Raw genomic sequence first — 229349 nt, forward strand, 5'->3', positions numbered from 1 at the left:
GAGCGCGCGCTCTACGTCGCGGCGCTGACGGAGCTCGGGCTGGACGTCGGGCTCGCCGACGCCGCCGACGACACCGAGCTCGACACCGTGCTCAAGGCCAACCACGAGGAGGGCATCGCCCCGCTCGGCGAGGACCTCGGCACGCCGACCCTGCACGTCCCCGGCCCCGACGGGCGTCCGGTCGCGTTCTTCGGGCCGGTCGTCGCGCCGGTGCCGCAGGGTGAGGCGGCCGGCCGGCTCTGGGACGGGCTTGCGCTCGTCGCCGCGACCGACGGGTTCTTCGAGATCCGGCGCGGGCGCGACCGGCTCCCGCGGATCGACCGCAGCGGCGCGCTGGTGGACCAGTCGTGACGAGGCGCGGATGGTTGCTCTTCCTCGGGCTGAGCGTGATCTGGGGTGTGCCGTACCTGATGATCAGGGTGGCCGTCGAGGACCTCGACCCGCTGATCGTCGCGTTCGCCCGCACCGCGCTCGGGGCGCTGCTCCTGCTGCCTATCGCGCTCTACCAGCGCACGTTGTGGCCTGTGTTCCGGCGGTGGAAGCCGCTGCTGGTCTACACGCTGATCGAGATCAGCGGGCCGTGGTTGCTGCTCGGCCACGCCGAGACGCGCCTGACCAGCTCGACGACCGGCCTGCTCATCGCGCTCGTCCCGCCGATCGCCGCGGTGATCGTCACCCGCCTCGGGCACGACCGGCTCGACGCGCGCCGGCTGATCGGGCTCGGCATCGGGTTGGGCGGCGTCGCCGCGCTCGTCGGGCTCGACATCCACTTCTCCGACCTGCCGGCGATCGGCGCGGTGGTGCTCACCGCGATCGGCTACGCCATCGGTCCGATCATCATCAACCGCAAGCTCAACGACCTGCCGCCGATGGGTGTCGTCACGGCGTCGTTGATCGTCGCCGCGGTGATCTACGCGCCGTTCGCGCCGTTCGTCTGGCCGTCGGCGGTCACGCTGGACGCCGGGCTGTCGGTGCTCGGGCTCGCCGTGATCTGCACGGCGCTGGCGTTCCTCGTGCTCTTCGCGCTGATCGCGGAGGCCGGCCCGGCGCGCGCCACGGTGATCACCTACATCAGCCCGGCCGTGTCGCTGCTGCTCGGCGTCGTGGTGCTGAGCGAGCCGCTGACGACCGGCATGCTGATCGGCTTCCCGCTCGTCATCCTCGGCTCGATCATGGGAACGGCCCGGCAGCGCAAGCCGTCCATCCCACCCCCGGTGCCGGTGGCCGTCCCCGAGAAGTAACCGCAAACTTCCCCACCGTTTTGCCAACCTGCACACCGTTCTGCGTGTGCAAGTAGGCAAAACGGTGGGGAAGTTCCTATGCGGGGAGGGCGGCGCGGAGGCGCTCGATCACCGCGGCGGTGTCGGCGGGCGAGCTCTCCGTGTGCACGACGGCGTCGATCGGCACGCTGCTGGCCAGCACGCCGTCGCCGAACAGATCGATCCGGCTGACGGTGGGGGTGCCCAGCCCGCGCAGACCGCCGGCGGGGCCGAGGCCGTCGAGGGTCGTGGCGAGCGGGCCGCCGACCCAGACCGGCACGCCGCCCAGCACCCCCGAGCTGACGACGTGCGTGTGCCCGGCGATCACGATCCGCACGTCCGACCCGGCGATCACCTCGGCCAGCTCGGCGGGGTTGAGCAGCGGGATCACCTGCGAGAGCGGCACAGGTGTGGGCAGCGGGGGGTGGTGCAGCGCGAGCACCGTCCCGGCGGGCGCCGGCACGGCGAGCTCGGCGCGCAGCCATTCGAGCTGCTTCGGCTCGACCAGGCCGTAGCCGCGCTCCGGGACCGACGTGTCCAGAGCGATGATCCGCAGCCCGCCCGCGGTGACGGTGTGGTCGAACGGATCGTCGCTCGCCGGTGCGCCCAGCAGGTGGGTGCGCAGGTTCGCCCTGTTGTCGTGATTGCCGGCGACGAAGACCGCGGGGGCGCCGATGCGTGCCACCGCGGGGTCGACGACCGCGCGCAGCCGCTCGTACTCCTCGGGCAGGCCGCCCTCGGTGAGGTCGCCGGTGAACACGACCGCGCTGGGGGTGAGCCGGGATTCCTCGACGGCGTGCAAGGCTGCGGCCACGACGTCGGCGGTGTCGAATCCGTACCTCGCGCCGGCGCCGTGCGGCTCGACGTGCAGGTCGGTCAGCTGGATGACGGTATGCGTGGGATCCACACCCACGGATCCTGGTCGAAGGAGCGGCTCGGCACGAGCGGGTTCATCACCAGTTCGTCGGCGCGTAATCCTTGATGAAGCAACCGTGGATGTCCTCGCCCGCCTCGCCGCGCACGATCGGGTCGTAGACGCGCGCGGCACCGTCGACGAGGTCGAGCGGCGCGTGGAAGCCCTCGTCGGCGAGGCGCAGCTTGGTCGGGTGCGGGCGCTCGTCGGTGATCCAGCCGGTGTCGACGGCGGTCATCAGGATCCCGTCGGACTCCAGCATCTCGGCCGAGCTGGTGCGTGTGAGCATGTTCAGCGCGGCCTTCGCCATGTTCGTATGGGGGTGGCCCGGCCCCTTGTACGCGCGGCTGAACTGGCCCTCCATCGCCGAGACGTTCACGACGTACTTGCGCCGCGCCGGCGCCGCCGCCATCGCCGGGCGCAGGCGGCTGATCAGGATGAACGGCGCCGTCTGGTTGCACAGCTGCACCTCGAGCAGCTCCAGCGGGTCGACCTCCTCGACGCGCTGGGTCCAGCTGTTCACCGCGGCGGTGTCGGGCAGCAGCCCGCCGGCGTCGATCGCGGTGCCGGCCGCGATCCGTTCCGGCGACGCACTGCGTGCGGTGAGGGCCAGCTCGGTGAGCGCGTGCGGCGCGGTGTGCTCGGCGAGGCTGCCGGCCAGCGCGGCCGGGTGGGCGTCGCTGATGTGGTCGAACGTGACGACGTCGGGCAGCTCACCCGGCGGCAGCGGCGCCCGCTCGGCCTCGACCAGCGGCGCGTAGGCGCCGGGGGAGCGGCGCACCGTCTGTGCGGCGTTGTTGATCAGGATGTCGAGCGGGCCCTGCTTCGCGACGTCGTCGGCGAGCGCGGCGACCTGGGCGGGGTCACGCAGGTCGATGCCGATTACCCGCAGCCGGTGCAGCCACTCGGCGGAATCCTCCATCGCGGCGAACCGGCGCACGGCGTCGTTCGGGAAGCGGGTGGTGATCGTCGTGTGTGCGCCGTCGCGCAACAGCCGCAGCGCGATGTACATCCCGATCTTCGCCCGGCCGCCGGTCAGCAGCGCGCGCCGGCCGGTGAGGTCGGTGCGGGCGTCGCGCTTCGAGCGGTTGAACGCCGCGCACGGCGGGCAGAGCTGGTGGTACCAGGCGTCGACGACGGTGTAGCGGTTCTTGCACGTGTAGCAGGCGCGGGAGCGCAGCAGGGTGCCCGCCGTCGCACCGGCCGCCGTCGAGACCAGCGGGAGACCCTGCGTCTCGTCGTCGATCCGGCCCGGCGCTCCGGTCGCGGTGGCTGCCGTGACGGCCTCGTCGGCGGCCGAGACGGCAGCCCGCTTCTCTGAGCGGCGGCGCAGCTTGACCGACTTGTAGATCCCGGCTGTCGCGCGGCGCACCGCCACGGCATCGGGATGCTCGACGGGCAGCGCGTCGACCGCAGCCAGGACCTTCAGGCAGGTACGGAGGTCATCGGGGTCGATCGCGGTCACCCGCAAAGGGTACGTATGCGCTATCCGTCGATCTCGGCGAGTGCCTTGCGCGCCTGCTCCAGCTCGGCCTCGAGCGCGGCGACCTTCGCCGCGCGGTGCTCGCGGGCTGCGCCGATGACGGCGTCGATCGGCTCGGCGATCTCCACCGAGAGCTCCTGCGCCGCACGGGAGACCGCGGTGGCCGAGACGGGAAGCCCGCGGGTCAGCCACGAGCTGCCCTGCTTCAGCTCCGCCTGCCAGTCGCCGTCGGCGGTGCCGCTGACCGTGAGCGTCAGCTCGACGGTGCGGGTGGTCTTGGCGGTCGAGCCCTTCGGGCGGCCGCGGCGCTTGGGAGCGTCTGCCGATGCGTCGGCGGGTGCCTCGGCGGGTGCCTCGTCGGCCTCGGCGGGGGCTGCGGCGGTGGGGGAGCTTTCGGTGTCCACGCGCGGAAGGATAGAACACGCGTTCGACTGGGGTGCGGCGGGGTGAGGTCAGGAAAGCCACTTTCATGCAACGTGGTTGCAGGAAGTGGCTTTCCTGACCCTCCCCGAGCGGTGCGGACGGCGTGCGGTCGTCCCGTCAGCGCCCGGGCCGGCGGGTGGGGGTCGCCGTGAGCGGGTCCTCCGGCCACGAGTGCTTCGGGTAGCGCCCGCGCAGCTCGGCGCGCACCTGCGGGTAGCCGCCGGTCCAGAACGACGCGAGGTCGCCCGTCACCGCGGCCGGCCGGCCCGCGGGGGAGAGCAGGTGCAGCACCACCGGCACCCGCCCGCCGGCGACGGTCGGCGTTGCGGTCCACCCGAGCACCTCCTGCAGGCGGACGGCGAGCACGGGCTGGTCGCCGCCGTAGTCCAGCGCGATCCGCGAGCCGGAGGGGACCTGGACGCGCTCGGGCGCCAGCTCGTCGAGCGAGCCGGCGAGCTGCCACGGCAGCACCGCGCGCAGGACGTCCCCGGCCTCGACGCGGGCCAGGTCGGCGCGCCGCCGGGCCGCGGCGAGCTGCGGGGTCCACCAGCGGTCGGGGTCGGCGAGCAGGGCGTCGTCGGAGACGTCCGGCCACGGCTCGCCGAGCACGCGGTGCAGCAGCGCCATCCGGGTGCGGACCGAGCGCGCGCGATCGGTCCAGCGGAGCAGCCCGAGGCCCTCGGTGCGCAGCCCGGTGAGCAGCGCCGCCCGCACGGCGGCCGGGTCGGGGCGGGCGAGCGGGCGCTCGTCGAGCACGATCGCGCCGAGCCGCCTGACGTGCCGCGCGACGACGTCGCCGCGTTCCCAGCCCACCTCGTCGGCCTCCGCGAGCATCGCGGGTGCCGCTTCGATCGCCAGGTCGGCGTCGGCGGCCGCGGCGAGTCGCACCGTCCCGTTCTGCGCGCCGGGCCGGCGGTCGGCGACGGCCACCGCCAGCCACTCCTGCGCCCCGAGCGGCCCACCGGCGACCAGCTCGACGCCGGTGCCGCCGGCCATCAGGAACACCGGCGCGTCCCCGGCGCGGCGGCGGGCCAGCCGTTCCGGATGGGCGAGCGCGACGACCAGCGCGCTCGCCGACCCGTCGCGTTGCCTGCGGTCGGGCGCCGCGACGAGCCGCGTCAACCGGCTCACCTCCGCCTTCCAGCGGCCCGCGCCCGGCGCCGACCCCGCGCGCAGCGCGCGCAAGGCGGCGTCGACCTCGACGTCGGAGGTGAGCGTGTCGTCGTCGAGCAGCGCGACGACCTCGGCGGCGGTCCGCGCGCCGACCCGCTCCGAGCCGTCCAGCAGCGCCCTCGCCAGCCTCGGGTGCAGGCCGAGGCCGGCCATCCGACGCCCGCGCGGCGTGATCGTCCCCCCGTCCGTGCGGTCGAGCGCGCCGAGCGCGGCCAGCACCTGCTGCCCCGCCCGCAGCGGCCCGTCCGGTGGCGGATCCCACCAGGTCAAGCCGCTGCCGTCGGGGGTGCCCCAGTCGGCGAGGTCGAGCGCGAGCCGGGTCAGGTCGGCCGTGCGGATCTCCGGCTCGGGGTAGCGCGGCAGCAGCTCGCCCGCCGGCCAGCAACGGAAGGCGGCGCCCGGTGCCTCGCGGCCCGCGCGTCCCGCGCGCTGGTCGGCGACGGCGGCCGAGACCCGCACGGTCGCCAGCCCGGCCAGCCCGCGGCGGTGGTCGACCCGCGGCACCCTGGCCAGTCCGGCGTCGACGACCGCGCGCACACCCGGCACGGTCAGGCTCGACTCCGCGACCGCCGTCGCGAGCACCACCCGCGGCCGCCCGCCGGCCTGGAACACGCGGTCCTGCTGGGCCGCCGGCATGCGGCCGTGCAGGGTCAGGACGTCCGCGTCGATCCCGTCGAGCGCGGTTGCGGTGCGCCGGATCTCGGCGGCGCCGGGGAGGAACGCCAGCACGTCACCGGAGCTCAGGGCGGTGCGCACCGCTCGCGCGACGCACGCCTCGATCCGCTCGCCCCGCGCCGGCGGGACGTGCCGGACGTCGACGGGGAACGTGCGCGCGGCCAGCTCGATCACGGGCGCACCGCCGAGCAGCTCGCCGAGCCGTCCGACGTCGACGGTCGCGGACGTCGCGAGCAGCCGCAGGTCGGGCCGGATGCCGTCGCGCGCGTCGAGCAGGAGCGCGAGCAGCAGGTCGGCGTCGAGGTGCCGCTCGTGGCACTCGTCGAGCATGACGGTGGCGGTGCCGGCGAGCTCGGGATCGGCCATCAGCCGCCGCACGAGCAGGCCAGACGTCACCACCTCGATGCGGGTGCGGGCCGAGACCGCGCGGTCGCCGCGCACGGAGAAGCCCACCGTCCGCCCGACGTCCTCGCCGAGCAGCGCGGCCATCCGCCGGGCCGCGGCCCGCGCCGCGAGCCGGCGCGGCTCCGCGACCAGCACCTTCCCCTCGGCCGCCCCCTCGGTCGCGGCGGCGAGCGCCAGCGGGACCAGCGTCGTCTTCCCGGTGCCGGGCGGTGCGGCGAGCACGAGCGTGCCGTGCTCGGCGAGCGCGCCGACGATGTCGTCCAGCGCGGCCCGCACCGGCAGGTCGGGAAGATCGGGAAGGCGCATCGCCGCCCAGTCTCGCAGCCGACCCTGCAACGTGTGCGCCCCGCACACGTTGCCAGGAAAGCCACTTTCCTGTCCTGTGGCGCCAGGAAAGCCACTTTCCTGGCACCCCCCGGCGCCCCGCCCGGCTGGGGCCTAGCCCGCCCCGACCATGCGCAACGCGAAGGCGCAGTAGTGCTCCGCGATCTCGTCCGGTTGCCACGCGCCGTCGTCGCGGTACCAGCGGGCGATGTCGATGCCGAGCGAGAGGAGCGCGGTGGCGGTGAGGTTGATGTTGTCGGTGCGGAACGCGCCGCTCGCCACGCCGGCCCTGATCACCGCGCGCACCTCGTCGTCGATCGCCCGGCGGATCGCCTGGATATCGGTGAGGTGCTCGGGGGCCAGCGCGGCGAGGTCGTAGTTGACGATCCGGGCGCTCGTGTGGCCCTGCGCGTGCGACACGATGAACCCGCGGACCATGCCGGTGAGCTGCTGCACCGGGTCGTCCGACGCCGCCGCGGCCGCCTTGAGCTGGGCGAGCGTTCGTTCGTGCCCGTCGCGGGAGATCTGGTAGAGCAGCTCCTCCTTGGAGCGGTAGTGCACGTAGAGCGCGGCGGGGGACATGCCGGCCGCGACGGAGATGTCGCGGGTCGTCGTGCCGTGGAAGCCCTTCGCGGCGAACGCGGTGACCGCGGCAGCCAGCAGGCGTTCGCGGGCGGCGGCGGGTCGCGCGGTGGCCTCGGTGTTCTGCATCACAAGCGGTCCTCACGACGACGGGCGGTCTTGACGAGCGGATCGTCCGCGGCAACTCTAAGCGAGCGCTTAGTCATTGGCGACTGTTTCATCGGCAAGGAGGCTGCAGGGTGGGTTCCAGGTTCGACGGAAAGGTCGCGGTGGTGACCGGGGCCAGCCGCGGTATCGGGCTCGGCATCGCCGAACGGCTCGTCGCCGACGGCGCCAAGGTCGTGATCACCGCGCGGAAGCCGGAGCCGCTCGCCGAGGCCGTCGCGGCGCTCGGCGGCCCGGAGCACGCGCTCGGCATCGCCGGCAAGGGCGACGACGTCGAGCACCAGAGCGACGCCGTCAAGCAGGCCGTCGAGACGTTCGGCAGCCTCGACATGCTGGTCAACAACACCGGGATCAACCCCGTCTACGGGCCGATGATCGAGATGGATCTCGGGGCCGCGCGCAAGATCGTGGAGGTGAACGCGATCTCGGCGCTGTCCTGGGCGCAGCAGGCCCATCGCGCCTGGATGGGCGAGCACGGCGGCGCGATCGTCAACGTCTCCTCGGTCGCCGCGCTCAAGCCGTCGCCCGGGATCGGGATGTACGGCGCGAGCAAGGCGATGATGGCCCACATCACCACGGAGCTCGCGGTCGAGCTGGGTCCGTCGATCCGCGTGAACGCCGTCGCCCCCGCCGTCGTCAAGACCCGCTTCGCGACCGCCCTCTACGAGGGCAAGGAGGACGCGGTGGCCGCCGCGTACCCGCTGAAGCGGCTCGGTGTGCCCGAGGACGTCGCCGGGGTCGTCGCGTTCCTGCTCTCGCCGGACGCCGCGTGGCTGACCGGCCAGATGATCGTCGTCGACGGCGGCCGCACGCTCGTCACCAACCCGGATTCGTGAAGGAGTAGCCGCGATGGACTTCGCCCCCGACGCCACGACCGAGGAGTACCGCAGCAAGGTCCTCGCCCTGATGGACGAGGTGATCTACCCGGCCGAGCCGGTGTTCGCCGAGCAGCAGGCCGCCGGGGACGACCCCTGGGCGTGGTCGACGCGGCCCGTCGTCGGCGAGATCCGCGCCGAGGCGCGCCGCCGCGGCCTGTGGAACCTGTTCCTGCCCGGCGAGAACGGCGCGGGCCTCACCAACCTCCAGTACGCCCCGCTCGCCGAGATCAGCGGGCGCAGCATCCACCTCGCGCCGGCCGCGATGAACTGCGCGGCCCCCGACACCGGCAACATGGAGGTGCTCGACCAGTTCGGCAGCGAGCAGCAGCGCAAGGACTGGCTGGAGCCGCTGCTCGCCGGCGACATCCGCTCGGCGTTCGCGATGACCGAGCCCGACGTCGCGTCGTCCGACGCCACCAACATCAGCACCCGGATCGTGCGCGACGGCGACGAGTACGTGATCAACGGCCGCAAGTGGTGGATCACCGGCGCGCTCAACCCGAACGCCGCGGTCTTCATCGTGATGGGCAAGACAGATCCCGAGGCGCCCCGCCACCAGCAGCAGAGCATGATCCTCGTCCCGCGGGACACCCCGGGGCTGGAGATCAAGCGCGGGATGCACGTCTTCGGCTACGACGACAGCGACCACGGCGGGCACGCCGAGCTGGCGTTCCACGACGTCCGGGTGCCGGTGGAGAACCTGATCGGCAACGAGGGCGACGGGTTCGCCATCGCGCAGGCCCGGCTCGGTCCCGGCCGCATCCACCACTGCATGCGCTCCATCGGGATCGCCGAGCGTGCCATCGAGCTGATGTGCCGGCGGGCGAGCGAGCGGGTCGCGTTCGGCAAGCCGCTCGCCGAGCAGGGGGTGATCCGCGACTGGATCGCCGAGTCGCGGGTGCGGGTGGAGCAGCTGCGGCTGCTCGTGCTCAAGACCGCGTGGCTGATGGACACCGTCGGCAACAAGGGCGCCCACGGCGAGATCCAGGCGATCAAGATCGCGACGCCGGCCACCGTCGAGTGGATCGTCGACAAGGCCATCCAGGTGCACGGCGCCGGCGGGCTCAGCCAGGACTTCCCGCTCGCCAACTGGTTCGCCGGGATCCGGACGCTGCGCTTCGCCGACGGCCCGGACGAGGTGCACAAGAACGCCCTCGCCCGCGCGGAGCTGCGCCGCCAGACCCAGTAGCCCAAATCTCCCCACCGTTTTGTGCACCTGCGCGCCCCACAGGCGCGCAAGTGCACAAAACGGTGGGGAAGTTCGGGTGCTGGCGCGTGCCGGTCAGTCGTCGGCGAGCTCGTCGTAGCGCGCGCGGGCCCGGGCCGCCCTGGTCGACGCCGCGCCCGCCGCCCTGGCCGACTCCTTGGCCGCGCTCGCGGCGGCCCGGGCGGCCGCGGCGGCCTCGCGCTCGCGTTCGCGCGCCCTCTCCAGCTCGGCGGTGAGGTCGGCGACCTGCGCCTTCGCGGCGGTGTGCGCCGAGTCGGTGTCCTCGCGCTTCGCCTCGTCCCGCTCCTGCTGCTCGGTGGCGGCGGACTCCTCGCGCTCCGCCTCGTCGAGCGCCTTCTTGCGGGCGGCGCGCTCGCGGGCACGTTCCTCGCGCCGGCGCTCGTCGTCGGACTCGTCGGCGGTCTCCGCCGGGGCCGGGTCCGCGGCGGGGCCCGACCGCGTCGGAGTCGTGGCGCGCGGCGCCGGCATCGGGACGGCGTCGGGGTCGCTCGCCGGGCCGAACCCGCTGTACGCGACGGTCCTGGTCATCCGGCCCGATTGCACCTCGGCGGCCACGTTCGGGTCGGCGAGCGCGGCCTCCAGGATCCCCTGCAGCTCACGCAGCACCGACTCCGCGGCCGAGTCACCTGCCTCGTGCGCGAGCCGGCCGCCCTCCCGGGCCATGGCCGCGACCAGCCGGTTGCGCTGCGACGACAGCGCCCGCAGCGCCCCGCCGTCCAGCGTGCGCTGCGCGTCGGCGAGGTCGCCGGCCAGTGAGATCAACGCGGCGAGCTGCTCGCTGCGCTTGCGGGCGAGCAGGTTCGCGAGCCACGCGGCCTTCGTCGGCCTGCGCAACCGCGCGATCGCCTTCGCGAGGTCCTTGTCGCCCTGCTCCTTGGCCTGCGCGACGGCGTCGTCGCGAGCGGGCACGAACTCGTCGGGACGCACCTCGTAGAGGTGATCGGCGACGTCGTCGAGCCCGCTGGTGCTCCCGGTTTCCGCCACAGCCCGGACCTTAGTGTTTGACATGAGCTTGACAACTGTCCGACACAAGCCGGCAAACGGGGTTACGCTTGAGTAGCACGGGCAGGCGGTAACCCCCTCACCGCAGCGCTCGTGCACCGGCGGCCGTTCTTCCACCCCCCTCGAAGAACGGCCGCCGCTCCAATCGCGGCGCACAGCCAACTCATAGCCCGCACACAGCTTCGGCCGGCACTGTGACTGGCATGAACCCGCAGGATGAGCACCCCGACCACGACGGCGGCTTGCGCGTCGACCTGCCCCGCCTGCTCGGGCGCCGCCGGATGCTGGCGCTGCTCACGGGCGCCGGGCTGGCGGCCGTCGCCGGCTGCGCCTCGGCAGGCACGCCGGCGCAATCCACAGCTGCGGGGTCGGCCGGCGAGATCCCGCAAGAGACGGCAGGTCCGTTCCCCGGCGACGGCTCGAACGGGCCGAACGTGCTCACCGAGAGCGGTGTGGTCCGCAGCGACATCCGGTCGAGCTTCGGCGCCCTGTCCGGTACGGCGGCCGGTGTGCCGTTGACCATCGAGCTGCTGCTCGTCGATGCCGCGAACGGCGGCGCCCCGCTGCCGGGTGCCGCGCTGTACCTGTGGCACTGCGATCGCGACGGCCGCTACTCCCTCTACGAGGCCGAGGACCAGAACTACCTGCGTGGCGTGCAGCAGGCCGACGCGACAGGGCTGGTCAGGTTCACGAGCGTCTTCCCCGGCGCGTACGCGGGCCGCTGGCCGCACGCGCACTTCGAGGTCTACCCGGACCTCGCCACCGCGACGTCGGGGTCGACGGCGATCACCACCTCGCAGCTCGCGCTGCCGAAGGACGTCTGCGACCAGGTCTACGCCACCGACGGGTACTCCGCGAGCGTCTCGAACCTCGCCAGGTCGTCGCTCGACTCGGACAACGTCTTCAGCGACGGGTACACGAGCCAGCTCGCCGCCGTGACGGGCAGCGTCGCCGACGGGCTCACCGCACGCCTGACCGTGCCCGTGGCGAGTTGACTGCACCAAGATCGGCACCTGACGACGGTCATGCCACGTCCGCGGGTCAACGCCAGGGCATGTGCTGGAGGCACCAGGTATTGCCGTCGGGGTCGGCGAAGTACGCGTAGAACACTCCCCCCAGGTCCTCGACCTCGCTGATCTCGACGCCGCGCTCGACGAGTTCGGCGCGGGACGCCTCGATGTCGGCGACCACCAGGTGTAGACCGCGCAGTGTTCCCGGAGGCATGTCGAGGGTGGGGAGACCTTCGGCGAGGGTGATCGAGCATGCCGAACCGGGTGGGGTGAGTTGGACGATGCGGATACCGGGCTTCGGGTTGATGTCGACATCGGGGCGGAACCCGAGCTGGTCCTGGTAGAAGGCTTTGGCCCGTTCGATGTCGGTGACCGGCACCGGCACCAGCTCGAGCAACAGCGTGCCGGGCGGCACGGGTGGGTTGCCGGAATCCTTGGGGATCTCGTTGGCGGGGCTGGCTGTGTCGGTCATGGATGGCGCCTTTCGTGGATGAGGGTGGCGAGCAGGGCGGCAAGACGGTCGTATCCCTCGCCGGCGCCGCGTTCCATCGGGCTGCGCACGACGGCGTCGCGGATCTCGGACGAGGAATATCGCGCCGTGACGGTCATGGCGGTGTGTCCGTCGGTCTCGTCCAGAACGGTGGTGACCAGTGCCTCACCGTCGGCCCAGTCACGGTGGATCTCGGTCTGTACGAGGCGCACCGGCGGTACGACCTCGCGGAACAGCCCATGGAGTTCCATCTCGGCGCCGGCCGGGCCGGTGGAGACGAACCGCCAGGCACCGCCGGGGCGCGGGTCGACCTCGCAGACGGTGAGCCGCCAGCCGCGTGCGCCGTGCCAGCGGCGGAGCAGTTCCGGTTGAGTGAGCGCGGCGAAGACCAGCGGCGCGGGAGCGGCGAATGTGCGGGTGAGGACGAGGTCGGTGGTCCCGGACGCGACGACCCGCAGCCCGAGGCCGGGGTGTGGAGATGTCACGCTTCGCCGTCCTGCAGGTCGCCCAGCAGGGCATCCAATCGCTGGTAGCTCGCTTCCCAGTACTCGCGGTAGTCGGCCAGCCAGTCCGTGGCCGTCCTCAGTGGTTCGGCCACCAGCCGGCACGGCCGGCGTTGCGCGTCGCGGCTGCGACTGACCAGGCCGGCTCGCTCAAGCACTCGCAGGTGTTTGGAGACGGCCGGCTGGCTCATCGCGAACGGCGTGGCCAGCTCGGTGACCGTGGCATCACCGGCCGCGAGCCGGGCCAGGATGGCCCGCCGGGTGGGGTCGGCCAGTGCCGCGAAGGTCGTGTCCAGCGTGTCGCTTGCAACCATGTCGATAACCTTCCGGTTCGATAACCAGATGGTTTTATATGTGTTAGAGTCCCGGTTGTCAAGATCGCGAACGCGCTGGGGGCACCATGGGAAAGGTCTTCACGCAGGCGTCCGTCTCGCTGGACGGGTATATCTCCGGGCCCGGTCAGACGGGGTTCGACCGGCTGTTCGCATGGTGCACGGCCGGCACCGTCGCCACCCCCACGGCTGATCCGGACCGGCTGACCTACCGCACCTCCGAGGCGACCGCCCGGTACCTGCGTGAGCTGCAAGAGCGAATCGGGGCCTGTGTCGTCGGCCGCAACCTGTTCGACCTCACTGCGGGTTGGAACGGGCGGCACCCGAGCGGCGTGCCGGTGTTCGTCGTCACCCACCGTCCACCGCCGGCCGGCTGGGAGGCAACTACGACGTCGTTCACGTTCGTCAATGACGGCGTTGAGAATGCGATCGCGCAGGCCCGTGAGGTGGCAGGCGATCGTGACATCGGTGTCGGCCCCGGCGGGACCGTGGCCGAGGCGCTGAGTGCTGGCCTGCTCGACGAGCTGCGGATGGACGTCGTGCCTGTGGTTCTCGGTGCCGGTACGCCCATGCTGACCGGGCTTGGCGACACCGCGCCGATCGGCTTCGAGCCGGCGGAGATCATCGAGGGGATCGGCGTGACTCACCTGATCTACCGCCGCGCGACGCAGAACCTCGGGTGACCCGGACACCGCCCAAGGACACGCTCCCATGCTGCTGTCAGCGCGTCCTCGACGCTCGGCCGCAAGCTGTCGACCTGCGCTGAGGCACAGCGGTCGGTGTGTCGAGTTGGCTGGTGCAGACAAGGCGGCCTGAAACACCGGTGACATCGGCGTGAAACGGGCCTCGGGCAGCGTTGCACCCGTTCGACCGGCACGACCCGACCGAGGAACGGTGGCGTGGGGCTCACACCGCCTCCTCGGGCGCTGGGCCGCCGGACGGGCCGGGGCCCGACTCCCCGCCCGTCCGGCGGGTCGAACCGCCGTGCCCGCCCGCCGAGATGCACCTTTCGTCCGAGTCGGCATCCCCGGGTTGGCATGATGGCGGCGTGGGCGTCGTCGATGACCGGTCGGCCGATCTCGCCGCGGTCGAGGCCGCGCGAGCCGGCGACGCTGCGGCGTTCGCGGGTCTCGTCGAGCCGCACCGGGGTGAGCTGCGGGTCCACTGCTACCGGATGCTCGGCTCCTTCGACGAGGCGGAGGACCTCGTCCAGGAGACGTTCCTGCTGGCCTGGCGCGGTTTCGCCGGGTTCACCGCGACCGGGCGCTGGTCGGTGCGCGCCTGGCTCTACCGGATCGCCACGAACGCCTGTCTGAACGTGTTGACCCGCACGCCGCGGCGGGTGCTGCCGGCGCAGCTCGGCCCGGCCGGCGACCCGCACCTCCCGTTGCGCCCGCCCGTCGACCACCCGTGGCTGCAGCCGTTCCCCGACCAGATGCTTCCCGAGATCCCTTCGGCCGATGCCGGCCCCGAGGCGACCGCCGTCAGCAGGGAGACGATCGAGCTGGCGTTCCTCGCGTCGATCCAGCTGCTGCCGCCGCGGCAGCGGGCCGCGCTGATCCTGCGCGACGTGCTGGGCTGGCCGGCCCGCGATGTCGCCGCGGCGATCGAGCAGAGCGTCGCCTCGGTGAACAGCGCGCTGCAGCGGGCCCGCGCCACCCTCCAGGAGCACCTGCCGCAGCGGCGGATCGAGTGGGGCCCGGTCAGCGAGCCGACCGACGAGGAACGCCAGGTGCTGAGCCGCTACATGGCCGCGCACGAGAACTCCGACGCCGCGGAGCTCGCGCGCGTGCTCAGCGCGGACGTCCGCGGTTCGATGCCACCGCACGTCACCTGGTTCGAGGGGCGCGCGGCCGTGCTCGTCGCCTCGAGGAAGGGCTTCGATCCGGCGTCGCCGCAGTACACGGGCCGGCTGCGGACGGTCGCAACGCGCGCCAACGGCCAGCCCGCCGCGGCCTGCTATGCGTGGGACGAGGCCGCGGGCGAGTTCCGCGCGTTCTCCCTCGATGTGCTGCGGGTGATCGACGGCGAGATCACCGAGATCGTCAGCTTCGGCCCCGACCGCTTCCCGTCGTTCGACCTGCCGGTGGTCGCGCCCGACCGATGAGTTCCGCGGGCCATCCGTGTTCCAGGAGTACGTACCCGGAAGACGGTGGAGGAGATCGACGTGACCTCGCAGAAGACCCCGCAAGAGACCCGGGCCGCCGGCCGGCGGGAGTGGATCGGGCTGGCGGTGCTCGCGCTGCCGACGTTCCTCGTCTCGATCGACGTGTTCGTGCTGCTGCTGGCGTTGCCGCAGATCAGCGCCGACCTCGGCGCGTCGGCCACGCAGCAGCTCTGGATCACCGACGCCTACGGCTTCCTGCTGGCCGGCTGCATGATCACGATGGGCACGCTCGGCGACCGCATCGGACGGCGCAAGCTGTTGCTGATCGGCGCGGCCGCTTTCGGCGCGGTCTCCGTGCTGGCCGCGTTCTCGGTGAGCGCGGAGATGCTGATCGTCGCGCGGGCGCTGCTGGGGATTGCCGGGGCGACGCTCATGCCCTCGACGCTGGCGCTGATCAGCACGATGTTCCCCGATCCCCGGCAGCGCGGGACGGCGATCAGCATCTGGATGGTCTGCTTCATGGGCGGTGCCGCGGTCGGGCCGATGATCGGCGGGCTCGTGCTCGACGCGCTGTGGTGGGGTGCGGTGTTCCTGCTCGGCGTGCCGGCCATGGCGGTGTTGCTGGTGGCGGGGCCGCTGGTGCTGCCGGAGTTCCGCGACGCCGGCCGGCCGGGGCGGCTCGACCTGCCCAGCGCGGCGCTCTCGATCGTCGCGATCCTGCTGGTCGTGCACGGCCTCAAGGAGACGGCCGCGCACGGCTGGGCACCGCTGCCCGCCCTGACGCTCGTCGCCGGGATCGCCGTGGCCGTCCTGTTCGTCCGCCGGCAGCGCAGGGTGCCCGACCCGCTGCTCGACCTGGCGCTCTTCCGCGACCGCACGTTCAGCGTGGCGCTGGGCACGATGCTGGTGGGCACGCTGGCGACGGGCGCGATGATGCTCTTCGTCACCCAGCACCTCCAGCTCGTGCTCGGGTTGTCCGCGCTGGTCGCGGCGCTGTGGATGGTGCCGGCGATGCTGGCGTCGATCATCGGCAGCCTGGTGTCGCCCGGGCTCGCCGCCCGGTTCCGTCCGGCGTGGGTGATCGGCGGCGGCCTCGTCGTGTGCGTCGCGGGCCTGTTGACGCTCGCGGCGACCGGCGCGCAGCTCGCACCGCTCGTGATCGGGTTCTCGCTCATCACGCTCGGCGCCGGCCCGCTCGCAGCACTGGGCACCGACCTGATCATCGGCGCCGCGCCGCAGGAGAAGGCGGGCTCGGCCGCGTCGCTCTCGGAGGTCAGCGGCGAGTTCGGCTACGCCATGGGCATCGCGACGATCGGCAGCATCGGCGCGCTGGTCTACAGCAGCCGGATCCCCGCCGGGGTGCCGGCAGGGGCGGCCGAGAGCCTGGCCGGCGCGACCGGTGTTGCGGCGGGTCTGCCCGCCGGGGCCGGCCGGACGCTGCTCGCCGCCGCCCGCGATGCGTACCTCGCGGGGATGCACACCGCGGCGCTCGTCGCGGCAGCAGCCCTCGCGGTGGTCGCCGTGGCCACGACGGCGCTGCTGCGGGGAGCTGCTCCAGCTGTCACAGAAGCCGATGACGTGCGATGATGAACCGGCCGACGGAGAGACGTACCGGCTGTACGTTCTTCCTCACGTGCATCGGACCGTGCTGATCATCCGGCCCGTTTTCGGGGATCGTGCAAAGGCACGTTCCCCTGCACGGTTCACCGTTGCTGCTGCGCCAGCAGCGACTGGATCCGTTGCTGCAGCTGCGTCAGCCCACCCGTGTTCAGCGACCCGACCTGCGACTCGAGCTGCCGCAGGAGGTGCGGGTCGGTCACGGAGTTCTCGCTCGACTGCAGCAGCACGGTGCCGGCGCCGGTGAAGTCGAACTGGCGCTCCTCGCCGGAGTTGGAGCCGAAGAACCCCATCGCCGCACCCAGGAAGTTCTCCATCCAGTTGGCGTCGAAGTGGTGCGAGGGCGACGGGCAGTCGGCCCACCCGACGAGCGCCTCCGGATCGACCCGGATCGGCGGCTCGGCGAAGATCACCGGGCCGGAGCTGGACGCCAGGAACTTCCCGGTGCCGATGAGCGTGAGGAACCCGGGGACGATCGACTGCTTTAGCTCCAGCGTCGAGTCGAACGCCAGCAGGTTCGCAGCCCGCAGCGTCAGGTTGCCCTCGTCCAGGTCGTAGCTGTTGATGTCGTAGCCGCGGTCGCCGAGGATCAGGTGCCCGGCGCCGCTCGCGACCACCCAGTCGCGCGTGTAGAGCGGTGCGGAGAACCGGCTGGCGACGAACCCGCCGAGGCTCCCGATGGTGAGCGGCTCGAACTTGATGCCCTGCCCGTGCGGCGCCGGGTAGTAGGCGATCATCCGCCCGGTCTGCATGAACAGCTGGCCTTCCAGCCGCACGCAGTAGGCGTAGTGGTTGCCCGGGATGTTGTCGTTGTCCGGGAGCGTCTGCGGGTTCAGTGGCTGCGTCATATCTTCTGCTCCGAGGCCTGGACGTACACGGTGCCGCTGCCGGTGAGCTTGAGCTGGATGGCTTCGCCGGACCCGCGCCCGACGGCGTCGCGCCAGCCGACGTTCGCGGAGATGTCGACGTTCACCTGCCCGACGTGCGCGACGTAGGCCTGCGGGTCGACTGCCACCGGCTGCGGCCCACCGACCGGCAGCGCGATGGTGCCGCCGTGGGAGATCACGGCCGCGCTCCCGTAGCCGTGCAGCTGCGTGGTGAACAGGCCCTGCCCGGTCACGGCGCCCCGCACGGCGCCGCGCAGGCCGCCCTGCGAGCCGAGGAAGACGATGGCCGACTGCAGCCCGGCGTCGTGCGCGACCAGCCGGTCGGCCTCCACCGAGAGCGGCCCCGACCCGTCGACGTCGATGATCGTTACGTAGAGGCCGCGGTAGCCGTAGTAGACCTTGCCGGTGCCGTGCGCGGCCATCATCTGCACCTGCTCGCCGGCCATCATCCGCCCGGCCATACCGCCGATGCCGCCCTGGCCGGTGTGCACGGGGGAGAAGTTGACGGCGCCGGTGTAGGCGAGCATCGCGCCGCGGCGCGCGAGGATCTCGCGGCCCTGACCGACCGGCGCGGCCACAACCTTCGCGTTGACCTGCTCGAACGTGCCCACTCAGCGCTCCTCGGGCTGGATGTAGACCACACCGTTGCCGTCGAAGCGCAACGAGAACGCCTCACCGGAGCTCTCGCCGATGAGGTTGCGCCACGACACGTCGGTGACGAACGTCTGGTTGAGCTGCCCCTGGCTGGCGATGAACGCGTCGGGGTCGACGACCAGCGGGAACTGCGGTGAGACCTGCAGCGCGATGGGCGGGCCGCCCGCGGAGAGCAGCGCGACGTCGCCCTGACCGGTGACGGTCGTGGTGAACAGGCCCTGCCCGGAGGTCGCGCCGCGCAGCCCGGCGAAGGCGACGTCGGTGCGCAGCTTGTCCGAGAGCGCGAGCAGCTGCTCCGACTCGACCTTCAAGGTCTCGCCGTTGAGCTGGATGAGGAGGATCTCCATCGCGTCCTTGGCGAACCACACCGTGCCGTTGCCGGTGCACTGCATGAGCGAGACCGACTCACCCGTCGCTCGCCGCTTCAGCGCCGCCTTGAGCCCGTCACCGCCACCCATCCCGGCGTTCTTGAACTTGACGTCGCCCGCGTAGGCGATCATGGACCCGGTGGCGGCCCGAACCGCGTTGTTCTGGAGGTCGATCTCCAGCACGCGCGAGCCGTTGAGTCGGAACCCCTGCATGCCGGGATCATGGCACAGGCCTTTCGGGTGGGATCCCCGCGTCGAACCGGTTGCTCCGTTCGGCTCCCGTCGCAGGTCGGGCTCGCCTACTGTCGGGAGTCGGGCGCGGGGGAGAGGGTGGGGATGACGCAGCTGGCGGACGACCGGTCGGTGATCCAGCAGGTTCTCGACCACATCGACGGCGGGACGACCGACCTCGCCGCGGGATCGTGGCGCGAACCCGTCGAGCACTACCGCTCGCCGGAACGGCTCGAGCTGGAACTGGAGCGGGTGCTGCGGCGCACGCCGACCCCCTTCTGCCCGTCCGCCGCGCTCGCCGAGCCCGGCGCGTACATCGCGCGGGAGGCGGCGGGGGTGCCGCTGCTCGTGGTCCGTGCTCGCGACGGTGTGGTGCGCGCGTTCCGCAACGCCTGCCGGCACCGCGGTGTACAGCTCGCCGAAGGTTCGGGCTGCGCGACGGCGTTCGTCTGCCCGTACCACGGCTGGGTCTACGGGCAGGACGGCGCGCTGCGCCACATCCCCGACGCCGCCGGCTTCCCGGACGTGGACCCGGCGACCCGCGGTCTCGTGCCGGTGCGCGCCGAAGAACGCCACGGCCTGGTGTTCGTCACGCAGGACGGGCCGGCCGAGGCGAGCCCCGAGCTCGACGTCCTGGCCGGCGTGCTCACCCCTGACCTGCGGCTGCACAGCGCCACGATCACCGACGTCGCGGCCAACTGGAAGATCTTCATGGACGGCTTCCTGGAGGGCTACCACCTGCGGGCCACCCACAAGCAGACGTTCTACCCGCTGCAGTTCGACAACCTGAACGTCGTCGAGCACTTCGGCCGCAACACCCGCATCGTCTTCCCGTACCGCCGGATCGAGAAGCAGCGCGCGCTGCCGCCGGCGGACCGCTCGCCCGCGGGCTCGCTCACCTACGTCTACCACCTGTTCCCGAACGCCGTGGTCGCGACGTTCCCGGTGAGCGTCTCGCTGATCATCAACGAGCCGGTCGGGGTCGACCGCACGCGGGTGCACAACTACATCCTCACGACGCTCGACGTGGACGACCCCGAGGCGACCGCCGCCCTCAAGCGCGGGGTCGACCTGCAGGTCGACGGGCTATCGGAGGACCTGGCCATGGCCCACTCCATCCAACGCGGCCTGGCGTCCGGCGCCAACGAGCACTTCGAGTTCGGCCGGTACGAGGGTGCGCTCACGCACTTCCACCGCGGGCTGGCGCAAGTCATCGACGGCTGACGAGTCCCGGGGCGAGGGCAGCAAAGCCACTTTCCGGCCCTCACAGGGCAGGAAAGTGGCTTTCCTGCCCTTCCCAGGGGCCCGCGGGGAGCGCACTCCGCTACGAACTGATGGCCTGCCCCCACCGGTCCAGGTACGCGATCTCCTCGACGGGCGTCCGCGGCGCCGGCTTGAAGTCCGGCACCGTCGTGTACGCGACGGGCAGCAGCCCGACCTGCGTCACGCCGTCGGGGATCCCGAGGATCTCGGCGACCTCCGTCTCGTGGCCGAGGTGGTAGCTGGTGAGTGTCGACCCGAGCCCGCGGGAGCGCAGCGCCAGCTGGAAGCTCCACACGGCCGGGAAGATGCCGCCGTAGAAGACGGACGTCTCCGCGTTCCCGCCCTCGGGCCGGCCCTGCGCGCACGGGATGACGAGCACCGGCACCTTCTCGATCACGTCGATGAGGTGCTGCCCGGAACGCACCATCCGCGCCACCGGCCCTGACTTCGCCGCCTCACCCGCCGCCTCGATGCCGGCCTGGATGTAGGCGTTGCCGACGGCGCGGAAGTACGCGCCGATCTTGTTCTTGGTCTCCTGGTCGCGGACGACCAGCCACCGCCACGACTGCGCCCCGCCGGGTGTCGGCGCCTGGATCGCGAGCCGGAGGCATTCGAGCAGGACCTCGTCCTCGACCGGGCGTTCCAGGTCGAGCTTCAGGCGGACGGAGCGGGTGGTGCTCAGCAGGTGGTCGGTCGAGGTCGTGTCCATGACGACAGTCTGCATATATCCGATTGCGCCGCGTGCGAGGGTGTGACGGACCGGTCGTGCAATGACAGGAGACCCAGCGATGCGTCAGGCATGCGGAGTGACCCAGCTCCCTGTCGGTTCCCATCGCGAAGGTCCCTACCTGCATGCCCACACTCACCATCGGCGTGCTCGCCCACGTCGACGCCGGTAAGACCAGCCTCACCGAGCGGCTGCTGTTCGACTTCGGCGCCATCACGACGCTCGGCAGTGTCGACGCCGGCAGCACCCGCACCGACACCGGCGCCATCGAACGCCGTCGCGGCATCACCATCCGATCCGCCGTCGCGTCCCTCACCGTCGGCGACCTCGACGTCACGCTGATCGACACGCCGGGCCACTCCGACTTCGCCGCCGAGGTGGAGCGCGCGCTCGGCGTGCTCGACGCGGCCGTGCTCGTCGTCTCGGCCGTCGAGGGCGTCCAGGCGCGGACCCGCGTGCTGATGCGGGCGCTGCGTCGCGCCGACGTCCCGTGCGTGATCTTCCTCAACAAGATCGACAGATCGGGCGCGCGGCCCGACCGGGTGCTCGCCGACATCCGCCGCCTGATCGCCCCGCACGCCATCGCGCTCAACGCGGCCGTCGACGCGGGCACCCCCGCGGCGCGCACGCGCGGCCTGCCGGTGCCGGACGCCGTCGAGGTGCTCGCCGAGCACGACGACACCGTGCTGCGGCGGCTCGTCGACGGCCCGCCGATGCGACCCGACGAGATCCGCGACGCCGTCGAGCGCCAGTTCGGCGCGGCCAGGATCCAGCCGGTGGTGGCCGGCTCGGCGCTGACCGGGCAGGGCGTCGAGGACCTCGGCGCCGCGCTGCGGCTGCTCCGCGGGATCGCGGTGCGGGCGGGGGAGCGGGTCGACGAGCCCGCGGCCGGCACCGTGTTCGCGCTGGACCGGGCGGCGGGCGGGGCGCGCACGGCCCACGTGCGGCTGTTCGCCGGCAGGCTGCGCGCCCGCGAGCGCGTCACGCTGCACCGCGTCGAGCTCGACGGCCCGCGCAGCGTCAGCGGCCGGATCACCGGGATCGCCGTCGCCGGCTCCGGCGCGAGCGTGCTCACCGCCGGGAACATCGCGGCCGTCACCGGGCTGCCGGCCCGGGTCGGCGACCGGATCGGGCAGCCACCCGCCCGCGTGCTCACGCCGGTCACCACGCCGAGCATGGAGACGGTCGTGCGGCCCGCGCGCCCGGAGGACACCAGCCGTCTGCACACGGCGCTGATGGCGCTCTCCGAGCAGGACCCGCTGATCCACACCGCGCCCGCTCCAGGCGGGGGCACCAGCGTGCGGCTGCACGGCGAGGTGCAGCGGGAGGTCATCGCGGAGATGCTCCGCTCGGAGCACGGCGTCGACGCGGTGTTCGAGCCGCTCGGTGTCGTCTACCTGGAGCGGCTCGCCGGAACAGGCGCCGCGGCGCAGGAGCTCGACACGGAGGCGCGGCCGGTGCTGTGGGCCGAGCTCGGGTTCCGGGTCGAGCCCGCGCCTGCGGGCTCCGGGGTCGGCTACCGGCTGGAGGTCGAGCTCGGTGGGCTGCCGCTGGCGTTCCACCGGGCGATCGAGGAGTCGGTGCGCAAGACGCTGGCCGAGGGCGGTGTGCACGGCTGGCCGGTCGTCGACTGCGTCGTGACCGTGACTGCGACCCGCTTCTTCCCACCGGTCACGGCCGCGGGCGACTTCCGCGCGCTGGCCCACCAGGTGCTGCTGCGCGCGCTCGCGGACGCAGGCACCCGCGTGCACGAGCCGTGCCACGACGTCGAGGTCGAGGTGCCGCCCGACACCGTCGGGCCGGTCACCGCGCTCCTGCTCGGTGCGGAGGGAGCGGTTCGGGAGACACGACAGGGGCGGGAGTACTGGACGATCTCCGCCGAGCTGCCCGTCCGCCGCGCACATGAGGTGCAGCAGCAGATCGCGGGGTTGACCAGGGGTGAAGGGGCGTGGTCGGCCCGGCCCGGCGGCGACCGCCTGGTGAGCGGCCGGCCACCCCGCCGCGACCGGCACGCGGGCACTGGAAGGATCACGACATGACCGAGTTGCGCATCGCGCACACGGCCGACCTCGACGCCGCGACGCTGGCCGCGGCGCGCGCTCTGCTCGACGTCGCGTTCGGGGGCGGCTTCGGCGATGACGACTGGGACCACTCGCTCGGCGGCGTGCACGTACTGGTCCGGGAGGCCGACGAGCTGGTCGGGCACGCCTGCGTGGTGCAGCGGCAGCTCCTGCACCGCGACGGGGACGGCGGGTGGCGCCCGGTGCGGGCGGGGTACGTCGAGGGCGTCGGGGTGCATCCAGCACACCGCGGGCGCGGACACGCCGGGGCGATGATGGCGGAGCTGGAGCGGGTCATCCGCGCGGCGTACGACGTGGGCGCGCTCAGCGCGAGCGAGCAGGCCGCGCCGCTCTACGCCGGGCGCGGATGGGTGCTGTGGCAGGGGCCGTCCGCGGTGCTGGCGCCGGACGGCATGCGGCGCACCCCCGAGGACGACGGCGCCATCTACGTGCTGCCGTGCGCGGTTCCACTTGCGGTCGAGGGCGAGCTGGCCTGCGACTTCCGCGGCGGCGATGTCTGGTAGCGCGGCAGGCACCGCGCTCGCCGAGGGCAGCCGGCCGGTTCGGCCGCGCGGCCCGGTGCGGGTCGTGGCGGCCGCGGTCGGCACCGTCCTGCTGGTCGCCATGATCTTCTGGGCGCGGATGCTCGCAGGCGGGGACGGCGTCCTGTGGCCGTTGCTGGTGGGCGTCGTGACGGCCGGCTGGATCGTCGCTGCTGCGGTGGGTCGCTCGTCCGCCGGACGTACGGTGCTGGCCGCGCTGGTGGCCGCGCTCCTCGCGCCGATCCTGGTGCTGGCCGGCGGGTTCGGCTGGCTGGCGGTGGAGGGCAGCGGAGGGCCCGGTGCTGCGACCCGCGGCGGCGACGCGTTGTGGATGGGGCACGCCTGGGTCGACGGCAGGCGCGGCCCGGCCGACGTCGACGCGCTCGCCGCGTTGGTCCGCGAGACCGGCATCCGCGACCTCTACGTCCACGCCGGGCCCTTCGCCGACGACGGCACGCTCGACCCCACACTGCGCCCATCGGCGCGGTGGCTCGTCGAGGCCGTGCACGCGGCGGCCCCCGGGGTGCGGGTGCAGGCGTGGCTCGGCAACGTCGTCGCCGACGACCGCCTGCGCCTGGACGACCCCGCCACCCGCGCGCGGGTGCTGCAGGGCGTTCGCGCGGTGCTGGCCGACGGATTCGACGGCGTGCACTACGACTTCGAGCCGGTCGCGAGCGGGAACGCGGCGTACCTGGAGCTGCTGACCGCCACCCGTGCCGTGACCAGGGCGAGCGGTGCGATCCTCTCGGCGGCGGTCAACCAGGTCGAGATGGTGGCCGGGATGCACCTGCCGGGGCAGCTCGCGTTCGGCCGCCCGCACTGGTGGTCGTTCGACTACTTCGCGGCCGTCGCACGTGAGGTCGACCAGGTCGCGATGATGTCCTACGACACCGGCGTCCCCTTCGAGATCGCCTACAGCGGGTACGTCGCCGTCCAGACCCGGCTCGCGACGCAGGCCGTGCCGGACGGCGTCGAGCTGCTCATGGGCGTGCCGGCCTTCCGCGACGGCGTCATGCACACCGGGGCCGAGACGGTCGCCGCCGCCGTGCGCGGGATCAGGGTGGGGCTGGGCGCCGCCCCGGACCGTCCGGTCGGGGCCGCGGTCTACGTCGACTTCGACGCGACGGAGGCCGACTGGGCGCAGTACCGGAGCGGCTGGGCCGAGGCGGGCTGACGCCGCGGGGGCGCCACCACAGGTCGGCGACGCGGCAGACCGGGTGGCCCCGGGGGAGGGCAGGAAAGCCACTTTCCGGCCCTCACAGGGCAGGAAAGTGGCTTTCCTGCCCTTGCGTGCGAAACGCACGCGACCTGCGCGAGCGTGGGTCGCCGACCTCCCACCCGCGGCGCCGCGACCAGCGGCGACCGTTCGTCGACGGCGAACGAACGTCTCCGCGCGGTGGGCGGGGTTTGGGTCGGGGGCCTCGCGTGGAACGTCAAAAGCATGGATGCGATCGGCCACGTCGAGTTCGTCCACCGCAGCTGGCCGGCCGATGCGGAGCAGCTGTCGGTGATCCGCCATCAACTGGCCAGATGGCTCGAACCGCTGCAGCTGACCGAGGAGGAGACGGCCGACGTCGTGCTCGCCGTCGACGAGGCGGCCGCCAACGCGGTGAGCCACGCCTACCGCGGCAACCGCCCGGACGGGCCCGCGACGGTGGAGCTCACCTTGTGGACGGAGCCGGGGACGCTCTCGATCGAGGTCGTCGACCACGGCCACTGGCGCCCGCCGGCGCCGGATCCGGAGACCGGCGGTCGGGGAATCCCGCTCATGAGCACGATCTCCGAGTCGGTGCTCATCCGCTTCGACGAGCGCGGCAGCAGGGTGCTGCTCCGCCATCGGATCCCGGATCCCGCACCTGGTCAAATGGCGTAACCATCGGTACGTCCCGCTCGTTGCGTCGCCATGGGCTGGCGGCGTGGGTGGCTTATGTCGGTGATCGGTGCCTGCGTGCTGGGCGTGAGCGGGCTCGGCTCGGTGGCCTACGCCGCGCCGGAGACCGATGGTGACCTGCCCGTCCCGTACGGGTTCGTGCGCGGCCTCACCGGGCTGGCGACACCCGACGCCGACCCGCCGGGCGCGAACGACTGGAGCTGCCGGCCGAGCGCGGCCCACCCCGACCCGGTGGTGCTCGTGCACGGGCTCACCGGCTCGAAGACCACGAACTGGCAGACGATGGCGCCGCTGCTCGCCAACGCCGGCTACTGCGTCTACGCGCTGACCTACGGCGTGCCGCCCGGCGCGGTCTACCCGCAGGACCAGGTCGGCGGGTTCCTGCCGATGGAGGAGAGCGCGGAGCAGCTCGACGCGTTCGTCGACGAGGTGCTGGCGTCGACGGGCGCCGAGCGGGTCGACCTGGTCGGGCACTCCGAGGGCACGCTGATGCCGCAGTACTGGCTGCAGTTCCTGGGCGGCGCGGACGTCACCGACGACTACGTCGCCGTCACCCCGCTCTACGACGGGACGCTCGCCAAGCCGCTGCCCGTCGCCGAGCTGGCCGACGGGCTCGGCGTGCGCGAACCGGCATCGGCGGTCGTCGGGGTGCCGTGCGGCTCGTGCCCGCAGTTCATCTCCGGCTCGCCGTACCTGGAGCGGATGCACGCCCAGCCGGGCGGCGCCGCGGTGCCCGGCATCACCTACACGACCGTCATGACCAGGTACGACCAGCTCGTGGTGCCCTATACGAGCGGTGTCCTCGACGCGCCGAACGCGACCAACATCGTCGTGCAGGACGGCTGCGAGATCGACCTCTCCGACCACCTGTCGATCATCTCGACGGCGCGCACCGGCCAGATCGTCCTCAACGCGCTCGACCCGGCCTCCGCGGTCGAACCGCCCTGCCGCCCGTCACTGCCGGCGCTCGGCAACGAGGTCCTCTGAGGGACACCGCAACTTCCCCACCGTTTTGGGTGGATGCGCGCCGAAAACGCGCGCATGTGCCCAAAACGGTGGGGAACTTCGGGGCTCTCAGCGCTGCCCGCACCCCGGCGTCGCGACAGCGGACGCGCCGATGCCGAGCGGGTCGATCGTGCGCGGGTCCGGTGTCGGCGCCCAGCGCCCGTCGACGGGGGCGTAGGTCCAGCGCGCCCCGGTGGTGACGAGCGCGCGGAGCGCCTCGACCAGCCGGTCGACGTGCTCGGCCGTCGTGCCGACGCCGATGCTGGCCCGCAGCGCCTCACCCGAACCCGGGTTGAGCCGGCTGAGCAGCGGGTGGGCGCAGAACCGGCCGTCGCGCACGCCGATGCCGTGCTCCGCGGAGAGGTACGCGGCGACGTAACCGGCCGGGCGGTCGGCGACGGTGAAGCTCAGCACCGCGACCCGCTCGGTGCTGTCGGGCCAGATGCGCAGCGTGCTGACGCCCGGGATGCCGTCGAGGCCGGCCCGCAGCCGGTCCAGCAGCGTGCGCTCGTGCTCCGGCCCGGCCTCGGCCAGCACCGGCGCGAGCGTCCGGCAGGCCTGCGCGAGCGCGGCGGCACCCAGGACGTTCGGGGTGCCCGCCTCGTGCCGGTGCGGCGCGGTGGCCCAGGTCGGGACACCGCCGGCGGCCACCTCACGCACGGCGCCGCCACCGGCGAGGTACGGCTGCGCGGCGTCGAGCCAGTCGCGGCGACCGATCAGCGCGCCGGCGCCGTAGGGCGCGTAGAGCTTGTGCCCGGAGAGCGCGACGTAATCGACGCCCAGCGCGGCGATGTCGATGCAGCGGTGCGGCGCGAGCTGCGCGGCGTCGAGCACGACCCGCGCGCCGGCGGCGTGCGCGATCTCGACGATGCGTGCGATGGGCAGCACCTCACCCGTCACGTTGGACGCTCCCGTGATCGCCAGCAGCGTCGTGGGGGTCGCGCGCAGCGCGGAGTCGAGCTCGGCGATCGTCTCCTCGACGGTCGCGGCCGCGCTGAGCACGCGGTGCCGGCCGCGCCGCCAGGGCAGCAGGTTGGCGTGGTGCTCGATGTCGAGGCAGAGCACCTGGCCGAACGCCGGCACGCAGGCGGCCAGCAGGTTCAGCGCGTCGGTGGTGTTGCGGGTGAAGACGACGACGTCGTCCTCGCGGGCCCCGACGAAGCTGCCGACCGTCGCGCGGGCCGATTCCAGCGCCGACGTGCACACCTGCGAGGCGTACCCGGCGCCGCGGTGGACGCTCGAGTAGTACGGCAGCAGCGCGGTGACGTGCGCGGCGACGTCCTCCAGCGCGGGCGCGCTGGCGGCGAGGTCGAGGTTGGCGTACTCGGCGGTGCCGCCCGTGACGAGCGGGACCGGCAGCTCGGCCCCCACGACGCGGGGGAGAGCGGTGGTGGTGGTGAGAGGGGCGAAGCTGGTCGTCATGGCGCATTGCCTCCAGGCCGGGGACCCGGCATGGGGCGGGTCCGCGCTTGCCACCACGCACCTCACGTGACGGCCTGGTCGTCACCCGGAGCACCCCACCGCGGAGGAGGGTTGCCGGCCAGCAAGCCGGGGCTTGACGCTGGCACTCATGACCTGCCCGAGAAGTTAGCACGGGTCGCGCCGCCGCCGCGAAGCCGATATGGCCCGCGTCACACCCGTGGTCAGGCGAGGAGCAGGACCACCGCGAACAGCACCGGGACGCTGAGCGCGGTGGTGGCCAGCGCCGCGTCCCGGCCCAGCACGACACCCTGGTCGAACCGCACGGCGTACCCGAAGACGTTCTGCGCGGTCGGCAGCGCCGCGCAGACCACGACCACGAGCAGCTCGTGACCCGAGAGCCCGAGCAGCATCCCGATCAGCAGCGCGAGCAGCGGGTGCACGATGTTCTTCAGCAGGACGACGGCCGTGAGCAGCGGCGCGTTCTCACCCGCGCCCGGCCGGGCAGCGCCGCGCAGCGAGATCCCGAACGCGAGGAGCATGCCGGGGACGGCGAGGTCGGCGATCACCAGCACGGGCGCCATCAGCGGCTCCGGCGGCACGATGTGCAGCGCGGCGACGAGCAGGCCGGCGCCGGTCGCGATGGCGATCGGGTTGCGCAGCGGCGCGGTCAGCGTGCGCAGCAGCGGCGGGCGCGCGCCGTTGGACCGCTCAGCCATCACGTCGAGGATCGTGGTGAAGACCGGCGTGAGCACGGCCAGCTGGAACAGCAGCGCGGGCGCCATCGCCGTCGCGCTGCCCAGCGCGTAGCTGGCGATGGGCAGGCCGAGGTTGCCGGCGTTGACGTAGCCGCTGGACATCGCGCCGACCACCGTCTCGCCGGCCGGGCGGCGCAGCAGCACCCCGACCGGGACGTACAGCAGGCACACCAGGATGCTCGTGATCGCTGTGACCAGCAGGTTCGTCGAGAAGACCGCCGCGACGTCGGCTCGTGCGAGTGTGGTGAACAGCAACGCCGGCGTGGCGATGAAGAACGCCGCACGGGAGAGCACGTGGGTGGCCGTCGGGCCCAGCACACCGGTGCAGCCGACGAGGTACCCGACGCCGATGACGGTGCCGATGACGATGAACCCGGCGGTGATCCCGTTCACGCTGGTGCTCGTGCGGCTGTCACGTCACGCCAGCGTACGGCTGTGACCTGCGCCAAATGACACCAGGCCGCAACTCATCAGATGACACGCGCGGCCACTCGTCACCTGTGGGCTCGGGGAGGGCAGGAAAGCCACTTTCCTGCCCTGTGAGGGCCGGAAAGTGGCTTTCCTGCCCACGCGTGCGGAACGCACGCATCCTGCCCGCGCTGCAGCGTCAGGCGGCGGCCGCCTCCTTCCGTAGCAGCTCCCAGAGCCGGGCGACGTGCTCGGGCCGAGTGCCGACCGAGCCGATCGCGACCCGGATGGCGAACCGGCCGTCGATCACGGTGTGGGTGAGCATCGCCGCGCCCGAGGCGTTGATGCGGTCCATGACGGCGCGCGTCGCGGCGTCGTCCTGCTCCGGCGATCCGGCGCGCACTCGCAGGCACAGCAGCGCGAGCGAGCGCGGCGCCGCGAGCTCGAAGCCGGGGTCGGCGGCGATCCACGACTCCAGGTCGGCCGCCATGCGGATGTGGCCGCGCAGGTGCTCGCGCAGCCCGGAGAGCCCGGCGCCGTGCACGACCGCCCACAGCTTGAGCGCCCGGAACCGGCGTCCGAGCGGCACCTGCCAGTCGCGGTAGTCGACGACGGCGCCCGACTCGGTCGCGGCGTTGCGCAGGTACTCCGGGGTGATCGAGAGCGCCGCGGGCAGCGCGGCGGCGTCGCGTACCCACAGCAGCGACGCGTCGAACGCCGTGAGCAGCCACTTGTGCGCGTCGGTGCAGAAGGAGTCGACGAGCTCGACGCCGTCGAAGAGGTCGCGGTGCTCCGGGCAGAGCGCCACGACGCCCGCCCACGCGGCATCGACGTGCACCCAGGCGCCGTGCTCCGCCGCGGCCACCGCGATCTGCCGGACCGGGTCGACCGCACCCGTCCCGGTCGTGCCGATCGTCGGGCAGACCAGCACCGGGCGCAGCCCGGCCGCGACGTCGGCGCGCATCGCCGCGGCGAGCGCCGCAGGTGACATCGCGAGCGTGCCGGGCGACGGCTCGACGATCCGCAGCGCACGCGAGCCGAGCCCTGCCACCCGCACGGCCTTGGCCAGCGACGAGTGCGTCTCGGCCGTCACGTACACCCGCTCGTCGCCGCGCACCCCCGTCTCCTGCCACTCGGGGTTCGCGCGGTGCAGCGCAGCGAGCAGCGCGACCAGCGCCGCCGACGAGGCCGAATCCTGGATCGAGCCGCCGCCACCGCCCGCGAACGTGAAGGCGGGGTCGAGCCCCAACGCGTCGGCCAGCCCGTCGAGCAGCACCTGCTCCAGCTCGGTGCACGCCGGCGACGTCGACCAGAGCATGCCCTGCGCGCCGAGGCCGCCGGAGAGGAGATCACCGAGCAGCGAGTGCAGCGACGCGTTCGCGGGGAAGTAGCCGAAGTAGTTCGGGCTCTGCCAGTGGGTGCTCGCCGGCACGACGACGCGGTCGACGTCGCCGAGCATCGCGTCGAGCGGCTGCGGCTCCTCCGGCAGGCCGGTCGGCAGCTCGCCGCGCACCCAGCCCGGCTCGACGTGGGGCAGCACCGGAAGGTCCCCGATCCCTTCCCGGTAGCCGGCGACCCAGTCGACGACGGCGTGGCCGAGCCTGCGGAACTCGTCGGGGTCGAGGTCTGTCACGTCGCGCGCTCCTTGCTCCAGGTGGTGACGAGGTCGAGCACTTCGGGGGCGATGGTCGTCTCGATCGTCTGGTACTCGGTCACCCCGCCGGTCTGCGCCGGTTGCATGAGGTGGTTGAGCCCGGCGAACGTGCGGATCGTGGCCTGCGGGTTGGGGGCGAGCAGCGTCCGCAGCACCGGCTCGCTCTGCGTGGCCGGCACCTGGACGTCCTTGTCGCCATAGAAAGCAAGCACGGGGACGCTGAGCGCGGCAAGGGCTTGTGCCGGGTCGTACAGCAGGAAGGAGGCGAAGTACGGCGAGGTCAGCTGGCGTGCCTGCGCGTCGATCGCCGCGTCGTCGGGGCGCTGGTCGGCCGGCAGCGCGGCAACCGCCTCGGTGATGTGCGCGCGGGCGCGTTCGTGGGCCGTCTCGACCTCGCCCGCCCGCATCAGCCGGGTGTGCTCCCGGATGAACCCGACCTGCTGCTCGACCTGGTCGGGGGTGGCCCCGAGCTGCTCGTAGATCAGCTTGTTCTGCAGCTCGAGCACCTCGCTGCCGCTGACGGCCGGCCCGGCCATCATCGCGACGAACGCGACGTCACGTGGGGCGCGCTGCGCGACCAGCGGCGCGAGGTAGCCGCCCTCGCTGTGCCCGAACAGTCCGATGCGGGCGTCGTCGACCTCGGGGCGGCCCTTCAGGAACGTGACGCCGGCGAGCGCGTCCGCCGCGAGGTCGTCGTAGGTCGACTCGTCGAGGTTGCCGCCGGAGCCGCCGACGCCGCGGTCGTCCACCCTGAGCACGGCCAGGCCGGCGCGGGTGATCGTGTCGGCGAGCAGGAGGAACGGCTTGTGGTCGAAGAGCGTCTCGTCGCGGTCCTGCGGGCCGCTGCCGGTGATCAGCAGCACCGCGGCGAACGGGCCGGGCCCCTCCGGCACGGTGAGCGTCCCGGCGAGGGTGATCCCACCGCTGGGGAACGTGACGTCCTCCGCCCGGTAAGGGAACGGCGGCTGCGGGGTCTGTGGCCGCGCCGGCGCCGCGGGGGACTCAGGGGAGGGGGCACCGCAGGCCACCAGCGCTACCAGCGCAAACAGGGCAATGATCGCTCGCCGCATGCCTTCACGGTGGCAGAAGGGCGCCCATCCTGCCCGTCAGCTCCCGCCCGTCACCCGGTGGCGCCGACAGCGGCCGCGACGTCCGGCGGCAGGGGATACGGCCGCTCGACGGGGAGCAGGCCACGTGCCGCGTCGAGGTCACCGGCCTGGACCGCGGTGTGCACCTGCCGGGCCAGCGCGGTGACGTCGGTGAGCCCGGTGATCCACTCCGACGTGTAGGCCCGGACCGCCGCGCCCGAGATCCCGACCTGCAGCGACCGGTGCGGGAGCTGGCCGAGGCGGATCGACCGCTCCGGGTCCCACTGCACCCGCACGGTGGTCGTGCGCAGCCGGCGGGCCCACTCGTCGTGGTCGGTGTGGACCTTGCGGTCGAAGTGGCTCAAGCACGCGCCGGCGAGCGCGCGCTCGAACCCCGACCTGCGCAGCCGCACTGCGAGCACCCGCTCCTGGCCGGGCTTCAACGCCCACCCGCAGCGGTACATCATCCAGAGGAACGACGGCTTGATCCACGTCATCCTTTCCACCTTGAACGGCGCGACGAACGTCCCCGCCGCCAATGCCGGCTCCGCGATGTGCGGCGAGTAGGCCTGGTAGACCACCACCGTGTTGTCGTCGAAGTCCGCACGCACCTGCCGCAGGGGGACCGCATCATCCACGCACCGATGATCGTGGCCGAAGCGATTCGTGTCACCCCGAAGCGACAGACCGACCCATCAGAGGGGATCGTCGACGGGTGACATCGAAGTCCGTGACCACGGTGGGGGAGCGCGGGCAGCTGCGGCTGCTGCAGCTCTCGGGTCTGACGAGCAGCTGCGACCGGTTCGCGATCGCCCCGCTGCTCGTCGTGATCGGGCTGGACTTCGGTGCGTCGCTCGCCGCGGTCGCCGGCGTGGCGAGCGCCTACTTCCTCGCGTACGGGCTCATGCAGCCGGTGTGGGGCATGATCAGCGACCGCATCGGGCGGGTGAAGGTCATGCGGCTCTCGCTGCTCGGCGCGGCGCTGGCCGGCGCGGGCTCGATGCTCTCCCCAGACCTGCTCACGCTCGGCATCACCCGCACCATCGCGGGCGGCTGCTTCGCGGCGCTCATCCCGACCACGCTCGTCTACGTCGGTGACGTCTGGGCGCCCGAGGTGCGGCAACGCCCGCTCTCGGACGTGCTCTCGGCGTCGTCGTTCGGGATCGCGCTGGCCACCGCGGGGGCGGGCGTGCTGGCCGACGTCGTCGGCTGGCGGATCGTCCCCGCGCTGACGGGTGCCGCGGCGGCTGCCCTGTGGGTGGCGTTGAGGTGGCTGCCGGAGCCGGTGCGCGAGCCGGTCACGGGCAACCCGGTCCGGTCCATCGGGCGCGTGCTGCGCTCCCGGTGGGCGCTCATCGTCTACGTGCTGGTGTTGGTGGAGGGCGCGCTGGTGCTCGGCGTGCTGACCTACCTCGCGCCGGCCGTCCAGTCGCTGGGCTCCTCCGCGGCCGTTGCCGGGCTCACGGCCGCGGCGTTCGGCATCGGGGCTTTCGTGTTGTCGCGGCTGGTCAGAAGGCTGGTCGGGCGGCTGTCGCCGGCTTTGCTCGCGGCGATCGGCGGGATGATGCTCGTCGCCGGATGGGGAGTGGTCGCGGTCGCCGTGACGCTGCCGACCATCGCCGTCTGCGGGCTCCTGCTCGGCGGCTCGTGGGCGTTCCTGCACACCACGTTGCAGAGCTGGGCGACCGAGGTGGTGCCCGAGGAACGTGCGACGGCGGTGGCGCTGTTCGCCGCGCTGCTGTTCCTCGGCAGCGCCGTCGGGACGGCCGCGGCGGGCCCGCTCGCCGACGCCGGCGCGTTCGGCACGCTCTTCGTCATCGCGGTCGCCGGGTCGGTGCCGCTCGCGGTGGCCGCGGCGGTCGCCAGGGCGCGCTACGGCCGCACCCCCGTCGACCCCAGCGCCGCCGCCGACTGACCCGACGCAAACTTCCCCACCGTTTTGCCAACCTGCACGCCCTTTCGGGTGTGCAAGTAGGCAAAAGGGTGGGGAAGTTCGGGTCAGGCCGCGTCGACTACGGGTGCGCTGCCGCGCAGCGGGATCTCCCGCACCAGGTAGGCGGCGATCACCGCGACCAGCGCCACCGCGGCGGCCCAGATGAACGCGGTGGTGACGCCACTGGTGACGGCCGACTGGTAGGCGTCGCGGACGAACGCCGGCAGCCCGTCGAGCATGGCCGGGGTGAGCTGGCCGCCCGCGAGCGCGGCGCCCTCGTCGGCCCCGAGCCGCTGGCCGAGGGTGTCGGCGACCCGGCTCGTGTAGAAGACGCCGAGCAGCGAGACGCCGAGCGAGCCGCCGATCGTGCGGAACAGCGTGGACGCTCCGCTCGCCGCGCCGATGTCGCGCTGCGCGACGCTGTTCTGCATCACCAGCATCGTCGTCTGCATGAGCAGCCCCATGCCGATGCCGAGCACCACCATGAACAGCGAGCTGGTCAGCTGCGTCGTCGCCAGGCCCATCGTCGAAAGCAGGCCGAGCCCGGCGGCCATCAGCAGCGAGCCGCCGATCAGCAGGATCCGGTAGCGCCCGGTCCGGGAGACGAACTGCCCGCCGAGCAGCGACGTGATGAGCATGCCGCCCATCAGTGGCAGCAGCAGCAACCCGCTGCTCGTCGCCGACGCGCCCTGCACGATCTGCTGGAACTGCGGCAGGTAGGTCACCGCGCCGAACATCGCGAACCCGGTCAGGAAGCTCAGCACCGTCGCCGCGGAGAAGCTGCGGTTGCGGAACAGGTCGAGCGAGAGGATCGGCTCGGCCACCCGCCGCTCGACCCTGACGAACAGGATCGTGGCGACGACGGCCAGCAGGCCGAGGCCGATGATCTGCCAGGAGCCCCAGGCGTACTGGTTGCCGCCCCAGCTTGTCAGCAGCGTCAACGACGAGATCGCGACGGCGAGCAGGCCGGCGCCCTTCCAGTCGATGGACGCCTCCCTGCGCACGGTGGGCAGGTTCATCGTGAACCAGATGACGACGAGCGCGAGCACACCGAGCGGGATGTTCACGTAGAACGCCCACCGCCAGCTCAGGTTGTCGGTGAGGAACCCGCCCAGCAGCGGCCCGCCGATGAACGCCAGCGGCATCACCGCGGCCATCAGGCCCTGGTAGCGGCCGCGGTCGCGGGGCGGCACGAGGTCGCCGATGATCGCCATCGCGCCGACCATCAGCCCGCCGGCGCCGATGCCTTGCACGGCGCGGAAGCCGATGAGCTGGCCCATGTCCTGTGCCATCCCGGTCAGGGCCGAGCCGATCAGGAACACGACGATCGCGCCCATGAAGATGCCCTTGCGCCCGTACAGGTCGCCGATCTTCGCCCAGACCGGGGTGGTGACGGCCGTGGCGAGCGCGTAGGCGGTGACCACCCACGAGAGGTGTTCGAGCCCGCCGAGCTCGCCGACGATCGTCGGCATCGCGGTGCCGACGATCGTGTTGTCCAGCATCGCGAGCAACATCGCGATCATGAGACCGCTCATGGCCGTGTAGATCTCGCGCCTGGTCCGCGCTGGCGGCGGCGCTTCGATGGTGGCTGTCATCGGGTCCCCCTCACATCTGCCGGAGCTACTTGCCGGCCGGCTAGTTTCTGACTTGCCGCAAGGCTAGCAACAACCAGCCGGTCGTCAAGTAAGATGTGATGCATGACCACGTCGGGCACCGATGAGCGCCGCACCAACACGCGGGCTCAGATCCGTACGGTCGCGCTCGAGATGTTCGCCGAGCGCGGCTACGACAAGACCTCGCTGCGTGAGATCGCCGAGCGGCTCGGCGTCACGAAGGCGGCGGTCTACTACCACTACCGGACGAAGGAAGAGATCCTCGCCAGCCTCTTCGACGAGCACATCGCGGCGATGGACGCGATCATCGAGTGGGGCAAGGCGCAGCCGGAAGGCCTCGAACGCAGCCGTGGTGTGCTCGAGCGCTACAGCGGCCTGCTCACGGGCTCCGGCGACGAGGTGCCGCAGCTGGTGCGGTTCCTCCAGGAGAGCCAGACCTCGATCAAGGAGCTGTCCGCGGGCGAGGACATGCGGCGCCGGTTCGCGGAGATGTCGACGTTGATCGTGGACTCCGGCGCGCCGCTGGCGGCGCAGCTGCGCGGGCGCCTTTCGCTGATCGCGTTGCACTTCGGCGCGTTCGCCCTCGACGCCCTGCCCGGCACGCCCAGCGACCGTCGCGACGCCGCACTGGAGGTCGCGCTCGACCTGGCCGGCGCCGACGCAGCTGAACCCTCCTAGAGCGCGCCGGGCAACCCCGGGAGGTCGTCCGGGAGGGCAGGAAAGCCACTTTCCGGCCCTCACAGGGCAGGAAAGTGGCTTTCCTGCCCTCGCGTGCGGAACGCAAACATCCCGCGCCTCCGACCCGCGGCCAGGTCACGTGGTATGACAGTCACCTCTGACGGTTTCACTGCGGGAGGTTCAGCGTGGACATCACCGACGGCGTCGCACTCGTGACCGGGGGAGCCTCCGGGCTCGGCCTCGCCACCACCCAGGCGTTGCTGGCAGCGGGTGCGAAGGTCGTGATGCTCGACCTGCCTACCTCCGCGGGGGAGCAGCATGCGAAGGAGCTGGGCGACACCGCCCGGTTCGCCGCGGCCGACGTCCGCAGCGAGGAGCAGGTGAGCGCGGCGCTCGACGTCGCGGCCGAGCTGGGTCCGCTGCGCGTCTGCGTGAACTGCGCCGGCACCGGCAACGCGATCAAGACCATCGGCAAGAAGGGCGTGTTCCCGCTCGCCGACTTCACCCGGATCATCGAGATCAACCTGATCGGTACGTTCAACGTGCTGCGCCTTGCCGCGGAGCGCATGGTCGCGAACGACCCGGTGGGCGAGGAGCGCGGCGTCATCATCAACACGGCATCGGTGGCCGCGTTCGAGGGGCAGATCGGGCAGGCGGCGTACTCGGCGTCGAAGGGCGGCGTCGTGGGCATGACGCTGCCGATCGCCCGCGATCTCGCCAGCGCGCTGATCAGGGTGGTCACGATCGCGCCAGGGCTGTTCGACACCCCGCTGCTCGCCGGCGCCCCGGACGACGTCAAGGCCGCGCTCGGCAAGCAGGTGCCGCACCCCGCCCGGCTGGGTGCCCCCGCCGAGTTCGGAGCGCTCGCCGCGCACATCGTCGCCAACCCGATGCTGAACGGTGAGGTGATCCGGCTCGACGGGGCCATCCGGATGAGCCCCCGGTAGAGGGCTCAGCCGGGAACCTTGTCGAGGAAGCCGTGGACGGTGCTGATGCGGCCGTCCGCGGCGATCGCGGCCACGTCGAAGCCGATCACGATCGGTTCCTGGCCGGCGGGCCCGAGGCCCCACTGGAAACGGCAGACGTCGTGGTGCGCGTCGATCTCGCCGACGAGCGCCAGCTGCATGCCGGGGAACTGCTGCTGGACGCCGCCGATGAGCTGGTCGAGCGCGTCGGTGCCGGTCACGTCGGCCAGTGGGTCGACATAGCGGACGTCGGCGGTCGTGGCGGTCTCGATCGCGGCACGGCGGGCTGCGCCGGTGGCGTTCCAGGCTTCGATGTAGGCGTGCACGGCGGTCGGGGTGGGGACGGTCATCGTTCTCTCCTCGTTCTCGGGTACGGAGAGATCGTGTCCGGCAGCGTCACCCGTGGTCGATCACCTCGGAGGTAATGCGGGAGCGGCCGGGCGCGTTCGCGATACGCGCCCGGCGCAACCCCACACGGCCACCGATCAGCGGCTCTTGTGGTACGCCTCGAGCACGTTGGACGGGATGCGGCCGCGCTCGGAGATCTTCATCCCCTGCTGCTGCGCCCACTCGCGGATGGCCTGGTTCTGCTCGCGGTCGGTGCTCGACCGGCCGGCTGCCGCGGAGGAGGCGGCGGCGCGGCGCCCGCCGGTGCGGCGCGCTGCCGAAATGAACGGCGCAAGCGCGTCGCGCAAACGGGAGCCATTCGTGCTGGAGAGGTCGATCTCGTACGAGCGGCCGTCGACCGCGAACTCGATCTGCTCGTCCGCCTCGCTGCCGTCCAGGTCGTCGACCAGTGTGACGGTTGTCTGCTTTGCCACGTGCGTTGCCTTTCACGGGGTGCGGGTATGTCGGAACCGCCTCGGACCGGTGTGCCAGTTCCCGCGGTAGCGGCAAACCGTACGTTAGCCGAGGTATCCGACCGGTGAAGGGGGTGGGGCCAATTGTGGGGTCGATAATAATGGAGTCGGTGGGTCATTGTCGATCGGGGGCAGGATCCCACGGGAGGTCGAGCTGCGCCACCCGGCGCGGCGATCACGAGAATCGGTCGAAAGTTCGATGAAGGTACGCCCGGTGCGCTCCAGGAATGCGCAACTAGAGTCGGGCTATGACGGTCACGACGCGGCGACACGGGCGGATCCTGCTGGTACAGATGGATCGCCCGGCCAAGCGCAATGCGATCGACTCCGCGATGACGGCGGGGCTCGATGCGGCTTTGAACGAGCTGGACGACGATCCGGAACTGTGGGCCGGAGTCCTCTGCGGCACCGCCGATGCGTTCTCCGCCGGAACCGATCTCGCTACGGGTGCCGGACCGGCAACACCCCGTGGCGGTAACTACGGCGTGGTGCGGCGAGATCGGGCCACCCCGTTGATCGCCGCCGTTGAGGGAGTGGCATACGGCGGCGGGTTCGAACTGGTTTTGGCCTGCGACCTGGTGGTCGCGGCGCGGACCGCCCGCTTCGCACTTCCCGAAACGGCCAGGGGTTTGGTCGCCAACTGCGGGGGCCTGTTCCGCGGGCCATACGCACTACCTCCGAACATCGCGCGTGAGATGTTGCTCACCGGGGCTCCGCTGCCGGCCGAACGCGCGTGGTCGCTCGGATTGGTGAACCGCATCGCCGAGCCCGGTGAGGCACAACGGGTCGCGCTCGAACTGGCCGAGCTCGTCTGCGCGAACGCGCCGGTGGCGCAGCGCGAGACGCTGCGGGCGGTCGCCGCGGCGCAGGCCGACATCGAGGAGCGCGGCTGGGCCGCCACCGAACGTGCGTCGCAAGCAGCAGCGGCCTCGGCCGACGCGGCGGAAGGTGTGCTGGCGTTCAGGGAGAAGCGCCGACCCCGTTGGTCGAACCGTTGACCTGATGGGGCGCCCTGGACGACTGGGGCCTACTGCGCGGCGCCCAGGCGGCGCCCTCGCGGCGTTGCGCGAGCACGTCGGTACAACAGCGGTATCGCCGTATCCGCGCGCCTTGCGGGGACACCACCTGGACGCCGCTCGCTACGGCCCCAGTCGTTCAGGACCCTCCTCGGGTGGGAGCACGACCTCGATCTCGCCGCCGAGGTGGAAGCCATCGGCGAGGTCGAGCTCGTCGCCGCTCCAGAAGCGGCCGGGGTCGTACCAGTTGGGGCGGCGCTCGGTGAACCGCATCTGCGGCAGCAGACCCATGTCCTCGTAGGTGACGGCGACGACCTCGGCGCAGTAGGCGCTCTCGAAGGTCGCCTCGTCGTCGGGCTGCACGCCCTGGTCGGTGCTCTTCCGCCACGGCAGCCGGACGCGCGGTACGCGGACGTGCGGCACGCGGCCGCGCAGCCAGCGCCCGGCCAGCCGGGCGGTCGACGGGAACGGGGTCCCGTCGAGCCGCGCGACGGTGCGCAGCGCGGCGTCCTCCATCTCGGCTGTGAGCGGGCCGTCGAGCTGGCGCAGCCAGCCGCGCTGTCCGTAGCGGCGGCCCCACTGCAGCACGGCCGCGCGCAGGTCGTGCAGCTGGACGCCGCGCTGGTGGGTGCCCGTCCACATGTCCTGCAGCGAGCGGCCCAGCTCGGCGTGCCACATCAGCGGCGGGAGGTCGTCGACCACCAGCGCCATCCCGACGTGGTTGACCGGCGCGTTGGTGAGGCTGCGGATCGCCCGGTCGGCGCCGCTGCTGCCCCGGAAGAGCCACAGGTCACCGGTGCGGGTGAGGTCGCACGCTTCGTCGAGGGTGATCGCGGAACCGGTGGGCGCGGGTCGTGGCACGGCGGTACGGTAGCGCCGTGCGCTGGTGGAAGCTGGTCGGACTTGCCGGGCTCGCCGGTGTTGCCGCTACCGGGGTGGTCGCCGCGCGGGCAGAGCGCCGCCGCCGTGCGTACACCCCCGAGGAGATCCGTTCGCGCCTCCACGAGCGCGTCGAACAGTCCCGCGTCGAACAGTCCGGGGAGCGCACTCCGTAGGCTTCTCCTCCGTGGAGATGCGCAAGGCGGGGCGGCTCGGCCGCGAGATCGGTGTTGTCGGGCTCGGGTGTTGGCAGCTCGGTGGCGACTGGGGCAGGGTCGACGACCGCGACGCGTTGGCGGTGCTGCACGCGGCTGTCGACTCGGGCGTGACGTTCCTGGACACGGCCGATGTCTACGGCGACGGGCGCAGCGAGACCCTGGTCGGGAAGTTCCTGGAGGAACGCGGCGCCGGTGCCGGGCTCACGGTCGCGACGAAGATGGGCCGGCGCGTCGAGCAGGTGCCGGAGAACTACAACCGCGAGAACTTCCGGGCGTGGAACGACCGGTCGCGGGCCAACCTGGGCGTCGACACGCTCGACCTGGTGCAGCTGCACTGCCCACCGACGCCCGTCTACTCCCGCGACGAGGTGTTCGACGCCCTCGACGAGATGGTGGCCGAGCAGCGGATCGCGGCGTACGGCGTGAGCGTCGAGACGGTCGAGGAGGCGCTGACCGCGATCGCCCGGCCGGGTGTCGCGAGCGTGCAGATCATCCTCAACGCGTTCCGGCAGAAGCCGCTCGAGCGGGTGCTCCCGGCTGCCGGCGAGGCCGGCGTCGCGATCATCGCCAGGGTGCCGCTCGCGTCGGGCCTGCTCTCGGGGCGCTACACCGCGTCGACGACGTTCGGCGCCGACGACCACCGCACCTACAACCGCAACGGCGAGGCCTTCGACGTCGGCGAGACGTTCTCGGGTGTGCCGTTCGACGTAGGGCTCGCCGCCGTCGAGCGGCTGGGCCCGCTCGTGCCCGACGGTGCGACGACGGCGCAGTTCGCGCTGCGCTGGATCCTCGACCAGCCGCAGGTCACCGTCGTGATCCCGGGCGCGCGCAACGCCGAGCAGGCGAACGCGAACGCCGCGGCCGCCGCGCTCGCCCCGCTCGACGCCGCAACCCACGACGCCGTCACCGCGGTCTACGACGACCTCGTCCGGGAGCACGTCCACGCCCGCTGGTGACCCCAACTTCCCCACCGTTTTGCCAACCTGCACGGCCTCCAGGGTCTGTAAGTAGGCAAAACGGTGGGGAAGTTTGTCAGAGGTTGGCGGTGGCGCTCTCCAGGTACTGAGCGAACTTGGTGCGCGCCGCCTCGGTGCGGGTGGGGATGTGCTCCGTGGGTACGTCGGTCGGCCGGTAGCCGCGCAGGATCCGGCGCGCGACGGTGGCCTTGTGCACCTCGTCCGGCCCGTCGTAGATGCGTGCGGCGCGTGCGGCCCGGTACATCCCTTCCAGCGGCAGGTCGCCGGAGAAGCCGAGCGAACCGTGCACCTGGATGGCGCGGTCGATCACGTCGTGCAGCACCTTCGCGCCCCAGTACTTGATCATCGCGATCTCGACGCGCGCGTTGGACGCCCCGACCTGGTCCATCGTCCACGCCGCGTGCAGCGTCATCAGCCGCGCGGCCTGCATCTCGGCGGCCGAGGTGGCAACCCAGTCCTGCACCATCTGCTTGTCGGCGAGCACGGAGCCGTGCGTGTAGCGGCTGACGGCGCGCTCGCACAGCATGTCGAACGCCCGCTTCGACTGCCCGAGCCAGCGCATGGCGTGGTGGATGCGGCCAGGGCCGAGGCGTTGCTGCGCGAGCCGGAACCCGTCGCCGGGGTTCCCGACGAGGTTCTCCTTCGGCACCCGCACGTCCTCGTAGAGGATCTCGGCGTGGCCGCCGTACAGCTGCCCGCCGGTGGTCGGGTGATCCATCACAGGGATGTCGCGCACGATCGTCACGCCCGGGGTCTCGACCGGCACGATGATCATCGACGAGCCCTGGTACGCCGAGACGTCGGGGTCGGTCACGCACATCACGATGAGGAAGTCGGCGTGCGAGGCGTTCGACGAGAACCACTTGTGCCCGTTGATCACGTACTCGTCGCCGTCGAGCACCGCGCGGGTGGAGAGCAACGTCGGGTCGGCGCCGGCGCCGGGCTCGGTCATCGAGAAGCAGCTGCGCAGCTCGCCGCGCAGCAGCGGGTGCATCCAGCGCTCCTGCTGCTCCGGCGAGCCGCCGATGGCGAGCAGCTCGGCGTTGCCGGAATCGGGTGCCTGGTTGCCGAAGATGCCGGGCGCGTAGCGGCACTGGCCGAGGATCTCGTGCATCAGTCCGAGCCGGACCTGACCGAACCCGCCGCCGCCCAGCTCGGGCGGCAGGTGCGCGGCCCACAGCCCGTGTTCCTTGACCTGCTCCTTCAGCGGTGCCGTGATCCGCGCGTAGGTCTCCCGGTCGAGGTCGAGCGTCTCCAGCGGGATGATCTCGTCGCGGACGAAGCCGCGCATCCACTCGAGCTGGGCCTCGAACTCCGGCTCGGTGGAGAAGTCCCACGCCATGATCAGGTGCTCCCGTCGTCGTTCTTGAGGTCCGCCCACCGTGTCACGCCACGAGGGCGGACGTACAGCGCACCGACCGGTGGGTGAGGATCTGCGGGTGCCGGCCCGCCTGTACGTCACCGCGCTCGACCTCGGCTCGACCGTGGCGGAGGTCGTACGGCGGCTCGCCCACCGCGAGCGGGTGACGGCGTGGTCGGGCGCGTGGTCGCGCGGCGCGGTGGTGACGTGCGACCCCGTCCCGACGCCGCTCGCCTTCCCTGCCGTGCCCGATGTCGCCGTGGCCGACGTGGAAGGGGTCGGTCCCGAGGCGATCGGCGGGGGCTGGTTCGGCTACCTCTCGTTCCCCGCGCGGGCCGGGTCGCCGTTCCCACGCGTGTCGATGGCCTTCTACCGGGACGTCTTGCGCTTCGACGGCACCCGCTGGTGGTACGAGGCGTTGCTCGACGTCGGGTTCGGCCGGGCGGACGCCGATGCGCGCGTGCTTGCGCTCCTGGCCGATCTTGCGGTGCCAGCGGTTCGCGACCCGGCCCGGCTCGAGGTGACGGGCGTGCCCGATGCGACCGCGCACGTCGTCGCGGTGGAGCGCTGCGTGCAGGCGATCCGGCGGGGTGAGGTCTATCAGGCCAACATCGCCTGCCACATCGACGCCCGCCTGCACGGCACGGTGCACGACGCGTGGGCGCAGGTGGTGGAGGCGAGCGCGCCGGCGCGCGCCGCGCTCGTCGCCGACCCGGCGGGCGCGGCGGTCTGCGCGAGCCCCGAGCTGTTCCTGCAGCGCGACGGCCGGACGGTGCACACCGCGCCGATCAAGGGCACGCGCCCGCGCACGGGTGTCGCCGACGAGGCCGAACGCAGCCGGCTCGCGGCGTCGGCGAAGGACAGCGCGGAGAACGTGATGATCGTCGACCTGATGCGCAACGACCTCTCCCGCGTCTGCGCCACCGGCAGCGTCACCGTGCCGGCGCTGCTGGAGGTCGAGCCGCACCCGGGGGTGTGGCACCTCGTCTCGACGGTGCGCGGCGAGCTGCCCGCAGGCGTCGACGACGCCGCGCTGCTGGCCGCGACCTTCCCGCCCGGCTCGGTCACCGGTGCACCGAAGATCCGGGCCGTCGAGCTGATCGAGCAGCTCGAACCGGGGCCGCGCGGGCTGTTCACCGGCGCACTCGGCTACGTCAGCCCGGTCGCCGGCATGGAGCTGGCCGTCGCGATCCGGACGATCGAGGTCGACGGCGACGGGCGGACCCGCCTCGGCGTCGGCGGCGGGGTGACCGTCGACTCCACGCCGGTGGAGGAGTGGGCCGAGTGCCTGACGAAGGCCGCTCCCGTGCTGGGCGCTCTCGGCGCGCCGGCGCTGCACCCGGGCGTCGCGTGGACCGGCTCCGGGTTGGCCCGCCCGGAGTGCGGCCTGTTCGAGACGATCCACGCCGTCGACGGGCGGCCGCGCCGCCTCGCCGATCATGCGCGCAGGCTGCTCGCCTCCTACACCGAGTGCTACGGCATGCCGTTGACGGTGGACGTCGCCGCCGAGGTCGCCGCGGCCGCCGCCGGCCGGGTGGGGCACTGGCGGCTGCGGGTGGACGTGCGGCCGGAGAGCCCCGACCGGCTGGCGGTGTCGGCGGCGCCCTTCACCGCTCCGGTGCCGCCGGACGCCCAGCCGGGCGTCGTGCTCGTGCCGCACAGGCTGGGTCCGGCGGGCGCCGAACGGCACAAGTTCGCCGACCGGTCCTGGATCGTCGAGATCGAGGACCGCCTCGACGCGACGCAGGCCGCGCTGCTCGTCGACGACCGGGACGCCGTGCTGGAGTCGACGCGGTCGAGCGTGTTCGTCGTGCGCGACGGCGTGCCGCGCACACCCCCGCTGGACGGTCGGATCCTCCCGGGAACGGGCCGCCGCGCCGTGCTCGACGAGCTCGACACTGCCGGCCTCCCGTACGAGCTGGTCGCCCCGACGCTCGCCGAGCTGGCCGCCGCCGACGGGATCTTCCTGGTGAACGCGCTGCGCGGGGTGCAGTGGGTGCGCGCGGTGGCGGGAACGACGTGGGACCGCCCCGACCCCGTCACGCTCCGCATCGCCGCACTGCTCGACAGCTGAAGTTGGTCAGGCCACTGGGTAGGTGTTGTCCGGGTCCCAGTTCCCGCGGCCGGAGGGCAGGATGTCCAGTGCGTTCCACACCGGGCTGAGCAGGTCCATGCCGCGCCACGACCCGTCGGGGAAGTCGGCGGGGTGGGTGAGCACGTGCCGGACGCCGTCGGCGTCGCGCGCGTAGACGCTGAACGCCGGGAAGAGCGCGCCGCGCGAGCCGGCGACACCGACGTCGGTGGTGAAGGTGGTGCCCGCGGCGGAGACGAGCCGGAGGTCGCCCCAACCGCGGGCCCGGCCCCAGCCCCGCACCGCGTCGAGCGGGGCGGGCGCGACCACGGCGAACCCGGCGTGCTGCCGGATGTGCCGCACGACGCCGCGCATGCCGTCGACGAACATCGAGCAGGCTGCGCACGCCGCGGTGTCCTCCGGGTGCATCATCAGGTTGTAGATCAGCAGCTGGTCGTGGCCCTCGAAGAGGTCGTCGAGGGTGACCGGCTGCGCCGGACCGTCGTCGGCGAGGTCGGCGGGACCCTCCGTGAAGGCGTACGGGCCGAGCTGCGCGCCGCGGGGCAACGCCCGGCGCTGCGCGGCGACGGCCTCGACCTGGTCGCGCAGCGCCTTCTCGGCCTCGGCGAGCGCCAGCCGCGCCGCCTGGTACTCGGGGCTCGCGTCCGGCGGCCACAGCCGCGCGGTCTCGCCCTCCACGTGCAGCGTGATGCTCTTGAGGTCGGCCCACCACTCGGTGGAAGTCATGACGGTTCCTCCTCGACCACCCGCTTGAGGGCGGCAAGTTTCTGATCCCAGAAGTCCTCGATGAACGCCACGAGCGGCACGAACGCCTCGGGACGTGAGCGGTAGAAGCGGCGGGTGCCCTCGCGTCGCTCGGACACGAGCCCGGCATCACGCAGCACGCGGAGGTGCTGCGAGACGGTCGGCCGCGCCACGTCGGGGAAGTGCGCGGCGATCGCGCCCGCGGTCAGCTCGGCGGAGCGCACGAGCCGCAGGATCTCGCGCCTGCGTGGCTCCACCATCGCGTCGAGGACCGCTTGCATGCTCCTGAGTGTAGGTGAAGGCTTACGTAGGTGACAACTTACGAATGAAATTCGACACCCGGTAGAAAGTTGTGGTGGGGCATCGGGCAGAGTGGGTGGTGTGAGCGCAGCGTCCGATTCCCAGCCCGCCGTCGCCCTGCTCTTCCGGATCATCTCCATCGCTGAGGCCTGCTCGTGGGCCGGTCTGCTCGCCGGGATGTTCGTGAAGTACGTCCTGCGGGTGAGCGAGATCGGCGTGACGGTGTTCGGCCCGATCCACGGCGGGCTGTTCATCGCCTACGTGGTGATCACGATCGTCGCGGCCGTCACCTTCCGCTGGCGGATCGGCACGACGCTGCTCGCGCTGGCCGTCAGCATCCCGCCGCTGCTGACGTTGTGGTTGGAGCGCCGGGCCCGGCGGAACGGCCTGCTAGAGGCACCGGTCGTCCTCACGAAGGCGTAACCGCGCTCTGGGGAGGGCAGGAAAGCCACTTTCCTGCCCTGTGAGGGCCGGAAAGTGGCTTTCCTGCCCTTGCGGCGCTTACTCGCCCAGCGCTTGGTAGGCGGGGCGGAGGAGTTCGGCGACACGTTCGCCGCGGACGGTGATCGCGAACGTCGGGAGCTGGTCGAGCAGCGCGTCGGACGGCGTCTGCGGCCGGCTGAGCAGATCGGCCTCGGCGGCCTGCGGGCCCATGGTGAAGAAGCTGTCGAGGACGTCGGCGAGAGCGGGCGTCTCGGTCGAGTGCACCGTGTCGGCGGCGGCCCGGCGGGCGCGCAGGTCGTCGAGCAGCGTCTCGCGGTCGCGCCCGCGCAGGGCGAGGATCTCGAACGGGTCGGCGTCGAACCGCTCCGCGAGCACGTAGAACACCGCGGCGAGGTGCTTGCACGGCACCTGGACGTCGGGGCACGTGCAGTCCATCGACAGGTCGCGGTCGGACGCCGGGAAGAGCGCGAAACCCGCCGCCTCGAACACCGCCTCGATGTCGCGCGGCATCTCGCCGTTCAGCAGCGCCGCGGTGTAGCTGGCGTCCTCGGCCAGCGCCTGCGCGACCGCTGCCCACTCGGCCTTGCCGAGCGTCGGGATCCCGATCCGCACCTTGTACGGGCGCGGCCGGGTGCCCTGCACCTGCGCGACGGCACTGCCGGCGGAGACGTCGAGCGAGATGATCTGCCCGGCGCGCGCGTAGTTGCGCCCGCGCGCCATCCGGCCGCCGACGCCGATCGACTCCAGCACCGCGATGAACCGGCCCGACCACCAGGTGCGCGCCACCTTGCCGCGGGTGCTGTTGATCTGGATGCCGCCCTCGACCTTGCGCGGCCGGGCCGGCACGGCATCCATCCACCACGGATCAGGCATCGCCGCCCTCCTCGCCGACCGCTTCTTCGCCCAGTGCTTCTTCGCCCAGTGCTTCTTCGCCCAGGGCCTCGTCGCCCAACGCGAAGACCTCGCGCAGCGACTCCGTGTCGAGCTCGGTGAGCCAGCCCTCGCCCTCGCCGACGACCATCGCCGAGAGCGCCTTCTTCTTCGTGATCATCGTGTCGATGCGTTCCTCGACCGTGCCGGGGCAGACGAACTTGCGCACCTGGACGTTGCGGCGCTGCCCGATGCGGAACGCCCGGTCGGTCGCCTGGTTCTCGACGGCCGGGTTCCACCACCGGTCGAGGTGGACGACGTGGTTCGCGGCGGTGAGCGTCAACCCGGTGCCGCCGGCCTTCAGCGACAGCAGCATGATCGACGGCCCGGTGCCCGACTGAAAGCGTTCGACCATCGCGTCGCGCTTCGGCTTGGACGTCCCGCCGTGCAGGTAGGCGACCTCGGTGTCGAACCGCGCGGACAGGTGCGGCACGAGCATGTGCCCGAACTCGGTGAACTGGGTGAAGCACAGCACGCGGTCGCCCTCGTCGAGGATCTCGCCGAGGATCTCCTCCAGCCGGATGACCTTGCCGGAGCGCCGCCCGATCGCCGAGCCGTCGTGCAGCAGCTGGGCGGGGTGGTTGCACACCTGCTTCAGCTTCGCCATCGCGGAGAGCACGTTGCCGCGCCGCGCGATGCCCTGCGAATCCTCGATCTTCTCCATCATGTCGTCGACGACCGTGCGGTACAGCGACGCCTGCTCGCGGGTCAGCCGGTAGTGCTGGTTGATCTCGATCTTCTCGGGCAGGTCGCTGATGATCGACGGATCGGTCTTGACCCGGCGCAGGACGTATGGGCGCGTGATCCGGCGCAGCAGTCCCGCGGCCTCGGTGTCGCCGTGCCGCTCGACCGGGATCGCGAACCGCGTGCGGAACCGCTCGGTGGTGCCGAGCAGGCCGGGGTTGAGCACGTCCATCACCGACCAGAGCTCGGCGAGCCGGTTCTCCACCGGCGTGCCGGTGAGCGCGACGCGATGGCGGGCCTCGAACCGGCGGACGGCCCGCGCCGGCGCCGAGTAGGAGTTCTTGACCGCCTGCGCCTCGTCGAGCACGAGCCGCTGCCACTGGTTCCCGACGAGCTCCTCGACGTCGCGGGTGGCGGTGCCGTACGTGGTCACCACGATGTCGGACGCGGCGATCCGCTCGACCAGCTCGTCACCGTGCAGCCGGCCGGCGCCGTGGTGGGCGTAGACCCGCAGGTCGGGGGCGAATTTCGCGGCCTCCCGCTGCCAGGTGCCGACCAGTGACATCGGGCAGAGCAGCAGCGTCGCGCCGTGCTCCGCGCCGGCCGTGCTCCGCTCGTACGCCTCCAGTGCGAGCATTTGGACGGTCTTGCCGAGCCCCATGTCGTCGGCGAGGCACGCGCCGAGCCCGAGCGACGACAGGAACGCGAGCCAGGCCACCCCACGCTCCTGGTACGGCCGTAGCTGCGCGCGGAAACCCGGCGGCACCACCACCGGCACGAGCTCCTGCGCCGCGCGCCCGTCGAGCATGTCGCCGATCCAGCCGGTGGTGCGGATCGACGTGACCGGCAGCGGGGTTGCGCCGTCGGCCGTCCAGTCGTCGGGGTGGCGTTGCGCCAGCGCGAGCAGCTCGGCCGCCGTCGGTGCCGCGCCGCCGCGACGCGTGCGGGCCTTGCGCAGGAACTCCAGCCCGGCGCGCAACCGGTCGGCGTCGACGCTCACCCACTTGCCGCGCAGCCGCACGAGCGGTGCCTTCGCCGCGACCAGCTCGGTGATCTCGTCCTCGCCGAGCTCCTCGTCGCCCACGGCGATGGACCAGCGGAAATCGGCCAGCTCCTCGCGGCCCAGCCCGCCCCTGGTGATCACGCGCTCGGTCGGGGTGCTGCGCGCGGAGAGCGTGAGCCCGACCCGGCGCGCGCCGTCCCAGCCCCTGGGCAGCTGCACCCCGAACCCGGCCTCGACGAGCAGCGCCGCGCCGCTGGTCAGGAACTCGTGGGCGCCGCCCATTTCGAGGTCGATCACCGACGGCCGGGCCTGCCGCAACGCGGGCGCCAGCATCGGCAGCACGAGCGCGGCCCGACCCAGCTCGGCGAGCAGCAGCTCCGGCGGGTCGGCCATCAGCCGCTGCGCCTGCCCGGCCCACACCTGCTCGGCCGCGACGAGCAGGCTCGGGTCGGTCGTCGACTGGAGGAAGAACTCCAGCACCCACTTCGTGCCGTCGCCGGTCTGGTCGGCGGGGTCGTCGAGCGGGCCGGCCGCGTCGTGCAGCGTGCTGACCTCGGAGAGCCGGAAGCTCGCGCGCCCGGCACCGGCCTCGCCGCTGCCGACGGCGTCCCAATCGGCGACGGCCGCGGCCAGCGCGTCGAGCTCCGGCGCCGGGGCGTCGACCCTGGCGTCGGCGGTGAGCAGCGCGCCGAGCCAGATCTCCGTCGCGGTGACCGCGGAGCGGCGGCCGGCGACGAGCGTGATCGGACGGTCGGAGCGGGCGAGCTTGTCGCGCACGGCGGCGTCGACCAAGGCGTAGAGCGCGCCCGTGACCAGCGCCGCGGGGTCGGAACCGGCGAGCGGGCGGCCCGGAAGACCGGTGTGCTCGGCGCGGGCGACCGGCGGCATCGACGCCACCAGCGCGTCGACGGCGACGGTGTCGAGCCCTTGCAGGACGGGACGCCACCGCGCGAACGTCGCCGTGCCTTCGCGGACGAGGGTCGGGAGCACCCGCCCGCGACCGGCGAGATCGGCGGCGAGCGCCGCGACGGCCCGCAGGTGCGTGACGCTCGAACCGTAGCGGGCCAGCTCGGCGGGGTCGTCCAGCTCGGCGGGGTCGACGACCAGCGCGGGCACCGACCACGGCCGCAGCGTGGGCTCGGCCCGGGAGGCGCCGCCGCGACCCTCCGGCCGGACCAGCTCCGGCGACGCGAGCGGCCCACCCGGCCGCGACGGCAGCAGCAGCGTGATCATCGTCGGCTTGCCGGGGTGCAACGCCGCCAGCTCCGTCGACGTCGCGGCGAACGGGTGCGGGCGGGCCGTGCGCAGCGCGCGGCTCGCCGCGGTGGCCGGCCGGTCGCCGTCCTCGGCCCACAGCACCACACCCCGGTCGGGGGACCACAGCGCATGGACGGCGAGCACGACGCCAGGCTACGAGCCCCCGCCGACAGGAGCGGGGACGGCCCGCCGGGACTCGGTCCGTGATCGGGTCCCGGGGGAGGGCAGGAAAGCCACTTTCCGGCCCTCACAGGGCAGGAAAGTGGCTTTCCTGCCCTCGGCGCGCAGCGCCGGGAGCTGAATCCGGGGGAGCCGGGCCGCCTCAGCCGGCGAGGAGGCCGAAGCGGGAGCGGGACGTCTCGGGCACGAGGTCGAGGAAGTCGGGGTGCTTCTCGATCCACGACCGCACGAACGGGCAGAACGGCAGCACCCGCAGGTCGCGCTCGCGGGCGCTCTCCAGCGCCGCCTTGATCAGCCGGCTGGCCAGCCCGCGCCCGCTGTACGCCTGGTCCATCTCGGTGTGGGTGAAGGCGATGGTGTGGCCGCGCAGCTCGTACTCCGCGAAACCGGCCACCACGCCCTCGACGAGCACCTCGAAGCGACTGCGTTCGGTCGCGTCGCGGACCTCGGACACCGTCACGCGTCACCCCCTGCTGATCCGTGCGGGACGTAGGTCGCGGGGATCACGCCCAGCTTGCCCTTCTGGTAGTCCTCGAAGGCCTGCATGACCTCCGCGCGGGTGTTCATGACGAACGGTCCCGCCCATGCGATCGGTTCGCGGATCGGCGCCCCGCCCAGCATGACGACCTCCAGTCCGGCCAGCCGCGACTCCTGCGTCCGCGACGCGGCGACGCTGATCGTGTCGCCCTGCCCGAACAGTACGGCCTGCCCGGTGCGGACGGGGTGCTGCTTCGGCCCGACCGTGCCTTCCCCGGCGAGCACGTAGAGCAGCGCGTTGAAGTCGCGTCGCCACGGCAGCCGGATGCTCGCGCCCGGCGAGACGGTGGTGTGCATCATCGTCATCGGCGTGTACGTCGAACCGGGGCCGGAGTGCCCCGCCAGCTCGCCGGCGATGAGGCGGATGAGCGCGCCGCCGTCGTGCGTGGTGAGCAGCGCCGATTCGCCGGCGCGCAGGTCCTGGTACTTCGGCTCGAGCCACTTGTCGGCCTTCGGCAGGTTGACCCAGAGCTGCAGCCCGTGGAACAGCCCGCCGCTGGTGACGAGCGACTCCGGCGGCCGCTCGATGTGCAGCAGTCCGCCGCCCGCGGTCATCCACTGGGTATCGCCGTTGGTGATCACGCCACCGCCGCCGTGCGAGTCGGCGTGCTCGAACGTGCCGTCCATGATGTAGGTGACGGTCTCGAAGCCGCGGTGCGGGTGCCAGGCCGTGCCCTTGGGCTCACCGGGGGCGTACTCGACCTCGCCCATCTGGTCCATCATCAGGAACGGGTCGAGGTCGCGCAGGTCGATGCCGGCGAACGCGCGGCGGACGGGGAAGCCCTCACCCTCGAACCCGGAGGGGGCGGTCGTGACCGAGCGCACCGGCCGGTCGACGGCTCCGGCGCCCGGCTCCGGCACGCGCGGCAGAACGGTGATGTCCGGGACCGTGACGGCGGGCATCGGAACCTCCCAAAGTTGATTCAGCAACTACCCGGGAGAACGGTACCGCGACCCGTTCTCTTCCCGGGGTGGTCGGATGGGTGCGGGACGCACACGTTTCCAGGCACAGCGTGCGTCGCGCACTCGTGCCGCGCGCTCCGGTGCCAGAGTGGGGGCCATGTCCGACAACTGGCCCGCGGAGTTGCTCGCCGATGGACGCTCGCTGCGCGACGTCGGGGGTGGCGTCCGCAGCGCGCTCCCGTCGAGCGACGCGGGCGCGCCCTACGACCGCACGGCCGCCGCGTACGACCGGCTCGTGCGCAGCCGGCTGTACAACCGCGCGGTGTGGAGCACGAGCCCGGAGGCCTACGTCGCGTTCGCCGCCGATGCGATCGGCAGTTCCGACGGGCCGCTGCTCGACGTCGGTTGCGGAACGGCGCTGTTCACGGCCGCGTTGTACCGGGCGTCCCGGCGCCGCATCGCGCTTGTCGACCGGTCGCAGGGGATGCTCGCTCGGGCCGCGCAACGCATCGGGGGCAGGTTCGGGGCGGCCGGGCCGGCGCTGCTGCAGGCCGACCTGTTCGGGCTCCCGTTCCGCCCGGGCTCGTTCGACACCGTCACCTGTCACGGGGTGCTGCACCTGATGGACGACGTGCCCGCGGTGCTGCGTGCGTTGCGCGAGCAGGCGGCGCCGGGCGCGGGCCTCTTCGCGTCGTCGCTGGTGGGGGAGTCGAGCCGGGGGCGGGCGTGGCTGCGGATGCTGCACAAGGCGGGCGAGGTCGTGGCGCCGCGGTCGGCCGCCGAGGTGGTCGCGCTCGCGCGTGCGGAGTGGGGCGAGCGGGTCGAGGTGCGCCGCGACGGGTGCATGCTGTTCCTCACCGCGCGGGCGTGATCGATCCGCCAGACTGATCGCCATGACCTCTACGCCCACCGCCGTGCTGGAGAGCTACTCGTTCCTGGAAGGCCCGCGCTGGCGCGACGGTCGCCTCTGGATCTCGGACTTCTACACCCACCAGGTGATCTCGTGCCGCGGCGACGGCTCGGACGTGCGGGTCGAGGCGGAGGTGCCCGAGCAACCGTCCGGCTTGGGCTGGCTGCCCGACGGCAGGCTGCTCATCGTCTCGATGCGCGATCACGCCGTGCTGCGCAGGGAGCCCGACGGAACGCTCGCAGTGCACGCCGACCTCTCGGCGCACGCGAGCGGCGTGCTCAACGACATGTTCGTGGACGCGGCCGGACGCGCCTACGTCGGCAACTTCGGGTTCGACCTCATGACGGGCGCCCCCGTCCGGTCCGCAGCGGTGGTGCGGATCGACCCGGACGGCAGCGTCGCGACCGCGACCGAGGAGCTGCACTTCCCGAACGGCACGGTGGTCATCGGCGACACGATGGTCATCGCGGAGACGCTGGGCAACCGCATCAGTGCCTTCGACGTCGCCGCCGACGGCACGCTCGGGCCGCGGCGCGACTGGGCGCGTTTCGGCGAGCTGTCGTCGAGCACCGTCGTCGGGGAGGTGCTCGGGGCGGCATCGGTCGCACCCGACGGGATCTGCGCCGACGCCGAAGGTGCGGTCTGGGTGGCCGACGCTCTGGGCAACCGGGCGCTGCGGGTGCGCGAGGGCGGCGAGATCCTCGCCGAGGTCGACGCGGGCACCGGGGTCTACGCCTGCGTGCTCGGCGGCGACGACGGCCGGACGCTCTACCTCTGCGCCGCACCCGGCTTCGCCGAGCACGAGCGGCGCGACACCCGCGAGGCGCGGCTGCTCGCGGTGACCGTCGACGTGCCCGCCGCCGGCTGACGTGCCGGCGCCCGATCCCGCCGAGCTGCGGGCGCGGTTCGCCTCGGCGCGGGTCGCGCGGCTGGCGACGCTGCGACCCGACGGCTCACCGCGGCTCGTCCCGGTGACGTTCGCGCTGGTCGACGAGCTGATCTGCATCGCTGTGGACGAGGTGAAGCCGAAGCGCACGACCCGCCTCGCCCGGCTCGCCGACGTGCGGCGCGACCCGCGGGTCGGGCTCCTCGCCGACCACTACGCCGACGACTGGGCGCAGCTGTGGTGGGTCCGCGTCGACGGGACGTGCGCGGTGCACGACGACGGCCCGGTGCGCGCGGCCGCGCTCGGCGCGCTGGTGGCGAAGTACGAGCCGTACGCCGGCCGCCCGCCCGACGGTGTGGTCATGGTCATCACGCCGGGCCGGTGGAGCGGCTGGGCGGCGACGGGGTAGCCGGCCCCGAACGGGATGCGTGCGTCGCGCCCTCATCCGCCGAACAGCCCGCCATCGGCTCGGCCCGGCTCCGCGGCCCGGGCAGCTGACGTCGAGACGCGGTCGAACTTCCCCACCGTTTTGTGCACTTGCGCGCCGTGGGAGCGCGCATCCATCCAAAACGATGGGGAAGTCCTACGGCCGGTAGAGCGCGGCCAGCCGACACCGCGTAGAAGGTCCCCACCGTTTTGCCTACCTACACGGCGTTTCGGGTGTGCAGGTTGGCAAAACGGTGGGGAAGTTCCCCATCGTTTTGGGTACTTGCGCGCCGTGCGGGCGCGCATCCACCCAAAACGGTGGGGAAGTTGGCTACGGCGCGTTCAGGTGCAGCCGGTCACTCACCCCCCGCCCAACCCCAGCGTCTCCGAGATGATCGCCATCTGGTCGGCGTAGTGCCGGATGAAGTCGGGGGAGCGGGGGTCCACCCCGAACACCCCCTCGATGACGTGCGGCAGGGACGTGGTCGCCATCGCGGCGGCCATCAGCATGACGGCGAGGCAGGCCGGGTCGATCGCGGCCGGCACGCGGCCGGCCTCCTGCAACGCGCGGATGGTTTCGACGGTTTCCTGCAGCCGTTCCGCGCGCGGCTTGTGGTCGAGGTCGTCGGCGGGCCCGCTGTACTGCAGCCCGCCCCAGGCCAGCAGGCGGACGCCATCGGGGTTGTGCAGGGCTTCGAGCGCGTACCGGCGGACCTGCTCCGGCAACGGCGTGCCGGGTGCCGCAAGCTCGCTCTGCCGCTCCAGCCAGCGCTCCGACATGGCCTGGTAGAGGCCTTCCTTGCCGTCGAAGTAGTACGAGATCAGCTGCTGGTTGACCCCGGCGCGCCCGGCGATCGAGCTGATCCGCGCGCCGGCGTAGCCGTGGGCGCCGAACTCCGCCTCGGCGGCCTCGAGGATGAGCATGCGGGTGCGCTCGGGGTCGCGCTGGCGCTCCTGCGGCTTCGGCGAGCGCCGGGGCTTCGTGGACACGGCCGCCATCATACGCACACATGACAGTGCTAGTGCACTGCTGCACTTAATCAAACAAACGATTGACACAGTCTGTGAAGCGGTTGACTATTGCCCTCTCCGAGGAGAGGGGTTCGTCGTGGAGAGGCATCCACTCAGGTGGTGGGCACTGGCGGTAGCCGTGCTCGCCGTGCTCGTCGACATGATCGACAACCAGATCGTCGCCGTCGCGCTGCCGACGATCCGGCACCAGCTGGCGACCGACGAGGCCGCGTTGCAATGGATCTCGGCCGGGTACGCGCTGGGTTTCGCGCTCACCTTGATCACCGGCGGCCGGCTCGGTGACGGCTACGGGACGAAGCGGATGTTCCTGCTGGGAATGTCCGTATTCACCGCGGCGTCGCTGGCTGCGGGCTTGGCGCCGAACGCCGGTGTGCTGATCGCGGCGCGGATCGCGCAGGGGATCGGAGCGGGCCTGATGGTCCCGCAGGTGCTCGCGTTCATCTTCGCCGAGTTCGACGACGAGGAGCGGCCGAAGGCGATGGCCGTGTTCGCGGCCGCGTTCCCGCTCGGCGGGATGGCCGGCCCGCTGCTGGGCGGCGTGCTCACCGAGGCCGACGTCTTCGGCAGCGGCTGGCGGGCGATCTTCCTGGTCAACCTGCCGATCGGCGTGCTCGCGGTGCTCGGCGCGCTGCTGACCATGCCGAACCGCGCCGGGTTCATGCGCCACCGCATCGACGCCGGCGGTCTCGCGCTGCTGACGGCCGGGCTGTTCGCGATCTTCTACCCGCTGGTGCAGGGCCGTGAGCTGGGCTGGCCGTGGTGGTCCATCGCACTGCTGGTGGCGTCCCTTCCGCTGCTCGCCGGCTTCGCGCACCACCAGCGGGTCACCGCCCGCCGCGGTGGGGAGCCCTTGATCCCGCCCGACCTGCTGCGCCACCGCAGCCTCTCGGTGGGCCAGCTGGTGCTGCTGTGCGTCAACACCGCGGTCGGGGTGTTCTTCGTCCTCACGCTGCACCTGCAACTCGGGCTCGGGTTCTCCCCGCTGCAGGCTGCGCTGACGTTCCTGCCGGCAACGGTCGGGGTCGTCGTGGGGAACGTCGTCGCGATGCGGCTCGCGCCGCGTTACGGGCGGCCGTTCGTCGCCGCGGCCATCGCGGTGCTGCTGCTCGGGCTGGCGTCGATCGCCGCGCTGGTCGTCACGCAGGGGGACGCATTGGGCGGCTGGATGCTGCTCGGGCCGGCCGTGGTGCTGGGCCTCGGCATGGGTGCGGTGCTGAACGCGCTGTTCGGCACGGCGATGTCGCAGGTGCGCCCGGACCGGGCCGGCGCGGCGTCGGGGATGTTGAACACCACCGTCCAGCTCGGCTCGGCGACCGGTATCGCGCTGTTCGGGACGGTCTTCTTCGGCCGCCTCGACGCCGGCTACGTCCCCGCGACGGCCACCGCGATCGGCATCAGCTGCGCGGTGCTCGTCGTGGCGCTCGCGCTCACCGCGGCGCTGCCGCGCGTCGACAACGACGTCATGGCTGTTCCGGAGCCCGCGGGGCAGCCATAACGTCGTTCTCGACGGCACTGTCGACGGTCACGAGGGTGCCGGGTGCGCGGACGTCCGGCCCGGTCCCGTCGTCGGCGACGAGGTGGCAGGCGACCCGGCCCCGGGGGATCGGGCGCAGCGCCGGCACCTCAGTGCGGCAGCGGTCCTCGGCGACGGGGCAGCGGGTGTGGAAGCGGCAGCCGGGTGGTGGGTCGGTCGGCGACGGGATGTCGCCGGTGAGCAGCACCCGCTGCCGCGACCGCTGCTCACGCGGGTCGGCCAGCGGCGCCGCGGAGAGCAGGGCCTGGGTGTACGGGTGCGCGGGTGCCGAGAACACGGTCTCCCGCGAGCCCTGCTCGACGAGCGTGCCCAGGTACATGACGGCGACGTCGTCGGCGAGGTACTCGACCGCGGCGAGGTCGTGAGTGATGAACAGGCACGCGAAGCCGAGGTCGCGTTGCAGGTCGGCGAGCAGGTTGAGCACGGAGGCCTGTACGGAGACGTCGAGCGCGCTCGTCGGCTCGTCGGCCACCAGCAGTCGCGGCGACGACACCAGCGCCCGCGCGATGCTCACCCGCTGGCGCTGGCCGCCGGACATCTCGTGCGGGTAGCGCTGCGCGACCTGCCGGCGCAGCCCGACCTGCTCCAGCGCGTCCCCGACCCGCTGCTCGCGCTCCTTGCGCGAGGGGACGAGGTCGAGCAGGCGCAGCGGCTCACCGACGATGTCGCCGACGGTCAGCCGCGGGTCGAGCGAGCTCGCCGGATCCTGGAACACGATCGAGACGTCCTTGCGGTGCGGTCGCAGCCTGCGTCGGCTCAGGTGCGTCACGTCGGTGCCGGCGAGCCGGACGGTGCCGGCGGTGGGGGAGAGCAGCCGCACGACGCACCGGCCGACCGTCGACTTGCCCGAGCCGCTCTCGCCGACGAGCGCGAGCACGCGGCCGCGCTCGATCCGCAGGCTCACGCCGTCGACGGCCCGGACCGCACCGAAGTGCATGACGAGGTCGACCAGCTCCAACGCCGGGGCGTCCGTCATCGCGCCTCCTCGTCGGCCGGGTGCCAGCACGCAGCTCGATGTGTTCCTGCCGACCCTGGACGGGCTGCAGGCAGCAGCGGCGGTTCCGCGGTCCGGCACTTGTCGTCGGCCGCTGGGCACCGGTCGGCGAACGTGCAGGCGGCGGGCTGCTCGGCGAGGACGGGCACCAGGCCGGGGATCTCCCGCAGCCGGCCCTCCTCGCTGCGCCGCGCCGCCGTCGGCACGGCCCCCATCAGCCCGATCGCGTAGTGGTGGCGCGGCGCGTCGAACAGCTCCTGCGTCCCGGCGGTCTCGACGACCCGCCCCGCGTACATGACGAGCACCCGGTCGGCGATGTCGGCCACCACCCCGAGGTCGTGGGTGATCAGCACGATCGCGGTGCCGAGCCGCTTGCCGAGGTCACGCAGCAGGTCGAGCACCGCGGCCTGCACCGTGACGTCCAGCGCGGTGGTGGGCTCGTCGGCGACGAGCACGGCGGGGTCGCACGCCAGCGCCATCGCGATCATCACGCGTTGCCGCATGCCGCCCGAGAACTGGTGCGGATACTCGCGCAGCCGCCGCGCAGGCTCCGGGATGCCGACGAGCCCCAACAGCTCCACCGCGCGTGCCTGCGCCTGCCGCTTGCCCATCCCGCGGTGCACCCGCAGCACCTCGGCGATCTGGCGGCCGACCGTGAACACCGGGTTCAGCGACGTCATCGGCTCCTGGAACACGTAGGCCACCTCGGAGCCGCGCACCTTCCGCAGCGCCTGCTCCGAGGCGCCGACCAGCTCGCGCTCGCCGAGCCGGACCGATCCCGTTACGGTCGCGCTGCCCGGGAGCAGCCCCGCCAGCGCCATCGCCGTGACGCTCTTGCCGCACCCCGATTCGCCGACGACGGCGAGCACCTCACCGGCGTCGACCTCGAACGAGACACGGTCGACCGCCGAGACGGGGCCGTCGGTCGTCCGGAAGGTGACGCTGAGATCGCGCACGCTCAGTGCCATCTTCGGGGCCGTCTTCGAGATCGGTACAGTCATCGGCTCGACCTCGGATCCAGCGCATCGCGCAGCGCGTCGCCGAACAGGTTGAACGCCAGCGCCACCAGCATGATCGCGAGCCCGGGCGCGACCGCGGCCCACGGCGCACGCGTGGCGTACTGCTGGGCGTCGGAGAGCATCGTGCCGAGGCTCGGGTCGGGCGGTTGGATGCCGAGCCCGAGGAACGACAGGATGGCCTCCCCGATGATCGCCACGGGGATCGCGACCGTCGCCTGCACGATCACCGCGGAGATCGCGTTCGGCAGGATGTGCCGGCCGAGCACCCAGACGTCGCTCGCGCCGTCGACGACCGAGGCCGCGACGAAGTCGAGGTTCTTCAGCCGCAGCGTCTCCGAGCGGACCACCCGGATCATGCCGGGGATCTGCGAGATCCCGATCGCGAGCGCGGCGTTGCCCAGGCTCGCCCCACGCACCGCGGCCAGCCCCACGGCGAGCACCAGGAACGGGAACGCGAGCATCAGGTCGGTGAAGCGCGAGATCAGGGCGTCGAGCGCGCGGAAGTAGCCGGCGGCGAGGCCCAGCGGCACCCCGACCGCCAGCGCGACGGCCACCGCGAGCACCCCGACCTGCAGCGACGCCTGCAGCCCGAACAGGATGCGGGACAGGATGTCGCGCCCGAGGTCGTCGGTGCCCAGCACGTAACCGACGGTGCCGGGGATCTGGAACTGCGCGTCGAAGTGCACCTGCGCCGCGGGGTAGGGCGCGAGCAGCGGGGCCAGCAGCGCGGCGAGCACGGCCAGGGCGAGCACGACGAACCCGGCGACGCCGATCGGGTTGCGCGCGAGGCGCCGCAGCGCGAGCCGTCGGCGCAGCGGCGGGACAGCGACCTCGGGATCGGATTTGGACGGCGGTTCGCTCACGAGGGGTTCGCTCACGACGCGGCTCCCGTCACGCGGATCCGCGGGTCGATCAGCGAGTACGCGAGGTCGACCAGGAAGTTGATCAGGACGTAGGCCGAGGCGGTCACCAGCACCACCCCCTGGATCACCGGGTAGTCGCGCTGGAACACCGCGTCCACCGTCATCTTCCCGAAGCCGGGCAACGCGAAGATCCGCTCGGTGACGACGGCCCCGGAGATGAGCGCGCCGAGCTGCAGCCCGACGATCGTTACGACCACCACGAGGCTGTTGCGCAGCGCGTGGCTGCCGACGACCGCACGTGGTGAGAGGCCTTTCGCGCGGGCCGTGCGGATGTAGTCGGCGCCGAGCGACTCCAGCATCGCCGAGCGGGTCTGGCGCATCACGACGGCGGCCAGGCCGCTGCCCAGCACCAGCGCGGGCAGCACGAGGTGGTGCAGGTTCGCGACCGGGTCCACGGTGAACGGGACGAACCCGGACGCCGGGAACCAGCCGAACCCGACCGCGAGGTAGATGATCGCGATCAGGCCCAGCCAGAAGTTCGGCACCGAGAGCCCGATCAGCGCGACGGCGTTGGCGAACCACTCCGCCGGACGCCCGCGGCGGACGGCGGCGAGCACCCCCGTCGCCCCGCCGACGAGCACCGCGACCAGCAGCGCGAACACCGAGAGCTGGATCGTCACCGGCAGCGCCGAGCCGATCATCGACGTCACCGGGATGCCGGTGCGCGTCGAGTCGCCGAGGTCGCCCGAGAGCGCTGCCGTCAGGAACTTCCAGAACTGAACGAGCAGCGGCTGGTCGAACCCGAACCGGGCCCGGATGGCCGCCAGTGACTCCGGGTCGCGTTCCTCGCCAGCGAACGCGAGCGCGGGGTCGCCCGGCAGCGCGCGGACGCCGAGGAACACCACGATGCTCGCGAGCAGCAGCGTCAGCGCCGACTGCCACAACCGGTTGAGCAGGTAGGTGCGCACGGCGTCGTCAGCTGGTGCGCCCCGCGAACGCGACCCGGATGACGCCGTCCGGGAAGACCTGCACGCCGGAGACGGAGGCGGCGACGCCCGTCAGGTTGCGCTGGCGGTACAGGTAGACGATCGGGTCGGCCTCCTGGAGCTTCGTCACGGCCTCGCCGTAGAGGCGCACGCGCTCGGCCTGGTCGGTGCTGGTGCGCGCCGAGGTCAGCAACGCGTCGAGCGCGGGGTCGCTGAAGCCGGCGACGTTCTGGCCGCCGCCGGTCCCGACGAAGTTGGTGATGTTCGCGTCCGGGTCGATGCGGCCCGACCAGCCCAGCTGCAGCATCTCGAACTCGCCGCGGTCCTGCTGGTCGAGCAGCGACGAGTACTCCACCGGCTGCAGCGTCAGCTGGAAGCCGCCCTCGGCGACCGTTGCCTGCAGCGCCTGCATGAGGCGCAGGGCGTCGGGTGCGTTGGTGACGGTGACCGTCAGCGGGTAAGGGACCGGCGCGCCGGCCTCGGCGAGCAGTGCCTTCGCCGCTGCCGGGTCGTGCGGGGTGCAGGCCTGCGCGGCGGGGCTGGTGAACTCGCTGTCGGGGCTGATCGGCGAGCACGCAGGGGAGTGAATGCCGCCGAAGACGGTCCGCACGAGCCCTTCGCGGTCGAGCGCCAGCTCGAACGCCTTGCGCACCCGCGGGTCCTTCGCGATCGGAGTGCCCTTGTCGCCGAGCGGCTGGCCGAGACCTGCCACGTTGCCGATGTTGATCGTCAGCGCCTGGTAGCCGAGCGAGTTCGACTCCAGCACCTGGATGCCTTGCTCACCGCGCAGCGCGGGCGCGTCCTGCGTGGAGAGGGTGTCGGCGACCTGAGCGTCGCCCGAGCGCAGGTTCGCGGCCCGGATCCCGGCGTCGGTGATGATCCGGTAGGTGATCGAGTCGAGCAGCACCTTGTCGGCGGCGTAGTAGTTGGGGTCCTTCACGACCTCGATCGAGTTCGCCGGCACCCGCTTGGCGAACTTGAACGGCCCGACGCACACGGGCGCGGTGCCGAACTTCTCGCCGAGCGCCTGCAGCGCCGTCGGGCTCATGATCATTCCGGCGCGGTCGGCGAGCGCGGCCGTGAGCGGGGCGAACGGCTTCGACAGCGTGACGACCACCGTCGTCGGGTTGGTGGCCTCGACCTTGGTGATCGGGCCGAGCTCGCTGCGCCGGGGTGAGGTCGCGGTGGTCAGGTTGCGGTCGAAGGTCGTCTTGACCGCGGCGGCGTCGAACGGCGTGCCGTCGGCGAAACGGACGTTCTCGCGCACCGGGATCGTGACGGTCAGGCCGTCGGCGGAGACCTGCGGGAGCGCGGTCGCCAGCTGCGGCACGATCTTGGTGTCCTGGTCGACGTCGTAGAGCTTCTCGCACATCGTGTGCATGACGTAGCGCGTGTAGAGGGAGCGCGACAGCGACGGGTCGAGCTGGTCGGGCTCGGCCGAGAGCGCGATCGTCAGCGTGCCGCCCGGCTTCGCCTTCGCCGTGTCGACCGGCGTGCCGAAGGAGTCGGTGCTGGGGGCGCCGGCGTTCGGGGCTGTCGACTGGACGGGCGAGCACGCGACGAGCAGCGCCGCGGCCAGAGCGGCGGCGACAGCGCCGAGCGAGGTGCGGGACGGACCAACAGCCCTTAACGGCATCGCGACTCCTCAGATGGGTGCCCACCAGCGGCGACGACCGTATCCGGTATACAACGTGTCCGCCAAGCGGGGGTCGCCAGGGAGTCGTGGGGGTTGCGCACGCGAGGGCAGCAAAGCCACTTTCCGGCCCCCACAGGGCAGGAAAGTGGCTTTCCTGCCCTCTCTGAGCCCGGGGTCGGGGTGCGGGCGGGTGCCAGGAAAGGGGCGCCTACAGGTTCCCGCGGCGCTCCTGCTCGCGCTCGATCGCCTCGAAGAGCGCCTTGAAATTGCCCTTGCCGAACCCGAGCGACCCGTGGCGTTCGATGAGCTCGAAGAACACCGTCGGGCGGTCCTGCACCGGCTTGGTGAAGATCTGCAGCAGGTAGCCGTCCTCGTCGCGGTCGGCGAGGATCTTCAGCTCGCGCAGGGTCTCGATCGGGACGCGGGTGTCGCCGACCCAGTCGGCGAGCGTGTCGTAGTAGCTGTCGGGGGTGTCGAGGAACTCGACGCCGGCCTCGCGCATGGCGCGGACCGACGCGACGATGTCGCCGGTGGCCAGCGCGATGTGCTGCACGCCGGGCCCGACGTTGAACTCCAGGTACTCGTCGATCTGCGAGCGCTTCTTGCCGACGGCCGGCTCGTTCAGCGGGAACTTGACCTTGTGGTTGCCGCTGGCCACGACCTTGCTCATCAGCGCGGAGTACTCCGTCGCGATGTCGTCGCCGACGAACTCGGCCATGTTCGTGAAGCCCATGACCCGGTTGTAGAAGGCCACCCACTCGTCCATGGCGCCCAGCTCGACGTTGCCGACGGCGTGGTCGACGGCCTGGAAGAACCGCTTGGCCGGGACGGCGGCGATGGGGCCGCGCTCGACGAAGCCGGGGGCGAACGGGCCGGTGTAGCGGGAGCGGTCGATGAGGGTGTGCCGCACATCGCCGTACGCCGCGATCGCCGCGACGCGCAGCTCGCCGTGCTCGTCGGAGACCGTGTGCGGCTCCTCGATCACCCTCGCCCCCGCGGAGCGGGCGTGCGCCACGGCGGCGTCGACGTCCGGGACGGTGATCGCGAGGTCGGCCACTCCGTCGCCGTGCGCGGCGACGTGCCGGCCCACCCACGTGCCGGCCTTGACCTCGCCGGTCAGGACGAACCGGGCCGAGCCGGCCTTGAGGACGTACTCCGCGAGCTCGGGATGGCCGGTTTCCGGGCCGCGGTAGGCGACGACCGTCATCCCGTACGCCGTGGAGTACCAGTGCGCGGCCTGGCGCGCGTTGCCCACGGCGAACCGGATGTGGTCGAGCCCTTGCACGGGAAAGACGTCTGCGGAGTCGTCGTGCGCGACTTCGCCGATCAACGGGTCGATGAGCGCCTCGGTCATGCCTTCAGTAGAAGGGCGACTAGGCAGTGTGACAACCTCCTGTTCAGGAGCTATGCGTTCGGTATAGCTGGGCTTCGATGGGAGGAGCTGCGGATGGTGGATCTGCCCAGCCCGCTCGACGCGTTGGACGTCGAGCTCATCGGGCTGCTGCGCGAGCATCCGCGGGCCGGGGCGCTGGAGCTGTCCCGGCTCGCCCGGGTCGCGCGCGCGACGGTGACCGCACGGCTGGAACGGCTCGACCGGATCGGGGTGATCACCGGGCACGGCCCCGACATCGGGCTGCGCGCCGCCGGGTTCGGCGTGCAGGCGTTCGTGTCGCTGGAGATCGCGCAAGGGGCGATCGACGACGTCCGCGCCGCGCTCGACGCGATCCCCGGCGTGCTCTCGGCCTACGCGACCACCGGCTCGGCCGACGTGCTCTGCCACATCGCCGCCGCGTCGCACGAGGATCTGCACGCGACACTGCTGGAGGTGGACCGCTCGCCCGCGGTGATGCGCTCGACCAGCGTCGTCGTGCTCTCGGAGGTGGTGGCGCCGCGCACGCTGCCGCTCCTGCGCGCCGCGGGGCTGCCGGCACCGAGCCGCGCGCCGGCTTACCGCAACACCGGGGGCGTCACCCGAGGGAACTGACGAAGCCGGCAACTGCGCGTTCGACGGTGCCGGGCAGCTCGAGGTGCGGCGCGTGCCCGCAGTCGAGCACCAGCAGCTCGACCGCTCCCTTCGCGGCGTCGCGCACCGCCTCGACGTGCACGACCGAACCGTACGGGTCGACGGTGCCCTGCACCCCGAGCGTGCGACAGGTGATCCCGCTCAGCTCGCCGCGGATGTCCCACGAGCGGAACTCGGCGCTCAACCAGACGTCGTTCCAGTTCCAGAACGTGACGTCGGGGTCGCGGTGGTGGCGGGCCATCCGGTTGCGCAGGTCGCCGTCGGTGAAGGCGGTGCGGGCGGCCTCGATGCCGCGCAGGCCGAGCTCCTCGACGATCACGTGCGGCGCCAGCACCACGAGGCCGCCGACGTCGGCGGCGGCCGCGTGCAGCAGCGCGATCGAGCCGCCGTCGCTGTGCCCGACGAGCACCGGCCGTTCGAGGCCCAGCCGGTCGCACACGACCGGGACGACGTCCTCGGCCTCCTCGTGCATGAACCGCGCCGTGCGCGGCCGCGGGGGAGGGTCGGAGAAGCCGTGCCCCAGCCGCGAGTACGCGACGGTGCGACGCCCCGTGGCGGCGGCGATCCTGCGGTGGAAGCCGCGCCAGAGCCCGATCGAACCGAGGCCTTCGTGCAGGAAGAGCAGCGGTGCAAGTGCGCCATCGGGCGCGCTGCCCGGCACGTCGTCGAACTCGACCCGACCGCCCGGCACGTCGATCAGCGGGAGGTTCGGCGTCGGACGCACGGCTCGACACTATGGCCGCGCCGTTGCGCGGGACACTCTCCCAACGGAGTGGCGCCGAACCACTTGCGATGGCGCCATTGTGGTGCCATAGTGATGCCATGGATCTGGGGCCGTACATCGCGACACTGCGCAACGAGCTCGCCGGCGTAGCGGAAGCGGGCGGCGCCGAGAGGCGGGAGCTGGCCGAACGGCTCGTCTCCCAGCTCGAGTCGGCCACCCGGCTGACCATGCTGGACGTGCTCTCCGCTGCTGCTGAGGAGATCACGCGCGACATGGTGCCGGGCTCCGTGCAGGTGCGTCTGCAGGGTCGCAACGCCAGGTTCGTCGTCACGACGTTCCCGCAGTCGCCCCGACCGGGCGACCCCATGATGCCAGCTGCGCCATCGATGGCGCCATCGGTGCCGGCAGTCGGGCCAGTGCCTGATGGCGGCGATGGCGGAACATCCCGGATCAACCTCCGCCTCCCCGAGCACCTCAAGGCCAGGGTCGACGTCGCGGCAACCGCGGCCGGCCTCTCGGTCAACGCGTGGCTGGTCCGCGCGGTCGCCGCGACGCTCGACGGAGACGGCCACGAGCAGCGCCGCGCGGCGCGGGGAACGCGCGGCGCGAACCACCTCACCCGCTGGGCCATCTAGCCCGATCACCGCATTTCACGTCATCAGAGGGGACACCCATGTCTGTTTTCGCCACCCCAGAACCCGTTTCCGTGCGGCTGGAGCTGCCCTTCGGCGACGCCACGATCGTCGCGGGCGACCGCCCCGACACCGTTGTCGAGGTCCGCCCCCGCAACAGCTCGAGGAAGGACGACGTCCGTGCCGCCGACCAGGCCACGGTCGAGCTCACCGACCGCACGCTGCAGGTGATCGTGCCGGAGCCGCCCGGGCGCGGCTTCGGGTTCGGCTCCGGCGGCGCCGTCGAGGTCGAGATCGGCCTCCCGGCCGGCTCCGACCTGCGCGTGCGTTCCGGCTGGGGCACCCTGCGCGCCGACGGCCGACTCGGCGAGTGCCGCATCACCACCGGCGGCGACGTCCGGATCGCCGAGGCCGGCGACGTCGAGATCGAGGACTCCAGCGGCGACATCGTCGTCGAGCAGGCCCAGGCCGTCCGGATCACCACTGGCTCCGGCGAGGTGCGCCTGCGCCGCGTCGACGGGCCCGCCGTGGTCAAGAACAGCGCCGGCGACATCTGGGTCGGCGAGGTCACCGGCGACACCCGGCTCTCCACCGGCAGCGGTGGGATCGTGGTCGAGGTCGCGCACTCCGACGTCTCCGCGCGCACCAGCGCGGGCACGATCCGCGTGACCGAGGTCGCGCGCGGGACGGTCGACCTGCAGACCGCGTACGGCGACATCGACGTGGGTGTCCGCAGCGGCACGGCGGCCTGGCTCGACGTCGACTCGCCCAACGGCGGCGTGCACAACGTGCTCGACCTGACCGGGCCGCCGGAGAAGGGCGAGGAGACCGTCGAGGTTCGCGCGCGCAGCGGCTACGGCGACATCCGCATCCGGCGCGCGTGATGAACGCGGTCCGCGACGTGCCCGACGCCCTCCGGCCGCTCGCTGCGCAGGAACCGGCCATCGAGGTGGCCGACCTGCGCAAGGTGTTCGGTGCCCACGTCGTGCTCGACGGTCTGACGCTGCGCGTCGAGCCCGGGACGGTCTACGCACTGCTCGGGCCCAACGGCGCCGGCAAGTCCACGGCAGTCGAGGTGCTGACGACGCTCGCGCCGCGCGACGGCGGCACCGTGCGCGTCGCGGGCCACGACCCGGCGGTGCACCCCGAGGGCGTGCGCCGCGCCATCGGCGTCGCCGGCCAGTTCTCCACCGTCGACGGCCTGCTCACCGGCAGGGAGAACCTTCGGTTGGTCGCCGACCTGCACCACATGAGGGCCGGCGGGGCCGCGCGGGTCGGTGAGCTGCTGGAGCAGTTCGACCTGGTCGAGCAGGCCGACCGGTTGGCGCTGACCTGGTCGTCCGGTGAGCGCAGGCGGCTCGACCTCGCGATGACGCTGCTCGGCCGCCCGCGGATCGTCTTCCTCGACGAACCGACGACGGGGCTCGACCCGCACAGCCGCCGCGCCGTGTGGGGCGTCGTCCGCGAGCTCCCGGTGGGCGGGGTCACGGTCTTCCTCACGACCCAGCACCTGGCCGAGGCCGACCGGCTGGCCGACCGGATCGGCGTGCTCGACCACGGCACGCTGGTCGCGGAGGGCCCGCCGGACGAGCTGAAGCGGCTGGTCCCCGGCGGCCGCGTGCGGCTGCGGCTCCACGACCGCGGCGCGCTCGACGCGGCTGCCGCCGTCGTCGCCGCGGAGCTGATCGCCGAGCGGATCGTCGAGGCCGTCGTGCGCGACGACGATGCGCTCACGCTGCAGGTGCCGACCGACGGCAGCGTGCGGTCGCTGCGCTCGCTGCTGCACCGGCTCGATGCGGCCCGGGTCGCCGTCGCCGGCGTCACCGTGCGCGAGCCCGATCTCGACGACGTGTTCTTCGCCCTCACCGGCCACCGCACCGCAAGCAACCTCATCCTGAAGGGCGAATTCTCGTGACCACGACCGTCGCCGACCCGAAACCGCTGGCCACAGCCGTTCGGACCGGGAAAGGTATGCAGGCCGTACGGCGCCAGGCGCGTCGGGCGAACCGATCGAGCGAAGGGAACGAACTCCGGGCGGGGGACGTATCAGCGGGTGCCGACGAACGCTCCGTGTCAGGTGCGGGCGTGTCAGGTGCGGGGTGGAGAGGAGGTGAGGGGATGGAGCGGAGCAGCGACATCGCCGACGAGCTCGTGACGGCCGCCGTCGCGGGCGACCGCACGGCGATCGAGCACCTGCTGGCGGTGATCCGGCCGGTGGTCGTCCGGTACTGCCGGGCGCGGCTCGGGCGGACCGACCGTTCGTGGGTCGCCGCCGACGACGTCGCGCAAGAGGTGCTCGCCGCGGTCTTCTCCGCCCTGCCCGGCTACCGCCAGCAGGGCAAGCCGTTCCTCGCCTACGTCTACGGCATCGCGGCCCGCAAGCTCGTCGACGCGCACCGGGCCGCCGCGCGCCGGCCGGCCGTGCCCGTCGCCGACATCCCCGAGTCCGTCGACGGCGCCGACGGCCCGCCGGAGCTGGTGCTGCGCGGCGAGCTGGCCGACCGGCTCGGGCGGCTGCTCGACCTGCTCCCGGAGCCGCAGCGCGAGGTCGTGATCATGCGGGTGGCGCTCGGGTTCTCCGCGCAGGAGACGGCCGCGGCCCTCGGCTCCACCCCCGGCTCCGTCCGCGTGACGCAGCACCGCGCGCTCGCCCGCCTCCGCAAGGCCGTGGCGGCGGACCTGCCCGCCTGACGCGCGGCACCGCAGGTGGCCTGGGGAGGGCAGGAAAGCCACTTTCAGGCCCTGTGAGGGCAGGAAAGTGGCTTTCCTGCCCTTCCGGCCAGGTCGTCGCGGCGCCCCCGCTACGCGTCGAGCTGTGCAGTCAGGCGTTTCGGTGCGATCTCGCGGTAGGCGTCGGTGACGATCTCGGCGATCTCGACCCAGTCGACGTCCGGCACGTCGAGGTAGACGCCGAGCCACCCGCGGCCGCCGACGTACGGCGGGCGGAAGAACCGCGTGGGGTCGGCCGAGACCATCGCCTCCTGGGAGCCGGGCGGCGCGGCGCACCAGAACGCGAGGCGGTCGTCGTGGTGGTGGTTCGCGTACATCACGAAGACCTTCCGCACGAACCACGTCGGCTCGCCGTGGCTCACCCGCTCCTCGGCCTCCGGCATCGCCATGCACAGCTCACGCAGGCGGAGGAGCGGATCTTCGGGGCTCACGGGGCGGGCACCGCGCGCATGACGACGTACCCGGTCGGTTCGGCCTTGGTCACGTCGAGCAACCGCAGGCCGGCCGCCGCCAGCAGGTCGGTGAACTCCTCCAGCGTGCGTTCCTTGCCGCCGGTGTTGACCATCATGTTGAGGTCGCTCATGAGCAGCACCGGCATCGCGGCGAGCGCGGCGTCGTCGGCGGGCAGCAGCGGTTCGACGAGGAACAGCGTGCCGTGCTCCGGCATCGCCGCCCGGATCGTGCGCATGATGGCGAGGCTGCGCTCGTCGTCCCAGTCGTGGATGACGCTCTTCAGCACGTGCGCGTCGGCCGTCGGGACGGAGACGAAGAAGTCGCCCGTCACGACCTCGGCGCGGCCGCCCAGCACGGTCGCGGCGTCGCCGACGCCCGAAGGGGAGTCGAACAGCGTGGCCTGCAGCGCGGGGTGCTCGTCGAGGAAGCGGGCGAGCAGCGTGCCGTTGCCGCCGCCGACGTCGACGACGCTGGTGACCCCGGTGAGATCGCACGCCGCGACGACGGGGCCGGCCGCGCTGCGCGACCCCTCTGCCATGGCCTCGGTGAAGATCGGGCCCAGCACCGGGTCCTGCGCCATGTGCTCGAACGCGCCGCGGCCCGTGATCCGTTCGAACGACGGCGTGCCGGTGCGGACGCTGTACTCCAGCTCGCCCCACGCCCGCCAGACCTCGCCGCCGCAGAACAGCTGCGCGAGGTTGCCGACCGAGCCGGGCAGGCCGCTGCGCAGGAGGTCGCCGTCGGCGGTGAGCCGCCACCGGTCCTCGTCGTTGCAGGTGGCGTCGTCGCGGGTGGTGAGGCCGATCGCGCACGCCGCGCGGAGCAGCCGGTACAGCGCGTCCGGCTGGAGCGAGAGCTCCACGGCGAGCTCGTCGACGGCACGTGCCCGCGTCCCGAGCGCGTCGGGCACGCCGAGGCGGGCGAGGGTCTGGACCACCTGCGCCGGGAAGAACCCCCACACGAGGTTCAGCACGCGGTCGCGGTCGCCGACCTGCGTCGTGGCGGTCATGCCTTCGCCTCCGGCCGGTAGGTGCCGACCGACCACACGTTGCCTTCCGGGTCGGTCACGGCGTACTCGCGCGACCCGTACGGCTGGTCGACGAGCCCGGTCAGGACGGTCGCGCCGGCCGCGACCGCCCTGTCGTGATGGGCGTCGACCTCGTCGACGGCGAGGTAGATCACCGCCCTCCCGGTGTCGAACGGGCCGATCGGGTCGGCGCGCGTACCGATCATGACGATGTCGGACTCGTGGCCCAGCTCGGCGTGGGTGATCCGGCCCGCGTCGTCGCGGGAGACGTGCGTCTCGGTCAGCCCGAGCGCGGAGGTGAGGAACCGGATCGCCGCGTCGGCGTCGTCGTAGCGGATTGTCGGGTGGATCGTCATGCGGCGACGGTATGGCGTGCACCCACCCCCTGCCTTGGACGAATGGGAACCCGAACTTCCCCACCGTTTTGCCAACCTGCACGCCGTTTTGCGTGTGCAGGTTGGCAAAACGGTGGGGAACTTTCAGCTCCACTCGGCCAGGTACTCGCTCGGCGTGCAGCCCGCGAGCGCACGGAACTCGCGCACCAGGTGTGCGTGGTCGGCGTAGCCGCACGTGGCGGCGACGTCGGCGAGCGAGCCGACCCTTCCGGCCGGGCCGCTCGACAGGGTCGGGACGAGCAGCTCGGCGGCCCGCTGGAACCGCAGCACGCGCGCGCTCGCCTTGGGCCCGAGCCCCACCTGCGCGCGGAAGCGGTTGAGCAGGTGGCGTCGGCTCCAACCGGTGGCCTCGGCGAGGTCCTGCACACCCACGCCGCCGTGCGAGCGCACGAGCCGCTGCCACGCCCAGCTGACCTCCGGGTCGGGTCGTGCGTGTCCGGCGTCGAGCAGGGCGAGCAGCGCCGTGTCGACCCGCTCGAAGCGCCGCGGCCAGCCGGCATCGTGCGCCAGCCGTTCCGGCAGCCCGGCCAGCGTCGGGACGTCGAGCTCGTCGAGCCGCGGCGTCGTGTTGGCCAGCTCGTGCATCGGCCGGCCCAGCAGCGTGTAGACCCCGAGCGGCGTGAGGTCGACCTGCACGCCGTGCTGCATGCCGGTGAACGCGGTGATCACCGAGGCGTCGTGCATCCCGGCCAGGAACGACGTCGGGACGGTCGGGCCGGCCGGTCCGTCGAGCCGCAGCGGCGGGCCCATGCCGAGGATCAGCGTGCAGCTGCCCGTCGGGGCCTGCCTGCGGCGCACGACCGACCTGCTGAACTCGCGGTACCCGCCGTAGCGCAGCACGTATCCCGCCAGCCCCGGATGCGGCGTGGCCTGCACGTACTCGGTGGCGTCCGGCTGCGCCATGCGTCCAGTATGAGGCTCAGCCGGCGAGCAGCGCGCCCACCCGGGACGGTGCGAACACCACGTCCGCCAGCAGCAGCGCGCTGCCGACCAGCCCCGCCCTGGTGCCCAGCGCGCTAGGCACGATCTGCAGCCGCGCCGTCGCCAGCGGCAGTGAGCGGCGGTAGACGAGCTCGCGGATCCCGGCCACCAGCTGGTCGCCCGCGCTCGCGGCGACCTGCCCGCCCAGCACGACGACCCGGGGGTTGAGCAGGCTCACCGCCTCCGCGACTGCCCCGCCGAGCAGCCGGCCGGCCCGCCGCAGGAAGCGCGCCGCCTCCGGGTCGCCGGTCGCGGCCAGCGCCAGCGCTGCGTCGACGCCCTGCACGTCACGTCCGGCCGCGCGCAGGTCGCGCACCAGCGCCCACCCGCTCGCATACGCCTCGAGGCAGCCGACGTTCCCGCACCGGCACAGCGGCGGATCGCTCCCGTCACCTGTGTCGAGCTGTACGTGCCCTATGTCGCCGGCCGCGCCGTCGGCACCCCGGTACACCCGCCCACCTGCGATGATGCCCGACCCGACGCCGGTGCCGATCTTGAGCATGAGCAGCGCGTCGACGTCGGGGTGGGCGGCGCGGTGCTCGGCGAACGCCATCGCGTTGACGTCCTTGTCGACCATCACCGGGCACGGGTAGCGCTCGGCGAACCAGCCGCGGATGTCGAACCGGTCCCAGCCGGTCATGATCGGCGGGCTCACCACGGTGCCGGCGGCGAAGTCGACCGGCCCCGGCACGTCCAGGCCGATCCCGTGCACCGCGGCGGCCGGCCGCCCGGACGCGTCGAGCAGCTCGCGGAAAAGGCCGTCGACGACGTCGAGCACGGCTCGCGGTCCGCTCGCCACGTCGATCACGGCGGAGCGCTCCAGCCCGACGGTGCCCAGCAGGTCGCACAGCGCGACCCGCAGGCTGCTGGCCCCGACGTCGGCGACGAGCAGCACGCCGCGGTCGCGGTGGAAGGCGAACTGGCCGGCCGGTCGGCCGCGGCTGGGTACGTCGTCGCGCTGCTCACCGGCCGGCACGACGAGGCCGTGCGCGAGCAGCGCGTCGAGCCGCTGGGTGACGGTGGAGCGGGACAGGCCCGTGCGTTCCATCACCTCGGCCCGGGTCTGCGGCCCGAGCGACCGGAAGACGGCAAGGACGTCCCCTGCGGAGGCGGGGCCGTTGCCGGCGTTCGGGTCGTCCTGCACCAGCCCACCCTAATGGCCTGTCGCCACGCAGAAAAGCGCTGAGTTCTGCTTGACATCAGACATAAATGGGCGTCTGATCCGGGCATGCGGATCGTGAGACGAAAGGCGCTGGTCGGTGCGGTGCTGGCGGCGGGACTCGCTGCGGTGCTCACGGCCTGTGGCGGCGGAAGCGGGACCACCGGCGCTCCGGCGCAGGCTTCGGTCGCGGCGGTGATCAAGGGCCTGGACAACCCGTTCTTCCAGGCCATGCAGAAGGGCATCGACGAGCAGGGCGCGGCGACCGGCACCCGCACCACGGTGCAGGCCGCGACGTCGATCACCGACACCACCGGGCAGGCCGACAAGCTCGTCGGGCTGGCCGGGCAGGACTTCGGCTGCTACATCGTCAACCCGATCTCGGGGACGAACCTCGTGCAGGGCCTCGCGCAGCTCGCGGCGGCCGGCAAGACGATCGTCAACATCGACAGCCCGGTGCAGGCCGACGCCGCGACCGCGGCGGGCGCGAAGATCGCGACGTACATCGGCACCGACAACGTCGCCGCGGGCAAGCTCGCGGCCACCGAGATGTCGCGCCTGCTGACCGGCGGCGGATCGGTCGCGGTGGTCGGCGGCATCGCCGGCGACGTCACCAGCGGCGCGCGGGTGGAGGGGTTCCGCGCGGGGCTGACCGGCGGCGTGACGGTGGTGCAGGAGGTCGCCGCCAACTGGGAACGCCAGGAGGCGCTCACCCAGGCCACGACGATCATGGCGGCACAGCCCGACCTCAAGGGCTTCTTCGCGGCCAACGACGACATGGGGCTCGGCATCGCGCAGGCCGTCGCCAACGCCGGGCGCACCGGGCAGATCCAGGTGATCAGCGTCGACGGCAACCCCGACGCGCTCACCGCGGTGTCGAACGGCGAGCTCGCCGCGACCGTCGCGCAGTACCCGTACGTCATCGGGCAGCTCGGCGTCGACGCCTGCCGGGCAGCGGCCGCGGGGACGGCGTTGCCTTCGAAGGTCGACGCACCCGTGCAGCTGGTGACCAAGGACAACGCGCAGCAGGCGATCCAGTCGGCGCCGCGCCCGCCCGCGCCGTACGAGAACCCGTTCGCCACGCGATGACAGCTCACGCAACCGCCGCACCACCGGCGCCGGCGTTCTGGCGCGACCCCGGCCAGTGGGCCGACCGCGCCGCCGCCGTCGGGCTGGTGGTGCTGGTGGTGATCTTCCAGATCGCCAACCCGACGTTCCTCTCGGCCGGCAACATCCGCTCGATGCTCGTCGCCTCCGCCATACTCGTCGTGCTCTCGATCGGGCAGGCGTTCGTCGTCGCGACCGGCGGCATCGACCTCTCCGTCGCCTCGACGATGACGTTCGCGGCGGTGCTCTTCGGCTTCGGGTTCTCCCGCGGGTGGGGCGTGCTCGCGTGCTGCCTGCTCGCGCTCGTCGGCGGCGGGCTGGTGGGGCTGGCCTGCGGGGTGCTCGTCGGGCGCGGGCGGATCACCGACTTCGTGGTGACGCTGGGCGCGCTGTCCGCGGCGTCGGGCGCAGCGCTGGTGATCGCCGACGGCAAGCCCGTCACCGTGATCGATGCCGGCCTGCTGGCGCTCTCCGCGGGCGGGATCGGGCCGATCGGGTGGTCGGTCGTGATCGCGGCGGTGCTGGCCGTCGGCGCGCACGTGCTGCTCTTCCGCACGCGGCTCGGCACGCACGTGCTCGCCGTCGGCGGCAACCCGGAGGCGGCCACCGCCACCGGCATCAGCGTCGCGCGGATCAAGACGGTGGTCTACACGCTCAGCGGCGTGCTCGCGGGCATCGCAGCGATCCTGCTGGTCTCCAGGGTCGGTGCGGCCGAGCCGGCATCGAACACGTCGTTCCTGCTCAACTCGGTGGCCGCGGTCGTGCTGGGCGGGGTCAGCCTCGCCGGCGGCCGCGGCACGATCACCGGGCCGGTGCTCGGCGCGCTGCTGCTCACCGCGCTCGCGAACGGGCTCACGCTGCTCGGGGTCTCGCCGTTCTACCAGCCGCTCGCCGTCGGCATCGTCGTCGTCGCTGCGGCCTTCCTGACGAGGTGGCGGCGATGAGTTTGATGAAGGTGGAGGGCGTCTCGCTGGCGTTCGGCAGCGTCCAGGCGCTGCGCGACGTCACCCTCGACATCGCGGCAGGGGAGATCACCGCGCTGGTCGGCGACAACGGCGCCGGCAAGTCGACGCTCGTGCGCTGCATGGCGGGCGTGCACCGGCCCGACAGCGGACGCATCCTGTTCGACGGCTCGCCGGTCGAATTCCGCTCGGCGGAGGGCGCCCGCGCGGCAGGCATCGAGACGGTGCACCAGAACCTCGCGCTGGTCGAGGACCTGACCGTATGGCAGAACCTGTTCCTCAACCGGGAGCTCGTGCGCGGACCGTTCCTCGACCGCAAGGCCATGCGCGCGCGGGCCGGGGAGATGGTCGCCGAGCTGGCCGTCAACGTCCCGGCCGTGACGGCGAGGGTGCGGCGGCTGTCCGGCGGCCAGCGGCAGGCCGTCGCGATCTGCCGCGCTGCCGGGTTCGACTCCCGGCTGGTGATCATGGACGAGCCGACGGCCGCGCTCGGCGTGCAGGAGACCGCGCGGGTCGAGACGCTCATCCGCACGCTGCGCGACGACGGCCGGGCCGTCCTGCTGATCAGCCACGACTTCGCGCAGGTGCTACGCCTGTCGGACCAGGTCTGGGTGATGCGCGGGGGACGATGTGTCGGCGGCATGCGCACGAAGGACACGACGGGCGATGAGATCGTGTCGCTCGTGACCGGAACGAAGGGGAGCACGTGAGCAATCGGATCGGCGTCCACGCACTGGTCTGGGTGGGCGGAACGGACCCCGCCGCGGTGCGGGAAGCGGTCGCGCGCAGCGCGGCGGCCGGCTACGACCTGCTGGAGCTCTCGCTGCACGACGCCGTCAACCTCGACACCGCCGCCGCGCGTGCCGAGCTGGAAGCGGCCGGGCTCGGCGTGGCGTGCTCGCGCGGGCTCGCGTTCGACGCCGACATCTCCAGCGCCGACCCCGCCGTCGTCGAGCGCGGCGCGCAGCTGCTGGCCGACTCGCTCGTGACGACCCGCGAGCTGGGCGGCACGCACCTCACCGGCGCGCTCTACAGCGCGCTCGGGAAGTACGGGGCGCCGCTGACCAGCGCGGGGCGGGCGAACGTCGTGCGGGTGCTGCGCGAGGTCGCCGCCGAGGCCGCGGGCCACGGCATGACGCTCGGGCTGGAGATCTGCAACCGGTACGAGACCAACGTGATCAACACGGCGCACGACGCGCTCGTGCTGGCCGACGACATCGGCGCCGACAACGTCACGATCCACCTCGACACCTACCACATGAACATCGAGGAGGACGACCTCGTGCGGCCGGTGTACGAGGTCGGCGCGCGGCTCGGGTACGTCCACATCGGCGAGAACCACCGCGGCTACCTCGGCTCGGGGCATCTCGACTTCGGCGCGTTCTTCCACGCGCTCGCCGACATCGGGTACGGCGGGCCGATCACGTTCGAGTCGTTCTCCTCGGCCGTCGTCTCGCCAGGGCTCTCGAGCGACCTTGCCGTGTGGCGCAACCTGTGGTCGGACGGCGCGCACCTCGCCGAGCACGCCCGTGCGTTCATCGCGGGGCAGCTGGCGGCGAGCGCGCCCCGGTGACGGGCGCCCCGGTAACAGGGCTCGCAACGCTCGTCGAGCGGGCCGCCGCGCTCGCCGCCGGGCCTGGGCGGGCGGTGCTCGGGATCACCGGGAGCCCCGGCGCCGGCAAGTCGACGCTCGCCGCGGCGCTGCTGGCCCGGCTGCCGTGCGAGCTGGTGGCGCACGTGCCGATGGACGGCTTCCACCTCGCCGACGTCGCGCTGCGCGCGATCGGGCGGCTCGACGCGAAAGGAGCGCCCGACACGTTCGACGTCGGCGGGTACGTCGCGCTGCTGCGCCGCGTCCGAGCCGACGCCGAGGACGTGATCTACGCGCCGGCGTTCGAACGCGACCTGGAGCAGCCGATCGCCGGCTCGATCGCCGTGCCGCGCTCGGCCCGGCTGGTGATCACCGAAGGCAACTACCTGCTGCTGGGGACCGGCCCGTGGGCGCAGGTGCGCCCGGAGCTGTCGGAGGTGTGGTTCTGCGCGCCGCGGCCGGATGTGCGGCTCGCGCAGCTCAGCGCGCGGCACGTCGCGTTCGGGAAGTCGCCCGACTTCGCCCGCGAGTGGGTGGCGGCCGTCGACGAGCCCAACGCCGAGCTGGTGGAGCCGACCCGCGCCCGCGCCGACCTCGTCGTCCCCGCGTCGGTGCTGGAAGGGCTCCCGACGTAGAAGTTGCCCACCGTTTTGCCAACCTGCACACCCTTCGGCGTCTGCAAGTAGGCAAAACGGTGGGGAACTTCCCCATCGTTTTGGGCACATGCGCGCTGTTGGGGCGCGCATCCACCCAAAACGGTGGGGAAGTTCGCGGCCTCGGCTCAGGTGGGTGTTCGGGTATGCGGTCAGTGGTGGGCGGTGCGGTGGGCCGTGAGGACGTCCAGGCCGAAGTCGGCGACCGGGTCGCGCCACACGGCGTGCGCGTGGTTCGCGTCGTTCTGCGTGTTGTCGTACTCGACGAGCAGCCGCGGCGCCTGCAGCCGGTAGTAGTGCGGCTCGCCCGGGACGGTCGAGCCGGCCCACGCGAAGTGCACGCCGTCGAGCTCGTCCGCCTCCGTGTAGCGGTGCAGCGGCGACGCACCTGCCGGCACCCGCCCGAGGTACGTCGACAACAACGCCTGCAGCAGCTCGCGCTGCCCGGCATCGAGGTCGGCGGCCGGCACGCCCTTCGGCGTCGCCGTCAGCGCGATCACCTCGTGGTCGTCGCGGGTGTAGCGGCTGGCCGCCGCGAGCGCGTCGCTGGAGGCCTGCAGCCGGTCGCGCTCGCCCGGGTCGGCGAACGTGCCGCGCCAGATGCCGGTCAGCGGGATCAGCTCGTCGCCGTCGCCGATCCGGCTGCGGTTGCCCCCGACGATGTCCGACGGCGCACGCGGCAGCAGCACCGCCCGCGCCGCGAGCGCGTCGTCGAGCGAGCGCACCAGCTCGCGCGCGATGTCCTCGGTGGCGCCGAGCAGGCGCAGCTGCCCGCCGAGCAGCGGTGCCGTCGCGGGGTTGGTGCCGATGAAGCAGGGGGTCGTCGCGGCCAGCTCGCCGTCGACGACGAGGTTGTTCAGCGAGACGTGGTGCCCGCCGAACCGCCACCCCCAAGGCGCGGCCCCACCCGGCTCACCGAAGACCCGCAGGTAGTAGAGGCCGGGGTCGCGGCCGCGCTCGCGGCCCATCCGCGAGCCGAAGCCCTCGACCCGGTCGAGCACGTTCTCCAGCCCGATCACCGACGCCACCGTCGTGAAGCCCGCCTCCGACAGCCCGCTCGCGACGAGCTTCATCGCGAGCTGCTGCTGCGCCGGCCGCTGCTGGTGCGATGTCAGCCCGCCGTGGTCGGTGGGGGTGTAGAACCAGCGCCGCCGCTCCTCGTCCGTCGCGTCGTCGGAGGGCCCGGCGCCGACCGCGATCGTCCGCTGGTCCGCCGAGAGCGAGTCGATCCAGTTCCGCGCGGCGTCCGCCATCTCCGCCGCCACCTGCCGAGCACCGTCACGTCCCATGCCCCGACCTTAGGCTGCGATCGACGCGAGGCCGGGCATCCGTCCCGCGCACCCGAGTCCGCAAATTCGCTGGCCTCGCCGTGACGGCGTCGAGACCATCGAAAGATGCGGCTCGAGGACGCGGCACAGGCATGGCGTGATGATGGATTCGCAGTCTTGCCCGGCTACCTGTCCGCGGAGGATCTTGCACCGGCTGTGGATGAGCTGGAGCTGTGCTTCCCCTCCGCCGACGGGTTCCACAGCGGGTCGGACCCGCGGCGGGACCGGTTCGTGAGCGATGAGTTCGACGGCATCGACACCTTCCCGTTCGCCAGCCTCCAGCTGAGCCTGCTCGCGGTGCACCCGAAGATCCTCGATCTCGCTGCGTCGCTCCTGGGCGAGGACCAGCGCCTCTACTCGGCGGAGGCGTGGGCGAAGTACACCGGCGCCACCGAGTACGACCAGTGGTTGCACCGCGACTACCTCATCCACACGATGCTCGTCCCGAGCGACGCGACGGCGTTCCGGCAGCTGGAGCTGTTCGTCTACCTCGTCGACGTCCCTGACGACCTCGGCCCGCCACATCTCGTGTCGACACGGCACACCGCAGATCTGCCGGTCCTGCCGAACTGGTATCCCCGGTCGGACGTCGAGGCGACCGGCGACCGATTCGTGGCCAGCACCGGTCGGCCGGACCTCTACGAGGCCGAGGTATCAGCGGCCGGACCTGCCGGCACCGTGGTCGCCTTCACCCCTGACACGGTGCACCGCGGCACGGCGCTGACCCGGCCGGGCGGAGCTCGCTACTCCATGCATCTGAGTTACCGGACCGCTGTCGCCGAGTGGGCGCAGCGGAAGGGCTGGCCCGACCGCAGCCACGACGCGGCCTGGTACCGCTTCGTGGACGAGGCGACCCCGCGCCAGCTCGCCGTGCTCGGATTCCCGCCACCCGGCCATCCGTTCTGGACACCCGCCACCTTGTCCGCGGTCGCGCTCCGATATCCCGGTCTCGATCTCGGGCCGTGGCGGGAACCCCTCGAACCACATCGGTGAGCTGCGATCGGCTCGTCAGGCCTCCGGCCACCGCTCGTGCCCCAGCACCCCCGGGGCGCGGCCGAGGCGGATGTCGCAGCGGATGCGGCCGGGTTCGATGCCGGTGAGCTCGGCGATGAGCGAGCGGGCGGCGTCGTCGGCCTCCGGCATCGCCAGCACGCTGGTCGCGGCCTCGATCTCCGGTACGTAGAGCACGAGCCGGCGTTCCGCGAGCCACGCGAGGACCTCGAAGGTCCGCGCCTGGTCGGTGGCCGCCACGACGTCAACGGTAGCGGCGCGGGCAGCTCAACCGCAGGGGTTCGCGACCGTGCATTCCTGGCCTTCCGACGAGGATCGCTCCGGCTGCCGGGTCTCCTCGTCGCTGTCGCCGGCCTCACCGGTGGGTGTGGGCTCGGAGGACCTGGTCGTGGGCGTCGCCGAGCCGGACCGCTGCGGGGACGGACGATCGGTGGGTGGGACGCCCGACGGCGCCGGTTCGCCGCTCGGGTCCGGCGTCGGTCCCGCGGACGGCCCAGCGGACGGCCCCGCGCTCCCGGGCTCCGGCTCGTCCCGCACCGGCGCCTCGCCGATCGGCCGGAACGGCGCGAACTGCTCGACCGGCTGGGCGTCGTGCACCTCGACCATGAACTCCTTCCACGCCTCACCCGGGAGGCTCTTGCCCGTGATGGGCCGGCCGCTCGCCGTGCGGATCGGGGTGTTCATGTCGGTGCCCATCCACACCGACGTCGAGACGAGCGGCGTGTAGCCGGCCATCCAGGCGTCGTTGTTCTCGCCCTCGAACCGCGACTCGACCGTCCCGGTCTTCGCCGCGACGGGCCGCCCACCCGGTAGCGCGAGCCCGTCGCGCGCGGCGACGTCGAGCATCGTCTCGGTGACGTTGCGGGCGACGCGTTCCTCGAACCGGCGCTCGCCGTGCGTGTTCGCCTCGTACAGGACCACCCCGTCGGCGGTGACGATCGAGGAGACGATGTGCGGCTCGCGCCACACCCCGCCGGCGGCGAGCGTGGCGTAGGCCGACGCCATCTCGAACGTCGTGACCTCCTTGTTGCCCAGCGCGATGCCCTCGGTGGGGTCGTCGAGCGGCGACTTGATCCCGGCGAGGCGCGCGGCCTCGGCCACCGATTCCGGTCCGACCTGCTTGGCGAGGGTGTTGAACACGACGTTGTTGGAGATCGTCATGGCCTGCTTGAGGTCGCAGCGGCCGCAGTCGGCGCCGTCGGCGTTGCGCAGCCCCGGCATCTCGGTGCCGTTGAACGTCTTGCCGAGCCCGACCGGCGGGTCCCGCTGCAGCCCGGCAAGCACGACGAACGGTTTGAACGTCGAGCCGGCCAGCCGGGGAGCCCGCGCGTAGTCGAGGCCGTGGCCGTTGTCGCCGCCGTAATAGGCGAGCACGCCGCCGGTCGCGGGATCGATCGCGACGAGCGAGCTGCGCAGGTTGACCGGCTGGCCGGTGAGCGCGTCGTGCGCGGCGTCGACGGCCTGCCGCTGGCGCAGCGGGTCGATCGTCGTAGTGATCTGCAGACCGCCCTGCGCGAGCACCTGCTCGGGGAGGCCGAGGTCCTCCAGCTCGCGGGTGACCGCCGTGACGATGTGCCCGTTGCTGTCGGCCGGGACGCCACCCGCCGTCGGCTTCCGCGGGACCGTCGGCGGGAACCGCACGTCCTTGCGCTCCTGCGGCGCGAGCCAGCCCTGGGCGACCATCCCGTCGAGCACGAACGTCCAGCGCTGCACCGCCCGCTCCGGGCTCACCGCGGGATCCCACCGGGACGGCGACTGGATCACCCCGGCCAGCAGCGCAGCCTCGCTCGGGGTGAGCCGCTCGACGTTCTTGCCGAAGTAGGCCTGGCTCGCGGCCTGGATGCCGTACGCGCCCCGGCCGAAGTAGATCGTGTTGAGGTAGTCGCCGAGGATCTCGTCCTTGGTGCGCTCCTGCGAGACCTTGACGGCGAGCACGACCTCCTTGAACTTGCGCCAGAGCGTCTGCTCGTCACCGACCAACGCCTTCTTGACGTACTGCTGGGTGATCGTGGAGCCGCCGCCTTGCCCGCCGCGCAGCTGGTTCCACACCGCTCGCGCGATGCCGGTGAGGTCGAATCCGGGGTTGGAGTAGAAGGTGCGGTCCTCCGCGGCGAGCACGGCGTCGCGCACGACCTGCGGGACGGCCTCGATCGCCACCTTCGTCCGGTTGCCCGATTCCGGGACGAGCCGCGTCAACGGTGAGCCGTCGGTGAACGCGACGGTCGCGACCTGGTTGTTCACGGCGTCGTCCGGGCTGGGCACCGAGAGGAAGAGGTAACCCAGGGTGAACGCCAGGACGGGCGTGAGCACCGCTGACCCGGTGGACCAGAGGACGGTGCGGACGAGGATGCGGCGGCGCCGCGCGCGTTGGTGGGCCGGCGAGAGCGCGGGCCGGGAGCGGGGCGCCCGGGCCCACCGCCGCCGGTTCGGGGCGATCACCGGGATCGGTTCGGTCGGCTCCAGCGCCCGGTGCCGGGCCGGCTCGTCCGAACGCCGCTTCGGGGTGTGCCACCAGCCGACACCCGTCGGGTGCGGGCCGCGACGGGAGCGTTGCACGGGCAGGTGCGGACGCTGGTCCCCGCTGCGGGGACGGGGTGCGCGTGTCGTGTCTGCGCCGTTCAAACCCGACTCACCTCCCTCACCGTTCACGTGCTGTCGACCCAACGTGTCAACCGCGGGTGGCGGTATGGCAGAGCGCACGACATCACCCGATGGGCGGGCGCGAGGCGTCCTCGGATCGGTGTGAGGTCCGAAACCATGCACGCTCCGTAGTTGCTCTCCGCCGGACGGCCTATCGGCCGGCGAGACCCAGCGATACCGCACGCGGCATCGACCAAGTGGCGGAGCATACTGCGCCATTCGGAGCAGCAAAGCGGACCCCGATGACCGTCGACAACGACGTTCCGGCTATATGTGAGCGCTCACAACAGCCAAAAGGTCGTTGTCGACGGCGTCGACGTCAGGCGACGGGTGCGGTGGCCATCGCCTCGGCGAGCAGCTCGTACGAGCGGATGCGGTCGACGCCGTCGTGCGTGCTCGTCACGACCATCAGCTCGGCGACACCGGTGCGTCCCACCAGCTCCTCGACGCCCGCGCGGACGGTGTCCGGCCCACCGATGATCTGCCCGGCGAGCCGCTGCTCGACGAAGAACCGCTCCTCGGCCGTGTACGGGTGGTCGGCGGCTTCCTCCGGTGTCGGCACGAGGCCGGGGCGGCCCTGGCGCAGCCGCAGGAACTGCAGCGCACCCGGCATCGCGAGCCGCTGCGCCTCCTCGTCGGTCGGGGCGGCCAGCACCGAAGCGGCGATCATGGCGTAGGGCTCGGCCAGTAGCGGCGACGGGCGGAACGTCTCGCGGTAGAGCGCGAGGGCCGGCATGGTGTTCTCGCTGCTGAAGTGGTGCGCGAACGCGAACGGGAGGCCGAGCAGGCCGGCCAGCTGGGCGCTGTAGCCGCTGGAGCCGAGCAGCCACATCTCGGGCTTCTGCCCGCCCGCGGGGACGGCGACGACCGGGCCGTCGCCGCGGAAGTAGGCCGAGAGCTCGGATAGCTGCTCGGGGAAGTCGTCGGCGCCCAGCGGCTCGGTGCCGCGGCGCAGCGCGCGGGCGGTGCGCGGGTCGGTGCCGGGCGCGCGGCCGATGCCGAGGTCGATCCGGCCGGGGTGCAGCGCGTCGAGCGTCCCGAACTGCTCGGCGATCACCAGCGGCTGGTGGTTGGGCAGCATCACCCCGCCCGACCCGACCCGGATCCGCGACGACGCGGCGGCGAGGTGCGCGATCAGCACGGCGGGCGACGAGCTGGCGATGCCCGGCATGCCGTGGTGCTCGGCCACCCAGTAGCGGCGGAAACCGAGCTCGTCGGCGCGGCGGACCAGCGCCGTGCTCGTGGCGAGCGCGGCCGTGGCCGTCGAACCGGAACCGATGGGGACGAGGTCGAGCACGGAGAGAGGCACCACGAGGGGTGCAACCGCGGCACCGACCGGGATCTTCCCGGGGAGCACCGCCGGTAAGTCGGTCGCGCACCGGTCGTAGCATTTCGAGCACAGCTACACAACCCGTTGGCAGCTCAACCCACTGGAGGCACCCCGTGTCCGCGCCCGTACCCCCTCCCGCGTCCGCTCCCGTCCGGGTGCAGGCCGGGACGACGGCGGGTGCCGCCGTTCGCGAGGCGGGGCTGCCGACCTCGGGACCGAGCGCCGTCGTGGTCGTCCGCGCCGATGGTGCGCTGAAGGACCTCGCGTGGGTGCCCGACGCCGACGTCGAGGTCGAGCCGGTCGGTGCCGACACCGACGACGGGCGCAGCGTCATCCGCCACTCTGCGGCGCACGTGCTCGCGCAGGCCGTCCAGCAGCTCTTCCCGGAGGCCAAGCTGGGCATCGGGCCGCCGATCACCGACGGCTTCTACTACGACTTCGACGTCGCGACCCCGTTCACCCCGGACGACCTCGTGAAGCTCGAGTCGGCCATGAAGAAGATCATCAAGGCCGGCCAGCGGTTCTCCCGCCGCCGTTTCGACTCGCTCGACGACGCCCGCAAGGAGCTCGCCGACGAGCCGTACAAGCTGGAGCTGATCGAGATCAAGGGGGCCCCGGACGAGGGGGTCATGGAGGTCGACGCCTCCGGCGAACTGACCATCTACGACAACGTGCACGCGCACACCGGCGAGACCGTCTGGTCGGACCTGTGCCGCGGCCCGCACCTGCCCACCACCAAGTTCATCCCGGCCGTGAAGCTCACCCGCTCCGCGGCGGCGTACTGGCGGGGCGACCAGAAGAACCAGCAGCTCCAGCGCATCTACGGCACCGCGTGGGAGAGCCAGGAGGCGCTCGACGCGCACCTGGAGCGCGTCGCCGAGGCCGAGCGGCGCGACCACCGCAAGCTCGGCGCGGAGCTCGACCTCTTCTCGTTCCCCGACGAGATCGGTTCCGGCCTGCCCGTCTTCCACCCCAAGGGCGGCGTGATCCGCAAGGAGATGGAGGACTACGCCCGCCGCCGGCACGAGGAGGAGGGCTACGAGTTCGTCAACACCCCGCACATCACCAAGGCGCAGCTGTTCGAGACCTCCGGGCACCTCGCCTGGTACGCCGACGGCATGTACCCGTCGATGCACCTCGACGAGGAGCTCGCCGAGGACGGCACCGTGCGCAAGCCCGGCCAGGACTACTACCTGAAGCCGATGAACTGCCCGATGCACAACCTGATCTTCCGGTCGCGCGGGCGCAGCTACCGCGAGCTGCCGCTGCGGCTGTTCGAGTTCGGCAGCGTCTACCGCTACGAGAAGTCCGGTGTGGTGCACGGCCTCACCAGGGCCCGCGGGTTCACCCAGGACGATTCGCACATCTACTGCACGCTCGACCAGATGCACGACGAGATCCGCTCGCTGCTGACCTTCGTGCTGAACCTCCTGCGCGACTACGGCCTCGACGACTTCTACCTCGAGCTCTCCACTCGCGACCCGGAGAAGTCGATCGGCAGCGACGAGGACTGGGAGCGCGCCACAGAGGCGCTGCGCGCGGCCGCCGAGGCCAGCGGGCTGGAGCTCGTGCTCGACCCCGGTGGCGCCGCGTTCTACGCGCCGAAGATCAGCGTGCAGGCCAAGGACGCGATCGGGCGCACCTGGCAGCTCTCGACGATCCAGGTCGACCTGATGGAGCCGGGGCTGTTCGACCTGGAGTACACCGCGGCCGACGGGTCGCGCCAGCAGCCGATCATGATCCACCGGGCGCTGTTCGGCTCGATCGAGCGGTTCTTCGGCGTGCTCACCGAGCACTACGCCGGCGCGTTCCCGGCCTGGCTCGCGCCCGTGCAGGTGGTCGGGATCCCGGTCACCAACGAGCAGGTGGCGGCCGTCGACGAGGTCGCGGCAGCGCTCAAGGCCAAGGGTGTGCGCGTCGAGGTCGACGCCTCGGACGACCGCATGCAGAAGAAGATCCGCACCCACACCCTGCAGAAGGTCCCGTTCATGCTGCTCGTGGGCGCGCGCGACGCCGAGGCCGGCGCCGTGAGCTTCCGGTTCCGCGACGGCACCCAGGTCAACGGCGTGCCGGTGGCCGCCGCCGTCGAGCGGATCACGAGCTGGATCGCGAGCCGCGAGAACGCGAACCCGACCGCGGACGCGTTCACCGTCGACGCCGGCTGACAGCGGCCGAATCTCCCCACCGTTTTGGGTGGATGCGCGCCCGCACGGCGCGCAAGTACCCAAAACGATGGGGAACTTCCCCACCGTTTTGCCAACCTGCACACCCGAAACGCCGTGTAGGTAGGCAAAACGGTGGGGACCTTCTACGCGGTGTCGGCTGGCCGCGCTCTACCGGCCGTAGGACTTCCCCATCGTTTTGGGTGGATGCGCGCTCCCACAGCGCGCAAGTGCACAAAACGGTGGGAAATTCGGGCCTTGGCGAGCGGGCGGTCGGCGGTCCGGGCGATCCGGCGCAGCCTAGGATCGGCGTCCATGAGCGAGGGCGTCGAACTCGGGCACGATCCCGAGGTGGAGCCGCGCGACGGCGTGGGCACACCCGACGGGTTCCGCCGCCTGTGGACGCCGCACCGGCTCGCCTACATCAAGGAGGCGGGGGAGGGTGGCTGCCCGTTCTGCCGGATTCCGTCGCTGCCCGACGCGGAAGGGCTCGTCGTCGCGCGCGGCGAGACGGTGTACGCGGTGCTCAACCTGCATCCGTACAACCCCGGCCACCTCATGGTGCTGCCGTACCGGCACGTCGCCGAGCTGGAGGACCTGACCGACGCCGAGGCGGCCGAGCTGATGTCGTTCACCCAGGACGCCGTGCGGGCGATGAAGCGGGTCGCCGCCCCGCACGCGTTCAACGTCGGGCTGAACCTGGGCACGGTCGCGGGCGGCTCGCTCGCCGAGCACCTCCACCAGCACGTCGTGCCCCGATGGGGCGGCGACGCGAACTTCATCGCGGTGATCGGGCAGACGAAAGTGATCCCGCAGCTCCTCTCCGAGACGCGCGAGCTGCTCGCGAACGCCTGGCCGACCTGAGGCCGCCCGAGCCCGTAGTCTGGTGCGGGCTGGGGGTCATCTCGGCTGATCTCACCGCCCACCCGTGAGCAGCCGTCGACAAGCAGGAGTCCATGCTCAACGTCTCCGCGCGCGTGCATGTGAACCGCGTGACCGACCCCGTGGGGCGCTGGCTCGTCGACCACGGGATCGCCCCTGACGTCGTGACGGTCATCGGCACCGCGGGCTCGGCCGCGGCCGCGCTCTGGTTCCTGCCGCGGGGGGAGCTGCTCGCCGGTGCCGCGGTGTTCACCTTCTTCGTCCTGCTCGACCTCGTCGACGGCGCGATGGCCCGCGCCCGCGGCGCCGGGACCCCGTTCGGGGCGGTGCTGGACTCCACCTGCGACCGGCTCGCCGACGGCGCGCTGTTCGCCGGCCTGACCTGGTGGTGCCTCGGGGTGGGGGAGGAGCGCGTGCTGGGTGTGGCGGCGTTGCTCTGCCTCGTCGCGGGCCAGCTCGTGTCCTATATCAAGGCGCGCGCAGAAGGGGTCGGGCTCTCCGCCGACGGCGGGCTCGTCGAGCGAGCCGAACGGCTCATCGTCGCGCTCGTCGGGATGGCGCTGGCCGGGCTGGGCGTGCCGTACGCCCTGCACGTCGCGCTGTGGCTGCTCGCGGCGGCATCGGTGTGGACGGTCGGGCAGCGGATCGTCGCCGTATACCGCAGCGCGCAGGACCGCCCGCCGCACGACCAGCCGGCCGACCCGGCAAGCCCGGCCAACCCGACGGCCCCGTGACCAGCACGTTCGCCGAACGTCTTGCCGACGCCGAGTACGCGCTGGCGTGGCGGGCCGTCCGCGCGCTCCCGCACGCCGCGGCGCACGGGCTGTTCGAGCGGGGTGCCGACTGGGCCGTGGGCCGCGACGGCGCCGGGGTGCGGCAGCTGCGCGCCAACCTGGCCAGGGTCCGGCCCGCTGCCTCCCCCGGCGAGCTGGACGAGCTCGTGCGCGCCGGCATGCGCAGCTACGCCCGCTACTGGTGCGAGGCGTTCCGGCTGCCGGCGATGGACCTCGCCGACGTGCACGCGCGCACCGCGGTGACCGGCACGGAACCGCTTTACAGCGCCCTGGACGAGGGCCGCGGCGTGCTGTTCGCGCTCCCGCACACCGGCAACTGGGACGCCGCGGGCGTCTGGCTGGTCGAGATGCTGCGCAGGCGCGGCCACGAGCCGACGTTCACGACGGTGGGGCAGCGGCTGCGCCCCGAGTCGCTCTACCGGCGGTTCGTCGCCTACCGCGAAGGGCTCGGGTTCGAGGTGGTCGCGGCGGAGGACGGCTCGGCCGCGTACCGGGCGCTGGTCCGGCGGCTGCGCGGCGGCGGTGTGGTCTGCCTGCTCGCCGACCGCGACGTCAGCGGGACCGGCGCCGAGGTGACGCTCTTCGGGGCGCGCACGCGGCTCCCCGTCGGCCCGGCCCGGCTGGCGGCGCTGACGGGTGCGCTGCTGCTCCCGGCGCGTCCGTGGTTCCGGGGGGACGGGTGGGGGATCGCGTTCGGTCCGCCCGTCGAGGCCGGCAGGCGGGCACCGGCGGCTGCGACGACGCAGGCGCTCGCCGACGCGCTCGCCGCGCTGATCGCCGAGACTCCGCAGGACTGGCACGTCCTGCAGCCGGTGTGGCCCGAGCCGGCGCCGGTCGGGGTGGCTCCGTGACCGGCCTGCGTGTCGGGATGGTCTGCCCCTACTCGCTCGACGTCGCGGGCGGCGTCCAGGCGCACGTCATCGGGCTCGCCGCGGAGCTGCGCCGCGCAGGGCACACGGTCGATGTGCTGGCCCCGGCCCGTTCCGCGACCGCCGTGCCCGAGTTCGTGACCCCGGCCGGGCGGTCGGTCGGTGTGCCCTACAACGGGTCGGTCGCGCGGGTGGCGTTCGGGCCGGTCGCCTACTCGCGGGTGCGGCGCTGGCTGGCCGAGCACCCGTTCGACGTCCTGCACCTGCACGAACCGACGACGGTGAGCGTCTCCGCGCTGGCGCTCATGATCGCGGAGGGGCCGATCGTCGCGACCTTCCACGCCTCGACGGAGCGGTCCCGCGCGCTGAGCGCGTTCGGCGGGGTGCTGCAGCCCCTGATGGAGAAGGTCACGGCCCGGATCGCGGTCTCGCCGCTGGCCAGGCGCGTGCAGGTGGAGCACCTCGGTGGCGACGCCGTCGAGATCCCGAACGGCGTCGACGTCGACGCTTACGGCAGCGGCCCCCTGCTGCCCGGCGGGCGCCGGCCGGGTGCGGTCGGGTTCGTCGGCCGGTTCGACGAGCCGCGCAAGGGCATGGCGGTGCTGCTCGACGCCGTCCGGTCGCTCGCGGACGCCAGGCCGGACCTGCGGCTGGTCGTCGTCGGCCGCGGCGACGCCGACGCGCTGCGCCGGGCGGCTGGGCCGGTCGCCGATCGGCTGGAGGTGCTCGGACCCGTCGACGACCCGACGAAGGCGGCCGCGCTGCGCTCCGTCGACGTGTTCTGCGCGCCCAACCTCCGCGGCGAGAGCTTCGGGATGGTGCTCATCGAGGCGATGGCCGCCGGGACGCCCGTGGTGGCCAGCGACCTCGACGCGTTCCGCGCCGTGCTCGGCCCCGGGGCAGGTGTTGTGGTGCCCACGGGGGACGCGGGCGCGCTGGCGGTCGAACTGGCTGCGCTCCTCGACGACCCCGCGCGCCGCGCCGCGCTCTCGGCCGCCGGCGCAGCGCGAGCGGCGGAGTTCGGGTGGTCGCAGGTCGGGGCGGCCGTCCAGCGGGTGTACCGGGCGGCCGTCGCCGCCGACCCGCGCTCGTTCGAGCGCAGGCGGGTGTCGTGAGCTCGGCCGGCTGGCTGCTGGTGGCGGCGTTCGCCGCGACGCTCGTGGCGACGGCGGCGCTGGCGGTCGCGCGGGCGCGGCGGCTCGACCGCCTCCACGTGCGCGTCGACGCCGCCCGCGAGGCCCTGGAGGCAGCGCTGCGGCGGCGTTCGCTCGCCGCACTGCACGTCGCCACAACCCAGCTGGAGGGTCCGGCGGACGCCCTGCGCGCCGCCGCGACCGTCACGTCCGTCACCGATCGGGAGGCCGCCGAGAACACGCTCGGCCGCCTGCTCGCGGCGGTCGACCGGGCAGCGCTGCCCGCCGCCCTGCGCGGGGAGCTGGTGGAGGCCGAGCAGCTGCTCGTGCTGGCTAGACGGGTGTACAACGACGCCGTCCGGGACACCCTCGGCCTGCGCTCGCGACGGATGGTGCGACTGCTGCGCCTCGCCGGCACCGCACCCATGCCTGCGTACTTCGAGATCGCCGAGCCGGAAGGCGCTGTGAGCCTCGCCGAAACCGCGAAGGTACCGCCTGCCGGGTGACGTACGATCGGTTGTCACACCCCCGTGACCTTGATCGAGAGGTATCGCCCGTGTCGTCCGAGCAGTCCGTTCCCGAAGGTTCCGGCCCCGCACTGGGCACCGCGCGCGTGAAGCGCGGCATGGCCGAGATGCTCAAGGGCGGCGTGATCATGGATGTCGTCGACGCGGCCCAGGCCAAGATCGCCGAGGACGCCGGCGCGGTCGCGGTCATGGCGCTGGAGCGGGTGCCGGCCGACATCCGCGCGCAGGGCGGGGTCGCGCGCATGAGCGACCCCGACATGATCCAGGGGATCATCGACGCCGTCTCCATCCCGGTGATGGCCAAGGCGCGCATCGGGCACTTCGTCGAGGCGCAGGTGCTGCAGTCGCTCGGCGTCGACTACATCGACGAGTCCGAGGTGCTCACCCCCGCCGACGAGGCGCACCACATCGACAAGTGGCCGTTCACCGTGCCGTTCGTGTGCGGCGCCACCAACCTCGGCGAGGCGCTGCGGCGCATCTCCGAGGGCGCCGCGATGATCCGCTCGAAGGGCGAGGCCGGCACCGGCAACGTCGTAGAGGCCACCCGGCACATGCGCTCGATCCGCGCCGAGATCCGCAAGCTCGCTGCGCTCGACGAGGCCGAGCTGTTCGTGGCCGCCAAGGAGCTGCGCGCGCCGTTCGAGCTGGTCAAGGAGGTCGCGAAGGCCGGCAAGCTGCCCGTCGTGCTGTTCACGGCCGGCGGCATCGCCACCCCGGCCGACGCCGCGATGATGATGCAGCTGGGCGCCGAGGGTGTCTTCGTCGGCTCCGGGATCTTCAAGTCGGGCGACCCCGCGCAGCGCGCCGAGGCGATCGTCAAGGCGACCACGTTCCACGACGACCCGAGCGTCATCGCGAAGGTCTCGCGCGGCCTCGGCGAGGCGATGGTCGGCATCAACATCGCCGAGCTGCCTCCCGAGCAGCGCTACGCCGGCCGGGGCTGGTAGCCCCGATCGGGGAGGGGGTCGAACACCCCTTCGGACACCGTTCTCCCGTTTGTCGCCGCCGAGCGCCCGTTGGGCCCGGCGGCGACTTCGTTGCGTGGCCCACACGGTCGACCTTCCTGACACGGTGTGGTGAATAGGCCGCTCGGAGTAACGGACTGCGCCTAATGTCGCACGTGTTGCATTTGGGACACGAGTGGCAGGGGAGTTCGATGAGGCGGTACGTGACCATCGGGAGCATCGTCGTGACGACGCTCTTCGCGGGCTCCGTGACGGCCGTTGCGCAACCCGTCGCGCCTCCGCAGTGCATGCCGGCCGACCAGGCCGTGCTCGCGGGAGCGGGGACCGGCGCGGGCGCACCGGTACCGGCACTACCAGCAGCGCTACCGGGGCAACAACCAGCGCCGCCGCCGGTCTCGGCGCCCCCGCCGATCCCGGCGATCCCACCGGTCCCGAGCGTCGTGCCGCCGATCACGCCGCCGGTGCCGACATCCCTCCCGACGCCCGCGCCGGGTGTGACGCCACCGCCGCCCGCGCAGCCGCCCGTAGCGGGATACGACCCGCTGCCTGCCCAGCAGGGCACGACCGAGCCCGTCCAGGGCGGCCCGATCTCCGACCAGGGCGACGACCCGGAACCGGACCCGGACGCCGACCCGAGCAGTGCTCCCGACGAGGATCCGAGCGAGGAGCCCGGCGAGGACCAGGGCACCGACCCCGGTGACGACCAGGGAGAAGACCCGGGCGAGGACCCCGGTCAGGAGCCGACTGCCGAGCCCTCCGCCGAGCCCTCCGCCGAACCTCGCGTCGAGCCGGGTGTCGAGCCGGGCGCGGCCCCGATCGCCGAGCCGTCTGCTGGGCCGTCCGCTGGGCCGTCCGCTGGACCGTCCGCTGCGCCGACCACCGAACCTTCGCCGGCACCCACGACCGGCGCCGAACCGCCCGCTCCGCTGCCGACCGGCCCTGGCGGACTGCCCGGCCGCGGCAGGCTGCCCGGCACCGTCCCGCCGCCCGGTGGGGCACAGGCCGACCCGGTCGAGGGTGCTGCGCTCGACGAGGCGCTCGCCGCTCCCGCAGTCGGTCCGGCAGCTGAAGGGCCCTGCGCCGTCCCGTCCGAGGGTCACGTGAGCAGTGCCGCGTCCATGCTCAGTTGGGGCGCGCCCAACCGCGTCGACGAGTTCACCGGCCCGCTCGACCCCGCGTGGTCGGTCTACACCGGCACCGGACACGACGGGAAGGGCCTGCGCTCGCCCGACGCGATGTCGATGAAGGACGGCGTGCTGACGATCACCGGTGACGAGAAGGGCACCACGGCCGGCATGGCGTGGACGGGTGGCCAGAAGTACGGACGCTGGGAGGGGCGCGTCCGCGTGCCCGCCGGCGACGCCTCCTACAACGCGCTGCTGCTGCTCTGGCCCGACGCGCAGGACTTCCCCGTCGGCGGCGAGGTCGACTTCATGGAGCTGCAGGACCCGGCCCGCCAGGCCGTCAATGCGTTCCTGCACCACGGCACGGAGAACGCGCAGGTCGCGGGCGTCGTGCAGATGGACGCGACGCAGTGGCACAACTGGGCGGTCGAGTGGACGCCCGACTACATCGCGACCTTCGTCGACGGCAAGGAGTGGTGGCGCACCACCGGCGCAGAGAAATTGCCACCCGGCCCCATGCACCTGTGCGTCCAGCTCGACTGGTTCCCACGCGCCGACGGCCCGGTGATCCCGTCGCAGATGCAGGTCGACTGGGTGAAGCAGTACCCCCTCAACCCGCCCGTCGCGGGCTAGGAAGGGGTTGCCTGGAAAGCCACTTTCCCAGCACCAGGCGCCGGGAAAGTGGCTTTCCAGGCACACTCACGTGTTGCCTGCTGTGCCGTTGGGCGCGGCCGCTAGATGTACTCCATGACCAGCACCGCCGCCGAGGACGGTTCCAGTGCCGTGTAGGCGTGCGGCTGGTCGCCGGGGAAGCGGGCGTAGTCGCCCGGGCCCAGCTCGACCTCGGCGCCGACCGGGCCGGTCAGCCACCGCCCGGCGGTGACGATCAGGTGCTCGGTGGTGCCGCGGACGTGGGCGTGCGCCTCACGGGTCGCGCCCGGCTCACCGGCGATGACGTGCAGGTCGCGGCGCGCGCCCGGCGGGCACGCGGAGACCAGCGTGCCGCTGAACGGCGCGTGCTCCGACGGGATGGCGTGCCCCTCGCCGGCGCGCAACACGTGCACCGGCTCGGCCGGCGGGTCGACCAGTCTGCTGAACGGGACGTCGAGCACCACGGCGAGCGCCCACAGCGTCTCGACGCTCGGGTTGCCGGCGCCCGACTCCAGCTGCGAGAGCGTCGACTTCGCGATGCCCGCCCGCCGTGCGAGCTCGGTCAGCGAGATCCCGTGCCGTTCGCGCTCGCGGCGCAGCGCCCTGGCGATGGTCTCCAGCGGAGGCGTTCGCTGCATCGGTCTCCTCGTTCGGCTTGACGAACAGGCGGACGGGCGTTCAGTGTAGAGAACGTGCGTCCGACACAGCGAACAGTAGACCGAACCGACCTCAAGGACGCCCTCGCCCTCGCCGCCGCGATCGGAGTGATCGGGGCGTCCTTCGGTGCGCTCTCCACCGCGGCCGGGGTGCCGGTGGCGATCACGATGGGCCTCTCGCTGATCGTCTTCGCGGGTGGTTCGCAGTTCCTCGTGGTCGCGGTCGTCTCCGCAGGTGGCAGCGCCGTCGCCGCCGTGCTCGCCGGGCTGCTGCTGAACGGGCGGCACCTGCCGTTCGGGCTCGCCGTCTCCGGCATCGTCGCCGACCGCTGGCCGGCGCGGCTGCTCGGCGCGCACTTCCTGATCGACGAGTCGGTCGCGTTCGCCCGTGCCCGCGGGTCGGGGCAGCGGGCGCGCACGGCGTACTGGTTGTGCGGCGCGCTGTTCTACGTCTTCTGGAACGTCGGCACCGTGGTCGGGATCGTCGCGGGCTCCGCGATCCCCGACCCCAACGCGTTCGGCGTCGACGCCGCGTTCCCCGCCGGGTTGCTCGCGCTGCTGCTGCCCGCGCTGGCCAAGGCCGACGCGCGCCGGGTCGGGCTGGGCGCGGCCGCGGTCGCCCTGGTCGCGACGCCGTTCCTGCCTGCGGGGCTGCCCGTGCTCGCCGGCCTGCTCGGCCTGTTCGTGGCCGGAAGGAGCGAACGATGAACTGGCCTGCTGTGCTCGCGCTGGCCGCGGGGACGTACCTCATGCGGCTGGCGGGGATCGTCCTGCGCGACCGGATGAGCGTTCCTGCCCGCGTCGAGCGGTACATCGACCTCGGCGCCACGGCGATGCTCGTGGCGCTCGTCGCCGTCGCGGCGCTCACCGAGGGTGGTGGCTTCGCCGGCTGGGCGCGTCCGGCCGGTGTTGCCGTCGGCGCGTTCGCCGCCTGGCGGAAGGTGCCGTTCGTGCTGGTCGTCGTGCTGGCCGCCGGCACGACCGCGGGGCTGCGGTTCGTCGGAGTGCCCTGATCGGCGGTGCCGCTCGTTCTCGGGCAGGCTGGGCGGCGTGCACTGTCTCGTGATCGGCGCCAGCGGGTACGTCGGCGGCCGGCTCGTCCCGCGGCTGCTCGACGAGGGGCACGCGGTCCGGGTGCTGGCCCGCGACCCCGGCCGGCTCGCCGCCCACGACTGGGTCGACCGCGTCGACGTCCGCCGCGGGGACGTCGCCGACGGCGCGGTGGCCGGCTCGGCGTGCCGCGACGTCCACGCCGTGGTCTACCTGGTGCACTCGATGGACGGTCCCGGCTTCGCCGATCGCGACCGGCTGGCCGCCACGGCGCTCGCCGAGGCGGCGCGGCGGAACGGCGTGCGGCGGATCGTCTACCTGGGCGGGCTGCAGCCGAGGGGTGTGGGAACGTCGCCGCACCTGGCGTCGAGGCGTGAGGTCGGCGAGGTGCTGCAGGCCAGCGGGGTGCCGACAGCCGTCGTGCAGGCGGGGATCGTGGTGGGCGCGGGCTCGGCCAGCTTCGAGATGATCCGCCACCTCGCCGGGATGTCGCCGGTGCTGCCGATGCCGGACCACGCGTGGAACGCCGTGCAGCCGATCGGCGTCGACGACCTCCTGCACCACCTCGTGGCCGCGGTGCACCTGCCGCCGGACGTCGCTGGCGCGTTCGACGTCGGTGGCGCCGACGTGCTCACCTACCGCGACCTGGTGGTCGACTGCGCCGCGGCGGCCGGCCTGCCGCGGCCGGTGGTGATGCCCGTCCCGCTGTCCACACCGCGGCTGGGCGCGCGAGCGCTCGCCGCGCTGACCCCGGTCGACCGCCACCTCGCCGGCCCGCTGCTGGAGTCGATGGCGCACGACCTGGTGTGCCGCGCCGAGCCGTCGCCGACCGGCCCGCCGCCCGGCGGGCCGATGACCTACGCGCAGGCCGTCGACCGCGCGCTCGCCGAGCCGTACGTCAACGGGACGGCGCTGGTCAGCGAGCACGTCGAGCGGGTGGCGGCGCCGGCGGCCGCGGTGTGGGCGGTGCTGGGGCAGCTCGGCAACGGCAGGTGGTTCACCGTGCCGGGGGTGTGGGCGCTGCGTGGTGCGCTCGACCGGCTGGCCGGCGGGATCGGCGCCCGGCGGACGCGGCCGGCGCGGCTCGAACCCGGCGCGGCACTGGACTCGTGGCGGATCGAGCACGTCGAGCCGGGGCGGGCGCTGCGGCTGCGTGCCGAGACGCGGCTGCCCGGAACGGCCCGGCTGGAGCTGTGCGTCGAGACCGCCGGTGAGGGCAGCCGGTACGTCCAGCGCGTGACGTTCGAGCCGGACGGCTGGCTCGGCCGGGCCTACTGGTTCGCGCAGAAGCCGGCGCACGACTTCGTCTTCGCGGTCATGGCCCGCACGATCGCCGGGATCGCCGCCGCACAGGCGTGATCAGGCCCCGACGACCGGTGTGGTCTGGGCGGAGGCGATCCGCCACGCGTCGCCGTTGCGCACCATGACGTAGGCGAGGTTCGCCCTGGTGGGCAGCTCGGTCGCGGACTCCGGCGTCCGCTGGTCCGACACGTGCTTGTTGCAGCTGACGACGGCGACGTCGGGGGTCGGGAAGCGGATGTCCACGACCTCGGTGGTCGTCAGCACGTTCGCCAGCGGTGTCGCGAGCGCGCTGCGCATGGCGTCGCGGATGTTCGCCCTGCCCAGCACCCGGCGGCCGGCGATGTTGACGATGATCGCGTCTTCGGTGTGCAGCGCGATGAACGGCTCGACATCGCTCTGGAACCGCTGCGCCTCCTCGACCGTCTGTCGGATCGCCTTCGTGTCCGTGGTTTCCATCGTCTCCTCCTTATCGGAGCGGTTCGCTCCGTTTGGCCCGAAGCTATACCGGAGCGAATCGCTCCGCAAGCGTTAGGATGCGCCGGTGACCGAGCACACCCGACGAGCCCCGCGCCAGGCCGAGGCCGAACGCAACGACCGCGCGCTATTGCAGGCGGCGCGCGAGGTGCTCGCGCTCGACGGGGAGCACGCGTCGGTGGCGCGGATCGCCGAGCGTGCAGGCGTCGGGATCGGCAGCTTGTACCGCCGCTACCGGACGAAGGAGGAGCTGTTCCAGCGCCTGTGCGAGATCGCGCTCGACGACTATCTCGCCGCCGCCGAGCAGGGGCTCGCCGACGACGACCCGTGGGCCGGCCTCGCGCACTACGTCACGTCCTCGATCGCGCTGGGGCCCGGCTCGCTCGGCCCGATCGCCGGCACCATCGCGTTGACCGACGCGATGAACGCCTCGAGCGAACGTGCCGACGCGGCCGTCGCGGCGCTGGTCGAGCGCGCGCACGCCGCGGGGGTGCTGCGCCCCGACGTGACCGCCGCCGACCTGGAGCTGCTCATCGAGCAGCTCACCAAATCGCCCCTGGTCGACCAGCTCAACCGGCAGGGCCGGACCGACCTCGCCGAGGCCGCCCGCAACGCCCGCGCCCGCATCACCGCGATCGCGCTCGACGGCCTGCGCGCCCCGGCCCCGCACCCCCTGCCGGGCGACCCGCCCGGCTACGAGCTGTTCACCGAACGCTGGAAGCCGGCGACCTGACCCCGAACTTCCCCACCGTTTCGGGTGGATGCGCGCCGAAAACGCGCGCAAGTGCCCAAAACGGTGGGGAAGTTGGGTCAGCGGGTGACGAGGCGGCGGGTCGACGGCAGCGCCAGTGCGGCGGCGACCGCCGCGGTGAGGACGGCGAGGCCCGCGAGCGGCCCGGCGAAGCCGTCGCTGCCGCCGATCACCGAGAGCAGCAGCGGCACGCCGAAGCCGAGGTAGGCGCACGCGTAGAAGGTGCCGGTCAGGGCGCCGCGCGCAGTCGGCGACGCCAGCTCGCCGACGAGCGTCAGCCCGGCCGCGAGGCACAGCCCGTACCCGATGCCCAGCAGCAGCGCGACCGGCACCAGCAGCGGCCACGCGGAGAGCCCGACGCCGAGCAGGCTCAACCCGAGCCCGACGGCGCCCAGTGCGAGGCCGGTCGGCCCGGCGACCGCAGCGCCGAGGCGGCGTCCGATCGGCTGCGCGAACACCCCACTGAGCAGCGTCACCCCGGCGACGAGCCCGGTGATCGCCACCGCGATCTGCGGCATCGTCGGGGTGAGCAGCAGCGGCAGCACCGTCACCGCCGTCGACGGGAACGTGAACACCCCGACCGCCACCGGGAACACCACCAGCCCGAACGGCAGCCGCGCGCCGGTCGGTACGCCGAGGTTCACCAGCGCGCCGGCCCGGCGCTGCTCGGGGCCGAGCGACTCCGGTACCGAGGGCAGCAGGACCAACCCGACGATCATGAGCGCGACGTGCACCAGGTATGGCAGGACGGTCGGCAGCGGCAGCCACTGCGCCAGCAGTCCCGAGGTCAGCGGCCCGATCGCCCAGCCGCCGCCCAGCGCGGCCGTGGTGAGCCGGGCCGAGCGCGCAGGCTCGCCGATCAGCTCGCCCAGCCACGCCGTGCCGACGCTGAACACCACTCCCGACACCGCGCCCTGCAGGAACCGGCACACGAACAGCAGCAGCACCGACGAGCCGGCGCCGAGGAACAGCAGCGACGTGAGCACCGAGAGGATCACGAACGGGACGACCACCGGGCGCCGTCCGAACCGGTCCGAGGCGGGCCCGGCGAGCAGCAGCGCCGGCACCAGCCCGGCGGCGTACACGGCGAACGCGCCGGTCAGCGCGTTGGACGAGAGCCCGAGCTCGTCGCGGTAGACCAGCAGCAGCGGCGTGGGGACGTTCGTCCCGAACGCCACGACGAACACCGCGACCCAGAGCCGCTCGGCGGCGCCGCGGTAGTTCGCTCGGGGCAACTGTTTCACCAGCGCACGCTACCTCGCGGGACACCCCGATCGGGTGGTCCGCGACGTCCACGCCCGATACCCGCCACCAACTTCCCCACCGTTTTGCCAACTTGCACACCCGGAAGGCCGTGCAGGTTGGCAAAACGGTGGGGAACTTCGGTCAGGTGGGGGCCACGTCGTAGCGCGCGAAGGTGCGTGTGAACGTGGCGGCGCCGCTGGTCATGGCTCGCAGGTCGACGGCGTAGCGCAGCAGCTCGATGCACGGCACCTCAGCGCGCACGAGCGTGCGGCCCAGCCCCGCGACGTCGGTGCCGAGCACCCGACCCCGCCGACCGGACAGGTCGCCGAGCACGGAGCCCAGGTGCTCGTCGGGCACCCGGATCGCCACCTCGTCGTACGGCTCCAGGGTGACCGTCCCGCATGCCGTCGCGGCTTCCCGCAGGGCGAGCGAGCCGGCGGTCTGGAAGGCCGCATCCGACGAGTCGACGCTGTGCGCCTTCCCGTCGACGAGCGTCGCCCGCAGGTCGACGGCGGGGTGGTGCTCGTCGGAGAGCCCGCGCTCCAGCTGCGCCCTGATGCCCTTCTCGACGCTCGGGATGAACTGGGTCGGCACCGAGCCGCCGACGACCTTCGACGTGAACTCGAACCCCGACCCGCGCGGCAGCGGCTCGAACTCGACGTGGCACACGGCGTACTGGCCGTGCCCGCCCGACTGCTTGACGTGCCGGCCGGTCACGCGCGCCGGCTTGGCGATCGTCTGGCGCAGCGGCACCCGCACCGGCTCGGTGTCGATCTCCGCGCCGCCGGCGCGCAGCCGCGAGAGCACAACGTCGGCGTGCGCCTCACCCATGCACCACAACACCGTCTGGTGGGTCTCCTGGTTGCGTTCCAGCTGCAGCGTCGGATCGGCCGCGACGATCTTCGCGAGCGTCTTGACCAGCGCGTCCTCGTCGCCGCGGGTGTGCGCGACCACCGCGATGGGCAGCAGCGGCTCGGGCAGGTCCCAGCACGAGAGCAGCAGCGGGTGGTCGGCGGCGGAGACGGTGTCGCCGGTCTCGGCGCTGCCCAGCTTCGTCAGCGCGCAGATGTCCCCGGCAACACACGCGTCGACCTCGCGCAGCGTCGCGCCGAGCGGTGCGTAGACGTGCGCGAGGCGCTCGTCGTTGTCGTGGCCGTTGTCGTCGCCGGCGGACCGCTGCGCCGGAACGGTTGCATGGTGGCCGCTGACGTGCACCGTCGAGTCGGGGCGCAGCGTCCCGGAGAACACCCTGACGAGCGACACCCGGCCGACGTAGGCGTCGGCCGACGTGCGCACCACCTCGGCGGCGAGCGGGCCGTCCGGGTCGGCGTGCAGCACCGGGTGCTCGCTGCCGTCGACGCCCGAGACCCGCGGCAGCGGGTGCTCCAGCGGCGAGGGGAACCCGCCGACCAGCACTTCCAGCATCGCGTCGAGTCCGGTGCCGCTGCTGGCGCAGACGGGGATCACCGGGTGGTAGGAGCCGCGTGCGACGGCCGTCTCGAGGTCGTCGATGAGGGTGGTGACCTCGAGGTCCTCGCCTTCGAGGTAGCGCTCCATGAGCGACTCGTCCTCGGACTGCTCGATGATCCCCTCGATCAGCTCGCCGCGCGCGTCCTCGGCGCCGGCGGGAGCGGCGCCCGCGGGGGTCTGCGAGAGCAGCCCGTAGAGGCCGGTCAGCCCGCCCTCTCCGCTGCGCAACGGGAGGTACAGCGGCGCGACGCCGGCGCCGAACGCGTCCTGACATGCGGCGATGGTCGCCTCGATGTCGGCGCGGGCGTGGTCGCACCGGGAGATCACGACAGCGCGGGGCATGCCGACGGCGGCGCACTCCTCCCACTGCGCGACGGTCGCCGGGTCGATCGTGCCTTCGCGGCCCTCGGCGGCTGCGACGACGAACAGCGCGGCGTCGGCAGCGCGCAGGCCGGCGCGCAGCTCACCGACGAAGTCGCCGTAGCCGGGGGTGTCGATCAGGTTGATCTTGGTGTCGGCGTGCAGGAGCGGCGCCACCGAGAGCGCGACGGAGCGTTGCTGGCGGACGGCGGCCGGGTCGTGGTCGCACACCGTGGTGCCGTCGACGACGGCGCCGGCCCGCGGGATCGCCGAGGTGTGTGCGAGTAGCGCCTCCACCAGCGTCGTCTTGCCCGAGCCCGACGGCCCGACGAGCACGACGTTGCGGATCCGGGCCGGGTCGGTGACGGCGGGGCCGCCCTTCCCCTGCTGGCTCTGGCGCTGCCCTGCATCTGCTCTGACCGCCATGGCGACCACCTCCGCGACACTGCGTCGACTGCCGGACCTCACATGTGCGCCATCTCACACCTGTGACGGCGTGGTCACAACCCCAGTCGCCGCAGCGCTGACCAGCCGGGCAAGGGAAGTCGGGGTGGTGAACGCAGAAGGACCCGGCACGCCCCACGTGCCGGGTCCTTCTGCGGGTGAGTCCAGCCGCTACGCCGAGAGGCGCTCGCGGAGCCTGCGCACGCCGTCGGCGGTGTAGCGCTTCACCGCGCCGTCGGACAGGTGCATGACCTCCGCGGCCTCGGCCACGGAGAGCTGCCACTGCAGGCGCATCACAACCGCCTCCCGCTCGCGCGGCGACAGCTCGGCGAGCGCGGCGCGCACCGCGAGCGCATCGGCCACCTGCGTGGACACGTCCTTGCGCGGGAGCGCGATGACGTCGAGCTCCTCCGGGTCGGCGGCGTTGCGCCGGGCCGGGATGACGTCGCGCAGCTCGCGGTTGATCTCGTTGCACACCGTGGTGAACACGTACGCATCGATGTTGCTGATCTCGGGGCGGTTTTCCTGGAACCGCCGCAGGATCTTCTCGAATGCACGCTGCACGACGTCCTCGGCGCGGCCGTGGTCGCCCACCTTGCGCACGGCGTGGCGCAGCAACGCCGGCATCCGGTCGCGGTAGGCCTGCTCCAACCGGCGGTCGAATTCGGCCGCCTGCGTGCGTGAAACCCGTCGCAGCCCGGCCCGCCCCGCAGGCACGAGCCCGACGACGGTGCCCTCACCGGTATCGGCGATCTGCAGCAGCAGCGCGCTGATCCCGGCGAACTCGTCGTTTGTGATGATGTCGGTTCCAGCAACCATGATCGATCGTCCCCCCTGGTCGGAGCACACTTTAAGGTGTCGCACCGACAGGGCTGAGAGTGCCGCAGTGCGGCGTCCGGGCGCATCCGTAATCCCACGCAGGGTGTGGCCTCCGCGGGCGGGCGCCGCAGGTGTCGGTGCCTTCGTCGCCATCGTCATGGTCACTCCTGTTGGGCTCAGATGCGGTCGATGCAGACGATTTCGTTACACAGCTCGACGTTGGGGTCGGCCGATGTGACGTGCGTCACCGAATTGTGGAATGGACAGAACGATCGCGAACGCGGCCGTCGTATACAGCGCCGGTAGGGTCGCGCCGTGCCCGTTCCCGGTCCCGGATATGCCATTACCGCCCGCGTCGACGTGCCCGCTTCCGCGAGCGCGGCAGGCGACCTCACCATGGCCGTCGGCCGTGTCGGGGGCGTCGTCACCGCGTTCGACGTCGTGGAGGCCCACACCGCGACGCTGGTCGTCGACATCAGCTTCAACGCGCGCGGCGAGTCGCACGCGCAGGAGATCACCGCGGCACTGGAGTCGCTGCCGGGCGTGAGCGTCCGCAAGGTCTCCGACCGCACCTTCCTGCTGCACCTCGGCGGCAAGCTGGAGGTGCAGTCGAAGGTCAGCCTCCGCAACCGCGACGACCTCTCCCGCGCCTACACCCCCGGTGTCGCGCGCATCTGCCAGGCCATTGCGGCCAACCCCGCCGACGCGCGGCGCCTCACGATCAAGCGCAACACCGTCGCCGTGGTGACCGACGGGTCCGCCGTGCTCGGGCTGGGCAACCTCGGTGCCGCCGCCGCGATGCCGGTGATGGAGGGCAAGGCGGCGCTGTTCAAACGGTTCGCCAACGTCGACGCGTGGCCGGTGTGCCTCGACACCCAGGACACCGAAGAGATCATCCGGACCGTCCAGATCCTCGCCCCCGGCTACGGCGGCATCAACCTCGAGGACATCGCGGCGCCGCGCTGCTTCGAGATCGAGGCGCGGCTGCGCGAGATGCTCGACATCCCGGTGTTCCACGACGACCAGCACGGCACGGCCGTCGTCGTGCTCGGCGCGCTGCGCAACGCTCTGCGCGTGGTCGGCAAGAAGCTCTCCGACTGCCGCGTGGTCGTCTGCGGTGTCGGCGCGGCCGGCTCGGCGATCATCCGGCTGCTGCAGTCCGGCGCCCCTGGCGACGTGCTCGCCGTCGACATCGACGGGATCGTGCACAAGGGCCGGCCCGGGCTCGACGAGAACCTGACGTGGATGGCGGAGCACACCAACTCCGAAGGTGTCTCGGGGACGCTCGCCGACGCGCTCGTCGGCGCCGACGTGTTCATCGGCGTATCCGCGCCGAACCTCTTCGGTGCGGCGGAGCTGGCCACGATGGCGTCGGACTCCATCGTGTTCGCGCTGGCCAACCCCGACCCCGAGGTCGACCCCGCCGTCGCCTCGCAGCACGCCGCCGTCGTCGCGACCGGCCGTTCCGACTACCCGAACCAGATCAACAACGTGCTGGCGTTCCCCGGTGTCTTCCGCGGGCTGCTCGACGCGCAGGCCCGCGACATCACCGACGCGATGCTGCTCGCGGCCGCCGCCGCGATCGCCAACGTCGTCCCGGAGCCGAACCCGTCGTTCATCGTGCCGAGCGTGTTCGACGCCAGCGTGGCGCCCGCCGTCGCCGAGGCGGTCCGCGGGGCGACGGCGAAGAAGGACGTCGCCAAGGGATGACCCCTCCGGAGCGGCCTGGAGCGGTCCGAAGTGGTCCGCGTCACGGCCTATCCTGGTGGCGTGACACCGGTTGTTGGAGTCCTCGCGCTGCAGGGGGACGTTCGTGAGCACCTCGCCGCGCTCGACGCGTGCGGGGTGCGGTCCGTCGCCGTTCGCAGGCCGGTCGAGCTCGACACCGTCGAGGCGCTCGTGCTGCCCGGCGGCGAGTCCACGACCATGAGCCGGCTGCTGGAGACGTTCGAGCTGCTCGAACCCGTGCGGGCGCGCATCGCCGCCGGCATGCCCGCCTACGGGTCGTGCGCGGGGATGATCCTGCTCGCGCGCGAGGTCCTCGACGGGCGCCCCGACCAGCAGCAGCTCGGCGGCCTCGACGTGGTCGTGCGGCGCAACGCGTTCGGTCGGCAGGTCGACTCGTTCGAGACCGACCTGACCGTCGACGGCGTCTCCGGCGGCCCCATGCGTGCGGTGTTCATCAGGGCGCCGTGGGTGGAGTCGACCGGGCCCGCCGTGCAGGTGCTGGCCACCGTCCCACGCCTGACGCTCGCCGGTTCCGACGCCGGCCCGGCGGCCGGACGGGCGGTCGCGGTGCGCCAGGGCGCTGTGCTGGCGACGTCGTTCCACCCGGAGCTGACCGGCGACGGCAGGCTGCACGCCTTGTTCTGCGACATGGTGCGGGAGACCGCGGCGGCGGCCTGACCGGCCCGGTGTTTCAGAACCGCGCTAGTGCCTTGTCGAGCTCGTCGAGGCACACCGTCGCAGCCGAGACGGAATAGCCGTCCCACCACGCGACCGGATCCAGCTCGACCACCCGTCCGGCTCGAACGGCAGGGAGCTGCTGCCAGAGCCCACCCGTGGTGAAGCGGTCGAACGTGGCCCGCGGCGTGCCCAGCTCCGAGCCCCCGCCGCCGATGAAGTACAGGATCACGTCGGCGTCGCCGACCACCCCGACCGTCTCCTCCGCGATCGACACGTAGTTCGCGTTGTCGCCCGGCAGGTCCGTCGACGCGGGCCTGCGCACGCCGACGTGGCCGAGGATCGACGAGCCGAAGATCCCGCCACGCACGATCCGCAGCTCGGTGTTGGTGAACCGCAGCAGCGCCACCGTGAACTTCTGGATCGCAGCCGCTCGCGCGCTCGCGACCGCGGCCGCGCGCTCGGCGTACCCGGCGAGCCTGCGGTCGACCTCGGCCCGGGCGCCCAGCACGTCGCCGACCACGCGGACGGCCTCGCGCCAGTCGACACCACGTCCGGCGTTCTCGTACGGGACGGTCGGCGCGATCGCGGAGATCTTCGAGTAGTTCTCCTCGACGCGCTGCATGTTCCCGATGATCAGGTCGGGGCCGAGCTCGGCGAGCCGTTCCAGGTTGAGCTTGTTGAAGCCGAGCGAGGTGAACCCCGGTGGGGGAGCGGGCAGGTAGCCGGGCAGCGAGACGGCGCCGTCGAGCGTCTCGGAGGCGATCAGCGGCGCGCCGAGTTCGAGGCTGACCTGCAACGCCCCGTTCGAGTCGAGCGAGACGACCCGCTGCGGCGCAACCGGGATGTCGCTGGTGCCGAGCGGGTGCGTGACCGTCCGGACCGCGGGCGCGGACGACCCGGCCGGGATGGCGGGCGCGCACCCGACCGCGCCCAGCAGGCCGGCGGCGCCCATGGCGGTCAGCAGGCCCCGGCGGCTCAGCTCGTCGCGCAGCACCGGCCGCTCGAGAAGATCATGCACCATGCGGCGCAGAGTAGAAGGCTACCCTTACCTACGTCTACGGGGTCGGCCGCCGGGAGGCGACGGGAGGGCAGGAAAGCCACTTTCAGGCCCTGTGAGGGCAGGAAAGTGGCTTTGCTGCCCTTGCGTGCGGATCGCACGCATCCCGGCCTCGGGGTCAGCGGTTCACGCGGGCCGGAGGCTCGACGTCTCCCACTTCCCGAGGCGCCCGGCGGCGTCGAGGACGGGGCACGTGATGCACATGCCGTGCGACCGGTCGCGGAAGTCGAGGCAGCACGCCCCGCGCACGCCCCACACGTCGTCGCGCTGCTCCCCGAAGCGCACCAGCTCCGGCGTCGACATGCGCGGGACACCAGCTGAGTAGAGAGCCTCGGCGAGCTGCTCGGCGCGCTCCCATGCGGCGGTGCGATCGGTGCCGAGCTGGCGGGCGAGCGCGAGCATCCCGAAGTGCGTCATGTCCACGACGTAGCCCCAGAGCGTGCGTGGCCCCACCCCGCCACGCGCCCGGATCGCCGCGACGACCGGCTCCGCGACGGCCACCAGCCCTGCCGCGGCCACCGCGTCCACGCTCGTGGACGTGCCTTTCGTCCAGCCGCGTGCGACCAGCACCCTGCGGTCGACGCCGTCGGGGCCGCCCGCGTGGAAGTGGTAGCCGGTGGCGTCGAGCACCGGCGCGCACTCCACGAGGTGCGCGGTGGCGGCGACGTAGAAGATCAGCTCACGCAGGAACGTGCGGGTGGCGTGCACGGCGTGCGGCCCCCGCGGCGCCGGGCTCGCGGCGAGCACGGCGTCGACGTGCGCGGGCGCGTTCCCGGCGGTGAACCAGCCCGGCCCCTCGGGAACGGTGTCGGCGAACTCGGGCAGCGGCGCGAAGGACAGCGGCGCGCACCGCGCGAGCAGCGCGTCGACGCAGGAGCCGGTGCCGGGGGCCATTGGCCCACTCTCGCACGGGGACGATCAGGCCCCGAGCTTCGGCACGATCCGCCGCGCGGCGATCCCGAGCACCACCGCGAACACGAGCGCGGTGACGCCGGCGCCGCCCCCGAGCGCGACGAACACCGTCAGCCACGAGACGAAAGGCAGGCCGAGCGCCACCTTGAGGCCCCAGGCCATCAGGGCCTCCGAGTGGGGCTGCCGGTTGATGCGCCGGTTCAGCGTGACGGTCGCGGCCACCCAGCCGATCAGCGAGATCAGGGCGGAGATCACCATCAACCAGGCCATGCTCCGGTCGGTCGCGGGCCCCTGGCCGGACGTGATGCGGGCCAGTCCCATGACGATCAGGACGGCGTTGCCGCCGACGCCGAGCAGGGCGGTCAGCGCACCGAGTGTGACGGCGGTGCTGCGGGTGTTCGTGTGCGAAGTGGTCATGCCGTGCACGACCGCCCTGGCGGAGAAGCGTTGGGTTTCGAGCTGTGTGACTCGGGCCACATCGAGGTGAACGGGTCGTGTACGGGTCTCCGACGCCCGCCGGTAGCATCGTGAGGATTTCTGCATGGTGAAGGGGTTTTCATGAGCGGCCACTCCAAATGGGCGACGACCAAGCACAAGAAGGCCGTCATCGACGCCCGCCGCGGCAAGATGTTCGCGAAGCTGATCAAGAACATCGAGGTCGCCGCGCGCACCGGAGGTGGTGACCCCGACGGCAACCCCACGCTGTTCGACGCCATCCAGAAGGCGAAGAAGAGCTCGGTCCCGAACGACAACATCGACCGCGCGGTCAAGCGCGGCTCCGGTGCCGACGCCGGCGGTGCCGACTACCAGACGATCACGTACGAGGGCTACGGCCCCAACGGCGTCGCGCTGCTCATCGAGTGTCTCACCGACAACCGCAACCGCGCCGCCACCGAGGTCCGCACCGCGATGACCCGCAACGGCGGCGCGATGGCCGACCCCGGCTCGGTCGCCTACCTGTTCACCCGCAAGGGTGTGGTGATCGTCCCCAAGGCGGGCGAGCTGACCGAGGACGACCTGCTGCTCGCCGTGCTCGACGCGGGCGCGGAGGAGGTCAACGACCTCGGCGAGAGCTTCGAGGTCGTGTCGGAGGCCACCGACCTCATCCCGGTGCGCACCGCGCTGCAGGAGTCGGGGATCGACTACGACTCCGCCGACCCGACGTTCCTCCCCTCGATGTCCGTCCCGCTCGACGCCGAGGGCGCCAAGAAGGTGTTCCGGCTGATCGACGCGCTCGAGGACAGCGACGAGGTGCAGAACGTGTACGCCAACTTCGACGTGTCCGACGAGGTCATGGCCGAGGTCGGCTGACCCGGGCGATCCCGCAACGCGGCGTCCGTCACAGCCGCGACCCCTTCCGGCTCTCGGGTGCGCCCGAGGGTGCGCCGGATCGGGGGAGGGCAGGAAAGCCACTTTCCTGCCCTGTGAGGGCCGGAAAGTGGCTTTCCTGCCCTCGCGTAGCGGCGATATGTGCGTCCCGCACACGATGCCGGTTAGGCCGCGTTCCCGGCCCCGCGCCGGGAAAGCCACTTTCCCGGCACACCCACCTGGTGCGCCGCGCCGGGTTGGGTCGCGTCAGCCCTTGTGCCGGTGCACGGCCACGCGGGCGGCGCGGACGGAGCGCCCGCCCGCCGTCAGGCCCGGCTCCAGCACCGCGGCGACCGTCCGGTCCTTCGCCGGGTCGGTGACGGGGACGACCTCGACCGCCTCCATCGTCGCCCCGCTGAACGCGTCGCCCGGCGCCGGCTCGACCACCTGCCCGCCGCGGCCGACCAGCAGGCGCTCCAGCCCGCCCGCGAGCGCGGTGAACGCGGTCCGCTCCCGCCGCGACCGCGCCGTCGCCGCGCAGGTCATCGCGTCGCCGCGCAGCGCGTGCAGGTCGACCAGCAGCGCGACGTCAGGGCCGGACGGGGCAGGGCGATCGGCCAGTTGGCCCAACGTCGCGGTCTGCCGCGTGAGCAGGCGGGCGACGTCGTCGATCTTGTCGGCGACGGACTGCAGTGACGGCTCGGGCACCTTGCCGAGCCTAGCGACGAGATCGCTACGCTCGGCTTCGTGGCCGTCCATGGAATCGATCTCGGGACCACGAACTCCGCTATCGCGCGCACCGGTCCCGACGGGCGCCCCCAAGTGCTTGCGGGGATGTCGGGCGAGGAGACCACCCCGTCGGTCGTCCTGTTCGCCTCGGCCGGCGAGCACGTCGTCGGGCAGGGTGCGCGCCGAGAGGCCCGCCTCGACCCCGAGCACGTGTGCGCGCTGGTCAAGCGCCGCATGGGCGATTCGGAGTGGCGGTTCGTCGCGCACGGGAAGGGGTGGTCGGCCCCCGCGGTGTCGTCGCTGATCCTCAAGAGCCTCGTCGCCGACGCCGGGTACGCGACCGGTGAGCAGCCCACCTCCGCGGTGATCACCGTCCCCGCCTACTTCGGCGACGAGGAGCGGCGCGCCACCGTGCTCGCGGGCACCTACGCCGGCCTCGACGTCGTCGACGTGCTGTCCGAGCCGATCGCGGCAGCGCTCGCCTACGGCTTCGGCCGGCTCGACGGCAGCCCCGACCTCGCCAAGGCCGGCCGGCCCACCAGCGAGACCGTGCTCGTCTACGACCTCGGCGGCGGCACGTTCGACGCCACGGTGATCGAGCTGGCCGACCGGCGCATCTCGGTGCTCGCGGTCGAGGGCGACCACCAGCTCGGCGGCGCCGACTGGGACGAGCGGATCGCGCTGCACCTGGCCAGGGCGTTCTGCGCGGAGAACCCCGCGGCGGAGGACCCGCTCGACGACTCTGCGGGCGCGCAGGCGCTCGTCCTCTCCGCGGAACGCGCCAAGCACCAGCTCTCCGACGTCGACCGCACCGACGTCGTGGTGGCGCACGACGGCGCCCGCTCGACCATCTCGTTGACCCGCACCGAGCTGGAGGACATGACGGCGTCGCTGCTGCGCCGCACGCTCGACCTCACCCGCGCCTGCCTCGCGGAGGCCGCGCGCCGGGGTGTCGCGAAGGTCGACAGCGTGCTGCTGGTCGGCGGCTCGTCCCGGATGCCCGCGGTCGCCGCCGCGTTGCAGAAGGAGCTCGACCTCGAACCGCGCCTGCACGACCCCGACCTCGCGGTCGCGCGCGGCGCGGCGCTGTACGGGGAGAAGAAGGAGCTGGAGCGCATGGTCGGAGCCGACCTGCGCACCCGCGGCCGGCTGCGCGACGGCGCGCCGCTGGAGGACGCCGCGTCCGGCGACCTCGACGAGAGCTGCCGGCGGGTCGCCGACGCGTACGGGGTGCCGCTGATCCAGGTCCGGCGCGCGGTGGAGATCACCGTCGACACGGTCGTCTCCCGGGGCTTCGGCGTGCTCGCCGTGAACTCGATGGCCGGGCGGCTCGAACCCGCGTGGCTCGTGCACCGCAACGACCGGCTGCCCATCCGCACGAGCCGCTCGTTCGGCACCATGCGCGCCGACCAGACGGAGATCGAGGTCACCGTCGTCGAGCAGCAGGGCCAGGCCGAGTCGAGCCGACCTGAGGACGCGAAGATCCTCATCGTCGGTGAGATCACCGGCATTCCGCCCGGCTACGACGAGGGCAGCGAGGTGCGGGTGACGTTCCAGATGGGCTTCGACGGTGTCCTGCACGTCACGGCCTTCCACGTCGACGCCGGCATCCCGCTCACGCTGACGGCGACGACCGGCGCAACGTTGTCCCAGGCCGAGGTGGCGCGCGAGCGCGACCAGCTCGGGAGGACCCGCCGACGTGACGGGTGACCGGGCGGCCGGGCTGCCCCCTTTCGACGCGAACGACTACCGCAAGCGGGTGCTCGCGGCCATCGAGAAGCGCGGCGGGCCCGACACGTCCGACCCCTTCGAGCTCTACGACATCCCTATCGAGGCGGCCGCCGACCTCTCCGACGCCACGGTCGCGGAGCGGATCGCCGAGGTCTGGGGCGCGTGGCAGCGCCAGCGCGACCATCCCAAGTACCGCGTCCTGGTCGGCCTGCTGGTCGAGACGCACGAGATGCGCAGCGCCGAGCTCCTGGACGCCGGCCGGCGCACCCTCGCGGCCGCCCGGGTGCGCGCCCAGCGCGAGCAGCGTGATTCCGCGCGCTACGAGCTGCTCGACGCGGCCATCTCACGGCTCGTGCAACGCCACGGCGGCATCCCGAAGGACAAGGTCGCGGGCCTCGAAGAGGTCGGGGCGCTCGCCGGGCTCACCCCCGCGGAGGTCGCCGCGCGGACCCGCCGGCACCGGTTCGTCGAGAGCTCCGCGGCGCCGAAGCCGCCGCCGGAACCCGGCATCGGGGCCGAACGTCGCCGCCAGGTGCGAGCGTTGCTCGACGAGTTCGGCCGGCTGACCGACAACCCCGCCCCGGCGACGCTGCTGGCGCTGCTCGGGCTGGAGCCCTCGGCGTCGCAGCAGGAGGTGCGCGCGCGGGCGGCGGCCTGGCGCTCGCGTGCGCGCGAGCTGCCGCCCGAACGCCTGCGTGCGGTCGTCGACGAGCTGCTCGTGCACGTCGAGGAGCTGATCGAGCCGGGCCGCCCGGCCATCGAGACCTACCTGGACGCCGTCGCCGCCGACGTCACCGAGCACCTGCGCCCGCGCGTGCGGGCGGCGGTGCTGGTGGAGGACCGGCTCGTCGCCGAAGACCACGCCCACCTGGTGGAGGAAGCGGTCGCGCAGGGCCTCGACGAAGCGCGCGCCCGTGCCGTACTGGAGCGGCTCGCGGCCGAGCTGGGCACGACGATCGAGTCGGGGTCGATCGATTCGGGGTCCCACCCAGCGCCACCGCCGGCCCGGCCGAGCGCTCCGCAGCGCCCGCGGTGGGAGGAGCCGCTGAAGGCGGCCCGGGCTGCGCTGCGTGCGGGGCGGCCGGTGGAGGCGAAGCGCAAGGTCGCCGAGGCCGAACGGCTGGCGGGCGCCGACGGGGCCACGCCCGTGCGGGCCGTCGCCGGCGAGATCGAGGCCGTGCTGGCCGAGGCGGAGCTGCGCCGCCGCGCCGCCGAGACCGCCTACGCGGCGCGCCGCTGGACCGAGGCCTGTGAGCACCTCGAACACCTCAGCCGGACGGCTGGCGACACCGCCGACGACATCGAGCGGCTCCTCGCCGAGGCCCGACGCCACGTCGAGCGCGCCGACTCCGCCGTCGCCGCGGCGCTGGCCGGCCCCGAGTCCGACCGGGCCCGCCAACTGCTCGCTGTGCTGGACACCTGCCCCGGCCACCCCGGCGCGCTCGCCGCGCTGGAGCAGCTGCCGCTCGTCGCGCCGCCGTGGGTCAACGCCGCCCGCGACACCCGCGGCGACGTCGTCGTGCTGTGGGCGCCGTCGACCAGCCCCGAGGTCCTCTACCGGGTCAGCCGGCAGCGCCCCGACGGCACCTGGCAGGTGCTCGGACGGGTCAGCTCGACGTCGATGGAGGACGGCGGCGCCCCGCCCGGCGTCGAGGCCCCCGTGTACTCGGTGGTGGCCCTCCAGGCCGGGCGCAGCTCGGCGGAGACCCGCTCCGACAGCGCGCCGGAACCGACGAAACCGGTGGTGAGCGCCGCAGCGGCAGCGCCACTGGGAGCGCCACCGGCAGCCGCGGCACCGGTGGCGGGTGGGGCACCACCCGCGCCGAGCGACGTGATGGCGACCCGGATCTCCGGCGGCTCGGTACGGGTGTCGTGGACGAGCTCGGCCGCCGGCGACGTGGAGTACCGCGTGCGGTGTCTCGTTGACCCCGCCGCGGAGCGCTGGCGGGTGGTCGGCCGCACCCGCGCCACCGCCATCGAGGACGGTGGAGCCCCTGCCGGAAACGTGCCGGTCTACGCCGTGAGCGCCGCCGTCGCGGGCGTGCGCTCCACCGAGTGCCGCTCGGACGGGCACGCTGGTGGGTGATGCCACAAATCGGGCATGCCTCGCCGGTGGGAGATCAGCGAGGGGCTACGGTTAGCTGCGGTTTTGGGTGCCAGGACCGGCCGAGGCTGCCGACGCAGAAACAGGAACAGGGGATATGAACCTTAGGATATTCGGCTTGTCCTACCTCGTGACGGTGGTGTCACTCGCCGTCGCGCTGATCTACGGCGGCTGGGAAGGGCTGATCCTCTGCGCGATCCTGGGCATCCTGGAGATCTCGCTGTCGTTCGACAACGCCGTGGTCAACGCGACCGTTCTGGAGCGGATGGATGCGTTCTGGCAGCGCATCTTCCTGACCGTCGGCATCCTGATCGCGGTCTTCGGTATGCGGTTGGTGTTCCCGCTGGTGATCGTCGGTGTCACCGCGAACCTCAATCCGGTCGAAGCCATGACGTTGGCGCTGGAGCAACGGCCGGAGAGCGACCCGACCAGCTACGCGCACCTGCTCAACGAGGCATACCCGCAGATCGCGGCGTTCGGCGGCATGTTCCTGTTCATGCTGTTCCTGGACTGGATGTTCGAGGACCGCGACATCAAGTGGCTGGCCTGGCTGGAGAAGCCGCTGGCCAAGATCGGCCAGCTGGACCGGCTCTCGGTCGTCATCGCGCTCGTCGCGCTCGTGCTGTTGGCCACCAACCTCGCCGACGAACCGCACCGGGCCACCGTGCTCATCGCCGGTGCCCTCGGCCTGGTCACCTACCTGGCCGTCAACGGCCTCGGTGAGTTCTTCGACCAGGCCGCCGGCGTCTCCGACGACGAGGACGGGGCCGCGGACGGGGACGCGGAGAAGGCCGACACGACCGAAACCGCCGCCGCCTCGGCGAGCGCGTCCAACGGCTCCGGCGGCCCGTCCGGGCTGGCGAAGGCGACCGGTAAGGCCGGCTTCTTCCTGTTCCTCTACCTCGAGGTGCTCGACGCCGCGTTCTCCTTCGACGGCGTCATCGGCGCGTTCGCCATAACCACCGACCCGATCCTCATCGCGCTGGGCCTCGGCCTCATCGGCGCGATGTTCGTCCGGTCGCTCACGGTGTTCCTCGTCCGCAAGGGCACCCTGGCTGACTACGTCTACCTCGAACACGGCGCCCACTGGGCCATCGGCGCACTCGCGGTGATCCTGCTGGTCGGCATCGGCTACCACGTCGACGAGGTCGTCACCGGTCTCATCGGTGTCGCGTTCATCGGTGCAGCGTTCCTCTCCAGCATCCTGCGCAATCGGCGCCTGGCTGCTGAGGGCATCGACACCCACAAGACCGCTGACGAGATCGCTGCCGAAAAGGCAGAGCACCACTAGGTCGGATCTTCCTTCACACCACCAGCAACGGCGAAATGGAGTGTGCGTGTCCGTCAACATGACGAAGGGCCAGAAGGTCTCGCTCGCGAAGCGCGGGGGAGGCAGCCTGACACTCGTCCGCATGGGACTGGGCTGGGACGCGGTCAAGAAGCGCGGCCTCTTCGGTTCGCGGTCGCAGTCGATCGACCTCGACGCCTCGGCGCTGCTGTTCGACGCGGGCAACAACCTCGTCGACGCCGTCTGGTTCCGCCAGCTGCGCAGCAAGGACGGCTCCGTCCAGCACACCGGCGACAACCTCACCGGTGAGGGCGAGGGCGACGACGAGTCGGTCGTCGTCGACCTCACCCGCCTCCCGGCGACGATCACCCAGATCGTCTTCACCGTGAACTCGTTCACCGGCCAGGACTTCAGCCAGATCGAGAACGCGTTCTGCCGGCTCGTCGACGAGACCACCAACGAGGAGCTCGCCCGCTACGAGCTCACCGGATCGGGCCGCCACAACGCCCAGATCATGGCGAAGGTTTCCCGCGGCGGCGCCGGTGAGTGGACGATGACCGCGATCGGTGGGATCGCCACCGGCCGCACGTTCCAGGACCTGCTCCCGGCAACCGTCGGCTACCTCTGATCGATCACGACACACGGAGGGCCCCCGCGCACGCGCGGGGGCCCTCCGCGTCTCCGCCACCAAATCTCCCCACCGTTTTGTGCACTTGCGCGCCCACAGAGCGCGCAAGTGCACAAAACGGTGGGGAAGTTCGGTCTGCGGAGCCGGATTGACGTGCGTAGGGCCCCGCACGCCGTGCGGGGCCCTACGTGTCTCAGCGAGCTCAGAGGTCGAACTCCGCCGGCGGGATGCCGAGGGCGTTGCAGGCCTCGCGGACGGCCTGCTGCTCGTTCTTGTCGAAGTCGCCGTCGGCGCCACCGATGATGATGCCGACGTTGATGACGGCACGGCCGGCGTCGGGCTTCGACTTCAGCTTGCCGATGGTTGCGATGGCCTCGAGCTTGCCGAAGTCGAAGTTCGACTCCAGCTTCGAGGCGTACCATTCGAACCGCTCCTGCAGCATCGCCGGCTGGAACACCGACAGGACGTCGTTGCTGCCGATGAAGGCCGCGGTCTTCGCGCGCTCGGAGGCGTCGATGGAGCCGTCGGCCGCCGCGATCAGCGCGCACATCGCCATGCTAGCGTTGGCGAACTCCTTGTTCTGGAACTTGCTGACCTGCGTCTTGGTCTGCGTGGTCATCGTCGCTACACGTGCTTTGAGCTGGTCCCACAGGGCCATGAAGACGATCCCTCCGAAAAGTTCTGTGATGCGCTGCTCACAGCCTGCCAGAAACGGACATCCGGCCGGCGGCGGCTACCCGGTCAACGAGCCATTCCAGCAGCTCGGTTCCCGCGAGCACGCCCGTATTTACGGTGACGGCGAGGTGGTCGCGGGTGAACCCGGCGTCGGCCAGCTCGCCGTGCGCGGGGCGGATGGCGGCGTCGGCGGCCTCCAGCAGATCGGCGTCGAGCAGGGAGTCGCCCGCGGCGAGCAGCGGCCCGCCACCGCAGCGGGCGACAACCTCGTGCGCCGCGGCCGATTTGGTGAGCGGCTCCGGCACCGCGTAGACCTTGCGGCCCTGGAGCGAGACCCGCCAGCCCCGCGGTCCGCACCAACGGGCCAGCGCCTCCACCCAGCCGCTGGGCAGGGCGGCCCGGTCGACGACGGCGTAGGCGAACAGGTCGCTCGCCGTGCGCAGCCGCAGCAGGAACGGCCCGCCGCTCGCCGCGAGGTGCGACTCGATCTCCGCGAGCGGCGCGCATCCCGCGAGCCGCGCCCGGACGGTCGCCGCCCAGTCGCCGTCGGGCACGCCGTCGACGAGCAGGTGCCCGCCGTTGCTCGCGATCGCGTAGCGCGGCGCGGTGCCGGGCAGCCGGATCCTGGCCAGCTGCTCGGGGGTGCGGGTGGTCGTCGGGACGACGACAGCGCGGCTCTGCAACCGCTGCAGCGCCGCGACGGCGTCCTCCGTGAGGAACGACAGCGGCGCGCCCTGGTAGATCTCCACGCACAGCAGGCGGGGCGCCTCATGGTCGGGGACGCGCAGGTCGAGCGCGGCGGCGGAGTAGATGACCGTGCGGTCCATGTCGAGGCAGACGACGGTCACCGCGCGGCCGCCAGTCCGTCGGCGCCCGTCGCGCCGCGGGTGAACCGCGGATGGATGAGCCCCACGCAGCTGTAGGGGAGGTCGGCGACCTCCTCGACGGGCACCCCGCGGCGCTCGGCGAGCAGCCGGACGTGCGCGAGATCGGCGGCGCGCGCGCCGGCGCGCACGAGCACCCGCCACGGCACCCTGCGCAGCAGCACCCGCGTGGTCTCCCCGACCCCCGGCTTGACGAGGTTGGGGTCGCCGATGCCGTACTCCTCGACGATCCGGTCGACGGCGGCCCAGCCCGCGAAGTCGGGTTGGCGGTCGGTCGGCGGGGTGGTGTCGCGCACGTCGTCGAACGCGGCGGTGACCGTGTCGAGGAACGTGTTCGAGACGTCGGCGCCGGCGAGCTCGGCGTAGAACTTCGCGCCGTGGTACTGGCCCGGACCGATCAGCCGATCGTTCAGCACCGTGCGCGAGACCAGGCCCGACACCGTCGAGTTGAGGCACGCCGAGGCGATCAGCCAGTCGTCGCGGGTGCCGAAGAGTCGCGCGCAGCGGCCCGGGTCGGCGAGCACGGCCAGCTCCGGGTCGAACCGCGCGCCGGTCGACGCGGCGTGCAGCTCGACCGCGGCGGCCAGCTCGCGCGAGATCGCGCCCTTGCCCGTCCACCCGTCGACGAACACCACCTTCGCCGGGTCGTGGTGCTCGTCGAGGTACTGCAGCGCCAGCTGGTCGATGCCCCGGCCGCGCACGATCGACACCGCGTAGTGCGGCAGGTCCAGCCCGTACCGGCGCGCCGCCCACCGCCGCAGCAGCACCCCGACGGGCGTGCCGGCGCGGGCCAGCGAGACCAGTACGACGTCACGGCCGCGCTCCCGAAGCACCATATCCGCGACCGTGCCGACGGCCTGCGCGAGCCGGGGCGCCGACGCCGCCAACGCCTCCTCGTACAGCTCCAGGTATCCGGCATCGGGCTGGTACTCCTGCGGCAACGACTCGGCGTAGTGCGCCCCGCCGCTCTGCACGGCCTCCTCGCGCTCCTCGGTCGGCGCCTCCAACGCGACTCCGGAGAGGTCGGTGAGCAGCCAGCCGACCTCGTCGGCCGCATAGCTGCCGAACGCGGGTCCGCGCAGTGGTGGGGGTGCCGGGTGTGCCGGACGAGGGGATTGCACGGTCACGGGGTGACCACCACGGTTGTCCTCCGGGTGAGCGGGGCGAGCGCCGCGAGCAGGCCGCTCGCCAGCGCGGGGGTGAGCGCAGGCGGGTCGACGACGACCAGCACGTGGTCCCACGTGTGTCGGCCGCCGAGGTTGTAGGCGAACCGCGGACCCGGCCCGTCGGCCGGGTCGTCGTGCGCGGGGAACGTGATGCCGCTGGTCAGGGCGTACCCCTCGGCTGCGACGACGACGGCGGGGGAGCGGGTGGTCGTCGAGAACGCGACGCTCGGCCCCGCACCGGCGAGCACCTGCGCGAGCCGCAGCGGCAGCGCCATCAGCTCCTCCGTGCCGAGCACGAGCACCCGCTCACCCGGCCGTAGCCCGGTCGCCGCGGCCAGCCGGGTCACGAGAGCGGGCAACACGTCGTCGAGCGTGCGGTGGTGGGCCGGCAGGAAACCGTGCCGGCCGCCGACCGGCAGCCCGGCCGGCCAGCCCAGCGCTTCCAGCCGCACCTCGGCAACGTCCGGAGCGGCCTGGGCCGCGCCTGCGGCGGCGTCCCGATCCAGCTCCTCCCGGATCGCGGCAGCCCGCTCGACGACGTCGTCGGGCAGCTCGACGGCGGCCTGCGCGAGCGAGACGACATCGAGCCGCGCCCCGAGCGCCTCCACCCCGGCCTGCAAGGCGTGCGCGTCCTCGTCGCGCACGTCGACGAGCGCAGCCACGACGTACCGCTCGCGCGGGGCGGCGCGGTGCAGCGCCGTGATCGTGTTCAGCGCCGTGCGGCCGGTGCTGAGCTCGTCGTCGACGAGCACGAGCGGCCGGTCGCCGCGCAGCAGCGCCGGATCGGCCGGCAGCAGGAAGTGCTCGGTCGCGTGCGAGTGCTCCTCGGAGAACCCGCCCGCCTGCGCGACGCCGGCCACGGGACGGCGGGTGGAGTGCAGGTAGTCGGTGCCGCCGAGACCTTCCGCGACGCAGTGCCCGAGCGCGGTCGCCGTCTCGGCGAAGCCGAGGACGAGGACGTCGTGGGGATCTCCGGGCGGGGTGGCCGCGGCGTGCAGGGCCTGCGCCGCACCCGGTTCGGCGCGCACGGCCGCGTGCAGCAGGGCGACCGGCAGCTCCCGCCGGGGGTGCCCGGCGAGCACGTCGCCGACCAGCCCGCCCAGCAGCAGCCCCGCCGCCCGCACCAGCCGCGGATCGGTGGGGATGTGCTTGCCCAACACGGTCGAGACGAGCAGCTGCGCGCGCCGCGGGTTGCGTCGCAGCCCCAGTCGCAGCAGCACCCCGGCGTCGGCGCCGGTGCCTCGGGGGTGCAAGCGCACCCCCAGCCGCCCGACGACGTCCGGGGCCGGGGCGATATCGGCGCTGGTCCCGGCGCTCACCGGGGCAGGCTCGCCGCGAGGAGGTCGACGAACGACACGTCGTCCGCGGCCACCCCGAAGACGCGCGAGCGCAGCAGCGTGGCCCGCGCCCACGCGGTGTGCGGGCGGATCTCGTTCATCTTGTTCTTGTGCCCGGATGCCATGACCCCGCTGGCGCGGCCGGCGGAGAGCACGTCGGAGGCGTCACGGTGCTCCTCGAACGACACGACGGAGAGCGCGTTGACCACCGCGACGTGGCTGGGGTGGATCGCGGTCTTGCCGGTGAGGCCGTTGGCCTTGTCGAGCAGGACCTCCCTGATCAACCCGTCGATCGCGCGGGAGACGAGCTTGCCGCGCAGCTCCTGCTCGTTGTGCTCGTCGAACGGGGAGCGTCGCAGCTGCGGCTTGAAGATCCGCTCAGGGCCGCCGAAGTACTCCCAGACGGGCCCGCTGACGGTGAATCCCGTGCCGTCGGCCCTGGCCAGCGCGTTGACGACGTCGGCGATCAGGTCGGCGACGACCTTGATGTCGTAGATCGCGAGCTCGGGTGAGCGGCGCAGGCCGTAGAGCGCGCACAGATCCGTGGCGCCGAGCCGGACCGCGAGGATCCGCCGCCGGTCGCGGTGCAGCAGCGCACGCAGGCGGGCGAGCTCGTCGCCCCGCGTCTCGGCGTAGAGCACCGAGCCGGACTCCAGCACCGGCATCGCCAGCAGCGTCGTGCCGGCGATCCGGTCGGCGCGGTCGAGCTCGACGAGGTACTCGGTGCCGCTGGCCGCGGTGAACTTCGGCAGCACGAACCCGACCAGCACGGCGACCGCGGGCCCGAGCCGCTCGACGAGCGACACGATCTGCCCCGCGCCGCGCACCCGCACGAACAGCAGCGGCAACGCCGCGCTCGACTCCTCGTGCAGCGCGCGGAACGCGTCGAGCAGGTTCTCCTCGGCCTCCGCGACCTCCTCGTCGGCGATCGCGTCCTCGAGGCACACGACGATCGAGGTGACCCCGACCGCCGCTTGCTTGACGATGTCGGCCGTCAGCGACGGCCGGTCGGCCGGCATGTACAACGTCGCCCCGAGCGCCACCGAAAGGAACTCGAGCCCGCTTCCGCGGTCGAACTCCTCCGGTGGCCGCTCGAAGAGCGTCTCGATGTCGGACGGCGTGAGATAGTCGAAATGCCGCACGGCTTACCTCTCGTCGTGCGTCACCCCGATGTGACACCTTCGGCTACGGATCGATCACCGCGGCGTCACTTTCGCCCGCGGGCCCACTCCATTCCCCACCCATAGGCGCGGTCGACATCTGCCTGCCCGCCCCTGATGTAGTTCACCTCGCGACGCACGACGAGATCACCACCCTGGTTCTCCAACATCGCTATGACGCATGTCGGCGAACCGGAATCGGGCTCGTCGAGCCGTACCTCGATCTCCGGCCCCGCGACGGGGTAGAGGGTGACGACACCGTCGGCACTCGCCCAGTTCGGCACGCCCTCGTAGATGAAGGCGAACACGAGGATCCTGCGGATCTCGCGGACCCTGGACAGATCGATGTACATGTTCTCGCCGCCGACCGCCGAGCCGGAACGGTCGTCGCCGTCCAGCCGGATGATCGGGGCCCCCTGGTAAGGGGCCTGGAAAGCGTTGCCGAGCGCCTGCACGACGCCCTTGCTGCCGTCGGTGAACTCCCACAGGCAGGCCAGGTCGAGGTCGATCCCGCCCGACTTGCGCGAGCCGCCGAACAGGCCCCGCTTCTCCTGCGCGCCCGATGTCCACTGCAGGTTGACCCGCAGCTGCCCGCCCGTCGCGCCACCCTTGGTGAGGGAGACGCTCGGGGCGGACTTGGTCAGGGTGACCTTCGACAGCGAGACCGGCCCTCCCTGAGCAGGCGGGGTCGGTTGCTGGCCCTGCTGCTGCCCCTTGGAGGGACGCTTGCTGTAGTCGATGGCCACAGCGCCGACCTCAGACGTTCACACCGAAGTCGCGGGCGATGCCCGCGAGGCCCGACGCGTAACCCTGCCCGACTGCGCGGAACTTCCACTCCGCACCGTTGCGGTAGAGCTCGCCGAAGACCATGGCGGTCTCGGTGGAGGCGTCCTCGGTGAGGTCGTAACGCGCGATCTCGGCCTGGCCGGCGGCGTTCACCACGCGGATGAACGCGTTGCGGACCTGGCCGAAGCTCTGCGAGCGCGAGTCCGCGTCGTAGATGCTGACCGGGAAGACGACCTTGTCGACGTCGGCGCCGAGGCCGGCGAGGTTGACGTTGATCTGCTCGTCGTCGCCCTCGCCCTCACCGGTGGTGTTGTCGCCGGTGTGCTCGACGGTGCCGTCGGGGCTGGTCTTGTTGTTGAAGAACACGAAGTGCTTGTCGGACAGCACCTTTCCGTCGGTGCCGACGAGGATCGCCGAGGCGTCCAGGTCGAACTCCGTGCCGGTGGTGGTGCGGACGTCCCAGCCGAGACCGACGACCACGTTCGTGAGACCGGGTGCCTCCTTGGTGAGGCTGACGTTTCCACCCTTGGTCAGGCTGACGCCCATTACTGCTCCGAATCTGTTGGTGGGGGCACGCATCCCCCGTTGGCGGCTGAACCCGGCCGAGCATATCGGGCTGCTCTGTACCGTTTGTCAACCCTCGAACGGGCAAGGTGCCGGAAGCGTTCCCGACCGTCCGTGATGTTTTCCGGGGCTTCGGGGTGGGCACCCTCCGCGCCGGATTCGTGGTTGGGCGTCCCTTAGCAGGGTGCCCGTGAACGCCGCCCGGCGCAATGGGTGTCCGGCGCGGTTTTCCTGCGCGCAACCTGCAGGCAGCGCGAAGGTTGCGGTCGGCCGTCCCACGGGCAATCAGTACTTCTACGGTGTCGTCCGCGAGGCCCTGCCGACGATGATCGACCCGCCGGTCGAAGTAGGGTGAGCGCTTCGGACGGTGGGGGTGGCGGTGGTCGATTCATGATCGGGAAGGTGGGTCGCGTGAGCGGCCGGATCGGGCCGGGGTTGGTCGGGGAGATCATGGTCGCCGTGCGCGGCGGGGTCGAGGCGTTCTACGCGCACCCCCAGCAGCCCGGTGAGGAGATCGAGCCCGGTGCCCAGGTCCTGATCGTCGACTTCCAGCCCCCGCGCACCGCATACGTGGAACGCTGGACGACAGCGGGCTGACCCGCGCCTTCAGGGCAGTCAGGGGGGAATCATGGACATTCTCATCACCGTCGGGGCCGTGCTCGTCGGCATCATCGTGCTGACGCTCGTGCTGAAGGCGTTCTGGCGGGTCGCCGAACCGAACGAGGCGCTGATCATCTCCGGGTTCCGGGCGCGCAGCAGCCCCGGCGACACCGCCGACAGCCTCGGCTTCAAGATCGTCACCGGTAAGGGCACGCTCGTGCTGCCCGGCTTCCAGGCGGCGCGCCGGCTCACGCTGGACACCCGCGGGGCGAACCTGCAGGTCTCGTGCGTGACGAAGCAGGGCATCCCGGTCGCCGTGCGCGGTGTCGTCATCTACAAGGTCGGCGACGACTACGCGTCCATCGCGAATGCCGCCCGCCGGTTCCTCGACCAGCAGGACACGATCAACAACACCATCCACGAGCTGTTCGCCGGGCACCTGCGCTCGATCTGCGGTGGGCTCACGATCGAGGACATGATCCACAACCGGGAGGCGCTCACCGGCGAGGTGCGGCGCAGCTCGGCCGACGAGATGAGCAAGCTCGGGCTGGTCATCGACTCGCTGCAGATCCAGGAGATCGACGACAACTCCGGCTACATCGTCAACCTCGGCAAGCCGCACGCGGCGGCGATCGCGGCTTCGGCGCGCATCGCGGAGGCGCAGCGCGACCAGGAGGCCACCGAGGCCGAGCAGGAGGCGCAGGCGAAGAAGGCGGCCGCGATCCGCGCCAGCCGGATCCAGCAGGCCGGCTACCAGGCCGAGATCGATCAGGCGTCGGCCAAGGCGACGCAGGCCGGCCCGCTCTCCGAGGCGACCGCGCGCCAGGAGGTCGTCGTGCAGGAGACGCGTGCCGCGCAACTCGAGGCCGACCTCGCCGAGCAGCGGCTGCAGTCGTCCATCCGCAAGCCGGCCGACGCGAAGGCCTATGAGCTGCGCACGCTCAGCGAGGCGGAGCGCGACGCCCAGATCGCGCGGGCGCAGGCTCAGGCGCGCGAGACCGAGCTCGCCGCGGCCGCCGACGCCACGCGGGTGACGACGGCGGCGAAGGCGCAGGCCGAGGCGACGCGGGCCCGTGGTGACGCCGACGCGACGGCCACCCGCGCCACCGGCGACGCGGTCGCGGCCGCGACGCTCGCGCAGGGCCTCGCCGAAGCCGATTCGGCGAAAGCGAAGGGCCTCGCCGAGGCCGCGGCGATGCAGGCGCGGTCCGACGCGCTGGCGCAGAACCAGGAAGCCGTCATCGCACAGCAGCTCGCCGAGAACTGGCCGGAGATCGTCCGCGCCGGCGCGTCGGCGCTGGGCAACGTCGACAACATGATCGTGCTCAACGGCGCCGACGGCGTCGGGGAGCTGCTCACCAAGGCGCTCGCGATGGGCGGGACCGGCCTCGGGCTGGCCCGCCAGCTGCTCGGGTCGATGGCGGAGAAGCCGGCGCCGGACTCGTCGGACAACGGCACCCGCCCGGCGCCGGAGCGGCCGACCCCGAAGCCGCGGGACGTACCGGCCTAGACCCTGGACCGTCGACAACGACGTTCTGGCTGTTGTGAGCGCTAACAAACAGCCAGAACGTCGTTGTCGACGCGCACGTGCGACCGGCCGCCGGAACTGTCGGTGCCCGGTCATAGACTCCGCGTCGATGAGTCCCGCCACCTCCGCGACCGGCACGACCGGCGCCGAAGCCGTCCCGTCGACGGGACGGCGGTTGCTCTTGCTCGACGGCCACTCGCTGGCCTACCGCGCCTTCTTCGCCCTCCCGGCGGAGAACTTCCGCACGGGCACGGGGCAGACCACCAACGCCGTCTACGGCTTCACGTCCATGCTCATCAACCTGCTGCGCGACGAGCAGCCGACGCATCTCGCGGTGTGCTTCGACGTGTCGCGGCAGACGTTCCGATCGGAGCGGTTCGCCGAGTACAAGGCGAACAGGACGACGACGCCCGACGACTTCCGCGGTCAGGTCGACCTCATCAAGGAGGTGCTCGGGGCGCTGTCGATCCCGCACTTCGGGGTGCCGGGCTTCGAGGCCGACGACCTGATCGCCACGCTCGCGACGCAGGCGGAGGACCAGGGCTACCAGGTGCTCATCACCAGCGGCGACCGCGATTCGTTCCAGCTGGTCAGCGACAACGTCATGGTGCTGTACCCCACCCGCGGCGTGTCGGAGCTCGGGCGGATCGACCCGGCGGCGGTGATGGCGCGCTACGGGCTCACCCCGGTGCAGTACCCCGATTTCGCGGCGCTGCGCGGCGACCCGAGCGACAACCTGCCCAACATCCCCGGCGTCGGGGAGAAGACGGCGGCGAAGTGGGTGCGCGAGTTCGGCTCGCTCGCCGAGCTGACCGATCGCGTCGACGAGGTCAAGGGCAAGGCGGGCGACGCACTGCGCGCGCACCTGGCCAACGTCCTGCTCAACCGGCAGCTCACCGAGCTCGTGAGGGACGTTCCGCTGGAGTCGGGCCCCGACGACCTCGCGGTGCAGGCGTGGGACCGCGATGCCGTCCACCGGCTCTTCGACGAGCTGGAGTTCCGCGTGCTGCGCGAGCGGCTCTTCGCCACGCTGCAGAGCGCCGAGCCCGAGGCCGAGGGTGGGATCGAGGTGCAGGGCGGCGCGCTCGAGCCCGGTTCGGTACGCGCGTGGCTCGACGAGAACGCCCGCGACGGCAGGCGCGTGGGCCTCGCCTTCCACGGCATCACCGGCGGCGCGGCCGAGCCCGACCTCGCCGGCATCGGGCTCGCGGCGGGCGAGCCGACTGTGGAGGCGCGGGCAGAGGGTGCCGCAGCGGGGATTCCGCAGGCCGCGTACATCGACGTCACCACGCTCAGCCCCGACGACGACGCTGCGCTCGGCGATTGGCTGGCCGACCCCTCGGTGCCGAAGGCGGCGCACGACGCCAAGTCGGCGCTGCACGCCTTGCGCGGTCGCGGCTGGAGGCTCGCCGGGCTGACCAGCGACACAGCGCTCGCGGCGTACCTCTCCCGGCCGGGGCAGCGCACGTTCGACCTCGCCGACCTCACGCTGCGCCACCTGCGGCGCGAGCTGCGGGTCGACGGCGAGCCGGAGAGCGGGCAGCTGTCGCTGCTCGGCGGCGAGGAGGAGGCCGACGCCGCGCGGGCCAACGCGCAGATGGTCGCGGCCTCCGCCGTGTCGGAGCTGGCGCTGGCGCTCGACACCGAGCTGGCGGAGAAGGGCGGCACCGAGCTGCTCGCCGAGCTCGAGCTGCCGCTGGAGTACGTGCTAGCCGATCTGGAGACCGCCGGCATCGCGGTCGACGTCGAGGCGCTCTCCGCGCTGGAGGCGGAGTTCGGCGCGCAGGTCAAGCAGGCCGCGCAAGACGCGTACGGCGTGATCGGCAAGGAGATCAACCTCGGCTCGCCGAAGCAGCTGCAGGTGGTGCTGTTCGACGAGCTGAACATGCCGAAGACCAAACGCACCAAGACCGGCTACACCACCGACGCCGACGCGCTGCAGAGCCTCTTCGAGCAGACCGGCCACGAGTTCCTGTCCCACCTGCTCGTGCACCGCGACGCCACCCGGCTCAAGATCACCGTCGAGGGCCTGCTCAAGTCGGTGGCCGCGGACGCGCGCATCCACACGACCTACAGCCAGACCATCGCGGCCACCGGGCGCCTGTCGTCCACCGAGCCGAACCTGCAGAACGTCCCGATCCGCACCGCGGCCGGCCGCCGCATCCGCGAGAACTTCATCGTCGGCGAGGGTTACGCCGAGCTGATGACGGCCGACTACAGCCAGATCGAGATGCGGATCATGGCGCACCTGTCGGAGGACGAGGCGCTGATCGAGGCGTTCCGGTCGCAGCACGACTTCCATGCCGAGACGGCCGCCCGCGTGTTCGGGGTGGAGCCGACCGACGTCACCGGCGAGCAGCGCGCCAAGATCAAGGCGATGAATTACGGCCTCGCGTACGGCCTCTCGGCGTTCGGGCTGTCAAACCAGCTGCGCATTTCCACCGAGGAGGCGCGCGGGCTCATGGACGGCTACTTCACCGGCTTCGGCGGCGTGCGCGACTACCTGCGCAGCATCGTCGACGTCGCCCGCAAGGAGGGCTACACCGCCACCATCATGGGGCGGCGCCGCTACCTGCCCGACCTCACCAGCGACAACCGGCAGCGCCGCGAGATGGCCGAACGGATGGCCCTCAACGCCCCCATCCAGGGCAGTGCGGCCGACATCATCAAGGTCGCCATGCTCGGGGTGCACCGCGCACTGCTGGCGGAGAAGCTGCGCAGCCGCATGCTCCTGCAGGTGCACGACGAGCTCGTGATCGAGGTCGCCGAGGGCGAACGCGAGGCCGTCGAGACGCTCGTCCGGCGGGAGATGGGCGCCGCGGCCGAGCTGAGCGTCCCCCTCGAGGTCTCCGTCGGCTACGGCCGCAGCTGGGACGACGCCGCCCACTGACGCACCGCCCCAACCCCGCCCCGCCCGACCCGCGAAGTTCGGGGTCAGGGGAGGCGGGCGAGGAAGTTGCGGGTGGCCTGCCGGACGTCGTCGGCGGTCCACGCCAGGCCGGGGCTCGTCACCGACACCTCCGTGACGGCCAGCCCGGGCGGTCCGAGCGGCCCCGGCGGGTACCAGCGCCGGAAGAGCGCCACCCCGGTCTGCTCGGCCTGCTCGACGGCCGCGGTCGTGAGGACGCCCGGCGCGTGCGGCAGCCACACGCGGAACTGGTGGGTGTGCGGCCGCCCCTCCGGCTGCATCTGCCACCACACCCCGGCTGCCGCGAGCTCCTCCTGCAGCGCCGTCGCAACCACGCCGGCGTGCTCGACGTAGGACGCCAGGCGCGGCAGCTCCTGCTCCAGCCCGTGCATCGCCGAGAGCGCGGCGGGGAACTGCGTGAACAGCTGCCCGCCGTACCGGTGCCGCCACGCCTTCGCCTCCGCGACGAACGACTCCGGTCCCGCGAGCGCGGCGCCCGAGATCCCGCCGAGCGACTTGTAGAACGAGACGTAGACGCTGTCGGCGAGCGCGGCGATCTCCGGCAACGTGCGACCGAAGTGCGGCGGGCACTCCCAGATCCGGGCACCGTCGACGTGCACGATCGCCTGCCGGTCGCGGGCCGCCGCGACCACGGCCGTCAGCTCCTCGAGGCTCGGGAGCACGAACCCCGCCTCCCGCAGCGGGAGCTCCAGCAGCAGGGTGCCGAACTCCTCGTCGAACTTGCGCACCTCGTCCGCGGTCGGCGGCCGTGGCTCGCCGGTGAGGTGGACGGTGCGCAGGCCGGTCAGCGACGTCAGCGCGGCCCGCTCGTGCAACTCGGGATGTGCGGTCGGGTGCAGCGCCACCACCGGGTTGCCGGTCCGCTGCGCCCAGCACCGCAACGCGACCTGCTGAGCCATCGTCCCGGTCGGGAAGAAGGCCGCCGCCGGGAAGCCGAGGAGCGCGGCAACCGTCTGCTCAAGCGTCTCGACGAGCCCGTCACCGTACATGTCCACGGGCTCGTCCGGGTCGAGCAGCTGCGCGCCACCGGCGGCGAGCTCGGCGAGCCGGTCACGGACGGTGCGTTCGGCGGGCGAGCGCCAGAGCACCTTCGAGGCGTTGCGCCAGGCCGCGAGCATGCGACGCCGATCGGGTAGATCTCCCACCGGCCGATCATCACACGTGCGTCGGAGTCGTCGCTCCTCCAGGATGACGCCATGAGCGAACCGCCCGTCCCCGCGGTGTTCCACCTGCGGCGCGCTCGCGACCTCATCGACCGGGACTTCGCCGAGCCGCTCGACCTCGACGCCATGGCGGCCGCGGCCGGCTTCTCGCGCTACCACTTCGCGCGGGCGTTCCGCAGCGCGTACAGCGAGACGCCCGGCCAGCACCTCACCCGCCGCCGCATCGAACGGGCCCAGGACCTGCTGCGCTCGGCCAACCTCACGGTCACCGAGATCTGCTTCGTCGTCGGATTCGCCAGCCTCGGCTCGTTCAGCTCGAAGTTCTCCGAGCTGGTCGGCGCCTCGCCGACGGAGTACCGCAAGCTGTACGCCGAGCGCGGCGCACCGGCCGTCCCCGGCTGCTTCGCGATGATGTGGGGCCGCCCCTTCCCCGACCAGGGGAAAGCGCAATAGCGGAGAAGCCGGTGCAGGCCCTCCCGGCCATAACCTGCCGGGACAAGGAGGTCACCATGATCAAGGGAATGTCGCACGTGTGCTTCTACGTGCTCGACCAGGAGCGGGCCAAGAAGTTCTACACCGAGAAGCTCGGCTTCGAGGTTCACACGGACGTGTCGATGGGCGGCGAGTTCGAGGGTGCCGGCGAGGGGTTCCGGTGGTTGACGGTCACCCCGCCCGGCCAGCCCGACATCGAGATCATCCTGGCCGACTGCCGCATGGGCCACGACCCCGAGACGGCCGACCAGGTGCGGGCGCTCGTCGCGAAGGGTGCGATGGGTACGGGCGTGATGAACACCGACGACGTCCAGAAGACGTACGAGGAGCTCTCGGCGCGCGGGGTCGAGTTCATCCAGGACCCGGCCGAGCGTCCGTACGGCACGGAGGCGCTCTTCCGCGACGACTCCGGCAACTGGTTCAGCCTCACCAACCGCAACGCCGCAGGTGCGTCATGATCGATCGCATCGCCACGGCGGTTGTCGTCGTCGCCGACCAGGACACCATGCTCGCGTTCTTCACCGGCCCGCTCGGGTTCACCCTCACCACCGACGCCGAGATGTGGCCCGGCGCCCGCTGGGTCGAGGTCGCGCCCCCGGGCGGCGGGACGTCGCTCGTGCTGAGCGCCGCGAAGGACTTCGACCGCGAGCCCGACCAGGTCTACCCGATGACGTTCACCAGCTCCGACCTGGCGGCGACCGCCGCCCGGCTGACCGCGGACGGCGTGGAGGTCACCGACCGGATCACCGAGCCCTGGGGCACCTACATCAGGGTGACCGACCCGGAAGGACGCCAGCTGGTGGTCGTCGACAGGGTCAGCAACAGGGCCTGAGCGACGCCCGGCGTGCCCCCGCCGGGTCCGCACCCCTCGGCGGTAGCCTTCCTGCTCGAACGGCTGTTCGCGCGGAGCGGTCGGGGGAGGGGTGGCACGTGCGGGTGCTCGGCGTCGACCCGGGGCTGACCCGGTGCGGGCTCGGGGTGGTCGACGGCACGAGCGGGCGGGCGGTCAGCTGCGTGGACGTCGGTGTGGTGCGCTCACCCGCCGACGCGCCGCTCGCCGAACGCCTGCTCGTGGTCGGGGAGACCGTCGAGCGGTGGATCGAGCGGCACCGCCCCGACGTCGTCGCCATCGAGCGCGTGTTCAGCCAGCACAACGTGCGCACCGTGATGGGCACCGCGCAGGCCAGCGGTGTGGTCGCGCTGCTGGCCGCGCGGGCGGGCCTGCCGGTCGCCTTCCACACCCCCAGCGAGGTGAAGGCCGCCGTCACCGGCGAGGGCAGGGCGGACAAGGCGCAGGTCACGGCCATGGTCACACGCTTGCTCAACCTCGCAGAGGCGCCCCGCCCCGCGGACGCCGCCGACGCGCTCGCCCTGGCGATCTGCCACTGCTGGCGGGCCCCGATGCTGGACCGGATGGCCGAGGCGAAGGCCCGTTCCGACGAGCTCGCCCGCGCGCACAAGGCGCGGCTCGCGAAGGCGGCCAAGGCAGCGACGGCGAAGGGAGCCGCGTCGTGATCCACTCCGTGCGGGGCGAGGTGCTGGAGATCGGGCTCGACCACGTGGTCGTCGAGGTCGGCGGGGTCGGGCTCGCGGTGCAGGCCACCCCGGCGACGCTCGCGAAGCTGCGCCGCGGCGAGCAGGCGCGGCTGGCCACCACGCTGGTCGTCCGGGAGGACTCGCTGACGCTGTTCGGGTTCGCCGAGGCCGCGGAGCGCGAGCTGTTCCTGCTGGTGCAGACGGTCAGCGGGATCGGGCCGCGGATCGCGCTCGCGACGATCGCCGTGCTCGACCCCGACACCCTGCGCAGGGCCCTCGTCGACGGCGACATCACCACACTCACCCGGGTGCCGGGCATCGGGCGCAAGGGCGCCGAGCGGCTGGTGCTGGAGCTGCGCGACAAGGTCGACGCACCGGAGGCCCCGGCGCTGCTCCCGGCTTCGCTCAACGGCGGCAACCCGCGCCGCGACCAGGTCGTCGAGGCGCTCGTCGGGCTCGGGTTCACCGCGAAGCCCGCCGAGGGCGCCGTCGACGCCGCGCTGGCCCTCGACGCGGAGGCCGACGCGAGCGTGCTGCTCAGAGCGGCGCTGAGCCGCCTCGGCCGGGCCCGATGAGCTGCACGGGGCGGAGCCCGGGAGCATGACCGACGTGTCGCTGACCCCCGATCCCGAGCCGGAGGACCTGCTCGTCGAGGCCACGCTGCGGCCGCGCAACCTCACCGAGTTCATCGGGCAGCCGCGGGTGCGCGAGCAGTTGGAACTGGTGCTCGAAGGCGCTCGCCGCCGCGGCGACCCGCCCGACCACATCCTGCTCTCCGGCCCGCCCGGGCTGGGCAAGACGAGCCTCGCGCTGATCGTCGCGGCCGAGCTCGGCGCCGCGATCCGGCTGACCAGCGGTCCGGCGCTGGAACGCGCCGGCGACCTCGCCGCGATGCTGTCGAACCTCGCGCCCGGTGACGTCCTGTTCATCGACGAGATCCACCGCGTCGCGCGCCCCGCCGAGGAGATGCTCTACCTCGCGATGGAGGACTTCCGGGTCGACGTCGTCGTCGGCAAGGGCCCTGGCGCGACGTCGATCCCGCTCGACATCGCCCCGTTCACGCTGGTCGGGGCCACCACCAGGGCCGGGGCGCTGACCGGGCCGCTGCGCGACCGGTTCGGGTTCACCGCCCACATGGAGTTCTACGAGCCCGCTGAGCTCGAACTGGTGCTGCGCCGGGCGGCGGTGATCCTCGACGTCGACCTGCGCCGCGACGGCGCCGAGGAGATCGCGGGGCGCTCGCGCGGCACGCCGCGCATCGCGAACCGACTGCTGCGCCGGGTGCGCGACTTCGCGCAGGTCAGGGCCGACGGCGCGGTCACGAGGCAGGTGGCGCGCGACGCGCTGGCCGTCTACGACGTCGACGACCTCGGGCTCGACCGCCTCGACCGCGCCGTGCTCGGCGCGCTGGTGCGTTCCTTCGGCGGCGGACCGGTGGGTGTTTCGACGCTCGCGGTCGCGGTGGGCGAGGAGCCGGGTACCGTCGAAGAGGTCTGTGAGCCATACCTGGTGAGGGCAGGAATGCTGGCCAGGACCCCGCGGGGCCGGGTGGCGACGGCGGCGGCGTGGAGCCATCTGGGCATCGTTCCGCCACCTGACGTCACTCTCGGTGGCCCTGTCGCGTTGTTCTGAAGCCGTGCTGGCAGACTCGCCTGGCCTACGACATGCGGAGATACGGAGATCATGGACATCACCTCGCTGCTGTTCCCGCTGCTCATCCTGCTTCTGTTCATCCCGATCTTCTTGTCGGGACGGCGGCAGCGCCGCCAGATGCAGGAGATGCGGGACCTGCAGAACGCCCTGGAGCCCGGTGACATCGTCGTCACCACCTCCGGCCTGCGCGCGACGGTCGTCGACGCGAGCTACGAGGACACGATCGACCTCGAGATCGCCGACGGCATCGTGACCACCTGGGTGCGCGCGGCCGTGCGGGAGAAGGTCAAGGTCGGCGACGAGTCGGTGGTCGACGACGCCCCGATCGAAGATGCTCCGGTCGAGGACACCCCCGCCGTCTCCGTCGAGAAGCCGGCTGCCGTGACCGCCGACAAGGCCGCCGCGGTGGCCGAGACGCCGGCGCCGGTCGCCGACCCGAAGCCGACCGAGACGAAGACCGCCGAGCTCGGCGACGGCACCGCGGAACCCGCGCCGACGCTGGAGAAGAACGACTCTCCGAACGGCACCGCGCGCAGCTGATCGTGCACTGCACTTGATCGTGCACCGCCGCTCCTGGGCCGTCGGCCGGCGCGGAAAGCACTGAAGAGGAAAGAGATAGAGAGCAGTGGCAACCACCCCGGGGCAGATCCGCCCGTGGCGCTACCTGGCTTCGTTCCTCGGCGTCGTCGCCGTGCTGTACGCGCTGGTGTTCTTCACCGGCGACCGGCAGCCGGCGCCGAAGCTCGGTATCGATCTGCAAGGCGGCACCCGGGTCACGCTCGAGCCGCGCACCGAGACCGGCGCGGTCCCGCCGCGTGAGCAGCTCCTGCTGGCGCAGCAGATCATCCAGGAGCGGGTCGACGGGCTCGGTGTCGGCGGCGCCGAGGTGGTGCTCGACGGCAACAACCTGACGATCACGGTGCCGGGGCAGGACGGCGAGCGGGCCAGGTCGCTCGGCCAGACCGCGCAGCTGCGGTTCCGCGAGGTCATCGGCGGTCCGATCCCGTTCACGCCGGCGCCGCCGGCAGCTCCGGGCACCGTCCAGGGCGATCCGGCCGCGCCGCCGGCCGGTGGCCAGGCACCGCCGCCGAGCGAGCAGCCGGCGCCCCCGACCGGCCAGCCGCAGGGCGCCGCCGACCCGGCCGCGCCGCTCGTCGTGCAGGACGTCCAGCCGCTTTCGCACGCGGTCCCGATGCAGAACCCGCCGCCCAGCGGCGAGCAGCCGCCCCCGACGACGGCACCCCCGACTCCGGCGCCTCCGGCCTCGACCGCGCAGGCCCCGGCCGACCCGCGGCTCGCCGCGGCCATCGCGGAAGCGCGGGCGACCCGCCAGAGCACCGACCAGGCGACGCAGATCGCCGCGATCCAGGCGCTGGACTGCTCCGTGCAGGACCCGCTGCGCGGCTACGACGATCCCGAGCTCCCGCTGGTCGCCTGCAACCAGGACGGCACCGAGAAATACGTGCTCGGCCCGCGCTTCCTCGACGGCACGGAGATCGACACCGCGCTCGCCCAGCAGAGCCAGCAGGGCGCGGGCTGGGAGATCAGCCTGACCTTCAAGAGCGCGGGCGCCGCGAAGTGGGGCGAGTACACCTCGCAGAACGTCGGCAAGAACGCCGCGTTCGTGCTCGACGGCGAGGTCGTCTCGGCGCCGACCATCGAGGGCCCCATCTACGGCCCGACCCGCATCTCCGGCCAGTTCAACCAGACCGAGGCGCAGCAGCTCGCCGGTGTGCTGCGGTACGGGTCGCTGCCGCTGTCGTTCGAGTCGTCCGAGGCACAGACCGTCTCTGCGACGCTCGGCATCGCCTCGCTGCAGGCCGGGCTCATCGCGGGTGGCGTCGGGCTGGTGCTCGTCTTCATCTACTGCTTGATCTACTACCGCCTGCTCGGCCTGCTGATGATCCTTTCGCTCGTGCTGTCCGGGGTCATCGTGTTCGCCGTGCTGGTGCTGCTCGGCAGGGCGATCGGGCTCACGCTCGACCTCGCGGGCGTCGCCGGGTTCATCGTCGCGATCGGTATCACGGCCGACTCGTTCGTGATCTTCTTCGAACGGTTGAAGGACGAGATACGCGACGGCCGCTCGTTCCGCTCGGCCGTGCCTCGGGGCTGGGTCCGCGCGCGCCGCACGATCCTCGCGGCCGACGCCGTCAGCTTCCTCGCCTCCGCGGTGCTTTACTTCCTCGCGGTCGGCCAGGTGCGCGGCTTCGCGTTCACGCTGGGTCTGTCGACAGTGCTCGACCTGGTGGTGGTGTTCCTCGTGACGCACCCGCTGGCGCAGATCGCGTCCACCACACGGGCGCTGAACAACCCGAAGCTCTCCGGGCTCGGGTCGGTATCGAAGCTCGGCGCCGAGCGGCGCAAGCGCACCGTCTCGATGTCGAAGGGGGCCTGAGATGGCGAGCATTTTCTCCCGGCTCTACACCGGGACCGGCGCCTTCGACGTCGTCGGGAAGCGCAAGACCTGGTACATCGCCTTCAGCGTGCTGGTGCTGGTCTGCATCGCCTCCATCGTGTTCCGGGGGTTCAACCTCGGCATCGACTTCAAGGGCGGCACCCAGATCCAGTTCCCGGCCGCCACGGCCGGGGCGCCGGCCGATGTCGAGACGGTCCGCGGTGTCGTCGAGCGGACGATCGGCGAGGCGGATTCGGTGCAGTCGGCCGGCACCGGGACCTCGGCCTCGATCGTCGTCCGCACCGCCGCGCTCACCCAGGCTCAGCTGATCGAGGTCAAGCAGGCGCTCTTCGACACCTTCCAGCCGCGCGGCCCCGACGGCGCGCCCTCGCTCGCGGCGATCAGCGACAGCGCCGTCAGCGGTAGCTGGGGCGGGCAGATCACCCAGCAGGCGGTGATCGCGCTGGCGGTGTTCCTCGTGTTGGTGACGCTGTTCCTGATCTTCTACTTCGAGCCGCCGATGGCGATCGCGGCGCTGGTCGCGCTGCTGCACGACGTCGTCGTGACGATGGGTGTCTACTCGATCGTCGGGCTGGAGGTCACCCCGTCGACGGTGATCGGGTTGCTGACGATCCTCGGGTTCTCGCTCTACGACACCGTCGTGGTGTTCGACAAGGTCAAGGAGAACACCCGGGGGCTGCTCGGCCTGACCCGCCGCACGTACGCGGAGTCGTCGAACCTCGCGCTGAACCAGACGTTGATGCGTTCGATCAACACGTCGCTGTTCGCGGTGCTGCCGGTGGTCGGCCTGATGGTCATCGGCGTCGGCCTGCTCGGTGTCGGGACGCTCGCCGACCTCGCCCTCGTCCAGATGGTCGGCATCATCGCAGGCGCGCTGTCGTCGATCTTCCTGGCGACGCCGGTGCTGGTCGACCTGAAGATGCGCGACCCGCGCTACCAGCAGCAGGCGGCCCGGGTGGCGTTGCGCAGGCGCAAGTCCGCCGCCGCGGCCGCCGGGGAGCAGGTCGACGACGACCTCGACCTCACCGACGACGCCGTGCTCGGTGCCGAGCTGCGCAAGGAGCGGGCCATGGCGGCCGCGTCGAGTGCACCGGCGCGCACCGCGAAGGCGGCCGAGCGGCGCGACCGGCCCACCGGCAAGGGCGGCCGGCCCAGCGGCAAGCGCCGCCGGTGAGCACGGAACCGGGGAGCCTGCATACAGCTGACTTCGTGGACGACGCGGAGTCGGCCGAGGCGCTCACGCGCGTGCTCGGCCTGATCAGGGACGTGCCCGACTACCCGTCGCCGGGCATCCTGTTCCGAGACATCACGCCGGTGCTCGCCGACGCCGAGGCGTTCGCGACCGTCGCCACCGAGCTGGCGGCGCTGGCGGGAGCCGCCGACGTCATCGTCGGGATCGAGGCGCGCGGGTTCCTCATCGGCGCCGCGGCGGCGCTGGTGGCCGGGCTCGGCATCGTCCCCGTCCGGAAGGCGGGCAAGCTGCCGCTGGTCGCGGACTCGGTCACCTACGAGCTGGAGTACGGCACGGCGACGCTGGAGCTGCCGGCCGACACCCTGGCGCCGGGCGCGCGAGCGTTCGTCGTCGACGACGTGCTCGCCACCGGCGGCACGGCCGCCGCGACCTGCGCGCTGCTGGCCGACGCCGGCGTCGAGGTCGAAGGCTTCGGCGCGCTGCTCGAACTGACGGCGCTGGGCGGGCGCGACCGGCTGGCCCCGGTGCCCGTCCACGCGCTGCTGCGGGCCTGACGAGCCGTCCTCGGCCCACCAGTCTCGGGGCAAGGTCAGGAAAGCCACTTTCATGCAACGACGTTGCAGGAAAGTGGCTTTCTGGTGAATCGCCGCAGCCCCTGGCTCGACGTTGCACACCGTGGACACACGTTGCACATGGCCGGCCGTGGGGAGGGCAGGAAAGCCACTTTCCTGCCCTCACAGGGCCTGAAAGTGGCTTTCCTGCCCTTGTGTGCGGAACGCACACATCCCAGCTCCAGCACGGATTCTCATCCCTCGTGGTGGTCCGGAGGGCCATGGCTGACTTTCCTGACCTTCCGCGCACGGCGGCCGCGGCCGCGGTAGGCATGGTCTCTCGCCCGCCGACCCCTCCGCCCGGCTGTCGGTACCAGCCCGCCGCGGGCGCCCGGCCGGAAAGTCCGAACGAACGGCACCTTCGTCCATTAGGTGTGGACGAAAGTGCCGCTCGTTCACCGACCTGTCCGCCGTGGCCGGAGGGCCACGACGGACTCTCCTGCCCTCCAGGCGCCGGCCGCTGACCTTCGAAACGGCGGACCCGCAACCCCTCGTCGACCCGGGACCACCATCCCCGACCCCATCGGGTGACGGCAGCATCACTTCAGGTCAGCCCCGCCACCGGCCGCGGGTGCGGCGGGGATCAGGACTATCCTTGTCGAGGTGACGCCCAGCGGGATATCCGGCTTATGACCGAGGTGCAGCAGTCCGCGGTGCCCGGAGCCGAGTCCTCGCCCCGCCCGTCCACCACGCGCAGGGTCCGGGCCCGCATCGCACGTCGGATGACGCCGCAGCGGGTGGCCGTCGTCGCGCCCGTGCTGGAGCCGCTGGCGAGCGTCCACCGCGCGCTGCACCCGAAAGCCGATCTCGGGCTGCTGCAGCGCGCTTATGACGTCGCGGAGGCCAAGCACGAGGGCCAGAAGCGCAAGTCCGGCGACCCGTACATCACCCACCCGCTCGCCGTTGCGACGATCCTCGCCGAGCTGGGTATGGACACCACCACGCTGGTGGCGGCGTTGCTGCACGACACCGTCGAGGACACCGACTACTCGCTCGACCGCCTGCGCAGCGACTTCGGCGAGGAGGTCGCGCACCTCGTCGATGGCGTCACGAAGCTCGACAAGGTCGAGCTGGGCAGCGCGGCGGAGGCCGAGACCATCCGCAAGATGGTCGTCGCGATGGCCCGCGACCCGCGCGTGCTGGTCATCAAGCTCTCCGACCGCCTGCACAACATGCGGACCATGCGCTTCCTCTCCCCGGAGAAGCAGGCGAAGAAGGCCCGCGAGACGCTCGAAGTGCTCGCCCCGCTCGCGCACCGCCTCGGCATGGCGACCGTCAAGTGGGAGCTGGAGGACCTGTCCTTCGCGATCCTGCACCCCAAGAAGTACTCCGAGATCGTCCGGCTCGTCGCCACCCGCGCGCCGTCGCGCGACACGTACCTCAAGCAGGTGATCGACGAGGTCACCCAGCAGCTCGACTCGGCGCGGATCTCGGCGACCGTCGAGGGCCGGCCCAAGCACTACTACTCGATCTACCGCAAGATGATCGTCAAGGGCCGCGACTTCGACGACATCCACGACCTCGTCGGCGTGCGCGTGCTGGTCGACGAGGTGCGCGACTGCTACGCGGCGATGGGCATGGTGCACGCGCTGTGGCAGCCGATGCCCGGGCGGTTCAAGGACTACATCGCGCAGCCCCGCTACGGCGTCTACCAGTCGCTGCACACCACCGTGATCGGCCCCGACGGCAAGCCGCTCGAGGTGCAGATCCGCACTCACGACATGCACCGCACCGCCGAGTACGGCATCGCGGCCCACTGGCGCTACAAGGAGACCCGCGGGACCCCGTCGGCCGGCACCGTCGAGATCGACGAGATGTCGTGGATGCGCCAGATGCTCGACTGGCAGCGTGAGGCCGCCGACCCCAACGACTTCCTGGAGAACCTCCGCTTCGACCTCGGCGCCCAGCAGATCTTCGTGTTCACGCCGAAGGGCGATGTGATCACCCTGACGGCCGGGTCGACGCCGGTCGACCTCGCCTACGCCGTGCACACCGAGGTCGGGCACCGCTGCATCGGCTCGCGGGTCAACGGCAAGCTCGTCGCGCTGGAGCGCAAGCTGGAGTCCGGCGATGTCGTCGAGATCTTCACGTCGAAGGCGGAGGGTGCCGGCCCGAGCCGCGACTGGCTGGCGTTCGTCGCCACCCCGCGGGCCAAGACCAAGATCAAGCAATGGTTCGCGAAGGAGCGCCGCGAGGAGGCCATCGAGGCGGGCAAGGAGGCGATCACCCGCGAGGCGCGGCGCACGTCGATGCCCCTGCAGCGGCTCGTCTCCGCCGACGCGATGGCGGCCCTCTCGCGCGAGCTGCACTTCCCCGACCTCTCCGGGCTGTACGCGGCCGTCGGTGAGGGGCACGCGAGCGCGCGGCACGTCGTGCAGCGGCTCGTCGCGCTGCTCGGCGGGGTCGAGCAGGCGGAGGAGGAGCTGGCCGAGCGCGCCACCCCCTCGACGGTCCGGCTGCGCCGCTCCGGCGGCGACGCAGGGGTCGTGGTCCGCAGTGAGGGCGCCGACCTGGGCGACCTCTACACCAAGCTGGCCCGCTGCTGCACGCCCGTGCCCGGCGACGAGATCCTCGGGTTCGTCACCCGCGGCGGCGGCATCTCGGTCCACCGGACCGACTGCACCAACGCCCGCGACCTGCAGGCACGTGCGGAACGGCTGGTCGACGTCGCGTGGTCGGTCTCGCCGGGATCGGTGTTCCTGGTGGCGATCCAGGTCGAAGCCCTCGACCGCCACCGCCTGCTCTCCGACATCACGAAGGTCCTGGCCGACGAGAAGGTCAACATCCTGTCGGCGTCGGTGACGACATCGCACGACCGCGTTGCCGTCTCCCGCTTCAGCTTCGAGATGGGCGACCCGAAGCACCTCGGCCACGTCCTGCGCGCGGTGCGGAACGTGGAAGGCGTCTACGACGTGTACCGGGTGACGTCGGCCAGCTGAGGGTACGGCCCCTCAGGTCCACAGGTGGCAGTTGTGCACCGTGGCGAAGGCGGGGCCGGTGCGCACATCGGTGCCGCCGCTCTCCGTGGTGAAGGTGAGCACCTCGCCGTCGCCGCTCCACTGCGGCCACACCGTGCCGCCGCCCGACGGGTCGCCGTGGACGATGAACCGGGCCCAGCTGTCCACCATCTGCGCCGCGAGCGCGGCCTGGTGATCGTCGAACTCGGGCTGGCCGGGCACGAGGTCGAACAGGAACGGCACGTCGGAGCCGTGGGTGACGCTGCCAGCGAGATCGGGCGGCAGCGCCGCGAACGGCGACGGCGCTGACGGCTCCGCGAACTCGTAGGCGTAGAGCGGGGCACGGGCGCCGAGAGCCTGGTAGGTCTTGAGCCCGGGGCACGCGTAGACGCGGTCGGTGATCACGTCGGACCACGTCCGACCGGGGGAGCGTTGCCCAGGCGCGTAGGCGCGGCCGGCCTCGCCGGCCCGGTTCCCGGACGCGGCCGCGAGCATGGTCCGGAAGCTCGTGTCGGTGACCGGCGCGCCGGTGGCGTTGTGGAGGGTGGCCGTGAACAGCGTGCCCTCCTCCTTGGTCGTTCCCGCCAGGATCGCGACTTTGCGCAGCTCGCCGCGCCTGACGACGGTGGACGGGCGCTCGGGGAGCGTCGGAGAGCCCACAGCAGGACTCCAGTACACGCCGGCGCCGCCGACCAGCGCGTCGGACGGCAGGCCGCGCATGCACGCGAGCACCACGGCGGGGACGGGACAGCCCAGCCGCGCGGCCGCCTGCAGCCCGGCCGCCTCGACCTGCGGCAACGGTTTCCACGTGTCGCCAGCAGGACCGGTGCCGGGGCGGATGGCGTCGAGGATCGCGGTGGTGCCGCAGCCGCCGCTCTGCATGACGGCCCTGGCGATCATGCCGGACGTCCCGGGCGCGGCCAGCTGCGCGCAGACCGAGTCGGCGCCCGCCGACACGCCACCGAGGGTGATCGTCGCGGGGTCGCCGCCGAACGCCGCCGCGTTGCGCTGGACCCACCGCAGCGCGGCCTGCTGGTCCTGCAGTCCGAAAGCCCCTGAACCCGGTAGGCCGGGCAGCCCGAAGAAGCCGAAGATGCCGAGGCGGTAGTTGACCGTCACGACCATGAGCGGCCCGGCCTCCACGAGCCGTTGCGGGTCGGCGTCGTCCGCCGCGCCCGCGTTGAAGCCGCCGCCGTGCAACCACACCAGCACGGGAAGGCGGGCCGACGTCGTCGTGCCCTTCGGGATCGTCACCGAGACGGTCAGGCAGTCCTCCGTCGAGCTGCCCGCGGTGGCGTGCGGAGCCCGCGCCGGCGCAGCGAGCTGGGCGCAGCGGGGGCCCGGTTTGGTGGCGTCCCGCGGTGTCGTCCACGGAGCGGGCGGCTCGGGCGGCGCCCATCGCAGCGGCCCGACCGGTGCCGCGGCGTACGGGATGCCGTCGAACCGGCGCACGTGGCCGTCGAGCACGCCCTGAACCTCACCCTTGTCGGTGACGACCCGGTCGCCGACCGGCGCCGCGCCCGGCTCGGCGGCCACCGAGCACGAGCACAACAGGGCAGCGGCCGCCATCAATGCAGCGGCGAGCGGGAACCGGCGGCGGCGAAGCACGGCCGACATGGTGCCATGCGTCACAACGCGCGCTGTAACCGGTCAGCGCCACGCTGTCATTCGATCAGTCCAACCGCGACTGGTCGACCGTCACGCACAGCAAAGTTCCCCACCGTTTTGCCAACCTGCACACCCTGGAGGGCGTGCAGGTTGGCAAAACGGTGGGGAAGTTCGGGTCAGGAGACGGTGGCCTTCTCGATGGTCACCGGCTCGATCGGCTCGCCGCCGCCCGGGCTCGGGTCGAACGCGCCGTTGTGGCCGCGGGTCGCGATGGCGTCGACGACGGAGAGGCCCTCGGGGCTGATCGATCCGAAGGCGGTGTACTTCGGCGGGAGCTGCCCGTCGCCGTAGACCATGAAGAACTGGCTGCCGCCGGAGTTGGGCTGGCCCGTGTTCGCCATCGCGAGGATCCCGCGGCCGTACGTCAGCTCCGGGAAGTACTCGTCGGGGACGGTGTAGCCGGGGCCGCCGGAGCCGGAGCCGGACGGGTCGCCGCACTGCAGCACCTGCAGGCCGGGGTCGGTGGTGAGCCGGTGGCAGGAGGTGCTGTCGAAGTAGCCCTGCTGCGCGAGGCTGACCATGCTGTTGACGGTGCACGGCGCCAACGCCTTGTCGAGCGTCAACGGGATGGCGCCGGAGTTGGTCTGCAGCGTGACCGTGGTGGTGCCGGTCGCGCTCACGCCCGTGCCGGTCGGCGGCTGCACCGGCTTGGCCGCGGGCTGGCTCTCGGGCGCGTATTCGCAGCTCACCGATGCCGGCAGCGGCGTCGGACGCTTCGGCAGCGGCGCGATCGCCGAGGGGATCGCGGCGGGCACGACCGGGGTGACGGGTGCGGCGCTGGTCGGTGGGGCCGCGGTCGGCGCGGCCGCGGGAGGCGTCGTTCCGCCGCCGGTCAGCGTGCTCAGCAGGACGACCGCGACGACGACCACCACGACCACGGACGCAGAGGTGATGATGGCGACCCGTTGCCGGCGCTTCGTCTGCTCGACACGTCGCTGCTGCTGGCGCTCAAGCTTGCGCTTGGCCGCCTCACGTCGCATTTGGTTGGTCGCCACTCGAGAACCCCGTTCCTCAGCTCGATCGGGCGCAGGATATCGATCGTTCCTGAGAGGTCGCGGAGGGGCCGGAAACCGGGTGCCGGGGCGAACTACGCTGTGTGGTGTGCTCGTTGCTGGATTTCCCGCCGGTTCGTTCCAGACCAACTGCTACGCGGTGGCAGCTGGCGAGGGTGCGGCCTGTGTTGTCGTCGACCCCGGCCAGGATGCCGTCGAGCCGCTCGAGGAGCTGCTCGCCAAGCACCGCCTGACGCCCGTCGCGGTGCTGCTGACGCACGGCCACTTCGACCACACGTTCAGCGTCGCGCCGGTCTGCGACGGCCACGACATCCCGGCGTGGATCCATCCCGACGACCGCGCGATGCTCGCCGACCCGATGAAGGGGCTCTCGGCGGAGGCGAAGGCGTTCTTCGGCGGCCGCATCGAGCTGCGTGAGCCGCGCGAGGTCAGGGAGCTCGCCGACGGCTCGGCGCTGGAGCTCGCCGGGCTGACGTTGAGCGTCGACCACACGCCCGGCCACACCCAGGGCTCGGTGATCTTCACGACGCCCACGGAGGACGGGGTCGACGTGATCTTCGCGGGCGACACGCTCTTCGCCGGCTCGATCGGGCGCACCGACCTGCCCGGCGGCGACCACGCCCAGATGCTGGTGAGCCTTCGCGAGAAGCTGCTCACCCGCGCTGACACCGCACTCGTACTTCCTGGCCACGGCCAGACCACCACGATCGGACGCGAACGCATGACCAACCCGTTCCTGCAGGACCTGCAGCCGGCGCCGGGGCGCGGGCTGTGAGCACGATCTCGGCGCCGAAGGGCGTCCCGGACTACTTCCCGCCGGTCTCGGCCGGCTTCGAGTGCGTGCGCGACACGCTGCACACCGCTGCCGCGCGCGCCGGCTACGGCCTGATCGAGCTGCCGATCTTCGAGGAGACGTCGCTCTTCGCGCGCGGTGTGGGTGAGTCGACCGACGTCGTGAGCAAGGAGATGTACACGTTCGCCACCCGCGGCGAGGTCTCCGTCACGCTGCGCCCGGAAGGCACGGCCGGGGTCGTCCGCGCGGTGATCGAGCACGGCCTCGACCGCGCTTCGCTCCCGGTGAAGCTGCGCTACGGCGGCCCGTTCTTCCGCTACGAGCAGCCGCAGGCAGGCCGCTACCGGCAGCTGCAGCAGGTCGGCATCGAGGCGATCGGGGTGGACGACCCGGCGCTCGACGCCGAGGTCATCGCGGTCGCCGACGAGGGCTTCCGGGCACTGGGGCTGCGTGGCTACCGGCTCGACATCACCTCGCTCGGCGACGCGGCGGACCGGCCCGCCTATCGGGCGCTGCTGCAGGAGTTCCTCTCCAGGCTGCCGCTGGACGAGGCGACCGCCGAGCGGGCGCGGCTCAACCCGCTGCGCGTGCTCGACGACAAGCGTGAGGCCGTCCGCGAGATGGTGGCCGACGCCCCGCTGCTGCTCGACAACCTCTCCACGGACGCACGGGAGCACTACGAGGCCGTCAAGGCGCACCTCGACGCGCTCGGCGTCGCGTACGTGGAGAACCCGCGGCTCGTGCGCGGGCTCGACTACTACACGAAGACGACGTTCGAGTTCGTGCACCCCGGTCTCGGCGCCCAGTCGGGCATCGGCGGCGGCGGCCGGTACGACGGGCTGATGGAGACCCTGGGCGGGCAGCCGCTCGGCGGGGTCGGCTACGGGATCGGCGTCGACCGGACGCTGCTCGCGTGCCAGGCCGAGGGGCTCACGCCCTGGTCGGAGGCCCGGTGCGAGGTCTACGGCGTGCCGATGGGTGAGGCGGCGAAGGCGCGGCTCGTCGCGGTCGCGGGGCAGCTGCGCGCGGCCGGGGTCCGGGTCGACATCGCCTACGGCACGCGGGGGCTCAAGGGTGCGATGCGGGCGGCCGGCAACTCCGGTGCGCGGCTCGCGCTCGTGCTCGGCGAGCGCGACCTGGAGGCCGGCAAGATCGGTGTGAAGGACCTGGGGTCGGGCGAGCAGCGGCCCGTCGACCTCGGTGACGTCGTCACCGAGGTGCTCGGCCTGCTGCGGGGCTGACGCACCGCATGTCCGATGCGGACGCCGCCCGCTGGGACGCGCGGCACGCCGTCGCCACGGTGGCGGTGCCGATGCCGCCCGACGCGCTGCGCGGCCGGGAGGAGCTGCTCCCGGCCGGTGGCGCGGCGCTCGACGTCGCCTGCGGGCGTGGAGTCGTTGCGGCGTGGCTCGCGGAGCGCGGGTTCGCCGTCGACGCGGTCGACGTGTCGCCGGTGGCCATCGCGGCAGGTGAGCGGCTCGCGCCCGGAGTGCGGTGGTGGTGCCACGACCTCGACCGCGGGCTGCCCGACGGCTGCGTCGGCCCGTACGACGTCGTGGTGTGCCAGCGGTTCCGCGACCTCACGCTCTACCCGGTGCTGCGCCGCGTGCTCGCGCCCGGTGGGCTGCTCGTGGTGACCGTCCTGTCGGAGGTCGACGACGAGCCCGGACCGTTCCGCGCGCCCGCCGGCGAGCTGCTGGCGGAGTTCGGCGATCTCGACGTCGTGGCGCACCGCGAAGGCGACGGCGAAGCGAGCCTCGTGGCTCGGGAAGGCGCCGCCTCGCGGTGACCTCCGTGCGACGCGCACTCCCAGACGCCGCGGGGGAGGGCAGGAAAGCCACTTTCCTGCCCTGTGAGGGCCGGAAAGTGGCTTTCCTGCCCTCGCGTGCGGAACGCACGTATCCAGACCCCCTGGCAACGTGTGCGTTGCGCACGCATGCGGGTTGCGGAGCGACGGTGCGCGGGTCAGCGCGTCTTCAGCGACTCCATGAGGCCACGCAGCTTCGACCCCAGGCCGGCCGACCCGTCCACCTCCGCCGCCAGCGCCTCCGGCGATTCCTTGCTCGCCACGACGGCCGCCAACGCCGTAGTGATCGGCACAGATGCGACCAGCCCGATGCTGCCGACGAGCGTGCGGACGATCTCGGTGGCGACGTCCTGCGTCGCGATCACCTCGCCCAGGGTCCGTCCGGAGATCGTGAAGAGCAGCATCAGCGGGAGCGCGGCACCGGCGTAGGCGAGCACGAGGGTGTTCACGGCCGACGCGACGTGGTCGCGCCCGATCCGCATGGCCGCGGCGAACAGCCCCACCGCGCCCAGCTCGGGGTTCGCCCTGCGCAGCTCCCACACCGCGCTGGTCTGCGTGACCGTCACGTCGTCGAGCACCCCGAGCGCGCCGATCAGGATGCCGGCCAGCAGCAGCCCGCGTGCGTCGACGCCGCTGTCGAGGGTCGCGATGAGGTTGCGGGTCTGGTCGTCCAGCCCGGTGAGCGCCGCCCCGGCCGAGAACAACGCGCTGAGAATGCCGATGAGCAGCAGCGACGCCAACGTGCCCAGCACGGCCGTCGACGTGCGCGCGGACGGGCCGTGCGTCATGTAGAGCACCGCGAACATGATCACGCAGGAGCCGACGATCGCGACGGCGAGCGGGTTGTGGCCGGCCAGGATCGAGGGCAGCACGAACCCCATCAGCACCGCGAAGCTCAGCACCAGCGCACCCAGCGCCGCGAGCCCCCTCCAACGCCCGAGCAGCAGCACCGACGCCGCGAAGAGCGCGGCCAGCCAGAACAGCGACCAGCCCCGCTGGAAGTCGGCCACCCGGTACGACGAGGGGTCGTTCGGGTCGGCTCCTGACCAGCCGAGCACGAGGTCGTCGCCGACGGCGAAGCTCGGCGTGCCCGGCTCCACGGGCACGACCTGGATCAGGTCGCGGCCGGGCAGCGGGCCGTCGGACATGCGCAGGACGAGCGCGACGCAGCCCGAGTCGCCCGCGCCGGGGCTGCACTCGGACGCCTTGCTGGCCAGCACTTCGGCCTTGATCGGCTGCTCGGACGCGATCCGGGCGGCCTGCTGGGGCGGGGACCACGGCCAGAGCACGAGCAGGCCGACGAGCGTCGCGACAGCGCAGGGGATGAGCAGCGCGGCGATGAGGATGCGGACCTTCCGGCCGGCCGGCGGGGCCGGGGAGTGCCCGTGGCCGTGGCCGTGCCCACCGTGGCTGCTGTGCCCGCTGTGTCCGGCTGCTCGCGTCGGCGCGGGCTCGTCGTCATCGTCGTCGTCCGCATCGGTCTCCGCTGCTGCAGCGGCCTCGGCAGCCTCGGCGGCGGCGCGGCGCGCGGCGCGTCCGGTCCGGCGTGGCGACGGTGCCGGCTCGGCGCTCTCCTCGGGGGCGTCGTCCTCGTCGTCGTACCCGTCGGGCTCGAACCCGTCCGGCTCCTCCAGGGCGCGCCGCGCGGCGGCCCGGCCGGTCGGGATGGCCTCGGTGGCCGGTGCCGGCTCCGGCCTGGCAGCGGCCCGCGGTACGTCATCGCGACGCCTGCGGCCCGGCAACGGGGGAGGCTCGACCTGCCGTTCACCGGTCCGCTCGCCCGACCTGCGCGGCGGCACCCTGCGCGTCGGCCGGGTCGCGGGCTCGTCGCGGACCGGCGGCGGCGCGGGCTCGTACGCGTCGTAGGGGTCGTCGTACGGGGCGTAGCCGTCGTCGAGCGGGTCGGGGTACGGCGGCTCGTACGGGTCGTCGTACGCGGGCAGCTCCGGCACCCGGCGCTCGTACGGCTCGGCGTAGGGGGCCTCGTAACGGCCTTCCGGGCGCCGGCCGTTGGGCCGCGGACCCTCCACAGGTGGCCGGCGGACGGGACGTCGCTCGGGCGGCGGGCCCGCCGGTGGCCGCTGCGGGGGCGTGGACGGCTGCTGGGTGGGCAGCTGCTGGGTGGGCGGCTGCTGGGTGGGCGGCTGCTGCCCAAGGAGTGGGGGAGCGGGCGGGGGAGCGGCCGGGGGGACGGGCGGGGGCAGGGGGATCACCGGCGGGGGCGGCTCGTCCGGCGGCACCATCGGTGTGCGCCGCGGCGTCACGGCGTTGCGCGGCACCCCGGCCTGCGGATCACGCACCGGCGGCGCCACCGGCGTGCCGCTCGCCCGTCGGGGGGCCGCGGGCAGCGCTTCGGTCGGCGGTGCGTCCACGGCCGCGTCCGGTGGCGGCCTCCGGCGCCTGCGCGGCAGCTCGTCCGGCTCGTCGGGCCGCTGCTCCCGCGCTGCGGCCCGCTGGTGGTCACGTTGTGGATCGGGGCCGCGGCGCTGGGATCGGTGCTGGTCGGAGGCCGGGTCGCGATACGGGTCGGGGCGCGGGGCAGCGGGAGGTGTCGGGTCGGGCCTGCCGCCCGGCTCACGCTCTCGCATGGGTCCATCCTGTCAACGCCGCCCACGGCGTCGCACGCGGCGGCCGTGTTCCAGGGGGTGGCGTCGGTGGACGGCCGGTGACGAGCGCCGGAATCCGCGATGTCCGCCGGCGGGTCATCCCGGCGCTCCGAGGCGCGCGACGGCCCGTTCGGCGATCTCGGCGGGCGTCCCGGTCGCCTCGATCTCGCCGCCGGGCTCGTCGGCGCGCAGCGGTTCGAGCGCGGCGAGCTGGCTCTGCAGGAGCGACGCCGGCATGTAGTGCCCGGTGCGGTTCCCGATCCGGTCGGCGATGAGCGAGTCGGGCGCGACGAGGTGCACGAACCGGACGGACGGGTGGCCGTCGCGCAGCACCTCGCGGTAGGCGTGGCGCAGGGCGGAGCAGGTCACCACCGCGCTGCGACCGGCCGATTCCTGCTCACCGATCCAGGCCGCGATCGTGCGCAGCCACGGCCACCGGTCGGTGTCGTCGAGCGGGGTGCCGGCGGCCATCTTGCGGCGGTTGGCCTCGGGGTGCATGTCGTCTCCTTCCGCGAAGATCCACCCGGTGGTCGCGACGATCTCGGCGGCCACCGCGCTCTTGCCGACACCCGACACACCCATCACCACAAGCGTCACCGTCATGCCCGACAGCCTGGCGCACCGCTCCGGTCGAGCGCTTGCCAACTCCTCGAACACGTGTTCGAATCCCTTCATGCGGTGGAGCGGACAGCAGGTTCTCGACGACGGTGTCGGCACGACCCCGGCGCTGCCGGGCATGCGCGGGTTGCTGCGCTCGGTGCGCACTCCCGAGTTCGCCGGCGCGGTCTTCCACGAGGTGGAGTCGAAGTCGGCGCTCAACCGCATCCCGGAGACGTCGGCGATGCCGTTCCGCTGGACGGTCAACCCCTATCGTGGCTGCTCACACGCTTGCGTCTACTGCCTGGCCGGGCCCACGCGCGTGCTGCTCGCCGACGGCGGCACCCGGCCGATCGCCGAGCTGCGGGTCGGCGACGCCGTGATGGGCACGCAGGTGGTCGACGGCGTGCGGCGGTACGTGCGCACCTCCGTGCTCGCGCACTGGTCGACCACCAAACCGGCCTACTCGGTGCGGCTCGCGGGCGGCACCGAGCTGGTCGCCAGCGGCGAGCACAAGTTCCTCACCGACGCCGGGTGGCGGCACGTGAGCGGTGGATGGTGCCGCTCGGGCCGGCGGCCCCGGCTGCGTGAGGGCAGCGCGCTGCTCGGCCCCGGCCGGTTCGTGCCGCAGGAGCCGCGTGAGCACACCCCGGCCTACCGGCAGGGTTACCTCTGCGGGGTGGTGCGCGGCGACGGGAGCCCGTTCCCGTCCGAGCGGCTCGAGCTGGAGGCGCTCGGCCGCGCCCACCACTTCCTCGCCGACGCCGCCCACACGCAGGCGCCGGCCGTCGCCCTGGCCGGCAGTGGCGAGCCCGGCCGGATCGCGCCAGACCGGGCGCGCGGGGGCATCGCGCCGCTCTCCGACGTCGTGCGGTGGCCGCACCGCGCCGGCAGCGAGTGGTGTGCGGGGTTCCTCGCCGGGGTGCTCGACGCCCGTGGTGAGGTGGCGGGCGGTGAGCTGCGCGTCGTGCACACCGACGAGGAGTTCGTCGGACGTGTAGCGGGCGCGCTGCACCGGCTCGGCTACCGGTTCGCGGTGGAGGCCGCGCCGCGCGGCGCGCGGGCGGTTCGACTGCGCGGCGGGCCCGCGGTGCTGCTGCGGCTGCTGCACGACGTCGACCCGGCCGTCAGCCGGCACCGCGACCTGGAGGGTGCGCAGGTGAGCGGCGCGCGGGAGCTGCGGGTGGCGCAGGTGCGGCCGCTCGGTGTCGAGCTGCCGATGTACGACATCACCACCGGCACGGGCGACTTCGTCGCCGAGGGCGTCGTGAGCCACAACTGCTTCGCCCGCAACACCCACACGTACCTCGACCTCGACGCGGGCGCCGATTTCGACAGCCAGATCGTCGTCAAGGTCAACATCGCCAGGGTGCTGGAACGCGAGCTGCGTGCGGCGAAGTGGGCCCGCGAACCCGTCGCGATGGGCACCAACACCGACCCCTACCAGCGGGCGGAGGGGCGCTACCGGCTCATGCCCGGCATCGTGCGCGCGCTGGGCCGGTCGGGCACCCCCATGTCGGTCCTCACGAAAGGCACCGTGCTGGCCCGCGACCTGCCGGAACTGGTCGCGACCGCGGCGGACGTCCCCGTCGGGCTCGGCGTCTCGATCGCGCTGCTCGACCGCGAGCTGCAGGCGCGGCTCGAACCGGGCACACCGTCGCCGTCGGCGCGGCTCGACCTGGTCAAGAAGATCACCGACGCCGGGCTGCCCTGCGGGGTGATGGTCGCGCCCGTGCTGCCGCTGCTCACCGACTCGACCGAGGCGCTCGACGAGCTGCTGGGCCGGATCGCCGCCGCCGGCGCGTCGCGGGCAACGGTGCTGGCGCTGCACCTGCGGCGAGGCACCCGTGAATGGTTCCTGCAGTGGCTCGAGCGCGAGCAGCCGCACCTCGTCGAGCCCTACGCGCAGCTCTACCGCCGCGGCGCGTACGTCGACCCGGCCTACCGGCAGGCGCTGTCGGCGCGCGTGGCGCCGCTGCTGCGCCGCCACGGCCTCGACCGGTCGAGCGGCCCCTCGTTCCGGCAGCCGCAGCCCGCCGTTGCCGTCCCCGACCCGTCGGGTGAGCAGCTGACGCTGCTCTGACCGGTCGTGGCGGCTCCGGGGGAAACCTGGTGGTCGGCCTCCGGGGGTGTCCGGATAGCCTCGGACCGTGATGCGCACCCATCCCGTCGGCACGCTGCGTGCTGAGCACTCCGGACAGACCGTGACCCTCGCCGGGTGGGTGGCGCGCCGCCGCGATCACGGTGGCGTGATCTTCATCGACCTCCGCGACGCGTCCGGTTCGGCGCAGGTGGTGTTCCGCGAGGGCGAGATGGCCGAGCGCGCGCACCGGCTGCGCGCCGAGTTCTGCGTCCGGATCACCGGCGAGGTCGCGCGGCGCCCCGCAGGCAACGAGAACCCCGACCTCGCCACCGGCGACATCGAGGTCACGGTCACCGACCTCACGGTGCTCTCGGAGTCGGCGCCGCTCCCGTTCCCGCTCGACGAGCACAGCGAGATCGGCGAGGAGATCCGGCTCAAGCACCGCTACCTCGACCTGCGCCGCAGCGGCCCCGCCGCCGCGCTGCGCCTGCGGTCGGAAGCCAACCGGATCGCGCGCACCGTCCTGCACGAGCGTGAGTTCGTCGAGGTCGAGACGCCGACGCTGACCCGCTCCACGCCGGAGGGCGCGCGCGACTTCCTGGTGCCGGCGCGGCTGCGTCCCGGCTCCTGGTACGCGCTGCCGCAGAGCCCGCAGCTGTTCAAGCAGCTGCTGATGGTCGCCGGCACCGAGCGCTATTACCAGATCGCGCGCTGCTACCGCGACGAGGACTTCCGCGCCGACCGGCAGCCGGAGTTCACCCAGCTCGACATCGAGATGAGCTTCGTCGAGCAGGACGACGTCATCGAGCTGGGCGAGACGATCACGGCTGCGCTGTGGAAGGAGCTGGTCGGGCACGAGATCCCGCGACCGATCGCCCGGCTCACCTACGCCGAGGCGATGGCGCGCTACGGCTCCGACAAGCCCGACCTGCGCTTCGCCGTCGAGCTGACCGAGCTCACCGAGTACTTCGCCGACACCCAGTTCAGGGTGTTCCAGAACCCGTACGTCGGCGCAGTCGTGATGCCCGGCGGCGCGAGCCAGCCCCGCAAGCAGCTCGACGCATGGCAGGAGTGGGCGAAGCAGCGCGGCGCGCGTGGCCTCGCCTACGTCCTGGTCGGCGAGGACGGCGCGGTCGACGAGCGCGGCCCCGTCGTCAAGAACCTCTCCGAGAGCGAGCGCGACGGACTGCCGAAGGCCGTCGGTGCCGCGCCCGGCGACTGCATCTTCTTCGCAGCGGGCCACCCGGCCGACGCGCGTGCTCTGCTCGGCGCCGCGCGCGGCGAGATCGCGCGCAGGTGTGGTCTGGTCGACGAGAGCGCGTGGTCGTTCGTGTGGGTCGTCGACGCGCCGATGTTCGAGCGCATCCGCGACGACAAGGGCGTCGAGCAGGGCTGGACGGCCGTGCACCACCCCTTCACCTCGCCGAACGGCGACTGGATGGACCGGTTCGAGGAGTCGCCCGACCAGGCGCTCGCGTTCGCCTACGACATCGTCTGCAACGGCAACGAGATCGGCGGCGGCTCGATCCGTATCCACCGCTCCGACGTGCAGGAACGCGTGTTCGCGCTGCTCGGGATGGACGAGGCGGAGCAGCGGGAGAAGTTCGGCTTCCTGCTCGACGCGTTCGCCTACGGCCCGCCGCCGCACGGCGGGATCGCGTTCGGCTGGGACCGGATCTGCATGCTGCTATCCGGTGCCGAGTCGCTGCGCGAGGTGATCGCGTTCCCGAAGACCGGTGGCGGCTTCGACCCGCTGACCTCCGCGCCGGCGCCGATCACCGCCGAGCAGCGCAAGGAGGCCGGCATCGACGCGAAGCCCGTCGCTCCCGCAGCGGCCGCGCCGTCGGCTGGGCCCTCGGCTCCACCTGTCGCGAAGCCGAGCTAGACGCTGCGCCGTGCTGCACATGAGAGTGATCTCGCCGACCGCGCTCACCGGGTCGGTACGGGATCTGCTGCTGAACGCCCCCGGCGCCACGCACGTGATGGAGCTGCCCGGGATCGCGCTGCAACCGGTCGGTGACGTCGTCGAGGCCGACGTCACCCGCGAGGCCGTCGACGGGCTGCTCGTCGAGCTGTGCGAGCTGGGCATCGATCGCGACGGCGGCGTGACGCTCGAGGCGATCGACACCTCGCTGTCCGATGCCGCGGACGCCGCGGAGGAGGCCGCACCCGGCGACCCGACCGACGCCGTCATCTGGGACGAGCTGGTGTCCCGGACCGGTGAGGAGTCGCGGCTCTCGATCAGCTTCCAGTCGTTCCTGACCATCGCGTGCCTGCTCGCCGCGATCGGCGCGATCACCAACTCGCCGGTCACGGTCGTGGGCGCGATGGTGCTCGGGCCCGAGTTCGGGCCGCTCGCCGCGATGGCCGTCGGGATCGCGCTGCGGCGCGGCGACCTCGTCAAGCGCGGCGCCATCGCGCTCGGTGTCGGCTTCCCGTTCGCCATGGGCATCACCGCGGCGGCGACCCTGCTGTTCGAGGCGGTCGGGCTGCTCAACGTCGGTGATCTCGACATGCTCGACCAGGTCGACTTCATCTACGAGGTCGGCCCGTTCTCGCTGATCGTCGCGCTGCTCGCGGGCGCGGCCGGGATGCTTGCGCTGACCTCGGCGAAGTCGGCGTCGCTCGTGGGCGTGTTCATCTCCGTCACGACGGTGCCGGCGGCCGCGTTCGCGTCGGTCGCACTCGTCGAGGGCCGGTTCGCGCAGGCCGCAGGCTCCGCGCTGCAGCTGTTCGTCAACATCATCGGCGTGATCGTCGCGGCGCTCGCTGTTCTTCTGCTTTCCGGACGCCTACCGCGTGGCATTCGGAGCCGCCGCAGGCTCTCGTCGGGGTAGGGTCGATGGCGATGGTTCGCGACCTGGGCAGTTTTCCCAGGCCGGTACTTGCTGCGCTGTCCGCGGCCGAGCGGTTGCTCACCCGCCGGTCCGGCGCGAGCGTGGTGCTGGCCGATCCAGAGGACCTCGGCGGTAGCTCCCGGTCCGTCGTGGCGCGTGCGCGGGTGGCTCGCAACCCGTTCTCGCTGCCGCGCACGCTCGTCGTCAAGCACTACATCTCCGAGCCGAAAGCCGGGCAGCCCGACCCGTTCCACTACGAGGTTGCGAGCTGCCAGCTGTTCACGGCGCTGCCGGCGGACTCCCGGCCGAGCCCGGTGCTGATCGCGCACGACCCGCAGGCGCGGCTGCTCGTGCTGGAGGACCTCGGGCGCAGCTCGACGCTCGCCGACAAGCTGTTCGGCCCCGATCCCGCGGCGGCGCAGCGCTGCCTGCTCAGCTGGGCGCGTGCGCTCGGGCGGATGCAGGCCGCGACCGCCGGGCGGGAGAACGACTTCGGCGCCCTGCTGCGCCGGCTCGGGGAACGTGCGTGGCGCGACCCGATGGCCGAGGACGCGCGCGCTGCGTTCGCCGAGGTCCCGGCGCTGCTCGAGCAGGAGCTCGGGGTGGTGGTCTCGCCGGCCGCCGGCATCGAGGCGCAGGTGACGGCGCGGCTGCTGGGCGGCACCCGGTACCGCGCCTTCAGCCCGTCCGACACCTGCCCGGACAACAACCTGGTGACCAGCAGGGGCGTCCGGTTCGTCGACTTCGAGTGGGGCTGCTTCCGCGACATCGCGCTCGACGCCGCCTACTTCCGTGTCCCCTTCCCGGGGTGCGAGGCCAGCTTCGCGCTGCCGGCCGGGATGTCGGAGATGATGTTGGAGGCGTGGCGCAACGAGGTCGCGGCGGTGTGGCCCGACTTCGACGACCCCGAACGGCTCGACCAGCAGCTGCTCGACGCCCAGCTGCTCTGGGTGTGGCTGTGCACGTGGTGGTTGCTGCCGCGGATCCGGGTGCGCGACATGCTGATCGGGAGCGACGCGACCCGTTCCCCGCGGATCAGCACGGCGCTCGCGCACTACTGGCGCCAGCTCGCCGTGGCCGCCGACGCCGCCGGCCGCCCCGCCACCGCCGACCTCGGCCTCGCGGTCGCCGGCGCGCTGGCCAAACGCTTCCCCGACACCCCCTCCGCGCTGCCCGTCTACCCGGCTTTCCGCTCCGTCGCCTGACCCCGCCCCGCCGCGAGTCGGGCCCGCGCAGCGCGCGAGTCGGGCCGCCGCCGCGGGTGAGTCGTCACTTCTGGCACGGTGAGTCGTCACTTCTGGCACGGTGAGTCGTCACTTCTGGCACGGTGAGTCGTCACTTCTGGCACGGTGAGTCGCCACCTGGCGCGCAGATCGCACGACCGGAACCGTCGACTCACCGTGCCGAAAGTGTCGACTCACCGTGCCGAAGGTGTCGACTCACCGCGTCGCCCCGACTCGCGCACGTGCTGGGCAGGACTCGCGCACGTGTTGGGCCCGACTCGCGGTGGTGGGGTAACGGTGCAGGTCAGCGGGCCGGTGCGGCACCGAGCGTTTCACGAGCGGTCCTCGACACGTCATCCCGCGCACACCGTGGCGGAGTCGGCATCGGTGATCGTGACATCCGTGACCGCGCTCCAGCCGATGTTCGCGCCGTCCTCGACCTCCGGCGCCCTCGCCGAGCCCGCATCCCGGCAGGTGCGCGTCCTCGCCACCATGGGCGATTCCACCCCCGCCGGTCTCGGCGATCCCGTCGCCGGTGGCTGGCGCGGCTTCCCCGTGCTGCTGGGGGACGCGCTCGGGGTGGCGTCGCTGGTGAACACGGCCAGGACGGGCGCCCGGGTCGCCGACGTGCGCCGCGAGCAGCTCGCCGCCGTACTCGCCGCCCGGCCCGACGTCGCCGTGATCTTCGTCGGGATGAACGACACTTTGCGTTCCGACTTCGACCCCGACGCCATCCAGGGGGACTACCTGGCGATGGTCTCGGCGCTGCGCGCGGCCGGAGCGCACGTCCTGATGCTGCGCTACCACGACCACACGAAGGTCTTCCGGCTGCCGGCGCCGCTGCGCCGCGCGCTCGTGCGGCGGGTCCTCGCGCTGAACGCCGTCTGCGACGCGGTGTGCGCGTCGGAGCCAGCCGGGATCGGCATGCTCGACCTCGACGCGCTGCCCGGCGGCTACGACCGCGACGCGTGGGCCGTCGACCGGCTGCACCCTTCTGAACGCGGTCACCGGATGCTCGCGGCGGGGTTCGCCGAGCTGCTGGAACGTGCCGGGTACGCCGTCCCGCAGCCCGTGAGCCTGGAGTGCTCCGGCGGTCGGGAGGTCACCGCGCTGCACCGCGCGGCGTGGCTCGTCGTGAAGGGCCTGCCTTGGCTGATCCGGCGCGGCGGCGACCTCGGACCCGTCATGATCCAGGCGCTCGCCTCGGAGCTGCGCCGCCGCTGACCCCGAACCTCCCCACCGTTTTGTGCACTTGCGCGCCGTTTCGGCGCGCATCCACCCAAAACGGTGGGGAACTTCAGGCGGCGCGCCGCTGCGGCTCGGCCGGGGCGGGCCCGCGGGGCGTGGCGACGGCGAGCTGCGCCTCGATCCGCCACAGCTGCGCGCGGGTGCACGTCGGGCAGATCCACGTGACGGTGCCGTCGGGTTCGTGCTGGCTGCTCCAGGCGAGCCCGGCCACGTCGGCCGGGGTGCGGGCGAGCGCGCAGAGCGGGCAGCGCGGTTCACGGCCCATGGTGTCTGTGTCCATGTCGGTACACCCTTGCCGGCCGACTTTGCAGCGCTGTGAACGCGATGCGAAAACTGCGCTGCGTTGACGTCCGACTACTCGCCGTCAAAGAAATCAGAGAGAACGCACAAACCGTTCGATCCGCACCAGCGCCTCCTCCAGAAGGGGCAACGCCGTTGCGTACGAGCAGCGCACATGTCCCTCCCCGGACGGCCCGAAGACGCTGCCCGGCACCACGGCCACGTGCTCCGCGTGCAGCAGTCGCTCGGCGAACGTCTCCGAGTCGAGCCCAGTCGATCGGATCGACGGGAACGCGTAGAACGCGCCGCCCGGCTCGGGGCAGTCGAGCCCGGTCTCGCGCAGGCCCTTCACGAAGACCCTGCGGCGCCGGTCGTAGTCGGCGACCATCTCGTCGACGTCGTCGCCGGGCCCGGACATCGCCTCGACGGCAGCCACCTGCGAGACGTGCGGCGCGCACAGCATCGTGTACTGGTGCACCCGCACGGCCAGCTCCGCGACGGCCGCGGGCGCGCAGATCCAGCCGACCCGCCAGCCCGTCATCGCGTACGCCTTGGAGAAGCCGCCGAGCACCACCGTCCGCTCGCGGGCGCCGGGCAGCGCGCCGAGGCACTGGTGTGCGCCGGTGTAGGTGAGCCGGTCGTAGATCTCGTCGGAGATCAGGTAGAGGTCGTGCTGCTCGGCGAGGCGCACCAGCCCTTCCAGCGCCGAGCGCGGCTGCACCGCGCCGGTCGGGTTGGCCGGCGAGCCGATCAGGATCGCCTTCGTCCGTGGCGTGATCGCCGCGGCGACGACGTCCGCATCGACCGCGAACCCGTCCTCCCACCGCGTCGGCACGGCCACCGGTGTGCCACCGGCGAACGCGACGCACGGCTCGTACGCGACGTAGCACGGCTCCGGGATGATCACCTCGTCGCCGGGGTTCAGCAGCACCCGCAGCGCGAGGTCGAGCCCTTCGGACACACCCGTGGTGATCAGGCACTCCGTGCCGGGGTCGTAATGGGCGTCGTACCGCGCGGCGAGGTCGGCGCAAATCAGCTCGCGCAGCTTCGGCAGCCCTGCGTTGGACGTGTAGGTGGTGTAGCCGTGCTCCAACGCGTAGATGCCGGCCTCACGGATCCGCCACGGCGTGACGAAATCGGGCTCGCCGACCCCGAGGGAGATGACGTCGTCCATCTCGGCTGCGATGTCGAAGAACCGTCGGATCCCCGAGGGCGGGCAGGCCGCGATGACCTCGTTGAGCGGCTTCACGGTGTCACGGGGAGTCGGTGGTCCGGCTCGGGCTGGCTGAACGCGTCGCCGTCGCGCTTGTAGGTCTTCAGCACGAAGTGCGTCGCCGTCGACTGCACCCTGTCGATCGTCGAGAGCTTTTGCGAGACGAAGTCCGACACTGCGCGGATGGTGCGTCCGGTGACGGTGCAGCGCAGGTCGTGGCTGCCCGAGACCAGGTAGACGCTGCGCACCTCGGGGAAGCGGGCGATGCGAGCGGCGACGTCGTCGAAGCCGACCCCGCGCGCCGGCGCGAGCGAGACGTCGATGAAGGCGGTGACGGTCTCGCTGGTCGGGTCCTCGTCGACGGTGTCCCAGTCGACGACCGCCTTGTACCTGCGGATCGCGCCGGACGCCTCCCACGTCGCGATCGCCTCGCTGACCTCCGCGACCGGGAGGCCGGTCATCGTCGCGATCGTGTCGTGGCTGAGCTGGGCGTCACGCTCCAGCAGTTCGAGGATCTGCCGCACGGCTCGACATTACGGTGTGGCCTTGCGCCCCGATGGTGTCGGGCGGGCCGAGGCTCCCAGGAACTCCTCGACGGCGGCCAGCGCGGGCCAGGGGTCGAGCCGGCCGACGCCGATGCGGAACCGGTCGGTGGGCGTGGTCGCCAGCTCGGAGGCGTAGATGCTGGCGGGCAGAACGAGCACACCCACATTCTCGACGAGCTCGCGGGCGAACGTCTCGGCGCCCTCACCGCCCAGGTAACGAGGGAACGCCACGCACCCGCCGTCCGGCGGTTCCCACTCGAACAGGTCGGGGTGGCGGGCGAAGAACGCGTCGAACACCGGCAGGTTCGCCGCGATGATCGCCCGGTTGCGCTCCTGGATGCGCTCACCCGCGCGCAACGCGATGCCTGCGAGCAGCTCGCTCGGGCCGGCGTTGCAGATCGATGTGTAGTGCTTGTGGCGCTCCAGCGCGGCCAGCACGTCGCGGTCGCGGCACGCCACCCAGCCGATGCGCAGGCCGGGCAGGCCGTACGACTTCGACATCACGTTGATCGAGACGGCCGTACCGGACAGGTCGGCGGCCTGCGGGAGCGTGCGCGAGCGGTCGAGCTCCAGCCCGCGGTAGACCTCGTCGGAGAGCAACCGGATGCCGCGCTCCTCGCACAGCGCGACCAGCCCGAGCCACGTATCGCGGTCGGGGACGGCGCCGGTCGGGTTGTTGGGGAAGTTCACCGCGACGAGCCGGGTGTTCGGCCGCAGCGCGGCGCGGACGGCGTCCAGGTCGAGCCGCCAGCCGTCCGCGGGGTCCAGCAGGACGCCGGTGACCTCGGCGCCGGTGGCGCGCGGGACCGTTTCGAGGGCCTGGTAGTTCGGCACCGTGACGACGACGTGCTCGCCGGGGCCGACGAGCAGCTGCATCGTCCAGAAGATCGCCTCTTCGGCGCCGGCGAACGCCAATACGTCGTCGGGGGTGCACTCGCTGTAGGTGTCGGCGATCGCGGCGCGCAGGGCGTCGCCGCCCCACGTCTCGGTGTATCCGAGCGGGAGCTCCGCGAACGCCGCCCGGTCGTCGTCGGTGCCGAGCGCGAGCAGCTCCCCGATGGTCATCGTCTGCGCGTCGGACGCCGTGAGGTGGTACCGCGCCGCGAACTCCCACTTCGAGAAGTAGGTCTCCAACCGGAAGTCGGGCAGCCGGGGCGTGATCACGATCTGACCTCCTTGAGCAGGGCGTACAGCGTCGCGCGCGAGACGCCCAGCGTCTCCGCGGCAAGCTCGGTCGAGCGGCGCATCTCGAACAGACCTTCCGCGTCGAGCACGGCGACCAGCTCGCGGCGCGCGTTGCGGTCGAGCTGGTCGCGGGTGAGCGCGCGGTCGCGGCAGAACTCGTGCACGCGCAGCGTCATGCGCTCGCGCCAGTCGCGGTCGAACAGCTGCGGTGGGCGCTCGGTGCGCGGGGCCAGCAATGACGTGGCGAGCGCCGCGATCCGGTCGAGCGGGGAGCGGTCGAGGTTGACGCACAGCAGCCCGCGCCGCTTCCCGTCGGCGTCGGTGAGCACGGCGCTGATCGACGTGCACGCCCGTCCGTCCGGCAGCACCTTCGCGTACGGGCCGTAGACCTCCGGCCCGTCGGCGGTCACCGTGATGTCGAGCAGCGAGTCGTCGCCGACGTCCCGGCCCGACATCGGGTTCCAGATCTGTGCGATCCGGCCGGTCGTGAGGTCGTGCACGACGACCTCGCCGTGCGGGGCGAGCAACGCGGCGAGCGCCTCGCACACGGGCGCCTGGGGGCGCAGCCAGTCGAGCATGCTGGACACTCTATCTGATTGCTGGAATATTTGTCTAACGTCGGACGAGAGTGTCCAGGTCGATGGTGACGCGGTGGTTCGCCACTTCCAGCGTGGAGGCATCGGAGAGCTCGTAGGTGTTGCCGACGAGCACGTATGCGAGCAGGGTCGTCGGCGGCCCGACATCGATGATCCAGTACTGCGGTATGCCGGCCGCGGCGTACTCGGCGAACTTCACTGCTCGGTCGAGGTGCTCGGTGGCCTCGGAGAGGATCTCCGCGCAGAGCCGGACCTCCGCTGCGGTCGGGTGGTCGTGGCCGGGCTCCAGCACCGACGACGACGTCACGATCATGTCGGGGACCCGGACGGTCGGTCGCTCGCGATCGAGCACGACGGCGACGCCGGCAAGCGCGGTCAACGATCGCGGAAGCTGATCGTCGAGGCGGATGGTCAGGCGCCCGGCGGCCTTCTGGTGCCAGGTCGACCGGCTCGGGGACTCGACGATCAGCCCCTCGACCAGCTCGACCCGGAACTCGCTCTCCGGCATGGCCGCCCACTCCTCGTACGTGATGCGGTGGTCGGGCCATGTTGGTCTCATGCGGACAGGTCTCATCCGGACAGGGTGCCGTTGCCCACCGACAGAACCGGGCGGTTCCGCGGATGTCGGTGCTCGGTGGCACCCTGGTGGGCGATGAGTACCGACGGACTGTTCGAGCTCGAGGAACCCGCCTCCGGCCAGGAGGCGGAGCCGGCGCGCGCCACCGCGCCGCTGGCCGTCCGGATGCGCCCGCGTGTGCTCGACGAGGTGGTCGGCCAGCAGCACCTCCTGCGGCCCGGCGCGCCGCTGCGCAGGCTGGTCGAGGGCGGCGCCGCCGCGTCCGTGCTGCTCTACGGCCCGCCCGGCACGGGCAAGACCACCATTGCGCGGCTGCTCGCGGGCGTCGGCGAGCGGCACTTCGTTGCCCTCTCGGCGCTGTCGTCGGGGGTGAAGGAGCTGCGCGCCGTCATCGACGACGCGCGCCGCCGGCGCGACTACCGCGGCCAGCAGACCGTGCTGTTCATCGACGAGGTGCACCGCTTCTCCAAGACCCAGCAGGACGCCCTGCTCGGTGCCGTCGAGGACCGCTTGGTGCTGCTCGTGGCCGCCACCACGGAGAACCCGTCGTTCTCGGTGGTGTCGCCGCTGCTCTCGCGGTCGCTGGTGCTGCAGCTGCAGTCGCTCACCGACGACGACGTGCGCGAGCTGCTGCGCCGCGCCGTGGCCGACCAGCGCGGGCTCGACGGCGCCGTCGAGCTGGCGAAGGAGGCGGAGGAGGCGCTGATCCGCCTCTCCGCGGGCGATGCCCGGCGCGCGCTGACCGCGCTGGAGGCCGCCGCCGACGGCGTGCTCGGCACGGACGCCACCACGATCGACGTCCCCGCTGTGGAGCGCGCGGTCACCGAAGCGACCGTTCGCTACGACCGGGCGGGCGACCAGCACTACGACGTGATCAGCGCGTTCATCAAGTCGATCCGCGGCTCCGATCCCGATGCCGCGCTGCACTACCTGGCCCGGATGCTGGTGGCGGGGGAGGACCCGCGGTTCATCGCGCGCCGGCTGATGATCCACGCGAGCGAGGACGTCGGGCTGGCCGATCCCACGGCGTTGCAGGCCGCGACGGCAGCGGCGCAGGTCGTGCAGCTGGTCGGGCTCCCGGAGTGCCGGCTCGCGCTGGCGCAGGCCACCGTCCACCTGGCGACGGCGCCGAAGTCGAACGCCGTGATCGTCGGGATCGACGAGGCGATGGCCGATGTGCGCAACGGTGCGGTGGGGGCGGTGCCGCCGCACCTGCGCGACGGCCACTACGCGGGCGCCGAGAAGCTCGGCAACGCCGTCGGGTACCGCTACCCGCACAAGGTCGCGGAGGGGGTGCTCGCGCAGCAGTACCCGCCCGATTCGCTGGTCGGGAAGGACTACTACCGGCCCAGCCCTCACGGCGGCGAGCGAGTGCTCGGCGAGCGGCTGGTCAAGCTGCGCAAGGCCGTCCGCGGCGGGTGAAAGTCGCTCAACGGCATGGTCTGGCCTGGTATGAGCGAACTAGGGTCCTGGTGTGACCGCAGAGCGTGTGACGGTGAGCCTGCCTCCCGACCTGCTGCGCGATGCGCGCAGCGCCGTGGCCGGAGGGGCTGCGGAGAGCCTCTCGGCGTTCGTCGCGGCGGCGCTGCGCACGCACCTGTCGCGGGCGCGGGCGCTGGGCGAGCTGGAGCGCGTGCTGGGCGGCCGACCGCCGCGCGAGGCGATCGACGCCGTCCGCCGCGACCTCGGCCTCGCCCCGTCGTGATCGGCGGGCGGGTGCTCGACTCGACCACGCTGGTCGCGTTCGCGTCGGGCACATCGGTGTACTCGGCGGCGCTCGTCTGGACGGCCGTCGAGGAAGGTGTGGTGCTCGTGGTGCCGGCGACGGCGATCGCCGCGACGTGGTCCCAGCTGCGCGACAAGGAGCACCCGGTGATGGAGGTGCTCATGCGCCTGCCCGTCACCGTCGTCGACGAGCTGACGGCCGACCGCGCCCGCGCCGTCGGCTCCCTCGGTGGCGAGCTGCGCGACGCGCACGCCGTGCTGTGCGCCCGCGACCGCTGCTCGCCGCTGGTGACGGCCGATGCCACGCAGTACCTGTCGATGGATCTGGCCGGCGTCGAGGTGGAGACGCTCCCGTAGCGGTTCAGCGGCCGAGGAAGCCGCCGAGGATCCCGCCGCCCGAGCTGCCCGCCTGCTGGCCCGCGCCGGTGCCGCTGACCAGGCTGCCGCCGATCTCCTCCGACGGCTGCACGACCACGAACCCCTGCCCGGCGAAGCTCATCGTGAACGCCTCGCCGGTGGTCCGGCCGAGCAGCGTGCCCAGACCGAGCTGGTCGGCGCGGTGGAAGCCGGTCTGCAGCCCGGCCGACCAGCACACCGCGGCCTGCGGGTCGGCGTAGGTCGGCTGGTCGACGGCCAGCACGACCGGCGTGCCCTTGCAGGTGATCGCGATCCGGCCGCGCCCGGTGAAGACGCAGTTGAACAGGCCCGCCGTGGAGAGCATGCCGGCGCCCTGGACGCGCTGGATGTCCCACGAGAGGCTCGGCTCGAACCCCAGCACGTTGCGCCCGTTGATGGTGAGCCCGTCGTGCGGGCCTTCCAGGTCGACGAGGAAGACGTCGGAGGCGTAGTCGGCGAGGAACAGGTCGCCCCGGCCCTTCGCGCGCATGAGCGGGATGCCTTCGCCGGTCAGCTGCTGGGTGATGAACCGGCCGATCCCACCGGACCCGAGCGCCTCGAACTCGATCTGGCCCTGGTAGGCGACCATGGCGCCCTGCCGCGCGATCACCTCGCCCTCGAGCGCGACCTTGACCATCTTCGAGTTCTGCAGTGCCATTCCACGGTGCCCGGCGGTTTCCGCGTTGTTCGGGCTGAACAGATCACTTCGCATGCTGCGAATGTGTCGGGACGTTGTTGCATCTCCGACTCACGTGCGTTTCATGCCCACGCGGTGCCCGGTGTCATGATCGAACCGGGGTCGTAGCGGCGCTTGAGCTCGACGAGGCGCTGCCACCGCTCGCCGTAGTGCGCCGCCCAGTCCGCCGGCCCGAACTCGACCGACTCGATCGGGTACCGGACGCCGCCGGCGGCCCGCGCACGTTCGTAGAGCTCGCGGTTGCGGCGCAGCATGCGCCCGGGCAGCTCGGGGTCGTCCGGTGGGCCCGCCGTCATCAGCGTGAACAGGTACACCCAGTCGCTGCCGTCGGCCTCGGGCAGTCGCAACGACGGGCGGGTGAGCGCCGAGCGCCGGTGGACGTACATCAGGACGAACCCGCCCTCGCCTACGTCGTGCGGCGCGAGCCCGCCCACGACGTCGGCGACGAACCGCTCGGCGGTCGACTCCGGCAGCCACACCGTGAACCACGGCTTGGCCAGCGTGTCCCAGTGCAGGTCCGTGCGGAGGCCGGCGACGGCGTCGTCGATGCGGGAGACGTGGTCCAGGTAGTCGGCGGTGCGGACCTCGGCGGACTCGGGCGCGACGGTGAGCCCGCGAAGCAGGTGGTCGTCGTCCGGTTCGGCACCGTGGAACACGAACGCGTTGAGGTGGTGCACCTCGCCGTGCTCGCCCGGCCGCCACCAGTCGCCGTAGACCTCGGTGACCTCATTGCGGTGCACGAGTGTGCGGTAGTCCTGGAAGAACGCGGCCCGGTCGGTGTAGGCGAGGTGGTAGCCGCGCACCCGTTGCGGCGCCGGGACGAGCGCCACGGTCACCGAGGTGATCACGCCGAACTGCCCGACGCCGGCCAGCACGGCCTCGAACAGCTCGCGATCCCGGGCCGCCGAGCAGCGCTGCAGCTCGCCGTCCCCCGTGACGACTTCCAGCTCGACGACGTGGTCGACCTGCGCGCCTGCCGAGATCGCCGGCGGGACACCGCCGAGCGACAGCGTGCCGCCGACGGTCAGGTCGAGGTACCCGGTCGCCGCGGGTATCGCGCGGCCGCGCTCGTGCGCCGCGCGAGCCAGCTCCAGCCACGTGACACCGGCGCCGACGACCGCGCCCTCCGCGGTGAACCGGATCCCCGCGAGCGAGCGCGTCTCGATCACGACACCGCCGGCGGTGAGGCTCTGCCCGCCGGTGGTGTTGCCGAGCCCGCGCGGTGCGACGGGCACGTTCGCCCTCCGGCAGAACCGGACGACGTCCTGGACGTCGCGCGCCGACCCGGGCCGCAGCACGGCGGCCGGGAGGCGCTCGGTGAGCCGCCCGGCGTCGTGCGCCGCCTCCTGCCGGATCGCCGGCTCGACGTGGAGCGTGCCGTCGAGCCGCGGCAGCGCGCCCCAGCCGGGGTCGGGAGGGTGCGCGGCCACAGCGGCATCGTATGAGGGGAGCGACGTGTGCGGAGCCGCCACGCCGGAGGCCGCTGGCTGCGGTGCGCGGAGGGCAGGAAAGCCACTTTCCGGCCCTGTGAGGGCGGGAAAGTGGCTTTCCTGCCCTCGCGTGGGCAACGGCTACGCACATCCCGGCCGTACACCCGAGCGCCGCGCCCAGCCCGGATTCTCATCCTTCGTGGCGGCCCGGAGGGCCATGACGGACTTTCCTGACCCCGGCGTGCGGGGTGGACGTCCTGGGACCTTGGCCTACGGCGTCTGGGATCCGGCCAGCGCGCTGACGTCCGTGCGGAACTGCATCGCGTGGTACGGCCAGTTGGTGGCGGTGTTCCACTGGCTGACGATCAGGTTGAGCTCCGCCAGCGTCGAGCCGGGCACGATGTAGCCGCCGTAGAGCTGCGCTACCCGCCCCGCGTCGTGGTCCTCGTCCTCCCACAGGCAGCCGTGCAGCACCGTCGCCCGCGGTGCGACGTGCATGTCGGCGGTGAAGGAGTCGAGCGCGAACACGTCCATCCGGTAGTTGCCGTCGTCGAACGCGGCGAGGAGCAGCTGGCCCTCGACCCGGCGCAGCGAGAGCTCGCCGAACCGCCCCGGCAGCGTGATCGTCGGCGGGCGGCCCCACCCCCAGCTCCCGTCGGAGAAGCCCCAACTCTCCCACGCCGCCGGATCGGTCACGGCGTGTTCGGGCACGCGGTGCTGGATCAGGCCGTGCGCGCGCTGGAAGCCGGTGGTGAACGCGTAGACGTACCCGTCGCCGCCGATCTCCCAGGTGAGCATCTGGAACAGCCCGCCGAGGTGGTCGCCCGGCCAGCGGGCATCGGTGACCTCCCAGGTGACGCCGTTGTCGCGCGAGCTGTGCAGCTCCGTCCAGTGCACGGTGCCCAGCTCGCGGCACACCATGACGTGCAGGTAGAGCGTGTCGCCGATGCGGATGACGTCGGTGGGGAGCTTGGTGACCACCCGGCAGCCGTCGACCCAGCGGTTGTGCCGGTAGTCGCAGACCTGGTGGGCGTAGTCACCCTCGCCGGCCGACCCCGTCCACTCGATGCCGGTGGCGACGCTCGCGGGGTCGCCGAAGAGGATCACGGGCGAGCGCCAGCCGCGCCCGCCGACGGTGGCGCGCTCGAACGTGTCGCCGAAGACGGAGACGAGCCGGCCGTCCGGGGCGGTTGTGGTCGCGCCGAGGTCGGTGCCGCCGATGCCGAAGCGGTCGGTGTGGCCGGGCCCGGTCAGATCGGTGATCTTGCGAGCGGTCGGGACGTTCGTTGCGGTCATGCCGGCGTGCGTTCGATCGGGCAGCTCATGCAGCGCGGGCCGCCGCGCCCGCGGCCCAGCTCGCCGCCGGGGATGTCGAGCACCTCGATGCCGTTGCGGCGCAGGAAGGTGTTGGTCGTGACGTTGCGCTCGTAGGTGACGACAACGCCCGGCGCGACCGCGAGCGTGTTGCAGCCGTCGTCCCACTGCTCGCGCTCGGCGGCGTGCACGTCCTGCTCGGCGGTGAGCACCCGGATCCGCGGCAGGCCGAGCGCCTCGGCGATCGCAGCATGCATGTCCTCCGGCCGGTGATCGGTGAGGTGCAGTTCCTTGTCGTTGTCGGTGGGCCGCACGGTGTAGGCCGGCAGCATGCCGAGGCCCGCGTACTTCGTGAACGTCTCCGGGTCGACCATCGTCATGACGGTGTCGAGGTGCATCAGCGCGCGGGTCTCGGGCATCCGCAGCGCGACGATCCGGTCGACCTCGCCGCCGGCGAAGAGGCGCCGCGCCAGCCGCTCGACGCCCTGCGGGGTGGTCCGCTCGCTCATGCCGATCAGGACCGCGCCACCGCCGAGTACCAGCATGTCGCCGCCCTCGGTGGTCGCGGGCCCGTTGACCGAGCCCTCCGACCAGACCGCGAACCCCGCTCCTGCGAACAGCGGGTGCCACCGGTAGACGGCCTCGTAGTGCACCGTCTCGCGCATCCGGGCCTTCTTGCGCATGCTGTTGATCGAGACGCCGTTGTGTATCCACGCCGACGTGTCGCGGGTGTAGAGGTGGTTGGGCAGCGGTTCGAGCACGAAGTCGTCGACGTCGAGCACGTGGAACGCGATCGAGCGCGGCTCGGGGATCCGGTCGAGCACCTCGCGCTTCGTGATTCCCCCGATGAGGTGATCGGCGAGCGTCTCCACGTCCATCGCGTCGAAGCAGTTGCGCAGCGCGTCGATCGCGAGCGGGCCGTAGATCCGGTCGTCGAAGATCCGGTCGACGACGTACTTGCGCGCCTCCGGGATCGTGATCGTCTGCCGCAGCAGCTCACCGAACTGGTGCACGACCACACCGCGCTCCCGCAGCAGCGCGGAGAACGTGTCGTGCTCCTCCTGCGCGCGGTTCACCCACAGCACGTCGTCGAAGAGGAGCCTGTCCTTGTTGCCCGGCGTGAGCCGCTTCAGCTCGAGGCCCGGCCGGTGCACGATCACCTGGCGCAGCTGCCCGACCTCGGAGTCGACGCGATACATGGCGTCCATCCTGCAGGATGGGACGGTGCAACTCGACTCGCTCGACGAGAAGCTGATCGCGCTGCTGGTAGCGGACGCGCGGCGCAGCTACGCCGACCTCGGCGCGGAGATCGGCCTCTCGGCGTCGGCGGTCAAGCGGCGGGTCGACCGGCTGCGTGCGGGCGGGGCGATCACCGGCTTCACCGTGCGGATGGACCCGGGCGCGCTGGGCTGGTCGGTCGAGGGGTACGTCGAGCTGTACTGCCGCAACAGCACTGCGCCCGCGACGATCCGGGCCGCGATACAGCGCTTCCCCGAGATCGTCGAGGCGAGCACCGTCTCGGGGGAGGCCGACGCCGTGCTGCGGATCCTGGCCGCCGACATGCACCACTTCGAGCAGGTGCTGGAGCAGATCGGCGCGCAGCCGTTCATCGCGCGGACCAAGTCGGTGCTGGTGCTCTCCCCGCTGATCCGCCGCCCGGCCGTCCCCGCCCCGTAGTGCCCCCGAAGTTCCCCACCCTTTTGGGCACTTGCGCGCCGTGGGAGCGCGCATCCACCCAAAACGATGGGGAAGTTGGGCCACCGCCGCTCGACGACCGGTAGGAGGTCCCCACCGTTTTGCCTATCTGCACGGCGTTTCGGGTGTGCAGGTTGGCAAAACGGTGGGGAAGTTGGGTCGCCTTGCCGGCGCGCAACGATCGAGCGTGGATGCGGCTGATCACGCAACGGATCGTCGTGTGGAGGCAACAGCTCGCGATTGTCCGCCGCCCACCGGGTTCCTAGCGTTGGACTCACCCGGCGCCGTCGCCGCGGACCACCCCGCATCGATCGTGGAGCGAGCCCGTGACCAGCGTCCTTCCTCTCCCGTCCGAGGTCTCCGAGCGTGTCGCGACCCCGCGGCACTACCTGATGTGCCGCCCCGAGCACTTCGCCGTCACCTACGCGATCAACCCGTGGATGCGCCCCGACATCCCGGTCGACCTCGCCCTCGCGCTGCGGCAGTGGGACGAACTGCGTGCGGTCTACCTCGACCTCGGCCACCGCGTCGACCTGCTCGAACCGCTGCCCGGCCTGCCCGACATGGTCTACGCCGCCAACGGCGCCACCGTGCTCGACGGGATCGTCCTGGGCGCGCGGTTCCGCTACCCGCAACGCGCCGGCGAGGCCGCCGCGCACGCGGCGTGGTTCAGCGCCGCCGGGTACGAGCGGGTCGTCGAGCCGGAGTTCGTCAACGAGGGCGAGGGCGACCTGCTGGTCGTCGGCCCGGAAGGGGAGGAGACGGTGCTCGCCGGCACCGGCTTCCGCACCGACCCCCGCGCGCACGCCGAGGCCGAGCGGGTGCTCGCCCGCCCCGTGCTGCCGCTGGAGCTCGTCGACCCGCTTTACTACCACCTCGACACGGCCGTCGCCGTGCTCGACCCGGTCACGATCGCCTGGCTGCCCGCCGCGTTCTCCCCGGCGTCGCAGGCGGTGCTGCGCTCCCGGTTCCCCGACGCGATCGAGGCCGATCCCGCCGACGCCGCGGTGCTCGGGCTCAACGCCGTGAGCGACGGCCGCAACGTGGTGCTGCCCGCGCAGGCCACCGGGCTCGCGAAGACGCTCGCCGACCGCGGCTTCACCGCCGTGCCCGTCGACATGTCCGAGCTGCTGAAGGGCGGCGGCGGACCGAAGTGCTGCACATTGGAGGTGCGCGCATGACCCTGACCGAGCCCGCAACCGCCCGTTCGACGGAGACGACAGGGACGACGGGACTGCACGAGGCGCTCCTGCACGAGCACTCGGCGCACAACTACCACCCGCTGCCGGTGGTGGTCGCCGAGGCGGAGGGGGCCTGGGTCACCGACGTCGAGGGCAGGCGCTACCTCGACTGCCTCGCCGGCTACTCAGCGCTGAACTTCGGGCACCGCCACCCCGTGCTCGTCGCCGCCGCGCACCGCCAGCTCGACCGCGTGACGCTCACCAGCCGCGCGTTCGGCAGCGACCAGCTCGGCCCGTGGTGCGCGGAGCTCTCGGCGCTGCTCGGCAAGCAGATGGTGCTGCCCATGAACACCGGGGCGGAGGCCGTCGAGTCGGGCGTCAAGGTCGCGCGCAAGTGGGGCTACGAGGTCAAGGGCGTGCCGGCCGACCAGGCCCGGATCGTCGTCGCCTCCGGCGGCTTCCACGGTCGCACCACCACGATCGTCGGGTTCTCGACCGATCCCGACGCCCGTGGCGGTTTCGGGCCGTTCACCCCCGGCTTCGACGTCGTCCCGTACGGCGACGCCGCCGCGATCAGGGCGGCGATCACGCCGGAGACGGTCGCCGTCCTGATCGAGCCGATCCAGGGCGAGGCCGGTGTGATCGTCCCCGAGGCGGGCTACCTCCCGGCCGTGCGGGAGGTCTGCGACGCGGCCGGTGTGCTGTTCGTCGCCGACGAGGTGCAGGCCGGGCTCGGCCGCACCGGGCACCTGCTGGCCACGCGGGCCGCCGGCGTCGACGCCGACGTGTACCTGCTCGGCAAGGCGCTGGGCGGCGGGATCATGCCGCTCTCGGCCGTCGTCGCCGATGCCGACGTGCTGGGCGTGCTGCAGCCCGGCCAGCACGGCAGCACGTTCGGCGGGAACCCGCTCGCGTGCGCCGTCGGGCGGGCCGTGATCGAGCTGCTCGCCGACGACGGCCCCGACGGGGTGCTCGCACGCGCCCGCACGCTCGGCCCGGTGCTGCACGAACGGCTCGCCGGGCTCGTCGGCAAGGGCGTCACCGGCAGCCGCGGCGTCGGCCTCTGGGCGGGCATCGACGTCGACCCCCGGTTGGGGACGGGCCGTGCCGTCAGCGAGGCGCTGATGCGCCGCGGGGTGCTCGTCAAGGACACCCACGGCTCGACGATCCGGCTCTCGCCACCGCTGGTGATCACCGAGGCGGAGCTGCACGGCGCGGTGGACGCACTGGAGGCCGCGCTGGCGGACCTTGCCGGCCTCGCCGGCCTCGCCGGGCTCGCCGGCTGACCAACTTCCCCACCGTTTTGTGCACTTGCGCGCCGTACGGGCGCGCAGGTGCACAAAACGGTGGGGGGATTCGGGGCGTCAGCCCAGCTGGACGTCCAGGTGGGGGACGTTGGTGCTCTCCGCCGACCCCATCCGCTTCCAGCTCGCCGGGTCGGCCTCGTCGGTCGCGCGGAGCTGGACCGTTCCGATCGGCGCGCCGCCGCGCGCCCACGCCCGCACCAGCTCGGTGACCTCGACGCCGGTCCAGCCGGCCGCGCACTCCGGGTTGCGGCCGCGGGTCTCGGTGGTGCTCGCCCAGCGGTGCTCGCCGAGGGGCTGGTTCGCCCAGCGGGTTGAAGGGCCGGCCTGCGCCGTCGACCACACCTCCCACGACCGCGGCTGGCAGCCCGCCGACCAGTCCTGGTGCAACCGCAGGACGGCCGAGACGATCGGTCGGCCGGTGAGCTCGGCCAGCGGGAAGGTCAGGTAGCTGCGGGCGACGGCGGTGCCGTCGTAGCTGCCGAGCCGCAGGTCCGGGTCGCCGCCGAGGTCGGAGCGCAGCACGGTGCTCTGCACGGTCGTGTCGAACGGGACGGTCGCCGTGGCCGGCGCCGCCGCGACGACCCTGCTGACGGACGACTCGGCCTCCGTCATCGGCCCGCGCTCCTGCGCCGCCGGTTCGGCCTCGGCATGTGCTTCCGGCCCGCCTTCGGTCGTCGTGCGCAGCGCCAGCGGTGTGACGGGCGCCGTCGGGGTGCCGGCCGGTGCGGCCGCGCCGCGCCGCAGCGACGCGACGAAACCGGCGCGCGTCGCCTCGACGACGAGGTCGTAGCCGGGGCGGGCCTGCGGGTAGGTCGCACGGGGCCCGGCCAGCACGGGTGCCGGCAGCGACGTCGTCCAGTCCAGTGCGGCCGCGCCGCCGCCGGCGAACGTCACGACCGGGCCCTGCGGGGTGAGCCGCAGGTCGTGCGGCGCGGCGAGCGGCCGGGCCACCCCGTCCGGCCCCGGCGCAAGGGTCAGGTCGACCGGGACCCACTCGGCCCCGGCGCGCATCTGGACGGTCCCGGTGTAGAGGGTCAGCAGCCGGCCGCCGTCGGGCCGCACCGTGGTCGTGCTGCTCTCGGTCCGGGCCTCGACCCGGTCCCCGCCGGCTTGCACAGGGGGCGCGGCCGGCATAGGAGGCACGGTCACGAGCAGCCCCGCGCTCAGCAGCGCCGCCCCGATCTCTCGCATCATGAGCAGAGGAATAGGTCGACGGCTGCGCTCGGACAAGAACGGCGCGCCGGACAGCCCACGAGGGTGTACTCCGTTCACCCGATCTGGACGACCATTGATCGCTGTGTGGTGACCGCTCGTCTCGATTCGTCTCGAACGGGTGGTTCAGCGGGCCTGACGGAAGGGCCGTTCGCCGCTTGCCGGGTCGGTCAATAGATCTGGTTTGAGTGCACCGAACATCACTGTCAGTAACAGCTCGGAGGTCACATCGGGGTCCTCCTCCGGCCGGTTGATCGCGCGGATCAGCAGCAGGTTGACGACCATCGCGGCGACCTCGGAGGCCGCTGGGAAGGTGCGCAGCTGGCCGGTGCGCTGCCCGTGCTCGGCGAGGAGCCGGATCGAGTCGGGGATCGGGGCCAGCACCCGCGGGTCGGCGTCGTCGTCGGGCATGGGCAGGCCCTCCACCCGCGTCCCGTACTCCTGGATGGCCGACCACAGCGCGGCGGTCAGCTTCCGGTAGCGCGCGCTGATCCTGGCGAGCGCCCGGACCTGGTCGATCAGCGCTTCGACGACCGGCCGGTCGGCCTCGATGTCCCGCTCGGCCTGCACGGCCAACGGGCGGACGAGCGGGCCGTACACGTACCCGAGCAGGGCGTGCTTCGTGGGGAAGTGGTTGTACGCAGTCGCGGCGCTGACCCCCGCCGACGCCGCGATGTCCTCCATGCGCGTCTGCGCCCAGCCCCGCGAGCCGAACGCGGAGTCGGCGGCGTCGAGCAGCGCGCGCCGGGTGCGGTCGCGCTTCGTCCGCGCTGCGCGGGCCCGTGGATCGTCCGGCGGGCCGCCGTCGGATGGGGGCACGAGCAGAGAGTAACCGTACCGTGAGCCGAACTGCTATTGACTCCAACTTGGGTGTCACCCAAGATGCTTACTTGCATGTCGAAGGAACGAGGGCCCGGTCACGCAGGGCGTCCGGTCACTCCCTCAGCACGGCAGCAGGCCGTGTTTCGTTTCGCTCGGGGGGGCGAGCGTCGCACGTGTCGGTACGGCACCGGTGGCTCGCCACCGAGGTCGTGAGGGGGAGGGGAACCCCAATGATCGAGCACTACTGCTATCGGTGTCCGCCAGGCACCCGCTCGCCCGAGGAACGGCCATGACCGCGTTCGCCCAGCCGGCCGCAGGTCACGAACCGGTGCCATTGCCGCAGCACATGCGCGTGCCGGCGCCCGTCCAGCCCGTCCAGGCGGTCGAGCCCGTAGAGGTACCCGAGACGGATCTCGAGCTGCCCGTCGCGCCCCAGGTGCTCGACCACCTCGTCGCGAAGGCGATCGCCGGGGAGCCCGGTGCCCGCGACCGGCTGCTCGCCGAGATCCAGCCGCTCGTGCTGCGCTACTGCCGGGGACGGCTCGGGCGGCAGGAGACGGTCGTCGGCTCGGCCGACGACGTCGCGCAGGAGGTCTGCCTCGCGGTCGTGAGCGCGCTGCCGAACTACACGCTCAAGGGCCTGTCGTTCCGCGCGTTCGTCTACGGGATCGCCGCGCACAAGGTCACCGACGCGTTCCGGGCGATCGGGCGCAACCGCTGCGACCCCGTCGCCGACCTCCCCGACGCCCCGATCACGCGCGACGGGCCGGAGCAGCAGCTGCTGACCGCCGAGCTCGTCGAACGGCTCGGCGACCTGCTGCGCACGCTCACCCCTCGCCAGCGCGAGGTGCTGGTGCTGCGGATCGCGGTCGGGCTCTCCGCGGAGGAGACCGCCGCGGCCGTCGGATCCACCCCGGGAGCGGTGCGGGTCACCCAACACCGCGCGCTCAACCGGTTGCGCGGTGTGCTGACCGGCCCCGACGACCCCGCCGAGGAGGAAGCGGACACGACGGCCACACCGGACGATCGGCCGTGGGGTTTCGACGGGCCGCTGCCGCTCTGACCCGCACGATCGCGCGTACCGCCGGGGAGTAGCCTGATTGCCGATCATTCCCCGTTGAATGCGGTACCCGAGGAGGGCTCTGTGACGGCTGGCCAGATCGCTGCGTTGATCGCGGCGGGGGCCTTCGTGGTCCTCGTGGTGCTGCTGGCCGTGCCCTTGCTGAAGCTCGGCCGCACGCTCGACGAGGCGACGATCGCCATCCGCAAGGCGCACGAGTCCAGCACCCCGCTGCTCGACAACGCGCAGACCACGCTGCACCAGGTCAACACGCAGCTGGAGCGGGTCGACGGCATCACGTCCAGCGCGCGCATGGTCAGCAGCAACGTCTCGGTGCTGACGTCGCTGTTCACCGCGACGCTCGGCGGCCCGCTCGTGCGTGCCGCCGCGTTCTCCTACGGGCTGAGCAAGGCCGTCAAGGCGCGCCGCGCCGGGCGCGACGCAGGGCAGCACTCGCTGCGCACCCGCCCCGGGCGGGGCCGCCGGAAGGGCGGCGTGAAGTGAAGCGGCTCTTCTGGATGGGGCTCGGCGTCGCGATCGGCGCCTACGTCACCAAGCGCGCCACCGAGGCCGCCCACAACCTGACCCCCGCCGGGATGGGTGCGAACCTCGCCGACGGCCTTCGTGAGCTGGGTTCGGGCATCGGTGCGTTCGGCGCCGAGATCCGCGCCGGCATGGAGACCCGCGAGCAGGAGCTCACCGAGCTCGTCGAGCGCCGCACGGGCGCCGCGCTCCCGACGTACCGCGACGCGCTGGCCGAAGAGCCCGCCCCCCGAGCGCGAGCGCGCCGGGCAGGGGCGTAGTCCCGCGCCTCGCCCCTGCCGCCCCGCGTCGACCCCTCACCTCGTACCGAAGGCATTCCCGTGCAGACCCATGAGATCGCCCGCCGCTTCACCGAGCACTTCGTCGGAGCGGGGCACACCCGTGTCGCGAGCGCTTCACTGATCCTCGACGACCCCACGCTGCTCTTCGTCAACGCCGGCATGGTGCAGTTCAAGCCGTACTTCCTCGGTGACGCCCCGCCGCCGTACCCGCGCGCCACCTCGATCCAGAAGTGCGTGCGCACCGGCGACATCGACGAGGTCGGCAAGACCACCCGGCACAACACGTTCTTCCAGATGGCCGGCAACTTCTCCTTCGGCGACTACTTCAAGGCCGGAGCGATCGAGCACGCCTGGAACCTCGTGACCGGCAGCCAGGCCGCCGGCGGCTACGGCTTCGACCCCGAGCGCATCTGGGTCACCGTCTACGAGACCGACGACGAGGCCATCGACCTCTGGAAGAAGATCGCCGGCCTGCCCGACGAGCGGATCCAGCGTCGCGACGGCCTCGACAACTACTGGGACATGGGCGTGCCCGGCCCCGGCGGCCCGTGTTCGGAGATCTACTACGACCGCGGCCCCGAGCACGGCAAGGAAGGCGGGCCCGTCGCCGACGAGGACCGCTACCTGGAGATCTGGAACCTGGTCTTCATGCAGGACATCCGCGGCGAGGAGAGCCCGAAGTACGGGCACCTGCCGATCGGGTCGCTGCCGAAGAAGAACATCGACACCGGCCTGGGCATCGAGCGGGTCGCGTACCTGCTCCAGGGCGTCGACAACGTCTATGAGACCGACCTCGTGCGTCCCGTCATCGGGCGCGCGGAGGAGTTCTCCGGCCGCCGCTACGGGGCCAACCACGAGGACGACGTGCGGTTCCGCGTGATCGCCGACCACGCCCGCTCCGGCGTGATGATCATCGGCGACGGCGTGACCCCCTCCAACGAGGGCCGCGGATACGTCCTGCGCCGGCTGCTGCGCCGGATCGTGCGCTCGTCGCGGCTGCTGGGCGTGCAGGAGCCGGTGCTGGAGTCGTTCGCCGAGGTCGTGCGCGACGCGATGGCGCCGTCGTACCCGGAGCTGGAGAGCGGCTTCGAGCGGATCGCCGCGGTCGTGCAGGCCGAGGAGGAGGCGTTCCTGCAGACCCTGACGGCCGGGTCGCGCATCTTCGACACCGCCGTCGCCGAGACCCGCAAGACCGGCTCCACGACGCTGGCCGGCGACCAGGCCTTCCAGCTGCACGACACGTTCGGCTTCCCGATCGACCTCACCCTGGAGATGGCCGCCGAGCAGGGGCTGCAGGTCGACCAGGACCGCTTCCGCACGCTCATGGAGGAGCAGCGCTCGCGCGCGAAGGCCGATGCGAAGGCCCGCAAGGTCGGCCACGGCGACGGCTCGATCTACCGCGCGGTGCTCGACACCCACGGCACCACCGAGTTCCTCGGCTACAGCGAGCTCGCGGCGGAGGCCACCGTGGTCGGGCTGCTCGTCGACGGGGTCGCGGTGCCGGCCGCCCGCGAGGGCGACCACGTGGAGGTCGTGCTCGACCGCACCCCGTTCTACGCGGAGGCGGGCGGGCAGCAGGCCGACACCGGTGAGCTGCGCGGTGCTTCGTTCACCGTGCGCGTCGACGACGTGCAGTCGCCGGTCGCAGGGCTGCGTGTGCACCGCGGGGTCGTCACGAACGGCGACGTCCCGCTCGACGCCGCCGTCGTCGCGGAGGTGGACACCGCCCGTCGGATGTCCGTCTCGCGCGCGCACACCGCCACCCACCTCGTGCACGCCGGCGTCCGCGGCGCTCTCGGCCCTTCGGCCGCGCAGGCCGGATCGCTGAACGCCCCCGGCCGGCTGCGGTTCGACTTCACCTCGCCCAGCGGGGCAGTCGCGCCGGCCGCGCTCGCGGAGATCGAGGACGAGGTCAACTCGGTCCTGCAGGAGAACCGCGAGGTGCAGGCCTACGAGACGTCGATGGCCGAGGCCCGCAAGCTCGGCGCGATGATGCTCTTCGGCGAGAAGTACGGCGACCTCGTGCGGGTGGTCGACATGGGCGACTACTCGCGCGAGCTGTGCGGTGGCACCCACGTGGGCCGCACCGGCGAGCTGGGCATGGTCAAGGTGCTCTCCGAGGGCTCGATCGGCTCCGGGGTGCGCCGGGTCGAGGCGCTCGTCGGGCTCGACGCGTTCCGGTTCCTCTCCAAGGAGCACGTGCTCGTCTCGTCGATCGCCGACCAGCTCAAGGCCCGGCCGGAGGACCTCCCGGAGCGGATCAACTCGCTGGTCGAACGGCTGCGCACGGCGGAGCGCGACCTGGAGAAGGTGCGTGCCGACGCCGTGCTCTCCTCGGCGGGCTCGCTCGCCGACGGCGCTGAGGACGTCGGTGGGGTCGCGCTCGTCGCGGTCGAGGTGCCCGGTGGGGTCGCCGGCAACGACCTGCGCGCGCTCGCGTCCGACGTGCGGGCCCGGCTCGGCGCCCGGCCGGGTGTGGTGGCGCTCTTCTCCACCGACGCCGGCAAGGTCGCGTTCGTCGTGGCGACCACGCAGGCCGCCCGCGACCGTGGGATCGCCGCGGGCAAACTGGTGCCCGCGTTCGGTCCGTCGGTCGGCGGTCGTGGCGGCGGCAAGCCCGACCTCGCGCAGGGCGGCGGAACGGAGCCCGCAGGCATCCCCGCGGCGCTGGACGCGCTGCGGGCCGCGTTGCGTGCCTGACGACACGGCGCTCGTGCGGGGGCGCCGGCTCGGCGTCGACGTCGGCGCCGTCCGCATCGGCGTGGCGCTCTCCGACCCCGGAGGCGTCCTCGCGACGCCACTGGTGACGGTGCCGCGCGCCGCAGAGGGCGACGACGCCGACCTGCGTGCGCTCGCCGCGCTCGCCGTCGAGCACGAGGTGGTCGGGATCGTGGTCGGCCTCCCGCGCTCGCTGTCGGGCGCGGAAGGCCGGGCCGCGGTGATCGCGCGGGAGTTCGCAACCGCGCTCGCCGCGGCCGTCACGGTGCCCGTCGAGCTGTCCGACGAGCGGCTCACGACCGTCGTCGCCACGCGCCAGCTGCGCGAGCGTGGGGTGAAGGGCCGCAAGCAGCGCGCCGTCGTCGACCAGGCGGCTGCCGTGGCGATCCTGCAAGGTTGGCTCGACGGCAGCCGATGACACACCACCCGCAGGACAGGACCCCGCCGGGCCGACGCGACCCGTCGTCGATACCCTCCCGCACTGTGCAGAGGGAGCGCGGTGACCAGGTGCCACCGTCCCGTAACAGGGCGGACGCGCCGGGTCAGCCTTCGCGCAACGGCGGTGAGACGCCAGGGGCGGGCCGGCCCCGATCCGCGCCGCCCCGCTACGACGACAACCCCCGGATGGCGCCTCGGCGCCCGGTGAGCCGCCCGGTGAGTAGCTCGGAGAGCGGGGACCGCCCCGACCCGGGCGGCCGGCCCCCGGAGCGCCGCGTGCCTGACCGTGCCCCTGATCGCGCCCGGCCCGAACGCACCGGCGAGCGCGCACCCGCACCGCCGTCGGGCGGCCGTGCCGCGCGCCGGGCGGCCGCGGAGGAACCCACCGTCAAGCTGGAGACCGCAAAACCGTCGGGTGAGCGGGCGGCCACCCGACGGTCCGGCAAGCAGGCCGGCCGCAAGCGTCGCAAGCGCCTGGGCGTGTTCGTGCTCGCCGCGGTGGTGCTGCTCGGTGCCGTCGTCGGTGGCGGACTCTTCGTCTTCACCTCGTTCTTCTCCACGCCCGACTTCGAAGGCGAGGGCCGCGGCGACGTCGTCGTGCAGGTCGAGGACGGCGACACCACCACCAAGATCGCCGGAATCCTCGTCGAGAGCGGTGTGGTGAAGAGCGCCGCCGCGTTCACCAGGGCAGCGGCGAAGGACGACCGGAGCCGGTCGATCCAACCGGGCTACTACCAGGTGCGCTTCGAGATGTCGGGTGCCGCGGCCGTCGCGCTGATGCTCGACCCGAGCGCGCGGATCGGGCAGCTGGAGATCCGCGGCGGGGTGCAGCTCGACGACACCCGCGGCGGCGACGGGTCCACCGTGCCCGGCGTGCTGAGCCTCATCTCGGAAGCCACGTGCGCGACGCTCGACGGCGAGCGCAAGTGCGTCACCGTCGACGAGCTGCGCTCCACGATGTCGACGACGGAGCCGGCGGCGCTGGGTGTGCCCACCTGGGCGCTGGAGGCCGTCGAGCGCGCCGACCCGGTGCGCAGGCTCGAAGGGCTGCTCGTACCCGGCCGCTACGACGTGAAGCCGGGCGCGCCGGCCGCGGAGGTGCTGAGCGCGCTGCTGGCGACGTCCGCGACGCGGCTGGAGGCGGCCGGGCTGGTCTCCGGTGCCCAGGCGATCGGCGCCGACCCCTATGAGGTGCTGATCATCTCCTCGCTCGTCGAGAAGGAGGCGATCACGCCGGACATGCCGAAGGTCGCCAGGGTGATCTACAACCGGCTCGGTGCCGGCCAGCGCCTCGAACTCGACTCGATGGTGAACTACCCGCTCGACCTGCAGGCGCTGCGCACGACCGCGGCCGACCGCGCCAAGCCGGGCCCGTACAACAGCTACACGACCGCGGGCCTGCCACCGACCCCCATCTCGGCGCCCGGCAACAACGCGATCTCCGCGGCGCTCACGCCCGAGCCGGGGTCGTGGTACTTCTTCGTGCGCTGCAAGACCGACGGCTCGTCCTGCTTCGCGGAGACGTTCAACGACCACTCCCGCAACGTGCAGGCGGCCCGCGCTGCAGGGGCGTTCTGACGGTCGTAACACTGCGTAACAGCAGGGTCATCGAGCGGACCTAGCGTCACGGTCCATGACGCAAACACTCGATCCCACCACCACCCCGGAGGGCGGTGGCGGCCGCCGCGGCTTCCGCCGCTGGGCCGCCGCGGAGTCGATCGAGGACTACTCGCTCCGGTACGCGCCGACGACGTTCCGCCGCTGGACACCGGTGATGGTGGCCTCCACGGCGCTGGGCGGCATCGCCTACCTCGCCGACTACGCGATCGGCGCGTCGATCGTGCTCTCGAACGGCACGGCGAGCGCCGTGCTCGGCATCCTCCTGGCCGCGGTGACGATCTTCGTGACGGGCATCCCGATCTCGTACTACTCGGCGAAGTACGCGATCGACATGGACCTGCTGACCCGCGGCGCCGGTTTCGGCTACTTCGGCTCCACGCTGACGTCGCTGATCTACGCGAGCTTCACCTTCATCTTCTTCGCGCTCGAAGGGTCGATCATGGCCCAGGCGTTCGAGGTGGGGCTGGGCATCCCGCTCCCGATCGGATACCTGATCACCTCGCTGATGGTGATCCCGATCGTGATCTACGGGATGAAGGCGCTCACGAAGCTGCAGGCGTGGACGCAGCCGTTCTGGCTGCTGATCTTCGCGGCACCGCTGATCGCGCTGCTGGTCCAGCAGCCGCAGGCGTACGGGGACTTCTTCGCGTTCACCGGGACGTCCGGCGGCGCCGGGGTCAGCCTCCTCGGGGTGGGGCTCGCCGCGGGCGTCGCGCTGTCGTTGATCGCGCAGATCGGTGAGCAGGTCGACTACCTGCGGTTCATGCCGCCGCTCACGCCGGCGAACCGGTTCCAGTGGTGGGCCGCCGTGCTCTCGGCCGGTCCCGGCTGGGTGATCCTCGGCGCGATCAAGCAGATCTCCGGCGGGCTGCTGGCCGTCTGGATCCTCGACGAGGTCGGTGCGGTGGCGGCCGTCGAGCCGATCCGGCAGTTCACGGCCGGGCTGGGGCTGGTGCTGCCCGGTTGGCTGGTGCTGCCCGTCGCGGTGCTGTTCGTCGTCGTCTCGCAGATCAAGATCAACGTCACGAACGCCTATGCGGGGTCGCTCGCCTGGTCGAACTTCTTCTCCCGGGTGCTGCACGCCCACCCCGGGCGGGTCGTGTGGATCTTCCTCAACGTGGGTGTCGCGCTCGCGTTGATGGAGCTGGGGGTGTTCGGGTTCCTCAACGCCGTGCTCGGCTTCTACTCCAACGTCGCGATCGCCTGGATCGGCGCGGTCGTCGCCGACCTCGTGATCAACAAGCCGTTGCTGAAGCTCAGCCCGTCCTACATCGAGTTCAAGCGGGCTCACCTGCGCTCGGTGAATCCCGTCGGATTCGGTTCGATGGTGATCGCCTCGGTGGTGTCGATCCTCGCGTTCTTCGGGTTGTTCGGACCGCTGCTGGCGGCGTTCTCGCCGTACCTGGCGCTCGTGCTGGCGTTCGTCCTCTCGCCGGTGATCTGCGTGCTCACCCGCGGCCGCTACTACCTGGCCCGGGTGGACGAGCTGCAGCCTCCGCTGGAGGACGCCGATGGCCTGCTCTCGACCGCGTTGCTGAGCTGCGGCAAGTGCCACGAGGAGTTCGAACGCCCCGACATGGCCGGCTGCGACTTCCACGGCGGTGCTGTCTGCTCGCTGTGCTGCAGCTTGGAGACGAGCTGCCACGACGCATGCAAGGCGGGTGGCACTTCAGCGGACCTTCCGATGCCCGGCGTCCGGTAGCCGGAGGCCTTATGCCCTACGCCTCGGGCCGGCCGAAGAACCCCGGTGGCGGCAGCGGCGACGGGGTCGCCGTCCGATCGCTGGGGGCCACGGCGGCGCCGGCGAACTCGGCGGTCTCCACGCCGTCGAGCACGGTCGCGCGGAACGGGTCCCCGGCCGTCCGCCGGGCCAGCGCGGCGACGGGCAGCTCGCGCTGCGAGCCGACGACCACGAGGTTGCCGAACCGGCGCCCGGCGAGGATCTCGGGCGATGCGACGACGGCGAGCTCGGCGAACACCGTCGCCACGGCCGCCACCTGGGCCTTCGCGAACGTGAGGGCGCCCCCGTCGGCGACGTTCGCGGCGTACACCCCACCCGGCGCGAGCACCCGCGCGGCGTCGGCGAGGAACTCGACCGTCGTCAGGTGCGACGGTGTGCGTGCTCCGGCGAACACGTCGAGCAACAACAGGTCCGTCGAGCCGGCCGGGAGCCGCGAGAGCGCCGCACGCGCGTCGGCGACGACCACGTCGAGGTCGTCGGCGGGCAGCCGGTCGGCGACGAGCTGGGCGAGCGCGCCGTCGATCTCTACGACCCGCTGCGGCGAGCCCGGCCGCGTCGCGGCGACGTATCGGGCGAGCGTCCACGCCCCGCCCCCGAGGTGCAGCACCCGCAGCGGCGCCGTGGGGGCCGCCACGAGGTCGATCACGTGCCCGAGCCTGCGGATGTACTCGAACTCCAGGTGCGTCGGGTCGTCGAGGTCGACGTGGGACTGCGCGGTGCCGTCCACGAGCAGCGTCCAGCCCCGGAGCCGGTCGGGGTCGCCCAGCAGCTCGGCGCTGCCGTTGTCGATCTCGGCGCGGAAGCTCGCGCGGGCGATGCGCTCGGAGCGCTCTGGTCGGGGCACAACAGATGATCCTGCCGCGCGGCGTAACACCGGCGACATCGGCCGGTTATAGGTTCATCGCTCAGGGTGCTCCTAGACCGATCGGAGGAGGGTGCGCGGTGCTGTTGTCCCCCCACGAGCAGGAGCGGTTGCTGCTCCACGTCGCCGCGGGGCTGGCGCGGCAGCGCCGCGACCGCGGGCTCAAGCTCAACTACCCGGAGGCCGTCGCGATCATCAGCGACTGGGTGCTGGAAGGCGCGCGCGACGGCCGCAGCGTCGCGGAGCTGATGACCGGCGGGCAGGACGTACTCGCCCGCGACGACGTCATGGAGGGCGTGCCGGAAATGGTCACGTCGGTGCAGGTCGAGGCGACCTTCCCGGACGGCACGAAGCTCGTCACCGTCCACCGGCCGATCCAGTGATCCCGGGCGAGTACCTGCTGGCCGCCGAGCCGGTACCGGTCGACCGGCCACGCACGGGTCTGACCGTCGTCAACACCGGCGACCGTCCGGTCCAGGTCGGGTCGCACTACCACTTCGCCGCCGCGAACCCGGCCTTGGAGTTCGACCGGGCTGCGGCGACCGGCATGCGGCTCGCCGTCCCGGCCGGGACGGCGGTGCGCTTCGAGCCGGGCGTCGAGCGCGAGGTGCAGCTCGTCGAGCTGGGCGGGACGCGAACCGTGCCGGGGCTGAGGCTGCAGTGAGCGAGCCAGTGAGCGAACCGTGGATCATCGACCGCGCCCGCTACGCCGAGCTGTACGGGCCGACCACGGGCGACCGGGTGCGGCTGGCCGACACCGACCTGGTCATCGAGGTGACGGAGGACCGCTGCCGCGGGCCGCGCGGTGGCGACGAGGTGGTGTTCGGCGGCGGCAAGGTCATCCGCGAGTCCATGGGGCAGGCCAGGACCACCCGCGCCGAGGGTGCGCCCGACCTGGTGATCACCGGTGCGCTCGTGCTCGACCACTGGGGGGTGGTGAAGGCCGACGTCGGCGTCCGTGACGGGCGGATCGTCGCACTCGGCAAGGCCGGCAACCCCGACATCATGGACGGCGTCGACCCCGCGCTGGTCATCGGTCCGTCCACCGAGATCATCGCCGGCAACGGGATGATCATGACGGCCGGCGGGGTGGACTGCCACGTCCACCTGATCTCACCGACCCAGATCCCCGAGGCGCTGGGCTCCGGCATCACGACGTGGATCGCCGGCGGCACCGGCCCCGCTGACGGCACGAAGGCCACGACCGTCACGCCCGGCTCGTGGTACGTCGCGCGGATGCTGGAGTCGCTCGACGAGTGGCCGCTCAACGTCGCGCTGCTCGGCAAGGGCAACACCGTGGGCGTCGAGGCGCTGCGCGAGCAGGCCCGCTCCGGGATCTCCGGGTTCAAGCTGCACGAGGACTGGGGCTCGACGCCTGCCGCGATCGACGCGTGCCTGCGGGTGGCGGGCGAGTTCGGCGTGCAGGTCGCCATCCACACCGACACGTTGAACGAGGCCGGATACGTGCAGGACACCCTCGCCGCGATCGCCGGGCGAGGCATCCACGCCTACCACACCGAAGGCGCCGGCGGCGGGCACGCACCCGACATCATCACCGTCGCCGGGCAGCCGCACGTGCTGCCCTCGTCGACCAACCCGACCCGCCCGCACACCGTCAACACGGTCGACGAGCACCTCGACATGCTGATGGTCTGCCACCACCTCAAGCCGAGCGTGCCGGAGGACCTCGCCTTCGCGGAGAGCCGCATCCGGCCCTCGACGATCGCAGCGGAGGACCTCCTGCACGACATCGGCGCCATCTCCATGATCGGCTCCGACTCACAGGCGATGGGCCGGGTCGGCGAGGTCCCGTTGCGGACCTGGCAGACCGCGCACGTCGGCAAGAAGCGGTGGGGAGCGTTGCCCGGTGACGGACCTGCCGACAACGTGCGGGCGCGCCGCTACGTCGCGAAGTACACGATCTGCCCCGCCATCGCGCACGGGCTCGACGCGGAGGTGGGTTCGGTGGAGGTCGGCAAGCTCGCCGACCTCGTGCTCTACCAACCCGCGTTCTTCGGTGTCCGCCCGGCGCTGGTGCTCAAGGGCGGCATGATCGCCTACGCGGCGATGGGCGACGCCAACGCCTCGATCCCGACCCCGCAGCCGGTGCTGCCGCGCCCGATGTTCGGCGCCTCGCCGGTGACGACCGCGGCGACATCCGTGCACTTCGTGGCGCCGGCCGCGATCGAGCACGGCCTAGCGGAGCGGCTTGCCGTGCGGAGGCGGCTGGCGCCGGTGGCCGACACCCGCCACATAACCAAGGCCGACATGCCGGGCAACGACGCCCTCCCGCGCATCGAGGTGGAGCCCGACACGTTCACCGTCCGGATCGATGGCGAGGTGGTCGAGCCGGCACCGGCCGTCGAGCTGCCGATGGCGCAGCGGTATTTCTTGTTCTGAGGCACCTCCGGCTTTCGGATGTGCTACCGGAGGAGCTGGGCGAGGTCGACCGAGGTGTCCTCGCTGACGGACGACAGCGCGGTGAGCGTCGGGTGGCCCGCGGCGAGCAGCGCGCTGTCGGACCCGTCGGCCGGCTCGTCCTCGACCTCCACCTCGGCGAGCTGCCAGCTGCTGTCGTCGGCGGAGTCGACGCGGGTCTGCACGGTGCCGAACGGCGCGAGCGTCGCGTGGCGCAGGTCCCGCAGCTGAGGGCGGTCCGGGACGTTCAGCGAGAGCACCGTGCCCGCCCCCGTCCCGGCCAGCAGGTCGAGCACGTCGGGGAGCAGCTTCGCGGCGCCGGACCAGTGCCGATCACCCTCGGGGTGCAGCGCCACGTCGAGCGAGACCGCGAGCGCGCGCACCCCGACCACCCCGGCCGTCAACGCCGCGCCGACGGTGCCCGAGTGCAGCACCGCCCGCCCCACGTTCGCACCGTGGTTGATCCCGGAGAGCACGAGCTCCGGCACGGGGTCGAGCCAGCCGCGCAGCGCCGCCAGCACGATGTGACCGGGCTGCGCCTGCACCGCGTAGGCCTCGACGTCCGGCGTGTCGGGCAGGGTCACCCGGGTCACAGGCGTGCGGCCGTTCTCACGCGTCGCGATGATGGCGGCACTCGCGCCGCTGGACTGCTCCGCGGGCGCGGCGACGACGACATCGAGCCCGGCGTCCAGCGCGGCTCGCGTCAGCACCGCGAGCCCCGGCGACTCCACTCCGTCGTCGTTGGTGACGAGCACGCGCATCAGTCCTCCCCCTGCTCCCACGGCCGCAGCTCGATGCGCTCCACCAGCGCCTCCACGGCCTCGGCGCCGCCGCTGCCGAGCCCGCGGTGCACCACGTTGAGCGCCCCGCACGCCGCGCCCACCCGCAACGCGTCGCGGACGGAGCCGCCGCGGGCCAGCGTCGCCACCATGCCCGCCGTCATCGAGTCGCCGGCGCCCTTGGACTCGACGGGCTGCAGCGGCGGGATCTCGATGACCACGACGTCGTCCTCGACGAGCGCCAGCGCGGGCTGTTCGGCGCGTGAGACCACCACCGTGCCGGCGCCCTCCTTGCGCAGCTGCCGCATCGCGGCGACCAGCTCTGCGGCGCTGTCGTCGTCGGCGCGCCCGTCCTCCAGCAGTTCCTCGTGGCTGACCTTCACGAGCACCGGCTCCCCGGCGAGCACCGCGGACAGGCGCTCGCCGGACAGGTCGGCCGCAACCGCGACGCCGTTGGCGGTGAGGTCGGCGGCGAGGCGCGCGTAGAGGTCCGCCGGCAGCACCCGGTCGTCGTGCGGGCCGGAGAGCAGCGCGAACCCGTGGCGCAGGCTCTCGGTGAGCGCGAGCTCGTAGAAGGCGTCCTGCTCGTGCCGGTCCATCGCGCCGCCCGGGGCCTGCGCGACGAGCTCGCGGTCGCCGTCGCGGCGGTCGTGGACGTAAGCGCCGTTGCGCGCGCCGACCTGGACCGAGCGCAGCGCGACGTCCTCGCCGGGGACGAGGTGGCTGAGCACATCACCGGTTTCCCCGCCGAGGCCCGCGCAGAACACGACGTGCACACCCAATGTGGAGATCATCCGGGCTTGCCAGACGCCCTGGCCGCCGGCGTGGACGTGGATGTCGGGCTCACCGGCCCGGTCTTCGATCGTGACGGTCAGGAGCGGGGAGGGGGCAACAACGACCACGGTGTCCGTCATGTCCGTTCCATACCCGGATGCACCACCTCGCGAACCGCGGCGCCATCCTGCGAACCCGCGCCCCGCGGGCGATTCTGGAAGGGAACGCCGTCCGATCAGGAGGTTCGCAGCCATGGCACGCTCGATCTGGACCGGGTCGATCAGCTTCGGTCTCGTGTCGATCCCGGTCGGGCTCTACAGCGCCACCGAGGATCACACGATCCACTTCCACCAGTACGAGCGCGACACCACCGACCGGATCCGCTACCAGCGCGTGAACGAGCGCACCGGCAAGGAGGTGGAGTTCTCCGACATCGTCAACGGTCGTGACGTGAACGGCGACCTGGTCGTCGTAGAGCCGGAGGAGCTGGACTCGATCGCTCCCGGTCGGTCGCGGACCATCGAGATCACGACGTTCGTCGACCTCGACGACATCAACCCGATCTTCTTCCAGAAGACGTACTGGCTGGCGCCGTCGTCGGAGAGCAGCAAGCCGTACGCGCTGCTGCGCGAGGCGATGCGGCGCAGCAACCGGGCCGGCATCGCCACGTTCGTCATGCGCGGCAAGGAGTACCTCACCGCGATCCGGGCCGACGACCGCGTGATCGCGCTGGAGACGCTGTTCTTCGCGGACGAGATCCGCGACCCGAAGGAGTACCTCGACGGGCTGCCCGACCGCGTCGCGACGCGCGGCAAGGAGATGGACATGGCGCTCAACCTCATCGACTCGATGAGTGGCGACTGGCGGCCGGGCGACTTCCACGACAGCTTCCGCGACCGGGTCGAGAAGCTGATCACCGACAAGCACAAGGGCCGCGAGATCGCGGTGGAGGCCGAGCCGCCGGAGCCGACGGACATGGCCGACCTCGTCGCGGCGCTGGAACGCAGCGTCGAGGCCGCGCGGGCCGGGAAGCGGCCGACACCCAGCAAGAAGGCCAGCAAGAAGGTCAGCAAGAAGCAGGCCGATCTCTCCAGCGCCACGAAGGCCGAGCTGGGCGCGCTCGCCCGCGAGCTCGGCGTCGAGGGCCGCTCGAAGATGAGCCGGGACGAGCTGGAGAAGGCGGTGACGGCGGCGGGAAAGAAGCGCAAGGCGTCCTGACCGGCTGCTCACCCCCGCGTTGGGGGAGGGCAGGAAAGCCACTTTCCTGCCCTGTGAGGGCCGGAAAGTGGCTTTGCTGCCCTCGCGTGCGGAACGCACACCTGGTCAGCGCAGCTCGACGCCGGTCTCCTGTTCGAGGAGCGCGACGGCGAGCAGTTCGCCGTCGACGGGCCCGAAGCGCTCCAGCGCGCGCCGGTGCACGTCCTCCACCAGCTCCGAGAGCGCGAACGGCACGTCGTGCTCGCGTGCGAGCGCGGTGATCGAGCCCAGCTCCTCGCAGCAGCGGTCCAGCCCGAACGAGCGCAGGTAGTCGCCCGCGAAGAGCGCGTCGAGGTCGCGGCGGACGAACTCGCTCGACGCCGCGCTCGACCCGATCGCCTCGCGCAGCACCTGGAGGTCGATCCCCGCCCGCTTGCCGAGCAGCAGCGCCTCGGCCGTCGCGACGGCCTGCCCGAACCACAAGAGGTTGACCAGCAGCTTCGTGGTGTACCCGGCGCCGGCGCCGCCGACGTGCCGGATCTGGGTGGGGTCGGCGAGCACCTCCAGCACCGGCCGGTGCCTGGCGAGCAGCTCGGCGGTGCCGCCGACGAACAGCCGCAGCGTGCCGTCCCGTGCGGCCGCGGGGCCGCCGCCGACCGGCGCCTCCAGCACGTCGACGCCCCGCTCCGCGGCGAGCGTGCGGATCGTCGTGCCGGCCGCGGGGGAGGAGCTGCTCATCTCGATCCACGTCGTGCCCGGGCGCATCGCGGCGACGATCCCGGCCGCGGCCTGCTCGACCTCGGGTGGGCCGGGCAACATCGTGATCACCACGTCGGCGTCGGCGACGGCAGCCGCCACGTCGCCGGCCCACCGCGCCCCGGATCGCCGCGCTGCATCGGCGACGTCCGGCCGCAGGTCGTGCGCCACCACGTCGTGACCAGCCGCGACGAGGTTGGCGCACATCGGCAGCCCCATGCGTCCGACGCCGACGAACCCGATGTTGATGCTCACAGCCACTCAGGATGGACCTGCGTTTCCGTCGTGAAGGCGTCGGGTAGCCGGTCGCAACCCACCACACCTCGGAGGACAAGCGATGTCGACGGACGCGATCGTGCTGCTGAAACAGGACCACAAGGAGATCAAGGCGCTCTTCACCAAGTTCCAGTCGGCGGGGGAGAACGCGACGAAGCTGAAGGGGAAGCTGGTCGAGCAGATCCTCGAAGCGCTGACGGTGCACACCTATCTCGAGAACGAGTGCATGTACCCCGAAGTGCGCAAACTGCTGCCGGCCGTCGAGGACGACGTGCTCGAGTCGTACGAGGAGCACCACGTCGCCGACGTCCTCTGCATGGAGCTCGCCGCCATGAAGCCCACCGACGAGCGTTTCGATGCGAAGACGATGGTGCTGATCGAGAACGTCACCCACCACATCGAGGAAGAAGAGCAGGAATGGTTCCCGAAGGTGCGTGAAGGCCTCGGCCGCAAGCCGCTGCAGGAGATGGGCGCCCGCATGATCGAGATGCGCAAGAAGGCGCCGCGCAAGCCCTCACAGCCCGGCGCGCTGAAGAAGGCCGCCGACGCCGTGCTCGCCTGATCTCGCGGATGGCGGGTGCCAGGAAAGTGGCTGCTGTCAGGTGAATCGCCGCAACTGTCGCGGTCGGCCCATGTCGGGCGGGCTGTGCGGACGGGGGCAGGGTCAGCGCGTACTCGCTCACGTCTGGACGTGAACGACTGCGAGTTGATCAGGCTGGGGACGCACACCCGCCCGCCTGCCCGGCCCGGCCGTACACACCCGGGCCGCACCCAGCACGGATTCTCATCCCTCGTGGCGGCCCGGAGGGCCACGGCGGACTTTCCTGGCACTGCCGTCACCACCGGCGGGTGGTGACGGAGGTTGCGGTCTCAGGCGCAGAGCGCCGCGGCGTCGGGGCCCTGTGTGAGGCGGAAGCGGTGGTCGAGGAGGCGGTCGATGTCGGTCCAGTAGGCGGTGATCAGCGTGCGCAGGGTGGGATCGGTGTGCGTGATCCGCTCCCGCAGTTCCGTGATGTGCCGGTCGAGCCCGGCGACGTCGAGGTAGGGGTACAACGTTCCGCGGTGCCCGATGACCGTCGACATGCCACGTGTCCTTCCCCGCGCAGGGTGTTCCTACTGGGTCTGTTTCCACAGCGTGGCACGTGTGAAACATCCCACTTCGCACAGCGTTCGATCGGCGTATCGGATACTGCCCGAACAGCCCAACCGGAGCGGGAGGTGACGTGGCGGGCACCCTCACGGCGGGTCTGCTGCTCCTCGCCGACTCGCGCCTGCCGTCAGGCGGCCATGGTCATTCCGGCGGCGTCGAGGCGCTCGTCGAACGCGGCCTGATCGCCACGACGGCAGATCTCGAGGTGTTCCTGGACGGCCGCCTCCGCACCAGCGGCACGGTGCCGGCCGCTGCGGCCGCCGCGGCGTGCGGGCTCGCCGCCCATCCGGACCGGGAGCCGGAGCCGGACTGGGCGAGCTGGGACGAGGCCGTCTCGGCGCGCACCCCGTCGGCCGCCCTGCGGGCGGCGTCACGGGCGCAGGGTGCGGCGTTGTTGCGAACCGTCACGCTCGCTTGGCCGGGCCCGGCGGTCGAGGCCTTGCGCGCGCTGGGCGGCGTCCACCACCCACTCGTACTCGGCGTGGCGGCCGCGGCCGCGGGCGGGACACCGCTCGACGCGGCAGGGTTGGCGTTGCACCACATGATCGGCGGAGCGTGCACCGCCGCTGTGCGACTGCTCGGTCTCGACCCGCTGGCCGTCGCCGCGGTGGCCGCCCGCGCCGGGCGTCGGGCCGAGGCGGTCGCGCGCACGGCGGGCGACGCAGCGGCCGCTGCGGTCGCGGACGCCGACCCCGCCCTGCTCCCCGGCGAGAGCAGCCCGCTGCACGACGTACTGGCCCAGCTCCACGACTCATCGGAGGCGACCCTCTTTGCATCGTGACGACGCGTTCGACCTGATGACAGCCCACCCGCCGCTCGCCGCCGGCCCCGCCGGGCCATTGCGCGTGGGGATCGGCGGCCCGGTTGGTGGCGGCAAGACCGCGCTGGTGGCGGCGCTGTGCAAGGCACTGGGCAGCGAGCTGTCGATCGTCGTGGTGACGAACGACATCTACACGACCGAGGACGCGGACTTCCTGCGTCGCCACGGCGTGCTGCCCGACGAGCGGATCCGCGCCGTGCGCACCGGCTGCTGCCCGCACACCGCCATCCGCGACGACATCACCGCGAACCTGGACGCGGTCGAGGATCTCGTCGCGCGGCACGACCCCGATCTCGTGCTGGTGGAGAGCGGCGGCGACAACCTGACGGCCACGTTCAGCTACGGGCTCGTGCACGCGCAGATCTTCGTGCTCGACGTCGCAGGCGGGGACAAGGTCCCGCGCAAGGGTGGCCCCGGGGTCACCCGCTCCGACCTGCTCGTCATCAACAAGATCGACCTCGCGCCGCTGGTCGGGGCCGATCTCGACGTGATGCGCGGCGACGCGGAGAAGGTCCGCGATGGCCGTCCCACCGTGCTCGTCTCGCTGCGGGACCAGCCGGACGCCGCTCCGATCGCGGAATGGATCACCACGCAGGTCCGGACCCGGCGGGCCGGTTGAGGCAGGCGGTTTCCGCGAGGGCGGGCCTTCGGGTCGACCGGAGCGGGGAGCGGCAACGTATTCGCTGGTCACAGGCCTGGCCGGTGGTGCTGCGCCCGACCGGTGAACGCCAGGTGCACCTCGTGCAGGGCGCGGGCGGGCCGCTGGGTGGTGACGCGCTCTCGCTCGACGTCGACGTCTGCGCGGGTGCGGAGCTGCGGGTGCGCAGCGCCGGCGCGACGCTCGTCCAGGCCGGGACCGAGGACGGACCGGCGCGCTGGGCGACGACGATCCGGGTGCGGGCGGCCGGGCGGATCGACTGGGCGCCCGAGCCGACGATCGTGTCGGACGGGGCCTCGCTCGAGTCGTGGTTGCGGATCGAGCTGGCCGGCGACGCCACCGCTGCCGTGCGGGAGGTCGTCGTGCTGGGCCGGCACGGCCAGCGCGGTGGGCGGTACCGGGGTGCTGTCAACGTGACCGTCGGCGGGCGTGCGCTGCTGACCCAAACGACGCTGCTCGACGGGGCCGATCCCGCGCTGGCGGGGCCCGGCGGTTCGGCAGGCGCCCGTGCGGTAGGGACGTTCCTGCTGGTCGGCGCTCCACGCCGGCCGAGCGGCTGCGGCGAGCGGAGTGGCGTCCGGTGGGCGTGGAGCGCCCTCGCCGGACCCGGTGACCTGCTCACGGCGGTGGGGGAGCCCGGCGCCGTCGGTGCGGTCCTGGAGGCCGTCTCGCCAGGCTGAGGCCGCTGCTGTCACGCGGCACGCGCGTGTCGCGCAATAGCAGCCGGCACCGACAGTTCCGCGCCGCAGAGCCGGAACTGTCCACATCGGCCCTCGTTCATCCACAGTTGGCAGATCGGTCTGGTCCGCCCCAGCTCTGGCCGGGAGCATTGCCGGCATGGACGCAGACGTTGGAACGGGATGGGGTGCGGTCGCCGGATTCGGCACGGCGCTCACGTTCGGAGTGGCAGGGCTGGTGGCCGGCGGGATGGCGCGGTGGCTGCTGGCCCGATTACGCCGGGGCGCAGTGGTGCGCGCGCCGGCCTGCGAGCTCGCCGTGGGTGGGCTATGGGCCGTATGCGGCGCCGCGTGGGTCGGCGGGTGGCTCGCGACGCCATGGCTCGCAGTGGTGCTGGCGCTCGCCTGGCTCGGGGTGGCGCTCGCGATCGTCGACATCCGGCACCGCCGGCTGCCTGACCTGCTGACCCTTCCTGCGTTGCCTGTGGCGTTGGTGTTGCTGGCGCCGCTCGGCGCAGAGGCGGTGCTGCGCGGGTTGGCGGGAGCGGGCGTTGCGCTGGTCCTGCATGCCGCGGTGCACCTGGCCGCGCCGCGGGCCATAGGCGCGGGCGACGTGAAGCTGGCAGCCCCGCTGGGTGCCGTGCTCGCGGCGTCGTCGTGGGCGGCGCTGCCGCTGGCCGCGGCGCTGTCGATGGTGATCACCGCCGTGGTCGGTGTGGTCGGGCTGCTGGTGCGGCGGCTGCGTCGTGGTTCGGCGGTGCCGCACGGTCCTTCGATGCTGTTGGCGAGCTGGCTGGTGGTGGTGGCCGCTGCGGGCACGGGCGGCGTCGCCGCGGGCGCGGGGTGAGAGGATGTCAGCCGTGCTGCGCTGGATCACTGCTGGGGAATCCCACGGTCCCGCGCTGGTCGCCGTGCTGGAAGGCATGGTCGCCGGTGTCGAGATCACCACGAAGGAGCTGGCCGCCGAGCTGGCCCGCCGCAGGCTCGGCTACGGCCGCGGTGCCCGGATGAAGTTCGAGGCCGACGAGCTGGAGGTCATCGGCGGAGTCCGCCACGGCATCACGCAAGGCGGACCGGTCGCGGTGCGGATCGGCAACACCGAGTGGCCGAAGTGGGAGACGGTCATGGCGGCCGATCCGGTCGACCCCGATCTCATCGCGAACCGCGCCCGCAACGCGCCGCTCACCCGGCCCCGTCCGGGGCACGCCGACCTCGCCGGCATGACCAAGTACGGCTTCGACGACGCGCGACCCGTCCTGGAGCGGGCGAGCGCGCGGGAGACCGCGGCCAGGGTCGTGCTCGGCACGGTGGCGAAGGCGTTCCTCAAGCAGGCGCTCGGCGTGGAGATCGTGTCGCACGTCGTGGCGCTCGGCAGCGCCACCGCGCCCGACGACGAGCTGCCCGGTCCGCGCGACCTCGAGCGCGTCGACGCGAGCCCCGTCCGCGCCTACGCCGATTCCGCGACGGCCGCGATGGTCGCCGAGGTCGATGCCGCCCAGCGCGATGGCGACACGCTCGGCGGTGTCGTCGAGGTCATCGCCTACGGGCTGCCGGTGGGGCTGGGCTCCTACGTGCAGTCCGACCGCAGGCTCGACGCCCGGCTGGCCGGGGTGCTCATGGGCATCCAGGCGATGAAGGGCGTCGAGATCGGCGACGGCTTCCGCACCGCCGCGCGGCGCGGCAGCGCCGCCCACGACGAGATGATCCCCGGCGACCCGGTGAAGCGCCTGTCGAACCGGGCGGGTGGCATCGAGGGCGGCATGACCAACGGCGAACCCGTGCGGGTGCGGGCGGCGATGAAGCCGATCTCCACGGTTCCGCGCGCGCTGCAGACCGTCGACATGGCGACGGGCGAGCCGGCACAGGCCATCCACCAGCGGTCGGACGTTTGCGCGGTGCCGGCAGCCGGCGTGGTCGCGGAAGCGATGGTCGCGCTGGTGCTGGCCGACGCGGCGGTCGAGAAGTTCGGCGGCGACTCGCTGGCCGAGACCCGCCGCAACCTCGCCGCCTACCTGGAGGCCCAGTAGCGGCAAAGAGCCAGGCCGTGTTCAGAAAGTCCTGATCGCGCTCTTCGCGCCCAGATCGCCGCTGGCGGCGTTGCTGCCACGACCGGGTACCAGGTACGACGGATCGTGGCGGCGCCTTGCCAGCGACGATCTGGATCACGAAGAGCATCGACCCTGACTTCCGAAATACGGCCTAGCGCTCCTCGCGCCCCCACGGCTGGCCGCCCTCCCGCCAGCGACGGGTGGCCGCGTAGAACGCGGCGGCCCGGTCGACCGGGTGCTCGTCGGTCTTGGGCTCGGCGTCGGCGGAATCGGCAGCGAACGGTGTGAACGGCGTGCCGTTGCCGGCGGTGCGTGGCTGGCGCAGCTGCGGCTCGATGTGACCGCCCCCATCGCGGCGGGGGAGCGGGAGCTGCTCGCGCCGCGGCGGCGGCGGATCGTCGCCGTCACCCCGCAGCGGGTGCGCGGGCGGCGGGGCTGCCCGGCCGGACCCCGGCTGGTTCGGGGCGGGCTGGTTCTGGGCGGGCTGGTTCTGGAGCGACTGCGCCGGCGGGTGGTGCGGGCCGGCCGGGTGCGGGCCGGGGCCTTTCGGCGCGGGCCTGCCCTGCACGGTGGGGTTCGGCGCCGTGACGTTCTGGGCGGCTGCACCCTGTGCCGCTGGGTTCTGTGCTGCAGGGTTGGGGGCGGCAGGGTTGTGGACCGCGGGACGCGGCTGGGGCTGGGGCCGGTTCGGATCCGCGTTGTTCGGCCGCGGGCGGTCGGGGCCCGGGCGGTCAGGGCCTGGACGGTTCGGCGTCGGATGGGAGGTGGCCCGGCTCTGCCCCGGATGGCCGGGTCCTGGTTGGTTCTGGCCCTGTTGGTTCTGGCCCTGTTGGTTCTGGCCCTGTTGGTTCGGCGCCTTGTGGTTCAGCGCCGGCAGGTTCTGCGGCTTCTGCGCCGGGCCCTGCTGGTTCGGGCCCTGCTGGTTCGGACCCTGGCGGATCGGCCCTGGGCCCTCCGGGTTCGGGCGGCCTTGGCCGACCCGGTTCCGGTCCGGGTGGTTCAACCTGATCCGGCCCTGATCGGTCCGGCCCTGCTCAGTGGGGTTCGGTTCTGGGCGGTTCGGTTCTGGGCGGTTCGGCTCAGCGCGGTTCGGCTCAATGCGGTTCGGAGCGGTGTCGCTCGAGTCGGCGCGCTTCGGGTCCGGGCGGTTCGGGTTGGCGCGGTTGGGGTCGGGCCGGTTCACAGCGCGTCCCGCTGCGCTGGCACCACCGCGGACCCGCGGTTGGTGCTCGGGTCGGGCGAGGGCACGGGGATGGCTGCGTGCCCAGCTTCGAAGGGCGGGCGCGGCGCAGGAAGACCTGACTCGCGGTGCTCGCTCTCCTCGTCCACGGAAGCTCCGATCGTGCGACGCCGGCTGACTCACTCGTCACTGGCAGTATGTGATCCGCCGGCCCGACATTAGCGAAGCCCCCGAGCGGTCGATCACATGCCCTGCGCTGGCCTGCAGTCCGTCAGCGGGGAGCGGATCAGCGGTACGTCGTTCGACCGTTCGTCGCAACGGTCGGCTCCCGGATCGGTCAAGCCGCCCGAGTAGGCTGCGCACGGTGACATCGGAACGACGACCCCGGCTGGTGCTGGTCGGCCCGCCCGGCTCAGGCAAGACGACGGTGGGTCACGTGCTCGCCCGCAGGCTCGGCGTGGAGTTCACCGACGTCGACGAGCTGATCGTCGAACGCATCGGCAAGTCGATCGCCGACATGTTCCTGGACGACGGCGAGGACGCGTTCCGCGCGCTCGAACGGCAGGTCGTCGCGGAGGCGTTGGAGACCGAGGCCGGGGTGCTCGCACTCGGCGGCGGCTCCGTGCTGGCGGCGGAGACGCGGGAGCGGCTGCGCGCGCACCGCGTTGTGCACCTGTCGGTCGGGCTCGCCGACGGGATCCGTCGCACTGGCATGTCCACTGCGCGCCCGCTGCTGGCCGGGGTGAACCCGCGGGCCACGTTCAAGGCGCTGCTCGATGCCCGCGCGCCGCTCTACCGCGAGGTCGCGACCGTCCAGGTGGACACCGATCGGCGCAGCCCGAACGAGGTCGCCCGCGCCGCGCTGATCGCGCTCGGCGAGCTGCCGGCCGACGCGCCGCCCGACCCGTTCGACCCCGACGACCCCCTCGACCAGCCCACCCCGCGCGGCGGAGCGGCCCTGCCCGACCCGGTGGTGCGACCGTGAGCGCCGCGAACGAGGAGCGCGTGCGGATCGACGTCGCCACCGAGCGGCCCTATCCCGTGCACATCGGCCGCGGGGTGCGCGGCCTGCTGCCCGAGGTCCTCGGCGGGCTCGGCGCAGCCGCCGCGGTGCTGATCCACCAGCCCGCGCTCGCCGAGGTCGCCGAGAAGGTCCGCGCGGAGCTGGAAGCCGGCGGGATCGACGCGCACCGCGTCGAGATCCCCGACGCGGAGGAAGGCAAGGCGCTCGCCGTTGCCGGCTTCTGCTGGGAGGTGTGCGGCCAGGTCGGGCTCACCCGGGGGGACGTCGTTGTGTCGCTCGGCGGCGGGGCCACCACCGACCTCGCCGGGTTCGTCGCGGCGACGTGGATGCGCGGCGTGCGGGTCGTGCACGTCCCGACGACGCTGCTCGCGATGGTCGACGCCGCCGTGGGCGGCAAGACGGGCATCAACACCGCCGCCGGCAAGAACCTGGTCGGCGCCTTCCACGAACCCTCCGCGGTGCTCGTCGACCTCGCGACGCTCGACTCCCTGCCGGAGGCCGAGATCGTCGCCGGCAGCGCGGAGATCATCAAGGCCGGCTTCATCGCCGACCCGAGGATCCTGGAGCTGTACGAGACCGATCCGCGCGCGGCGCTCGACCCCGCCGGCGCGGCGTTGCCGGAGCTGGTGCGCCGTTCCATCCAGGTGAAGGCCGACGTCGTCGCGGCCGACCTGCGTGAGTCGCACCTGCGGGAGATCCTCAACTACGGCCACACATTCGGCCATGCCATCGAGCGCCGCGAGGAGTACCGCTGGCGCCACGGTTCCGCGGTCAGCGTCGGGCTGGTATTCGCCGCCGAGCTGGCCCGCGCGGCCGGCCGGTTGGACGACGCGACCGCCGATCGGCACCGCGCGGTGCTCGAATCGGTCGGGCTGCCGGTCTCCTACACCGCGGGCGTGCTGCCCGAGCTGGTGGAGACCATGCGCGGCGACAAGAAGTCGCGCGCCGGGATGTTGCGGTTCGTCGTGCTCGACGGGATCGCGCAACCGGGGCGGCTCGAAGGTCCCGCTCCTGAGCTGCTCGAGACGGCCTACGCGGCGATCTCGGGCTGAGGAGCCCGGTAGAAGACGCTCAGCGCCGGTTCAGACGCTTCACGGTGCCACGGCAGCCTGCGCTGCCGTGGCACCGGTCGCGTGGGGCCGGGCGTCAGTAGCGCACGTCCGGGTCGCGCGGCGGCGGGTAGACGTCGGGGCGGGTCGTGACGACCGGGCGGTTCTGGCGTGCCATGACGATGCTCGCGACGAGGCCGATCGCGCCGACGATGGCGAGGATCCACCCGACCATGGTCAGGTCGATGCCGAAGAGGTCGACGCGCACGGCGAGCGCCAGTATCAGCCCGACCGCGACCAAGCCGATGCTCGATCCGATTCTCATACCGGTGCATACCCGCCTCGCGTGATCGGAACACCTCCTCTTCGCCGAATAGGGTGCGGTGCATGACCGCCGACATGCCCTATGCCCTCCGTCGAGGTGCTCTGCGTGCGCTGCTGCCGGCGTCGGACGTCGATGCGCTGCTGGTCACCGACCTCGTCAACGTCCGCTACCTGACCGGGTTCACGGGCTCGAACGCGGTGCTGCTGATCAGCGCGGCGGGTGATGCGGCGAGCCGGTTCTGCACCGACGGCCGGTACACGACACAGGCCCGGGCCGAGGTGCCCGACCTGGAGACGGTGATCGACCGGGCGAGCGCGCTGTTCGTCGCGAAGGGCGCCGGCGGGTGGGGGGTGCGCCGGCTCGGGTTCGAGTCGGACCACGTGACCGTCGACGCGCACGCCGCGCTGGCAGCGGCGGCCGAGGGGGTCGAGCTGCAGCGGGCGCCGGGGCTCGTGCAGCAGCTGCGGCTGGTGAAGGACGAAGCGGAGGTCGTGGCGCTGCGCGCGGCGTGTGCCGCGGCCGACGCCGCGCTCGCCGACCTGGTCGCCGCCGGCGGGATCGCCGCCGGCCGCACCGAGGCCGAGGTCGCGATCGACCTGGAGAACCGGATGCGCGAGCACGGTGCGGCGGGCCCGTCGTTCGAGACCATCGTGGCCGCCGGCGCGAACTCGGCGGTGCCACACCACCGGCCCACCGGCGCGCAGCTGCGCCGCGGCGACCTCGTGAAGATCGATTTCGGGGCGCTAGTCGACGGCTACCACTCCGACATGACCCGAACGCTCGTGCTCGGCGCGCCCGCCGACTGGCAGCGCGAGGTGTACGAGCTGGTCGCGGCAGCCCAGCGGGCCGGCTGTGCTGCCCTCGCTCCGGGCGTCGCGGCTGCCGACGTCGACAGCGCCGCCCGCACCGTCATCGTCGACGCCGGGCGCGGTGAGGAGTTCGTGCACGGCCTGGGCCACGGCGTCGGGCTGCAGATCCACGAGCCCCCGTGGCTGGGCGCGACCGCGACGGGTGAGCTGGCCGCGGGCATGGCGGTGACGGTCGAGCCGGGCGTCTACCTCCCCGGCCGCGGCGGGGTGCGCATCGAGGACACCCTCGTGGTGCACGACGGCCCGCCCGAGCTGCTGACGATGACGACCAAGGAGCTCGTCGAGGTCGGGTGAGTCCGGGCCGGTCCAGAACGATCTTGTGTGGAGCCCGTGGCCGGTTCCGCGGTGGTAGCCGGTACCCTGGTGGGCGGACGACGGCGCCGTGCTGCGGGGCCGCTTCGATGCACACCCCCGACGCGTGACGGCGGTGCCCGGTATCCCCGGCACCCGCAGCCGAGTCCGCGCCCGTACAGACGCAGGAGATGCCCGCACGTGGCCACGACGAATGACCTGAAGAACGGCTTGGTGCTCAACCTCGACGGCCAGCTGTGGTCGGTCACGGCGTTCCAGCACGTGAAGCCCGGCAAGGGTGGCGCGTTCGTGCGCACCACGCTGAAGAACGTCATGACCGGGAAGGTCGTCGACAAGACCTTCAACGCCGGTACCAAGGTCGACACGGCTGTCGTCGACCGCCGCGACATGAGCTACCTCTACCGCGACGGCGCCGACTTCGTCTTCATGGACGGCGACACGTTCGACCAGATCCCGATCCCGGAGGGCACGGTCGGCGACGCCGCCAACTACCTCCTGGAGAACCAGAAGGCGATGGTCGCGCTGCACGAGGGTGTGCCGCTCTACGTCGAGCTGCCGACGTCGGTCGAGATCATCATCTCGCACACCGACCCCGGCCTGCAGGGTGACCGCTCCACCGGCGGCACGAAGCCGGCGACGCTCGAGACGGGTGCGGAGATCCAGGTGCCGCTGTTCGTCACGTCCGGCGAGAAGGTCAAGGTGGACACCCGCGACGGGCGTTACCTCGGCCGCGTCTCCAGCTGATGTTGCGAGCCCGCACCAAGGCGCGCAAGCGGGCTTTGGACATCCTGTTCGAGTCCGAGGCACGCGGTGACGACCCGTTGACGGTCCTCGCCGCCCGGCGGGCCACCGACGACGCGCCGCCGGTCTCCGACTACGCGGCGATGCTCGTCGAGGGTGTCGTCGAGCACCGCGAGCGGATCGACCAGCTGCTCGCCGAGCACGCCGAGGGGTGGACGGTCGCGCGGATGCCGGCCGTCGACCGCACGTTGCTGCGGATCGGTGTGTTCGAGCTGCTGTGGGTCGACGAGATCGACGACCCGGTCGCGATCACGGAAGCCGTCGAGCTGGCGCGCACGCTGTCCACCGACGACAGCCCGCGCTTCCTCAACGGCGTGCTCGGCCGGATCGCCGACATCGCCGAGCACCTGCGCACCAACCGCTGAGCGACCGCTGAGCCACCGCGCGGTCACAGGGCCGCGCCCACCGCCAGCCCCAGCACGAGCAGCGCGCCGGCCTGCCGGACGTGCACCCAGGCCAGCGCCGCGTACCAGAGCGGCCACACCGGGAAGCCCGCCGGCGGTTCGCTCGGCGGCGGGCGCCGGAAGCGCGGCCACACCTTGCGCAGCCGGGGCAGCGCGAGCACCACGGCGAGCGCGGGCCACGGCATGGCCCCCACCAGCACCGCGACGCCCACGAGCACGTAGAACGCCACCATCAGCCCGAGCGTGACGGCGCGCGCTCTCCGATCGCCCAGCAGCACGGGCAGCGTGCGGATGCCGAGCGGCGCGTCGAAGGGGATCTTGTCGATGTGCTTGCCCATCAGCACGGTGGTGCACAGCAGCCCGTAGGGCACCGACGCCAGCAGCACCTGCCACGTGATCGAGCCGGTCGCGCTGAAGTACGTCCCGCCGACCATCAGCGGGCCCCAGACGACCAGCACGTCCGGCTCGCCGAGCCCGCGCTTCTTCAGCCGCAGCGGCGGCGCGGTGTAGGCGACGCTCAGGACGAACCCCGCCACGGCGAAGGCGACGACCGGCCAGCCGCGTGCGAGTGCCAGCACCACGAGGATCACGAGGTCGGCGGCGTTGACCAGCACGATCGCGACGAGCAGCGTGCGCCTGCTGACCAGCCCGGAGAGCACGGGGTGCGGCGCGTAGAGCGCGCGGGGATAGCTCGCCGTGTCGCTGCCCGACGTCGTGTCGTAGAGGTCGTTCATGAGGTTGTTGGCGAGGTGCGCGAGCACGATCCCGACGATCGCGAGCACCAGCAACCCGACGTCGAGGGCGGGGTGCCCGATCGCCAGCAGGGCCGCGACCAGGCCCGACACCAGCGTCATCGGCAGCACGGCGGCGCGCGTGACGACGATCCACCGGGTGACGGCGTCAGCCGGCTCGTCCGGCGGCGGGTTGGTCGTGCGCAGGGCGTAGGCCCACGCGCGGCCCAGCGAGCGGATGCGCGAGCCGGCGGTCACGGGATCAAGTCTTCCAGGCATGCCCGAGCCGCGCCCCCTGCCCGCGGAGCGGGACGGAAGCGCGGCTCGGGCATGCGGCACCCTTCCCCAGGTGCCGCATGCAAGCTCACTGGGCCGGACGGGCCTCCGGCGGCAACACACCCCAGCTGATCAGCTGGTCGGTGAGCTCGCCCGGCGTCATGTCGTAGATGATCGAGAGCGAGCGGAGGTCCTCCGAGCGGATCGAGAGCACCTTGCCGTTGTAGTCGCCTCGCTGGCTCTGGATCGCGGCGGCGTAGCGGGCGAGAGGGCCCACCTTGTCGGCGGGCAGCTGCTGCAACCGTTCCAGGTTGATCACGATCTTGGTGGCCGGCTCGGAGCCGGAGGGCACGCGGCCTTCCGGGAGCAGCTCGGCGACCGGAACGCCGTAGAAGTCGGCCAGCTCGGCCAGCTTCTGCACGGTGACAGCGCGGTCGCCGCGCTCGTAGGAACCCACCACGACCGCCTTCCAGCGGCCACCCGACTTCTGCTCGACCCCGTGCAGCGACAACCCCTGTTGCTGCCGGATGGCTCGGAGCTTGCCGCCGAGCGCCTTGGCGTAGTCGCCCATGGTGGCGACCTCCTCACTTGCGTTCCGTCGGCCGCGGGACCGACCTGGTGCTGACGTAGGTGGGCTGCTGCCCGTTGCGGGGGTTCCGCGTTGGGCTGCTGTCCCGTTTGTCGTGGTGGTGCCCCCCGCTACCGCGGCCACCCTGGGAGTAGTCGATCAATACGGAGAGTAATCATGCGCTTGCTCCGCCGATCGGTCAAGCCGCCTACCCCCTACCGGTGGGGTAAAGCGTCGAGACCACTCGAACGGCTGATCGACAGCGGCGGGCCAGGCGTTACGTCCCACTGGGCGTGTCCGATCCACGTTGCGATGGTGGCACTGCCGTGACGGTAGGGGTACGAGTGGGTGTCGTTTCGGATCCCACCCGGTGTGACATCGGCGATGCTCGGGGGCGTCGGAGACGGTTGCGGGGTGCACGCGCTGGTACGGTCGCCGAGACCGGTTCGGTTCCTTTAAAGCCCGTCCCGTGAGGCGGGAAAGGAGAGTCTCGTGGCGGACGACCGCCGCGGGGACCCGGCAGGCGAGGGCGCTCCCACACGGGAGCTGCTGAGCGCCGCCGACGTCACCCGCACCATCGCGCGGATCGCGCACCAGATCATCGAGAAGACCGCGGGCACCGAGAACGTGGTGCTCATCGGCATCCCCACGCGCGGCGCGGTGCTCGTGCGCCGCCTCGGCGCCGCCATCGCGGAGTTCGCCGGAACAGCGCCCGCGGTCGGCGTCGTCGACCCCACGCTCTACCGCGACGACCTGCGCCGCCGCCCCGCCCGCGCGCTGGAGGACACCGACATCCCCGAAGGCGGCCTCGACGACGCGCTGGTCGTGCTCGTCGACGACGTGCTGATGTCGGGCCGGACGGTGCGGGCCGCGCTCGACGCGCTCGCCGACCACGGCCGTCCCCGCGCGGTGCAGCTCGCGGTGCTGGTCGACCGCGGCCACCGCGAGCTGCCGATCCGCGCCGACTACGTGGGCAAGAACGTGCCGACCGCCTCGGACGAGCAGATCCTCGTGCTGCTGGAGGAGACCGACGGCAGCGACAGCGTCCGGCTGCGCCGCGTCGGGCCAGAGGCGAACCCAGAGGAAAGCGGGCGGGAGTCGTGAAGCACCTGCTCTCCGTGACCGACCTGGACGCCGCGGCCGCGACGGACCTGCTCGACACGTCCGACCGGCTCAAGCAGGCGTTGCTGGGCCGTGAGGTGCGCAAGCTGCCGACGCTGCGCGGCCGCACCGTGATCACGATGTTCTACGAGAACTCGACCCGCACCCGCGTCTCCTTCGAGGTCGCCGGCAAGTGGATGAGCGCCGACACGGTGAACGTGAGCGCCTCGGGTTCGTCGGTGAGCAAGGGCGAGTCGCTGCGCGACACGTCGCTCACGCTCTCCGCCATGGGGGCCGACTGCGTCATCGTGCGCCACCCCGCCTCCGGCGCCGCGCACCGCATGGCCGCCTGGTCGGACCGCGACCACGAGGCCACCGGCACGCACACGTCGATCGTCAACGCCGGCGACGGCACCCACGAGCACCCCACGCAGGCGCTGCTCGACGCCGCGACGCTGCGCGACCGGCTCGGCGGCATCGCGGGGCGCCGGATCGCGATCGTCGGGGACATCCTGCACAGCCGGGTCGCCCGATCCAACGTGTTCCTGCTGGCCACGCTGGGCGCGGACGTCGTGCTGGTTGCGCCGCCGACGCTGCTGCCGGTCGGTGTGGCGGAGTGGCCGTGCCGCGTGAGCGACTCGCTCGACGCCGAGCTGCCGGCGCTCGACGCGGTGATGATGCTGCGCGTGCAGGCCGAGCGCATGCACGGCGCGTTCTTCCCATCGGCCCGCGAGTACGCGATCGGCTACGGGCTCTCGGCGGAGCGCGCCGCGTTGCTGCCGGAGCACGCGGTCGTGATGCACCCCGGCCCGATGGTGCGCGGCATGGAGATCGCTCCCAGCGTCGCCGACTCGGCCTCGTCGGCCGTGCTCGCACAGGTGCGCAACGGCGTGCACGTGCGGATGGCCGTCCTCTACCACCTGCTCGCGGGAGCCCCAGCGTGAACCTGTTGATCACCAATGCGAGGCCGTACGGAGAAGGTGAGCTCGTCGACGTCGTCGTGCGCGACGGTGTCGTGACCGAGATCGGCGCGGGTCTGGCCGGCGCGCGCGACGAGTCCGTCGAGGTGCTCGACGCCGACGGCGCCGTGCTCCTGCCGGGCTTCGTCGACCTGCACACGCACCTGCGCGAGCCGGGCGGCGAGGAGTCGGAGACCATCGCGAGCGGCTCGGCCGCGGCCGCGCTGGGCGGCTTCACCGCGGTGTTCGCGATGCCCAACACCGACCCGGTGGCCGACTCCGAGGTCGTCGTCGAGCACGTGCGCCGCCGCGGCGCGGAGGTCGGGCTCGTCGACGTGCACCCGGTCGGCGCCGTCACCGTCGGGCTCGCCGGCGAGCAGATGGCCGAGCTGGGCACGATGGCCAGGAGCCGCGCCGAGGTGCGGATGTTCTCCGACGACGGCAAGTGCGTGAACGACCCGGTGATCATGCGCAGGGCGCTGGAGTACGCGTCCGCGCTCAACGTCGTGATCGCCCAGCACGCCGAGGACCACCGGCTGACCGTCGGCGCGCAGGCGCACGAGGGGGTGGTCGCCTCCCGGCTCGGGCTGGCCGGCTGGCCGGCGACGGCCGAGGAGACGATCGTCGCGCGCGACTGCGCGCTGGCCCGCGAGGCGAAGGCCGCGCTGCACGTCTGCCACGTGTCCTCGGCCCGCACGATCGACGTGCTCCGGGCCGCGAAGGCGGCGGGCGTGCGGGTGAGCGCCGAGGTCACCCCGCACCACCTGCTGCTCACCGACGCGGCGCTGACCAGCTACGACCCGGTCAACAAGGTCAACCCGCCGCTGCGCACGGCAGCCGACACGCGCGCGATGCGCGAGGCGCTCGCGGAGGGCGTGATCGACGTCGTCGCGACCGACCACGCCCCGCACGCCGCGCAGTACAAGGACACCGAGTGGGCCGCCGCGCGGCCGGGCATGCTCGGGCTGCAGACGGCGCTGTCGATCGTCGTGCACACGATGGTGGAGCCGGGCCTGCTCGACTGGCGAGGTGTCGCCCGCGTGCTCTCCGAGCGGCCCGCGGAGATCGGCGGGCTCCCGGACCACGGCCGGCCCATCGCGGTCGGCGAGCCGGCGACCTTCGCGCTGGTCGATCCGGACGGCGTGTGGACGGTCCGAGGGGGATCGCTGGCGAGCAAGGCCGCCAACACCCCCTTCGAGGGGATGCGGCTGCCCGCGACGGTGACGGCCACCATTTTGCGTGGCCGCATCACCGCCAGGGACGGGAAGGTGGCGGCATGACCGGCGGAACGAATGCGGTATTGGTGCTCGAGGACGGGCGGATCTTCCGCGGCGAGGCGTACGGCGCGCGCGGGCAGGGGCTGGGCGAGGCGGTCTTCACGACCGGCATGACCGGCTACCAGGAGACGTTGACCGACCCCTCGTACCACCGCCAGATCGTGGTGCAGACCGCGCCGCAGATCGGCAACACCGGCTGGAACGACGAGGACGACGAGTCGGCGAAGATCCAGGTCGCCGGGTACGTCGTGCGCGACCCGAGCCGCACGCCGTCGAACTGGCGCTCGCGCCGGTCGCTCGGCGACGCGCTCGTCGAGCAGGGCGTCGTCGGCGTTGCGGGCATCGACACCCGCGCGCTGGTGCGCCACCTGCGCGAGCGTGGCGCGATGCGCTCCGGGGTCTTCTCCGGCGATGCGCTGGCGCCCGACGACGAGCTGGTCGCGCGGGTGCTCGGCAGCCCCCCGATGGAGGGCGCCGACCTGTACGGCGCGGTGACCACGCGCGAGCCCTACGTCGTGCCGGCAGCGGGGGAGAAGCGGTTCACGGTCGCGGCGATCGACGTCGGGATCAAGTCGAACACCCCGCGCATGATGGCGGCGCGTGGCATCGAGACGCACGTGCTGCCGGCGGGCTCGTCGATCGAGCAGATCGAGGCGCTCGGCGTCGACGGGGTGTTCCTCTCCAACGGCCCTGGCGACCCGGCGACGGCCGACGGTCCGGTCGCGCTGACGCGTGAGGTGCTGGAGCGGCGGATCCCGCTCTTCGGCATCTGCTTCGGCAACCAGATCCTCGCCCGTGCGCTCGGCCGCGGCACGTACAAGCTGCGCTACGGGCACCGCGGCATCAACATCCCGGTCGTCGAGCACGCCACCGGCCGGGTCGCGATCACGTCGCAGAACCACGGGTTCGCCGTGGAGGGTGAGGCGGGGGAGCGGTTCGACACCCCGTTCGGGCCCGCGCAGATCACCCACACCTGCCCGAACGACGGATGCGTCGAGGGGCTCGCCGCGCTGGACGTCCCGGCGTTCAGCGTGCAGTACCACCCGGAGGCCGCGGCGGGGCCGCACGACGCCGCGGACCTGTTCGACCGGTTCGTGGACCTGATGGCGGCCGGCGGCCGTTCGATCGAAACAGGAGTTCGGTCCTGATGCCGAAGCGCGACGACATCCGGCACGTGATGGTGATCGGCTCCGGGCCGATCGTCATCGGACAGGCGTGCGAGTTCGACTACTCCGGTACCCAGGCGTGCCGGGTGCTCCAGGCCGAGGGGATCAGGGTGTCCCTGGTCAACTCGAACCCCGCGACGATCATGACGGACCCCGAGTTCGCCGACGCCACATACGTCGAGCCGATCACGCCGGAGTTCGTGGAGCAGGTGATCGCGGCCGAGCGGCCCGACGCCGTGCTCGCGACGCTCGGCGGGCAGACGGCGCTGAACACCGCCGTCGCGCTGCACGAGCGCGGTGTGCTGGAGCGCTACGGCGTCGAGCTCATCGGCGCCGACATCGACGCGATCCAGCGCGGTGAGGACCGGCTGAAGTTCAAGGAGATCGTGCAGTCGGTCGGCGGCGACGTGCCGCGCTCGGCCGTCTGCCACTCGATGGACGAGGTGCGGGAGGCGGTCGCCGAGCGGGGGCTGCCCGTGGTCATCCGGCCGTCGTTCACGATGGGCGGGCTCGGCTCCGGCATGGCGCACACCGAGGCCGACCTGGAGCGGCTCGCCGGTGGCGGGCTCGCGGCCTCGCCGGTGTCCGAGGTGCTCATCGAGGAGTCGGTGCTCGGCTGGAAGGAGTACGAGCTGGAGCTGATGCGCGACCGCAACGACAACGTGGTCGTCATCTGCTCGATCGAGAACATCGACCCGATGGGCGTGCACACCGGCGACTCGATCACCGTCGCGCCCGCGATGACGCTCACTGACCGCGAGTACCAGCACATGCGTGACGTCGGCATCGACGTCCTGCGCGCGGTCGGCGTCGACACCGGTGGCTGCAACATCCAGTTCGCGGTGCACCCCGAGACGGGTCGCCTCGTCGTGATCGAGATGAACCCGCGGGTCTCGCGGTCCTCGGCGCTCGCGTCGAAGGCCACCGGCTTCCCGATCGCGAAGATCGCCGCGCGGCTGGCCATCGGCTACACGCTCGACGAGATCCGCAACGACATCACCGGCGAGACCCCCGCGGCGTTCGAGCCGACGCTCGACTACGTCGTGGTGAAGATCCCGCGGTTCGCGTTCGAGAAGTTCCCCGGCGCCGACCCCGAGCTGACCACGACGATGAAGAGCGTCGGCGAGGCGATGGCGCTGGGCCGCTCGTTCCCCGAGGCGTTCGGCAAGGCGCTGCGCTCGATGGAGACCACCGCCGCGAGCTTCTGGACGACGCCCGACCCCGAGGGTGGGCCGGACATCGCGATGCCGACCGACGGGCGCATCTACGGCGTCGAGCGCGCGCTGCGCAACGGCGCGAGCGTCGCCGAGGTCGCGCGGCGCACGGGCATCGACCCGTGGTTCGTCGACCAGGTCGAGGGCCTCGTCGAGCTGCGCCAGGAGATCCTCGACGCCGCCGTGCTCGACGCCGCGCTGTTGCGCAAGGCGAAGCGAGCCGGCCTGTCGGACCGCCAGCTCGCCGCGCTGCGCCCGGAGTTCGCCGGTGAGGACGGCGTGCGGCTGCTGCGGCACCGCCTGGGCGTCCGCCCGGTCTACAAGACCGTCGACACCTGCGCCGCGGAGTTCGCGGCCACCACGCCGTACCACTACAGCGCCTACGAGTCCGACCCCGCCGCGGAGTCGGAGGTCGCGCCGCAGACCGAGAAGCCGAAGGTGCTGATCCTCGGCTCCGGGCCGAACCGGATCGGGCAGGGCATCGAGTTCGACTACTCGTGCGTGCACGCCGTGATGGCGCTGCGCGAGGCCGGCTTCGAGACCGTGATGGTCAACTGCAACCCGGAGACCGTCTCCACCGACTACGACACCGCCGACCGCCTCTACTTCGAGCCGCTGACGTTCGAGGACGTGCTGGAGGTGGTGCACGCCGAACAGGCGTCGGGCACGGTCGTCGGGGTGATCGTGCAGCTGGGCGGGCAGACCCCGCTCGGGCTGGCGCAGCGGCTCACCGAGGCCGGCGTGCCGGTCGTCGGCACCAGCGCGGCCGCGATCGACCTCGCGGAGGACCGCGGCGCGTTCGGCGATGTGCTGGCCGCCGCCGGGCTGCCGGCGCCCGCGTTCGGCATGGCGACGTCGTTCGAGCAGGCCAAGGAGATCGCCGCTCGGATCGGCTACCCGGTGCTGGTCCGCCCGTCCTACGTGCTGGGCGGGCGCGGCATGGAGATCGTCTACGACGACGACACGCTCGCCGGCTACATCTCGCGTGCGACGACGATCAGCGAGGACCGCCCGGTGCTGGTCGACCGGTTCCTCGACGACGCCATCGAGATCGACGTCGACGCGCTGTGCGACGGCGACGAGGTTTTCCTCGGTGGCGTGATGGAGCACATCGAGGAGGCCGGCATCCACTCCGGCGACTCGTCGTGCACGCTGCCGCCGATCACGCTGGGCCGCTCGGTGCTCGACGCGGTGCGCCGCTCCACCGAGGCGATCGCGCACGGGGTGGGCGTCCGCGGGCTGCTCAACGTCCAGTACGCGCTGCACAACGAGACGCTCTACGTGCTGGAGGCCAACCCGCGTGCGTCGCGGACCGTGCCGTTCGTGTCGAAGGCGACGGCAGTGCCGCTGGCCAAGGCCGCCGCGCGGATCATGCTCGGCGCCACCATCGCCGAGCTGCGCGACGAGGGCCTGCTGCCCACGACCGGCGACGGCGGCGAGCTGCCGCCCGACGCGCCGATCGCGGTGAAGGAGGCCGTGCTGCCGTTCCACCGCTTCCGCACCAGGGAGGGCCACGGCGTCGACCCGCTGCTCGGGCCGGAGATGAAGTCGACCGGCGAGGTGATGGGCTTCGACGCCTCCTTCGGCGCGGCGTTCGCGAAGTCGCAGGCGGCGGCCTACGGCTCGCTGCCCACGTCCGGGCGGGTGTTCGTCTCGATGGCCGACCGGGACAAGCGCGCGATGGTGTTCCCGGTGCTGCGCCTGGCCGCGCTGGGCTTCGAGGTGCTCGCCACGAGCGGCACCGCGGACGTCCTGCGCCGCCACGGCATCGCCGCGACCGTCGTGCGCAAGCACTACGAGGGCGGGCAGACGATCATCGAGCGGATCCTCGACGGCGACGTCGACATGATCATCAACACCCCGTACGGCAACTCCGGACCGCGCGTGGACGGCTACGAGATCCGGGCCGCCGCCGTGTCGCGCGGGATCCCGTGCATCACGACCGTCCAGGGCGCCGCCGCGGCGGTGCAGGGGATCGAGGCGATGATCGCGGGCAAGATCGGGGTGCGGTCCTTGCAGGACGCGCACCAGGCGCTGAAGAAGTCGCGGCCGTGAGCGCCCTGCCGAGCGGGACGTTCGGGGAGCGGCTCGCTGCGGCTGTCGCGCGGTTCGGCCCGCTGTGCGTGGGCATCGACCCGCACCCATCGTTGCTGGCCGAGTGGGGGCTCACCGACGACGACGCCGGGCTGAAGGAGTTCGCCGGAGCGTGCGCGGAGGCGTTCGCCGGGCACGTCGCCGTCGTCAAACCGCAGTCGGCGTTCTTCGAGCGGCACGGCTCGCGGGGCATCGCGGTGCTGGAGCAGCTGCTGGCCGCGTTCGAGGGCACCCCGACGCTCACGCTGCTGGACGCGAAGCGCGGCGACGTCGGCTCCACGATGGACGGCTACGCCGACGCGTACCTCGCGATCGGCGCGCCGCTGGGCGCCGACGCGATGACCCTCTCGCCCTACCTGGGGTTCGGCTCGCTCGTGCCGGCGCTCGACGCGGCGGCCGATGCCGGCCGTGGCGCGATCGTGCTGGCCCGCACGTCCAACCCGGAGGGCGCCGACGTGCAGCTGGCGGCTTTGGGGGACCGCAGCGTGGCGCAGGGGATCGTGAACGCCGCGGCGGCCCGCAACGCCGGCGCCGCGACCCTCGGCGACGTCGGTGTCGTCGTCGGCGCGACGATCGACCACGGCCTCGACCTCACCGAGCTGAACGGCGCCGTGCTCGCCCCCGGGCTCGGCGCGCAGGGCGCGGGCCCGGCCGACATCGCCGCGCGCTTCACCGACGTCCGCGGGGTCGTGCTGCCCTCGGCGTCGCGCTCGGTGCTGCGCGCTGGGCCAGACGTGGCGACGCTGCGCGCCGCGGCGCTGACGTTGCGGGACGAGCTCGGGTAGGGAACGAACGGCCGAGCACGTCCCCGTTGCATGCCACGCGGGGAGGGCAGGAAAGCCACTTTCCGGCCCCCACAGGGCAGGAAAGTGGCTTTCCTGCCCTTGCGTGTGGAACGCACACATCCCGGCGAGCAGGATGCGTGCGTCCGGCACTCCCGCCCAGCCCCGCAGGGGCCGGCGTGCCCCGCGGCGCCGTGCGGGTGGCGCCGCCGGTGGAGGCCGTCGCGGTAGTGTCCGTGCGTGGTGCTGCGCGTGGTGATCGCCGAGGATTCCCTGCTGGTCAGGGAGGGTGTTTCGGCTGTGCTCGGGCTCGCGGCCGACATCGAGGTTGTGGCCGGCTGCGGTGACCTCCCCGGCCTGCTCGCCGCGGTGGCGCAACACGCGCCGGACGTCGTGGTCACCGATGTCCGGATGCCGCCGACCAACACGGAAGAGGGCATCTCCGCCGCCACCACGCTGCGCGGCAGCCACCCCGGGATCGGGGTGGTCGTGCTCTCGCAGTACGCCGAGACCGGGTACGCCACCGCGCTGCTCGCCGACGGCAGCGCCGGGCGCGCCTACCTGCTGAAGGAGCGGGTGAGCGATCCCGGGCAGCTGGCGGCCGCGGTGCGCGAGGTCGCCCGCGGCGGGTCGGTGATCGACCCCGCCGTCGTCGAGGTGCTCGTCTCCGCGTCGGGCCGGTCGCGCCGCTCCCCGCTCGCCGAGCTGACCCAGCGGGAGCGCGACGTGCTGGCGCAGATCGCGCAGGGCAAGAGCAACGCCGGTGTGGCAGCAACCCTGTTCCTCTCGGAACGGGCGGTCGAGAAGCACATCAACGCGCTCTTCGCGAAGCTCGGCCTCGAGGCCGAACCCGACACCAACCGCAGGGTGAAGGCCGTCCTGATGTACCTGGCCGACGCGTCCGCCTGATGTCCGGATCCACCGGGCGCGGCCACGCGTGAATTCGGGGTGCCAGCACCCTGTTCCGGTCACCGCCCGATCGCGCATGCTCCCCTCGTGGCAGGGAGGTCAGCGGTGGTGGATGTGGTCATCGTGGACGACCAGCTGCCGTTCCGGTCGGTGGCGCGTGCGGTCGTCGGACTGGTGGGTGGCTGGACGGTCGCCGGTGAGGCGGACAGCGGTGAGGATGCGCTCGTGCTGATCGCGCGCACCCGGCCGGAGGTGGTGCTGATGGACATCAACCTCCCCGGCATCGACGGCATCGAGGCCACCCGGCGGCTGCTGGCCGATGCGCCGGCGACCACCGTGATCCTCATGAGCACGTACACCGACGACGACCTGCCGGCCGATGCCGCCGACTGCGGTGCCGCGATCTACCTGCGCAAAGAGGACCTCACGCCGGCGGCGTTGCGGTCGCTGGCACCGGGATCGTCCCGCTGATCGTCGCCCCGGCGCCCGGAGCCGAGACGATCTCCAGCTCGCCACCGACGGCGCCCAGCCGGTCGCGCATGTTGACGAACCCGTGCCCGGAGCCGCCGTGGCCGGGATCGAACCCGGCGCCGTCGTCGCTGACGGCGAACCGCAGCCGCCCGTCCGACGTCGTCACCCGCACCAGGATCTCCGCGTCGCTCCCGGCGTGCTTCCCGGCGTTCTGGATCGCCTCGAGGCAGCAGAAGTAAACGCAAGTCTCGACGTCGCGGGGGAAGCGGCCGGGCAGGTCGACCCAGACGGCGCACCGCAGCGGCGAGCGCACCGCCGCGGTCCGCAGCGCCTCACCGAGCCCGCGCTCGCGCAGCAGCGGGGGATAGATGCCGTGCGCGAGCTCGCGGACCGCGCCGATCGCGGCCTGCGCCTCGCCGCGCAGCTGGTCGAGCAGCGCCGGCAGCTGCTCGGGGTCGGCGGTCAGAACCGCCCGGGCCAGCCCGATCTTGACGGCGAGCGCGACGAGGTGCTGCTGCGCACCGTCGTGCAGGTTGCGCTCGATGGCGCGGCGCGACTCGTCGGCCGCCTTCACGATGCGCGTGCGGGACGCCTGCAGCTCGGCGTTGCGCCGGCGCAGCTCGGCGAGCGATGCCTGCAGCGCGGAGTCGAGCGCGACGTTGTGCAGCGCCAACCCGAGCTGGCGGGCCAGCTCGACCAGCGCGCGCTCGTCCTCGTCGGTGAACGCGTCGGCGCCGGCGCCGCGCTGCACCAGCAGCAGCCCGAGCAGCTCGCCGAGGTGCGCGACCGGGACGGCCCTGACCGGCGCGTCGACGCCGTGCCGCGCGACGTGGTCGGCGAGCATGTCGGGCAGCCACACCGACATCCAGCGCGAGCCGCCCGAGCGGGCCCGCCCGACCACGATCCGCTCGTGCTCACCCAGCTCCAGCCGGGCCGGCCCGCGGTCTGGCACCGCGACGGTCCGCTCCAGCACACCGTCGTCGCCGATCCACACCTGCGCCCCGGCCGGTGCGATCGTCATCCGCAGCGACTCGGCCAGCTGCAGCAGCAGCTCGTCCATCGGCACCGCACGGCTCATCCGAGCGCCGAACGACGCGAACTCCGTCGACCCGCCGGTGCCGCGCCCGACCGCGGCCGAGGCGGCTGCCGCCAGCCGGGCCCGCACGGGGATCGCGAGCACCGCGACGACGAGCGTCGCGGCCATGCTGGAGACGAGCACCTCCCGCTCGGAGTCGACCGGCATCCGGCCGAGCCCGACGACCACCACCAGGTAGACGGCGACGACGAAGACTGCGAGCCCGGCCACGACGAGCGACTCGACGAGCGCGGCCGGCCCGGCCGGTGCCGAGCCGGGCGCGACGCCCAGCGCGAGCCCCGCAGGCAGCAGCACCCCGGCGCCGACGACCCAGGCGATCGGGTCGGCCGGGATCTCGAGCACCGCCATCAGCGTCAGCAGCACCGTGGCGACGGCCCCGGCGAGCACCGCGCCCGCCGCCACCCACTGCACGATCCGGCGCCCGCCGGCTTCCCCGCTGCGGCTGCGTTGCCCGGCAGCGGCCAGCGCGAACGCCCCGCAGGCAGCCGCGACCACGACCGTGGTGCCGGTCCCCGGCTGGTCCCCGGCTCCCGAGAGCAAGAAAGCCCAGATAGCGGCGCCTACGACGCCGGCCAGCGCCGCCAGCCGCCGCCAGCGGGCGTGCAGCGACCCGTCGGGCAGGGCGAGGCCGAGGCACAGCCCGGCGGCCAGCAGCACCGGGATCAGCAGCGGCACCACCGCGACAGCGGCGTGGCCCGCTGCCAGCACCGCCGACCACCACGCGAGCGGGCGGCGGTCCGCGCGGTGCGCCGTGTACGCGGCAACGGCCCAGCCTGCCGCGACGACGAGCGCCGCGACGGCGGGCCCGGTCACCCGGTCGGTCGCGATCAGCGTCGCGGCGCCGCCGGCAGCGCTGACCGCCGCCAGCCACGCGGTCACCCCGACCCCGGCCGCGGCCTGCGGCAGGTCCGGATCCGAAACGGGACGATCCATCTCATTCGGCCCCATGTCACTCGGCCCGCAGCACCGTGGCGACCCGCATCCGGGCCACCTGCCGCAGCGGCCGCACGGCCAGCATGTTCGCCACGACCAGCACCAGCGGGACTGTCAGCAGCAGCGCGAACACGGCGACCGGGGCCTGGTAGTGCAGCGGGGTGATGTCCGCGACCACCCGCCACACCGTACGGCCGAGCGCGACGCCCAGCGGGACACCCAGCGTCAGCCCGACCACCGCGAGCACCGTCGCCTGCGTGACGACCACCCCGTAGGACTGCGTGCGGGTCATGCCCATCGCCCGGAGCACGGCGAGGTCGTGCCGGCGCCTGCGCACCGCGCTCGCCAGCGCGTGCCCGACGGCACCCACCGCGAGCAGTGCGAGGAACGCACCCAGCACCAGCGGGAGCGCCTCCACGTTGCGCAGCTGCGCCGACTCTGCAACCGGCTGGACCACCTCCAGCGGGACGACGTCGGGCCCCGCCACCTCACCGACCGCCGCGGTCAGACGGTCGAGCAGCGCGTCCAGGTCGGCTCCCGGCCGGGCCGCGACGAGACCGACGTGGTACTTGAACCCCGAGGCCAGCGCGTCGTAGCCGCCGACGCTGAGCCACGCGCCTTCCGCGTAGCCGTTGTGCGACCCCTCCGGCACGAACCCGATGCCCGTGACCACGAGCTCGCCGGACGCCCGGTTGCCCGTGACGTCGACGCGGCTGCCGATGGACGCTCCGAGCTTCTGCGCAGTGCGCGGGGCCAGCACCACCTCGGCCGGAGCGGCCGGCATCCGTCCGCCGAGCAGCACAGTCGGCGGCGCGGTGGGCAGCGCTGTGGGCCCCGAACCGTGGGTGAACACCGTGAACGTCGTCTTCCCCGAGGTGAGCACGGAGACCTTGGTGCCCATTGCCGCCTGGACGTCCGGGTCGGCGGCAACCGCGGCGAGCAGCGCGTCGGGCGGTGGGCCGAAGTCGACGCCCGTATCGCCGAGGTACATCACGATCTGCGCGGTCTGGCCGAACCGCGCCGGGTTCGCCACGGCGTCGGAGGCGCCGGCGGAGAACGTGAAGGCGGCCACCACCCCGAGCACCCCGACGACGGCACCGGCCAGCGCAGGGCGCACCGGGATCGAGCGGGCGCCCCGGCCGCTCTCCAGCGCGAACCGCATCCCGACGACAACCGGGACGGGCAGCCCGGCGCGGGCCGCGGCGGTTGCCACCGCCGAGCGCCGCGGCTGGTCGTCGCGGCCCGCCGCCGCCATGGTGACCAGCGCCGAGCCCGCGGCCGCCACCGCCACGAGCACGGCGGTCAGCACCGCGCCACCACCGAGCACGGCGACGTCGACGTCGAACCCCGGATCCGGCTCGAACAGCGCGGGTGTGCCGACCGGGAACCACGCCGACGCGCCCGCCGCCAGGCCGGCGGCGAGCACCGCTCCGACCGCGCCGGCCAGTGCTGGCCCGGCCGCCGTCGCGAGCAGCACCTCCCGCCGAGTCATCCCGACAGCACGGAGTGCGCCGAGGTCGGCCACGGTGGCGGCGGCGAAGCGGGTGACCGCCTGCCCGACCAGCACCAGCGCGGCCGCGAGCGCGGCGAACGCGAAGGCGAACAGGCCCGCGCTCTCGAAGTCGATCGTCTTCTGGTGCTGTGCGGCCTGCTCACGCTGGTCGAACATCTCGATGTCGGAGCGGCCCGTCAGCGCGGCGAGATCCGCGCGGAACGCGGGCAGCGCGTCCGGTCCACCGGTGAGGAGGACCAACGCGTTGATCGAGGTCGGCATGTTGGCCCGGTACTGCTCGAAGAGCGCGGACGACGGGCGCAGCGATGCCGCGCCCGTGCTGCCCGGCGGGTCGCTGAACCACAGCGAGCGGACGACCCCGAAGATGCGCGCCTCGATCCGCGGCCCGGTCGGGTCGGGCGGCGGCCCGTTGAGGGCGAAGGCGCTGTCGAAGGCTCCGGCCGCGTAGAGCCGCAGCACCACCGTGTCGCCGACGCCGCGGCCGGTCCCGGAGAGGAACGCCGGGGTGACCATCACCTCGTCGGCGCGTTGCGGGTCCGCGAGCCGGCCCTCCAGCACAACCGGCCGTTCGAGCGCGGACATGACCTCCGCGCCGGTCGGGAAGTCCGGCACGTCGGGCGGGAGACCCTCCACCGTGTAGGAGGAGCCGATCACGATCTCGCCGACCGCCTCGACGCCGGGCAGGGCCCGCACCCGGTCCCAGTCATACCCGGCCTCGTTGAGCAGCACCGCCGCCGTGGCCGGCAGGGTCCGGGCGAGCAACCGGTCCAAGGCGGAGTCCGCGCGGCGCGCGGCAGCGAAGGCGGTCATCACCGTCGCGGCCGAGAGCGCGACCAGCAGCGTGAGGACGATCAGCGCGCGCCGTCTGCGCCGCACCTCGATGCGGAGCCAGTACCCGGTCATGCCACCCCCCTCCGGCCGACGCTCACTCGGCCCGCAGCACGTCGTTGATCCGCGTGCGCGTCGCGGCCCGCCCGGGCAGCACCGCGACCAGCGCGGCGACCACCAGCGTCAACGGGATCACGAGCGCGACGGCGGTGCCCGCGACGGGCGGCAGGTACTGCAGCGGGATCAGATCGGCGACACCGCGCCACACGATCCGTCCCGCCGCGAGCCCCAGCGGAACCCCGATCACGAGCCCCGCGACGCCGAGCGCGCAGGCCTGCACCAGGACGACCGCGCCGGTCTGCGCCTTGGTCATGCCGAGCGCGCGCAGCAGGCCGAGGTCACCGCGCCGGTGCCGTACGGCCGTCGCGACGGCGTGCCCCACCGCGCCGGCCGCGAGCACGGCGAGGAAGGCGCCGAGCAGCAGCGGGAACGCCCTGATCGACTCCACCTCCGATGCCCGCTGCGGGGTGAACCCCGAGAAGATCCCGATGTTCTCCCCGCCGGGGACCTTCGCCGCGATCTCGGCCGTCAGCCGTTCCGCCGCGGCCTCCGGCGACACCCCGGGGACGAGCGCGAAGAGCGCTCCGTGGCCCGAGAAGCTGCTCAGCAGCACGTCGTAGCCGTCCGGGGTGACCCACACGCCATCGGTGTACGCGTTGGTCTCCGTGCCCTCCGGGACGAAACCGAACCCGCTGACCCGCAGGTCACGGGTGCCGCGGTCGCCGGTGATCGGCACCGTCGCGCCGGGGGTGACGCCCAGCAGGCGCGCGGTGCTCGGCCCGAGCACGACCTCGGTGGCGTCACGCGGCTCCCGCCCCGCCGTCATGATGATCGGCAGGCCCTGCCCGACGGGGTGGTACTCGAAGACGGTGATCGTCGTGTCGCCGATGGACCCGTCGCCGTAGCGGAGGTCCAGCAGCCCCGTGACCTCCGGATCGGCGTCCAGCAACGCCAATGCGGCCGCGCTGTCGCCCCCGTCGGTCCCGAGGTCGCCGAGGTACGCGGCCGCCGAGTGGGCCTGGCCGAACCGGGCGGGCTCGGCCAGCGCGTCGGCCACCCCGGCGGCCACGGTGAACGAGGCGACCACGCCGAGCACACCGGCCACCGCGCCGACGATCGCCGGGCGCACCGGCACGCGTCCGCCGCCGCGCGAGACACCCGGTTCGAGCGCGAAGCGAAGGCCCACGACCACCGGCACCGGCATCCCCACCCGGGCCGCGGACGCCGCGATCGACGACCCTCGCGCGACCGTCCACGGCGAGCGCACCGGACGAGTCGCAACCGCGGCAGCCACCACCACCAGCCCGAGCACCGCCGGCACCCCGACCACCAGCACGAGCGCGTCGACCGACACACCGGGCTGCGGGTCGAACGCGGCCGCCGTCCCGACCGGGAACCACGCCGAGGCCACCACCGAGATGGCGGCGCCGACGACGGTCCCGGCGGTCGCCGCGAGCAGCGGCCCGGCTGCGGCGAGCCTGCGCAGCTCCGCGCGGGTGAGCCCGATCGCCCGCAGCGAGGCCAGGTCACCGCTCTCCGAGCGCACGTGCCGCGCCACCGACTGGCCGATGACCAGCGCTGCGGCGGCCAGCGCCGCCAGCCCGAACGCGAGCAGCCACGCGGCCTGGAAACCCACCAGCTCGCGGGCGTGCACCGCCTTGTCACCCGGCTCCGTCGACACTTCGATGCCGGGGTTGCCGGTCGCCGCACGCACGCCCTCCCGGAACGCCGGCACGTCCGCGGCACCTCCGTGCAGCCGGACGAACGCGGCGGCCGGCACCGACCCGTTCGCGCCGCGGATGCTGCCCGGGTAGCGCGCCGCGAGCCCGACCGACGGCAGCAGCCGGCCGTTCGCGCCGAGATCGTCACCGAAGTACGGCAGTGCGACGACCCCGACGATCCGCGTCGGCACCACCGGCCCGTCCGGCCCGGTCGGCTGCACGAGCGCGGCCTTGATCGCGTCCACCCGCTCCGGCGAGAACAGCCGCAACGTCACCATGTCGCCCACCCCGAGCCCGAAGGCCTCGACGAACCGCGGCGTCACCACGGCCTCGTCCGGGCGGTCCGGGTCGGCCGCTCGACCCGCGAGCACCGCGGGACGTTCGATGGTCGAGAGCCCCTCGCGATCGAGCGGCACGGTCAGCAACCCGGCGTCGGCGAGCCCGGTCGGCAGCTCGTCGGCGAGGATCGGGACGTCGGGCACGAACAGCGCGAGCACGTCGACCTGCGGCAGCGCCCGCACCGCGGCCCAGTCGACCGCGGCGGCACCGGCCACGTTCGGCACCACCGTGACGTCGGCCGGGTGGCTGACCGCCATCAGCCGGTCCACCGACGACGCGCCGCGCCGGGCGCCGGCAACCGCGGTGAACACGATCCCGGTCGCGAGCGCCACCAGCAGGGCCAGCGCGACCAAGAACCGCCATCGCCTGCGCAGCTCCAGCCGCAACCAGGCCTGCAGCACGTTCACCGGATCACGCCACCGGCGCCGGTTCGCTGATCCGGCCGTCGCGCATCCGGACCACCCTTCCGGCACCGGCCGCGACCTCGGGGGAGTGCGTCACCAGCACGATCGTCTGCCCGCCGGCGTGCAAGCGGCGGAACAGCTCCAGCACCTCCAGGCCGCCTTCGCTGTCCAGCGCACCCGTCGGCTCGTCGGCCAGCAGCAGCGCCGGCTCGCCCGCGAGCGCCCGCGCGATCGCCAGCCGCTGGCGCTGCCCACCGGACAGCACCGCCGGCACCTGCCCGGCACGATCACCGAGCCCCAACAGGTCGAGCAGGTCGTGCGCGCGCGACTCCGCCGCCCTGCGGCGCAGCCCCTGCAACATCGCGGGCAGCACGATGTTGTCCAGCGCGCTCACGCCGTCGAGCAGGTTGAAGAACTGGAACACGATCCCGATGTGCGCCCTGCGGAACCGCGCCAACCAGTCCTCGTCGCGGCCGTCGACCCGCTCGCCGACCACCTCGATCGTCCCGTCGTCGACGACGTCGAGCCCGGCGATCACGTTCAGCAGGGTCGACTTGCCGCACCCCGACGGCCCCATCAACGCGACGAACTCGCCATGCGCGACGTCGAGGTCCACGCCGCGCAACGCGCGCACCGGCGCGAGATCGGCGGTGAAGGTGCGCCGCGCGCCGCGCACGCGAACCGCGCCCGATCCCTCCCCAGCGAGCCCCTCCCCGGCAGCCCCCTGCTCCTGCGGCGGCTCCTGCGCCGACTCCTGGGCTGATTCTGGAGCCGATTCCTGGGCTGATTCTGGGGCTGATTCTGGGGCGGTCATCGGCCGACCTCCGTGCGATCCGGGCTGCGATGCGGGCTGCGATGCGAGCTGCGCTGCGGGCTGCTCAGCATGGCGGCCCGGTTCGTGCCGGTCGAGAGCACGCGGGAACAGTGCGCCGGATCGAGATCATGCGGGCCCCTGCGCCTAGGCATGCCGGAAGCGTCGCCGGAGGCCACCCGCGGCCGCCAGTGTGCGGACCACCCGCGCCGCGGGGGTGCTGGCACCCCGCGCCGTCCACCGCGTCCCGCGCCACGCAAGCCGCCCACATGTGTTGTTCACCGCCGCGAACCTGCCGGTCACCGACATGTCATCCGCCCGTGCACCGGCTGCGCTCGATCCCGGCTGTCCCGTGCACCCCTGCAACCCCGTCGATCAAGGTGTCGATCAACGTTGGGCGGCCGGCAACGGCGGCGAGTCGCGGGTCACGTCGTGCGTGGTAGGGCCGGTGTGACCGGCGGTACACCCGTGCACGGTCATCGCGGTGCGGTGAACGGGCGCGTCGTGCACCCGGATGGGCGATCGTTCGTGGTATCACCCTTACGGGTGATCGACCCGAGAACCCACAGGTGGGACCCCAGTTTTCCGGATCCGACGCTTCGTGAGTACGTTCGTCGGGACCCGAGCGGGGAAGCCCGCCAGGCGCAAGATTCTGCGTTCCCAGACCCTGAGGCGCACGACGAAAGACGGAGGAGATCGTGGCCCTTCCACAGCTGACCGAGGAACAGCGCGCTGCCGCGTTGGAGAAGGCGGCCGCGGCGCGCCGTGCTCGGGCCGAGCTGAAGGACCGGCTCAAGCGCGGTGGCACCACCCTCGGCGAGGTCCTCAAGCAGTCGGACACCGACGAGGTGCTCCGGAAGATGAAGGTCTCAGCTCTTCTCGAGGCTATGCCGGGCGTGGGCAAGGTTCGTGCCGCACAGATCATGGAGCGGCTCGAGATCGCCCCGTCGCGACGACTGGGCGGGCTCGGCGACCGGCAGCGCAAGGCGCTGCTGGCCGATTTCGAGGGCTGAACTAGTTTGCGAGTTCAGCATCATTAGCGGCGGTTCGCGACCGCACGAGCCCCGGAGGGGCCGGCTGATCGTATTGGCCGGCCCCTCCGGCGTCGGCAAGAGCAGCGTGGTGACGGCGTTGCGAGCGCGTATGCCGGAGCTGTACTTCAGCGTGTCGGCGACCACCCGCGACCCGCGTCCCGGTGAGGTCGACGGCGTGCACTACCGGTTCGTCGGCCCCGCCGGGTTCGACCGGCTCATCGAGGACGGCGACCTGCTGGAGTGGGCCGAGATCCACGGCGGCCTGCAACGCTCCGGCACCCCGCGGGCACCGGTGGAGAAGGCGCTGGCCGACGGTCTGCCGGTGCTCGTCGAACTCGACCTGCAGGGTGCGCGAGCGATGAAGGCCGCGATGCCGGAGTCGGTCGCCGTGTTCCTGGAGCCGCCGTCGTTCGAGGAGCTGGCCCGCCGGCTGCGTGGCCGGGGCACCGAGTCGCAGGCGCAGTTCGAACGCAGGCTCGTGACCGCCCGCGAGGAGATGGCCGCGAAGACCGAGTTCGACGTGGTCGTGGTGAACGACGACGTGCAGGTCGTCGTCGACCGCTTGGTAGAGTTGCTGGTCGGCCGCGTACACGACCTTGCGGCCACACCCCCTTCCCAGGAGTAATTGAGTGAGCATGCCGCTGACGGCCCCCGTTGCCGGGGCCCTTCCCGAGGGCATCACCAACCCGCCGATCGACGACCTCCTCGGTCAGGTCAGCTCGAAGTACGCCCTCGTGATCTACGCGGCCAAGCGCGCGCGCCAGATCAACGACTACTACTCCCAGCTGGGCGAGGGCCTGCTCGAGTACGTCGGCCCGCTCGTCGAGCCCGGTCCCCGCGAGAAGCCGCTGTCGATCGCCATGCGCGAGATCCAGTCCGGGCTGCTGGAGCACACTGAAGGCGAGCAGTAGCCATGTCGTCGCCCCGGGTCCTGCTCGGGGTGGCCGGCGGCATCGCCGCCTACAAGAGCGCCGAGCTCCTGCGCAGGCTCACCGAGAGCGGCCATTCCGTACGGGTGCTGCCGACCGCTGCCGCGTTGGAGTTCGTCGGCGCGGCCACGTTCGAGGCGCTCTCGGGGCAGCCGGTGCACACCGGCGTCTTCGCGGACGTCCCATCTGTGCAGCACGTGCGGCTCGGCCACGAGGCCGAGCTCGTCGTCGTCGCGCCGGCCACGGCCGACCTGCTCGCGCGGGCCACCCACGGCCGCGCCGACGACCTGCTCACCGCGTCGTTGCTGACCGCGCGGTGCCCGGTGCTGTTCGCCCCTGCGATGCACACGGAGATGTGGGAGCACCCCGCGACCGTTGCGAACGTCGAGGTGCTCCGTTCGCGTGGCGTCGTCGTCATGGATCCCGCCTCCGGCCGGTTGACCGGCAAGGACACCGGGCCTGGCCGCCTGCCGGAGCCGTCGGAGATCGCCGACCTCGCCCGGCTGCTGCTGGAGCGGCGCGACGCGCTGCCGCGCGACCTGGAGGGCAAGCGGGTCGTCGTCTCGGCAGGCGGCACCCGGGAGGCGCTCGACCCCGTCCGTTATCTCGGCAACCGCTCGTCTGGCCGGCAGGGCTACGCACTGGCCACCGTCGCCGCACAGCGCGGCGCCCAGGTCACGCTCGTCGCGGGGCACACCGCCGACCTGCACGACCCCGCAGCCGTCGACGTAGTGCGAGTCGGCTCGGCCCTCGAGCTGCGCGACGCGATGCACGCCGCCGCCAAGGGTGCCGACGCGATCGTCATGGCCGCGGCCGTCGCCGACTTCCGGCCGGTGTCACTGGTCGGCCACAAGATCAAGAAGGGGGCCGGCGACCCCGACCCGCTCGTGCTGACCACGAACCCCGACATCCTCGTGGAGCTGGTCGGGGCCCGGCCGGCGGGCCAGGTGGTCGTCGGGTTCGCCGCGGAGACCGGCGACGCGACCGGCGACGCGCTGCACCACGGCCGGGCCAAGCTCGCACGCAAGGGCTGCGACCTGCTGGTCGTCAACGCCGTCGGCGACGGGAAGGCGTTCGAGGTGCCCGACAACGGCGGCTGGCTGCTCGGCGCCGACGGCTCCGAGAAGGAGCTGGCGATCGGCTCGAAGGCGCTGCTCGCTTCGCACGTCTGGGACGCGGTAGCCGGCCGGCTCTAGGAGTACCTGAGGATGAGTCGCCCCGCGGGCGGTGCGCGACGTCGGGGGGTTGGCGTGCGCTGCCGCCCGCGGGGCGGTTGATCAGCCGAACAGACCGAGCAGCGAGGCGGGTTGCTGCTCGGAGTCCGACTGGTCGGGCTCTCCTGACGAGTCGGACTCGTCGGGAGCGGTCGTGGGTTCGGGGCTCGTCCCGGGCTCGGCGCCGCCGGTCGGTTCGGGGGTGACCCGGGAGGACTCCGGCGGTGGTGGCGTGGTGCGGTCGGCCGGTGCCTCGGGGACGGTGCCGTTGACCCGCACGAACTCCTGGGCGGCCCAGCCGCCGACGTCGGTGAGCTGGACGAAGCCGTCGCGGTTCTCGCCGACCTGGACGGCCGTGCCCGCCTCGCACAGCGCAACGATCCTCGCGTCGGCCCGCGGCTGCTCGCGGACGTTGACGTTCTCGACGCACTGCCCCGGTTCCGCCGCGGTCGCCGTGCCGGCGACGAGCGCCATCAGGGTTGCCGCACCGACGGCGACCACCGTGCTGACGGCGACCACCGCGCCGACCGCCGCTGCCGGGCGGCCGGGCCGTCGAATCATGAGGGTGTTCATCTGGAGCGGTCCTCCGTCGAATCGGATCTACCCTTTGCCCAACGAGCGTTTTCGTTACCGATTCGCTACCAGGCGTGACATCACCGGAAGGGCTGACGGCGTGGCCGCAGGTGTGACGCGTCGTGACCAACCGTCATCAACGTGAACCGCCCGCCGGGAGAAGTCCGCCGGTGGGGGTCGACTACGCTGGTGAGGACATTCTTCGACGTACCTGTCGATCCGATCAGGCGATATACGGGATGGAGCACGGCGTGGCGAACGCAGGCCGGCGGTTGTTCACCAGCGAGTCGGTGACCGAGGGACACCCCGACAAGATGTGTGACGCCATCAGCGACACCATCCTCGACGCACTGCTGACCGACGACCCCCGCAGCCGCGTCGCCGTAGAGACGCTCGTGACCACCGGTCAGGTGCACGTCGCGGGTGAGGTGACGACGTCCACCTACGCCGACATCCCCACCCTCGTCCGCGAGAAGATCATCGAGATCGGCTACGACTCCTCGGCGAAGGGCTTCGACGGGTCGTCGTGCGGCGTCAACGTCGCCATCGGCTCGCAGTCGGCCGACATCGCGCAGGGCGTCGACACGGCCTACGAGAGTCGCGTCGAGATGTCCGACGACGAGATCGCCAAGCAGGGCGCGGGCGACCAGGGGCTCATGTTCGGCTACGCCAACACCGACACCCCCGAGCTGCTGCCGCTGCCGATCGCGCTGGCGCACCGGCTGGCCCGCAGGCTCACCGAGGTCCGCAAGTCGAACGTCCTGCCTTACCTGCGGCCCGACGGCAAGACCCAGGTCACCATCGAGTACGACGGCGACAAGGCCGTCCGCCTCGACACCGTGGTCGTCTCCAGCCAGCACGCCGCCGACGTCGACCTCGAGGCCCTGCTCGCCCCCGACATCCGCGAGCACGTCGTCGGCCCCGAGATCGCCGAGCTCGGCCTCGACGTCTCCGATGTCCGCCTGCTGGTCAACCCGACCGGGCGGTTCGTCGTCGGCGGCCCGATGGGCGACGCCGGCCTGACCGGGCGCAAGATCATCGTCGACACCTACGGCGGGTTCGCCCGCCACGGCGGCGGCGCCTTCTCCGGCAAGGACCCGTCGAAGGTCGACCGCTCGGCCGCCTACGCCATGCGCTGGGTCGCCAAGAACGCGGTGGCGGCGGGGCTCGCCGAGCGCATCGAGGTGCAGGTCGCCTACGCGATCGGCAAGGCCGCACCGGTCGGACTCTTCGTCGAGACCTTCGGCACCGAGCACGTCGACCCCGAGCGCATCCAGTCGGCGATCACCGAGGTCTTCGACCTGCGCCCGGCAGCGATCATCCGCGACCTCGACCTGCTGCGTCCCATCTACGCGCAGACCGCCGCGTACGGCCACTTCGGCCGCACCGACGTCGAGCTGCCGTGGGAGAGCACCTCGCGCGCCGACGCGCTGAAGGCCGCAGCCGGGAGCTGAGCCTCCGATACCCCTCGCCACCGCCTGAACGGTGGCGAGGGGGTCTCTGATAGACCGTGTGCCCACCAGCGACGGAGGAGGGCACGTGGCGGCGGGAGAAGAGGCGCCCGCTCGAGCGGCGCCACCGGCGTCGAAGAAGGCGCCGCGCAACCGGGGTGAGTGGCGTGCCGCGGAGCGGCTGCCGGTCGCCCAGGTGGCCGTCGACGTCCCGCTCGCCCACCTCGACCGGCCCTTCGACTACCGCGTGCCCGAGCACCTCGACGCCGTCGCCGTGCCGGGGGTGCGGCTGCGCGTGCGGTTCGCCGGAAGGCTCGTCGACGGCTTCCTGCTCGCGCGGGTTGCCGGCTCGGATCACGGTGGGAAGCTCGCGTGGGTCGAGAAGGTCGTCTCGCCGGAGCCGGCGTTGACCGCCGACGTCGCTGCTGTGTGCCGAGCGGTCGCCGACCGGTACGCCGGGGTGATGGCCGACGTGCTGCGCCTCGCCGTGCCACCGCGGCACGCCAAGGTGGAGGCCGAACCGCAGCGGGCCGCCGCAGGAGCAGTCGCCGCAGGAGCAGTCGCCGCTGAACCGGCCGTCACCGAATCGGCCGCCGCAGAGGTGGGACGTGACGGCTGGGCCCGCTACCCGCGCGGGCCGGCGCTGCTCGACGCGCTGGCCGGCGGACGGGCCGCGCACGCGGTCTGGCAGGCGCTGCCCGGCGAGACGTGGCAGGACCGGCTCGCCGAGGCCGCCGCCGCGACCGTCTCGGCCGGGCGGGGTGTCCTGCTCGTCGTGCCCGACCACCGTGATGTCGAAGCCCTGCACACGGCCTGCGCGGAGCTGCTCGGCAAGGACGCGGTCGTCGCGCTCGCGGCCGACCTCGGGCCGGCCGAGCGCTACCGCCGATGGCTGGCCGTGCGCCGCGGCCAGGTCCGCGTTGTCGTCGGCACCCGCTCCGCGGTGTTCGCCCCCGTCGAGAAGTTGGGTCTCGTCGTCGTCTGGGACGACGGCGACGACCTGCACGCCGAGCCGCGCGCGCCGTACCCGCACGTCCGCGACGTGCTCGTGCTGCGTGCGCACACCGGGGGAGCGGCGCTGCTCGTCGCGGGGTTCGCGCGCACCGCCGAAGGACAGCTGCTCGTCGAATCCGGCTGGGCGCAGGCCGTCGAGGCCGAACGTGGTGTCGTGCGCTCGGTCATGCCACGGGTTGTTGCCCTCGACGAGACCGGGGGGCAGCTCGCGCGCGACCCCGACGCGATGGCTGCCCGGCTGCCCGCCGTCGCGTTCGAGGCGGCACGCACCGCCATCACGGCGGGCCGCCCCGTGCTGGTGCAGGTCCCCCGCGCCGGATATGTCCCGTGGTTGTCGTGTGCCTCCTGTCGTGAGACGGCCCGCTGCCGGGCCTGCGCCGGTCCGCTCGGGGTGCCGGGCCGGGCCACCGGCAGTGGGAATGGCCGCGAGGGGACGCCCGCCCTGCCGCACTGCCGCTGGTGCGGGCGGGCCGAACCGGCGTTCCGGTGCGCCGCGTGCGGCTCCCGGCGGTTGCGCGCGGGCGTGATCGGTTCCGGGCGCACCGCCGAGGAACTCGGCAGGGCCTTCCCCGGTGTCCCGGTGCGAGCGTCCGGCGGCGGCGCACCGGTGCTCACGAGCGTCTCCGCCCGCGCCGAGATCGTTGTCGCGACCCCCGGCGCGGAACCGCGGGTCGGTGCAGGTGCCGGCTACGGAGCCGCGCTGCTCATGGATGGCTGGGCCCTCCTCGGCCGGCCAGACCTACGGGTGGCCGAGGAGACGCTGCGCCGCTGGCTGGGCGCGGCAGCGCTCGTCGTCCCGCACACCGAGGGCGGCCGGGTCGTCGTCATGGCGGATGCCGCGCTGCCCGTGGTGCAGGGCCTGGTGCGGTGGGACCCGGCCGGGCACGCCGCGGCGGAGCTGGCCGCACGGGCCGAGGTCGGGTTCCCACCTGCCGTGCGCATGGCGGCACTCGACGGGGTGCCCGACGCCGTCGCCGAGGTGCTGGCAACGCTGCCGGACACCGTGGAGGTGCTCGGCCCCGTCGAGCTGGATCCCGTGACCGACGACCCCGCAGCGGAGAAGCGCGAGCGCGCGCTGCTGCGGGTGCCCCGGGCGCAAGGGCGGGTGCTCGCAGCCGAGCTGCACGCAGCCCAGGCGACCCGTTCGGCGCGCAAGGCGAGCGAGCCCGTGCGGGTCCGACTGGATCCCGTCGAGATCGGGTGATCGGAACGGCCTGCACGAGCGTGGCAGAATGGGTGGTCGCTCTAGGAGGTCCTGAACGATTGGGGCCCCAGTTGTTCAGGGCGCTCCTAGTCCGAGCAACCGCATCCGTCGCTTCCCGCAGCCGAGGAGATCTGTGTCCGTCCAGCCCATCCGCTTGTTCGGCGACCCGGTGCTGCGCACTCCCGCCGTGCCCGTCACGACCTTCGACGCCGAGCTGCGCAAGCTGGTGGCCGACCTGACCGACACGATGCACGACGAGGGCGGCGCCGGCCTCGCCGCGCCGCAGCTGGGCGTCAGCCTGCGTGTGTTCACCTACGACTGCGACGGGTTCGAGGGGCACATCGTCAACCCGACCTTCGACGTCGTCGGCGACGAGGAACAGATCGGTCCGGAGGGCTGCCTCTCCATCCCCGGGCTGAGCTGGGAATGCAAGCGCCACCTGCACGTCGTGGCGAAGGGCTGGAACGAGCACGGCGAACCGATCTCGGTGGAGGGCAGCGAACTGCTCGCGCGCTGCATCCAGCACGAGACCGACCACCTCGACGGCGTACTGTTCCTCGATCGGCTCGATGCCGAGACCCGCAAGCAGGCGATGGCCGAGATCCGCGCCGCGGAGTGGTTCGGCACACCGCCCCCGGTGGTCAAGGTGAGCCCGCATCCGATGTTCGGGAAGACGAGGTAAGTACGTGCGGCTGGTCTTCGCGGGTACGCCGGAGCCGGCGGTGCCCGCCCTGCGGGCATTGCTGGAATCGCAGCGCCACACCGTAGCGGCGGTTGTGACGCGACCCGATGCCCGCTCCGGCCGCGGCCGCGAGGTGAAGCGCTCCCCGGTGGGCACGCTGGCCGACGAGGCCGGCATCCCCGTCCTCACCCCGGCCCGCCCCTCCGAGCCGGAGTTCCTCGACGCCCTGCGCGCGCTGGAGCCCGACTGCTGCCCGGTCGTCGCGTACGGCGCGCTGGTGCCACGCACGGCGCTGGACATCCCGCGCCACGGCTGGGTCAACCTGCACTTCTCGCTGCTGCCCGCATGGCGGGGCGCAGCCCCGGTGCAGGCCGCGGTGCGGGCCGGCGACGAGATCACCGGCGCGTCGACGTTCCTCCTGGAGGAAGGGCTCGACACCGGCCCGGTGTTCGGCGTGGTGACCGAGGCGATCCGGCCGACCGACACCTCGGGTGAGCTGCTCGGGCGGCTCGCCCTCTCCGGCGCGCAGCTGCTGCTCGCAACCATGGACGGGATCGAGGACGGCAGCCTCGACGCCGCACCCCAGCCGGCCGAGGGCGTCTCGCACGCGCCGAAGGTGCTCACCGCCGACGCGCAGGTCGACTGGGCCGAGCCGCCCCTCGCCGTCGGTCGCCTCGTGCGCTCGGTCACCCCCGCCCCCGGTGCGTGGACCACGTTCCGCGGTGAGCGGCTCGGCCTCGGGCCGCTGTCGCTCGACCCTGCCGGCGAGCTGCCGACGCTCAAGCCCGGCGAGGTGCTCGCGGAGAAGCGCAGGGTGCTCGTCGGCACCGCCGGCGCGCCGGTGGAGCTCGGCGAGGTGCGCCCCGTCGGGAAGCGCGCGATGCCGGCCCCCGACTGGGCGCGCGGGGTGCGCATCGAGCCGGGGGAGGCGTTCGCGTGACCACCCCAGGACGTGGTGGCGGGCACGGTCGCGACGGTGGGCGGCGCGGTGGTGGCCGGGGCGATGGACGGGGTGACGGCGGCCGCCGTGGCCGCCCGGCCGGCCGACGTGGCGCCGGACCGCCGCGGGGGCGGGTGGGGCCGCCGCGCCCGCCGGAGCTCGACCCCTCGCGACAGGCCGCGCTCGAGCTGCTCACCGCGGTCCGGGTGCGCGACGCCTACGCCAACCTCGCCCTGCCTGCGATCCTGCGCCGGCACCATCTCCGCGACCGGGACGCCGCGCTGGCCACCGAGCTCGGCTACGGCACCTTGCGCGCGCGTGGGCTGCTCGACGCCATCATCGAGGCATGCACCGATCGGCCGCTCATCCGGGTGGAACCGACGCTGCTCGACGCGCTGCGGCTGGGCGCCTACCAGCTCCTGCGCACCCGCATCCCGCACCACGCTGCCGTCGACACCACGGTCGAGCTGGTGCGCGTCGACGCCGGCAGCCGGGCGGCCGGGTTCGTCAACGCCGTGCTGCGCAAGGTCGGCGCGCAGGACGAGCAGGCGTGGGTCGAGCAGCTCGCCCCGCCGGCGGCCGAGGACCCGATCGGGAACGCGGCCTTCACCCACGCGCACCCGCGCTGGATCGCGCAGGCGTTCGCCGATTCGCTCGGGACCTCTGGAGAGGACGCCGAGGACGGTGACGACGGCGAGCTCGCCGTCGCGCTGGCTGCTGACGACGCCCGACCCGCCGTGCACCTCCTCGCCCGTCCCGGCGAGATCACCGCGACCGAGCTGGCACTGGTGACCGGCGGCGCCGAGGCGCCGTTCTCGCCGTACGGCGTGCACCTGGAGCCGGGCAGCGGCGACATCGGCGACCTCGACGTGATCTCCGAAGGCCTGGCCGTGGTGCAGGACGAAGGCAGCCAGCTCGTGGCGCTCGCGCTCAGCAGGGCCGAACTGCTCGGCGACGACACCGGCCGCTGGCTCGACCTCTGCGCCGGGCCAGGCGGGAAGGCCGTGCTGCTCGGCGGGCTGGCCGCGCTCGACGGTGGCGAGCTGGATGCCGTCGAGCAGAGCGAACACCGGGCCGACCTGGTGCGGCGTGCGACCGACGGGCTCCCCGTGCGCGTGCACACCGCCGACGGCCGCGAGGCGCCCCTGCCCGACGCGGCGTTCGACCGGGTGCTCGTGGACGCGCCCTGCACCGGTCTCGGTGCGCTCCGGCGCCGCCCGGAGGCCCGCTGGCGGCGCCGCCCCGAGGACGTCGCCACCCTCACCAAGCTGCAGCGCGAGCTGCTCACAGCGGCGCTGCGACACGTCCGCCCCGGCGGCGTGGTCGCCTACGTGACGTGCTCGCCGCACCTGGCGGAGACGGTCGCGGTGCTGAAGGGCGTGCTGCGCAAGCACAAGCAGATCGAGCAGCTCGACGCCCGCGCGACGCTGCCCGGTGTGCCGGCGCTCGGGGACGGGCCGACGGTCCAGCTGTGGCCGCACCGCCACGGCACCGACGCGATGTTCGTCGCGCTCCTGCGCCGCCCGCTCTGATCGGATCGCCAGCAGCTCAGCGACGCGTCTTCGACTCGGCCGCCCGGTCGAGGGCGGCGTCGAGCGCGAGGTCGAAGTAGTCGACCAGCATCTCCTCCTCGTCGCTGCCCGCGCCCACCTCGATCCGGATGTCCCTGGTCCGCCGGCCCGGCAGGAGGCGTCCGTGCGGGTCGGGGAGGTCGGCGCCCAGCTCGAAGCCGACGTTGACCCCACCGTCGCGGGGGAACAGCGCCCACAGGTAGCCGGCCTTCGGGTGGTGGTAGGCGACGCCGTGCCACATCGGGTTGACCCGCTCGCGCAGCCCGCTGTGTGCCCCGACCACCACCTCGCGCAGCTGCCGGACCAGCGCGGCGACCTCCGGAGGCTCGCTCGCGAGCATCTTGTCGAGCTGCTGGTCGAACGTCGCACCCTCGGACACCGCACGAGTGAACCGCACGTCACAGTGGTACCGCGAGTCCCTAGCCCCATTAGGCCCCGGCGTAGCCTGCTGGGGTGCATCCCATGATCGCGCCGAGCATGCTCTCCGCCGACTTCGCGCGGCTCGCCGACGAGGCCGCCGTCGTCGCGGGGGAGCCCGGCAACGGCGCCGATTGGCTGCACATCGACGTGATGGACGCCCACTTCGTGCCGAACCTCACACTCGGCCTGCCAGTGGTCGAATCGCTGCTCAAGGCCACGTCGGTGCCGCTCGACTGCCACCTGATGATCGAGGACCCGGACCGCTGGGCCATCGGGTACGCGGAGGCCGGCGCCTACAACGTGACGGTGCACGTCGAGGCGGCGCGCGACCCCGTCGCGCTTGCGGCCGACCTGCGCGCGGCGGGCGCGAAGGCCGGCTTGTCGATCAAGCCGGGCACGCCGCTCGAACCGCACCTGGACACGCTGCGCCACTACGACACGCTGCTGGTGATGAGCGTCGAACCAGGCTTCGGCGGCCAGCAGTTCATGCCCGAGGTGCTCGACAAGGTGCGGGCAGCGCGCCGGATGGTGGACACCGGCCACTTGACGCTGCTCGTGGAGATCGACGGCGGGATCAACGCCGACACCATCGAGGCCGCGGCGGAAGCCGGTGTCGACTGCTTCGTCGCGGGCTCCGCGGTCTACGGGGCCGACGATCCCGGCAAGGCGGTGCGCGCTCTGCGTGACAAGGTGCGCGCGGCGGCACCGCACCGCGGCTGGGCTTGACCGACCTGACGGGGCGGTCGGGAACGATCGCCGACCGAACGTGGTTGCAGCTGTTCGAGCACATAGGACGAGTGGAGCGGCCGGGTCACCCGGGCCGAGCCGGATGAGGAGCACGAGGATGTTCACGGGGATCGTCGAGGAGATCGGCGAGATCCTCGCCGTGCGGGAGAGCGCGGAGGTCGTGGTGCTCGTCGTGCGGGGGCACACGGTGACCGAAGCCACCCGACACGGCGACTCGATCGCGGTGAACGGTGTCTGCCTCACCGTGACCAACCCCACGGGTAGCGATGGCGACACCTTCACCGTGGAGCTGGTGCCCGAGACCCTCAAGCGCTCGAGCCTCTCCGAGGCCCGGACCGGCGCGAAGGTGAACCTGGAGCGGGCCCTGCCGGTCGACGGCCGGCTCGGGGGCCACATCGTGCAAGGGCACGTCGACGGGGTCGCGATACTGCTTTCGCGCCACCCGGCCGACCGCAGCGACGAGCTGGTGTTCAGCCTCCCGCACGACCTCGCCCGGTATGTGGTGCGGAAAGGCTCGATCGCGGTCGACGGGGTCTCGTTGACAGTGGCCGATGTGACCAGTGACACGTTCACCGTAGCGCTCATCCCCACGACGTTGGCGAACACCACACTCGGTTTCCGGCAGCCGGGAGATACCGTCAATCTCGAGGTCGACGTCGTCGCGAAGTACGTGGAGCGGCTGACGGCGGGGTACCTCAGTGGTTCCGGCGAGGAGGCCAAGGTCCAGTGAGCGGTCCAGAGAGCGATCCGGTGAGCGGTGAGGCCGAGCGCCCGTACGGCTCGATCGAGCGGGCGATCGCCGACATCCAAGCCGGCAAGGCGGTTGTCGTCGTCGACGACGAGGACCGCGAGAACGAGGGCGACCTGATCTTCGCGGCGGACCGCGCCACCCCCGAGCTCGTCTCGTTCATGGTGCGATACACCTCGGGCTACATCTGCGTCGCGCTCACCGAGGCCGAGTGCGACCGTCTCGACCTCCCGCCGATGCACCACACGAACTCCGACAGCTTCCGCACGGCGTTCACGGTGACCGTCGACGCCAAGGCCGGGGTCACCACCGGCATCTCGGCGGCGGACCGTGCGCACACGATCCGGCTGCTCGCCGACCCGACGGCGGGCCCCGGCGACCTCGTGCGGCCGGGGCACGTCCTGCCGCTGCGCGCCCGTGAGGGTGGGGTGCTGCGCCGCCCTGGCCACACCGAAGCCGCCGTCGACCTGGCGCGGCTCGCCGGCCTGCCGGCTGCCGGCGCGCTCTGCGAGATCGTCTCGCAGAAGAACGAGGGCGACATGGCCCGCGGCGACGAGCTCGCCGTCTTCGCAGCCGACCACGACCTCACGCTGATCACGATCGCCGACCTCATCGCCTACCGGCGGCGCACCGAGAAGCACGTGGTGCGGGTGGCGCAGGCGAAGATCCCGACGGCCCACGGTGAGTTCATCGCCTACGGGTACGACTCGCTGCTCGACGGCATCGAGCACATCGCGATGGTCCGCGGCGACGTCGCGACCCCCGAAGGCACCGGCGAGGACGTGCTGGTGCGGGTCCACTCGGAATGCCTGACCGGTGACGTGCTCGGCTCGCTGCGCTGCGACTGCGGCCCTCAGCTCGACGCCGCACTCGCCGCGGTGGCCGCGGAGGGCCGCGGAGTGGTGCTCTACATGCGCGGGCACGAGGGCCGAGGAATCGGCCTGCTGCACAAGCTGCAGGCCTACCAGCTGCAGGAGGCCGGCGCCGACACCGTCGACGCCAACCTGGCGCTCGGTCTGCCCGCCGACGCCCGCGACTACGGCACGGGTGCGCAGATCCTCGTCGACCTCGGCATCCGCTCGATGCGGCTGCTCTCGAACAACCCCGACAAGCGGGCCGGGCTGGAGGGCTACGGGCTCACGATCACCGGCCGCGTGCCGCTGCCGGTGCGTGCCGGCCCGGAGAACTTGCGGTACCTGCGCACCAAGCGCGACCGCATGGGCCATGATCTGCCTGACCTCGGTACACCGGGCCCGTCGATGGTCGACGGGACGGGTACCTGAGAACCAGGGGAGTGTGATGAGTGGCCAGGGACGTCCGGAACCCGTCGAATCGCTCGATGCCGGCGGGTTGAGCCTCGGCATCGCGGCCACCACGTGGCACGCCGACATCGTCGAGACGCTCCTCGAACGGACACTGGCCACGGCCAAGGCCGCGGGGGTCGTCGACCCGACCGTCGTGCGCGTGCCGGGGACCGTCGAGCTGCCGGTGGTGTGCCAGGAGCTCGCCGTGAGGCACGACGCGGTGGTGGCGCTCGGTGTGGTGATCCGCGGCGGCACACCGCATTTCGAGTACGTCTGCGACGCGGTGACGGCCGGGCTGACGCGGGTGGCCCTCGACGAGCGGACGCCGGTCGGCAACGGTGTGCTCACCTGCAACACCCACGAGCAGGCCGTCGAGCGCTCCGGCGCGCCGGGGTCCACCGAGGACAAGGGCTCCGAGGCCTGCCTCGCCGCACTGCAGACGGCGCTCGTGCTGCGCGGGCTGCGGGGTGCCTCGTGAACGCGGCCGACGAGACCACGGAGGGCTCCGTGGACGCGGGGAACACCCAGGCAGGCGGTGCGCGCGCCGCCGCTGTGGTGCTGCGCCCCCGCAAGGTGTTGATCGCGGCGTGGGTGGGCGCGGTGGTGGTCGTTGCGGTCTTCGCGGTGCTCGCCGTGATCCTGCGCAACACCGCGACCGGGGTGTACTTCACCGTGGCCGACCAGGTCGCGGTGGTGCTGCTGGGCATCTTCATCGCGGGCGGCTTCCTGCTCGTCGCCCGCCCGCGCGTGCGCGCGGACGCCAACGGCATCGAGGTGCGCAACATCCTGATGACGAGGACCTACCCCTGGGCCGACGTGCAGCGGGTGGCGTTCCCCGACGGCGCCTCGTGGGCGCGGCTCGACCTCCCCGACGACGAGTACATCCCCGTCATGGCGGTGCAGGCCGTGGACGGCGCGCGAGCCGTCGAAGGCATGCGGGCGTTGCGTGCCCTGCACGCCGCCGCACGCTGACCGCCGGCGCCGACCACAGCAGCACATACGGCAGGAAGGTCGTCGATGACCGCAGCGGCAGAACAGGACATGGCCGGCGACGAGCAGGTGCTGACCTCGCTCAGCGATCACGTGCTGACGGTGACGCTCAACCGGCCCGAACGCCTCAACGCGTTCACCGCGCAGATGGCGGCGGACCTGATCGCCGCGTTCGACCGGGCCGACGCCGACGACGAAGTGCGCGCCGTGGTCGTGACCGGCGCCGGCCGTGCCTACTGCGCGGGCGCCGACCTCGCCGGGGGTGGTTCGACGTTCGACTACGAGAAGCGCACCGCTCCGCGTCCGGTGGACGCCGACGCGGATCGTGACGGCGGCGGGCTGGTGGCTCTGCGGATCTTCGAGAGCACCAAGCCGGTGATCGGTGCGATCAACGGCCCGGCCGTCGGGGTGGGCGCCACGATGACGTTGCCGATGGACGTGCGGCTCGCGTCGACCACCGCGCGGATCGGATTCGTGTTCGCCCGCCGCGGCATCGTCCCCGAAGCCGCCTCCAGCTGGTTCCTCCCGCGGGTGGTCGGGATCAGCCGGGCGCTCGAGTGGGCGACGACCGGCCGGGTCTTCGACGCCGACGAGGCGCTCGCCGGCGGGCTGGTGCGATCCCTGCACGCACCGGAAGAGCTGCTGCCCGCGGCGTACGCGCTGGCCCGCGAGATCGCCGAGAACAGCGCGCCGGTCTCGGTGGCCCTCGCCCGCCAGATGATGTGGCGCATGCTGGGCGCCGACCACCCCATGGAGGCGCACCGGGTGGACTCGCGCGCGATGATCGAGCGCGGCCGTTCCGCCGACGCCCTGGAGGGTGTCGGCGC

222 protein-coding genes, 1 pseudogene and 1 riboswitch (2 of these 224 cut by a window edge) are annotated in these 229349 nt (G+C 72.6%); of the genes and pseudogenes, 129 read left to right on the top strand and 94 right to left on the bottom strand.

What is annotated here, in order from left to right:
• Positions 1-351, top strand: partial view of a DsbA family protein gene (locus LL648_RS16495; RefSeq protein WP_232663451.1) — the 3' portion only. 294 nt of this gene lie to the left of the window's left edge; the window shows 351 of its 645 coding nt (coding positions 295-645); its start codon lies off the left edge, out of view; it ends in the stop codon at positions 349-351.
• Positions 348-1241 carry a DMT family transporter gene (locus LL648_RS16500; RefSeq protein ID WP_232663452.1) on the top strand — a complete coding sequence of 298 codons (894 nt, stop codon included), beginning with the start codon at positions 348-350 and terminating at the stop codon, positions 1239-1241. The genes LL648_RS16495 and LL648_RS16500 overlap by 4 nt, the downstream gene beginning before the upstream one ends.
• A gap of 76 nt (positions 1242-1317) precedes the next feature.
• On the opposite strand, the gene LL648_RS16505 is transcribed toward LL648_RS16500, so the two are convergent.
• The 5 genes from LL648_RS16505 to LL648_RS16525 all read right to left on the bottom strand — a co-directional run bounded on the left by LL648_RS16505 (position 1318) and on the right by LL648_RS16525 (position 7366).
• Positions 1318-2166 (bottom strand): metallophosphoesterase family protein, encoded by an 849-nt coding sequence (locus LL648_RS16505; protein ID WP_232663453.1) that lies wholly within the window; start codon positions 2164-2166, stop codon positions 1318-1320.
• Positions 2167-2212: 46 nt separating this feature from the next.
• Positions 2213-3637: an SDR family NAD(P)-dependent oxidoreductase gene (locus LL648_RS16510; RefSeq protein ID WP_232663454.1), complete on the bottom strand. Its 1425-nt coding sequence runs from the start codon at positions 3635-3637 to the stop codon at positions 2213-2215.
• A gap of 20 nt (positions 3638-3657) precedes the next feature.
• Positions 3658-4059, bottom strand: a complete 402-nt coding sequence (locus LL648_RS16515; RefSeq protein WP_232663455.1) for a DUF6319 family protein — start codon at positions 4057-4059, stop codon at positions 3658-3660.
• 136 nt (positions 4060-4195) lie between these two features.
• Positions 4196-6637: an ATP-dependent helicase HrpB gene (gene hrpB, locus LL648_RS16520; RefSeq protein ID WP_232663456.1), complete on the bottom strand. Its 2442-nt coding sequence runs from the start codon at positions 6635-6637 to the stop codon at positions 4196-4198.
• A gap of 132 nt (positions 6638-6769) precedes the next feature.
• The gene (locus tag LL648_RS16525; RefSeq protein ID WP_232663457.1) at positions 6770-7366 is read right to left on the bottom strand and encodes a TetR/AcrR family transcriptional regulator; all 597 of its coding nucleotides are present in this window, start codon (positions 7364-7366) and stop codon (positions 6770-6772) included.
• A 110-nt stretch (positions 7367-7476) separates the two neighbouring features.
• Here LL648_RS16525 and LL648_RS16530 point away from each other — a divergent pair, with 110 nt between their 5' ends.
• Both LL648_RS16530 and LL648_RS16535 read left to right on the top strand, forming a co-directional pair.
• Positions 7477-8238, top strand: a complete 762-nt coding sequence (locus LL648_RS16530) for an SDR family oxidoreductase (RefSeq protein ID WP_232663458.1) — start codon at positions 7477-7479, stop codon at positions 8236-8238.
• 13 nt (positions 8239-8251) lie between these two features.
• Positions 8252-9469 carry an acyl-CoA dehydrogenase family protein gene (locus tag LL648_RS16535; protein WP_232663459.1) on the top strand — a complete coding sequence of 406 codons (1218 nt, stop codon included), beginning with the start codon at positions 8252-8254 and terminating at the stop codon, positions 9467-9469.
• Positions 9470-9562: 93 nt separating this feature from the next.
• On the opposite strand, the gene LL648_RS16540 is transcribed toward LL648_RS16535, so the two are convergent.
• Positions 9563-10492, bottom strand: coding sequence for a hypothetical protein (locus tag LL648_RS16540; RefSeq protein ID WP_232663460.1), 930 nt, complete (start codon positions 10490-10492; stop codon positions 9563-9565).
• A 221-nt stretch (positions 10493-10713) separates the two neighbouring features.
• Here LL648_RS16540 and LL648_RS16545 point away from each other — a divergent pair, with 221 nt between their 5' ends.
• Positions 10714-11505 carry an intradiol ring-cleavage dioxygenase gene (locus LL648_RS16545; protein WP_232663461.1) on the top strand — a complete coding sequence of 264 codons (792 nt, stop codon included), beginning with the start codon at positions 10714-10716 and terminating at the stop codon, positions 11503-11505.
• Between the two features lie 46 nt (positions 11506-11551).
• Here LL648_RS16545 and LL648_RS16550 read toward each other — a convergent pair whose 3' ends face one another.
• From LL648_RS16550 to LL648_RS16560, 3 genes are read right to left on the bottom strand one after another with little or no spacing between them, the layout of a single operon-like run.
• Positions 11552-11992: a VOC family protein gene (locus LL648_RS16550; RefSeq protein WP_232663462.1), complete on the bottom strand. Its 441-nt coding sequence runs from the start codon at positions 11990-11992 to the stop codon at positions 11552-11554.
• Complete coding sequence (locus tag LL648_RS16555; protein ID WP_232663463.1) at positions 11989-12495, bottom strand: SRPBCC family protein; 507 nt, start codon at positions 12493-12495, stop codon at positions 11989-11991. The genes LL648_RS16550 and LL648_RS16555 overlap by 4 nt, the downstream gene beginning before the upstream one ends.
• Positions 12492-12827 (bottom strand): ArsR/SmtB family transcription factor, encoded by a 336-nt coding sequence (locus LL648_RS16560; RefSeq protein ID WP_232663464.1) that lies wholly within the window; start codon positions 12825-12827, stop codon positions 12492-12494. The genes LL648_RS16555 and LL648_RS16560 overlap by 4 nt, the downstream gene beginning before the upstream one ends.
• 86 nt (positions 12828-12913) lie before the next feature.
• Here LL648_RS16560 and LL648_RS16565 point away from each other — a divergent pair, with 86 nt between their 5' ends.
• From LL648_RS16565 to LL648_RS16575, 3 genes are all read left to right on the top strand, one after another.
• Positions 12914-13528: a dihydrofolate reductase family protein gene (locus tag LL648_RS16565; RefSeq protein WP_232663465.1), complete on the top strand. Its 615-nt coding sequence runs from the start codon at positions 12914-12916 to the stop codon at positions 13526-13528.
• A gap of 365 nt (positions 13529-13893) precedes the next feature.
• Positions 13894-14952 (top strand): RNA polymerase subunit sigma-70, encoded by a 1059-nt coding sequence (locus LL648_RS16570; RefSeq protein WP_232663466.1) that lies wholly within the window; start codon positions 13894-13896, stop codon positions 14950-14952.
• A 60-nt stretch (positions 14953-15012) separates the two neighbouring features.
• On the top strand, positions 15013-16539 hold the full coding sequence (locus LL648_RS16575; RefSeq protein ID WP_232663467.1) for an MFS transporter: 1527 nt from the start codon (positions 15013-15015) through the stop codon (positions 16537-16539).
• Positions 16540-16655: 116 nt separating this feature from the next.
• Here the strand turns inward: LL648_RS16575 and LL648_RS16580 are convergent, their stop codons facing one another.
• Genes LL648_RS16580 through LL648_RS16590 form a run of 3 tightly spaced genes read right to left on the bottom strand, consistent with a single transcriptional unit; the run spans position 16656 to position 18691 of the window.
• Positions 16656-17417, bottom strand: coding sequence for an AIM24 family protein (locus tag LL648_RS16580; RefSeq protein WP_232663468.1), 762 nt, complete (start codon positions 17415-17417; stop codon positions 16656-16658).
• On the bottom strand, positions 17414-18067 hold the full coding sequence (locus LL648_RS16585) for an AIM24 family protein (RefSeq protein ID WP_232663469.1): 654 nt from the start codon (positions 18065-18067) through the stop codon (positions 17414-17416). The genes LL648_RS16580 and LL648_RS16585 overlap by 4 nt, the downstream gene beginning before the upstream one ends.
• Positions 18068-18691, bottom strand: coding sequence for an AIM24 family protein (locus LL648_RS16590; RefSeq protein ID WP_232663470.1), 624 nt, complete (start codon positions 18689-18691; stop codon positions 18068-18070).
• Between the two features lie 123 nt (positions 18692-18814).
• Between LL648_RS16590 and LL648_RS16595 the strand changes: the two genes are divergently transcribed.
• A complete protein-coding gene (locus LL648_RS16595; protein ID WP_232663471.1) occupies positions 18815-19933 on the top strand; it encodes an aromatic ring-hydroxylating oxygenase subunit alpha in 1119 nt (372 codons plus the stop codon).
• A gap of 100 nt (positions 19934-20033) precedes the next feature.
• On the opposite strand, the gene LL648_RS16600 is transcribed toward LL648_RS16595, so the two are convergent.
• On the bottom strand, positions 20034-20681 hold the full coding sequence (locus LL648_RS16600; protein WP_232663472.1) for a nitroreductase family protein: 648 nt from the start codon (positions 20679-20681) through the stop codon (positions 20034-20036).
• A 143-nt stretch (positions 20682-20824) separates the two neighbouring features.
• On the opposite strand from LL648_RS16600, the gene LL648_RS16605 reads away from it, so the two are divergent.
• The 5 genes from LL648_RS16605 to LL648_RS16625 all read left to right on the top strand — a co-directional run bounded on the left by LL648_RS16605 (position 20825) and on the right by LL648_RS16625 (position 26179).
• Positions 20825-22738 carry an elongation factor G gene (locus LL648_RS16605; protein WP_232663473.1) on the top strand — a complete coding sequence of 638 codons (1914 nt, stop codon included), beginning with the start codon at positions 20825-20827 and terminating at the stop codon, positions 22736-22738.
• Positions 22735-23283, top strand: coding sequence for a GNAT family N-acetyltransferase (locus LL648_RS16610; protein ID WP_232663474.1), 549 nt, complete (start codon positions 22735-22737; stop codon positions 23281-23283). The genes LL648_RS16605 and LL648_RS16610 overlap by 4 nt, the downstream gene beginning before the upstream one ends.
• The gene (locus LL648_RS16615; protein WP_232663475.1) at positions 23273-24475 is read left to right on the top strand and encodes a hypothetical protein; all 1203 of its coding nucleotides are present in this window, start codon (positions 23273-23275) and stop codon (positions 24473-24475) included. Before LL648_RS16610 ends, LL648_RS16615 begins: the two co-directional genes overlap by 11 nt.
• 267 nt (positions 24476-24742) lie before the next feature.
• Entirely contained in the window at positions 24743-25174 is a 432-nt protein-coding gene (locus LL648_RS16620) for an ATP-binding protein (protein WP_232663476.1), read from the top strand.
• A 54-nt stretch (positions 25175-25228) separates the two neighbouring features.
• Positions 25229-26179: an esterase/lipase family protein gene (locus LL648_RS16625; RefSeq protein ID WP_232663477.1), complete on the top strand. Its 951-nt coding sequence runs from the start codon at positions 25229-25231 to the stop codon at positions 26177-26179.
• 87 nt (positions 26180-26266) lie between these two features.
• Here LL648_RS16625 and LL648_RS16630 read toward each other — a convergent pair whose 3' ends face one another.
• The 5 genes from LL648_RS16630 to LL648_RS16650 form a co-directional block, all read right to left on the bottom strand.
• Positions 26267-27619, bottom strand: a complete 1353-nt coding sequence (locus tag LL648_RS16630) for an aminotransferase class V-fold PLP-dependent enzyme (RefSeq protein ID WP_232663478.1) — start codon at positions 27617-27619, stop codon at positions 26267-26269.
• 38 nt (positions 27620-27657) lie between these two features.
• A riboswitch (SAM riboswitch) is annotated at positions 27658-27773 on the bottom strand.
• 67 nt (positions 27774-27840) lie between these two features.
• Positions 27841-28767 (bottom strand): AEC family transporter, encoded by a 927-nt coding sequence (locus tag LL648_RS16635; RefSeq protein ID WP_232663479.1) that lies wholly within the window; start codon positions 28765-28767, stop codon positions 27841-27843.
• Between the two features lie 214 nt (positions 28768-28981).
• Positions 28982-30415, bottom strand: a complete 1434-nt coding sequence (locus LL648_RS16640; RefSeq protein WP_232663480.1) for a pyridoxal-dependent decarboxylase — start codon at positions 30413-30415, stop codon at positions 28982-28984.
• Entirely contained in the window at positions 30412-31506 is a 1095-nt protein-coding gene (locus LL648_RS16645; RefSeq protein ID WP_232663481.1) for an alpha/beta hydrolase family protein, read from the bottom strand. Before LL648_RS16645 ends, LL648_RS16640 begins: the two co-directional genes overlap by 4 nt.
• 50 nt (positions 31507-31556) lie before the next feature.
• Positions 31557-32162, bottom strand: a complete 606-nt coding sequence (locus LL648_RS16650; protein ID WP_232663482.1) for a DUF4291 domain-containing protein — start codon at positions 32160-32162, stop codon at positions 31557-31559.
• 77 nt (positions 32163-32239) lie between these two features.
• Here LL648_RS16650 and LL648_RS16655 point away from each other — a divergent pair, with 77 nt between their 5' ends.
• Positions 32240-33439 carry an MFS transporter gene (locus LL648_RS16655; RefSeq protein WP_232663483.1) on the top strand — a complete coding sequence of 400 codons (1200 nt, stop codon included), beginning with the start codon at positions 32240-32242 and terminating at the stop codon, positions 33437-33439.
• Between the two features lie 83 nt (positions 33440-33522).
• Here LL648_RS16655 and LL648_RS16660 read toward each other — a convergent pair whose 3' ends face one another.
• Positions 33523-35052, bottom strand: a complete 1530-nt coding sequence (locus LL648_RS16660; protein ID WP_232663484.1) for an MDR family MFS transporter — start codon at positions 35050-35052, stop codon at positions 33523-33525.
• Positions 35053-35154: 102 nt separating this feature from the next.
• Here LL648_RS16660 and LL648_RS16665 point away from each other — a divergent pair, with 102 nt between their 5' ends.
• Together LL648_RS16665 and LL648_RS16670 are read left to right on the top strand one after the other, a co-directional pair.
• Positions 35155-35748, top strand: coding sequence for a TetR/AcrR family transcriptional regulator (locus LL648_RS16665; RefSeq protein WP_232663485.1), 594 nt, complete (start codon positions 35155-35157; stop codon positions 35746-35748).
• A 185-nt stretch (positions 35749-35933) separates the two neighbouring features.
• Complete coding sequence (locus tag LL648_RS16670) at positions 35934-36695, top strand: 3-hydroxyacyl-CoA dehydrogenase (RefSeq protein WP_232663486.1); 762 nt, start codon at positions 35934-35936, stop codon at positions 36693-36695.
• A 5-nt stretch (positions 36696-36700) separates the two neighbouring features.
• Here LL648_RS16670 and LL648_RS16675 read toward each other — a convergent pair whose 3' ends face one another.
• Together LL648_RS16675 and LL648_RS16680 are read right to left on the bottom strand one after the other, a co-directional pair.
• On the bottom strand, positions 36701-37063 hold the full coding sequence (locus LL648_RS16675) for a nuclear transport factor 2 family protein (protein WP_232663487.1): 363 nt from the start codon (positions 37061-37063) through the stop codon (positions 36701-36703).
• A gap of 135 nt (positions 37064-37198) precedes the next feature.
• Positions 37199-37534: a histone-like nucleoid-structuring protein Lsr2 gene (locus LL648_RS16680; RefSeq protein ID WP_232663488.1), complete on the bottom strand. Its 336-nt coding sequence runs from the start codon at positions 37532-37534 to the stop codon at positions 37199-37201.
• Between the two features lie 287 nt (positions 37535-37821).
• Between LL648_RS16680 and LL648_RS16685 the strand changes: the two genes are divergently transcribed.
• A complete protein-coding gene (locus LL648_RS16685) occupies positions 37822-38571 on the top strand; it encodes an enoyl-CoA hydratase-related protein (protein WP_232663489.1) in 750 nt (249 codons plus the stop codon).
• A gap of 141 nt (positions 38572-38712) precedes the next feature.
• On the opposite strand, the gene LL648_RS16690 is transcribed toward LL648_RS16685, so the two are convergent.
• Positions 38713-39450, bottom strand: a complete 738-nt coding sequence (locus LL648_RS16690) for a hypothetical protein (protein ID WP_232663490.1) — start codon at positions 39448-39450, stop codon at positions 38713-38715.
• 17 nt (positions 39451-39467) lie between these two features.
• Here LL648_RS16690 and LL648_RS16695 point away from each other — a divergent pair, with 17 nt between their 5' ends.
• Both LL648_RS16695 and LL648_RS16700 read left to right on the top strand, forming a co-directional pair.
• Positions 39468-39644 (top strand): hypothetical protein, encoded by a 177-nt coding sequence (locus LL648_RS16695; RefSeq protein WP_232663491.1) that lies wholly within the window; start codon positions 39468-39470, stop codon positions 39642-39644.
• A gap of 11 nt (positions 39645-39655) precedes the next feature.
• Positions 39656-40642, top strand: a complete 987-nt coding sequence (locus LL648_RS16700; RefSeq protein ID WP_232663492.1) for an aldo/keto reductase — start codon at positions 39656-39658, stop codon at positions 40640-40642.
• A 76-nt stretch (positions 40643-40718) separates the two neighbouring features.
• Here LL648_RS16700 and LL648_RS16705 read toward each other — a convergent pair whose 3' ends face one another.
• A complete protein-coding gene (locus LL648_RS16705; RefSeq protein ID WP_232663493.1) occupies positions 40719-42044 on the bottom strand; it encodes an acyl-CoA dehydrogenase family protein in 1326 nt (441 codons plus the stop codon).
• A gap of 40 nt (positions 42045-42084) precedes the next feature.
• On the opposite strand from LL648_RS16705, the gene LL648_RS16710 reads away from it, so the two are divergent.
• Entirely contained in the window at positions 42085-44097 is a 2013-nt protein-coding gene (locus tag LL648_RS16710; protein ID WP_232663494.1) for an aminodeoxychorismate synthase component I, read from the top strand.
• A 6-nt stretch (positions 44098-44103) separates the two neighbouring features.
• Here LL648_RS16710 and LL648_RS16715 read toward each other — a convergent pair whose 3' ends face one another.
• Both LL648_RS16715 and LL648_RS16720 read right to left on the bottom strand, forming a co-directional pair.
• On the bottom strand, positions 44104-44841 hold the full coding sequence (locus tag LL648_RS16715; RefSeq protein ID WP_232663495.1) for a DUF899 family protein: 738 nt from the start codon (positions 44839-44841) through the stop codon (positions 44104-44106).
• Positions 44838-45140 carry an ArsR/SmtB family transcription factor gene (locus tag LL648_RS16720; RefSeq protein ID WP_232663496.1) on the bottom strand — a complete coding sequence of 101 codons (303 nt, stop codon included), beginning with the start codon at positions 45138-45140 and terminating at the stop codon, positions 44838-44840. The genes LL648_RS16715 and LL648_RS16720 overlap by 4 nt, the downstream gene beginning before the upstream one ends.
• A 100-nt stretch (positions 45141-45240) precedes the next feature.
• Here LL648_RS16720 and LL648_RS16725 point away from each other — a divergent pair, with 100 nt between their 5' ends.
• On the top strand, positions 45241-45582 hold the full coding sequence (locus LL648_RS16725; RefSeq protein ID WP_232663497.1) for a DUF3817 domain-containing protein: 342 nt from the start codon (positions 45241-45243) through the stop codon (positions 45580-45582).
• A gap of 78 nt (positions 45583-45660) precedes the next feature.
• Here LL648_RS16725 and LL648_RS16730 read toward each other — a convergent pair whose 3' ends face one another.
• From LL648_RS16730 to LL648_RS16745, 4 genes are all read right to left on the bottom strand, one after another.
• On the bottom strand, positions 45661-46476 hold the full coding sequence (locus tag LL648_RS16730; protein WP_232663498.1) for an SWIM zinc finger family protein: 816 nt from the start codon (positions 46474-46476) through the stop codon (positions 45661-45663).
• Positions 46469-49621 carry a DEAD/DEAH box helicase gene (locus LL648_RS16735; protein ID WP_232663499.1) on the bottom strand — a complete coding sequence of 1051 codons (3153 nt, stop codon included), beginning with the start codon at positions 49619-49621 and terminating at the stop codon, positions 46469-46471. Before LL648_RS16735 ends, LL648_RS16730 begins: the two co-directional genes overlap by 8 nt.
• 178 nt (positions 49622-49799) lie before the next feature.
• Positions 49800-50117 carry a GNAT family N-acetyltransferase gene (locus LL648_RS16740; protein ID WP_232663500.1) on the bottom strand — a complete coding sequence of 106 codons (318 nt, stop codon included), beginning with the start codon at positions 50115-50117 and terminating at the stop codon, positions 49800-49802.
• Positions 50114-51097: a pirin family protein gene (locus LL648_RS16745; protein WP_232663501.1), complete on the bottom strand. Its 984-nt coding sequence runs from the start codon at positions 51095-51097 to the stop codon at positions 50114-50116. The genes LL648_RS16740 and LL648_RS16745 overlap by 4 nt, the downstream gene beginning before the upstream one ends.
• A gap of 157 nt (positions 51098-51254) precedes the next feature.
• Here LL648_RS16745 and LL648_RS16750 point away from each other — a divergent pair, with 157 nt between their 5' ends.
• Genes LL648_RS16750 through LL648_RS16760 form a run of 3 tightly spaced genes read left to right on the top strand, consistent with a single transcriptional unit; the run spans position 51255 to position 53302 of the window.
• Entirely contained in the window at positions 51255-51968 is a 714-nt protein-coding gene (locus tag LL648_RS16750; RefSeq protein WP_232663502.1) for a class I SAM-dependent DNA methyltransferase, read from the top strand.
• Between the two features lie 22 nt (positions 51969-51990).
• A complete protein-coding gene (locus tag LL648_RS16755) occupies positions 51991-52875 on the top strand; it encodes an SMP-30/gluconolactonase/LRE family protein (RefSeq protein WP_232663503.1) in 885 nt (294 codons plus the stop codon).
• Between the two features lies 1 nt (position 52876).
• Entirely contained in the window at positions 52877-53302 is a 426-nt protein-coding gene (locus LL648_RS16760) for a TIGR03668 family PPOX class F420-dependent oxidoreductase (protein WP_232663504.1), read from the top strand.
• Between the two features lie 377 nt (positions 53303-53679).
• Here LL648_RS16760 and LL648_RS16765 read toward each other — a convergent pair whose 3' ends face one another.
• On the bottom strand, positions 53680-54309 hold the full coding sequence (locus LL648_RS16765) for a TetR/AcrR family transcriptional regulator (RefSeq protein WP_232663505.1): 630 nt from the start codon (positions 54307-54309) through the stop codon (positions 53680-53682).
• 118 nt (positions 54310-54427) lie between these two features.
• On the opposite strand from LL648_RS16765, the gene LL648_RS16770 reads away from it, so the two are divergent.
• Positions 54428-55846, top strand: a complete 1419-nt coding sequence (locus LL648_RS16770) for an MFS transporter (protein WP_232663506.1) — start codon at positions 54428-54430, stop codon at positions 55844-55846.
• Here LL648_RS16770 and LL648_RS16775 read toward each other — a convergent pair.
• The 6 genes from LL648_RS16775 to hppD all read right to left on the bottom strand — a co-directional run bounded on the left by LL648_RS16775 (position 55812) and on the right by hppD (position 62737).
• Positions 55812-56861, bottom strand: a complete 1050-nt coding sequence (locus LL648_RS16775) for an ABC transporter ATP-binding protein (RefSeq protein WP_232663507.1) — start codon at positions 56859-56861, stop codon at positions 55812-55814. The two genes, LL648_RS16770 and LL648_RS16775, sit on opposite strands and share 35 nt — an antisense overlap.
• Positions 56858-57880, bottom strand: coding sequence for an ABC transporter ATP-binding protein (locus LL648_RS16780; protein WP_232663508.1), 1023 nt, complete (start codon positions 57878-57880; stop codon positions 56858-56860). Before LL648_RS16780 ends, LL648_RS16775 begins: the two co-directional genes overlap by 4 nt.
• Positions 57877-58776 (bottom strand): ABC transporter permease, encoded by a 900-nt coding sequence (locus LL648_RS16785; protein ID WP_232663509.1) that lies wholly within the window; start codon positions 58774-58776, stop codon positions 57877-57879. The genes LL648_RS16780 and LL648_RS16785 overlap by 4 nt, the downstream gene beginning before the upstream one ends.
• A complete protein-coding gene (locus tag LL648_RS16790) occupies positions 58773-59729 on the bottom strand; it encodes an ABC transporter permease (RefSeq protein ID WP_232663510.1) in 957 nt (318 codons plus the stop codon). The genes LL648_RS16785 and LL648_RS16790 overlap by 4 nt, the downstream gene beginning before the upstream one ends.
• A gap of 7 nt (positions 59730-59736) precedes the next feature.
• On the bottom strand, positions 59737-61383 hold the full coding sequence (locus LL648_RS16795; protein ID WP_232663511.1) for an ABC transporter substrate-binding protein: 1647 nt from the start codon (positions 61381-61383) through the stop codon (positions 59737-59739).
• Positions 61384-61591: 208 nt separating this feature from the next.
• The gene (hppD, locus tag LL648_RS16800; protein ID WP_232663512.1) at positions 61592-62737 is read right to left on the bottom strand and encodes a 4-hydroxyphenylpyruvate dioxygenase; all 1146 of its coding nucleotides are present in this window, start codon (positions 62735-62737) and stop codon (positions 61592-61594) included.
• Between the two features lie 93 nt (positions 62738-62830).
• On the opposite strand from hppD, the gene LL648_RS16805 reads away from it, so the two are divergent.
• A complete protein-coding gene (locus tag LL648_RS16805) occupies positions 62831-63367 on the top strand; it encodes an Lrp/AsnC family transcriptional regulator (RefSeq protein ID WP_232663513.1) in 537 nt (178 codons plus the stop codon).
• Here the strand turns inward: LL648_RS16805 and LL648_RS16810 are convergent.
• The gene (locus LL648_RS16810; RefSeq protein WP_232663514.1) at positions 63351-64130 is read right to left on the bottom strand and encodes an alpha/beta fold hydrolase; all 780 of its coding nucleotides are present in this window, start codon (positions 64128-64130) and stop codon (positions 63351-63353) included. The two genes, LL648_RS16805 and LL648_RS16810, sit on opposite strands and share 17 nt — an antisense overlap.
• 98 nt (positions 64131-64228) lie before the next feature.
• Between LL648_RS16810 and LL648_RS16815 the strand changes: the two genes are divergently transcribed.
• The 4 genes from LL648_RS16815 to shbA (LL648_RS16830) all read left to right on the top strand — a co-directional run bounded on the left by LL648_RS16815 (position 64229) and on the right by shbA (LL648_RS16830) (position 67453).
• The gene (locus tag LL648_RS16815; protein ID WP_232663515.1) at positions 64229-64765 is read left to right on the top strand and encodes a toxin-antitoxin system HicB family antitoxin; all 537 of its coding nucleotides are present in this window, start codon (positions 64229-64231) and stop codon (positions 64763-64765) included.
• A gap of 38 nt (positions 64766-64803) precedes the next feature.
• Positions 64804-65646, top strand: coding sequence for a DUF4097 family beta strand repeat-containing protein (locus LL648_RS16820; RefSeq protein WP_232663516.1), 843 nt, complete (start codon positions 64804-64806; stop codon positions 65644-65646).
• On the top strand, positions 65646-66677 hold the full coding sequence (locus tag LL648_RS16825; protein ID WP_232663695.1) for an ATP-binding cassette domain-containing protein: 1032 nt from the start codon (positions 65646-65648) through the stop codon (positions 66675-66677). Before LL648_RS16820 ends, LL648_RS16825 begins: the two co-directional genes overlap by 1 nt.
• A 203-nt stretch (positions 66678-66880) precedes the next feature.
• Positions 66881-67453, top strand: a complete 573-nt coding sequence (shbA, locus tag LL648_RS16830; protein ID WP_232663517.1) for an RNA polymerase sigma factor ShbA — start codon at positions 66881-66883, stop codon at positions 67451-67453.
• A 110-nt stretch (positions 67454-67563) separates the two neighbouring features.
• Here the strand turns inward: shbA (LL648_RS16830) and LL648_RS16835 are convergent, their stop codons facing one another.
• The 5 genes from LL648_RS16835 to LL648_RS16855 form a co-directional block, all read right to left on the bottom strand.
• Positions 67564-67881 (bottom strand): MmcQ/YjbR family DNA-binding protein, encoded by a 318-nt coding sequence (locus LL648_RS16835; protein WP_232663696.1) that lies wholly within the window; start codon positions 67879-67881, stop codon positions 67564-67566.
• A gap of 38 nt (positions 67882-67919) precedes the next feature.
• A complete protein-coding gene (locus LL648_RS16840) occupies positions 67920-68954 on the bottom strand; it encodes an acetylserotonin O-methyltransferase (RefSeq protein WP_232663518.1) in 1035 nt (344 codons plus the stop codon).
• On the bottom strand, positions 68951-69328 hold the full coding sequence (locus LL648_RS16845) for a VOC family protein (RefSeq protein WP_232663519.1): 378 nt from the start codon (positions 69326-69328) through the stop codon (positions 68951-68953). Before LL648_RS16845 ends, LL648_RS16840 begins: the two co-directional genes overlap by 4 nt.
• A 123-nt stretch (positions 69329-69451) precedes the next feature.
• Positions 69452-70270, bottom strand: a complete 819-nt coding sequence (locus LL648_RS16850) for a helix-turn-helix transcriptional regulator (RefSeq protein ID WP_232663520.1) — start codon at positions 70268-70270, stop codon at positions 69452-69454.
• A gap of 16 nt (positions 70271-70286) precedes the next feature.
• Positions 70287-71492, bottom strand: a complete 1206-nt coding sequence (locus LL648_RS16855) for an ROK family transcriptional regulator (RefSeq protein ID WP_232663521.1) — start codon at positions 71490-71492, stop codon at positions 70287-70289.
• 84 nt (positions 71493-71576) lie between these two features.
• On the opposite strand from LL648_RS16855, the gene LL648_RS16860 reads away from it, so the two are divergent.
• From LL648_RS16860 to LL648_RS16880, 5 genes are read left to right on the top strand one after another with little or no spacing between them, the layout of a single operon-like run.
• Positions 71577-72596: a substrate-binding domain-containing protein gene (locus LL648_RS16860; RefSeq protein ID WP_232663522.1), complete on the top strand. Its 1020-nt coding sequence runs from the start codon at positions 71577-71579 to the stop codon at positions 72594-72596.
• The gene (locus tag LL648_RS16865; RefSeq protein ID WP_232663523.1) at positions 72593-73558 is read left to right on the top strand and encodes an ABC transporter permease; all 966 of its coding nucleotides are present in this window, start codon (positions 72593-72595) and stop codon (positions 73556-73558) included. Before LL648_RS16860 ends, LL648_RS16865 begins: the two co-directional genes overlap by 4 nt.
• Positions 73555-74286, top strand: coding sequence for an ATP-binding cassette domain-containing protein (locus tag LL648_RS16870; protein WP_232663524.1), 732 nt, complete (start codon positions 73555-73557; stop codon positions 74284-74286). The genes LL648_RS16865 and LL648_RS16870 overlap by 4 nt, the downstream gene beginning before the upstream one ends.
• Positions 74283-75149: a sugar phosphate isomerase/epimerase family protein gene (locus tag LL648_RS16875; RefSeq protein WP_232663525.1), complete on the top strand. Its 867-nt coding sequence runs from the start codon at positions 74283-74285 to the stop codon at positions 75147-75149. Before LL648_RS16870 ends, LL648_RS16875 begins: the two co-directional genes overlap by 4 nt.
• A complete protein-coding gene (locus LL648_RS16880) occupies positions 75146-75802 on the top strand; it encodes a nucleoside/nucleotide kinase family protein (protein ID WP_232663526.1) in 657 nt (218 codons plus the stop codon). The genes LL648_RS16875 and LL648_RS16880 overlap by 4 nt, the downstream gene beginning before the upstream one ends.
• 170 nt (positions 75803-75972) lie before the next feature.
• On the opposite strand, the gene LL648_RS16885 is transcribed toward LL648_RS16880, so the two are convergent.
• Positions 75973-77109 (bottom strand): DUF3500 domain-containing protein, encoded by a 1137-nt coding sequence (locus tag LL648_RS16885; RefSeq protein WP_232663527.1) that lies wholly within the window; start codon positions 77107-77109, stop codon positions 75973-75975.
• A 105-nt stretch (positions 77110-77214) separates the two neighbouring features.
• Between LL648_RS16885 and LL648_RS16890 the strand changes: the two genes are divergently transcribed.
• Positions 77215-78141 carry a phytanoyl-CoA dioxygenase family protein gene (locus tag LL648_RS16890; RefSeq protein ID WP_255685650.1) on the top strand — a complete coding sequence of 309 codons (927 nt, stop codon included), beginning with the start codon at positions 77215-77217 and terminating at the stop codon, positions 78139-78141.
• A 15-nt stretch (positions 78142-78156) separates the two neighbouring features.
• Here LL648_RS16890 and LL648_RS16895 read toward each other — a convergent pair whose 3' ends face one another.
• The 3 genes from LL648_RS16895 to LL648_RS16905 form a co-directional block, all read right to left on the bottom strand.
• Positions 78157-78399: a hypothetical protein gene (locus LL648_RS16895; protein ID WP_232663529.1), complete on the bottom strand. Its 243-nt coding sequence runs from the start codon at positions 78397-78399 to the stop codon at positions 78157-78159.
• A 27-nt stretch (positions 78400-78426) separates the two neighbouring features.
• The gene (locus LL648_RS16900) at positions 78427-80715 is read right to left on the bottom strand and encodes a transglycosylase domain-containing protein (protein ID WP_232663530.1); all 2289 of its coding nucleotides are present in this window, start codon (positions 80713-80715) and stop codon (positions 78427-78429) included.
• 403 nt (positions 80716-81118) lie between these two features.
• Positions 81119-82111, bottom strand: a complete 993-nt coding sequence (locus tag LL648_RS16905) for an LLM class flavin-dependent oxidoreductase (protein ID WP_232663531.1) — start codon at positions 82109-82111, stop codon at positions 81119-81121.
• Between the two features lie 131 nt (positions 82112-82242).
• On the opposite strand from LL648_RS16905, the gene thrS reads away from it, so the two are divergent.
• The 8 genes from thrS (at position 82243) to LL648_RS45235 (ending at position 91218) form a co-directional block, all read left to right on the top strand.
• A complete protein-coding gene (gene thrS, locus LL648_RS16910; protein ID WP_232663532.1) occupies positions 82243-84294 on the top strand; it encodes a threonine--tRNA ligase in 2052 nt (683 codons plus the stop codon).
• A gap of 312 nt (positions 84295-84606) precedes the next feature.
• A complete protein-coding gene (locus tag LL648_RS16915; protein WP_232663533.1) occupies positions 84607-85155 on the top strand; it encodes an HIT family protein in 549 nt (182 codons plus the stop codon).
• A 92-nt stretch (positions 85156-85247) separates the two neighbouring features.
• Complete coding sequence (gene pgsA, locus LL648_RS16920) at positions 85248-85907, top strand: phosphatidylinositol phosphate synthase (RefSeq protein ID WP_232663534.1); 660 nt, start codon at positions 85248-85250, stop codon at positions 85905-85907.
• Positions 85904-86818: a phosphatidylinositol mannoside acyltransferase gene (locus tag LL648_RS16925; RefSeq protein ID WP_232663535.1), complete on the top strand. Its 915-nt coding sequence runs from the start codon at positions 85904-85906 to the stop codon at positions 86816-86818. Before pgsA ends, LL648_RS16925 begins: the two co-directional genes overlap by 4 nt.
• Positions 86819-86823: 5 nt before the next feature.
• Positions 86824-87951: a glycosyltransferase family 4 protein gene (locus LL648_RS16930; RefSeq protein ID WP_232663697.1), complete on the top strand. Its 1128-nt coding sequence runs from the start codon at positions 86824-86826 to the stop codon at positions 87949-87951.
• On the top strand, positions 87948-88475 hold the full coding sequence (locus tag LL648_RS16935; protein WP_232663536.1) for a LemA family protein: 528 nt from the start codon (positions 87948-87950) through the stop codon (positions 88473-88475). The genes LL648_RS16930 and LL648_RS16935 overlap by 4 nt, the downstream gene beginning before the upstream one ends.
• 50 nt (positions 88476-88525) lie before the next feature.
• Complete coding sequence (gene pdxS, locus LL648_RS16940; RefSeq protein WP_308190338.1) at positions 88526-89443, top strand: pyridoxal 5'-phosphate synthase lyase subunit PdxS; 918 nt, start codon at positions 88526-88528, stop codon at positions 89441-89443.
• A 221-nt stretch (positions 89444-89664) separates the two neighbouring features.
• The gene (locus tag LL648_RS45235) at positions 89665-91218 is read left to right on the top strand and encodes a family 16 glycosylhydrolase (RefSeq protein WP_232663537.1); all 1554 of its coding nucleotides are present in this window, start codon (positions 89665-89667) and stop codon (positions 91216-91218) included.
• Between the two features lie 101 nt (positions 91219-91319).
• On the opposite strand, the gene LL648_RS16950 is transcribed toward LL648_RS45235, so the two are convergent.
• The gene (locus LL648_RS16950; protein ID WP_232663538.1) at positions 91320-91874 is read right to left on the bottom strand and encodes a helix-turn-helix domain-containing protein; all 555 of its coding nucleotides are present in this window, start codon (positions 91872-91874) and stop codon (positions 91320-91322) included.
• A gap of 54 nt (positions 91875-91928) precedes the next feature.
• On the opposite strand from LL648_RS16950, the gene LL648_RS16955 reads away from it, so the two are divergent.
• Genes LL648_RS16955 through LL648_RS16965 form a run of 3 tightly spaced genes read left to right on the top strand, consistent with a single transcriptional unit; the run spans position 91929 to position 94301 of the window.
• Positions 91929-92600, top strand: a complete 672-nt coding sequence (locus tag LL648_RS16955) for an AzlC family ABC transporter permease (RefSeq protein ID WP_232663539.1) — start codon at positions 91929-91931, stop codon at positions 92598-92600.
• A complete protein-coding gene (locus LL648_RS16960) occupies positions 92597-92905 on the top strand; it encodes an AzlD domain-containing protein (protein WP_232663540.1) in 309 nt (102 codons plus the stop codon). Before LL648_RS16955 ends, LL648_RS16960 begins: the two co-directional genes overlap by 4 nt.
• Positions 92906-92942: 37 nt before the next feature.
• Positions 92943-94301 (top strand): DUF2867 domain-containing protein, encoded by a 1359-nt coding sequence (locus LL648_RS16965; protein ID WP_232663541.1) that lies wholly within the window; start codon positions 92943-92945, stop codon positions 94299-94301.
• On the opposite strand, the gene LL648_RS16970 is transcribed toward LL648_RS16965, so the two are convergent.
• Positions 94302-94700, bottom strand: a complete 399-nt coding sequence (locus LL648_RS16970) for a YybH family protein (protein ID WP_232663542.1) — start codon at positions 94698-94700, stop codon at positions 94302-94304.
• Positions 94701-94785: 85 nt separating this feature from the next.
• Between LL648_RS16970 and LL648_RS16975 the strand changes: the two genes are divergently transcribed.
• Complete coding sequence (locus LL648_RS16975; RefSeq protein WP_232663543.1) at positions 94786-95451, top strand: TetR/AcrR family transcriptional regulator; 666 nt, start codon at positions 94786-94788, stop codon at positions 95449-95451.
• A 77-nt stretch (positions 95452-95528) separates the two neighbouring features.
• Here the strand turns inward: LL648_RS16975 and LL648_RS16980 are convergent, their stop codons facing one another.
• The 3 genes from LL648_RS16980 to LL648_RS16990 form a co-directional block, all read right to left on the bottom strand.
• Positions 95529-96713, bottom strand: a complete 1185-nt coding sequence (locus tag LL648_RS16980; protein WP_232663544.1) for an MFS transporter — start codon at positions 96711-96713, stop codon at positions 95529-95531.
• A gap of 142 nt (positions 96714-96855) precedes the next feature.
• Complete coding sequence (locus LL648_RS16985; protein ID WP_232663545.1) at positions 96856-98970, bottom strand: elongation factor G-like protein EF-G2; 2115 nt, start codon at positions 98968-98970, stop codon at positions 96856-96858.
• A gap of 189 nt (positions 98971-99159) precedes the next feature.
• A complete protein-coding gene (locus LL648_RS16990) occupies positions 99160-99807 on the bottom strand; it encodes an RNA polymerase sigma factor (protein WP_232663546.1) in 648 nt (215 codons plus the stop codon).
• A 315-nt stretch (positions 99808-100122) separates the two neighbouring features.
• On the opposite strand from LL648_RS16990, the gene LL648_RS16995 reads away from it, so the two are divergent.
• Together LL648_RS16995 and pdxT are read left to right on the top strand one after the other, a co-directional pair.
• Entirely contained in the window at positions 100123-101517 is a 1395-nt protein-coding gene (locus tag LL648_RS16995; protein WP_232663547.1) for an NAD-dependent malic enzyme, read from the top strand.
• Between the two features lie 60 nt (positions 101518-101577).
• Complete coding sequence (gene pdxT / locus LL648_RS17000) at positions 101578-102213, top strand: pyridoxal 5'-phosphate synthase glutaminase subunit PdxT (RefSeq protein WP_232663548.1); 636 nt, start codon at positions 101578-101580, stop codon at positions 102211-102213.
• Between the two features lie 13 nt (positions 102214-102226).
• Here pdxT and LL648_RS17005 read toward each other — a convergent pair whose 3' ends face one another.
• The 3 genes from LL648_RS17005 to LL648_RS17015 form a co-directional block, all read right to left on the bottom strand.
• Positions 102227-103234 (bottom strand): ABC transporter substrate-binding protein, encoded by a 1008-nt coding sequence (locus LL648_RS17005; protein WP_232663549.1) that lies wholly within the window; start codon positions 103232-103234, stop codon positions 102227-102229.
• 162 nt (positions 103235-103396) lie between these two features.
• Positions 103397-104164, bottom strand: coding sequence for a hypothetical protein (locus LL648_RS17010; protein WP_232663550.1), 768 nt, complete (start codon positions 104162-104164; stop codon positions 103397-103399).
• Between the two features lie 24 nt (positions 104165-104188).
• Positions 104189-104599 carry a hypothetical protein gene (locus LL648_RS17015; RefSeq protein ID WP_232663551.1) on the bottom strand — a complete coding sequence of 137 codons (411 nt, stop codon included), beginning with the start codon at positions 104597-104599 and terminating at the stop codon, positions 104189-104191.
• 141 nt (positions 104600-104740) lie between these two features.
• Between LL648_RS17015 and LL648_RS17020 the strand changes: the two genes are divergently transcribed.
• The gene (locus LL648_RS17020) at positions 104741-105493 is read left to right on the top strand and encodes a YebC/PmpR family DNA-binding transcriptional regulator (RefSeq protein WP_232663552.1); all 753 of its coding nucleotides are present in this window, start codon (positions 104741-104743) and stop codon (positions 105491-105493) included.
• 264 nt (positions 105494-105757) lie between these two features.
• On the opposite strand, the gene grpE is transcribed toward LL648_RS17020, so the two are convergent.
• The gene (gene grpE, locus LL648_RS17025) at positions 105758-106198 is read right to left on the bottom strand and encodes a nucleotide exchange factor GrpE (protein ID WP_232663553.1); all 441 of its coding nucleotides are present in this window, start codon (positions 106196-106198) and stop codon (positions 105758-105760) included.
• Positions 106199-106237: 39 nt separating this feature from the next.
• Between grpE and LL648_RS45240 the strand changes: the two genes are divergently transcribed.
• The 4 genes from LL648_RS45240 (at position 106238) to LL648_RS17045 (ending at position 111970) form a co-directional block, all read left to right on the top strand.
• Positions 106238-107929: an Hsp70 family protein gene (locus LL648_RS45240; RefSeq protein WP_232663554.1), complete on the top strand. Its 1692-nt coding sequence runs from the start codon at positions 106238-106240 to the stop codon at positions 107927-107929.
• Positions 107919-110036: a hypothetical protein gene (locus LL648_RS17035; protein ID WP_232663555.1), complete on the top strand. Its 2118-nt coding sequence runs from the start codon at positions 107919-107921 to the stop codon at positions 110034-110036. The genes LL648_RS45240 and LL648_RS17035 overlap by 11 nt, the downstream gene beginning before the upstream one ends.
• Before the next feature lie 67 nt (positions 110037-110103).
• Entirely contained in the window at positions 110104-111345 is a 1242-nt protein-coding gene (locus tag LL648_RS17040) for a DUF475 domain-containing protein (protein WP_232663556.1), read from the top strand.
• A 46-nt stretch (positions 111346-111391) separates the two neighbouring features.
• Positions 111392-111970 carry a TerD family protein gene (locus tag LL648_RS17045; RefSeq protein WP_232663557.1) on the top strand — a complete coding sequence of 193 codons (579 nt, stop codon included), beginning with the start codon at positions 111392-111394 and terminating at the stop codon, positions 111968-111970.
• Between the two features lie 202 nt (positions 111971-112172).
• Here the strand turns inward: LL648_RS17045 and LL648_RS17050 are convergent, their stop codons facing one another.
• The 7 genes from LL648_RS17050 to LL648_RS17080 all read right to left on the bottom strand — a co-directional run bounded on the left by LL648_RS17050 (position 112173) and on the right by LL648_RS17080 (position 118524).
• Positions 112173-112589 carry a tellurite resistance TerB family protein gene (locus LL648_RS17050; protein WP_232663558.1) on the bottom strand — a complete coding sequence of 139 codons (417 nt, stop codon included), beginning with the start codon at positions 112587-112589 and terminating at the stop codon, positions 112173-112175.
• A 76-nt stretch (positions 112590-112665) separates the two neighbouring features.
• Positions 112666-113493, bottom strand: coding sequence for an HAD family hydrolase (locus tag LL648_RS17055; protein WP_232663559.1), 828 nt, complete (start codon positions 113491-113493; stop codon positions 112666-112668).
• Positions 113490-114656: a cysteine protease StiP family protein gene (locus LL648_RS17060; protein WP_232663560.1), complete on the bottom strand. Its 1167-nt coding sequence runs from the start codon at positions 114654-114656 to the stop codon at positions 113490-113492. The genes LL648_RS17055 and LL648_RS17060 overlap by 4 nt, the downstream gene beginning before the upstream one ends.
• On the bottom strand, positions 114653-116014 hold the full coding sequence (locus LL648_RS17065; protein ID WP_232663561.1) for a phosphoribosyltransferase family protein: 1362 nt from the start codon (positions 116012-116014) through the stop codon (positions 114653-114655). Before LL648_RS17065 ends, LL648_RS17060 begins: the two co-directional genes overlap by 4 nt.
• Positions 116011-117174, bottom strand: coding sequence for an HpcH/HpaI aldolase/citrate lyase family protein (locus tag LL648_RS17070; protein ID WP_232663562.1), 1164 nt, complete (start codon positions 117172-117174; stop codon positions 116011-116013). The genes LL648_RS17065 and LL648_RS17070 overlap by 4 nt, the downstream gene beginning before the upstream one ends.
• 65 nt (positions 117175-117239) lie before the next feature.
• Positions 117240-117938 carry a TerD family protein gene (locus tag LL648_RS17075; protein WP_232663563.1) on the bottom strand — a complete coding sequence of 233 codons (699 nt, stop codon included), beginning with the start codon at positions 117936-117938 and terminating at the stop codon, positions 117240-117242.
• Positions 117939-117948: 10 nt separating this feature from the next.
• The gene (locus LL648_RS17080) at positions 117949-118524 is read right to left on the bottom strand and encodes a TerD family protein (RefSeq protein ID WP_232663564.1); all 576 of its coding nucleotides are present in this window, start codon (positions 118522-118524) and stop codon (positions 117949-117951) included.
• A gap of 429 nt (positions 118525-118953) precedes the next feature.
• Here LL648_RS17080 and LL648_RS17085 point away from each other — a divergent pair, with 429 nt between their 5' ends.
• From LL648_RS17085 to polA, 3 genes are all read left to right on the top strand, one after another.
• On the top strand, positions 118954-119139 hold the full coding sequence (locus LL648_RS17085; protein WP_232663565.1) for a hypothetical protein: 186 nt from the start codon (positions 118954-118956) through the stop codon (positions 119137-119139).
• 31 nt (positions 119140-119170) lie between these two features.
• Entirely contained in the window at positions 119171-120652 is a 1482-nt protein-coding gene (locus LL648_RS17090; protein ID WP_232663566.1) for a flotillin family protein, read from the top strand.
• A gap of 127 nt (positions 120653-120779) precedes the next feature.
• Entirely contained in the window at positions 120780-123560 is a 2781-nt protein-coding gene (gene polA / locus LL648_RS17095) for a DNA polymerase I (RefSeq protein WP_232663567.1), read from the top strand.
• Positions 123561-123604: 44 nt separating this feature from the next.
• Here polA and LL648_RS17100 read toward each other — a convergent pair whose 3' ends face one another.
• Positions 123605-124744 (bottom strand): threonine aldolase family protein, encoded by a 1140-nt coding sequence (locus LL648_RS17100; RefSeq protein ID WP_232663568.1) that lies wholly within the window; start codon positions 124742-124744, stop codon positions 123605-123607.
• Between the two features lie 51 nt (positions 124745-124795).
• Between LL648_RS17100 and LL648_RS17105 the strand changes: the two genes are divergently transcribed.
• The 11 genes from LL648_RS17105 to LL648_RS17155 all read left to right on the top strand — a co-directional run bounded on the left by LL648_RS17105 (position 124796) and on the right by LL648_RS17155 (position 135601).
• Entirely contained in the window at positions 124796-125215 is a 420-nt protein-coding gene (locus LL648_RS17105) for a helix-turn-helix domain-containing protein (protein WP_232663569.1), read from the top strand.
• Between the two features lie 56 nt (positions 125216-125271).
• Entirely contained in the window at positions 125272-125712 is a 441-nt protein-coding gene (locus LL648_RS17110) for a VOC family protein (RefSeq protein WP_232663570.1), read from the top strand.
• Entirely contained in the window at positions 125709-126086 is a 378-nt protein-coding gene (locus LL648_RS17115; protein WP_232663571.1) for a VOC family protein, read from the top strand. Before LL648_RS17110 ends, LL648_RS17115 begins: the two co-directional genes overlap by 4 nt.
• 98 nt (positions 126087-126184) lie before the next feature.
• The gene (gene ruvC, locus LL648_RS17120) at positions 126185-126769 is read left to right on the top strand and encodes a crossover junction endodeoxyribonuclease RuvC (RefSeq protein ID WP_232663572.1); all 585 of its coding nucleotides are present in this window, start codon (positions 126185-126187) and stop codon (positions 126767-126769) included.
• A complete protein-coding gene (gene ruvA, locus LL648_RS17125) occupies positions 126766-127365 on the top strand; it encodes a Holliday junction branch migration protein RuvA (RefSeq protein WP_232663573.1) in 600 nt (199 codons plus the stop codon). Before ruvC ends, ruvA begins: the two co-directional genes overlap by 4 nt.
• Positions 127366-127390: 25 nt before the next feature.
• Positions 127391-128422 (top strand): Holliday junction branch migration DNA helicase RuvB, encoded by a 1032-nt coding sequence (ruvB, locus tag LL648_RS17130; protein ID WP_232663574.1) that lies wholly within the window; start codon positions 127391-127393, stop codon positions 128420-128422.
• Between the two features lie 51 nt (positions 128423-128473).
• Positions 128474-128983 (top strand): preprotein translocase subunit YajC, encoded by a 510-nt coding sequence (gene yajC / locus LL648_RS17135; RefSeq protein WP_232663575.1) that lies wholly within the window; start codon positions 128474-128476, stop codon positions 128981-128983.
• A gap of 85 nt (positions 128984-129068) precedes the next feature.
• Positions 129069-130838 (top strand): protein translocase subunit SecD, encoded by a 1770-nt coding sequence (secD, locus tag LL648_RS17140; protein WP_232663576.1) that lies wholly within the window; start codon positions 129069-129071, stop codon positions 130836-130838.
• A gap of 1 nt (position 130839) precedes the next feature.
• Positions 130840-132033 (top strand): protein translocase subunit SecF, encoded by a 1194-nt coding sequence (secF, locus tag LL648_RS17145; protein ID WP_232663577.1) that lies wholly within the window; start codon positions 130840-130842, stop codon positions 132031-132033.
• A 35-nt stretch (positions 132034-132068) separates the two neighbouring features.
• Positions 132069-132605: an adenine phosphoribosyltransferase gene (locus LL648_RS17150; RefSeq protein ID WP_232663578.1), complete on the top strand. Its 537-nt coding sequence runs from the start codon at positions 132069-132071 to the stop codon at positions 132603-132605.
• 686 nt (positions 132606-133291) lie between these two features.
• Positions 133292-135601 (top strand): RelA/SpoT family protein, encoded by a 2310-nt coding sequence (locus LL648_RS17155; RefSeq protein ID WP_232663579.1) that lies wholly within the window; start codon positions 133292-133294, stop codon positions 135599-135601.
• Positions 135602-135613: 12 nt separating this feature from the next.
• On the opposite strand, the gene LL648_RS17160 is transcribed toward LL648_RS17155, so the two are convergent.
• Positions 135614-137236 (bottom strand): carboxylesterase/lipase family protein, encoded by a 1623-nt coding sequence (locus tag LL648_RS17160; RefSeq protein WP_232663580.1) that lies wholly within the window; start codon positions 137234-137236, stop codon positions 135614-135616.
• Positions 137237-137403: 167 nt separating this feature from the next.
• Positions 137404-138282 carry a peptidylprolyl isomerase gene (locus tag LL648_RS17165; RefSeq protein WP_232663581.1) on the bottom strand — a complete coding sequence of 293 codons (879 nt, stop codon included), beginning with the start codon at positions 138280-138282 and terminating at the stop codon, positions 137404-137406.
• A gap of 106 nt (positions 138283-138388) precedes the next feature.
• Between LL648_RS17165 and LL648_RS17170 the strand changes: the two genes are divergently transcribed.
• Genes LL648_RS17170 through LL648_RS17180 form a run of 3 tightly spaced genes read left to right on the top strand, consistent with a single transcriptional unit; the run spans position 138389 to position 140882 of the window.
• A complete protein-coding gene (locus LL648_RS17170; protein WP_232663582.1) occupies positions 138389-139075 on the top strand; it encodes an MBL fold metallo-hydrolase in 687 nt (228 codons plus the stop codon).
• Entirely contained in the window at positions 139072-140334 is a 1263-nt protein-coding gene (gene hisS / locus LL648_RS17175) for a histidine--tRNA ligase (protein ID WP_232663583.1), read from the top strand. The genes LL648_RS17170 and hisS overlap by 4 nt, the downstream gene beginning before the upstream one ends.
• A gap of 8 nt (positions 140335-140342) precedes the next feature.
• Entirely contained in the window at positions 140343-140882 is a 540-nt protein-coding gene (locus tag LL648_RS17180; RefSeq protein WP_232663584.1) for a class I SAM-dependent methyltransferase, read from the top strand.
• A 176-nt stretch (positions 140883-141058) separates the two neighbouring features.
• On the opposite strand, the gene LL648_RS17185 is transcribed toward LL648_RS17180, so the two are convergent.
• Both LL648_RS17185 and LL648_RS17190 read right to left on the bottom strand, forming a co-directional pair.
• Positions 141059-143488 carry a YibE/F family protein gene (locus tag LL648_RS17185; RefSeq protein WP_232663585.1) on the bottom strand — a complete coding sequence of 810 codons (2430 nt, stop codon included), beginning with the start codon at positions 143486-143488 and terminating at the stop codon, positions 141059-141061.
• A gap of 114 nt (positions 143489-143602) precedes the next feature.
• Complete coding sequence (locus LL648_RS17190; RefSeq protein WP_232663586.1) at positions 143603-144109, bottom strand: gluconokinase; 507 nt, start codon at positions 144107-144109, stop codon at positions 143603-143605.
• Positions 144110-144179: 70 nt separating this feature from the next.
• Between LL648_RS17190 and LL648_RS17195 the strand changes: the two genes are divergently transcribed.
• From LL648_RS17195 to LL648_RS17215, 5 genes are all read left to right on the top strand, one after another.
• Entirely contained in the window at positions 144180-146186 is a 2007-nt protein-coding gene (locus LL648_RS17195) for an intein-containing Rv2578c family radical SAM protein (RefSeq protein WP_232663587.1), read from the top strand.
• Positions 146187-146253: 67 nt separating this feature from the next.
• The gene (gene aspS / locus LL648_RS17200; protein WP_232663588.1) at positions 146254-148071 is read left to right on the top strand and encodes an aspartate--tRNA ligase; all 1818 of its coding nucleotides are present in this window, start codon (positions 146254-146256) and stop codon (positions 148069-148071) included.
• A 10-nt stretch (positions 148072-148081) separates the two neighbouring features.
• Positions 148082-149023: a DUF389 domain-containing protein gene (locus LL648_RS17205; RefSeq protein WP_232663589.1), complete on the top strand. Its 942-nt coding sequence runs from the start codon at positions 148082-148084 to the stop codon at positions 149021-149023.
• A gap of 11 nt (positions 149024-149034) precedes the next feature.
• Positions 149035-150228 (top strand): hypothetical protein, encoded by a 1194-nt coding sequence (locus LL648_RS17210; protein ID WP_232663590.1) that lies wholly within the window; start codon positions 149035-149037, stop codon positions 150226-150228.
• 420 nt (positions 150229-150648) lie between these two features.
• Positions 150649-151470: an SGNH/GDSL hydrolase family protein gene (locus LL648_RS17215; protein WP_232663591.1), complete on the top strand. Its 822-nt coding sequence runs from the start codon at positions 150649-150651 to the stop codon at positions 151468-151470.
• A 73-nt stretch (positions 151471-151543) separates the two neighbouring features.
• Here the strand turns inward: LL648_RS17215 and LL648_RS17220 are convergent, their stop codons facing one another.
• The 6 genes from LL648_RS17220 to LL648_RS17245 all read right to left on the bottom strand — a co-directional run bounded on the left by LL648_RS17220 (position 151544) and on the right by LL648_RS17245 (position 155871).
• Positions 151544-151774 carry a hypothetical protein gene (locus LL648_RS17220; protein ID WP_232663592.1) on the bottom strand — a complete coding sequence of 77 codons (231 nt, stop codon included), beginning with the start codon at positions 151772-151774 and terminating at the stop codon, positions 151544-151546.
• Between the two features lie 93 nt (positions 151775-151867).
• Positions 151868-153022, bottom strand: coding sequence for an aminotransferase class I/II-fold pyridoxal phosphate-dependent enzyme (locus tag LL648_RS17225; protein WP_232663593.1), 1155 nt, complete (start codon positions 153020-153022; stop codon positions 151868-151870).
• Positions 153019-153510: an Lrp/AsnC family transcriptional regulator gene (locus LL648_RS17230; RefSeq protein ID WP_232663594.1), complete on the bottom strand. Its 492-nt coding sequence runs from the start codon at positions 153508-153510 to the stop codon at positions 153019-153021. Before LL648_RS17230 ends, LL648_RS17225 begins: the two co-directional genes overlap by 4 nt.
• Positions 153511-153519: 9 nt before the next feature.
• Positions 153520-154695, bottom strand: a complete 1176-nt coding sequence (locus LL648_RS17235; RefSeq protein ID WP_232663595.1) for an aminotransferase class I/II-fold pyridoxal phosphate-dependent enzyme — start codon at positions 154693-154695, stop codon at positions 153520-153522.
• Positions 154692-155294, bottom strand: coding sequence for a helix-turn-helix transcriptional regulator (locus LL648_RS17240; RefSeq protein WP_232663596.1), 603 nt, complete (start codon positions 155292-155294; stop codon positions 154692-154694). Before LL648_RS17240 ends, LL648_RS17235 begins: the two co-directional genes overlap by 4 nt.
• A gap of 34 nt (positions 155295-155328) precedes the next feature.
• Positions 155329-155871: a Uma2 family endonuclease gene (locus LL648_RS17245; protein ID WP_232663597.1), complete on the bottom strand. Its 543-nt coding sequence runs from the start codon at positions 155869-155871 to the stop codon at positions 155329-155331.
• A gap of 93 nt (positions 155872-155964) precedes the next feature.
• Between LL648_RS17245 and LL648_RS17250 the strand changes: the two genes are divergently transcribed.
• The 3 genes from LL648_RS17250 to LL648_RS17260 are packed head-to-tail and all read left to right on the top strand — an operon-like array spanning position 155965 to position 157971.
• The gene (locus tag LL648_RS17250) at positions 155965-157311 is read left to right on the top strand and encodes a replication-associated recombination protein A (RefSeq protein WP_232663598.1); all 1347 of its coding nucleotides are present in this window, start codon (positions 155965-155967) and stop codon (positions 157309-157311) included.
• Between the two features lie 52 nt (positions 157312-157363).
• Positions 157364-157594 carry a ribbon-helix-helix domain-containing protein gene (locus LL648_RS17255; RefSeq protein ID WP_232663599.1) on the top strand — a complete coding sequence of 77 codons (231 nt, stop codon included), beginning with the start codon at positions 157364-157366 and terminating at the stop codon, positions 157592-157594.
• Positions 157595-157605: 11 nt separating this feature from the next.
• Positions 157606-157971, top strand: coding sequence for a hypothetical protein (locus LL648_RS17260; RefSeq protein ID WP_232663600.1), 366 nt, complete (start codon positions 157606-157608; stop codon positions 157969-157971).
• A gap of 4 nt (positions 157972-157975) precedes the next feature.
• Here LL648_RS17260 and LL648_RS17265 read toward each other — a convergent pair whose 3' ends face one another.
• The 4 genes from LL648_RS17265 to LL648_RS17280 all read right to left on the bottom strand — a co-directional run bounded on the left by LL648_RS17265 (position 157976) and on the right by LL648_RS17280 (position 162650).
• Complete coding sequence (locus LL648_RS17265) at positions 157976-158722, bottom strand: AIM24 family protein (protein WP_232663601.1); 747 nt, start codon at positions 158720-158722, stop codon at positions 157976-157978.
• 47 nt (positions 158723-158769) lie between these two features.
• Positions 158770-160137 (bottom strand): FAD-binding protein, encoded by a 1368-nt coding sequence (locus LL648_RS17270; RefSeq protein WP_232663602.1) that lies wholly within the window; start codon positions 160135-160137, stop codon positions 158770-158772.
• 270 nt (positions 160138-160407) lie between these two features.
• Positions 160408-161433 carry a DUF4185 domain-containing protein gene (locus LL648_RS17275; RefSeq protein WP_232663603.1) on the bottom strand — a complete coding sequence of 342 codons (1026 nt, stop codon included), beginning with the start codon at positions 161431-161433 and terminating at the stop codon, positions 160408-160410.
• Positions 161430-162650 (bottom strand): arginine deiminase, encoded by a 1221-nt coding sequence (locus LL648_RS17280; RefSeq protein ID WP_374112057.1) that lies wholly within the window; start codon positions 162648-162650, stop codon positions 161430-161432. Before LL648_RS17280 ends, LL648_RS17275 begins: the two co-directional genes overlap by 4 nt.
• A 25-nt stretch (positions 162651-162675) precedes the next feature.
• Between LL648_RS17280 and LL648_RS17285 the strand changes: the two genes are divergently transcribed.
• From LL648_RS17285 to rocD, 3 genes are all read left to right on the top strand, one after another.
• The gene (locus LL648_RS17285) at positions 162676-163128 is read left to right on the top strand and encodes an Lrp/AsnC family transcriptional regulator (protein ID WP_232663605.1); all 453 of its coding nucleotides are present in this window, start codon (positions 162676-162678) and stop codon (positions 163126-163128) included.
• 344 nt (positions 163129-163472) lie between these two features.
• Positions 163473-164327 carry a dimethylargininase gene (ddaH, locus tag LL648_RS17290; protein ID WP_374112058.1) on the top strand — a complete coding sequence of 285 codons (855 nt, stop codon included), beginning with the start codon at positions 163473-163475 and terminating at the stop codon, positions 164325-164327.
• A complete protein-coding gene (rocD, locus tag LL648_RS17295) occupies positions 164324-165613 on the top strand; it encodes an ornithine--oxo-acid transaminase (RefSeq protein WP_232663606.1) in 1290 nt (429 codons plus the stop codon). The genes ddaH and rocD overlap by 4 nt, the downstream gene beginning before the upstream one ends.
• Positions 165614-165691: 78 nt before the next feature.
• Here the strand turns inward: rocD and LL648_RS17300 are convergent, their stop codons facing one another.
• The gene (locus LL648_RS17300; RefSeq protein ID WP_232663607.1) at positions 165692-166828 is read right to left on the bottom strand and encodes a DNRLRE domain-containing protein; all 1137 of its coding nucleotides are present in this window, start codon (positions 166826-166828) and stop codon (positions 165692-165694) included.
• Positions 166829-166972: 144 nt separating this feature from the next.
• Positions 166973-167665 (bottom strand): TetR/AcrR family transcriptional regulator, encoded by a 693-nt coding sequence (locus LL648_RS17305; protein WP_232663608.1) that lies wholly within the window; start codon positions 167663-167665, stop codon positions 166973-166975.
• Positions 167666-168014: 349 nt separating this feature from the next.
• Here LL648_RS17305 and shbA (LL648_RS17310) point away from each other — a divergent pair.
• The 7 genes and pseudogenes from shbA (LL648_RS17310) to LL648_RS17340 all read left to right on the top strand — a co-directional run.
• A pseudogene (shbA, locus tag LL648_RS17310) lies at positions 168015-168650 on the top strand (RNA polymerase sigma factor ShbA); the annotation flags it as partial.
• 162 nt (positions 168651-168812) lie between these two features.
• Complete coding sequence (locus LL648_RS17315) at positions 168813-169232, top strand: DUF948 domain-containing protein (protein WP_232663609.1); 420 nt, start codon at positions 168813-168815, stop codon at positions 169230-169232.
• Entirely contained in the window at positions 169229-169531 is a 303-nt protein-coding gene (locus tag LL648_RS17320) for a hypothetical protein (RefSeq protein WP_232663610.1), read from the top strand. Before LL648_RS17315 ends, LL648_RS17320 begins: the two co-directional genes overlap by 4 nt.
• 60 nt (positions 169532-169591) lie before the next feature.
• Positions 169592-172252: an alanine--tRNA ligase gene (gene alaS, locus LL648_RS17325; RefSeq protein ID WP_232663611.1), complete on the top strand. Its 2661-nt coding sequence runs from the start codon at positions 169592-169594 to the stop codon at positions 172250-172252.
• Positions 172245-172688: a Holliday junction resolvase RuvX gene (ruvX, locus tag LL648_RS17330; protein ID WP_232663612.1), complete on the top strand. Its 444-nt coding sequence runs from the start codon at positions 172245-172247 to the stop codon at positions 172686-172688. Before alaS ends, ruvX begins: the two co-directional genes overlap by 8 nt.
• A 296-nt stretch (positions 172689-172984) precedes the next feature.
• Positions 172985-174286 carry an endolytic transglycosylase MltG gene (gene mltG, locus LL648_RS17335; protein ID WP_232663613.1) on the top strand — a complete coding sequence of 434 codons (1302 nt, stop codon included), beginning with the start codon at positions 172985-172987 and terminating at the stop codon, positions 174284-174286.
• Positions 174287-174341: 55 nt separating this feature from the next.
• Complete coding sequence (locus LL648_RS17340; protein ID WP_232663614.1) at positions 174342-176030, top strand: purine-cytosine permease family protein; 1689 nt, start codon at positions 174342-174344, stop codon at positions 176028-176030.
• Between the two features lie 16 nt (positions 176031-176046).
• Here the strand turns inward: LL648_RS17340 and LL648_RS17345 are convergent, their stop codons facing one another.
• A complete protein-coding gene (locus LL648_RS17345) occupies positions 176047-176913 on the bottom strand; it encodes a spermidine synthase (protein WP_232663615.1) in 867 nt (288 codons plus the stop codon).
• Between the two features lie 98 nt (positions 176914-177011).
• On the opposite strand from LL648_RS17345, the gene LL648_RS17350 reads away from it, so the two are divergent.
• The 3 genes from LL648_RS17350 to LL648_RS17360 are packed head-to-tail and all read left to right on the top strand — an operon-like array spanning position 177012 to position 179331.
• Positions 177012-177314 carry an urease subunit gamma gene (locus LL648_RS17350; RefSeq protein WP_232663616.1) on the top strand — a complete coding sequence of 101 codons (303 nt, stop codon included), beginning with the start codon at positions 177012-177014 and terminating at the stop codon, positions 177312-177314.
• Positions 177311-177595, top strand: a complete 285-nt coding sequence (locus LL648_RS17355; RefSeq protein WP_232663617.1) for an urease subunit beta — start codon at positions 177311-177313, stop codon at positions 177593-177595. Before LL648_RS17350 ends, LL648_RS17355 begins: the two co-directional genes overlap by 4 nt.
• An 8-nt stretch (positions 177596-177603) precedes the next feature.
• Entirely contained in the window at positions 177604-179331 is a 1728-nt protein-coding gene (locus LL648_RS17360) for an urease subunit alpha (protein ID WP_232663618.1), read from the top strand.
• A gap of 23 nt (positions 179332-179354) precedes the next feature.
• On the opposite strand, the gene surE is transcribed toward LL648_RS17360, so the two are convergent.
• Together surE and LL648_RS17370 are read right to left on the bottom strand one after the other, a co-directional pair.
• Positions 179355-180110 carry a 5'/3'-nucleotidase SurE gene (surE, locus tag LL648_RS17365; RefSeq protein ID WP_232663619.1) on the bottom strand — a complete coding sequence of 252 codons (756 nt, stop codon included), beginning with the start codon at positions 180108-180110 and terminating at the stop codon, positions 179355-179357.
• The gene (locus tag LL648_RS17370) at positions 180110-181042 is read right to left on the bottom strand and encodes a 1-phosphofructokinase family hexose kinase (protein WP_232663620.1); all 933 of its coding nucleotides are present in this window, start codon (positions 181040-181042) and stop codon (positions 180110-180112) included. The genes surE and LL648_RS17370 overlap by 1 nt, the downstream gene beginning before the upstream one ends.
• A 112-nt stretch (positions 181043-181154) precedes the next feature.
• Here LL648_RS17370 and ku point away from each other — a divergent pair, with 112 nt between their 5' ends.
• Positions 181155-182120: a non-homologous end joining protein Ku gene (ku, locus tag LL648_RS17375; RefSeq protein ID WP_232663621.1), complete on the top strand. Its 966-nt coding sequence runs from the start codon at positions 181155-181157 to the stop codon at positions 182118-182120.
• Positions 182121-182225: 105 nt separating this feature from the next.
• On the opposite strand, the gene LL648_RS45245 is transcribed toward ku, so the two are convergent.
• On the bottom strand, positions 182226-183110 hold the full coding sequence (locus LL648_RS45245) for an NAD(P)-dependent oxidoreductase (protein ID WP_232663622.1): 885 nt from the start codon (positions 183108-183110) through the stop codon (positions 182226-182228).
• Positions 183111-183192: 82 nt separating this feature from the next.
• On the opposite strand from LL648_RS45245, the gene LL648_RS17385 reads away from it, so the two are divergent.
• Positions 183193-183693, top strand: coding sequence for a hemerythrin domain-containing protein (locus LL648_RS17385; protein ID WP_232663623.1), 501 nt, complete (start codon positions 183193-183195; stop codon positions 183691-183693).
• A 308-nt stretch (positions 183694-184001) separates the two neighbouring features.
• On the opposite strand, the gene LL648_RS17390 is transcribed toward LL648_RS17385, so the two are convergent.
• Positions 184002-184214: a hypothetical protein gene (locus tag LL648_RS17390; protein WP_232663624.1), complete on the bottom strand. Its 213-nt coding sequence runs from the start codon at positions 184212-184214 to the stop codon at positions 184002-184004.
• A gap of 140 nt (positions 184215-184354) precedes the next feature.
• Between LL648_RS17390 and LL648_RS17395 the strand changes: the two genes are divergently transcribed.
• From LL648_RS17395 to aroC, 5 genes are all read left to right on the top strand, one after another.
• Complete coding sequence (locus LL648_RS17395) at positions 184355-185062, top strand: urease accessory UreF family protein (RefSeq protein ID WP_232663625.1); 708 nt, start codon at positions 184355-184357, stop codon at positions 185060-185062.
• Positions 185063-185078: 16 nt separating this feature from the next.
• The gene (ureG, locus tag LL648_RS17400) at positions 185079-185720 is read left to right on the top strand and encodes an urease accessory protein UreG (protein ID WP_308190341.1); all 642 of its coding nucleotides are present in this window, start codon (positions 185079-185081) and stop codon (positions 185718-185720) included.
• 83 nt (positions 185721-185803) lie between these two features.
• Positions 185804-186439 carry an urease accessory protein UreD gene (locus tag LL648_RS17405; RefSeq protein WP_232663626.1) on the top strand — a complete coding sequence of 212 codons (636 nt, stop codon included), beginning with the start codon at positions 185804-185806 and terminating at the stop codon, positions 186437-186439.
• A 157-nt stretch (positions 186440-186596) separates the two neighbouring features.
• Positions 186597-187283, top strand: a complete 687-nt coding sequence (locus tag LL648_RS17410; RefSeq protein ID WP_232663627.1) for a prepilin peptidase — start codon at positions 186597-186599, stop codon at positions 187281-187283.
• A 13-nt stretch (positions 187284-187296) separates the two neighbouring features.
• Complete coding sequence (gene aroC / locus LL648_RS17415) at positions 187297-188463, top strand: chorismate synthase (RefSeq protein ID WP_232663700.1); 1167 nt, start codon at positions 187297-187299, stop codon at positions 188461-188463.
• 172 nt (positions 188464-188635) lie between these two features.
• On the opposite strand, the gene LL648_RS17420 is transcribed toward aroC, so the two are convergent.
• Positions 188636-189052 (bottom strand): hypothetical protein, encoded by a 417-nt coding sequence (locus tag LL648_RS17420; protein ID WP_232663628.1) that lies wholly within the window; start codon positions 189050-189052, stop codon positions 188636-188638.
• A gap of 976 nt (positions 189053-190028) precedes the next feature.
• Between LL648_RS17420 and LL648_RS17425 the strand changes: the two genes are divergently transcribed.
• Together LL648_RS17425 and aroB are read left to right on the top strand one after the other, a co-directional pair.
• On the top strand, positions 190029-190649 hold the full coding sequence (locus LL648_RS17425) for a shikimate kinase (RefSeq protein WP_232663629.1): 621 nt from the start codon (positions 190029-190031) through the stop codon (positions 190647-190649).
• Positions 190646-191740 (top strand): 3-dehydroquinate synthase, encoded by a 1095-nt coding sequence (gene aroB / locus LL648_RS17430; protein WP_232663630.1) that lies wholly within the window; start codon positions 190646-190648, stop codon positions 191738-191740. Before LL648_RS17425 ends, aroB begins: the two co-directional genes overlap by 4 nt.
• A 94-nt stretch (positions 191741-191834) precedes the next feature.
• On the opposite strand, the gene LL648_RS17435 is transcribed toward aroB, so the two are convergent.
• On the bottom strand, positions 191835-192062 hold the full coding sequence (locus LL648_RS17435; RefSeq protein WP_232663631.1) for a DUF6458 family protein: 228 nt from the start codon (positions 192060-192062) through the stop codon (positions 191835-191837).
• Positions 192063-192124: 62 nt separating this feature from the next.
• Here LL648_RS17435 and LL648_RS17440 point away from each other — a divergent pair, with 62 nt between their 5' ends.
• The 3 genes from LL648_RS17440 (at position 192125) to nusB (ending at position 194409) form a co-directional block, all read left to right on the top strand.
• Positions 192125-193225 carry a M24 family metallopeptidase gene (locus LL648_RS17440; protein WP_374112059.1) on the top strand — a complete coding sequence of 367 codons (1101 nt, stop codon included), beginning with the start codon at positions 192125-192127 and terminating at the stop codon, positions 193223-193225.
• 198 nt (positions 193226-193423) lie between these two features.
• Positions 193424-193987: an elongation factor P gene (gene efp, locus LL648_RS17445; RefSeq protein ID WP_232663632.1), complete on the top strand. Its 564-nt coding sequence runs from the start codon at positions 193424-193426 to the stop codon at positions 193985-193987.
• A gap of 2 nt (positions 193988-193989) precedes the next feature.
• Positions 193990-194409, top strand: a complete 420-nt coding sequence (gene nusB / locus LL648_RS17450) for a transcription antitermination factor NusB (RefSeq protein WP_232663702.1) — start codon at positions 193990-193992, stop codon at positions 194407-194409.
• A 23-nt stretch (positions 194410-194432) separates the two neighbouring features.
• Here the strand turns inward: nusB and LL648_RS17455 are convergent, their stop codons facing one another.
• Entirely contained in the window at positions 194433-195437 is a 1005-nt protein-coding gene (locus LL648_RS17455) for a prenyltransferase (RefSeq protein WP_232663633.1), read from the bottom strand.
• Between the two features lie 106 nt (positions 195438-195543).
• Positions 195544-196026: a transcriptional regulator BldD gene (gene bldD, locus LL648_RS17460; RefSeq protein WP_232663634.1), complete on the bottom strand. Its 483-nt coding sequence runs from the start codon at positions 196024-196026 to the stop codon at positions 195544-195546.
• A 489-nt stretch (positions 196027-196515) separates the two neighbouring features.
• On the opposite strand from bldD, the gene pyrR reads away from it, so the two are divergent.
• The 8 genes from pyrR to LL648_RS17500 all read left to right on the top strand — a co-directional run bounded on the left by pyrR (position 196516) and on the right by LL648_RS17500 (position 205996).
• Positions 196516-197127 carry a bifunctional pyr operon transcriptional regulator/uracil phosphoribosyltransferase PyrR gene (gene pyrR / locus LL648_RS17465; RefSeq protein ID WP_308190343.1) on the top strand — a complete coding sequence of 204 codons (612 nt, stop codon included), beginning with the start codon at positions 196516-196518 and terminating at the stop codon, positions 197125-197127.
• Positions 197124-198068 (top strand): aspartate carbamoyltransferase catalytic subunit, encoded by a 945-nt coding sequence (locus tag LL648_RS17470; protein ID WP_232663635.1) that lies wholly within the window; start codon positions 197124-197126, stop codon positions 198066-198068. The genes pyrR and LL648_RS17470 overlap by 4 nt, the downstream gene beginning before the upstream one ends.
• A complete protein-coding gene (locus tag LL648_RS17475) occupies positions 198065-199363 on the top strand; it encodes a dihydroorotase (protein ID WP_232663636.1) in 1299 nt (432 codons plus the stop codon). Before LL648_RS17470 ends, LL648_RS17475 begins: the two co-directional genes overlap by 4 nt.
• Positions 199360-200508: a glutamine-hydrolyzing carbamoyl-phosphate synthase small subunit gene (carA, locus tag LL648_RS17480; protein WP_232663637.1), complete on the top strand. Its 1149-nt coding sequence runs from the start codon at positions 199360-199362 to the stop codon at positions 200506-200508. Before LL648_RS17475 ends, carA begins: the two co-directional genes overlap by 4 nt.
• The gene (gene carB / locus LL648_RS17485) at positions 200508-203795 is read left to right on the top strand and encodes a carbamoyl-phosphate synthase large subunit (protein ID WP_232663638.1); all 3288 of its coding nucleotides are present in this window, start codon (positions 200508-200510) and stop codon (positions 203793-203795) included. The genes carA and carB overlap by 1 nt, the downstream gene beginning before the upstream one ends.
• Positions 203792-204619, top strand: a complete 828-nt coding sequence (gene pyrF, locus LL648_RS17490; RefSeq protein WP_374112060.1) for an orotidine-5'-phosphate decarboxylase — start codon at positions 203792-203794, stop codon at positions 204617-204619. Before carB ends, pyrF begins: the two co-directional genes overlap by 4 nt.
• A 237-nt stretch (positions 204620-204856) precedes the next feature.
• A complete protein-coding gene (locus LL648_RS17495; RefSeq protein WP_308190344.1) occupies positions 204857-205525 on the top strand; it encodes a response regulator transcription factor in 669 nt (222 codons plus the stop codon).
• 105 nt (positions 205526-205630) lie between these two features.
• The gene (locus LL648_RS17500; protein ID WP_232663639.1) at positions 205631-205996 is read left to right on the top strand and encodes a response regulator transcription factor; all 366 of its coding nucleotides are present in this window, start codon (positions 205631-205633) and stop codon (positions 205994-205996) included.
• On the opposite strand, the gene LL648_RS17505 is transcribed toward LL648_RS17500, so the two are convergent.
• The 4 genes from LL648_RS17505 to LL648_RS17520 are packed head-to-tail and all read right to left on the bottom strand — an operon-like array spanning position 205950 to position 213704.
• On the bottom strand, positions 205950-208025 hold the full coding sequence (locus LL648_RS17505; RefSeq protein WP_232663640.1) for a sensor histidine kinase: 2076 nt from the start codon (positions 208023-208025) through the stop codon (positions 205950-205952). The genes LL648_RS17500 and LL648_RS17505 overlap by 47 nt on opposite strands.
• A 16-nt stretch (positions 208026-208041) precedes the next feature.
• Entirely contained in the window at positions 208042-210441 is a 2400-nt protein-coding gene (locus LL648_RS17510; RefSeq protein WP_232663641.1) for an ABC transporter permease, read from the bottom strand.
• Between the two features lie 22 nt (positions 210442-210463).
• The gene (locus tag LL648_RS17515) at positions 210464-212893 is read right to left on the bottom strand and encodes an ABC transporter permease (RefSeq protein WP_232663642.1); all 2430 of its coding nucleotides are present in this window, start codon (positions 212891-212893) and stop codon (positions 210464-210466) included.
• Between the two features lie 4 nt (positions 212894-212897).
• Positions 212898-213704 (bottom strand): ABC transporter ATP-binding protein, encoded by an 807-nt coding sequence (locus LL648_RS17520; RefSeq protein ID WP_232663643.1) that lies wholly within the window; start codon positions 213702-213704, stop codon positions 212898-212900.
• Between the two features lie 695 nt (positions 213705-214399).
• On the opposite strand from LL648_RS17520, the gene mihF reads away from it, so the two are divergent.
• The 4 genes from mihF to coaBC are packed head-to-tail and all read left to right on the top strand — an operon-like array spanning position 214400 to position 216860.
• Complete coding sequence (gene mihF / locus LL648_RS17525) at positions 214400-214714, top strand: integration host factor, actinobacterial type (protein ID WP_232663644.1); 315 nt, start codon at positions 214400-214402, stop codon at positions 214712-214714.
• 22 nt (positions 214715-214736) lie between these two features.
• On the top strand, positions 214737-215360 hold the full coding sequence (gmk, locus tag LL648_RS17530; RefSeq protein WP_374112064.1) for a guanylate kinase: 624 nt from the start codon (positions 214737-214739) through the stop codon (positions 215358-215360).
• Positions 215361-215370: 10 nt separating this feature from the next.
• On the top strand, positions 215371-215646 hold the full coding sequence (gene rpoZ, locus LL648_RS17535) for a DNA-directed RNA polymerase subunit omega (RefSeq protein ID WP_232663707.1): 276 nt from the start codon (positions 215371-215373) through the stop codon (positions 215644-215646).
• Between the two features lie 2 nt (positions 215647-215648).
• Positions 215649-216860 (top strand): bifunctional phosphopantothenoylcysteine decarboxylase/phosphopantothenate--cysteine ligase CoaBC, encoded by a 1212-nt coding sequence (gene coaBC / locus LL648_RS17540; RefSeq protein ID WP_232663645.1) that lies wholly within the window; start codon positions 215649-215651, stop codon positions 216858-216860.
• An 81-nt stretch (positions 216861-216941) separates the two neighbouring features.
• Here the strand turns inward: coaBC and LL648_RS17545 are convergent, their stop codons facing one another.
• Positions 216942-217451: an SH3 domain-containing protein gene (locus LL648_RS17545; protein WP_232663646.1), complete on the bottom strand. Its 510-nt coding sequence runs from the start codon at positions 217449-217451 to the stop codon at positions 216942-216944.
• 239 nt (positions 217452-217690) lie between these two features.
• On the opposite strand from LL648_RS17545, the gene metK reads away from it, so the two are divergent.
• From metK to LL648_RS17570, 5 genes are all read left to right on the top strand, one after another.
• Positions 217691-218905, top strand: coding sequence for a methionine adenosyltransferase (gene metK, locus LL648_RS17550; protein WP_232663647.1), 1215 nt, complete (start codon positions 217691-217693; stop codon positions 218903-218905).
• An 85-nt stretch (positions 218906-218990) separates the two neighbouring features.
• Complete coding sequence (locus tag LL648_RS17555; protein ID WP_232663648.1) at positions 218991-221120, top strand: primosomal protein N'; 2130 nt, start codon at positions 218991-218993, stop codon at positions 221118-221120.
• A gap of 133 nt (positions 221121-221253) precedes the next feature.
• Positions 221254-221802 (top strand): peptide deformylase, encoded by a 549-nt coding sequence (def, locus tag LL648_RS17560; protein ID WP_232663649.1) that lies wholly within the window; start codon positions 221254-221256, stop codon positions 221800-221802.
• 4 nt (positions 221803-221806) lie between these two features.
• Positions 221807-222742 carry a methionyl-tRNA formyltransferase gene (locus LL648_RS17565; protein WP_232663650.1) on the top strand — a complete coding sequence of 312 codons (936 nt, stop codon included), beginning with the start codon at positions 221807-221809 and terminating at the stop codon, positions 222740-222742.
• Positions 222739-224274, top strand: coding sequence for an RsmB/NOP family class I SAM-dependent RNA methyltransferase (locus LL648_RS17570; RefSeq protein ID WP_374112061.1), 1536 nt, complete (start codon positions 222739-222741; stop codon positions 224272-224274). The genes LL648_RS17565 and LL648_RS17570 overlap by 4 nt, the downstream gene beginning before the upstream one ends.
• 16 nt (positions 224275-224290) lie before the next feature.
• On the opposite strand, the gene LL648_RS17575 is transcribed toward LL648_RS17570, so the two are convergent.
• The gene (locus LL648_RS17575; RefSeq protein WP_232663651.1) at positions 224291-224692 is read right to left on the bottom strand and encodes a hypothetical protein; all 402 of its coding nucleotides are present in this window, start codon (positions 224690-224692) and stop codon (positions 224291-224293) included.
• An 83-nt stretch (positions 224693-224775) separates the two neighbouring features.
• Here LL648_RS17575 and rpe point away from each other — a divergent pair, with 83 nt between their 5' ends.
• From rpe to LL648_RS17605, 6 genes are all read left to right on the top strand, one after another.
• A complete protein-coding gene (gene rpe / locus LL648_RS17580) occupies positions 224776-225459 on the top strand; it encodes a ribulose-phosphate 3-epimerase (protein WP_232663652.1) in 684 nt (227 codons plus the stop codon).
• 118 nt (positions 225460-225577) lie between these two features.
• The gene (locus LL648_RS17585) at positions 225578-226210 is read left to right on the top strand and encodes a riboflavin synthase (RefSeq protein WP_232663653.1); all 633 of its coding nucleotides are present in this window, start codon (positions 225578-225580) and stop codon (positions 226208-226210) included.
• A complete protein-coding gene (locus tag LL648_RS17590; RefSeq protein ID WP_232663654.1) occupies positions 226207-227511 on the top strand; it encodes a bifunctional 3,4-dihydroxy-2-butanone-4-phosphate synthase/GTP cyclohydrolase II in 1305 nt (434 codons plus the stop codon). Before LL648_RS17585 ends, LL648_RS17590 begins: the two co-directional genes overlap by 4 nt.
• A gap of 16 nt (positions 227512-227527) precedes the next feature.
• Positions 227528-228010: a 6,7-dimethyl-8-ribityllumazine synthase gene (ribH, locus tag LL648_RS17595; RefSeq protein ID WP_232663655.1), complete on the top strand. Its 483-nt coding sequence runs from the start codon at positions 227528-227530 to the stop codon at positions 228008-228010.
• Between the two features lie 29 nt (positions 228011-228039).
• Entirely contained in the window at positions 228040-228504 is a 465-nt protein-coding gene (locus LL648_RS17600) for a PH domain-containing protein (RefSeq protein ID WP_232663656.1), read from the top strand.
• A 45-nt stretch (positions 228505-228549) separates the two neighbouring features.
• Positions 228550-229349, top strand: partial view of a crotonase/enoyl-CoA hydratase family protein gene (locus LL648_RS17605; protein ID WP_374112062.1) — the 5' portion only. Its footprint extends 127 nt past the window's final position; the window shows 800 of its 927 coding nt (coding positions 1-800); the start codon lies at positions 228550-228552; the stop codon falls past the right edge of the window.

The organism is Pseudonocardia sp. TRM90224, assembly GCF_021245725.1.
Lineage (GTDB): Bacteria > Actinomycetota > Actinomycetes > Mycobacteriales > Pseudonocardiaceae > Pseudonocardia.

Bases quoted from the DNA above. Each gene is read 5' to 3' on its own strand.
- LL648_RS17155 (WP_232663579.1), top strand. From the start codon at position 133,292: ATGACCGAGGTGCAGCAGTCCGCGGTGCCCGGAGCCGAGTCCTCGCCC.
- rocD (WP_232663606.1), top strand. From the start codon at position 164,324: ATGACCCTGACCGAGCCCGCAACCGCCCGTTCGACGGAGACGACAGGG.
- ku (WP_232663621.1), top strand. From the start codon at position 181,155: ATGGCACGCTCGATCTGGACCGGGTCGATCAGCTTCGGTCTCGTGTCG.
- LL648_RS17005 (WP_232663549.1), bottom strand. From the start codon at position 103,234: ATGGTGCATGATCTTCTCGAGCGGCCGGTGCTGCGCGACGAGCTGAGC.
- LL648_RS16745 (WP_232663501.1), bottom strand. From the start codon at position 51,097: ATGCCCGCCGTCACGGTCCCGGACATCACCGTTCTGCCGCGCGTGCCG.
- LL648_RS16795 (WP_232663511.1), bottom strand. From the start codon at position 61,383: ATGCCGTTAAGGGCTGTTGGTCCGTCCCGCACCTCGCTCGGCGCTGTC.
- LL648_RS16615 (WP_232663475.1), top strand. From the start codon at position 23,273: ATGTCTGGTAGCGCGGCAGGCACCGCGCTCGCCGAGGGCAGCCGGCCG.
- LL648_RS17265 (WP_232663601.1), bottom strand. From the start codon at position 158,722: ATGCGAAGTGATCTGTTCAGCCCGAACAACGCGGAAACCGCCGGGCAC.
- LL648_RS17545 (WP_232663646.1), bottom strand. From the start codon at position 217,451: ATGAACACCCTCATGATTCGACGGCCCGGCCGCCCGGCAGCGGCGGTC.
- LL648_RS16960 (WP_232663540.1), top strand. From the start codon at position 92,597: ATGAACTGGCCTGCTGTGCTCGCGCTGGCCGCGGGGACGTACCTCATG.
- LL648_RS16715 (WP_232663495.1), bottom strand. From the start codon at position 44,841: ATGACTTCCACCGAGTGGTGGGCCGACCTCAAGAGCATCACGCTGCAC.
- LL648_RS17275 (WP_232663603.1), bottom strand. From the start codon at position 161,433: ATGACCGCAACGAACGTCCCGACCGCTCGCAAGATCACCGATCTGACC.
- LL648_RS16675 (WP_232663487.1), bottom strand. From the start codon at position 37,063: ATGACCGTCCCCACCCCGACCGCCGTGCACGCCTACATCGAAGCCTGG.
- LL648_RS16605 (WP_232663473.1), top strand. From the start codon at position 20,825: ATGCCCACACTCACCATCGGCGTGCTCGCCCACGTCGACGCCGGTAAG.
- LL648_RS16665 (WP_232663485.1), top strand. From the start codon at position 35,155: ATGACCACGTCGGGCACCGATGAGCGCCGCACCAACACGCGGGCTCAG.
- ribH (WP_232663655.1), top strand. From the start codon at position 227,528: ATGAGTGGCCAGGGACGTCCGGAACCCGTCGAATCGCTCGATGCCGGC.
- LL648_RS16865 (WP_232663523.1), top strand. From the start codon at position 72,593: ATGACAGCTCACGCAACCGCCGCACCACCGGCGCCGGCGTTCTGGCGC.
- LL648_RS16720 (WP_232663496.1), bottom strand. From the start codon at position 45,140: ATGCAAGCGGTCCTCGACGCGATGGTGGAGCCACGCAGGCGCGAGATC.
- LL648_RS17090 (WP_232663566.1), top strand. From the start codon at position 119,171: ATGGACATTCTCATCACCGTCGGGGCCGTGCTCGTCGGCATCATCGTG.
- LL648_RS16860 (WP_232663522.1), top strand. From the start codon at position 71,577: ATGCGGATCGTGAGACGAAAGGCGCTGGTCGGTGCGGTGCTGGCGGCG.
- LL648_RS17180 (WP_232663584.1), top strand. From the start codon at position 140,343: ATGTCCGATGCGGACGCCGCCCGCTGGGACGCGCGGCACGCCGTCGCC.
- LL648_RS17015 (WP_232663551.1), bottom strand. From the start codon at position 104,599: ATGACCACTTCGCACACGAACACCCGCAGCACCGCCGTCACACTCGGT.
- LL648_RS16580 (WP_232663468.1), bottom strand. From the start codon at position 17,417: ATGACGCAGCCACTGAACCCGCAGACGCTCCCGGACAACGACAACATC.
- LL648_RS17195 (WP_232663587.1), top strand. From the start codon at position 144,180: ATGCGGTGGAGCGGACAGCAGGTTCTCGACGACGGTGTCGGCACGACC.
- carA (WP_232663637.1), top strand. From the start codon at position 199,360: ATGACCGGCGGAACGAATGCGGTATTGGTGCTCGAGGACGGGCGGATC.
- LL648_RS16685 (WP_232663489.1), top strand. From the start codon at position 37,822: ATGACGGTCACGACGCGGCGACACGGGCGGATCCTGCTGGTACAGATG.
- LL648_RS17210 (WP_232663590.1), top strand. From the start codon at position 149,035: ATGGTTCGCGACCTGGGCAGTTTTCCCAGGCCGGTACTTGCTGCGCTG.
- LL648_RS16815 (WP_232663515.1), top strand. From the start codon at position 64,229: ATGGATCTGGGGCCGTACATCGCGACACTGCGCAACGAGCTCGCCGGC.
- LL648_RS16730 (WP_232663498.1), bottom strand. From the start codon at position 46,476: ATGCCTGATCCGTGGTGGATGGATGCCGTGCCGGCCCGGCCGCGCAAG.
- LL648_RS17385 (WP_232663623.1), top strand. From the start codon at position 183,193: ATGTCGACGGACGCGATCGTGCTGCTGAAACAGGACCACAAGGAGATC.
- LL648_RS17245 (WP_232663597.1), bottom strand. From the start codon at position 155,871: ATGAGACCAACATGGCCCGACCACCGCATCACGTACGAGGAGTGGGCG.
- LL648_RS16825 (WP_232663695.1), top strand. From the start codon at position 65,646: ATGAACGCGGTCCGCGACGTGCCCGACGCCCTCCGGCCGCTCGCTGCG.
- secF (WP_232663577.1), top strand. From the start codon at position 130,840: ATGGCGAGCATTTTCTCCCGGCTCTACACCGGGACCGGCGCCTTCGAC.
- LL648_RS16885 (WP_232663527.1), bottom strand. From the start codon at position 77,109: ATGGGACGTGACGGTGCTCGGCAGGTGGCGGCGGAGATGGCGGACGCC.
- LL648_RS17440 (WP_374112059.1), top strand. From the start codon at position 192,125: ATGACCGCCGACATGCCCTATGCCCTCCGTCGAGGTGCTCTGCGTGCG.
- LL648_RS16890 (WP_255685650.1), top strand. From the start codon at position 77,215: ATGCGGCTCGAGGACGCGGCACAGGCATGGCGTGATGATGGATTCGCA.
- coaBC (WP_232663645.1), top strand. From the start codon at position 215,649: ATGTCGTCGCCCCGGGTCCTGCTCGGGGTGGCCGGCGGCATCGCCGCC.
- LL648_RS17185 (WP_232663585.1), bottom strand. From the start codon at position 143,488: ATGCGAGAGCGTGAGCCGGGCGGCAGGCCCGACCCGACACCTCCCGCT.
- LL648_RS16845 (WP_232663519.1), bottom strand. From the start codon at position 69,328: ATGACGATCCACCCGACAATCCGCTACGACGACGCCGACGCGGCGATC.
- LL648_RS16750 (WP_232663502.1), top strand. From the start codon at position 51,255: ATGTCCGACAACTGGCCCGCGGAGTTGCTCGCCGATGGACGCTCGCTG.
- LL648_RS16985 (WP_232663545.1), bottom strand. From the start codon at position 98,970: ATGGCGGTCAGAGCAGATGCAGGGCAGCGCCAGAGCCAGCAGGGGAAG.
- LL648_RS17390 (WP_232663624.1), bottom strand. From the start codon at position 184,214: ATGTCGACGGTCATCGGGCACCGCGGAACGTTGTACCCCTACCTCGAC.
- LL648_RS17160 (WP_232663580.1), bottom strand. From the start codon at position 137,236: ATGTCGGCCGTGCTTCGCCGCCGCCGGTTCCCGCTCGCCGCTGCATTG.
- LL648_RS16775 (WP_232663507.1), bottom strand. From the start codon at position 56,861: ATGACGGACGCCCCGGCGTTGGAGCTGGTCGACCTCGTCATGCACTTC.
- polA (WP_232663567.1), top strand. From the start codon at position 120,780: ATGAGTCCCGCCACCTCCGCGACCGGCACGACCGGCGCCGAAGCCGTC.
- LL648_RS16550 (WP_232663462.1), bottom strand. From the start codon at position 11,992: ATGACCGACACAGCCAGCCCCGCCAACGAGATCCCCAAGGATTCCGGC.
- LL648_RS17240 (WP_232663596.1), bottom strand. From the start codon at position 155,294: ATGCTCGACTGGCTGCGCCCCCAGGCGCCCGTGTGCGAGGCGCTCGCC.
- LL648_RS17190 (WP_232663586.1), bottom strand. From the start codon at position 144,109: ATGACGGTGACGCTTGTGGTGATGGGTGTGTCGGGTGTCGGCAAGAGC.
- LL648_RS16990 (WP_232663546.1), bottom strand. From the start codon at position 99,807: ATGGTTGCTGGAACCGACATCATCACAAACGACGAGTTCGCCGGGATC.
- LL648_RS17505 (WP_232663640.1), bottom strand. From the start codon at position 208,025: ATGGATCGTCCCGTTTCGGATCCGGACCTGCCGCAGGCCGCGGCCGGG.
- LL648_RS16525 (WP_232663457.1), bottom strand. From the start codon at position 7,366: ATGCAGAACACCGAGGCCACCGCGCGACCCGCCGCCGCCCGCGAACGC.
- LL648_RS16660 (WP_232663484.1), bottom strand. From the start codon at position 35,052: ATGACAGCCACCATCGAAGCGCCGCCGCCAGCGCGGACCAGGCGCGAG.
- LL648_RS17080 (WP_232663564.1), bottom strand. From the start codon at position 118,524: ATGGGCGTCAGCCTGACCAAGGGTGGAAACGTCAGCCTCACCAAGGAG.
- LL648_RS16840 (WP_232663518.1), bottom strand. From the start codon at position 68,954: ATGACCGCCACGACGCAGGTCGGCGACCGCGACCGCGTGCTGAACCTC.
- LL648_RS16630 (WP_232663478.1), bottom strand. From the start codon at position 27,619: ATGACGACCAGCTTCGCCCCTCTCACCACCACCACCGCTCTCCCCCGC.
- LL648_RS17220 (WP_232663592.1), bottom strand. From the start codon at position 151,774: ATGGACACAGACACCATGGGCCGTGAACCGCGCTGCCCGCTCTGCGCG.
- LL648_RS16595 (WP_232663471.1), top strand. From the start codon at position 18,815: ATGACGCAGCTGGCGGACGACCGGTCGGTGATCCAGCAGGTTCTCGAC.
- bldD (WP_232663634.1), bottom strand. From the start codon at position 196,026: ATGGGCGACTACGCCAAGGCGCTCGGCGGCAAGCTCCGAGCCATCCGG.
- LL648_RS17020 (WP_232663552.1), top strand. From the start codon at position 104,741: ATGAGCGGCCACTCCAAATGGGCGACGACCAAGCACAAGAAGGCCGTC.
- hrpB (WP_232663456.1), bottom strand. From the start codon at position 6,637: ATGCGCCTTCCCGATCTTCCCGACCTGCCGGTGCGGGCCGCGCTGGAC.
- LL648_RS16915 (WP_232663533.1), top strand. From the start codon at position 84,607: ATGAGCGAGGGCGTCGAACTCGGGCACGATCCCGAGGTGGAGCCGCGC.
- LL648_RS16780 (WP_232663508.1), bottom strand. From the start codon at position 57,880: ATGACTGTACCGATCTCGAAGACGGCCCCGAAGATGGCACTGAGCGTG.
- LL648_RS17435 (WP_232663631.1), bottom strand. From the start codon at position 192,062: ATGAGAATCGGATCGAGCATCGGCTTGGTCGCGGTCGGGCTGATACTG.
- shbA (WP_232663517.1), top strand. From the start codon at position 66,881: ATGGAGCGGAGCAGCGACATCGCCGACGAGCTCGTGACGGCCGCCGTC.
- LL648_RS16545 (WP_232663461.1), top strand. From the start codon at position 10,714: ATGAACCCGCAGGATGAGCACCCCGACCACGACGGCGGCTTGCGCGTC.
- LL648_RS16950 (WP_232663538.1), bottom strand. From the start codon at position 91,874: ATGCAGCGAACGCCTCCGCTGGAGACCATCGCCAGGGCGCTGCGCCGC.
- LL648_RS17250 (WP_232663598.1), top strand. From the start codon at position 155,965: ATGAGTACCGACGGACTGTTCGAGCTCGAGGAACCCGCCTCCGGCCAG.
- LL648_RS16620 (WP_232663476.1), top strand. From the start codon at position 24,743: ATGGATGCGATCGGCCACGTCGAGTTCGTCCACCGCAGCTGGCCGGCC.
- ruvB (WP_232663574.1), top strand. From the start codon at position 127,391: ATGACCGACGTGTCGCTGACCCCCGATCCCGAGCCGGAGGACCTGCTC.
- LL648_RS17340 (WP_232663614.1), top strand. From the start codon at position 174,342: ATGACGCAAACACTCGATCCCACCACCACCCCGGAGGGCGGTGGCGGC.
- metK (WP_232663647.1), top strand. From the start codon at position 217,691: ATGGAGCACGGCGTGGCGAACGCAGGCCGGCGGTTGTTCACCAGCGAG.
- LL648_RS16805 (WP_232663513.1), top strand. From the start codon at position 62,831: ATGGTGGATCTGCCCAGCCCGCTCGACGCGTTGGACGTCGAGCTCATC.
- LL648_RS17105 (WP_232663569.1), top strand. From the start codon at position 124,796: ATGAGCGAACCGCCCGTCCCCGCGGTGTTCCACCTGCGGCGCGCTCGC.
- rpoZ (WP_232663707.1), top strand. From the start codon at position 215,371: ATGCCGCTGACGGCCCCCGTTGCCGGGGCCCTTCCCGAGGGCATCACC.
- LL648_RS16820 (WP_232663516.1), top strand. From the start codon at position 64,804: ATGTCTGTTTTCGCCACCCCAGAACCCGTTTCCGTGCGGCTGGAGCTG.
- LL648_RS16835 (WP_232663696.1), bottom strand. From the start codon at position 67,881: ATGGCGATGCCGGAGGCCGAGGAGCGGGTGAGCCACGGCGAGCCGACG.
- LL648_RS17370 (WP_232663620.1), bottom strand. From the start codon at position 181,042: ATGACGGACACCGTGGTCGTTGTTGCCCCCTCCCCGCTCCTGACCGTC.
- LL648_RS17585 (WP_232663653.1), top strand. From the start codon at position 225,578: ATGTTCACGGGGATCGTCGAGGAGATCGGCGAGATCCTCGCCGTGCGG.
- LL648_RS16535 (WP_232663459.1), top strand. From the start codon at position 8,252: ATGGACTTCGCCCCCGACGCCACGACCGAGGAGTACCGCAGCAAGGTC.
- LL648_RS16590 (WP_232663470.1), bottom strand. From the start codon at position 18,691: ATGCAGGGGTTCCGACTCAACGGCTCGCGCGTGCTGGAGATCGACCTC.
- LL648_RS17300 (WP_232663607.1), bottom strand. From the start codon at position 166,828: ATGATGCGAGAGATCGGGGCGGCGCTGCTGAGCGCGGGGCTGCTCGTG.
- LL648_RS17280 (WP_374112057.1), bottom strand. From the start codon at position 162,650: ATGTATCGCGTCGACTCCGAGGTCGGGCAGCTGCGCCAGGTGATCGTG.
- LL648_RS17050 (WP_232663558.1), bottom strand. From the start codon at position 112,589: ATGACCACGCAGACCAAGACGCAGGTCAGCAAGTTCCAGAACAAGGAG.
- LL648_RS17410 (WP_232663627.1), top strand. From the start codon at position 186,597: ATGGACGCAGACGTTGGAACGGGATGGGGTGCGGTCGCCGGATTCGGC.
- LL648_RS16625 (WP_232663477.1), top strand. From the start codon at position 25,229: ATGTCGGTGATCGGTGCCTGCGTGCTGGGCGTGAGCGGGCTCGGCTCG.
- LL648_RS17010 (WP_232663550.1), bottom strand. From the start codon at position 104,164: ATGGCCCCCGGCACCGGCTCCTGCGTCGACGCGCTGCTCGCGCGGTGC.
- LL648_RS16560 (WP_232663464.1), bottom strand. From the start codon at position 12,827: ATGGTTGCAAGCGACACGCTGGACACGACCTTCGCGGCACTGGCCGAC.
- yajC (WP_232663575.1), top strand. From the start codon at position 128,474: ATGGACATCACCTCGCTGCTGTTCCCGCTGCTCATCCTGCTTCTGTTC.
- LL648_RS16600 (WP_232663472.1), bottom strand. From the start codon at position 20,681: ATGGACACGACCTCGACCGACCACCTGCTGAGCACCACCCGCTCCGTC.
- LL648_RS17520 (WP_232663643.1), bottom strand. From the start codon at position 213,704: ATGACCGCCCCAGAATCAGCCCCAGAATCAGCCCAGGAATCGGCTCCA.
- LL648_RS17510 (WP_232663641.1), bottom strand. From the start codon at position 210,441: ATGACCGGGTACTGGCTCCGCATCGAGGTGCGGCGCAGACGGCGCGCG.
- surE (WP_232663619.1), bottom strand. From the start codon at position 180,110: ATGCGCGTGCTCGTCACCAACGACGACGGAGTGGAGTCGCCGGGGCTC.
- LL648_RS16755 (WP_232663503.1), top strand. From the start codon at position 51,991: ATGACCTCTACGCCCACCGCCGTGCTGGAGAGCTACTCGTTCCTGGAA.
- rpe (WP_232663652.1), top strand. From the start codon at position 224,776: ATGATCGCGCCGAGCATGCTCTCCGCCGACTTCGCGCGGCTCGCCGAC.
- LL648_RS16870 (WP_232663524.1), top strand. From the start codon at position 73,555: ATGAGTTTGATGAAGGTGGAGGGCGTCTCGCTGGCGTTCGGCAGCGTC.
- LL648_RS16565 (WP_232663465.1), top strand. From the start codon at position 12,914: ATGGGAAAGGTCTTCACGCAGGCGTCCGTCTCGCTGGACGGGTATATC.
- carB (WP_232663638.1), top strand. From the start codon at position 200,508: ATGCCGAAGCGCGACGACATCCGGCACGTGATGGTGATCGGCTCCGGG.
- LL648_RS16850 (WP_232663520.1), bottom strand. From the start codon at position 70,270: ATGGCGCAGCCGGACGCCACCGAGTACGTGCAGGCCACGCCGCATCCG.
- LL648_RS16970 (WP_232663542.1), bottom strand. From the start codon at position 94,700: ATGGAAACCACGGACACGAAGGCGATCCGACAGACGGTCGAGGAGGCG.
- LL648_RS16610 (WP_232663474.1), top strand. From the start codon at position 22,735: ATGACCGAGTTGCGCATCGCGCACACGGCCGACCTCGACGCCGCGACG.
- hppD (WP_232663512.1), bottom strand. From the start codon at position 62,737: ATGACCGAGGCGCTCATCGACCCGTTGATCGGCGAAGTCGCGCACGAC.
- ureG (WP_308190341.1), top strand. From the start codon at position 185,079: ATGACAGCCCACCCGCCGCTCGCCGCCGGCCCCGCCGGGCCATTGCGC.
- LL648_RS16645 (WP_232663481.1), bottom strand. From the start codon at position 31,506: ATGCGGCGAGCGATCATTGCCCTGTTTGCGCTGGTAGCGCTGGTGGCC.
- pgsA (WP_232663534.1), top strand. From the start codon at position 85,248: ATGCTCAACGTCTCCGCGCGCGTGCATGTGAACCGCGTGACCGACCCC.
- LL648_RS17110 (WP_232663570.1), top strand. From the start codon at position 125,272: ATGATCAAGGGAATGTCGCACGTGTGCTTCTACGTGCTCGACCAGGAG.
- LL648_RS17115 (WP_232663571.1), top strand. From the start codon at position 125,709: ATGATCGATCGCATCGCCACGGCGGTTGTCGTCGTCGCCGACCAGGAC.